This is a genomic window from Rhodococcus sp. W8901 (genome assembly GCF_013348805.1).
GTDB lineage: Bacteria > Actinomycetota > Actinomycetes > Mycobacteriales > Mycobacteriaceae > Prescottella.
On sequence record NZ_CP054690.1, the window covers coordinates 2,909,693 to 3,138,510 of the forward strand.

The 228,818-nt window shown below is 67.6% G+C and carries 214 protein-coding genes, 1 tRNA gene, 3 rRNA genes, 17 pseudogenes and 1 riboswitch (2 of these 236 running past the window's edge); of the genes and pseudogenes, 102 read left to right on the forward strand and 133 right to left on the reverse strand.

The genetic code is table 11. The features are described from left to right. Together pabB and HUN07_RS13655 are read right to left on the reverse strand one after the other, a co-directional pair. A protein-coding gene (gene pabB / locus HUN07_RS13650) for an aminodeoxychorismate synthase component I (protein WP_174910273.1) crosses the window boundary here: on the reverse strand, positions 1 to 427 show its 5' end (the start). It extends 1,715 nt beyond the left edge of the window; the window shows 427 of its 2,142 coding nt (coding positions 1-427); the start codon lies at positions 425 to 427; its stop codon lies beyond the left edge, outside the window. A gap of 7 nt (positions 428 to 434) precedes the next feature. Then, entirely contained in the window at positions 435 to 758 is a 324-nt protein-coding gene (locus HUN07_RS13655) for a chorismate mutase family protein (protein WP_254622496.1), read from the reverse strand. A gap of 474 nt (positions 759 to 1,232) precedes the next feature. Here HUN07_RS13655 and HUN07_RS13660 point away from each other — a divergent pair, with 474 nt between their 5' ends. Continuing rightward, positions 1,233 to 2,504 carry a lipase family protein gene (locus HUN07_RS13660; RefSeq protein WP_254622497.1) on the forward strand — a complete coding sequence of 424 codons (1,272 nt, stop codon included), beginning with the start codon at positions 1,233 to 1,235 and terminating at the stop codon, positions 2,502 to 2,504. Between the two features lie 123 nt (positions 2,505 to 2,627). Here HUN07_RS13660 and HUN07_RS13665 read toward each other — a convergent pair whose 3' ends face one another. Then, on the reverse strand, positions 2,628 to 2,966 hold the full coding sequence (locus HUN07_RS13665; protein WP_114722367.1) for an RNA polymerase-binding protein RbpA: 339 nt from the start codon (positions 2,964 to 2,966) through the stop codon (positions 2,628 to 2,630). A 184-nt stretch (positions 2,967 to 3,150) separates the two neighbouring features. Between HUN07_RS13665 and HUN07_RS13670 the strand changes: the two genes are divergently transcribed. After that, positions 3,151 to 3,483, forward strand: coding sequence for a hypothetical protein (locus HUN07_RS13670; RefSeq protein ID WP_114722368.1), 333 nt, complete (start codon positions 3,151 to 3,153; stop codon positions 3,481 to 3,483). Here HUN07_RS13670 and HUN07_RS13675 read toward each other — a convergent pair. Genes HUN07_RS13675 through HUN07_RS13695 form a run of 6 tightly spaced genes read right to left on the reverse strand, consistent with a single transcriptional unit; the run spans position 3,425 to position 8,413 of the window. Further along, complete coding sequence (locus HUN07_RS13675) at positions 3,425 to 3,916, reverse strand: hydrogenase maturation protease (protein ID WP_174910277.1); 492 nt, start codon at positions 3,914 to 3,916, stop codon at positions 3,425 to 3,427. The genes HUN07_RS13670 and HUN07_RS13675 overlap by 59 nt on opposite strands. After that, the gene (locus HUN07_RS13680; protein ID WP_174910279.1) at positions 3,913 to 5,244 is read right to left on the reverse strand and encodes a Ni/Fe hydrogenase subunit alpha; all 1,332 of its coding nucleotides are present in this window, start codon (positions 5,242 to 5,244) and stop codon (positions 3,913 to 3,915) included. Before HUN07_RS13680 ends, HUN07_RS13675 begins: the two co-directional genes overlap by 4 nt. Beyond that, complete coding sequence (locus HUN07_RS13685; protein WP_174910281.1) at positions 5,234 to 6,019, reverse strand: oxidoreductase; 786 nt, start codon at positions 6,017 to 6,019, stop codon at positions 5,234 to 5,236. The genes HUN07_RS13680 and HUN07_RS13685 overlap by 11 nt, the downstream gene beginning before the upstream one ends. Beyond that, positions 6,019 to 6,843 (reverse strand): FAD/NAD(P)-binding protein, encoded by an 825-nt coding sequence (locus HUN07_RS13690; protein ID WP_441346766.1) that lies wholly within the window; start codon positions 6,841 to 6,843, stop codon positions 6,019 to 6,021. The genes HUN07_RS13685 and HUN07_RS13690 overlap by 1 nt, the downstream gene beginning before the upstream one ends. Next, the gene (locus tag HUN07_RS26625; protein WP_254622498.1) at positions 6,840 to 7,310 is read right to left on the reverse strand and encodes a Crp/Fnr family transcriptional regulator; all 471 of its coding nucleotides are present in this window, start codon (positions 7,308 to 7,310) and stop codon (positions 6,840 to 6,842) included. Before HUN07_RS26625 ends, HUN07_RS13690 begins: the two co-directional genes overlap by 4 nt. Next, the gene (locus tag HUN07_RS13695; RefSeq protein WP_174910284.1) at positions 7,307 to 8,413 is read right to left on the reverse strand and encodes a 4Fe-4S dicluster domain-containing protein; all 1,107 of its coding nucleotides are present in this window, start codon (positions 8,411 to 8,413) and stop codon (positions 7,307 to 7,309) included. Before HUN07_RS13695 ends, HUN07_RS26625 begins: the two co-directional genes overlap by 4 nt. A 144-nt stretch (positions 8,414 to 8,557) precedes the next feature. On the opposite strand from HUN07_RS13695, the gene HUN07_RS13700 reads away from it, so the two are divergent. From HUN07_RS13700 to HUN07_RS13715, 4 genes are all read left to right on the forward strand, one after another. Further along, positions 8,558 to 9,535, forward strand: a complete 978-nt coding sequence (locus HUN07_RS13700; RefSeq protein ID WP_174910286.1) for a 1-phosphofructokinase family hexose kinase — start codon at positions 8,558 to 8,560, stop codon at positions 9,533 to 9,535. Then, positions 9,436 to 9,702: a hypothetical protein gene (locus tag HUN07_RS27590; protein WP_397484721.1), complete on the forward strand. Its 267-nt coding sequence runs from the start codon at positions 9,436 to 9,438 to the stop codon at positions 9,700 to 9,702. Before HUN07_RS13700 ends, HUN07_RS27590 begins: the two co-directional genes overlap by 100 nt. Positions 9,703 to 9,708: 6 nt before the next feature. Then, a complete protein-coding gene (locus HUN07_RS27595) occupies positions 9,709 to 11,217 on the forward strand; it encodes a bifunctional aminoglycoside phosphotransferase/ATP-binding protein (RefSeq protein ID WP_174910288.1) in 1,509 nt (502 codons plus the stop codon). Between the two features lie 77 nt (positions 11,218 to 11,294). After that, a complete protein-coding gene (locus HUN07_RS13715; RefSeq protein WP_174910290.1) occupies positions 11,295 to 13,925 on the forward strand; it encodes a cation-translocating P-type ATPase in 2,631 nt (876 codons plus the stop codon). A 70-nt stretch (positions 13,926 to 13,995) separates the two neighbouring features. Here HUN07_RS13715 and HUN07_RS13720 read toward each other — a convergent pair whose 3' ends face one another. The 3 genes from HUN07_RS13720 to HUN07_RS13730 all read right to left on the reverse strand — a co-directional run bounded on the left by HUN07_RS13720 (position 13,996) and on the right by HUN07_RS13730 (position 16,094). After that, positions 13,996 to 14,319: a hypothetical protein gene (locus HUN07_RS13720; protein ID WP_174910292.1), complete on the reverse strand. Its 324-nt coding sequence runs from the start codon at positions 14,317 to 14,319 to the stop codon at positions 13,996 to 13,998. Positions 14,320 to 14,605: 286 nt separating this feature from the next. Then, positions 14,606 to 15,274 (reverse strand): hypothetical protein, encoded by a 669-nt coding sequence (locus HUN07_RS13725; protein ID WP_174910294.1) that lies wholly within the window; start codon positions 15,272 to 15,274, stop codon positions 14,606 to 14,608. Between the two features lie 187 nt (positions 15,275 to 15,461). After that, positions 15,462 to 16,094 carry a response regulator gene (locus HUN07_RS13730; RefSeq protein WP_174910296.1) on the reverse strand — a complete coding sequence of 211 codons (633 nt, stop codon included), beginning with the start codon at positions 16,092 to 16,094 and terminating at the stop codon, positions 15,462 to 15,464. 169 nt (positions 16,095 to 16,263) lie between these two features. Between HUN07_RS13730 and HUN07_RS13735 the strand changes: the two genes are divergently transcribed. Genes HUN07_RS13735 through HUN07_RS13745 form a run of 3 tightly spaced genes read left to right on the forward strand, consistent with a single transcriptional unit; the run spans position 16,264 to position 17,895 of the window. After that, on the forward strand, positions 16,264 to 17,154 hold the full coding sequence (locus HUN07_RS13735) for a universal stress protein (protein WP_254622499.1): 891 nt from the start codon (positions 16,264 to 16,266) through the stop codon (positions 17,152 to 17,154). 25 nt (positions 17,155 to 17,179) lie between these two features. Next, entirely contained in the window at positions 17,180 to 17,356 is a 177-nt protein-coding gene (locus HUN07_RS13740) for a hypothetical protein (protein WP_174910300.1), read from the forward strand. Further along, positions 17,344 to 17,895, forward strand: a complete 552-nt coding sequence (locus HUN07_RS13745) for a flavodoxin domain-containing protein (RefSeq protein ID WP_174910302.1) — start codon at positions 17,344 to 17,346, stop codon at positions 17,893 to 17,895. Before HUN07_RS13740 ends, HUN07_RS13745 begins: the two co-directional genes overlap by 13 nt. A 22-nt stretch (positions 17,896 to 17,917) precedes the next feature. Here the strand turns inward: HUN07_RS13745 and HUN07_RS13750 are convergent, their stop codons facing one another. Next, positions 17,918 to 18,901, reverse strand: a complete 984-nt coding sequence (locus HUN07_RS13750; RefSeq protein ID WP_254622500.1) for an Acg family FMN-binding oxidoreductase — start codon at positions 18,899 to 18,901, stop codon at positions 17,918 to 17,920. Positions 18,902 to 19,090: 189 nt separating this feature from the next. On the opposite strand from HUN07_RS13750, the gene ppsA reads away from it, so the two are divergent. Genes ppsA through HUN07_RS13765 form a run of 3 tightly spaced genes read left to right on the forward strand, consistent with a single transcriptional unit; the run spans position 19,091 to position 22,764 of the window. After that, positions 19,091 to 21,406 (forward strand): phosphoenolpyruvate synthase, encoded by a 2,316-nt coding sequence (ppsA, locus tag HUN07_RS13755; protein ID WP_174910304.1) that lies wholly within the window; start codon positions 19,091 to 19,093, stop codon positions 21,404 to 21,406. A gap of 3 nt (positions 21,407 to 21,409) precedes the next feature. After that, positions 21,410 to 21,835, forward strand: coding sequence for a CBS domain-containing protein (locus tag HUN07_RS13760; protein WP_174910306.1), 426 nt, complete (start codon positions 21,410 to 21,412; stop codon positions 21,833 to 21,835). Continuing rightward, a complete protein-coding gene (locus tag HUN07_RS13765) occupies positions 21,832 to 22,764 on the forward strand; it encodes a universal stress protein (RefSeq protein ID WP_217487126.1) in 933 nt (310 codons plus the stop codon). Before HUN07_RS13760 ends, HUN07_RS13765 begins: the two co-directional genes overlap by 4 nt. On the opposite strand, the gene HUN07_RS13770 is transcribed toward HUN07_RS13765, so the two are convergent. From HUN07_RS13770 to HUN07_RS13785, 4 genes and pseudogenes are all read right to left on the reverse strand, one after another. Beyond that, a complete protein-coding gene (locus HUN07_RS13770; RefSeq protein ID WP_114722467.1) occupies positions 22,748 to 23,170 on the reverse strand; it encodes an Hsp20/alpha crystallin family protein in 423 nt (140 codons plus the stop codon). The two genes, HUN07_RS13765 and HUN07_RS13770, sit on opposite strands and share 17 nt — an antisense overlap. A gap of 109 nt (positions 23,171 to 23,279) precedes the next feature. Continuing rightward, positions 23,280 to 24,212 carry a universal stress protein gene (locus HUN07_RS13775; RefSeq protein WP_174910308.1) on the reverse strand — a complete coding sequence of 311 codons (933 nt, stop codon included), beginning with the start codon at positions 24,210 to 24,212 and terminating at the stop codon, positions 23,280 to 23,282. Positions 24,213 to 24,291: 79 nt separating this feature from the next. After that, entirely contained in the window at positions 24,292 to 25,926 is a 1,635-nt protein-coding gene (locus HUN07_RS13780; protein ID WP_174910310.1) for a GAF domain-containing sensor histidine kinase, read from the reverse strand. Between the two features lie 375 nt (positions 25,927 to 26,301). Beyond that, positions 26,302 to 26,502, reverse strand: a pseudogene (locus HUN07_RS13785) (SDR family NAD(P)-dependent oxidoreductase); the annotation flags it as partial. Positions 26,503 to 26,961: 459 nt separating this feature from the next. On the opposite strand from HUN07_RS13785, the gene HUN07_RS13790 reads away from it, so the two are divergent. Both HUN07_RS13790 and HUN07_RS13795 read left to right on the forward strand, forming a co-directional pair. Beyond that, a complete protein-coding gene (locus tag HUN07_RS13790) occupies positions 26,962 to 27,813 on the forward strand; it encodes an ABC transporter ATP-binding protein (RefSeq protein WP_174910312.1) in 852 nt (283 codons plus the stop codon). Continuing rightward, positions 27,810 to 30,134, forward strand: a complete 2,325-nt coding sequence (locus HUN07_RS13795; protein WP_174910314.1) for an ABC transporter permease — start codon at positions 27,810 to 27,812, stop codon at positions 30,132 to 30,134. Before HUN07_RS13790 ends, HUN07_RS13795 begins: the two co-directional genes overlap by 4 nt. Before the next feature lie 218 nt (positions 30,135 to 30,352). Here HUN07_RS13795 and aspS read toward each other — a convergent pair. Further along, positions 30,353 to 31,227, reverse strand: a pseudogene (gene aspS, locus HUN07_RS26950) (aspartate--tRNA(Asn) ligase). A gap of 185 nt (positions 31,228 to 31,412) precedes the next feature. Here aspS and HUN07_RS13805 point away from each other — a divergent pair. After that, the gene (locus HUN07_RS13805; protein ID WP_174907154.1) at positions 31,413 to 31,568 is read left to right on the forward strand and encodes a hypothetical protein; all 156 of its coding nucleotides are present in this window, start codon (positions 31,413 to 31,415) and stop codon (positions 31,566 to 31,568) included. Between the two features lie 128 nt (positions 31,569 to 31,696). Here the strand turns inward: HUN07_RS13805 and HUN07_RS13810 are convergent, their stop codons facing one another. Then, positions 31,697 to 32,023 carry a hypothetical protein gene (locus tag HUN07_RS13810; protein WP_174910316.1) on the reverse strand — a complete coding sequence of 109 codons (327 nt, stop codon included), beginning with the start codon at positions 32,021 to 32,023 and terminating at the stop codon, positions 31,697 to 31,699. A gap of 243 nt (positions 32,024 to 32,266) precedes the next feature. On the opposite strand from HUN07_RS13810, the gene HUN07_RS13815 reads away from it, so the two are divergent. After that, positions 32,267 to 33,232 (forward strand): IS481 family transposase, encoded by a 966-nt coding sequence (locus HUN07_RS13815; protein WP_174907568.1) that lies wholly within the window; start codon positions 32,267 to 32,269, stop codon positions 33,230 to 33,232. Between the two features lie 72 nt (positions 33,233 to 33,304). Here the strand turns inward: HUN07_RS13815 and HUN07_RS27600 are convergent. Next, positions 33,305 to 33,460: pseudogene (locus HUN07_RS27600) on the reverse strand (WhiB family transcriptional regulator); the annotation flags it as partial. Positions 33,461 to 33,581: 121 nt separating this feature from the next. Continuing rightward, positions 33,582 to 34,123 (reverse strand): annotated as a pseudogene (locus HUN07_RS13825) (HNH endonuclease). Between the two features lie 347 nt (positions 34,124 to 34,470). Here HUN07_RS13825 and HUN07_RS27455 point away from each other — a divergent pair. The 4 genes and pseudogenes from HUN07_RS27455 to HUN07_RS26640 all read left to right on the forward strand — a co-directional run. Beyond that, positions 34,471 to 34,659 (forward strand): annotated as a pseudogene (locus HUN07_RS27455) (hypothetical protein); the annotation flags it as partial. 72 nt (positions 34,660 to 34,731) lie between these two features. After that, on the forward strand, positions 34,732 to 35,061 hold the full coding sequence (locus HUN07_RS26630) for a helix-turn-helix domain-containing protein (RefSeq protein WP_217487127.1): 330 nt from the start codon (positions 34,732 to 34,734) through the stop codon (positions 35,059 to 35,061). Continuing rightward, positions 35,058 to 35,519: an IS3 family transposase gene (locus HUN07_RS26635; RefSeq protein WP_217487128.1), complete on the forward strand. Its 462-nt coding sequence runs from the start codon at positions 35,058 to 35,060 to the stop codon at positions 35,517 to 35,519. Before HUN07_RS26630 ends, HUN07_RS26635 begins: the two co-directional genes overlap by 4 nt. A gap of 54 nt (positions 35,520 to 35,573) precedes the next feature. Then, positions 35,574 to 35,912, forward strand: coding sequence for a transposase (locus HUN07_RS26640; RefSeq protein WP_368077051.1), 339 nt, complete (start codon positions 35,574 to 35,576; stop codon positions 35,910 to 35,912). A 156-nt stretch (positions 35,913 to 36,068) separates the two neighbouring features. Here the strand turns inward: HUN07_RS26640 and HUN07_RS13835 are convergent, their stop codons facing one another. From HUN07_RS13835 to HUN07_RS27605, 6 genes and pseudogenes are all read right to left on the reverse strand, one after another. Beyond that, positions 36,069 to 36,689, reverse strand: coding sequence for a hypothetical protein (locus HUN07_RS13835; protein WP_254622502.1), 621 nt, complete (start codon positions 36,687 to 36,689; stop codon positions 36,069 to 36,071). A gap of 440 nt (positions 36,690 to 37,129) precedes the next feature. After that, the gene (locus tag HUN07_RS13840) at positions 37,130 to 37,738 is read right to left on the reverse strand and encodes a hypothetical protein (protein ID WP_174910318.1); all 609 of its coding nucleotides are present in this window, start codon (positions 37,736 to 37,738) and stop codon (positions 37,130 to 37,132) included. Positions 37,739 to 37,872: 134 nt separating this feature from the next. Then, positions 37,873 to 38,457 carry a hypothetical protein gene (locus HUN07_RS13845; RefSeq protein ID WP_254622503.1) on the reverse strand — a complete coding sequence of 195 codons (585 nt, stop codon included), beginning with the start codon at positions 38,455 to 38,457 and terminating at the stop codon, positions 37,873 to 37,875. A 685-nt stretch (positions 38,458 to 39,142) separates the two neighbouring features. Beyond that, positions 39,143 to 39,454: an integration host factor, actinobacterial type gene (mihF, locus tag HUN07_RS13850; RefSeq protein ID WP_174910322.1), complete on the reverse strand. Its 312-nt coding sequence runs from the start codon at positions 39,452 to 39,454 to the stop codon at positions 39,143 to 39,145. A gap of 82 nt (positions 39,455 to 39,536) precedes the next feature. Continuing rightward, positions 39,537 to 40,526 carry an alpha/beta hydrolase gene (locus HUN07_RS13855; RefSeq protein ID WP_174910324.1) on the reverse strand — a complete coding sequence of 330 codons (990 nt, stop codon included), beginning with the start codon at positions 40,524 to 40,526 and terminating at the stop codon, positions 39,537 to 39,539. A 20-nt stretch (positions 40,527 to 40,546) separates the two neighbouring features. Further along, positions 40,547 to 41,772: pseudogene (locus tag HUN07_RS27605) on the reverse strand (lipase family protein). A gap of 432 nt (positions 41,773 to 42,204) precedes the next feature. Between HUN07_RS27605 and HUN07_RS13865 the strand changes: the two are divergent. The 5 genes from HUN07_RS13865 (at position 42,205) to HUN07_RS13885 (ending at position 44,639) form a co-directional block, all read left to right on the forward strand. Next, on the forward strand, positions 42,205 to 42,540 hold the full coding sequence (locus HUN07_RS13865) for a hypothetical protein (protein ID WP_174910326.1): 336 nt from the start codon (positions 42,205 to 42,207) through the stop codon (positions 42,538 to 42,540). 300 nt (positions 42,541 to 42,840) lie between these two features. Beyond that, positions 42,841 to 43,227: a hypothetical protein gene (locus tag HUN07_RS13870; RefSeq protein ID WP_174910328.1), complete on the forward strand. Its 387-nt coding sequence runs from the start codon at positions 42,841 to 42,843 to the stop codon at positions 43,225 to 43,227. Then, positions 43,224 to 43,553, forward strand: coding sequence for a hypothetical protein (locus HUN07_RS13875; protein ID WP_174910330.1), 330 nt, complete (start codon positions 43,224 to 43,226; stop codon positions 43,551 to 43,553). Before HUN07_RS13870 ends, HUN07_RS13875 begins: the two co-directional genes overlap by 4 nt. Positions 43,554 to 43,679: 126 nt before the next feature. Further along, a complete protein-coding gene (locus HUN07_RS13880; RefSeq protein ID WP_174910332.1) occupies positions 43,680 to 44,174 on the forward strand; it encodes a hypothetical protein in 495 nt (164 codons plus the stop codon). A gap of 45 nt (positions 44,175 to 44,219) precedes the next feature. Further along, entirely contained in the window at positions 44,220 to 44,639 is a 420-nt protein-coding gene (locus tag HUN07_RS13885) for a DUF2628 domain-containing protein (RefSeq protein ID WP_174910334.1), read from the forward strand. Between the two features lie 212 nt (positions 44,640 to 44,851). Here HUN07_RS13885 and HUN07_RS13890 read toward each other — a convergent pair whose 3' ends face one another. Next, positions 44,852 to 45,064: a hypothetical protein gene (locus HUN07_RS13890; protein WP_174910336.1), complete on the reverse strand. Its 213-nt coding sequence runs from the start codon at positions 45,062 to 45,064 to the stop codon at positions 44,852 to 44,854. A gap of 287 nt (positions 45,065 to 45,351) precedes the next feature. Between HUN07_RS13890 and HUN07_RS13895 the strand changes: the two genes are divergently transcribed. The 5 genes from HUN07_RS13895 (at position 45,352) to HUN07_RS26960 (ending at position 48,352) form a co-directional block, all read left to right on the forward strand. After that, the gene (locus tag HUN07_RS13895) at positions 45,352 to 45,615 is read left to right on the forward strand and encodes a hypothetical protein (RefSeq protein WP_114722414.1); all 264 of its coding nucleotides are present in this window, start codon (positions 45,352 to 45,354) and stop codon (positions 45,613 to 45,615) included. A 118-nt stretch (positions 45,616 to 45,733) separates the two neighbouring features. Continuing rightward, on the forward strand, positions 45,734 to 46,618 hold the full coding sequence (locus tag HUN07_RS13900) for a hypothetical protein (RefSeq protein WP_174910338.1): 885 nt from the start codon (positions 45,734 to 45,736) through the stop codon (positions 46,616 to 46,618). 250 nt (positions 46,619 to 46,868) lie between these two features. Further along, on the forward strand, positions 46,869 to 47,183 hold the full coding sequence (locus HUN07_RS13905; RefSeq protein ID WP_114722416.1) for a hypothetical protein: 315 nt from the start codon (positions 46,869 to 46,871) through the stop codon (positions 47,181 to 47,183). A 141-nt stretch (positions 47,184 to 47,324) separates the two neighbouring features. Continuing rightward, the gene (locus tag HUN07_RS13910) at positions 47,325 to 47,990 is read left to right on the forward strand and encodes a hypothetical protein (RefSeq protein ID WP_174910340.1); all 666 of its coding nucleotides are present in this window, start codon (positions 47,325 to 47,327) and stop codon (positions 47,988 to 47,990) included. 74 nt (positions 47,991 to 48,064) lie between these two features. Continuing rightward, positions 48,065 to 48,352 (forward strand): hypothetical protein, encoded by a 288-nt coding sequence (locus HUN07_RS26960; protein WP_254623061.1) that lies wholly within the window; start codon positions 48,065 to 48,067, stop codon positions 48,350 to 48,352. Positions 48,353 to 48,390: 38 nt separating this feature from the next. Here HUN07_RS26960 and HUN07_RS26965 read toward each other — a convergent pair. From HUN07_RS26965 to HUN07_RS13925, 3 genes and pseudogenes are all read right to left on the reverse strand, one after another. Then, positions 48,391 to 48,846 (reverse strand): annotated as a pseudogene (locus HUN07_RS26965) (metal-dependent hydrolase); the annotation flags it as partial. Then, a complete protein-coding gene (locus tag HUN07_RS13920) occupies positions 48,840 to 49,100 on the reverse strand; it encodes a hypothetical protein (protein WP_114722419.1) in 261 nt (86 codons plus the stop codon). The gene HUN07_RS13920 and the pseudogene HUN07_RS26965, both read right to left, overlap by 7 nt. Then, positions 49,097 to 49,396, reverse strand: a complete 300-nt coding sequence (locus tag HUN07_RS13925) for a hypothetical protein (protein ID WP_174910344.1) — start codon at positions 49,394 to 49,396, stop codon at positions 49,097 to 49,099. Before HUN07_RS13925 ends, HUN07_RS13920 begins: the two co-directional genes overlap by 4 nt. 582 nt (positions 49,397 to 49,978) lie before the next feature. Between HUN07_RS13925 and HUN07_RS13930 the strand changes: the two genes are divergently transcribed. Then, positions 49,979 to 50,356, forward strand: coding sequence for a hypothetical protein (locus HUN07_RS13930; protein WP_254622504.1), 378 nt, complete (start codon positions 49,979 to 49,981; stop codon positions 50,354 to 50,356). A 154-nt stretch (positions 50,357 to 50,510) separates the two neighbouring features. Here HUN07_RS13930 and HUN07_RS13935 read toward each other — a convergent pair. Then, a pseudogene (locus tag HUN07_RS13935) lies at positions 50,511 to 51,236 on the reverse strand (lipase family protein); the annotation flags it as partial. 403 nt (positions 51,237 to 51,639) lie between these two features. Here HUN07_RS13935 and HUN07_RS13940 point away from each other — a divergent pair. Next, positions 51,640 to 52,748, forward strand: a pseudogene (locus HUN07_RS13940) (site-specific integrase). Positions 52,749 to 53,134: 386 nt separating this feature from the next. Here the strand turns inward: HUN07_RS13940 and HUN07_RS13945 are convergent. Further along, a complete protein-coding gene (locus HUN07_RS13945; RefSeq protein WP_174910347.1) occupies positions 53,135 to 54,196 on the reverse strand; it encodes a hypothetical protein in 1,062 nt (353 codons plus the stop codon). Positions 54,197 to 54,298: 102 nt separating this feature from the next. Beyond that, positions 54,299 to 54,661, reverse strand: coding sequence for a Hin recombinase (locus tag HUN07_RS13950; protein ID WP_174910349.1), 363 nt, complete (start codon positions 54,659 to 54,661; stop codon positions 54,299 to 54,301). 567 nt (positions 54,662 to 55,228) lie between these two features. On the opposite strand from HUN07_RS13950, the gene HUN07_RS13955 reads away from it, so the two are divergent. Next, a complete protein-coding gene (locus HUN07_RS13955) occupies positions 55,229 to 55,957 on the forward strand; it encodes a methyltransferase domain-containing protein (RefSeq protein ID WP_441346767.1) in 729 nt (242 codons plus the stop codon). Positions 55,958 to 55,966: 9 nt separating this feature from the next. Further along, entirely contained in the window at positions 55,967 to 56,713 is a 747-nt protein-coding gene (locus HUN07_RS26645; RefSeq protein WP_114722427.1) for a Rid family hydrolase, read from the forward strand. Here the strand turns inward: HUN07_RS26645 and HUN07_RS13965 are convergent. Beyond that, entirely contained in the window at positions 56,710 to 57,528 is an 819-nt protein-coding gene (locus HUN07_RS13965; RefSeq protein WP_174910351.1) for a hypothetical protein, read from the reverse strand. The genes HUN07_RS26645 and HUN07_RS13965 overlap by 4 nt on opposite strands. Before the next feature lie 121 nt (positions 57,529 to 57,649). Between HUN07_RS13965 and HUN07_RS26970 the strand changes: the two are divergent. Continuing rightward, positions 57,650 to 57,877: pseudogene (locus HUN07_RS26970) on the forward strand (recombinase family protein); the annotation flags it as partial. Positions 57,878 to 58,050: 173 nt separating this feature from the next. Here HUN07_RS26970 and metA read toward each other — a convergent pair. Continuing rightward, a complete protein-coding gene (gene metA / locus HUN07_RS13975) occupies positions 58,051 to 58,965 on the reverse strand; it encodes a homoserine O-acetyltransferase MetA (RefSeq protein WP_174910353.1) in 915 nt (304 codons plus the stop codon). Between the two features lie 224 nt (positions 58,966 to 59,189). Between metA and HUN07_RS26975 the strand changes: the two genes are divergently transcribed. Continuing rightward, complete coding sequence (locus HUN07_RS26975) at positions 59,190 to 59,303, forward strand: helix-turn-helix domain-containing protein (protein WP_254622992.1); 114 nt, start codon at positions 59,190 to 59,192, stop codon at positions 59,301 to 59,303. 656 nt (positions 59,304 to 59,959) lie between these two features. After that, positions 59,960 to 60,886: a heme A synthase gene (locus tag HUN07_RS13985; RefSeq protein ID WP_368077052.1), complete on the forward strand. Its 927-nt coding sequence runs from the start codon at positions 59,960 to 59,962 to the stop codon at positions 60,884 to 60,886. Positions 60,887 to 61,965: 1,079 nt separating this feature from the next. Here the strand turns inward: HUN07_RS13985 and HUN07_RS13990 are convergent. Continuing rightward, positions 61,966 to 62,376 carry a hypothetical protein gene (locus tag HUN07_RS13990; RefSeq protein WP_114722438.1) on the reverse strand — a complete coding sequence of 137 codons (411 nt, stop codon included), beginning with the start codon at positions 62,374 to 62,376 and terminating at the stop codon, positions 61,966 to 61,968. 376 nt (positions 62,377 to 62,752) lie between these two features. Beyond that, on the reverse strand, positions 62,753 to 63,298 hold the full coding sequence (locus HUN07_RS13995; protein ID WP_174910359.1) for a hypothetical protein: 546 nt from the start codon (positions 63,296 to 63,298) through the stop codon (positions 62,753 to 62,755). Positions 63,299 to 63,574: 276 nt separating this feature from the next. Between HUN07_RS13995 and HUN07_RS14000 the strand changes: the two genes are divergently transcribed. Next, positions 63,575 to 64,816, forward strand: a complete 1,242-nt coding sequence (locus HUN07_RS14000; protein WP_174910361.1) for an IS256 family transposase — start codon at positions 63,575 to 63,577, stop codon at positions 64,814 to 64,816. 12 nt (positions 64,817 to 64,828) lie between these two features. Here the strand turns inward: HUN07_RS14000 and HUN07_RS14005 are convergent. After that, positions 64,829 to 66,084, reverse strand: a protein-coding gene (locus HUN07_RS14005) for an IS3 family transposase (RefSeq protein WP_254622505.1) whose coding sequence is annotated in 2 segments (ribosomal slippage) — positions 64,829 to 65,802 and positions 65,802 to 66,084 — 1,257 coding nt in all. Because the reading frame shifts where the segments join, the coding sequence is not laid out codon by codon here. A 1,402-nt stretch (positions 66,085 to 67,486) separates the two neighbouring features. Here HUN07_RS14005 and HUN07_RS14010 point away from each other — a divergent pair. The 4 genes from HUN07_RS14010 (at position 67,487) to HUN07_RS14025 (ending at position 69,950) form a co-directional block, all read left to right on the forward strand. After that, entirely contained in the window at positions 67,487 to 67,705 is a 219-nt protein-coding gene (locus tag HUN07_RS14010; protein ID WP_174910363.1) for a helix-turn-helix transcriptional regulator, read from the forward strand. Then, positions 67,702 to 68,184, forward strand: a complete 483-nt coding sequence (locus HUN07_RS14015; RefSeq protein ID WP_174910365.1) for a hypothetical protein — start codon at positions 67,702 to 67,704, stop codon at positions 68,182 to 68,184. Before HUN07_RS14010 ends, HUN07_RS14015 begins: the two co-directional genes overlap by 4 nt. 318 nt (positions 68,185 to 68,502) lie before the next feature. Then, complete coding sequence (locus HUN07_RS14020; RefSeq protein ID WP_368077053.1) at positions 68,503 to 68,913, forward strand: recombinase family protein; 411 nt, start codon at positions 68,503 to 68,505, stop codon at positions 68,911 to 68,913. A gap of 593 nt (positions 68,914 to 69,506) precedes the next feature. Then, positions 69,507 to 69,950, forward strand: coding sequence for a hypothetical protein (locus HUN07_RS14025; RefSeq protein WP_147283568.1), 444 nt, complete (start codon positions 69,507 to 69,509; stop codon positions 69,948 to 69,950). 444 nt (positions 69,951 to 70,394) lie between these two features. On the opposite strand, the gene HUN07_RS14030 is transcribed toward HUN07_RS14025, so the two are convergent. Further along, the gene (locus tag HUN07_RS14030) at positions 70,395 to 70,853 is read right to left on the reverse strand and encodes a GNAT family N-acetyltransferase (protein ID WP_114723581.1); all 459 of its coding nucleotides are present in this window, start codon (positions 70,851 to 70,853) and stop codon (positions 70,395 to 70,397) included. Between HUN07_RS14030 and HUN07_RS14035 the strand changes: the two are divergent. After that, positions 70,776 to 71,222: pseudogene (locus HUN07_RS14035) on the forward strand (AAA family ATPase); the annotation flags it as partial. The gene HUN07_RS14030 and the pseudogene HUN07_RS14035 sit on opposite strands and share 78 nt — an antisense overlap. A gap of 510 nt (positions 71,223 to 71,732) precedes the next feature. Here the strand turns inward: HUN07_RS14035 and HUN07_RS14040 are convergent. Both HUN07_RS14040 and HUN07_RS14045 read right to left on the reverse strand, forming a co-directional pair. Further along, positions 71,733 to 72,446 (reverse strand): hemerythrin domain-containing protein, encoded by a 714-nt coding sequence (locus HUN07_RS14040; RefSeq protein WP_174910369.1) that lies wholly within the window; start codon positions 72,444 to 72,446, stop codon positions 71,733 to 71,735. Between the two features lie 12 nt (positions 72,447 to 72,458). Further along, positions 72,459 to 73,109, reverse strand: coding sequence for a TetR/AcrR family transcriptional regulator (locus HUN07_RS14045; RefSeq protein ID WP_174910371.1), 651 nt, complete (start codon positions 73,107 to 73,109; stop codon positions 72,459 to 72,461). 1,295 nt (positions 73,110 to 74,404) lie between these two features. Here HUN07_RS14045 and HUN07_RS14050 point away from each other — a divergent pair. Beyond that, the gene (locus HUN07_RS14050) at positions 74,405 to 74,614 is read left to right on the forward strand and encodes a hypothetical protein (protein ID WP_174910373.1); all 210 of its coding nucleotides are present in this window, start codon (positions 74,405 to 74,407) and stop codon (positions 74,612 to 74,614) included. Between the two features lie 81 nt (positions 74,615 to 74,695). Then, positions 74,696 to 75,652 carry a ferritin-like domain-containing protein gene (locus tag HUN07_RS14055; RefSeq protein ID WP_174910375.1) on the forward strand — a complete coding sequence of 319 codons (957 nt, stop codon included), beginning with the start codon at positions 74,696 to 74,698 and terminating at the stop codon, positions 75,650 to 75,652. 24 nt (positions 75,653 to 75,676) lie between these two features. Here the strand turns inward: HUN07_RS14055 and HUN07_RS14060 are convergent, their stop codons facing one another. Both HUN07_RS14060 and HUN07_RS26985 read right to left on the reverse strand, forming a co-directional pair. Then, complete coding sequence (locus HUN07_RS14060) at positions 75,677 to 75,916, reverse strand: hypothetical protein (RefSeq protein ID WP_174910377.1); 240 nt, start codon at positions 75,914 to 75,916, stop codon at positions 75,677 to 75,679. 704 nt (positions 75,917 to 76,620) lie between these two features. After that, positions 76,621 to 77,694 carry an FBP domain-containing protein gene (locus HUN07_RS26985; protein ID WP_254622507.1) on the reverse strand — a complete coding sequence of 358 codons (1,074 nt, stop codon included), beginning with the start codon at positions 77,692 to 77,694 and terminating at the stop codon, positions 76,621 to 76,623. A gap of 489 nt (positions 77,695 to 78,183) precedes the next feature. Here HUN07_RS26985 and HUN07_RS14075 point away from each other — a divergent pair, with 489 nt between their 5' ends. From HUN07_RS14075 to HUN07_RS14085, 3 genes are all read left to right on the forward strand, one after another. Then, entirely contained in the window at positions 78,184 to 78,561 is a 378-nt protein-coding gene (locus HUN07_RS14075; protein WP_174910380.1) for a VOC family protein, read from the forward strand. 699 nt (positions 78,562 to 79,260) lie between these two features. Then, the gene (locus HUN07_RS14080) at positions 79,261 to 79,884 is read left to right on the forward strand and encodes an RNA polymerase sigma factor (RefSeq protein WP_174910382.1); all 624 of its coding nucleotides are present in this window, start codon (positions 79,261 to 79,263) and stop codon (positions 79,882 to 79,884) included. Next, entirely contained in the window at positions 79,877 to 80,812 is a 936-nt protein-coding gene (locus HUN07_RS14085; protein WP_147283565.1) for a hypothetical protein, read from the forward strand. The genes HUN07_RS14080 and HUN07_RS14085 overlap by 8 nt, the downstream gene beginning before the upstream one ends. Positions 80,813 to 81,330: 518 nt before the next feature. Here HUN07_RS14085 and HUN07_RS14090 read toward each other — a convergent pair. From HUN07_RS14090 to HUN07_RS26990, 4 genes and pseudogenes are all read right to left on the reverse strand, one after another. Continuing rightward, positions 81,331 to 82,089, reverse strand: coding sequence for a hypothetical protein (locus tag HUN07_RS14090; RefSeq protein WP_147283564.1), 759 nt, complete (start codon positions 82,087 to 82,089; stop codon positions 81,331 to 81,333). A 390-nt stretch (positions 82,090 to 82,479) separates the two neighbouring features. Further along, positions 82,480 to 83,100 (reverse strand): hypothetical protein, encoded by a 621-nt coding sequence (locus tag HUN07_RS14095; protein WP_174910383.1) that lies wholly within the window; start codon positions 83,098 to 83,100, stop codon positions 82,480 to 82,482. Positions 83,101 to 83,439: 339 nt separating this feature from the next. Next, the gene (locus HUN07_RS14100) at positions 83,440 to 84,090 is read right to left on the reverse strand and encodes a hypothetical protein (protein ID WP_254622508.1); all 651 of its coding nucleotides are present in this window, start codon (positions 84,088 to 84,090) and stop codon (positions 83,440 to 83,442) included. 640 nt (positions 84,091 to 84,730) lie between these two features. Then, positions 84,731 to 85,011, reverse strand: a pseudogene (locus HUN07_RS26990) (manganese catalase family protein); the annotation flags it as partial. A gap of 184 nt (positions 85,012 to 85,195) precedes the next feature. Here HUN07_RS26990 and HUN07_RS14110 point away from each other — a divergent pair. Together HUN07_RS14110 and HUN07_RS14115 are read left to right on the forward strand one after the other, a co-directional pair. Continuing rightward, positions 85,196 to 86,145 (forward strand): annotated as a pseudogene (locus HUN07_RS14110) (TIGR03557 family F420-dependent LLM class oxidoreductase). Positions 86,146 to 86,181: 36 nt separating this feature from the next. Then, positions 86,182 to 86,646, forward strand: a complete 465-nt coding sequence (locus tag HUN07_RS14115) for a ChaB family protein (RefSeq protein WP_174910385.1) — start codon at positions 86,182 to 86,184, stop codon at positions 86,644 to 86,646. A 166-nt stretch (positions 86,647 to 86,812) separates the two neighbouring features. Here HUN07_RS14115 and HUN07_RS14120 read toward each other — a convergent pair whose 3' ends face one another. The 4 genes from HUN07_RS14120 to HUN07_RS27615 all read right to left on the reverse strand — a co-directional run bounded on the left by HUN07_RS14120 (position 86,813) and on the right by HUN07_RS27615 (position 88,162). Then, positions 86,813 to 87,544, reverse strand: a complete 732-nt coding sequence (locus tag HUN07_RS14120) for a HemK2/MTQ2 family protein methyltransferase (RefSeq protein WP_174910387.1) — start codon at positions 87,542 to 87,544, stop codon at positions 86,813 to 86,815. A gap of 4 nt (positions 87,545 to 87,548) precedes the next feature. After that, entirely contained in the window at positions 87,549 to 87,776 is a 228-nt protein-coding gene (mbp1, locus tag HUN07_RS14125) for a microaggregate-binding protein 1 (protein WP_174910389.1), read from the reverse strand. A gap of 69 nt (positions 87,777 to 87,845) precedes the next feature. Then, a complete protein-coding gene (locus tag HUN07_RS27610; RefSeq protein ID WP_441346768.1) occupies positions 87,846 to 88,028 on the reverse strand; it encodes a hypothetical protein in 183 nt (60 codons plus the stop codon). Further along, the gene (locus HUN07_RS27615; protein ID WP_441346769.1) at positions 88,025 to 88,162 is read right to left on the reverse strand and encodes an FAD-dependent oxidoreductase; all 138 of its coding nucleotides are present in this window, start codon (positions 88,160 to 88,162) and stop codon (positions 88,025 to 88,027) included. Before HUN07_RS27615 ends, HUN07_RS27610 begins: the two co-directional genes overlap by 4 nt. 691 nt (positions 88,163 to 88,853) lie before the next feature. Between HUN07_RS27615 and HUN07_RS27470 the strand changes: the two genes are divergently transcribed. Both HUN07_RS27470 and HUN07_RS14135 read left to right on the forward strand, forming a co-directional pair. After that, a complete protein-coding gene (locus tag HUN07_RS27470; RefSeq protein ID WP_368077014.1) occupies positions 88,854 to 89,111 on the forward strand; it encodes a DUF6098 family protein in 258 nt (85 codons plus the stop codon). A 320-nt stretch (positions 89,112 to 89,431) separates the two neighbouring features. Next, positions 89,432 to 89,625 (forward strand): annotated as a pseudogene (locus HUN07_RS14135) (transposase); the annotation flags it as partial. Positions 89,626 to 89,762: 137 nt separating this feature from the next. Here the strand turns inward: HUN07_RS14135 and HUN07_RS14140 are convergent. The 3 genes from HUN07_RS14140 to lnt all read right to left on the reverse strand — a co-directional run bounded on the left by HUN07_RS14140 (position 89,763) and on the right by lnt (position 93,959). Next, entirely contained in the window at positions 89,763 to 90,143 is a 381-nt protein-coding gene (locus HUN07_RS14140; RefSeq protein WP_114723562.1) for a nuclear transport factor 2 family protein, read from the reverse strand. A gap of 303 nt (positions 90,144 to 90,446) precedes the next feature. Beyond that, entirely contained in the window at positions 90,447 to 90,602 is a 156-nt protein-coding gene (locus tag HUN07_RS26995; protein ID WP_220181949.1) for a DUF6131 family protein, read from the reverse strand. 1,815 nt (positions 90,603 to 92,417) lie between these two features. Continuing rightward, positions 92,418 to 93,959 carry an apolipoprotein N-acyltransferase gene (gene lnt, locus HUN07_RS14145; RefSeq protein ID WP_174910391.1) on the reverse strand — a complete coding sequence of 514 codons (1,542 nt, stop codon included), beginning with the start codon at positions 93,957 to 93,959 and terminating at the stop codon, positions 92,418 to 92,420. Positions 93,960 to 94,210: 251 nt separating this feature from the next. On the opposite strand from lnt, the gene HUN07_RS14150 reads away from it, so the two are divergent. Further along, a complete protein-coding gene (locus HUN07_RS14150; protein ID WP_302675453.1) occupies positions 94,211 to 94,996 on the forward strand; it encodes a SigB/SigF/SigG family RNA polymerase sigma factor in 786 nt (261 codons plus the stop codon). 9 nt (positions 94,997 to 95,005) lie between these two features. Here the strand turns inward: HUN07_RS14150 and HUN07_RS14155 are convergent, their stop codons facing one another. Then, complete coding sequence (locus HUN07_RS14155; protein WP_114723560.1) at positions 95,006 to 95,239, reverse strand: hypothetical protein; 234 nt, start codon at positions 95,237 to 95,239, stop codon at positions 95,006 to 95,008. Between the two features lie 254 nt (positions 95,240 to 95,493). Here HUN07_RS14155 and HUN07_RS14160 point away from each other — a divergent pair. After that, positions 95,494 to 96,424 (forward strand): annotated as a pseudogene (locus tag HUN07_RS14160) (quinone oxidoreductase family protein); the annotation flags it as partial. 352 nt (positions 96,425 to 96,776) lie between these two features. Here HUN07_RS14160 and HUN07_RS14165 read toward each other — a convergent pair. Both HUN07_RS14165 and HUN07_RS14170 read right to left on the reverse strand, forming a co-directional pair. Beyond that, the gene (locus tag HUN07_RS14165; protein ID WP_174910393.1) at positions 96,777 to 97,091 is read right to left on the reverse strand and encodes a DUF302 domain-containing protein; all 315 of its coding nucleotides are present in this window, start codon (positions 97,089 to 97,091) and stop codon (positions 96,777 to 96,779) included. A gap of 4 nt (positions 97,092 to 97,095) precedes the next feature. Next, complete coding sequence (locus tag HUN07_RS14170) at positions 97,096 to 97,323, reverse strand: hypothetical protein (protein ID WP_174910395.1); 228 nt, start codon at positions 97,321 to 97,323, stop codon at positions 97,096 to 97,098. A gap of 431 nt (positions 97,324 to 97,754) precedes the next feature. On the opposite strand from HUN07_RS14170, the gene HUN07_RS14175 reads away from it, so the two are divergent. The 4 genes from HUN07_RS14175 to HUN07_RS14190 all read left to right on the forward strand — a co-directional run bounded on the left by HUN07_RS14175 (position 97,755) and on the right by HUN07_RS14190 (position 102,724). Continuing rightward, positions 97,755 to 98,780: a tyrosine-type recombinase/integrase gene (locus tag HUN07_RS14175; RefSeq protein WP_254622509.1), complete on the forward strand. Its 1,026-nt coding sequence runs from the start codon at positions 97,755 to 97,757 to the stop codon at positions 98,778 to 98,780. A gap of 136 nt (positions 98,781 to 98,916) precedes the next feature. Then, the gene (locus HUN07_RS14180; protein WP_174910399.1) at positions 98,917 to 99,297 is read left to right on the forward strand and encodes a hypothetical protein; all 381 of its coding nucleotides are present in this window, start codon (positions 98,917 to 98,919) and stop codon (positions 99,295 to 99,297) included. A gap of 520 nt (positions 99,298 to 99,817) precedes the next feature. Further along, positions 99,818 to 101,191, forward strand: coding sequence for an MFS transporter (locus HUN07_RS14185; RefSeq protein ID WP_174910400.1), 1,374 nt, complete (start codon positions 99,818 to 99,820; stop codon positions 101,189 to 101,191). Between the two features lie 159 nt (positions 101,192 to 101,350). Continuing rightward, positions 101,351 to 102,724 carry an NAD(P)/FAD-dependent oxidoreductase gene (locus HUN07_RS14190; RefSeq protein WP_174910402.1) on the forward strand — a complete coding sequence of 458 codons (1,374 nt, stop codon included), beginning with the start codon at positions 101,351 to 101,353 and terminating at the stop codon, positions 102,722 to 102,724. 9 nt (positions 102,725 to 102,733) lie between these two features. Here the strand turns inward: HUN07_RS14190 and HUN07_RS14195 are convergent, their stop codons facing one another. Beyond that, positions 102,734 to 103,195 carry a PaaI family thioesterase gene (locus tag HUN07_RS14195; protein ID WP_114723597.1) on the reverse strand — a complete coding sequence of 154 codons (462 nt, stop codon included), beginning with the start codon at positions 103,193 to 103,195 and terminating at the stop codon, positions 102,734 to 102,736. Positions 103,196 to 103,478: 283 nt separating this feature from the next. Then, positions 103,479 to 104,219, reverse strand: a complete 741-nt coding sequence (locus HUN07_RS14200) for a hypothetical protein (protein ID WP_174910404.1) — start codon at positions 104,217 to 104,219, stop codon at positions 103,479 to 103,481. 184 nt (positions 104,220 to 104,403) lie between these two features. Between HUN07_RS14200 and HUN07_RS14205 the strand changes: the two genes are divergently transcribed. The 6 genes from HUN07_RS14205 (at position 104,404) to HUN07_RS14230 (ending at position 110,434) form a co-directional block, all read left to right on the forward strand. Beyond that, positions 104,404 to 105,885 carry an iron chelate uptake ABC transporter family permease subunit gene (locus tag HUN07_RS14205; protein ID WP_174910405.1) on the forward strand — a complete coding sequence of 494 codons (1,482 nt, stop codon included), beginning with the start codon at positions 104,404 to 104,406 and terminating at the stop codon, positions 105,883 to 105,885. A gap of 104 nt (positions 105,886 to 105,989) precedes the next feature. After that, the gene (locus HUN07_RS14210) at positions 105,990 to 106,988 is read left to right on the forward strand and encodes a FecCD family ABC transporter permease (protein WP_254622996.1); all 999 of its coding nucleotides are present in this window, start codon (positions 105,990 to 105,992) and stop codon (positions 106,986 to 106,988) included. Further along, positions 106,985 to 107,851, forward strand: coding sequence for an ABC transporter ATP-binding protein (locus HUN07_RS14215; protein WP_174910409.1), 867 nt, complete (start codon positions 106,985 to 106,987; stop codon positions 107,849 to 107,851). The genes HUN07_RS14210 and HUN07_RS14215 overlap by 4 nt, the downstream gene beginning before the upstream one ends. A gap of 477 nt (positions 107,852 to 108,328) precedes the next feature. Next, on the forward strand, positions 108,329 to 108,541 hold the full coding sequence (locus tag HUN07_RS14220; RefSeq protein ID WP_174910411.1) for a hypothetical protein: 213 nt from the start codon (positions 108,329 to 108,331) through the stop codon (positions 108,539 to 108,541). Between the two features lie 125 nt (positions 108,542 to 108,666). Next, positions 108,667 to 109,089 carry a hypothetical protein gene (locus HUN07_RS14225; RefSeq protein WP_174910412.1) on the forward strand — a complete coding sequence of 141 codons (423 nt, stop codon included), beginning with the start codon at positions 108,667 to 108,669 and terminating at the stop codon, positions 109,087 to 109,089. Positions 109,090 to 109,645: 556 nt separating this feature from the next. Further along, on the forward strand, positions 109,646 to 110,434 hold the full coding sequence (locus HUN07_RS14230; RefSeq protein ID WP_174910414.1) for an SDR family NAD(P)-dependent oxidoreductase: 789 nt from the start codon (positions 109,646 to 109,648) through the stop codon (positions 110,432 to 110,434). A gap of 64 nt (positions 110,435 to 110,498) precedes the next feature. Here the strand turns inward: HUN07_RS14230 and HUN07_RS14235 are convergent, their stop codons facing one another. Next, positions 110,499 to 111,110, reverse strand: a complete 612-nt coding sequence (locus HUN07_RS14235) for a hypothetical protein (protein WP_114723548.1) — start codon at positions 111,108 to 111,110, stop codon at positions 110,499 to 110,501. A gap of 428 nt (positions 111,111 to 111,538) precedes the next feature. Between HUN07_RS14235 and HUN07_RS14240 the strand changes: the two genes are divergently transcribed. Continuing rightward, complete coding sequence (locus HUN07_RS14240) at positions 111,539 to 111,715, forward strand: hypothetical protein (RefSeq protein ID WP_174910416.1); 177 nt, start codon at positions 111,539 to 111,541, stop codon at positions 111,713 to 111,715. Positions 111,716 to 111,742: 27 nt separating this feature from the next. Here HUN07_RS14240 and HUN07_RS14245 read toward each other — a convergent pair whose 3' ends face one another. The 3 genes from HUN07_RS14245 to HUN07_RS14255 all read right to left on the reverse strand — a co-directional run bounded on the left by HUN07_RS14245 (position 111,743) and on the right by HUN07_RS14255 (position 113,864). After that, positions 111,743 to 112,213, reverse strand: a complete 471-nt coding sequence (locus HUN07_RS14245; RefSeq protein WP_174910418.1) for a DUF3995 domain-containing protein — start codon at positions 112,211 to 112,213, stop codon at positions 111,743 to 111,745. A gap of 531 nt (positions 112,214 to 112,744) precedes the next feature. Further along, the gene (locus HUN07_RS14250) at positions 112,745 to 113,125 is read right to left on the reverse strand and encodes a hypothetical protein (protein ID WP_174910420.1); all 381 of its coding nucleotides are present in this window, start codon (positions 113,123 to 113,125) and stop codon (positions 112,745 to 112,747) included. Positions 113,126 to 113,369: 244 nt separating this feature from the next. Next, complete coding sequence (locus HUN07_RS14255) at positions 113,370 to 113,864, reverse strand: DUF1877 family protein (protein WP_174910422.1); 495 nt, start codon at positions 113,862 to 113,864, stop codon at positions 113,370 to 113,372. 435 nt (positions 113,865 to 114,299) lie between these two features. Here HUN07_RS14255 and HUN07_RS14260 point away from each other — a divergent pair, with 435 nt between their 5' ends. The 3 genes from HUN07_RS14260 to HUN07_RS27625 all read left to right on the forward strand — a co-directional run bounded on the left by HUN07_RS14260 (position 114,300) and on the right by HUN07_RS27625 (position 119,250). Then, the gene (locus tag HUN07_RS14260) at positions 114,300 to 115,871 is read left to right on the forward strand and encodes a class I adenylate-forming enzyme family protein (protein ID WP_174910424.1); all 1,572 of its coding nucleotides are present in this window, start codon (positions 114,300 to 114,302) and stop codon (positions 115,869 to 115,871) included. 164 nt (positions 115,872 to 116,035) lie between these two features. Continuing rightward, the gene (locus HUN07_RS27620; RefSeq protein WP_441346770.1) at positions 116,036 to 118,051 is read left to right on the forward strand and encodes an AMP-binding protein; all 2,016 of its coding nucleotides are present in this window, start codon (positions 116,036 to 116,038) and stop codon (positions 118,049 to 118,051) included. Next, on the forward strand, positions 118,051 to 119,250 hold the full coding sequence (locus tag HUN07_RS27625; protein WP_441346820.1) for a thioester reductase domain-containing protein: 1,200 nt from the start codon (positions 118,051 to 118,053) through the stop codon (positions 119,248 to 119,250). Before HUN07_RS27620 ends, HUN07_RS27625 begins: the two co-directional genes overlap by 1 nt. A gap of 23 nt (positions 119,251 to 119,273) precedes the next feature. On the opposite strand, the gene HUN07_RS14270 is transcribed toward HUN07_RS27625, so the two are convergent. After that, on the reverse strand, positions 119,274 to 119,897 hold the full coding sequence (locus HUN07_RS14270; RefSeq protein ID WP_174910425.1) for an RES family NAD+ phosphorylase: 624 nt from the start codon (positions 119,895 to 119,897) through the stop codon (positions 119,274 to 119,276). After that, positions 119,894 to 120,418 (reverse strand): hypothetical protein, encoded by a 525-nt coding sequence (locus HUN07_RS14275; RefSeq protein WP_174910427.1) that lies wholly within the window; start codon positions 120,416 to 120,418, stop codon positions 119,894 to 119,896. The genes HUN07_RS14270 and HUN07_RS14275 overlap by 4 nt, the downstream gene beginning before the upstream one ends. A gap of 198 nt (positions 120,419 to 120,616) precedes the next feature. Here HUN07_RS14275 and HUN07_RS14280 point away from each other — a divergent pair, with 198 nt between their 5' ends. From HUN07_RS14280 to yidC, 4 genes and pseudogenes are all read left to right on the forward strand, one after another. After that, the gene (locus HUN07_RS14280; RefSeq protein WP_174910429.1) at positions 120,617 to 121,405 is read left to right on the forward strand and encodes an LLM class F420-dependent oxidoreductase; all 789 of its coding nucleotides are present in this window, start codon (positions 120,617 to 120,619) and stop codon (positions 121,403 to 121,405) included. 36 nt (positions 121,406 to 121,441) lie between these two features. Then, positions 121,442 to 122,950 carry an MFS transporter gene (locus HUN07_RS14285; RefSeq protein ID WP_174910431.1) on the forward strand — a complete coding sequence of 503 codons (1,509 nt, stop codon included), beginning with the start codon at positions 121,442 to 121,444 and terminating at the stop codon, positions 122,948 to 122,950. Between the two features lie 64 nt (positions 122,951 to 123,014). Then, positions 123,015 to 123,335 (forward strand): DUF6412 domain-containing protein, encoded by a 321-nt coding sequence (locus HUN07_RS14290; protein WP_174907155.1) that lies wholly within the window; start codon positions 123,015 to 123,017, stop codon positions 123,333 to 123,335. Positions 123,336 to 123,472: 137 nt separating this feature from the next. Next, positions 123,473 to 124,393: pseudogene (gene yidC, locus HUN07_RS14295) on the forward strand (membrane protein insertase YidC); the annotation flags it as partial. A gap of 32 nt (positions 124,394 to 124,425) precedes the next feature. Here the strand turns inward: yidC and HUN07_RS14300 are convergent. Continuing rightward, positions 124,426 to 126,984 (reverse strand): DUF2156 domain-containing protein, encoded by a 2,559-nt coding sequence (locus tag HUN07_RS14300; RefSeq protein ID WP_174910435.1) that lies wholly within the window; start codon positions 126,982 to 126,984, stop codon positions 124,426 to 124,428. After that, entirely contained in the window at positions 126,981 to 128,288 is a 1,308-nt protein-coding gene (locus HUN07_RS14305; protein WP_174910437.1) for an alpha/beta hydrolase, read from the reverse strand. Before HUN07_RS14305 ends, HUN07_RS14300 begins: the two co-directional genes overlap by 4 nt. A gap of 136 nt (positions 128,289 to 128,424) precedes the next feature. Here HUN07_RS14305 and HUN07_RS14310 point away from each other — a divergent pair, with 136 nt between their 5' ends. The 4 genes from HUN07_RS14310 to gndA all read left to right on the forward strand — a co-directional run bounded on the left by HUN07_RS14310 (position 128,425) and on the right by gndA (position 134,104). Next, positions 128,425 to 128,868 carry a BlaI/MecI/CopY family transcriptional regulator gene (locus tag HUN07_RS14310; protein WP_174910439.1) on the forward strand — a complete coding sequence of 148 codons (444 nt, stop codon included), beginning with the start codon at positions 128,425 to 128,427 and terminating at the stop codon, positions 128,866 to 128,868. Between the two features lie 29 nt (positions 128,869 to 128,897). Continuing rightward, positions 128,898 to 129,863 (forward strand): M56 family metallopeptidase, encoded by a 966-nt coding sequence (locus HUN07_RS14315; protein WP_174910441.1) that lies wholly within the window; start codon positions 128,898 to 128,900, stop codon positions 129,861 to 129,863. Positions 129,864 to 130,099: 236 nt separating this feature from the next. Then, the gene (locus tag HUN07_RS14320; protein ID WP_441346771.1) at positions 130,100 to 132,490 is read left to right on the forward strand and encodes a DEAD/DEAH box helicase; all 2,391 of its coding nucleotides are present in this window, start codon (positions 130,100 to 130,102) and stop codon (positions 132,488 to 132,490) included. Between the two features lie 153 nt (positions 132,491 to 132,643). Continuing rightward, complete coding sequence (gene gndA / locus HUN07_RS14325; protein ID WP_114723535.1) at positions 132,644 to 134,104, forward strand: NADP-dependent phosphogluconate dehydrogenase; 1,461 nt, start codon at positions 132,644 to 132,646, stop codon at positions 134,102 to 134,104. A gap of 66 nt (positions 134,105 to 134,170) precedes the next feature. On the opposite strand, the gene HUN07_RS14330 is transcribed toward gndA, so the two are convergent. Then, the gene (locus HUN07_RS14330; RefSeq protein ID WP_254622510.1) at positions 134,171 to 134,674 is read right to left on the reverse strand and encodes a nucleoside deaminase; all 504 of its coding nucleotides are present in this window, start codon (positions 134,672 to 134,674) and stop codon (positions 134,171 to 134,173) included. A gap of 163 nt (positions 134,675 to 134,837) precedes the next feature. On the opposite strand from HUN07_RS14330, the gene HUN07_RS14335 reads away from it, so the two are divergent. From HUN07_RS14335 to HUN07_RS14370, 8 genes are all read left to right on the forward strand, one after another. Continuing rightward, positions 134,838 to 136,217, forward strand: a complete 1,380-nt coding sequence (locus HUN07_RS14335) for a DEAD/DEAH box helicase (RefSeq protein WP_174910445.1) — start codon at positions 134,838 to 134,840, stop codon at positions 136,215 to 136,217. A gap of 5 nt (positions 136,218 to 136,222) precedes the next feature. Next, positions 136,223 to 137,086, forward strand: coding sequence for a DMT family transporter (locus HUN07_RS14340; RefSeq protein ID WP_441346772.1), 864 nt, complete (start codon positions 136,223 to 136,225; stop codon positions 137,084 to 137,086). A 93-nt stretch (positions 137,087 to 137,179) separates the two neighbouring features. Then, positions 137,180 to 138,238 carry a pirin family protein gene (locus HUN07_RS14345; RefSeq protein WP_174910447.1) on the forward strand — a complete coding sequence of 353 codons (1,059 nt, stop codon included), beginning with the start codon at positions 137,180 to 137,182 and terminating at the stop codon, positions 138,236 to 138,238. Between the two features lie 41 nt (positions 138,239 to 138,279). Continuing rightward, on the forward strand, positions 138,280 to 139,716 hold the full coding sequence (locus HUN07_RS14350; RefSeq protein WP_174910449.1) for a GuaB1 family IMP dehydrogenase-related protein: 1,437 nt from the start codon (positions 138,280 to 138,282) through the stop codon (positions 139,714 to 139,716). A gap of 316 nt (positions 139,717 to 140,032) precedes the next feature. Further along, on the forward strand, positions 140,033 to 141,403 hold the full coding sequence (locus tag HUN07_RS14355; RefSeq protein WP_114723529.1) for a hemolysin family protein: 1,371 nt from the start codon (positions 140,033 to 140,035) through the stop codon (positions 141,401 to 141,403). Beyond that, positions 141,396 to 142,484, forward strand: coding sequence for a hemolysin family protein (locus HUN07_RS14360; RefSeq protein ID WP_174910450.1), 1,089 nt, complete (start codon positions 141,396 to 141,398; stop codon positions 142,482 to 142,484). The genes HUN07_RS14355 and HUN07_RS14360 overlap by 8 nt, the downstream gene beginning before the upstream one ends. Before the next feature lie 5 nt (positions 142,485 to 142,489). Next, positions 142,490 to 143,386, forward strand: a complete 897-nt coding sequence (locus HUN07_RS14365) for a 3-methyladenine DNA glycosylase (RefSeq protein ID WP_174910452.1) — start codon at positions 142,490 to 142,492, stop codon at positions 143,384 to 143,386. A 152-nt stretch (positions 143,387 to 143,538) separates the two neighbouring features. Then, positions 143,539 to 144,069 carry a hypothetical protein gene (locus tag HUN07_RS14370; protein WP_174910454.1) on the forward strand — a complete coding sequence of 177 codons (531 nt, stop codon included), beginning with the start codon at positions 143,539 to 143,541 and terminating at the stop codon, positions 144,067 to 144,069. Positions 144,070 to 144,172: 103 nt separating this feature from the next. On the opposite strand, the gene HUN07_RS14375 is transcribed toward HUN07_RS14370, so the two are convergent. Further along, positions 144,173 to 145,222, reverse strand: coding sequence for a lipoate--protein ligase family protein (locus tag HUN07_RS14375; RefSeq protein ID WP_114723525.1), 1,050 nt, complete (start codon positions 145,220 to 145,222; stop codon positions 144,173 to 144,175). Between the two features lie 124 nt (positions 145,223 to 145,346). Here HUN07_RS14375 and HUN07_RS14380 point away from each other — a divergent pair, with 124 nt between their 5' ends. Further along, positions 145,347 to 145,829: a hypothetical protein gene (locus HUN07_RS14380; protein WP_174910455.1), complete on the forward strand. Its 483-nt coding sequence runs from the start codon at positions 145,347 to 145,349 to the stop codon at positions 145,827 to 145,829. 51 nt (positions 145,830 to 145,880) lie between these two features. On the opposite strand, the gene HUN07_RS14385 is transcribed toward HUN07_RS14380, so the two are convergent. Next, positions 145,881 to 146,237, reverse strand: coding sequence for a VOC family protein (locus tag HUN07_RS14385; RefSeq protein WP_114723523.1), 357 nt, complete (start codon positions 146,235 to 146,237; stop codon positions 145,881 to 145,883). Between the two features lie 407 nt (positions 146,238 to 146,644). Here HUN07_RS14385 and HUN07_RS14390 point away from each other — a divergent pair, with 407 nt between their 5' ends. The 3 genes from HUN07_RS14390 (at position 146,645) to HUN07_RS14400 (ending at position 151,881) form a co-directional block, all read left to right on the forward strand. Then, complete coding sequence (locus HUN07_RS14390; protein ID WP_174910457.1) at positions 146,645 to 148,840, forward strand: malate synthase G; 2,196 nt, start codon at positions 146,645 to 146,647, stop codon at positions 148,838 to 148,840. 146 nt (positions 148,841 to 148,986) lie between these two features. After that, a complete protein-coding gene (locus HUN07_RS14395; protein WP_174910459.1) occupies positions 148,987 to 150,735 on the forward strand; it encodes a substrate-binding domain-containing protein in 1,749 nt (582 codons plus the stop codon). A 3-nt stretch (positions 150,736 to 150,738) separates the two neighbouring features. Beyond that, positions 150,739 to 151,881, forward strand: coding sequence for a metallophosphoesterase (locus HUN07_RS14400; RefSeq protein WP_174910461.1), 1,143 nt, complete (start codon positions 150,739 to 150,741; stop codon positions 151,879 to 151,881). A gap of 159 nt (positions 151,882 to 152,040) precedes the next feature. Here HUN07_RS14400 and HUN07_RS14405 read toward each other — a convergent pair whose 3' ends face one another. The 14 genes from HUN07_RS14405 to HUN07_RS14470 all read right to left on the reverse strand — a co-directional run bounded on the left by HUN07_RS14405 (position 152,041) and on the right by HUN07_RS14470 (position 164,598). Then, positions 152,041 to 152,481, reverse strand: a complete 441-nt coding sequence (locus HUN07_RS14405) for a hypothetical protein (protein WP_174910463.1) — start codon at positions 152,479 to 152,481, stop codon at positions 152,041 to 152,043. A gap of 34 nt (positions 152,482 to 152,515) precedes the next feature. Continuing rightward, entirely contained in the window at positions 152,516 to 153,355 is an 840-nt protein-coding gene (locus HUN07_RS14410) for a class I SAM-dependent methyltransferase (RefSeq protein WP_174910465.1), read from the reverse strand. A 291-nt stretch (positions 153,356 to 153,646) separates the two neighbouring features. Then, positions 153,647 to 156,487: an aminomethyl-transferring glycine dehydrogenase gene (gene gcvP / locus HUN07_RS14415; protein ID WP_174914729.1), complete on the reverse strand. Its 2,841-nt coding sequence runs from the start codon at positions 156,485 to 156,487 to the stop codon at positions 153,647 to 153,649. Between the two features lie 180 nt (positions 156,488 to 156,667). Further along, a riboswitch (glycine riboswitch) is annotated at positions 156,668 to 156,774 on the reverse strand. A 54-nt stretch (positions 156,775 to 156,828) separates the two neighbouring features. Continuing rightward, a complete protein-coding gene (locus HUN07_RS14420; protein WP_114723517.1) occupies positions 156,829 to 157,446 on the reverse strand; it encodes a MerR family transcriptional regulator in 618 nt (205 codons plus the stop codon). Positions 157,447 to 157,684: 238 nt separating this feature from the next. Continuing rightward, positions 157,685 to 158,158, reverse strand: coding sequence for a bifunctional nuclease family protein (locus tag HUN07_RS14425; protein WP_114723591.1), 474 nt, complete (start codon positions 158,156 to 158,158; stop codon positions 157,685 to 157,687). 99 nt (positions 158,159 to 158,257) lie between these two features. Then, positions 158,258 to 158,995 carry a transcriptional regulator FtsR gene (gene ftsR, locus HUN07_RS14430; RefSeq protein ID WP_114723516.1) on the reverse strand — a complete coding sequence of 246 codons (738 nt, stop codon included), beginning with the start codon at positions 158,993 to 158,995 and terminating at the stop codon, positions 158,258 to 158,260. Beyond that, the gene (gene odhI / locus HUN07_RS14435; protein ID WP_174910467.1) at positions 158,992 to 159,492 is read right to left on the reverse strand and encodes an oxoglutarate dehydrogenase inhibitor Odhl; all 501 of its coding nucleotides are present in this window, start codon (positions 159,490 to 159,492) and stop codon (positions 158,992 to 158,994) included. The genes ftsR and odhI overlap by 4 nt, the downstream gene beginning before the upstream one ends. 221 nt (positions 159,493 to 159,713) lie before the next feature. Further along, positions 159,714 to 160,118, reverse strand: coding sequence for a glycine cleavage system protein GcvH (gene gcvH / locus HUN07_RS14440; protein WP_174910469.1), 405 nt, complete (start codon positions 160,116 to 160,118; stop codon positions 159,714 to 159,716). 45 nt (positions 160,119 to 160,163) lie between these two features. Next, positions 160,164 to 160,883: a DUF881 domain-containing protein gene (locus tag HUN07_RS14445; RefSeq protein ID WP_174914731.1), complete on the reverse strand. Its 720-nt coding sequence runs from the start codon at positions 160,881 to 160,883 to the stop codon at positions 160,164 to 160,166. Between the two features lie 86 nt (positions 160,884 to 160,969). Then, the gene (locus tag HUN07_RS14450; RefSeq protein ID WP_114723513.1) at positions 160,970 to 161,320 is read right to left on the reverse strand and encodes a small basic family protein; all 351 of its coding nucleotides are present in this window, start codon (positions 161,318 to 161,320) and stop codon (positions 160,970 to 160,972) included. Beyond that, a complete protein-coding gene (locus tag HUN07_RS14455) occupies positions 161,317 to 162,123 on the reverse strand; it encodes a DUF881 domain-containing protein (protein WP_174910471.1) in 807 nt (268 codons plus the stop codon). The genes HUN07_RS14450 and HUN07_RS14455 overlap by 4 nt, the downstream gene beginning before the upstream one ends. Before the next feature lie 56 nt (positions 162,124 to 162,179). Next, a complete protein-coding gene (locus tag HUN07_RS14460) occupies positions 162,180 to 162,803 on the reverse strand; it encodes a CDP-alcohol phosphatidyltransferase family protein (protein WP_114723511.1) in 624 nt (207 codons plus the stop codon). Between the two features lie 92 nt (positions 162,804 to 162,895). Continuing rightward, entirely contained in the window at positions 162,896 to 163,939 is a 1,044-nt protein-coding gene (locus tag HUN07_RS14465; RefSeq protein ID WP_174910472.1) for an SMP-30/gluconolactonase/LRE family protein, read from the reverse strand. Positions 163,940 to 163,980: 41 nt separating this feature from the next. Beyond that, positions 163,981 to 164,598, reverse strand: coding sequence for an NUDIX hydrolase (locus tag HUN07_RS14470; RefSeq protein ID WP_174910474.1), 618 nt, complete (start codon positions 164,596 to 164,598; stop codon positions 163,981 to 163,983). A gap of 99 nt (positions 164,599 to 164,697) precedes the next feature. Here HUN07_RS14470 and HUN07_RS14475 point away from each other — a divergent pair, with 99 nt between their 5' ends. Genes HUN07_RS14475 through HUN07_RS14490 form a run of 4 tightly spaced genes read left to right on the forward strand, consistent with a single transcriptional unit; the run spans position 164,698 to position 167,198 of the window. Beyond that, positions 164,698 to 165,954 carry a hypothetical protein gene (locus tag HUN07_RS14475; protein ID WP_254622511.1) on the forward strand — a complete coding sequence of 419 codons (1,257 nt, stop codon included), beginning with the start codon at positions 164,698 to 164,700 and terminating at the stop codon, positions 165,952 to 165,954. After that, a complete protein-coding gene (locus HUN07_RS14480; protein ID WP_174910476.1) occupies positions 165,951 to 166,421 on the forward strand; it encodes a GyrI-like domain-containing protein in 471 nt (156 codons plus the stop codon). The genes HUN07_RS14475 and HUN07_RS14480 overlap by 4 nt, the downstream gene beginning before the upstream one ends. Before the next feature lie 50 nt (positions 166,422 to 166,471). Further along, positions 166,472 to 166,972 carry a DUF732 domain-containing protein gene (locus tag HUN07_RS14485; RefSeq protein WP_114723506.1) on the forward strand — a complete coding sequence of 167 codons (501 nt, stop codon included), beginning with the start codon at positions 166,472 to 166,474 and terminating at the stop codon, positions 166,970 to 166,972. A gap of 10 nt (positions 166,973 to 166,982) precedes the next feature. Then, a complete protein-coding gene (locus tag HUN07_RS14490) occupies positions 166,983 to 167,198 on the forward strand; it encodes a hypothetical protein (RefSeq protein ID WP_114723505.1) in 216 nt (71 codons plus the stop codon). Between the two features lie 90 nt (positions 167,199 to 167,288). On the opposite strand, the gene HUN07_RS14495 is transcribed toward HUN07_RS14490, so the two are convergent. Then, entirely contained in the window at positions 167,289 to 168,224 is a 936-nt protein-coding gene (locus tag HUN07_RS14495; RefSeq protein ID WP_114723504.1) for an aldo/keto reductase, read from the reverse strand. A 77-nt stretch (positions 168,225 to 168,301) separates the two neighbouring features. Here HUN07_RS14495 and HUN07_RS14500 point away from each other — a divergent pair, with 77 nt between their 5' ends. Continuing rightward, the gene (locus HUN07_RS14500) at positions 168,302 to 168,901 is read left to right on the forward strand and encodes a TetR family transcriptional regulator (protein ID WP_254622512.1); all 600 of its coding nucleotides are present in this window, start codon (positions 168,302 to 168,304) and stop codon (positions 168,899 to 168,901) included. A gap of 68 nt (positions 168,902 to 168,969) precedes the next feature. On the opposite strand, the pseudogene HUN07_RS27280 reads toward HUN07_RS14500, so the two are convergent. From HUN07_RS27280 to HUN07_RS14590, 19 genes and pseudogenes are all read right to left on the reverse strand, one after another. Further along, positions 168,970 to 169,038 (reverse strand): annotated as a pseudogene (locus HUN07_RS27280) (transposase); the annotation flags it as partial. Between the two features lie 723 nt (positions 169,039 to 169,761). Beyond that, a complete protein-coding gene (locus HUN07_RS27285) occupies positions 169,762 to 169,893 on the reverse strand; it encodes a hypothetical protein (RefSeq protein WP_258558097.1) in 132 nt (43 codons plus the stop codon). Positions 169,894 to 170,099: 206 nt separating this feature from the next. Continuing rightward, a complete protein-coding gene (locus HUN07_RS14510) occupies positions 170,100 to 170,312 on the reverse strand; it encodes an enoyl-CoA hydratase (protein WP_254622513.1) in 213 nt (70 codons plus the stop codon). A gap of 131 nt (positions 170,313 to 170,443) precedes the next feature. Then, positions 170,444 to 170,623, reverse strand: coding sequence for an enoyl-CoA hydratase (locus HUN07_RS14515; RefSeq protein WP_114723587.1), 180 nt, complete (start codon positions 170,621 to 170,623; stop codon positions 170,444 to 170,446). A gap of 328 nt (positions 170,624 to 170,951) precedes the next feature. Continuing rightward, a tRNA-Pro gene (locus HUN07_RS14520) sits at positions 170,952 to 171,025 on the reverse strand. Between the two features lie 186 nt (positions 171,026 to 171,211). Beyond that, positions 171,212 to 172,654: a ribosome biogenesis GTPase Der gene (gene der / locus HUN07_RS14525; RefSeq protein WP_174910478.1), complete on the reverse strand. Its 1,443-nt coding sequence runs from the start codon at positions 172,652 to 172,654 to the stop codon at positions 171,212 to 171,214. Beyond that, positions 172,651 to 173,343 (reverse strand): (d)CMP kinase, encoded by a 693-nt coding sequence (cmk, locus tag HUN07_RS14530; protein ID WP_174910480.1) that lies wholly within the window; start codon positions 173,341 to 173,343, stop codon positions 172,651 to 172,653. The genes der and cmk overlap by 4 nt, the downstream gene beginning before the upstream one ends. Continuing rightward, a complete protein-coding gene (locus HUN07_RS14535) occupies positions 173,340 to 174,290 on the reverse strand; it encodes a pseudouridine synthase (protein ID WP_174910482.1) in 951 nt (316 codons plus the stop codon). Before HUN07_RS14535 ends, cmk begins: the two co-directional genes overlap by 4 nt. Before the next feature lie 12 nt (positions 174,291 to 174,302). Continuing rightward, positions 174,303 to 174,998 carry an SMC-Scp complex subunit ScpB gene (scpB, locus tag HUN07_RS14540; RefSeq protein ID WP_114723499.1) on the reverse strand — a complete coding sequence of 232 codons (696 nt, stop codon included), beginning with the start codon at positions 174,996 to 174,998 and terminating at the stop codon, positions 174,303 to 174,305. After that, positions 174,995 to 175,825, reverse strand: a complete 831-nt coding sequence (locus HUN07_RS14545) for a segregation and condensation protein A (protein WP_174910483.1) — start codon at positions 175,823 to 175,825, stop codon at positions 174,995 to 174,997. The genes scpB and HUN07_RS14545 overlap by 4 nt, the downstream gene beginning before the upstream one ends. Before the next feature lie 4 nt (positions 175,826 to 175,829). Continuing rightward, positions 175,830 to 176,720 (reverse strand): ParA family protein, encoded by an 891-nt coding sequence (locus tag HUN07_RS14550; RefSeq protein WP_441346821.1) that lies wholly within the window; start codon positions 176,718 to 176,720, stop codon positions 175,830 to 175,832. A gap of 156 nt (positions 176,721 to 176,876) precedes the next feature. After that, positions 176,877 to 177,806 carry a site-specific tyrosine recombinase XerD gene (gene xerD, locus HUN07_RS14555; RefSeq protein WP_114723496.1) on the reverse strand — a complete coding sequence of 310 codons (930 nt, stop codon included), beginning with the start codon at positions 177,804 to 177,806 and terminating at the stop codon, positions 176,877 to 176,879. After that, on the reverse strand, positions 177,803 to 178,453 hold the full coding sequence (locus HUN07_RS14560) for an NUDIX domain-containing protein (protein WP_174910487.1): 651 nt from the start codon (positions 178,451 to 178,453) through the stop codon (positions 177,803 to 177,805). Before HUN07_RS14560 ends, xerD begins: the two co-directional genes overlap by 4 nt. A 9-nt stretch (positions 178,454 to 178,462) precedes the next feature. Continuing rightward, positions 178,463 to 180,181 carry a CTP synthase gene (locus HUN07_RS14565; protein WP_174910488.1) on the reverse strand — a complete coding sequence of 573 codons (1,719 nt, stop codon included), beginning with the start codon at positions 180,179 to 180,181 and terminating at the stop codon, positions 178,463 to 178,465. A 145-nt stretch (positions 180,182 to 180,326) separates the two neighbouring features. Beyond that, positions 180,327 to 181,271, reverse strand: a complete 945-nt coding sequence (locus HUN07_RS14570; RefSeq protein ID WP_114723493.1) for a copper transporter — start codon at positions 181,269 to 181,271, stop codon at positions 180,327 to 180,329. Then, positions 181,268 to 182,452 (reverse strand): putative cytokinetic ring protein SteA, encoded by a 1,185-nt coding sequence (gene steA / locus HUN07_RS14575; protein WP_114723586.1) that lies wholly within the window; start codon positions 182,450 to 182,452, stop codon positions 181,268 to 181,270. The genes HUN07_RS14570 and steA overlap by 4 nt, the downstream gene beginning before the upstream one ends. A 101-nt stretch (positions 182,453 to 182,553) precedes the next feature. Next, positions 182,554 to 184,332, reverse strand: coding sequence for a DNA repair protein RecN (gene recN / locus HUN07_RS14580; RefSeq protein ID WP_174910490.1), 1,779 nt, complete (start codon positions 184,330 to 184,332; stop codon positions 182,554 to 182,556). Positions 184,333 to 184,334: 2 nt separating this feature from the next. Continuing rightward, on the reverse strand, positions 184,335 to 185,288 hold the full coding sequence (locus HUN07_RS14585; protein WP_114723491.1) for an NAD kinase: 954 nt from the start codon (positions 185,286 to 185,288) through the stop codon (positions 184,335 to 184,337). After that, positions 185,285 to 186,145 carry a TlyA family RNA methyltransferase gene (locus tag HUN07_RS14590; RefSeq protein ID WP_174910492.1) on the reverse strand — a complete coding sequence of 287 codons (861 nt, stop codon included), beginning with the start codon at positions 186,143 to 186,145 and terminating at the stop codon, positions 185,285 to 185,287. Before HUN07_RS14590 ends, HUN07_RS14585 begins: the two co-directional genes overlap by 4 nt. Positions 186,146 to 186,188: 43 nt before the next feature. Between HUN07_RS14590 and HUN07_RS14595 the strand changes: the two genes are divergently transcribed. Beyond that, entirely contained in the window at positions 186,189 to 186,365 is a 177-nt protein-coding gene (locus tag HUN07_RS14595; RefSeq protein WP_174910494.1) for a hypothetical protein, read from the forward strand. Between the two features lie 81 nt (positions 186,366 to 186,446). Here HUN07_RS14595 and HUN07_RS14600 read toward each other — a convergent pair whose 3' ends face one another. From HUN07_RS14600 to HUN07_RS14630, 7 genes are all read right to left on the reverse strand, one after another. After that, complete coding sequence (locus HUN07_RS14600; protein WP_254622514.1) at positions 186,447 to 187,460, reverse strand: HAD-IIA family hydrolase; 1,014 nt, start codon at positions 187,458 to 187,460, stop codon at positions 186,447 to 186,449. Next, the gene (locus tag HUN07_RS14605; protein ID WP_397484742.1) at positions 187,457 to 188,557 is read right to left on the reverse strand and encodes a hypothetical protein; all 1,101 of its coding nucleotides are present in this window, start codon (positions 188,555 to 188,557) and stop codon (positions 187,457 to 187,459) included. The genes HUN07_RS14600 and HUN07_RS14605 overlap by 4 nt, the downstream gene beginning before the upstream one ends. 60 nt (positions 188,558 to 188,617) lie before the next feature. Next, a 5S ribosomal RNA gene (gene rrf / locus HUN07_RS14610) occupies positions 188,618 to 188,734 on the reverse strand. 128 nt (positions 188,735 to 188,862) lie between these two features. Further along, positions 188,863 to 191,995: ribosomal RNA gene (locus HUN07_RS14615) — 23S ribosomal RNA — on the reverse strand. A 333-nt stretch (positions 191,996 to 192,328) separates the two neighbouring features. Beyond that, positions 192,329 to 193,845, reverse strand: a 16S ribosomal RNA gene (locus tag HUN07_RS14620). The 16S, 23S and 5S rRNA genes sit together here, the layout of an rRNA operon. A 592-nt stretch (positions 193,846 to 194,437) precedes the next feature. After that, positions 194,438 to 195,715 (reverse strand): tyrosine--tRNA ligase, encoded by a 1,278-nt coding sequence (gene tyrS / locus HUN07_RS14625; protein WP_254622515.1) that lies wholly within the window; start codon positions 195,713 to 195,715, stop codon positions 194,438 to 194,440. Next, a complete protein-coding gene (locus HUN07_RS14630; protein ID WP_254622516.1) occupies positions 195,708 to 196,352 on the reverse strand; it encodes a DNA-3-methyladenine glycosylase in 645 nt (214 codons plus the stop codon). The genes tyrS and HUN07_RS14630 overlap by 8 nt, the downstream gene beginning before the upstream one ends. 115 nt (positions 196,353 to 196,467) lie before the next feature. On the opposite strand from HUN07_RS14630, the gene HUN07_RS14635 reads away from it, so the two are divergent. From HUN07_RS14635 to HUN07_RS14645, 3 genes are read left to right on the forward strand one after another with little or no spacing between them, the layout of a single operon-like run. Further along, positions 196,468 to 197,214 carry an ABC transporter ATP-binding protein gene (locus HUN07_RS14635; RefSeq protein WP_174910498.1) on the forward strand — a complete coding sequence of 249 codons (747 nt, stop codon included), beginning with the start codon at positions 196,468 to 196,470 and terminating at the stop codon, positions 197,212 to 197,214. Beyond that, positions 197,211 to 197,972, forward strand: coding sequence for an ABC transporter permease (locus HUN07_RS14640; RefSeq protein ID WP_114722872.1), 762 nt, complete (start codon positions 197,211 to 197,213; stop codon positions 197,970 to 197,972). The genes HUN07_RS14635 and HUN07_RS14640 overlap by 4 nt, the downstream gene beginning before the upstream one ends. Further along, positions 197,972 to 198,583, forward strand: coding sequence for a TetR/AcrR family transcriptional regulator (locus HUN07_RS14645; protein WP_174910500.1), 612 nt, complete (start codon positions 197,972 to 197,974; stop codon positions 198,581 to 198,583). Before HUN07_RS14640 ends, HUN07_RS14645 begins: the two co-directional genes overlap by 1 nt. Here the strand turns inward: HUN07_RS14645 and HUN07_RS14650 are convergent. From HUN07_RS14650 to HUN07_RS14700, 11 genes are all read right to left on the reverse strand, one after another. Then, the gene (locus HUN07_RS14650) at positions 198,580 to 198,798 is read right to left on the reverse strand and encodes a Trm112 family protein (protein WP_174910502.1); all 219 of its coding nucleotides are present in this window, start codon (positions 198,796 to 198,798) and stop codon (positions 198,580 to 198,582) included. The two genes, HUN07_RS14645 and HUN07_RS14650, sit on opposite strands and share 4 nt — an antisense overlap. A gap of 63 nt (positions 198,799 to 198,861) precedes the next feature. Then, the gene (locus HUN07_RS14655) at positions 198,862 to 201,849 is read right to left on the reverse strand and encodes an acyl-CoA synthetase (protein ID WP_441346822.1); all 2,988 of its coding nucleotides are present in this window, start codon (positions 201,847 to 201,849) and stop codon (positions 198,862 to 198,864) included. A 107-nt stretch (positions 201,850 to 201,956) separates the two neighbouring features. After that, complete coding sequence (gene argH, locus HUN07_RS14660; RefSeq protein ID WP_174910506.1) at positions 201,957 to 203,378, reverse strand: argininosuccinate lyase; 1,422 nt, start codon at positions 203,376 to 203,378, stop codon at positions 201,957 to 201,959. Between the two features lie 2 nt (positions 203,379 to 203,380). Continuing rightward, on the reverse strand, positions 203,381 to 204,580 hold the full coding sequence (locus tag HUN07_RS14665) for an argininosuccinate synthase (RefSeq protein WP_114722867.1): 1,200 nt from the start codon (positions 204,578 to 204,580) through the stop codon (positions 203,381 to 203,383). A gap of 48 nt (positions 204,581 to 204,628) precedes the next feature. Further along, on the reverse strand, positions 204,629 to 205,147 hold the full coding sequence (locus tag HUN07_RS14670; protein ID WP_174910509.1) for an arginine repressor: 519 nt from the start codon (positions 205,145 to 205,147) through the stop codon (positions 204,629 to 204,631). Further along, on the reverse strand, positions 205,144 to 206,085 hold the full coding sequence (gene argF, locus HUN07_RS14675; protein ID WP_174910511.1) for an ornithine carbamoyltransferase: 942 nt from the start codon (positions 206,083 to 206,085) through the stop codon (positions 205,144 to 205,146). Before argF ends, HUN07_RS14670 begins: the two co-directional genes overlap by 4 nt. Before the next feature lie 3 nt (positions 206,086 to 206,088). Next, complete coding sequence (locus tag HUN07_RS14680; protein ID WP_174910514.1) at positions 206,089 to 207,306, reverse strand: acetylornithine transaminase; 1,218 nt, start codon at positions 207,304 to 207,306, stop codon at positions 206,089 to 206,091. Beyond that, on the reverse strand, positions 207,303 to 208,250 hold the full coding sequence (argB, locus tag HUN07_RS14685) for an acetylglutamate kinase (RefSeq protein WP_114722863.1): 948 nt from the start codon (positions 208,248 to 208,250) through the stop codon (positions 207,303 to 207,305). Before argB ends, HUN07_RS14680 begins: the two co-directional genes overlap by 4 nt. Next, the gene (argJ, locus tag HUN07_RS14690; RefSeq protein ID WP_429519896.1) at positions 208,247 to 209,485 is read right to left on the reverse strand and encodes a bifunctional glutamate N-acetyltransferase/amino-acid acetyltransferase ArgJ; all 1,239 of its coding nucleotides are present in this window, start codon (positions 209,483 to 209,485) and stop codon (positions 208,247 to 208,249) included. Before argJ ends, argB begins: the two co-directional genes overlap by 4 nt. Next, positions 209,482 to 210,564 (reverse strand): N-acetyl-gamma-glutamyl-phosphate reductase, encoded by a 1,083-nt coding sequence (gene argC / locus HUN07_RS14695; protein WP_114722861.1) that lies wholly within the window; start codon positions 210,562 to 210,564, stop codon positions 209,482 to 209,484. The genes argJ and argC overlap by 4 nt, the downstream gene beginning before the upstream one ends. A 57-nt stretch (positions 210,565 to 210,621) precedes the next feature. Further along, a complete protein-coding gene (locus HUN07_RS14700; RefSeq protein WP_114722860.1) occupies positions 210,622 to 212,172 on the reverse strand; it encodes a class I adenylate-forming enzyme family protein in 1,551 nt (516 codons plus the stop codon). A 136-nt stretch (positions 212,173 to 212,308) separates the two neighbouring features. Here HUN07_RS14700 and HUN07_RS14705 point away from each other — a divergent pair, with 136 nt between their 5' ends. After that, the gene (locus tag HUN07_RS14705; protein WP_114722859.1) at positions 212,309 to 213,979 is read left to right on the forward strand and encodes an acyl-CoA dehydrogenase family protein; all 1,671 of its coding nucleotides are present in this window, start codon (positions 212,309 to 212,311) and stop codon (positions 213,977 to 213,979) included. A gap of 303 nt (positions 213,980 to 214,282) precedes the next feature. On the opposite strand, the gene HUN07_RS14710 is transcribed toward HUN07_RS14705, so the two are convergent. The 8 genes from HUN07_RS14710 to infC form a co-directional block, all read right to left on the reverse strand. Beyond that, complete coding sequence (locus tag HUN07_RS14710) at positions 214,283 to 214,948, reverse strand: DUF6891 domain-containing protein (RefSeq protein ID WP_174910517.1); 666 nt, start codon at positions 214,946 to 214,948, stop codon at positions 214,283 to 214,285. 214 nt (positions 214,949 to 215,162) lie between these two features. Continuing rightward, on the reverse strand, positions 215,163 to 215,600 hold the full coding sequence (locus tag HUN07_RS14715) for a PspA/IM30 family protein (protein ID WP_174910520.1): 438 nt from the start codon (positions 215,598 to 215,600) through the stop codon (positions 215,163 to 215,165). A 67-nt stretch (positions 215,601 to 215,667) separates the two neighbouring features. Continuing rightward, a complete protein-coding gene (pheT, locus tag HUN07_RS14720) occupies positions 215,668 to 218,157 on the reverse strand; it encodes a phenylalanine--tRNA ligase subunit beta (RefSeq protein ID WP_174910523.1) in 2,490 nt (829 codons plus the stop codon). A gap of 98 nt (positions 218,158 to 218,255) precedes the next feature. Further along, positions 218,256 to 219,326, reverse strand: coding sequence for a phenylalanine--tRNA ligase subunit alpha (gene pheS / locus HUN07_RS14725; protein WP_114722854.1), 1,071 nt, complete (start codon positions 219,324 to 219,326; stop codon positions 218,256 to 218,258). A gap of 104 nt (positions 219,327 to 219,430) precedes the next feature. Further along, positions 219,431 to 220,231, reverse strand: coding sequence for a TrmH family RNA methyltransferase (locus HUN07_RS14730; RefSeq protein ID WP_174910526.1), 801 nt, complete (start codon positions 220,229 to 220,231; stop codon positions 219,431 to 219,433). 23 nt (positions 220,232 to 220,254) lie between these two features. Then, positions 220,255 to 220,644: a 50S ribosomal protein L20 gene (gene rplT / locus HUN07_RS14735; RefSeq protein WP_174910529.1), complete on the reverse strand. Its 390-nt coding sequence runs from the start codon at positions 220,642 to 220,644 to the stop codon at positions 220,255 to 220,257. 62 nt (positions 220,645 to 220,706) lie between these two features. After that, a complete protein-coding gene (gene rpmI / locus HUN07_RS14740; protein WP_114722851.1) occupies positions 220,707 to 220,901 on the reverse strand; it encodes a 50S ribosomal protein L35 in 195 nt (64 codons plus the stop codon). Positions 220,902 to 220,955: 54 nt separating this feature from the next. Then, on the reverse strand, positions 220,956 to 221,606 hold the full coding sequence (gene infC / locus HUN07_RS14745; RefSeq protein WP_174914743.1) for a translation initiation factor IF-3: 651 nt from the start codon (positions 221,604 to 221,606) through the stop codon (positions 220,956 to 220,958). A 365-nt stretch (positions 221,607 to 221,971) separates the two neighbouring features. On the opposite strand from infC, the gene HUN07_RS14750 reads away from it, so the two are divergent. Further along, positions 221,972 to 222,349 carry a DUF1844 domain-containing protein gene (locus tag HUN07_RS14750; protein WP_114722886.1) on the forward strand — a complete coding sequence of 126 codons (378 nt, stop codon included), beginning with the start codon at positions 221,972 to 221,974 and terminating at the stop codon, positions 222,347 to 222,349. Positions 222,350 to 222,417: 68 nt separating this feature from the next. Next, complete coding sequence (locus tag HUN07_RS14755; protein WP_174910532.1) at positions 222,418 to 222,840, forward strand: DUF1801 domain-containing protein; 423 nt, start codon at positions 222,418 to 222,420, stop codon at positions 222,838 to 222,840. Positions 222,841 to 223,291: 451 nt separating this feature from the next. On the opposite strand, the gene uvrA is transcribed toward HUN07_RS14755, so the two are convergent. Then, a complete protein-coding gene (gene uvrA / locus HUN07_RS14760; RefSeq protein WP_174910534.1) occupies positions 223,292 to 226,249 on the reverse strand; it encodes an excinuclease ABC subunit UvrA in 2,958 nt (985 codons plus the stop codon). A gap of 157 nt (positions 226,250 to 226,406) precedes the next feature. Between uvrA and HUN07_RS14765 the strand changes: the two genes are divergently transcribed. Continuing rightward, positions 226,407 to 227,099 (forward strand): MBL fold metallo-hydrolase, encoded by a 693-nt coding sequence (locus HUN07_RS14765; RefSeq protein WP_174910537.1) that lies wholly within the window; start codon positions 226,407 to 226,409, stop codon positions 227,097 to 227,099. A 44-nt stretch (positions 227,100 to 227,143) separates the two neighbouring features. Here the strand turns inward: HUN07_RS14765 and HUN07_RS14770 are convergent, their stop codons facing one another. Continuing rightward, a complete protein-coding gene (locus HUN07_RS14770) occupies positions 227,144 to 228,016 on the reverse strand; it encodes an alpha/beta fold hydrolase (RefSeq protein ID WP_174910540.1) in 873 nt (290 codons plus the stop codon). 258 nt (positions 228,017 to 228,274) lie between these two features. On the opposite strand from HUN07_RS14770, the gene otsB reads away from it, so the two are divergent. Next, positions 228,275 to 228,818, forward strand: the start of a protein-coding gene (gene otsB / locus HUN07_RS14775) for a trehalose-phosphatase (RefSeq protein WP_174910543.1). The gene runs 3,152 nt beyond the window's last position; only the first 544 of its 3,696 coding nucleotides appear in the window; its start codon is at positions 228,275 to 228,277; its stop codon lies beyond the right edge, outside the window.

Sequence of the window (228,818 nt, forward strand, 5' to 3'; positions counted from 1 at the left end):
GTTCCGGTGGCAGACTCTCCACGATGAGCGAGTGGTAGCGGACGGCCTGGAACGGCGACGGGATGCCGGCGAAGATCCCGGCACCGCTGTGCCGGATCGGCGACAGCCGACCGTGCATCGGGACCGGCGCCAGCCCGACGTTGCTCCCGAACAGGTGGCACAGGCCCTGGTGGCCCAGGCACACCCCGAGCACCGGAATCTCCCGATTCGCGATCGCCCGCGCGCTGACACCGAAGTCCCGCTTGCGGTCCGGGCGTCCCGGACCGGGGGAGATGACGATGTTGTCGAAGGTGCCGATATCCACCGACGCCCAGTCCACATCGTTCTTCACCACACACGGCGGTTCGCCGTTCACCTCCGACAACAGGCTGTAGAGGTTGTAGGTGAACGAGTCGTAGTTGTCGATCAGGAGTGTGCGGGTCGACATGGCGCCATCAGCCCGTAGCACGATTCGTGTCGCCGTTGGACCCGATGACGACGTCCTCGACGCGACACGTCTCGCCGATCATCAATTCGTACAGGCTGCGGAGGAAATCGGGAGACAGCCCGTTCGCGCGAGCGAATTCCTCGGCGCGTGCCTGAACGAGGTTCACGCGACCGGGCTGCATCATCGGGATTCGCTGATGTCGCTTCACCTCCGCTATCCGGACACACACATCGATGCGGGCTCGAATGGCCTCGAGTAGCCGGTCATCGATCGCGTCGAGTTCCGCCCGCAGACGAGCCAACCCCGGCTGCTCGGCCGAGATCGCATCCACGGGGGGTTCTGAGGTGCAGGCCCTCGCGGGGCCGTTGGTGTCGTCCATGCGCCACCTCGCCTTACGTCTGCTGGACCGGCGCGGTAGTTCTGCGAGCCATCGCGTCAGCTGAATCCGCTAGCTGCGTGCGTTCTCTTCATGATGTCACGGGCGACTAGGCGAGGCGAATCCTTGCCGCATTTCGGGTGGAGGTCCCGCGAGCGCCTCGATCGGTTCGGTGACAGTGCGGTCACGACCCGTGTCGATGTGTCCGGATTCGATTGCATCGCACGCGATCGTGCGGTATTCGGCCTCCAATATGTCCGTCGCGCAAAGTCGTTCACCGGATTGGAGGGATTCTCCGAAGGAGTCGCATAAGCTGAGTCGCCGACCGGTCAAAGGTCCACGACTCGCGCGCATTCCGATATTCATCCAAATGCGCAATTCGGTGAAAACACACAATTCCACGGAGAAATCCGAGGACTTCGAGGGGGGATGTCCATGCAGTTCCTGGTGCGAGCGCCGCGACCACGGTGGTCGCGGTTGCTGCCGGACACGAGCCGTGGCGGCGTGGGGGGAGCGCTCGTCACGGCCGCAGTGATCGTGTGCGCGACGGTCCTCGCGCCGTCGGCCGTCTCGGCGTCACCGATCTATCCGGTCGCCGATCCCGATCCGTTCTACAGCCAGCAGGACGCGGCGGCCGGCGCGGCACCCGGAGACGTCCTCGCGACCCGCCGTATGCCGCCGCTGCCGCAGTTCCCGAACACGTCGGTGTGGCAGCTCAAGTTCCGGTCCACGAACTCCGAGAACCACCCGATCGCCGCCGTCACCACGGTTCTCGTGCCCGACAACCGGCAGCAGAACGGCCCGCTGCTGTCGCTCCAGCACATCATCAACGCCCTCGGTGCCACGTGCGCCCCGTCGCGCGCGCTGTACACCAACGACCCGAACCTGATGATTCGCGAGTCCCCGGCCCTGAACGTCGCGCTCGCCCGCGGATGGACCGTGGCCCTGCCCGACCATCTGGGACCCACCAGCGCGTACGGCGCCGCGCGGCTCGGCGGACAGATCACCCTCGACGGCATCCGCGCGGTGCAGCGCGTCCCCGACCTGGGCCTGGCCGCGAGCCCCGTCGCGCTGGCGGGATACTCCGGCGGAGGCATGGCCACCTCGTTCGCGGCGGCCCTCGCCCCGTCCTACGCGCCCGAACTGAACATCGTGGGCGTGGCCTCCGGTGGTGCGCCGATGAACATCGGCAAGATGGCGCAGGCGCTGGGCACCGCGCCCCACCCCGCGTTCGGGCTGGCGCTCGCGGCCGCGATCGGACTCGAACGGGAGTATCCCGACCTGCTGCCCATCAGCGAGCAACTGAACGACAAAGGGATCGCCATGCGCAACGCGCTGGCCAACGCCTGCACCAACGACATCCTCGCCACCGGCGCGGGTCACAGTGCGGCAGAGATTTCCCGCACGACCGACCTGCTCGCCAGTCCGGCCGCGGAGGCGGTGCTCGACGACAACAGCATCGAACGGTATCCGGGCGTGCCGACGGCCCCGCTGTACGAGTGGCACAGCCCCACCGATGCGCTGATCCCCGTGGACTCGATCGTCGCGACCGTGCAGCGCTACTGCCGGGCCGGCGCGACGGTGGAGTCGGAGTTGTTCCCGAGCCCCGACCATCTCACCACCGCGGTTCTCGGGGCGCCGCGCGCCCTGGACTACCTCGACGCCCGGTTCCGCGGGGAGCCTGCGCCCAGCAACTGCTGACCGCCCGTTTCCGTCGGGAAACACGGGGCGCGGTCGTGATCGAGGCCACCCGGCCGGGACAGACAGCGGCGCCGCCACGGAGTTCCGTGGCGGCGCCGAAGCGTTCGTGTGCGAGCGAGCGGGCTATGCGCCGCGCCGCTTCGCCTTGAGCAGGTCCAGACGCTCCTTGAGCAGCTCCTCGAGCTCCTCGACCGAGCGACGCTCCAGCAGCATGTCCCAGTGGGTGCGCGGGGGCTTGACCTTCTTCGCCTCGGGGGCGGTGCCCTCCAGCAGGGTGCCCTCGAGACCGTTCTTGCACAGCCAGGTGCCGGGGATCTCGGCGTCGTCGGCGAACGGGACGTCGAACTCCTCGCCGTTGTCACACCGGTAGCGAGCCATGCGACGGGGCGCCAGGTCGTGGTCGCGGTCGGTCTCGTAGCTCACCGCTCCGAGCCGGCTACCTCGAAGTACGCGATCTGCCATGGGGGTGTCCTCTCCTCGTTCTTCCGCCGCGCCAGTTCGCCGTGGGCGGCGCACCGAGCGTTCACAACCCTCTACAACGTCCCGGAATCCCGGAACGTTCCCGAGACTCACGTGGATGCGGCCGCCCCATGTTACCGGGTACGTCGCCCTGCACGAGGGTCAGCCCGCAGTAAGGTGTGCGTCCATGGCTGCAGCTTCCCGGAGACCCGAATCGTGCGTGTGGTGCGGCCGCGAGGTGGCTCCCGCCGGGATCGGGCGCCGCCGCCGGTACTGCCGTCAGTCGTGCCGCCAGCGCGCCTACGAGCAGCGCATCGCGGTCAAGGGCACATCCATCCCGGTCGACGCCCTGGTGCTGACCGCCGAGGAGTCCTCGGCCCTCTCCGATCGGATGTTCGAGCTGCGGTGCGCGGCGGAGGACGTCGCCACCGCCGTCGCCGAGGACGCCGACCATGCCGAACTCACCGAACTCGCCGACCGGTTGGTCGCGATGGCCCGGGCCGCGGAACGCTTCCGCTGACGAACTCGGCCTCGACCGCGGCGGCCACCCGCGGGACCGCGCGCCGCACCGGTGTCGACAGCCCCACTCCCGACCGGACGTCGGTGCCCTCGACGGTGAACGTCACCAACCGGCGCGGCGCCGTGCCCAATACCCGGGACAGTGCGAGTGCGGCGGCCACGTTCACCCGGTGCCCGCCGACCTCGCCCGCGCCGGCGAAGCCGTCGGTGGCGACTCGCCGCACCCGTCCAGGACGGGGCCGCGCACACTGCAGCAGGTCGACGACGATGGCGATGTCGGTGCCCGACCAGGCGGTGACCAGATCCACGGTATCTGCGGGGATACACACCGGGATCTCCGCAGCCAGGCGACCGCTCAGAGCCCGCACCACCGCCGGACCCACCCCGTCGTCGCGGCGGAACTCGTTGCCGATGCCGATCACCGCGGCCCTCACGACCGGGTCATCCGAAGGTCGAGGAAGTGGGTCGCACACGAGATGCACGGATCGTGATTGCGGATCGTCCGCTCGCACAGACCGGTCAGTGCGTCGTCGTCGAGGTCGAGGTGCTCACCGATCCGCGCGACGAGATCGGCCTCGATCGCATCCTGGTTCTGCGCCGTTGGCGGCACGATGACCGCGTCGTCGATCAGGGCGTCGTCGCCGATGCGGTAACGGTGGTAGAGCAGCCCACGCGGCGCCTCGCTGACGCCGTGGCCCACCCCGGGCCGAGCCTCCATCGCGACCGCGGGCTCGGGCCGCTCGTACTCCTCGATCAGGCGCAGCGCCTCCTCGACGGCGTACAGGACCTCGACCGCGCGAACAACGATGCTGCGGTAGGGGTTTCGACACTCGTCACCGAGCCCGGCCGCGGTCGCCGCCCGCCCGGCCAGGGGAGAGAGGTGGTCGGAGTTGAGGGTGAACCGCGCCAGAGGGCCGGTCAGATACCGCTCGCCGTCGAGCCGCGCGTGCAGGGCCGTCGAAGTCGGCACCTGCCGCTCGACGACGTGCCGATCGAACTCGGCGGCGGGGAACTGTGCCCCACCGCTGGTGCGCACCACACCGTCCTCGATCGCGTACCGGTGTTCGTCGTGGAGTGCCACCAGCACCGGATCCAGTTCGACGTCCGGGAAGTCGAAACCCGCGACCCACTCGACGGTCTCCGCGGCGGCGTCCAGGGCGGCGCGCAGGGTCCCGGTGAGGGTCGCCAGTTCCTCGACGGTCGGTGCGCGATAGAACCCGCCGACGCGCACGTTCACCGGGTGGATGGGTCGCCCGCCGATGGTCTCGAGGATCGCGTTCCCGGCCTTCTTGAGCGCCAGACCGCGCTCGACGGCCGCGCGGTCGATCCGGGCCAGTGCGATCGAATCCGGGACGCCCAGAAAGTCCGGTGCGTGCAGGAAGTAGATGTGCAGCGTGTGGCTGGCGATCCACTCACCGCAGTACAGCAGCCGGCGCAACGCGAGCAGCCGCGGTCCGGGGGTCACCCCGCACGCCTGCTCGAGCGCGTTGCAGGCACTGACTTGGTAGGCGACCGGGCAGATCCCGCAGATGCGGGACGTGATGTCCGGCGGCTCCTGGAAGTCCCGGCCCCGCAGGAACGCCTCGAAGAAGCGCGGCGGCTCGTAGATGTCCAGTCGCGCGTCCTCGACCGTGTCGCCGCGGACCGTCACGTCGAGGCGGCCCTCGCCCTCGACCCGGGCCAGCGCCCGCACCGTCAGCCGGCGCACTGTTGCCGCGTCGCGGCCGGGCGGGTCGGGAGTCCCGGAACCGTCAGTGCCCATACCGGCGGCCCTCGTCGAAGTCGGGGTCCGCGACGTTGAACGTCGAGAACACGCGGCCGATGCCGGCATCGTCCATGCCGCACCGGCGCAGCCAGCCTGCCAGTGACGCGATGTTGGGGTTCGGAGTGGGACCGAAACAGCCGTAGCAGCCCCGGGCGTGCGCGGGACACAGGGCACCGCACCCGGCATGGGTGACCGGCCCCAGGCACGGGGTTCCGTCGGCGACCATGACACACGTCAGGCCGCGACGCTTGCACTCGGTGCACACGCTGGTGTTCGGGACGTTCGGGGTCCGGCCCGCCAGGAACGCGGTGATCACCTCGATCAGTTGTCGCCGGTCGATGGGGCAACCGCGCAGCTCGAAGTCCGCCTGCACATGGGCGGAGATCGGTGTCGACGTCGCGAGCGTTTCGATGTACTCCGGGCTCGCATACACCGCGTCGGCGAACTCGACGACATCCGCGAAGTTGCGCAGCGCCTGCACTCCGCCGGCGGTCGCGCAGGCACCGATCGTGACCAGCCGCTTGGAGTTGTCCCGGATCGCGTGGATGCGGTCCACGTCCGTGGCGGTGGTGACCGAACCCTCCACGAGCGACAGGTCGTACGGACCCTCGATCACCGCGCTGGACATCTCGAGGAAGTGGGCGATCTGCAGTTGCGTGGCGACGCCGAGCAGTTCGTCCTCGCAGTCGAGCAGCGAGAGTTGACAACCGTCGCAGGACGCGAACTTCCACACCGCGAGAGACGGCCGGGTTGCGGGTGTCGGGGCACTCATCACAGCTCCCGGGTATGCATGAGCGGTGCGGCGGATGCGTAGTCGACGACGGGACCGTCGCGGCACAGCAACAGCTCGCCGAGTTGGCAGTGCCCACACACCCCGATGCCGCACTGCATGTTGCGTTCCAGCGAGACCTCGACGGCGTCCGGTGCGACGCCCTTACCCAGGAGGACCCGCACCGAGAACCGCATCATCGCCTCCGGTCCACACAGAATCGCCCGGGTTCGGGCGGGGTCGAGGTCGAGGCGTCCGAGAACTTCGGTGACGAACCCGATCGGCCCCGACCAGCCGGGAGCCGGCCGGTCGACAGTGACGAGGACGTCGATGCCCGCCGCTCGCCAGTCGTCGAGTTCGCCCCGATAGAGGATCTCCTCGGGGCTGCGGGCACCGACGACGACGGTGACCGCGCGGTATGCGGCCCGGTCGGCGCGGACCGCGAGCACGGGCGCCCGGACCGCGGCGAAACCGACCCCGCCGGCGATGATCAGCAGGTCCCGTCCGGTGGCCGCCGCGAGGTTCCAACCGGTGCCGAACGGTCCACGCACCCCGATCATGCGTCCGACGTCCGCGTCGTGCAGAGCCGCGCTGACCGCGCCCACACGCCGGATCGTGTGCACCGAGACCCCGTGTCGTGCGGTCGGATCGCCGCACGACGAGATCGGGATCTCGCCGACTCCCGGCGCACACAGCATCATGAACTGGCCTGGCCGGAAGCCCGGCAGCGGCGCGTGGACCGGGCCCAGTTCCAGTGTCACCGAGTCGTGCGTCTCCACCGTGCGCCGCAGCACCCGGTGCGCGGTCGGCACGACCGTCGCGGTCACGGCCAGCCACCGGGGTTCGCATAGAGATCCAACAGGCGCGCGCGGGTGGCCTGGAGCCGGTCGAGGAGGACGGCGGACAGCGCCTGCGACACCGCATAGCCGAACGCCGGATCGGCCTCGGCCGCGTCGCGCAGGGCCACGGCGTCGACCTCCCACGCCTCGGTGGTGTCGGCCGCGACGGCAGCGAAGTCCCACACCCGCGGGGGCCGCAACCACGACCAGCCCAGCACGTCCCCGGCTGCGAGCGTCTCGATCACGACATCCCCCCGGCCGGGCACCGACGTGCTCAACGACACCCTTCCGCGCCGCAGCAGCCAGCATCGACGGGCCGGCTCGCCTTCCCGGAACACGAACTCGCCGGGCAGCCACAGCGCCGGCGTCGACAGCGCCTCGAGCCGGTCGCGTCCCGCCTCGTCCAGCCCCGGCAACAGCAGTCGCGACGCGGAGGCACCCGCACCGGTCGTCACGGCGACTGCCCGGCTCCGGGCAGCGCACCGGTCAGCCGCGCCGCCTCCTCGGTGATGTCGATGCCGACGGGACACCAGTCGATGCACCGGCCGCAGCCGACGCACCCCGAGCTGCCGAACTGATCGAACCAGGTACCCAGTTTGTGCGTCATCCACTGGCGGTAGCGGCTCTCGCCGCTGGTGCGGACGTTGCCGCCGTGCAGGTGCGAGTAATCGAGTTCGAAGCACGATGACCAGTGCTGCCGGCGCTCGGTGTGGTCGCTGGTGAGTTCGCTGACGTCCTCGGTGGTGGTGCAGAAACACGTCGGGCACACCATGGTGCAGTTCCCGCAGGTCAGGCAGCGGGCCGCGACCTCTTCCCACACCGGTTCGTCGCGCGCGGCGCGCAGCAGCGCGCGCAGATCGACGTCGGGCATCTCCCGGCCCATCGCGCCGGCCGCCGCCGTCACCGCGGCGCGGCAGTCCTCGGTCTCGGCGTCAGCCGCGGCGCGGTGCGGGATCCGGTCGAGCAGGTGCTGCCCGGTCTCGGTGCCGACGTCGACGAGGAACCAGTGCCCGTCGTCGTCCACGTGCTCGGTCAGGGAGAGGTCGTAGTCGGCGGCGACGTCGGGACCGGTGCCCATCGAGGCACAGAAGCACACTCCGCCCGGCTCGGTGCAGTTGACTGCGATCACGATCAGATTCCTCAGCACGCGGGCGGAGTAACTGTCGGATTCCGCTGACAGGACCCGGTGCAGCGTCCGGATCGCGGCGAGGTCGCAGCCGCGGACACCGAGGAACACATATGCCGGCGGCGGGTCCACCGGCGCCGAGAATTCGCCGTCGTCGCACGACCACAGCACCCGGTGCGCGGGATGCAGGTACTGCTTGAACGACATCGGGCCCGACGAGTGCGCAAATACGGCCTGGTCGTCGCGGCGGCGCAACCGATACTCGCCGGGGGCTGTGAACACACCCCACCCGTCGGGCAGTTGTGTGCCCGACTCGAGCTCGGCGAGCACAATCGCGCTGTCGCGGACCGTCGGTCCCACGACTCGGCGACCGTCGCCGCGCAACACTCGGATCAGATCGTCGAGTGCGCGCCGATCGATGACTGCGTTCATGGCACCCCCTCTCGTCCATTGGGACAGCCCACTCGGCCGGAGTAAAGGGCCGTTCGGCCCTGGACCGCATCGGCCGCGCCGATGACGATCGGACTCAGGAGGCGGGGGCGGACCATCGCCCGGGCCAGAGGGAGGCGGCCTGCGATGCCGGCGATCGTCACGCTGACCATGAATCCGGCGCTCGATATCTCGACGAGCGCCGAGGCTGTGGGGCCGACCGACAAGATTCGCTGCGCGGAGCCCCGCTACGACCCCGGTGGTGGAGGGATCAACGTCGCACGGATCGCGCGCGTGTTGGGGGAGTCCGTGGTCGCGGTGTTCCCGGTCGGCTCGGCGACCGGAACGGTCCTGGGCGCGCTGTTGGATCGCGAGGGTGTGTGGAACCGTCGGGTTCCCATCGACGGCGCCACCCGGGAGAGTCTCACTGTCGACGAACTGAGCACCGGGGACCAGTTCCGGTTCGTGCTGCCGGGCCCGCACATGAGCCTGGCCGACCAGGAACGCTGCCTCGCCCTACTCGCGGAGGTGGCCCGGGACGCCCAGCTCGTGGTGGCCAGCGGGAGCCTGCCCCCGGGCGCCCCACCGGACTTCTACGCGCGGGTCGTCGCAATGACACGCAATCTCGGCGCCCGCTGCATCGTGGACACGTCCGGCGAACCGCTCCGCCACATCGACGCCGGCGTGTACCTACTGAAGCCGAGCATCCGCGAGCTCCGGGAGCTGGCCGGTCGCGATCTGGTCGACGAACCCGACCAGGTCCGGGCCGCACGCGAACTCGTGGCAGAGGGTCGATGCGAGGTGGTGGTGGTCTCGCTGGGGGCGCGCGGTGCCATCGCGGTCACCGCCGAATCTGCCGAGCAATTCGCAGCGCTCCCCGTCCGTTTCCGCAGCGGGGTCGGCGCCGGAGACGCGATGGTTGCCGGCATCACCGTCGGCCTCGCCCGGAATTGGTGCCTGCACGACGCCGTCCGCCTCGGCATCGCGGCCGGCGCCGCGATGCTCACCACCGCGGGTACCCGTGTGTGCCGGCGCGAGGAGATCGAGAATCTGTACCGCCGCACCCGAGACGCCACTACCGTGGAAGTCGACAGCGCGGAGACGACCGAAAGGCAGGGGTCATGACCGGTCCCGAACACCATCCGCACGATCCATCCGACCATCCCCACGTCCACGGCGACAATTGCGGTCATGAGAAGGTCCAGCACGGCGACCACGTCGACTACATCCACGACGGGCACCGGCACGCCGAACACGAGGGCCACTACGACGAGCACGGCGAGGTCGGCTGACCGTCGTTGGACACTCGCACCGGAGGTTCCGCGGACGATTCCGCCGAGCAGCCGTTCGCGGCCCTGCACGAGACCCATTCCGGCGTCGTGTTCCTCCTCGGCGATCGCGTCTACAAGGCGAAGAAGCCGATACGCACCGACTTCCTCGACTTCAGCACGCGCGCGGCCCGCGTCGCGGTGTGCGCCCGGGAGGTCGAACTGAACCGTCGTCTCGCGCCCGACGTCTATCTCGGCATGACGGAACTCCGTGACCCGGACGGCCGCGACGGCGAACCCCTCGTCGTGATGACCCGGATGCCCGAGAAGGCGCGGCTGTCGGCCCTGCTGCGTTCGGAGGTGCCGGTCCAGGATCGGGTCGATGAGATCGCCGACCTGATCGCAAGATTCCATCGAAGCGCGCACCGCGGCCCGCACGTCGATCACGAGGGGACCATCGAGGCGGTCCGCCGGCGGTGGCGCAACAACTTTCGCGAGACTCGGACGATGCCGCAGGACGTCGTCTGCGACGACCGCCTGGACGCGCTCGAGCGCACCGTGAACAGGTTCCTCGACGGGCGCGGGCAGTTGTTCGCGGACCGCATCACGCAAGCCCGGATCGTCGACGGCCACGGCGACCTGCTGGCGGACGACATCTTCTGCCTCCGCGACGGTCCACGCGTCCTGGACTGTCTCGAGTTCGACGACCGACTCCGGTACGTCGACGGCCTCGACGACGCCGCCTGCCTCGCGATGGATCTCGAGTTCCAGGGCCGCGCCGACCTGGCGACCCGTTTCCTGGACCGGTACACCGGTCAGGCCGACGACGCTGCGCCCGACGCGCTGCGCCACCACTACATCGCCTACCGCGCCTTCATGCGGGCCAAGGTCGACTGTGTCCGGCACCTGCAGGGCCGGTCCGAGTCCGCGCAGGACGCACTTCGCCACACCGCACTGGCCGCGGAACACCTGCGCCGCGGGGCGGTTCGCCTCGCCCTGGTGGGAGGGCTGCCCGCGTCCGGTAAGTCCACGGTCGCGGCGCGCCTGGCGGAATCGGTGGGCGCGCTGCTGCTGTCGAGCGACGCGATCCGCCGTGACCTGTTCGCCGACGAACGCGGCCGCGACCCGGCCCCCGGATTCCGCGGCGGCCGGTACTCCACCGAATCCACGGACCGGGTATACGCGACGATCCTGGGCCGGGCCCGCGAGGCCCTGGGGCGGGGCATCTCCGTCGTCCTCGACGCGTCGTGGACGGACGCCCGGCTGCGCCGGCGGGCCGAGGCGATGGCGTCGGACGCCGTCGCCGACCTGGTCGCGCTGCGATGCGTCGCCCCGCCGGCGGTCACCGAGTCGCGACTGCGGGCCCGCGCCGCCACCGAACGCGACCACGACTCGGAGGCCACGCCCGACATTGCCCGCGCCATGGCGCAGCGGGCCGACGCCTGGCCCGGGGCGACCGATATCGACACATCCGGGCCGCTGCAGGACTCGCTGCACGCCGCCGTGCGCCACTGGGCCGCGCCGTCCGGCAACCGATGACGAAGGCCCCTAGCTGATCAGACCGGACAGGGGCAGTGTCGAGTCCGGGCGGTCGATCCGGGCGGATGGAGCGGAGTATGGCGCGAGTCTCGACGGACGAGCTGTCCGCCGCCGCAACAATCGGATTGTCCTCCCCGGACGCGGCCGCGTGCCTTCGCGCCGACGGCCCCAACCGTCTGCCGGCCGCCCGTCCCGTGCCGCGGTGGCGGAAACTCGTTGCCGAGCTGACGCACTTCTTCGCGATCATGCTGTGGATCGCCGCCACTCTGGCCGCGATCGCGGGCATGCCACAGTTGGCGATCGCCATCATCGTCGTGATCCTCGTCAACGGGATCTTCGCGTACGTGCAGGAACAGCGGGCGGAGAAGGCCGCCGAACGACTCCGCGACCTCCTTCCGGCCGCGGTCGTCGTGCGACGCGACGGCCAACTGCGCACCATCGACGCGAGCGAGATCGTGGTCGGGGATGCCGTCGCCCTCGCCGGTGGGGACCGGGTTCCCGCCGACGTCCGAGTGCTCGTATCGCACGATCTCGCGGTGGACGAATCCACCCTCACCGGGGAGAGCGAACCCGTCCACAAGTCCGCCGACAGCGAGGCGTGGGCCGGCACCTTCGCTGTCGGCGGCCAGGGTGACGGCGTCGTGACGGCGACCGCGGCCGACACCCGACTCGCCGATATCGCGTCCATGACCGCCGGCGTGCGACGCCCGCCGAGTCCTCTAGCCACTGAGTTGCGACGCGTCGTCCGCACGATCGCGGCGCTGTCGCTCGGGGTCGGCTCCGCATTCTTCGCCCTGTCGCTGACACTCGGCGCGCCCGCGCACAACGGTTTCCTGTTCGCAGTTGGAGTCACCGTCGCTCTGGTCCCCGAGGGCCTGCTACCCACCGTCACGCTCTCGCTCGCGATGGGTGCCCAGCGAATGGTGCACCGGAACGCCCTGGTGCGGCACCTCGAGGCCGTCGAGACCCTCGGCTCCACCACCGTGATCTGCACCGACAAGACCGGCACACTCACCCAGAACCGGATGACGGTCACCGAGGCGTGGACCCCGAACGGATCCCTCACCGTCGCCGGCGTCGGATACGAACCGACCGCCGAGATCACCGGCCCGGCTACGGCACGCGCAGCGGCGGAGCGCCTGGGCCGGACCGCGATCACGGCGTCACAGGGCGGCATCGTCCGCGACACCGACACCCCGACCGGGGATGGCGAATGGGCCGTCGTCGGAGACCCGATGGAGGCGGCTATCGACGCCTTCTCCCGGCGGATCGTCGGCCGTACCGATTCGGTGCGGGCCACGGCCGACCGACGGTACGCGTTCGACCCGGTGCGCCGACGTGAGTCGGTCGTCGTCGGCCGGACCCTGATGCTCAAGGGGGCGCCGGATTCGGTCCTGCCGCGTTGCACCGGACCGGACGACGCAACCGTCGCTGCGGCGCACGAGACCGTCGACGAGATGGCGGCCCGGGGGTTACGGGTCCTGGCCGTCGCGAACCGGGACCTGCCCCCAGGAACGCCCGACGTCGCCGGGGACGCGGTCGACGTCATCGAATGCGACCTGACTCTGCTCGGCCTGTTCGGGATCGAGGATCCGCCCCGGTCGACCGTGCCGAACGCGTTGGCCGACGCCCGTCGCGCGCACATCAAGGTCGTCATGTTGACGGGTGATCACCCCGCGACCGCCGTGGCCGTCGCACGTGAGATCGGACTGGTCGGCGCCGACGCGACGGTGATGGAAGGAGCCGATCTGCCGGCGGACGAGACGACACTCGGTGAAATGCTCGATCACGACGGCGTCGTCGTCAGCCGCGTCTCGCCCGAGCAGAAGCTGCGTGTCGCGAAGGCATTGCAGGCCCGCGGCCAGGTGGTCGCGATGACCGGTGACGGTGTAAACGACGGCCCCGCGCTGCGAGAGGCCGACATCGGGGTGGCGATGGGTGCGGGAGGCACCGACGTCGCACGCGAGGCTGCCGACCTGGTACTTCTCGACGACGACTTCTCCACCATCGTCGCCGCCGTCGAGCAGGGCCGCGCGACGTATGCCAACATTCGCAGGTTCCTCACCTACCACCTGACCGCCAATGTCGCCGAGCTGACGCCGTTCGTGATCTGGGCCCTGTCCGGGGGCCACGTGCCGCTCGCGCTCGGTGTCCTCCAGATCCTGTGCCTGGACATCGGTACCGATCTGCTGCCGGCACTGGCGCTCGGCAGTGAGGCACCCAGCAAGCGGGTGATGACCCAGTCGCCGGAGCGCCGGCACCTGATGGACCGCAAGTTGCTCACTCGCGTGTTCGCGGTGCTCGGACCCGTCGAATCGATCGTGGAGATGCTCGCGTTCATAGTCATGCTGTCGCTGGCGGGCTGGCACCTGGGCGGAGAGCCGCCCGCAGGTACCGTCCTGGTGACCGCGTCCGGCGCGGCGTTCACGGCGGTCGTGTTGGGCCAGATCGCCAATGCGTTTGCCTGCCGCAGCGCGACCCGGCCGGTCTGGCGGCTCGGGTGGACGAGTAATCGGATGCTGTTGTGGGCGGTCGCGGCCGAGTTCGCCATCCTGCTGCTGTTCCTGACGGTCGGGCCGATCGCAAAAGTCCTCGGGCAGTCTCCGCCGTCGATCGCCGGATGGGTCGTGGCGATCGCGGGGATGCCCACGCTGCTCACCGCCGACTACGCCTACAAACGGTTGCGCGGCCGTCACCGACAGGACTAGGGCGTGTCTCCTGGAGTACTGCATCCGGTCGAGTCAGAGGCCCCCGCTGCCGGGGTTGGGCGGCCGCCCCCTACTGGTCGAAGACGAACAGGATGTGGTGGTCATCCAGGTATCGGATGTTGACCTCACATCCCTTCTGCACGTTCGGCGAGTAGAACCCGGGGATGGTCTCCTCACCTTCCAGGTGTTTCGTCTCACCGTTCTCGCGCCAGGAGAGTCGGTATCGGATCGTCACCGCACCACTGTCGTTTGTGCTGATATGGCGGACGTCTTCCACCAGGACCCGGATGTCGCGCCCTTTTGATCGAATTCGGTGGTCACCGATGAAGAGGTACGCGATGTAGCCAATGCTGCCGGCGATGAGGACGACGGAGATGATGATGGCGAACGTCATGGCCACTTCCTCGTGCGGATGTCGTCGTTCTTCTGGTCCCTTACCACGCCCGGAATGTCTCCCGGAAGTCCTGTCCGGCGCGGCTCATGAGCCGGTTGTCGAAGAACGATCCGTCGGTGAACGACACTCGGTCCACAGGCACCCCGCCCTGGCACCCCCGTAATCCGTCGGGGAAGGGAACCGGCGGTTCGATCGACGACCACTGGTCATCGGTAGGGTAGTCGGCGCGCGACACAACGAGCAGTGTCGCCGATCCAGCCGCCGCTATCCACGAGACACGCACTAGCTAGCTGGCGGAGACCAACTGCGGTAGCAACGCGACCCGCCCTGCGATGTCGCGGGGCAGATAGCTCTCCCGGCTGCGGGTCCAGTCTTGTCCGGAAAACGGGTCGTAGGTCGCGGGCATCGCTATACCGGCTGGGCCGTAAGCGTGGAACCCCGCCGCGACAGTCGTGTAGACCGAACGCCACTGGTGGTCGCTGAACGCGATGACGCCGACAACATCATCGCCAGCGCGTGGGCCGCGCAACGAAGCGACCTTCTTCGCGACTCCGTCGGTCGACAGATAGACGAGCGTGCCGTCGGGTGCCTGATCCGGGCCGATTTCAATGACGTCGGTCAATCCATACTTGCCGTGCAGGACCGATGCGATTTCGGTCTGCGCGTAGATCGGTACCGTCCGAGTTCCGCGAGTCGCGACGACGGCGTCCGCCAGCGCCTCGTTGACCGGCCCCGGCTGACCCACCGTCCGCGTCGGATCCACGCCGGCAGGGATCCGGTTGCCGAAACTGTAGGCCACCAGGATTGTGAAGTCGGTAGCTGGCCGGGTCGGCACGGTCCAGAGATCTTGTGGGGATGCTTGCCGCGGTGCCGCGGCCACCGGCTGCGCGATCGCGAATGCCGCGATCACGCACAGCGCGAGTGCGCCTGGATAGGTAAAACGCCTGCGTCGCATAGATTCGCGCATCTCTGTCGCCTTCTCTCGTCCTCGATGGGCAGCCGAACGATGCCATCACTCGGCGACGAATCGGTGAACGCAAGGCATCCGTGTCGCGAGCCGTTGGAGGTGCGAACGGTTATCCTCCGTCAACCCATGGGTTGACCGGGCGCGATCGATCAGAAGACACGCTGTAGGCGGCACGTCAGTCGATACCGTCGGTCACCTGCAACTTCGTCGCCAGGACCGCGGCCTGGGTACGGCGCTCCACCCCGAGCTTCGCCAGCAGCCGCGACACGTAGTTCTTCACCGTTTTCTCCGCAAGGAACATCCGTGCCGCGATCTGCCGGTTGGTCAGTCCTTCACCGAGCAACACCAGCAGTCGCCGCTCCTGCTCGGTCAGATCGCTCGGCAGACCATCCCCGCGCACCTTCGCCGGCGTGGGCCGCCCCACACGGCTGTCGAGGAGGGTGCGACCGGCCCCAACCTCCCGCACGGCCTCCACCAGCTGCATTCCCCGAATATCCTTGACCACATAGCCTTTCGCGCCGGCAGCGGTGGCCTCCCGCATCGCGCGCTCGTCCCGGAACGAGGTGACCACCAAGCAGCGGAGCTCCGGCAGACGCGTGCGGAGTTGGCGACACACATCGATACCGCTCCCGTCGGGCAACCGGACGTCGAGGAGTACGACGTCCGGCCGCAGCGCCGGAATCCGCGCCAGCGCCTGCGAGCGGTTCTCCGCCTGCCCGATCACCTCCATCTCGGAGTCCGCGTCGATGAGTTCGGCCAGGCCACGCCGCACGACCTCGTGGTCGTCCACCAGAAAGACGGTCAACATCCGAGCACCTCCAGGTGCATTCGATCCGATCCTACGACCTGCGGACTCCTACGACCTGCGGACTCGGCCCAGCCAGGACCGGGTCGCGGACACCGGGACTTCCGGCCCTACCCGCGTGCGACTGACACCGAAACGATGGGGGGACGCGAACGTGTTTGGAGGAGCGACCGTGGACGGTGCCCAGTCCGAATCGCCGATCGTCGTGGGAGTCGACGGATCCGCGACGTCGTATGCCGCGGTGAGCTGGGCTGCGCGGGAGGCCCGGTACCACCGTCGCAGATTGCACATCGTGACCGCGCTGGGTGCGCCCACCCCGTACGGCGACGGAATCCGCTTGCCGCCGAGCTACTTCACGGACCGCGACCGCGCCGTGCACGCGCACCTCACGGAGGCCACCGCGATCGCCCGCACCGCACTGACCGACCCGGACGCCACCGAAGTCACGACCGAGGTTCTCGAGGGCTCGGCGCGGCCGGTCCTGATCGAGGTCTCGAAGTCGGCACGGATGATGGTCCTCGGCAGCCGCGGGCTCACCCGACTCACCGCGGTGCTCGCCGGTTCGGTGACCACCGCCCTCGCCACCCACGCGCACTGCCCGGTTGTCGTGATCCGGGGACAGGCAGGTCAGACTTCGGGAACCGGAGCCGTCGTCGTGGGTATCGACGGCTCCGAGAACAGTCGATCGGCCCTGGTCGTGGCGTTCGAGGAGGCGGCGCTGCGCGGCAGCGACATCGTTGCGATCCACACCTGGTCGCCGTTCGCGCTGTCCACAGCATTCGACGACCAACTCGACCTGCCGTGGGACCAGGTGGAGGTCGCCGAGCGGGCGGTCCTGTCCGAGAGCCTCGCCGGCTCGCAGGAGCGCTACCCCGAGACCGCCGTGTCACCGACGGTGGTGCGGGGGCAGGCTGCGGACGAGCTGCGTGAGCAGTCCGCGGACATGGAACTGCTCGTGGTCGGCAGCCACGGGCGCGGCGGCTTCGCGGGCATGCTGCTCGGTTCCACCAGCACGACGCTCCTGCACACGGCGACATGCCCGCTGATGATCGTTCGAACATGACCGGCCACCGACCGGAGGGAACGCTGTGGGCAGGCTCGACGCGCAGATCTACCTGATGGCCGGTTCCGCCGTGGATGTCGGCGATGCGATCGCGCGGGCGTTCGAACGGCGCCGACCGTGCGTCGTCAGCGGGCCGAGCGGCCCGGACCCCCACCCCGACCGCCTTCCGGCAGACGAGGACGGCGAACAATGCCGACCCTGATCGCATACGCGTCGGCTCACGGGTCGACCGCGGGGATCGCCCGCAGCCTCGGCCGGCGGCTGACCCACCGCGGCCTGGACGTAGAGGTCCGCGACTGCGCCGAGATACCTGCCGGCACGCGACCGAGCACCCTGGTCATCGGCAGTGCGGTACACGAGAGCGAATGGCTACCGACGGCGGCGCGGTTCGTGGACCATCTCGCCGAGGGCGCCGAGGAACTCCCCGTCTGGGCGTTCTCGGTCGGGATGGTCGGCGACGAGGGAAGTGCGCTCGCCCGCCCCGTCACGGCGCTGCTCCGACGGATGCTGCGCACCCGCGAGCCGACCGCGGTCCAGCAGCTACGGGCCCGGACCCGCCTCCGCGGGCACCACCGCTTCAGCGGCCGCTTCTGCGCCACGGACGCGGCCGACACCGGTCGGGCCGGGCGAATGGTCTTCCGCGCCATGGGCGGCCACTACGGCGACTACCGGGAATGGAGCGCAGTCGAGGCATGGGCCGACGACATCGCAGTCGAGGTCGATCGACAGGCCCACTCCTGACCGCCGCGTACGCTCTCGATCCTCACGCCCGCCACACCTCGTCGACCGGACGGCGACCCGTCATCGGCGGCGCATCACCACCGGGCCGGGCGCCGATACGGACCACGATCTGAGGGAACGGGAATCGCTCACCCGCGTCGGCACCCGCATCACCGACCAGCGCCCGGCTCGCCGACACCTCGGTGAGATGCGTCAGCGGGCACGTGGCCAGGCCTCGCGACGTGGCCGTGAGCAGGACGTGCGACAGCGCCTCACCGCTGCGCAGCCAGTCCAGTCGGGTGTCGGCCTCGGTGCTGATCACGGCCAGCGCGGCCCGGTCCGGGCCCGATTCCGGGGACGCGAGCGTACCCACCGGGAATTCGCGACCGACCGGGACGGCGCCCTCGGCCGGCAGCGCCGCGCCGGGAATACCCTGGTCGGGCAGCCGATGACCCGCCCACCAATACAGTTCGGCGTGGTAGGCCGGATCGTAGCGGCGGATCGAGGCGCTGTTCCGCGCCGCCTCCGCCATCCGAGACGGGCCGTCCTCGCCGAGCATCGTCAAGGACGCCCCGAACCGGGGGACCAGATCCTCGTCCACGCCGACGAGATCCGCGGGGCGCGGGGCGGCGAACGGACGGCGATCGGTGCGCCGGTGGGCGATCGCGGTGCGCAACGCATCCGACCGGTTCTCGGTGTCCGCGGCCCGCGACCGGGGCAAGGGCTCGAACGCCACCGTCGCCAGGTGCATCGGGTTCCGCGAGTCGGGGAGTCGCTCGACCGCCGCGCCCCACCCGTACCGGGAGATCACGACCGCGAAATGGTGCAGCACGGCACCGCAACTGATCACCATCTGCCGGCCGATCGGATCGGCGACAGGAGCCGAACGGGAGCCGTCGGCGTGCAACTGGAGTCGGCCGCCGGACATGGTCCACCGCCACGGCTGACTGTTGTGCAACGACGGCGCCCGGCAGGCCGTCTCGACTGCCTCTCGAATGGACTGGAGTGCCACACCGGCTGCCATCATCAACCGAGTCTCGTCGCGGCGCCACGGACCGGGGAAGGGCCCAAGGGCCCTTTCCGCACCGACCGCGCACCGACCGCGCGGGGCCAGGCACGTCCGATGACCTTGGGCCCTGTCGAGCACACCCGGCCAGGTGTTTGCTGAAGAGCAGACGGTGACCGACCACCGCGTCCCGACCGAGGAGCTCGGACCATGACCGCTCAGCCTGCCCGGACACAACAGCGCTGGACCGCGTCCATCGACCGACTCGGTCTCGCGGACGCACCGTCGGTCGGCGGCAAGGCCGCCAACCTCGGCGAACTCACCCGCAACCACTTCCCGGTGCCGCCGGGCTTCGCGGTTCCCGAGTACGCGTACCTCGCGGCGATGGACGCGGCCGGTATCCGCGCCGACCTCGCCGCGCGCGGCGTCGCATCCCGCACCGCCGACGACGCCCGGATCACCCGCGCCGCCGAGGAACTGCAGCGCCTCGTCCGGGACGTCGTTCTCCCGGAGAACATGCAGGACCAGATCCAGCGGGCGTACCGGGACCTCGGCGACGACGTGTCGGTCGCGGTGCGCTCCTCCGCGCCCGCCGAGGACGCCGCCGACACCTCGTTCGCCGGAATCCACGAGAGCTACACCGACGTCGTCGGCGTCGACGCCCTGATCGACGCGCTCCGCAAGTGCTGGGCGTCGCTGTGGTCCCCACGGGCACTGACCTATCGGATTCTGCGCAAGTACGACGACGAGCCGTCGATCGCGGTCGTGGTGCAGCGCATGGTCCGCTCCGATCGCTCCGGCGTCGCGTTCACCGCAGACCCCCGCACCGGCGCGCGGGACCGGATCGTCATCGAGTCGGCCCTCGGCCTCGGCGAGGTGATCGTCGGCGGACAGGTCGAACCCGACACCTACGTGGTCGCGAAGGACGGCTTCACCGTCCTCGACCGACACCTCGGCACCCAAGCCTTCGCGATCGAACCCTCCGACACCGGCGACCGCCGCGTCGAACTCTCGACCGATGACGCCACCGGCCAGGTGCTCGCCGACACCCAGGTGGTGCAGGTCGCGAAGCTGGCCGCGTCGGTGGAAGCCCACTACGGCAAACCGCAGGACCTCGAGTTCGCGTTCGAGGGACCACAACTGTGGCTCGTGCAGACCCGCCCGATCACCACCCTCGGCGACAGCGGGCAGTCCGCACCCGCGGCACGAACAGCGGACCGGGCAACCCCACTGGCACACGGACTCGGCGCCGGCCCCGGCACCGCCACGGGAACCGCCCGGGTCCTCACCGAACTCGCCGACGCGGCCCGCCTCGCCGACGGCGACATCCTCGTCGCACCCATGACCCGCCCCGACTGGTTGCCGGTCCTGCGCCGCGCCGCAGCGATCGTCACCGACGGCGGGGGAGTGACCTGTCATGCCGCGATCGTCGGCCGCGAACTCGGCCGTCCCGTCGTCGTCGGAACCCACGACGCGACCACCACGATCGCCGACGGCACCCTCGTCACCGTTGACGGGGATCGCGGCACCGTCCACGCCGGCGCGCGCCCTGCGACCACGGAGCCCGAACCCGGCCGCACAGCCGAACCGGTGCGCGCGGCCCCCGCGGCTACGACGGCCACTGCCGTGTACGTCAACCTCGCCACACCCGACGCCGCCGAGCGCGTCGCCGCGACCGACGTCGACGGGGTGGGGCTGCTGCGCGCCGAGTTCATGATCACCGGAGCGCTCGGCGGCGCCCACCCCGCGGCGATGATCGCCGACGGGCGGCGCCAGGAGTACATCGACGAGATGGCCGCCGGGGTCGAACACATCGCCGCGGCCTTCGCGCCCCGCCCCGTCGTCTACCGGGCGGTGGACCTGCGCTCCAACGAATTCGCCGAACTCGAGGGCGGCGACGTCGAACCCGACGAGGACAACCCGATGATCGGATACCGCGGCTGCTTCCGGTACGTCCGCGAACCGGAACTGTTCGCACTCGACCTCGACGTGCTGCACCGGGTCCGGCGGCACCTACCGAACGTGCACCTGATGATCCCGTTCGTGCGGACCCGTTGGGAACTCGCCCGCTGCCTCGCCCAACTCGACGCCCATCCGCTCGGCACCGACCACGGCATGCTCCGCTGGATCATGGCCGAGGTGCCGTCCGTCGCGTACTGGATTCCCGCGTACGCCCGGCTCGGGATCCACGGCGTCTCCATCGGCAGCAACGACCTGACCCAGCTGATGCTCGGCGTCGACCGGGACTCCGAGATCTGCAAGGACCTGTTCGACACGATGGACCCGGCCGTCCTCGACGCCATCGACCGCATCATCGACACCGCCCGCCGCGCCGGCCTGACCACGTCGCTGTGCGGACAGGCCGTCTCCACCGATCCGCGACTCGCCGAGCATCTCGTGCGGCGCGGCATCACCTCCGTCTCGGTCACCGCCGACTCGGCGGCACACACCCGTCACGTGATCGCGTCCGCCGAACAGCGCGTCCTGCTCGAACACGCCCGCGGGCCCTCCCGCGGGGAGGCCTGACCGATGCGCGCCGGCGACATCATGACCAGCCGGATCGTCGTCGTCGGCGAGCACTCCACGCTCGCGCAGGCGGTGCGACTGCTGGCCGGCACCCCGGACACCTCGCTGCCGGTCGTCGACGCCTCCGGGCACCTCGTCGGCCTCGTCACCGCCACCGATGTGCTCGAACGGATCCGGAACCTTCTCGAATCGTCCGACATCGGGGAGGCCGTCGGAGGTAGCGTCACCGATGCAATGGCCACACCCGTCCTCGCCATGACCGCCGACACCGATATCGAGCACGTCGCAGCCGCCCTCGGCGAACCCGGCACCTGCGCGGTGCCCGTCGTCCGCGGGTTCACGCCGATCGGGATGATCACCCGCCTCGAACTGGTGCGGGCGCTCGCACACCGCGAGACCGGGCCCGCACCACCGAGGAGAACCCCATGACCAACGGCCTGCCGAACGGCCCGATCGTCGTCGGTGTCGACGGCTCGCCCACCTCGCGTGACGCCGTTCGCTGGGCGGCGCACGAGGCCGACGCCCACGGTGCGCCCCTGCTCCTCGTGTCGAGTGTCAGCCCCGGCGGCATCGGTATGTCGTCGCCGTTCACCGACGACCTCCGGATCTCCGGTGAGCGGGCCGTCGAGGACGCGGTGGCGCTCGCGGCCGCCGAGATCCCCGGCGGCACCGTCGACACCCGCACCGAGTTGTCGCAGTCCACCCCCGTCAACGCGCTGCTCGAGCACTCACGGACCGCGCGCACCATCGTCCTCGGGACCCGCGGGTTGGGGGAGTTCACCGGCGGGCTCGTCGGATCCGTCACCTCGGCGCTCGTGCGGCACGCCCACTGCCCGGTCGCGGTGATCCCGGGATGGCCCCACCCCGGTGAGCCCCCGGTGGACGGCCCCGTCCTCGTCGGGGTCGACGGCACTGCCGCCAGTGAACCGGCGGTCGCCGCCGCGTTCGAGGAAGCCTCGCTGCACGGTGCGGAACTGGTGGCGGTACACGCGTGGTCAGACCGCGACCTGTCGATCGGCTCCCCGTTCGATCCGTCCGCCGGCACCAGCCGTCTCCCGTGGCTGACCACCGAGGCCGCCGAGCGGGCCGTGCTCGCGGAAAGCCTGGCCGGGTGGCAGGAAAAGTACCCGGACGTGGCCGTCCGTCCGATCGTCGTGCAGGACCGGCCCGTACGCAATCTCCTGATGCGCGGAAACGGTGCCCGGCTGATCGTCGTCGGAAACCGCGGGCGGGGCGGCTTCGAGAGCATGACACTCGGATCCACCAGCACCGCGCTGCTGCACACCGTGACGTGTCCGCTGTTGGTCGTCCGCTCCGCCCCCGGCGATCGGTCGCCCGGGGTCAGTCGACCGGCTTGACCTGGATCTGCTTGGCACCCGACGTCTTCGCCGTCAGCCCCACCGTCACCTCGAGGATGCCCTTCGAGTAACTCGCGTCCACCTTCTCCTCGTCGGCACCGGCAGGCAACGCCACCGTGCGACTGAAGGATCCGTAGCTGAACTCGGACCGACCGCCCTCGGACTTCTCCTCGGACCGTTCCGCTTCGATCGTCAGTTGACCGTCGGCGACACTGACCTTGATGTCATTCTCCGGATCCAACCCCGGAAGCTCGGCCCGCAGAATGTAGCGGTCGTTCTCGACCCGATCCTCGACACGAATCAGATTGCCGCCGAACGGCGGTCGGAACCCTGTCACCGGGAAGGCGTCGAACAGTTCGGACAGGTCCGGAAACACCGAACGGCGCCGGGCCGGAACACTGGACATGATCACTCCTCGCTGTCGTGGAGACCGCGCAATCGGTCGCCACTCCATTCGACTCCGTTCGGTGCGAGGAAGGCAGGGTCCTATGTCACCGAGGTGGTGCCTCGCAGCGTTACCGAGGTGAGACCCGGCAGATCATGATCGGACAACTCGCGTGATGGAGCAGGTTCTGGCTCGTCGACCCGAGCACGACACCGGTGAGCCGGCTCCGCCCCCGGCTACCGACCACCACCAACTGGGCCTGCTCGGAGTGTTCGAGCAGCAGCTTCCCCGGACTGCGTCGCTCGAGGTGACTGACGACCTCCACCTCGGGATGGTCGGTCGCGAACCCCGCCAGCGACTCGGACAGGACCGCTCGTTCCTCGGCCGCCACCCGCGGCCAGTCCACCAACCGAAACGCGCTGTAGCGATCTATCGGCCGGTCCGGGCCCCACGCGTGCACCGCCACGAGCGGAACCCCGAACAGGGCAGCGAACGCGAACGCGGCGCGGACCGCGCGGGTGCTCGCCTCGCTCCCGTCCACGCCCACCACCACCGGGCGGGCGTCCCCGCGTCCGGTGCGCCCGCCCCGGCACACCACGACGGGGCACCGTGCATGGTTCGCGACACGCTGCCCCGTCGAACCGACGAGCGCCGCACCGATCGTGCCCGCCCCGGTGGCTCCCAGCACGAGAAGCTCGGCCTCGTCCGCGACGTCGAGCAGCGCCGCCGACGGCGGCCCCGGATAGATCCCGGTCGTGAACTCGACGCCGGGATGAACGGCGCCGAGTTCCTGCCGGGCACGCGCCAACACGCGGTGGGCCGCCTCGTCCAACTGCTCGGTGAACTGGGCCTGGATGAGCACCGCGGCCTCACTCAGGTAGACCCCGGGAGTCGGCAGCACGTGTGCGACGTGCAGTGGCATCCGTCGCCGCCGCGCGACGCCCGCCGCCCAGTGCAACGCGTCGAACGCCGCCTCGGATTCGTCGACGCCGACCACGATCGCACCCCGGCCGGCGTCGTCCGTCGTGTCCTCACCCGCGTCGGAATCCGTGCCCGTGTCCATGCCGACCTCCACGTCGCCGAGGAACTGCCCGTGCAGCGGACTCTTCCACTACTGGCCCTCGGCCGCCACGGTCACCCGCTCACCGCGGCAACGGCGCCGACCAGCGGACCCGCGTGCCGACGCCCACAGTCGAATCGAACCGAAACTCCCCGTCCACCTCGTCCGCCCGCGCGGCGAGATTGACCAGGCCGCTCGGATCCGGGGGATCGGCGACACCACGGCCGTCGTCCCCGACCTCCACCGACAGTCGGTCCCCGCCCCGCACGTCGACGGAGATCCGGTCGGCCCCCGAATGCCGGACCGCGTTGCTCACCGCCTCCCGGACCACGGCTTCGGCATGATCGGCCAACACCGGGCCGACCGTGTCGAGGCCTCCGCCGATGTGCACCTCCGTACCGATGCGACTCTCCGTGGTCAGATCGGCCACCGCCCGGCGCAACCGGGCAGGCAACGACTCGGCCGCCGCATCGCCGCCGTGGAGGTCGAAGATAGCGGTCCGGATGTCGCCGACGGTGGCCTGCAGTTCGTCGATGGTCGCGTCGAGACGTGAACGCGCCGCGGGGGAGTCGATCAACCTGAGCGTGCCGTGCAGAGACAGCCCCGCCGCGAAAAGGCGCTGGATCACGTGGTCGTGCAGGTCCCGTGCAATCCGGTCACGATCGGCCAGCAACGACAGCTCCTGCTGTTCACGTTGTGCGGCGGCCAGTCGCATCGCCAGGGCCGCCTGATCCGCGAACGACGTCATCAGCGCCAACTGGTCCGCATCGAACGACGAACGTCCCCGACGCCGCAGCGTCACCAGAACGCCGACGACAAGGTCGGACGCCCGCAACGGCACGATCAACGTGGGACCGAAATCCCTTACCGCGCTGCCGAATGCGTCGTACTCGAGATGGTCGGTACTGTTCGGCGTCCGGGTCCGGAAGGCCGCGCCGGAACTGGACCGGCCCACCGGGATCCGTTGGCCGACGGCCCTCGTCGACTCGGGACCCGACGCCACGGTGATCACGAGGTAGTCCACATCGTCCGCCGGTAGATCCGGATCGGACGGCACCGCCACGAAACTCTGGTCGGCATCGGTCAGTTCACGCGCACGATCGGCCACCACCTGCACCGCATACGCGGGATCGCCGCCGGCGAGCAACTCGGTGCTGACGTCCCGCAGCGCCTCGAGCCGACTGCGTCTCGACTCGGACTGCTCGTAAAGCCTCGCGTTGTCGATCGCGATGCCGGCCGCCGACGCCAATGCCCGCACGGTGTTCTCGTCGTCCTCGGTGAAGCAGGCCCGATCCCGCTTCTCGGTCAGGTACAGATTCCCGAACACAGTTCCGCGCACCCGGATCGGTACACCCAGGTAGGTGCGCATCCGAGGATGACCGGGCGGGAACCCCACCGCGGACGGATGCCGCTCGACGTCGTCGAGGCGCAGTACCGCCTGCTCCTCGAATCCCAGGCCGAGAACGCCGCGGCCCTGGGGGAGTTCACCGATAGCGGTGACGGTCGCCGGGTCGATCCCACGGTGGATGAACTGCGCCAAGCGGGTCTGTCCACATTCTCGGACACCGAGCGCCCCGTATCGAGCACCGGTCAGCCGCATGCCCGACTCGACCACGCGGCCCAAGGTGTCGTCGAGATCCAGTCCGGTCGTGACATCGAGTATCGCGTGCACGAGCTTCTCGAGCTGATCTCGTGTCCGGCATGCATCGAGGCTCAACTCGTGTTGCCCGAGTTGAGTACCAGCGCCCGGGTCTGCACCCGGACTCGCACGGCGAGACACACCGCCATTGTCCCATGAGCGCGCGGTCCGGGCCGTGACCTCGAACGATTCGGACAACCAGCGTCATTCGCGTGGTACGCGGGAACCGATCATTACGCCACTGTGACGAATAGACGGGTGGGAGCCCCGGGGAGGGGGAGAGCGCCCGGGGGGCCGACGCAGCAGGTGTGGTCGTCAGTCCACCGCAGGCTGGCACTGCAGCTGCCTTCCCGGGGAACCGCCACCGGCGACCCAACTCCACACCGACGTTATGGCCTCGTACAGCTCGATCCTGCACACGGAGACCGTCGACGTGGCGGTGTCCTACGACTGGAGAGTGCCGAGCAGCGGAGTTTTGAACAGGCCCGGGGCGATCGTGTTCACCCGGATCTGAAGCGACGCCAGATCTCGCGCGATCGGCAGCGTGGCACCGACTATCCCGCCTTTGGATGCCGAGTATGCGGCCTGCCCGATCTGACCCTCGAACGCCGCGACAGATTCGGTGTTGACGATGACACCGCGCTCGCCGTCGACCCACTGCCAGCTGGATGGAAGGAGAAGGCGCCGAGATCCGAACTCCGCAGGCACCGAACGTTCGAGTCGAGCGGGCACCGGCGCACTCGGCCGGACCGACTGCACCGTCCATTTGCCGAGCGCGGTGACAGCTCTGCCAACTGTGGTGGCGATTTGCCGACCAGCGTGGCGATTCACATCCGGGTGAATCGCCACCGTAGTTGCCATTTCTCGGAGTTCTGACCTGCGGAGTGACAACTGAGATGACGACCGTGCGGCGCCTTTATGGCCAATGTAGTTGGCAATTTGTTCAGGCTGCCCGGACGCGGCAGCGGTTCGCGACGTGCGAGTGATACCAACAGCCCGGCAAGTAAGGTCACCAGACTCGGTCACACGTGCCGGCCGGGTACGCAGGACGCCGACTAGCGCTTGATGGTGATGCCCTGGTCATCGATCTGCGCGGCGCAGTCTTCCTGTCTCATGTTTGCGGTCATTACGCGAGCCCAACGAGCTTCCACAAAAGCCGGACGGCCGGTATGGTCGGTGGTTGCGGTTTACGCCCTCGTGATCCGAACGCATGTTGTTGGGCTAGTGGGTGTCTCGGGCTTCGTTGCCAATAGCGAGCTTGAAATCAATGAAGCGGGGGTGGGGAACATCAAGCGGTTGATGCTCTGCAACGTGTCCAAGCAGTACGATCCGGTGGGCCCGTTGGTCCTCGACGGTGTCAATGCGAATTTCGATGTGTCCCGGCTGTACTGCGTGCTCGGTGCGTCCGGCAGCGGTAAGACCACGTTTCTCGAGTGCGCGTCGGGGTTGGCTCAACCGTCCTCGGGCAGTGTGCGGCTCGCCGGCATCGACCTGACGCTCCTGCCGGACCGGAAGCTCGCCAAGCTCCGCAGATCGGAGGTCGGGTTCGTCTTCCAACAGCACTCGCTGATCGAGTCGCTGCCGGTGATCGAGAACGTCCTTCTGCCGGCTCGACTGTCGGGTGCGCCGATGCGGGAGATTACCGCCAGAGCGCAGGATCTACTGGGGAGCGTCGGCCTCGGAGACCTCTCCTCGCGGCTGCCGGGTGAACTTTCGGGCGGCCAGAAGCAGCGCGTCGGGATCGCGCGGGCGCTGGTGATGCGTCCGTCCGTGGTGTTCGCCGACGAGCCGACCTCGGCGTTGGATGACCACAGTGCGGCCGAGGTGATGGCGCTCCTACGCGACTTGTGCGTCGTTCATCAGGCGACCGTGATCGTGGTGACCCACGATCCACGGGCGGCCCGAGCCGCGGACGATGTGCTGGAACTGGTCGACGGCGAGTTGACTGCCCGAGCGCAGCTATGACCGGCGCGTCGATCATCGGTCAGTCACTGCGGCGCAACGATTCCGCGGCCTGGCGGGCGGTCGCGTTCGTCGTCTTCACGACCGCGTTCGTGTGTTCGGCCCTCGGGGCGTTGCTCGGACTGTTCGCGTCCACGAAGCCGAGCACCGATGGAGCCTTTCGTGCCGACACCGCGGCCTTGGTGTCGACTCCTTCGTCGTCGTGCTCGGCAGCAGAGGTCGAGACTCGGCTGCAGAACGTGGACTCCGCGCTTCGCGCGACACCGATCACGATTCGCCGCGCGACCGTCGATGGGGTTCCCACGTTGCTGGTCGGCCGCTCGCTCACCGAGACGATGACCGTCGAAGCACAGCCACACACGGCGGACGTGCGGCGCGTCGAGGGGTTGGCGTATTCGGCCGACACCGAGGTTGCTCGCAGCGACCTTCTCGCGGCCGTAGTCGTCGACGATGACGTTCTTCAACGAATCGCCGGGAGCGACCGCGCGGCTGCGATCGCGGTGGCAGGGGCAGGCTCGGCGGCTGCGGACACCGCAGGTGTGGCCGCGGGCTGTGGTTGGTTGGCATCGAACATGGACGCGGTGGCGCGCGACCTGGGGATTGTCGAGACACCTGATCTCGCAGGGGCATTGGAGGCAGTTTCGACGATCACGGGGTTCGTCGTACTCCTCGCTGTGGTTGTGTTGTCATCGCTGATGGCGCTCGTGACCGTGCACATGCTGCCGGCGTTGGCGGTGGTGCGCGCCGTCGGCGCCAGCCGGGTGCAGACGGTTCGGCTGCACCTGCAGACGTTTCTGGGTGCCGCCGTGATTCCGACCATCGTTGGTCTCGTGTGCGGCGTCCCGGCGAGTTGGGGCCTGCTCACGTTCTTGCATCGCACCGGAGTCGTCGACCCGCGCGTGACGTGGCGTCTCGGATTCGGGCTGTTGGCCGGGGTGCTGTTGTCGGGACTGGCGGTGCTCGCGGTTGCGGTCCTGTCCGGCAGCGTCTCGATGCGTCGGGTCTGGAAGTGTGCGCCGTCGGATGCGTTGCGGCCTCCTCGCCGGCAACGCTCCTCGCGGACGAAGGGGCGACTCATCGGCGGGCTGCTTCTGATCGCGGCCAGCGCGACGATGATCGTGCCGATGGTTCTGTTGGACCGTGTGTCCGGGGCCATGATCGGGTTCTCGATGGTGATGTTGCTCGCGCCCATCGCAGCGTTGCTCGCGCCGTGGATCGTGGTGCCGCTGGCCAGCCTGATGGGCGCCGGATGGGCGGTTGTCGATCGTCGGCTGGGCAGACTCGTTGCCGCCGACATCAAGTTTTACGACGGGTTCATCGTCTCGGTGGGTACACCGGTCCTGGTTGCCGTAGCCCTTGTCTCGACCTTGTTCGGGTTGCAGCCGACCCTCGGCGCGGCATACGAGTATCAGGCGAGCGAAAGCACCGTGGGCGTGGAGGCGTCGGGAGAGCCCGCCACCGAGTTCGGGGATGCGCTCATTCGTGAGCAGATCCCCGGCGCTGACACCCCAGACGACGCCGATTGGACGGTGGTGGGCGTGCCCTCCGCCATGCTCGCAAGTGGTCTGCTCGATCCCGGCTACACCACCGGGGCCGCGATGGGCCTCGAGGCCGATGAGTTCGCAGCGTCGACGTCTCTGGCAGGCAAACGTGGTTGGAACGTGGGCCAGCGGTACCCCGTCCCGCTACCGGACGGGTCGACACAGACGTTGACGATGCGGTTCACCTACGACCGGGACCTGATCTTCGGCCAGATGCTGATGCCGAACACGACGGTCGCCGCGGCCAGCTATGCGCCGTATTCGGCCGCGCGCCTCGTCACCGGTGCCAACAACGCCGGAAGCACGGCATCGCTTGGCGGCTTGAGCGCTCAGGGGCGGGTCGAGGTTGATCCCAGCTCCGCACTGGTCATTGCGGTCCTCGTGGTCTACTGCGCCGCTGCGCTGTCCGGATCCATCGTCCTTGGTGTCTATGGCCGCAAGAGCGCGCTGCACGCACTGCGTAGGCAGGGCACGACACGTGCGCAGCGGACGACGCGGTTGATCGTCGAAGTTGCTGCGGGGGTCGCCGCAGCTGCCGTGATCGCGATCCTTGCCAGCCTGCTGACGCTCTTCCCCACAGCGGCGCTCGGAGCGGGTGTGGCCACACTGCGGCTCAGTGGCTGGACCTGGGTGGTCAGCGTGGGCGCCGTCGTGGTCGCAGCCGCAGCTGCGGTGATCGGCTATCGCTCCGTCGAACCAGTGAGGTTCCCCCGGACCAGTGGACGCCGAGACAGCAAGATCGCCCACCCAACCGAGGGCATATCACCAACTCGCGCACCGTAGGGTCGTTCACGGGTGGACACGGAGTCGGGGCAGCATCTCGAATGATCGATTGGACTCGCACGAGTTTGCCCGAAAATAGTGGTGCCATCAGGCGTCGTCCGTTCCGTCTTGCGTGGGTATCGCCGGGTATGTCGAAGAATGATGTCTTGCGTCAAGTAGTTGGCACCGTGTCGAGCTTGGGGCGGTGCGGGCAAGTCCCGCCCGCACCGCCGGTGCTGTCAGGGTTGGACGCGGTGGATGTCCCGGGGGAACAGGGTGGCGTAGCGGATGTTGTCGGCTTCGAGTAGTCGTGAGACAAGTCGCTCGAGGCCGATGGCGAAGCCGCCGTGTGGGGGCATTCCGTGTGACATTGCTTCCAGGTAGGAGGAGTAGTTCGCGGGATCCTCGCCCCTGTTTTCGAGTGCTGAGACGTAGTCGGAGTGGTTGTGCAGACGCTGTCCGCCCGTGACGAGTTCGCGTCCGCGGAAGAGCAGATCGAACGAGTTGGTCCAACGGGGGTCGTCGGGTTGCGGGTGGGTGTAGAACGGCCGCTTCGCGGACGGGTAGCCCTCCACTGCAAGGAAATCCGAGTCGAACTCCGCCTTGGCCCACTTCCCCAGGGTGCGCTCATGCTCCGGCGACAGGTCAGGTTCACCCAGGGGGGGGCTCCGACAAGTTCGAGCGCGTCGGTGAAGTGCAGGACCGGCATTTGCTCGGGGACCGCCGGCAAGTCCATGCTCAGAGCATCCACGTCGTCGCCAGCGGTGTCGCCGATGTGGTCGATGACGGCAGCGAGCGTGTCCCGTAGTAACGCGAGGACATCGCGGTGATCGTCGATGAAACCGAATTCGACGTCGAGGGAGATGTACTCCGCCAGGTGCCGGGCTGTGTCGTGTGGCTCCGCCCGAAAGACCGGTCCGATCTCGTAGACGCGTTCGAACACCCCGACGAGCATCTGCTTGTAGAGCTGGGGTCACTGCGCGAGGTAGGCGGGCGAGCCGAAGTAGTCGACCGTGAAGACGTTGGCTCCGGACTCCGAAGACTGGTCGACAATCTTGGGGGTCGTGACTTCGGTGAAGCCTGCCTCGTCGAGGTGCTTGCGGAATCCGGCCATGGCGGCCGCTGCGATCTTCCACACGGCCTGGCGTGTGGGGTGGCGCCAGGTCAGTCCGGCAGGTTCGCGACTTCGTCACGGATCGCAGGGTCGGTCACCACGACCTGCGCGAAACCGGAACAGTCTCGGACGACGACAAAAGTCACGGTCGCGAGCCGATCGCGCGCGGGTTGACCGTGGACGAGATGGTCGAACGCTCGAGCGTGTCCCGAGAGGTGTACACCGCAATCGAGAACCTCGCGCACTCCGTCGACATTCGCGAGTTGAGTGCTCTGGCACCCGTCCTCGGGCTCACCGCCGCGGAGGTGCTCGATTCAGTGCAGGCTGCCGGGCTCGAGTAAGGAGCCACCTGGCGCTGCTTCTGATGCCCGATAGCCGCTGACGCTCGCGGGGATGGCCCGATCCACTGAGACCTCCGAAGCGCGGATACGGAGGGTTAGCTGCGCGGGCGATCGGCCGACACTGACGGCTACAGCCTGCGGGGGTGACCGAATTTGGTTGCCGCGACGGTGAGTGCAATTGCGCTGCCAAGACCGATCCATAGGAGCCCGGCGATCGGGTAGTAGAGCAGCCGCAGCGCGAACCGGAGTTGGATCAGGATGAAGGGCGCCAGCGCGAGCGCGCGCAGCGTCGGGAGTCTGTCTGCGCGGTACAGGACTTCGGCTAGTAGACACACGACTGTGAGGACGGCGAAGAACGGTAGGTTGATCCACTTGAAAGCGTTCTCCCAGTACGTCTCGCCAGATTCCCAGCTCATTCGTTCGGATGCGTAGTAGCCCATGACAACCCCGGCCACCCAGTAGAGGGTGGGCCCTGAGGCGACACGCACAGAAAGGCGCTGTCTGCGTTCGTCGTCGGCAGTGCCGGATGCTCGGTCGGGGCTACCCATGGCTGGACCGTAGTCGACACGCGTACGCAACCAGCACGCGCCTAGCTGTACCCGGTCAGGACGTTGGTAGCGGGCGTGTCGGCTTGATGTGAAGAGAACCTCCGAGTGGGGTGTGGCTTGTCTAAGGCCCACATCCGCTCGGAGGTTCTCGTGTCCCACCGTAATGCCCGAACCACATATCTCGGCAGATTGCTCATCGTCGAGCGCTACCGAGATGGCTGGCCGAAAGCGCATATCGCCAGCGCAATGGGGATATCCCGGAAGTGCGTGTCGACGTGGGTGGCCCGCTACGAGACCGAGGGCGAAGCCGGGTTACACGATCGGTCCTCCCGCCCGCACACCATGCCGACCCGAACCGCAGCCGAAGTCGAGACCCGGATCGTCGAGCTCCGTGTGCGTGAGCGACGCGGGCCGGACTGGCTCGCAGCAGAACTCGGGGTGCCGGCCCGCACAGTCTCCCGAGTCCTACGGCGCCACCAGGTGCCACACCTGGCGGACTTGGACCCGATGACCGGTCAGGTGATCCGCTCGTCGAAAACCACCGCCGTGCGCTACGAACGTGAGCGGCCCGGCGAACTGGTGCACATGGACGTCAAAAAGCTCGGCAGAATCCCCGACGGTGGCGGATGGCGCGCACACGGACGAGCCGCCGGATCGACAGCCCGCGACCGCAGCACCCGGACCGGATTCGACTACGTCCACTCGCTCGTCGATGACCACTCCCGACTCGCCTACTCGGAGATCCTCCCAGACGAAAAGGGCTCCACCTGTTCGGGTTTCCTGACCCGTGCGATCGACTACTTCGCGGACCGCGGCATCACGAGAATCGAGCGGTTGATGACCGACAACGCCTGGGCCTACCGATGGTCCCTACGCGCAGTCTGCGCCGAACACGGGATCAAGCAGAAGTTCATCAGACCGCACTGCCCGTGGCAGAACGGCAAGGTCGAACGCCTCAACCGGACCCTGCAAACCGAGTGGGCCTACCGTCAGGTCTTCACCAGCAACAGCGAACGCGCCCACGCACTTGCACCCTGGCTCGAGTACTACAACACTCGACGACGCCACAGCGCACTCGGAGGACTCCCACCGATCAGCCGACTGCAACCAACCTGATGGCCAGGTACACCTAGCGGGGTGAACCTGGAGCACCTGGTTCACCCCGCGGTTGGCGAGCCGTTGCGTCAGCTACCGCGCGATGCGGCCACGCCGGTACTCGCGCCCGCCCCACACACCGGACTGGCGGGTGGCGGCCGCGTAGGCGCCGCACGCCGCCGCGATGGGGCAGCGGGCGCAGACGCGGGCGGCATAGTCGAAGTCCTCGCTCGGGTCCGGGAACCATCGGTCGGGGTGGCGGTCGCCTCAGCAGGCGGCGACGTCCCAGTCGGTGGTGTCGTCGGTGGCCGGCAGCAGGTGAGCGAGGGTCATCATGGTGGTCATAGGTAGTGCCTCCTTTCAAGGCGATTCACGGGGTGGGGGCCAGGTCGCGCCAGATCGCGCGCTGGCGCTTGAGGTCGGCTCGGGGTGCCCGGGGGATCCACAGCAGCGGCATGCCGGCCTCCTCCGGTGTGCGGTCGGCCTTGACCTGGTTGCAGGGGGCGCAGGCGGCGACGAGATTGCGTACGACTCGTCTCCGCCTCGACTTTTGGGGAACACGTGGTCGACGGTGTCCGCGCCCTTGCGGCCGCAGTACGCGCACCGGTAGTGGTCGCGCGCCAGGATCGCGGGGAACGTGGCCCGGGTGTCGTCGTCGACGATCGGCCGGGGCGGGGTGTGGACGTACTCGAGCAGTTGGATCGTGCGGGGGAGCGGGATCGCGACGTGCTGGGAGCGCACCACGAACCGCGGCGTGTGCTCGACGAGCGTGACAGCGAGTTCTTCGGCGACCAGCACCACCGCGCGTGCGGCGGGTACGACGTCGAACTCTTCGTACGTCGCGTTGAGCACGCGTACGCGGGTGTTCATCCAGGTGATCGCGGTGATCGCGGTGGGGGATGTGCGGGCCATGACAATCGACAACCTGCGTTCTCTCGCAGGGGGAGTGGCGGGTTCTCGAGGTGTGCGTGGCCCGTGCCGACCAGGGTCGGCCAACAGGTCACCGGAAGGTGAGTGTCGTCTCGGGGGCGAACACGCCCCGAGAAGAGGGGCGTCAGAGGACGCGGAATCCAGCTGCAGTGCCGGGGTTTTCGGAAATCCGGACCAGGCGCTGAATCAGCCGGTGCTGCATGCACTGCGAGTACATGTTGGTGTACATCCGACTGCTCCTTCCTGATCGTTGACTGACTTCCGGCTGTCCAGTGTGCCACGACTCGAGGCACATTCCGAGGATTTGTTGCAGATCGCCAGCGCAAGCCATGGCGCGGCAGCGACGAAATGAGAAGGGGCCTGCGAGCATTGAACTGCTCCCCGGAAGTTGGACTGAGAAATTCAGTTCCGACTTCCGGGGAGCAGTTTTGGGGCCGACGAGTTCACTGTCCGAGGACCAGCGGGTCACAGCGGTAGCGTTGTTCGAGTCAGGTTGGGCCGGTCAGGCGGTCGCGAGGATGTTGGGTGCGAGCCACTCGGCGATCGATCGCTTGTATGACCGGTGGCGGGTTCGAGGCAGAGGAGCGCTGGTGGCCAAGCGTCCGGACAGACGGTCGTACTCGTTCGAGTTCAAACTCGAGGTAGTGCGCCGGTTCCTTGCGGGCGAGACGAAAGTCGCCTTGGCGAGGGAGTTCGACCTGTCCTCGCCGAAACTGATCGAGACGTGGGCGCGCACGTACCGCAACGAAGGCGAGGACGGGCTGCGTCCGAGACAGCTGGGTCGTCCTCCGAAGCCGGCGGGTGCCGAGCCGGGTGAGGTCAGCGAGCTCGAACAGCTGCGCCGGGAGAACGAGGTGCTGCGGGCGCAGGTCGCCTACCTGGGAAAATTGCGGGCTTTGAGGGCGCAGCAACGACGGTGAGGGTCGATGCCGTCGTCTCCCTCAAGGCCGAGCACCGTCTCGATGTGTTCCTCGACGTGGCCGGGCTGGCCCGGTCGACGTTCTTCTACCAGCAGGCGCGCCGGCACGCCCCGGACCCGAACGCCGAGCTGAAGGCCGCGATCACCGACGCGTTCGAACACTGCCGCGGCCGCTACGGGCACCGCCGCATCCACCAGGTGCTGGTCGGGGCCGGCTGGCGGGTGGCGAAGAAGACCGTGCTCGCGTTGATGCGCACACTCGGCCTGGTCTGCAGGGTCCGCCGCAAGCGCCGATACACCTCCTACCAGGGTCGGGTCGGGGCGGTCGCGGCGAATCTGCTCGAACGTGATTTCACCGCCGACGCCCCGAACCGCAAGTGGGTCACTGATGTGACCGAGTTCGGGGTCGGTGACCGGAAGCTGTATCTGTCGCCGATTATGGATCTGTTCGACCGCTAGATCATCGCCTACTCGCTCGGGCCGTCACCGAGTCTGGAGCTGACCAACAGCTCCCTGCGATCGGCCCTCGCGACCGTCGACGACGGGAAGAACCTGCTGGTGCACTCCGATCAGGGATTCCAATATCAGCACTCGTCGTGGCGGCAGCTACTCGCCGATGCCGGTGCGACACAATCGATGTCCCGCAAGGCGAACTGTTACGACAACGCGGTGATGGAGAACTTCTTCGGCCACCTCAAAGAAGAACTCTTCCACCACACCCGATACCTCGACATCGACGCCCTGGCCACCGCCCTGGACGACTACATCCACTGGTACAACACCGAACGGATCTCGACAAAGCTCGAGGGCCTGAGCCCGGTGCAATATCGGGCCCAGGCCCTCGCCGCCTAGGCTTTCACTTAGCCAGTCCAACAATCGGGGACCAGTTCAAATTTTTGCTCGCAGGCCCCTTCCTGCTGCGGAGGCTAGCCGAGTCGTTCGGGGGGTCCGGCGCCTTGACGGTTCTCGCGCGGTCCCCTGCAGGATCCCGTCAGGGCAATCGTGCTTCTATTGGCGGGGTGTGACCTCGAATCCAGCTACGTTGTAGACGTCGCTGGTGGTGGCCAGGGAATTGTGTCCGCTCGCCGACGGGGTGCTGGCGCGCAGGTTCACCGCCCAGTTGAGCGATCCCAGGGGGCCGCAGCCGGTCGCTGCGGGCACCGCGAATGTGGTGTCGGTGTGCGGTACCGCCCGGAACACGGCTCCTGGGGTGCCGCCGCCGATCGGTTCGGACGGCGGGTTCCCGGTGGTCTTGAGGTTGAGGGTGATCGGGTTGGATTCCGATCCGAGGTAGCACTTGTTGCCGAGGAGTGGGTTCTCGAGCTTGAGCCGCACCGGCATGGACACGGCGGCGTCCAGTACGTCGACGGACGGCATGCCGACGGCTTCGACTGTCGATTGAATCTGGGTGAGGTTCAGCGGCGTGTCGATGCCGAGTGCACCGCCGGGCACGGTGATGGGGGTTGATGTGACACCGAAGTTGGTGCCGGGCTCCGGGATGAAGACATCCTTCCAGTCGTTTCCGTCCTCGACGTAGGTCACGCCGCCCGCGATCTTGAGGCTGCCGTCGGGGACCGGTACTTTCAGTCCGCCGATCTGCATTTCGCCGCCGCGGACGACGACGGTCACGCAGGTGCCGATGTCGTCACCGGCGACCGGGCATTTTCCCCACCCGTCGAAGGTGAGGGGTTCTGACGCTGGGTTACCGGAGGAGCCGAGTGAGCTGGTGCTGAGGCTGCCCAGTGAGCCGGAGACCGGGGTGCCCGATGACCCCGAACTGCTCGAGTTCCCGGACCCTCCCGACGACTCCGAACCGCTGGAGCTGCCCGAGCTTCCCTCCGATCCCGAACTTGCGGCTGACCCTCCGTCTTGCGCGGAGGCGATTCCACCCCCGAGGACCGCGAGGGTTGCGGCGATTGCCGCGACGGGGAGGGCCTTGGATCTGATCTTGCGAATGGTCATGTCATTCCTGGATTACTTGTAGGGGTGTGCGTCGAATACCTATGGTGGAACCGAGGTTTGGCGGGCCTTCCACGCGACAGGCCCGCCGAACGTTCACGCGTCGATGCCTACATGATGGTGACGCCGGGGAAGAACAGGGCACCGTCCATGGTCGCCGTGCCCGGACCAGCGGCGGGGCAGAATGTCGTACCGCCATTGGACGTGAAGTTGATCGGGCCCGCACCCGTCGCCGTCGCCTTGTAGGCGGGGCCGTTGGAGTACGGGAGCGGCGGCGTGGTCGTCGCGTTGACCGTGATCGAACACGCGCCCGAGGTGACCACGACCCCACCGTTCGGGATCGTGATCGTCCCCTTCGGCGAGCCGGAATCGTTGTTCCCGTTCAGGGTCCATGCGCCGGACGTCGCGACCGTTGCCGGGCGGCCTTGCAGGGAGCAGCCGCTCAACCCGACGGACGCGATGTTCACATTGACGCCGCCGGTGCCCGTGTTCGTGTTTCCGGGCGAGGTGGGGATGGTACCGGTACCCGTGACGCTGGTGCATCGCAGCACGACCCCGCCGGTGGTCGTGAAGACCATGGGAACGTTCACGTTGGGGGTGACGCTGGTGTCGACGTTGGTCGCAGTGACGGTGCCGCCAGCGGGCGTGATGGTGGTGGCCGCGGAAGCGAGCCCGGTGAATGCGAGTGCGAAAGCGGCAGTGGACGCAGCGACTGCCATGGAGCGAGAGACGAAACGGGACGAAGTCATGGTCTTCCCCTTCATGTTTCTGTCAGACAGTTGATGTGTTTCATCCGGCAGCCCACGTGAGTGGAACTGCCTTCAATGGCGTGCCGACCGGGACGGCCGTCCGGCTACGCCACCATCCAGGCCGCGGCCGTGTAGATGTCACTGAGCGTGGTCAGTGAGTTCTTCCCGGCTGCAGAGGGAGTGTCGGCCCGAAGATTGACGACCCAGTTCAAGCTGCCCAGGAAACCGCAGCCGCTGGCCGCCGGAACTGAGAAGCTGTTGTCGGTATGCGCGACGTTCGGGAACACCGCGCCGGGGACGGAGCCGATCGGCTGAGACGGCGGATTTCCCGAGGTCGTGAGATTGAAGGTGATCGGCTTGCTGGCCGAGCCGATGTAGCAGTTGTCGCCGAGGAGCGAGTTGGACAGCTTCATGCGGACAGGCAGGCTGACCTTGGCGTCGAGGACGTCAACGGAGGGCAGCCCGACGGCCTCGACCTGCGCTTTGACCTGTGTCGCGCCGAGCGGAGTGTCGACTCCGAAGACACCACCAGGGATGGTGATGGGTGTCGACAGCACGCCGTAGTTCGTTCCTGCTTGTGGGACGAACACATCCTTGAAGTCGCCGCTGGGCAGCAGCTCGTACTTGACGCCGCCCGCGATCTTGAGGCTGCCGTCAGGGATCGGGACGGATAGGCTGCCGATGTTCATCTCGCCTCCGCGAGTGACGATCGTCGCGCAGGTACCGACGTCGGGATCTGCGGTTGGACAGGACGACCAGCCGTCGAAGGTTAGGGGCGTCAATGACGGCCCAGTACCTCCCGTCCCCGTGGAACCTGTTCCGGCCGACGCTATCCCACCGCTGGCGAATGTCACCGCGGCAGCAAGGGCGACAGCCGCACCTGCCCGCAAAACTGAGCGTGATGACCTGCTTTTCATTGCATTTCCTCCACGAAGTGGGGCGTGTAGCAAGGACTGGTCACATCTGCACGTGCCGTAGATCACATTCTGGTCGACATCGCGTACGCTATCCGATCTCGTAACTCACCGTCACAGGAATCCGCAAAATCGGATACTGGGTATCTTTTTGGCTGGCGCGGGAGGCGAGACCGGCACTCGGTGCGATGAAGTTCTTATCTGACGGGCGGATTGCGATGTCGTGCAACGTTTCCGGATCGGGGCGCGTGGCGTCGAACAGTGCAGCCTTGTCGTCTGCAGAGCTGACGGCCGAACTGGCGGGTGCACGTCAGGGGCACGAGCGAGGAGTTGTAGCTGTTCGGACCGAATCCGGTGCGGTGCAGTACCTTCCGGAGGGCTCGTCTCGTGAGAGGTCCGATCGTGATGCACGAAGGGCCTGCGAGCAATTTTGCTCGCAGGCCCCCTTCAGGCTGTCGGGTCAGCTGAGCCGTTCGAGGAGTCCGGCGCGCTGGTTCGCACCCAGGCCACCCATCCGGCGGGTCTCGGAGATGCCGAGGTCGGTGATGATCTCGAGGGCGGTGGCCTTCCCGATCTTCGGCAGCGATTCGAGGATGTAGAAGACCTTGGCGCGGCTTACGGTCTCGTCGGTGCCAGCGCGGCCGAGGACCTCAGCGAAGGTTGCCTTGCCGGTCTTGAGTTCCTCGCGCAGCGCGGCTCGTGCGCGGCGGGAGGCGACGGCCTTCTCGAGCGCCAGGGCGCGCTGTTCGGGGGTGAGGGTGGGCAGTGCCATGTATCCGTCCTTCGTGGGAATGTCTCGCCTGGTCAGCGTCGTGTGCGACGGTAGTACGCACCTCTGACAGGAACGAGTGCCGTCACCAGGCGCCCAGGGTGTTCAGGATCTGGCCGCGGGCCTGCCACAGTTCGGCCGACCAGTAGGACCACGCGTGGGTGCCGTTGGCGGGGAAGTTGTAGGTGGCCGGGATGCCGAGGGTGTTCAACCGGACCTGGAAGGCGCGGGTGTTGATCAGCGAGATCGCCTCGAGGCCCATCGCGGTCGCGGTATTGAAAGATGAGATCGGTGTATCGGGATGGTCGTACACGCCAGGTAGGCCGCTGGCCGCGGAGATGTACAGCGACAGTCCCCGCAGTTGCTCTGCGGACACGAACGGGTCGTTGCGCATCCACTCCGGGCTCCACGGAGGTCCCCACATCGAGTCGACGTTGTAGCGGCCGGCGTCGAGCATCGCGACGCGGATCGCCGAACGCATGCCAGGCGCGGAGATGTGCAGGTATCCCGAGAGCGATCCGGCGAACTTGAACTGGTCGCGGTGCCATCCGGCCAGTGTGAGCGCGGCCGAGCCGCCCATCGACAGCCCAAGGACGCCGTTGTTGGTCCGCGACACACCTCGGGTCGCGAGATAGTCGGGCAGTTCCCGCGTCAGGAACGTCTCCCACTTGTAGGTGATCTGCTGGCCGTTGAAGTTGCTGGGCGCGTACCAGTCCGAGTAGAAGCTGGACTCGCCGCCGACCGGCATCACCAGGGTGAGGTTGTCGTTGCGGAACTGGTCGAGCGCGTTGGTCTCGAAGGACCAGCCGTTGCGGTCGTTGCGAGCGCGGAGGCCGTCGAGCAGGTACAGGGCTGCGTTGCCGCCGCGTGCGGCCCACTGGATCTGCACCTTGATCGGGCCCATGCTCGAGTTCACGAAGACCTCTTCGTAGCCGCCCGCGGGTGCCCGGTGGGCGACGGGTGCTGCTGTTGCGGCGGGAACGGAGACGCCCAGCAGGGAAGCCATCGCGACGGCTGCTGCGCTGACAGTCAGCGCAGCTCGTCGCCACCTGGTTCGAATGTTCTTCACGCTCATGGTTTCTCCCGAGGATCTGGTCAGCAGGTGGTGGTGGTCGGTGTGCCCGCGAAGCGGTCTTCGAGGAACTGCAGGCGTCGGGGAGACCGAGGACCGCCGCGGACAGGTGGTCTGGGCTCCACACCGTCTTGGATTGGACCGGCACCCCGGCGTCGCAGTAGCGGCGCATGGTGGTGGTGATCGAGTCGACCGGGATCAGTGCGTCCTGTCCGGCGTGCCATTCGAAGACGGGGGCGTTCGGCACCGATGCGGTGTGTTCGACACTGTTGTGGTCGAGGACCGCCTGCACGGGTGCAGATCCGAGCAGTTCCGCGCTGCTGGATAACTCGCGCACGCTCTTGCCAGCGCCGGAGGCGATGATCTCGTTCGTGCAGGCGTTCACGATCCGGTCCCGCAGCTCGAGCCCCGCCTGGTTGAGCTGGCTGGTGACCGGCATCGCGTTGGGGTACTCGCGCTCGAGGCCGAGCGCGGCGGCCATCGCGAGCCCGAACGCCGGATGAGGATTCTCGCCGAGCGCAGTGGCCATCTTGCCGATGTTCAGCGGCGCACCACCGTAGGCGCTGCCCGCGAGCTTCAACTCGGGCGCGTACGCCCCGGCGAGCGCCGCGGCCATCGCAGTCGCCATCCCGCCGCCGGAGTAGCCGGCCATCCCGACCGGGCTTCCCTTCAGCTCGAGCGCGGTGTGGTTCTGGGCGGCGCGGATCCCGTCGAGCGTGATCTGGCCACCGAGGCGGGCGGCGCCGTACGCGCTCGTCGGACCCAGATGGTCGGGGATCGCCACCGACCACCCCTTCTGCAGCGCCACATTCAAGCCCGGTGCTTCCCGGATCATCAGGTTCGGATCCGAGGTGTAGAGCGCCTGCGACGGCGCACACTCGAGCCCGAGCGCATTCACGATGTGCTGGAACGACAACAACGGACGCCCGGGGGCGGCGTCGCGCGGCGACAGCACGGTGGTCACCGCGGTGATGGGGTCGCCCTGCGAGTTCGTCGACCGGAACTTCAGCTGCACCGCGGTGGTGTCGATGAACCCGGCCGGAGCAGGCACCACGCGGGAGTCGAGCACGTCACCCGGATGGCGGGACTCGAGGTCACCGGGGCTGCTGTAGAAGCTGTCAGCGAGGGCGGCAGGGTAGACGACCGGGCTTGCAGCCGCCTGCGGGGTGACCGTCAGGGCGACCGCGGCCGCAGCCGCTGCAGCAACACCGATTCGTCGGGCACGGGAGGGCGTGGATTGGGGGAGCATTCCTCGTCTTTCATCGTTGGCCCAGCACGCGCTGCACCGCGCCCCGACACGGGTGCATCACGAATGGCTGGGAGGGTCCACCTGCACACGCAGCGCGGTGGCAGAGTCAGACCACACGGTCTGCATCAACCTCCGACCGAGGCTATCAACCTCGGAACCGGCTGCGACAGGCCGATATTGGATGCTTGCCTGAGGGCGGGCTGCGCCGCCGCGCCACAGTAACGCCGGGGTTCTCCACGCCGATATGTAGGGGCGGTCTCGCCGACCCAATGCACGTACGGCGCCGCCTATTGCGTTGGCAAGCCGACGAACTCGCCCGACAGTGAGCTCCCACACAGCCGGAGCGATCCAAACTCCCGGCTCCGGAGTGAGACACTCGACGCCTGTATCGGAATCGCCCTGACCGGCGATCGGTAGGGGAGGAGTCCACTGATGTTGGCAGAAGTGTTGGGGGCGCTTCCCCAGTGGCGCAGGACCGGGCACACCTTCTTTCCCTACGCGGCGTTCGTCGACGGGCGGTGGTGGGTTCTCCGGTTCAACTGCTTCCCGGATCATCCGCTTTGGACGCTGTTCATAGCCGATAGGCGCCGATTCGACTTCGATGACGAGCCGACAGGGTGGGGGATCCGCATGGCGGACGAGGCGCCGCTACTCGAGGGCCACGCGGCCGCAGAGGTGCTCGCTCCTGTCCAGGGCCTGGCCCGGTACGGCAGCGAGGTCGGCGACCCGTGTGACGACTTCCTCTGCCCCTGCGCCTGGCGCGAGTGACGTTCCTCGCGAAGTCGGCGCGCCCCTGATACTGGCCGTCGCATGCGGTCAGTTCGCCGAACCCGATCCGAAGCCGCGGCACACGAAACCGCGGAAAGCGGTTCTCATACTGAGCAATTCAGCTCCGCGACGGCCATCAGCGGCAGCAATCGAGCACGGTCGCAGAATCACCACAGGTGTCCGGTCTGCCGGATTCTGGCGGCTACGATTGGTCTCGGGGAGTGCGCTCCGGGGTCGAGGACGTGCCCAGGGGTCAAGAATCTGGAAGTGCAGGTGGGGGAGTTGCCCGAAAGTCACGGCATGTGGAGTGCCGGGGGCTCACGGATCGCGATGATCTGCGCGGCCGCCATGATCGCTGTGCCGGCGCCGCTGTTGATCGCCGGTCTCGTGCTCACCACCGACCGGAGCTCCAGCACCGGGCACGTCGAAGGCTGCGAAGTGCTCTCGATCCGGAAACCCGGTTGGGTCCGCGGTAAGGAATCGGCGAAGATCGGCACGACCTGCGGGACTCTGTCGACCCCGCAGAAGGGCGCGATCATCGGCAGTCTGACCATCGGCGGCGTGTACGACTTCGACCTGCTCATCAACACCGTCAACGGCTCGACCACCCGGATCATCACCCGGTCCACGCCACAGTCGACCCTCGAACACCGGCAACAGCAGTGGCAGGAGGTGCTTCCGAAGTGAGGACCGTGGCGCAGTGGATCGGCCGGCATCAGTTCTTCACCACGATGGTCATCGCCGTGACCGCTCTCGGCGGTGGTGCTGCCCTCAGTACCACCGCGACCGAGGAGCCTGCGACCCGCACCGGGTGCACGATCGACGCCATCAACGAACCCCCAGGGGTGCGACGGGACACGCTGGTCAAAACGTCCTGCGGTGGACTGCGATCACCGAACCGGACCGTCACCGACCGACTGCAGGTCGGCGGAACCTACGACTTCGATGTGACCGAACGCGTCGTGTGGTTCGTTCGAACCACGCTGATCGACGACGCCCGACTGTCGCGGTAGCCCACTGGGTCCCGTCACGACCCCAGGCAGATCTACCGCCGACATGACCTACGTCGTCGTCCACCAGCCGCGACTGCCGGCACCACGAAGTACGGTCGGGTTTCACACATCACGGGAGAGGACACTATGAGGCGCCCGCATGCCGTAGCAGAGGAAAACAACTGGTTAGGTGAGGGAGCGCTGACCGATGCGGAGGTTGCGGAGTTCATCGAGGTGGTCGAGCACTTGCGTGTGGTGTTGCCTGCATTATTGGGGGAACAGTGGACCGATGCTGTGTTCTCCGGTGACGGGTACGTGGTCACCGAATCCCTGAGGAGCGCTGGCGGGTATTTCCGCGGCTATCGGGGTGTTCGCAAGACCGCCCAGGGCTACGCGGTGATGTCCGGCGACGAGCGCGGATCCGAAGGCTTGCTGGTCACGTTCAATCGGTTCGAGGACGCTGTGAAAGGCTATGCCGCGGACGTCATCAGCTCGATTCGGTCGGACCACGGCTCGGCAGTGTTGCGTGGATGTGGAACGGCACAGTTGGCCGCATCGTCGTCGGCTGCGATCGAACTGCGGATCCCAGGGACCCGTGCGTGGTGCTGGATTGGCTATCGGTGGCTGGCTGGGGAACGATGAGCCGGCAGTTGAACGCTGTCGGGGAGAATCAATCAAGGGGTGGGGATGTCGATGTCTGGCGTCAATCCGGAAGTCGTGGAGCTCGGTGATCTGACCGACCTGGACGACAAGTGGCGGCTGCGGTTCCAGTTCTTCCACGAGCACGGGTGGCAGGGGCTGCTCAAGCCGAATCGCGCATATCGAGAGGCGCTCAAGGCGTTGTCGTACCGGCAGCGAAATATCTTGACATTCAATGGGTTCGCGTTCTTCTTCGGCGTGTTCTACATGATGCACCTGGGGATGTGGCGCAAGGCCGTGACCCTGTTCGTCGTGGGAGTCGCCCTCGGCGCAGTGAGCCTGCTGCTCGACCTCCCCAACCCGTTAGACGTGGGGTTGACCTTCGGCCTGTGCGGGTACATCGCCACCCGCGCCAACACCCTCTACTACGAATTCCGAGTTCTCGGTCGACACACCTGGGGGCTGTAGCTCCTGCGCGGTGGGCGGCCCCAATTCCCAGCTGCAGGAAATTGGGGCTGGGGCCACTTCCGTGCTCGCGGCTCGGTTCAGCGGTGCCAGCGATTGCGTTCACGCATCCGCGCCTGGTGCTCCTGGAACCACACCTTCCGTTTCGCCTGCCAGAGGTCTTCCTGCTCTAACCACGGGCCCCGCGCGGTCAGCTCCCGTTCCTCGAGGACCGCCTAATTGATCGAACCCTCCTCGAGCACCGATGCGACGGCCTCCGGGGTGCCATCGGCTGCACGAACCCGCTTGAGGGGCTCCTTCGGGTTCCACGCCGGACAACCATTCGCGCGCAGCAGATTGCTGGCCGCCTGGCTGTCGTCGAACCACGCGACGAGCCGGTGGTCGAGGTCGTAGGTGTCATGCCAACCCCGCCAGTGCCGAACCTTCACCTGATCAGCGGGGCGCGACCCGTCCTTGATGAATTGCCGGAACTGGATCGGCCCTAGAGGACGGTGGTGGCGGTCGAGCCCATTCCACGTGGCGCGGGCGAACTGCTCGGGGCGGGTCGTCGAATACGCGATCTGGACGTCGACCGATCACAGCGACTCGATGAGCCTGCGACCGGACAAGATCGGCGTGGCGAATCCGAACGCGCGATGGAAGGCGTGCCAGTCGCGGTCACGGGACCGGTCCGTGGCCAACAGCGGCTCGAACCCCGCATCGAAGCGATGACCCCGTGTCGAAGACCGAAGCCGAGCAGATCCTCGCCAGCCCCGAAATCGGAGGCGCGATCTCCCGGACCGTCATGCGCCGCGGGCATGGGGAAACGAACGACGAGTACCACTGGGAGAACGATGCTGACGCCTCCGACGCGCAGGTTCAGCAGCAGTGCCCAACCTGCGGCCGCTGGGCGTCGATGACCTCATCGCACAGGTGCCCCGTCCCCGGGTCGGAAGCGGTCGACGAAGGGATGAACGACCTGGCCACGCAGGCGATGTAGCGTGCGGAAGCGCGCGCCGCCCGCGCAGCAGGGCTCGAACCTCCCGGTTCGCGACGGCCCGCTCGAACCTGATGACGCAGCGCGAATACCGACTCGCGGGCACCGGGGAATCGCGAATGTGCCACCCGCTCAGGATGTCCGCGCCGTCATCGAGGGCGGCAAGATCGCGTCCCCGTCGCTGAGCTTCCGCTACCCCGACGCGACGGTGACCGGTCAGGCAACGATCTGGCGCGACGAGTCCGGTATCGACGTCGCGTCGCCGCTCAAGGAAGCGGGCGGCAACGGGATGCGCTGCACCTGCAGCACATACGCACGTACCGGCCGGTGCGATCACATCGCATCGTCGCTCCAGACGATGGCCACCGCGTACGGCGTCACCTACACCGGCGATACCGGGCTCCGGCCGGGTGTCTCGCTGTCCGATCGCCGTCGCGAGCGAACCTCCGACGCGGCGATCGACCTATCGAAGGTGCCGCTCGAGCGGATGAACTACTCGCGGATCCAGAAGCTCCGGAATCAGCGGCAGGGTGACCACGTGCAGGGGCTGTTCGAGAAGGCGCGGAGTGGGGATCCGATCAGCACCCCATCGGTGAAGCCGCCGCGGGATGCTGAGGGCAACTGGGTGGCGTGGCCGACGACGTTCGAGCGGGCGGGGATGGGCGACGCGAACTCTGACCGCACCACGGACCTGAACGACACCGCGGACGTGCAGTACCGGCTCCGAGCGGCGCTGGTCGCTCGGACTCGCAACCACTACTCGGTGCTGCGGGATCGCGACGGCGGCATGCGGATCACCGTGCCGAAGGCGCGGCGAGGCAGGGACGGCACCATTCCGCCCGTCGAGCGGCAGCGGCTCGTCGACAGTCTCGGGATCCCGGCGCACCAGGCCCGCGCTGATGGTGTGTACATCCCGGCGGACACGTCGTGGCGGCACGAGATGCTCTCCCGCGCATACGGGGACAACCCGCAGCCGGTCCGCGCGGCCCACTACACCGTTGCGTAGTACCGCGTAGGTGACGCCATTCGGGAGGTGCTGGCGGCCGCTGCTGGGTGCCCATTCGTCGCCGTCGCTGCTGTCCACAATCCTGCAGGCAGGAAGGGAGCGCACCACGGCGCCGCGAATCAGTCCATCCGCAGCGTCAGGCAAGTTGTAACACGTTCTAGCACTGAAACATTCATGCGATTCGGTCCGTAGTGTTGGATGCATTCACGACGGGGAACTCACCTCATCTGAAACGCCCCAGGAGGCCACCATGGGTATCGCAACGCTGACCTCGACCGCCGTCGTCGTCGATACCGCGTCGGATACGGGGCTGTACCGGCTCGATCCGCCGATCGTCGGGGACGACGGAAAGGCGCACGAGTACGGTGCGGCGATAGTCACGCCCTTCGGGATCCTCGTGGACGTGTGGGCGGCCCACGAGGACGGCAGCCTCGTCCTGGACGATGACGGCGACTGGGTCGCCCTCATCAACTCCACTGCCGCGCCGGGAGCTCGACCCACCGTCGCAGGTGAGTTCGAGTCGGCGGGGTACCGGGTCCACAGCCAGGAACGTGCGGCGTCGTAGCCCGGCCCGGGCGCCAGGGGTAGTCCCAAGCTGCCCACGCCAGCGGCTGGGCGAGCGGAGATGGCGTGTGGGAGACAATTCCCAGGCGGGCCCGTCAGCCCGTGGAGGACGTGGACGGGTCCAGGGGAGGGAGTGGCGCCGATGGCATCGCTGTTGGTCTTGATGGTGATCCTGTGGCTGTGTATTCGGCTGGTAGCAATCGGATTGCGATACTGGCGTCGACGCGCTGCTCAACGCGCGGCAGAACCAGTCGCCGCAGAACCAGTCGCTGTAGTAACCGACGTTGAGTCGCACGCGGCGGTGTACGAGGCTCATCGACGGCACCGCTGGGACGTCACGCGGCGGCAGTACCACTCGCGCCCAACGTGGACGTTCGCGCTGACTGACGGCGTCGAAGACTGGGCGCGAGGCTGGATGACGGGCGACCTGGCGCATGCTCCGTACAGTCGCGACACCGAGTGGTTGTGGGCTGACGAGTTCGGCATCGATCCATGGCGTGAATCCGTCGAGTTTGAGCTCTTCGAGCGAGCGATCGCCGACGGAATCATCCAGGTCCCGACACCCGGTCACCTCATGTACGCCGAAACGTCATACGACCCATTCGGCAGCATCTACGGATTCGTCCCTGACGAGTTCGAGGAAGGGATGGTGTGCAGCTGTGCGGTCGTGACCCCCGAAGACAAGGGTTGGGGAGTCGAGACAGGACCAGACGCTGTGGCCGCCTGGCTGACCGCGGTCATCACCAGCTTCGCTGAAACGAAGCCCTACGTTCCCCGCGGCGCACTCAGGCGGCGGTACACGCACTAAGCACGCGTCGCAGCGTTACCGGAGGACCTCCTGGATACCGTGCGCCCAACCATCGGCCATCCAGGAGGAAACCCGTGACCGCCATCAACACCATCGACGACCACGAGGTCGCCTCCCGGACCGGTGTCGACGCGACCGAGCTCGACGTCGCCGAGAAGGCACTGCGCGCAGCCCGCGAGAACGGCGTCGACGACGTCACGATGCTCACCCAGATCGAAAACCGCGTCATCGAAGCGACCGAGAACGGTGAACGACCCGACGGCGATGCGGTGCAGGAGATCGTCGAATCGGTCATCGCTGAGTCGGCCGGCCGAGCACCAGCCCCGAGCGAGGCTCCCCTTTTCGCTCTGCTGTTGTGTTGAACCAACTTTCGCAACCGTCGGCTGCTGGTACGCCGCCTAGCAAGAAGGGGAGCCTCCATCCGGTGGCTCCCGGCCAACCCGCGGATCGCGAGCCCGAGCGTGAAGAACAGCGTCCCGATGATCGCGGGCCTCCCGAACGCGGCCACCAGCGCGGAGACACCGACGCCGAGAAGGATCGCGAACCCGAGTGTGTGCGTGAGGGTTCGATGGCCGCCGTCGCGCGCACCGTCCTTCACTGTCCTGGTCAACCCGTAGAACGCCGACGAGCCAGCATTGATGCCCTCCGATGCGATCTGGGAGGCCACACCGAATGACCGCGCGACCGTCGACTGTGGATGGTCGAGATCCGGGAGCAGTGCTGCGCCGGCACACACTCCGGCCCATGCGAGTGTCTCCGCGAGCGACGTCGGTCCACCCCAATCGGTTGGCATGATCGCGGCGGCCGCAAACCCGACGGCAGCTCCTGACATCGCGTGCGTTGGCCCCATCACCATGCAGAACCACCTCCGAACAGGGCTGCGGCATCGGCCGCGGGTGTTTGTCCGCCGTCGGTGCTTCCGCCGCCCGTAACCGTGTTGATGACCACGGGGATCCATCGGTAGGTGAGGTCGGCGATGGTGTTGACCGACGTCTCGAACACCCTGATGACATTCGAGGAGTCGACGCCTTCGGTGTCGGCCCAGTTCACGTAGCCGCGGAACACGCCGAGGACGACGATGCCGATGACGGCGTACTTGATGATCTTCACCGTCCACCACCCGTCTCGGGCGTCTCCGTGGGGCGGTACTTGTCGGGGACCTGGTCCCCGATCTGCCCGCCGACCCCGTCGGTTACTGATTCGATCTTGTCGGCGACCTGACCGCTGCCGTCTTCGACGATGCCGCTCACCTTGTCGCGATAGTTGCTGAACCAGCCGTCCTCACCGAACTTGATCCCACCGGTCAGGTACTGGATCACACCGAGGAGGACATCGATCACGACCACGAAGAACACGATCCGGGACACGATCCCGTCTTTCGACTTCTTCTTCACGGGCCCGGCCATCAGAGCACCCCCGCCACGGCGTCAGTTGCCGATCGCGCGGTGGCCGCGTTCCGCACGCGCATCTCGTCGCTGACGATGCGCGCGAGACCTGGACCAGCGACTACTTGGCCGGCATCGGTTGCGTTCCAGCGGAGCCCGGTGAACCGGATTCCGGGCGGGTCAACGTTCCAAACCTCGCTTCGAGGCGAGGGAGCGTGGTCGATCATGGTGAGGTTCTCCTGCTGAGGTGTCGGGCTGTCCCGTCACGCTACGAACCTGGTTCGTCCCGACCAGTGGCGATGAGAATCGTCCAGGTCAACCGCGGAAACCGTATGGGACACCGGGGTGTTCACGACGCCGACTTGCCGTCGATTGGAGGTGCGCCGCTGCATCCACCCTGCGCGCCTCCGCCGTGATGAGTACGGCATATCGTGCGATGCTGCGGCAATGAGAACTTCACATCGAATTGCTTCAGCCGCGGCGGCCGGGCTCATGGGCGCCGCCATGGTAGTTGCGGCGCCAGGCGTGGCCAGCGCCGCCGATCCTTGCCAACTCGGGTGGTCGAACGTAGGACCCCGAACGTGCGCGATGACAGATGTCGGAATGGCGCCGGTGTGGACACTTGGAAACGGCATCTGCGCTGGCATGCTGAGTGCATCCGGCAATGCGTTCGACGGCCCACTGTGGGAGTACTCCTCCGCGCCGGGTGCTGTCCACTCCGTCGAACTGCGTATTTCGCAGGGCTTCTCACCACTGGGCGAATGGGCGTCGACGACCCTGGCTTGCGACGTGACTGCGATCATCGATTGGCAGAACCTCGACACCGGTCAGAGCGGCACAGTCAGTCGCTACGTACCCGCGGCCAACACGAGCACCCACCCGATGTACGTGAATGTCGATACTGGCCCGGGACGAGTTCGGCTCACCATGCGGACCGACCACCCGAGCATCCCGGTCACGACAGACGTGATCGTCCCCTGACCTGACCGTGCACTCGGCGAAGGTCTTCCTGTTCGCCAGCGACGGGGCAGTCCATGCGCACCAGAGTCGTTGGCGATCGGTGAACGTCTCCGACCCTGCCCGTTCGCGGCCCGGCACCGTGCCGGTGCCGGGCCGCGCTGGCCGAAGGGATGGATCAGCAGTTCGACATGGGTTCGGCGCCCGCGAAACGCGCTTCGAGGAAGCCCAGGGCGCCGGGAAGACCGATCACGGCCGCCGAGAGATGGTCAGGGCTCGGGACCAGTTCGGACTGCACTGTCACTCCGGCGGCGCAGTAGCGGCGCATCGTGTTGGTGATCGCATCGACCGGGATTAGTACGTCGGTGGGGGAATGCCATTCGTACACGGGCGCATTCGGCACTGAGGGAACCTTCTCGACGCTGTTGTCGGCGAGGACCGCCTGCACTGTCGGGCTGTCGAGTAGGGCACTACCGATGGCGGGATCGGCGACGTCACCCAGGCTTCGGCCTGCGCCGTACAGCAGGATCTCGTTGGTGCAGGCGTTCGCGATCTGGTCGCGCAGCTGCCACCCGGTCTCGTTGAGCTGGCTCGTGAGCGGCATCCGGTTCGGGTACTCGCGTTCGAGACCGAGCGCGGCGGCCATCGCCAACCCGAATGCCGGATGGGCCGACTCTCCGAGCCCCTTGGCCATATCGCTGATGTTCATCGGGACACCGCCGTAGGCGCTGCCGGTCAGCTCGAGGTCCGGCGCATACGTCGGGGCGATCGCCGCGGCCATCGCTGTGGCCATGCCTCCACCCGAGTAGCCAGCCATGCCAACCGGGCTGTCCGCGAGGCCCAGCGGGGCGTACCACTGCGCTGCGCGGATACCGTCGAGGGTGATCTGGCCCCCGAGCTTCGCCTACTTCGGCCGTCGCGTCGTCGTGATCGGTGGTGCCGGCCCACTGAAAAGCCCCGACGCCGACCAACTCGTCATCGACGACCGCGCGCTTCGTCCCGCGACAGTGGCGAGCCATTGCGCAGGCCAGCGTTGACCAGTTCAGCGCCTGCGCCACCCATCCCGCGGACTGGGCCTACCTGAGCCCGCCTGCGCTCTTCGGGCCCGGCAGACGCACAGGCGCCTACCGCCGAGGAACAAACCGAATCCTCATCGACGTCAACGGAGAATCACGGATATCGGCCGAAGACCTCGCCATTGCCGCCATGGATGAGATCGAGAATCCTGATTCGGGGTTGCGCCACTTCACCGTTGCGTATTAGACGCCCTTCCTGCAAGCCGACGTGGTCGTGACGAGGTACCTGTGATGTTTGTTCAACGGGTGGTCTCCCCGGTCGACGGCGTGGCGTCGTGGACGCTGGGCGATGACGGTGCCTTGGTGGCTCCGATCGAGCGGTATCTGGCGTACTTGACCCAGATCGAGCGGTCTCCGAACACGGTCAAGGCCTATGCCCATGATTTGAAGGACTGGTTCGTGTTCCTCGGTGCCCGCGGCCTGGATTGGCGTGAGGTGCGATTGAGAACGTCGTCGAGTTCGTCGCCTGGCTGCGCCGCCCGCCGCGGCTGCGCGACGGGACAGTCCCGTTCTGCCGTCGGTGGAGCACCACTGCACCGAGGCGACGGTCAGTCGGAAGCTCTCCGCGCTCAGCGCGTTCTACCAGGAGGCCGCGCGCCACGGCATCGATCTCGGGGAGCTGCTGAGGACGTGGCAGCCGGCCGGAGGCCGGGGCTCGGGCTGGAAGCCGTTCTTGCACCACATCAGCAAGGGATATTCGCAGCCGCGGCGGGCCATCGCGTTGAGCACGCAGCGCGCAAGCTCCCTCGCGTGCTCACCGTCGCCGAGGTGCAGACCATCCTCGAAGCCTGTGACCATCTGCGGGACCGGTTCCTTTTCGCCGTGCTGTTCGACACCAGGATGCGGATCGGGGAGGCGCTGGGCCTGCGGCATGAGGACGTCGCCGCACCCGAGTCCCAGATCACGGTCCAGCGCCGGGTCAACGACAACGGTGCCCGCTCCAAGCCACGCAGCCCGCGGACGGTGCCGGTCAGCGCGGAGCTGGTCTGGCTCTGTGCCGACTACCTTCACTCGGAGTACGGCGATCTGGACTCCGACTACGTCTTCGTGAACCTGTGGGCCGACCGCATGGCCACCCGCTGACCTACATGGCCGTCTGCGAACTGGTCAAACGGCTGCGCCGACGTACCGGGATCGACTTCGATCCGCATTGGTGCCGCCACACCGCGGCCACCCGGATGCTGCGTGACGGTGTGCCGATCGAGATGGTCTCCAAGCTGCACGGCCACGCCGACATCACCACCACCACCGGCGCCGTCTACGGGCACCTGAGCGCCGAGGACGCCCGCAAGGCGCTGGAGGAGGCGGGCTGGTTCACCGGCCGAGAGGTACGACTGTGAGCACACAAAGCCCGCTGGTACCCGAACAGCTACCGAGGACGGTGCGCGAGCGACGCCGAACGTCGCGTCAGGCGAGTAGTTGGGACACCGAGTACCGCCGGGATGTTTGGCGGCTGCGTGAGCTCGGCATCAAAGGCGGTTGGCCAAGACCTTGAGTCAGGGTTGCGGTATGTCCTCGAAGGTGTTCCGGGCGAGCCGCCGCCCGGAACTCGACAGCCTGTTCTCGCACTTGCGCGAAAATGGGACAGTCAGGTATTGAAACCCTCCGAACACCGGTATATCTGAGTCTCCGCGAAACGCCACCATCACTGTTGACGGGGCATGAGTGCTCGAGGGCCGTATTGGGTTGGCCGACCACCCCTGCAGCGAATGGCGACAGGATGCTTCTATGGCGTCAAAATCCAAGTGTCGCTGTTGCTGTCGAGGTGCCAATCCTGCCGCGGTCCGTCCCCTTCGCATGCGACAGCGGTTAGCCAGATGGTGCTGCCGGGGTCCCAGCCGGCGATGACCGAGGCAGTCTCGGTATCGACCTGAAGGGCCCGCGTCGCACTGCTGAGATAGCACAAAGGCGTGAGGTGCACGGCGTCCCACTCACTTGCGACACGCTCCCAATCGGGGATAACCCACCGGCCGTCGCGGCCCGTGGCGCGGAACCAGTCATGCCGTCGGGACGCGGTGACCTCGAGTGGAAAGGAACGGCACAGCAGCATCCATTCCTCTTCCGAGCGGACCTCGAAAGTCCGGCCTCTCCCGCGGACCGGTATCGCTGTCGCTTGCTGCCACCCGAACCCGTCTTCCACGAGGCTCAGCTCAGCAGGAAGGCGGCCGACAGTCTTGATGAGTCCGAGCGGGATTGACCACCAGGTTCCGGTCCAATCGGCATGGGGATCGCGCGGGCGTTCACGCGCGGCCTGTTCTTCCTCCGTGCGCACGTCGGCCGCCCACTGCCTGAGGGTTCGTTGCGGATCCTTCGGCAGTGGTGCCCAGGCGTTGGCCGATCGCCAAACGATAGCCCACTGCTCGGTCCGGCGAGGCTCCGCGAACCACGCCATGATCGACGACGACGCGAGGTGTTCCGCGAGGCGTGAGAGGGCAGCCCCGATGATCGGGTGGCCCGCGACCACGTCTGCACCGTCGGGCTCCTGCCAATACCTGGCGGAATCCACCGACCGCTCCAAGGCCGCCTGAATCCGGCCGGTGTCGAGGTCGGCGAGATCGACAGACACAACGGCGGCCGAGAGCTGCTCCAGTGACGAAACAGGGAAGGGATCGGTGCCGCCCTCAGTGGTCGGGATCAACCGGCCCCCGGATGAACCGCTCACTACTTCGACGCCGTGCGAGAGTTGGAAGACGGCGGTTGAAATGTCCGAGTCCAGATCCTTGGCAATTTCAAGGCAAAAACGTCGACCCCGCGGCCCCGCCAGGATCATTTCCGCAACTGGATTCATTTGACTACCTTGCACCTTCCCGTCGTGGCGGAGAGATCCCTAGGTCATCTCGTGAGACTGGGCGCACTGCTCGGACGTTTCCGGCAGCCGGGATGTGCCCGATCAGGCGTGGTCGGGGCACAACAGCGTCGGTTCCATTTGCCACCCCTGTTCGGTCAGCCAACGCTGGACCGGTTCGAGCGGTGCGCTATTGGTAGCGGCACCGATGGCGAGTTCTCCCACGAGGATGGGTCCGTCGCCGCAGACGGTGCAGGCGACGTCGACGGCGGGTTCTTCGGGTTGGCAACTGCGGCAATGATGTCGGGCGATGATCACGCCGGGGACCTCCGAGTCGAGATACAGCCAGGAAACGGCCAGGTCGGCGCGCTGGTGAGCCGCTTCCAATCGGGTAGCGGGCTCGTGCCCGCAGCTCGGGCAGGCGCGCGATGTTTTTCGCGGCGGGGCGGGATGTTCGAGCGTGGCCACTGCCGGATCAGCGGTGGCCGTCTGGTGAGCGTTGACGACGAGGCGCTGGCATCTGCTCGATGTGCTGTCGCATGGCGGAGGTCCATCCAATGTCAAGGCGCCAGCGACCTGGAGCCGCGACGTCACCACACCTCGGTAGTCGGCGTACTCGGCGCCTGATGCGGCCGGTAGCGGGTCTTGGGGTTCCGGACTGGTGAGGTCGAATAGGGGTCGGTACTGGTTCGTCGAGACATCGGGGCAATGATTATCGGCCGATTTTGCCGAAGAACAATCGATCTTCGATGCCCGACTCACATTCGCTCGGGTTAGCAGCTCGCTGCTGCGAACCGTTCGACGTGGCAGTGGGTAATCACGACACGTTGCTGTCCCGACCCATCCCCATGACCGGTGATCAATGTGCTCTAATTGGCCGGTGATGACCTTCGCGCAGCTCTGGTGGCCGCTTTCCCAGCGGCCTTGAACTGTGTTTTCCGGCCGCCTCTCGTGCGGCCGACGATCCTCGCCTGTATGACGGGCATTCATCCCGGTTGATGCGCTGAGGTGGCCTCGTATCGAGAGGACCACCCTGTGACCTTCAACGACGATCCTGTTCGCACCACCGGCATCGGCGAGATGCTGATCAGTTCCCGCTCGTTCGACGAATACCGAGCCATGTTCAACCTCACCGACGGCGACCTTGCGCTGCGGATCCTGGACTGCCCCGGCGGTGCCGCCGGGTTCACCAGCCAGGTGAGCGGTCTCGGCGGCGATGTGACCGCTTGCGACGTGGCCTATTTCGGGCGCGGAGCCGACGACCTCGCCATCATTGCAGCGACCGAGACGGATCGCGGCAACCGATACGTCCGCGCACATCCGGAGCAGTACGAGTGGACGTTCTTCGCTGACCCCGACGAACACCAGCGCGCCCGGCAACAAGCCGCCCAGCAATTCGCTGCCCATATTCGCCAACACCCGCACCACTACGTCGCCGGGCGGCTGCCCTCGTTGCCGTTCGCAGATGCCAGCTTCGATCTGGTGCTCAGCTCCCACCTGCTGTTCAGCTATTCCGACCGACTCGATCACACCTTCCACGTCAACGCGATCACTGAGCTTATGCGAGTCACCCGCGGCGAGCTACGAATCTTCCCGCTGGTGGCCGTGGGATCGTCGACACCCTATCCGCGACTCGCCGATCTGCTCGCCGACCTGAGGGCCCGAAGCATTGCAGGCCGAGTCGTCAAGGTCGACTACGAGTTCCAGAGCGGTGGACACCACATGTTGGTGTGCCGTCGTACCCCATCCGAAGTCCGGCAGTGACTCACCTACATGGCGACCGAAGGACGCTGCATTCACCCCGTCATTATCGAGAGAGTTAGGACCACAGTGTCTTTGGAGGACATCCGTCACGATATCGACGCGCTCGACGACCAGATCGTTGCGCTACTCGCCCAACGTCAACGGCACGTCCGACGTGCTGCTCCCTACAGGATTCGTCCCGGGCAGGCACTGGCAGTCGATTGGCGCGCCGAGATGATGAACCGTCTACACGCCCAAGCAGTCACACAAGGAGCTGCCCCTGAGGTGGTGGCCAGGGTGTATTCCGTGATGATCGACGCGTTCCTCGACCTCGAACACCTCGAACACCTCGAACTCGCCTCGCGGTCGGAAACGTACTCTCAACCTGTGGGTGACCGGCGGACACGGATCAGCTCCGGTTCACCATTCGAGGAGACGATCGGCTTCTCCCGCGCGATCCGCTCTGGGTCGCGCGTTCTGGTGTCCGGCACCGGGCCCGTGTGGCCCGACCGATCGTGCCCGGACGATGCCGGTGCCCAGGCCCGCCGCTGCTTCGAGATCATCGGTCGGGCGCTGAACGAAGCCGGCGTCGGACTGAGCGATGTACTCCGCACTCGCATGTTCGTCACCGACCTCGCCGCCAGCGAGCAGGTCGGTGTCGTGCACGGCGAATTGTTCGGTGCCGTGCGTCCGGCGGCGACAATGGTCGTCGTCGCCGGGCTGCTCGACCCGCGATGGAAAGTGGAAATCGAAGTCGAAGCAGAGGTTCCAGGCTAAGACGTTCCGTCACCGAGTCGGTCGCGGGCGGCGGCCGACCTCGGCGGCGAGGGCGAACAGGGCGGCCGAGCGGGCCGGGGTTGGGTCGGATTCCGAATGAACGTAGCCGTTTGCCCATTTGGGCGGTGCTGATCGGTCCGCCGGTGAACAGCCACGGTGAGTTTCGGCGTTCGCCGATGGCCGCGTGCCCGGATCGGGTGTCGACCAGTGACTTGACGAGGGTGGACAGTGGTTCGGGCAGCTCGACGGGGGCTGGATCCCAGGCGCAGTCGGACCCCGTTCGTTCCGGTGGTGACGTGGTCGGTGGTCAGTCCGGCGATCGTCGAGGCGCGTTGCGCGTAGAGCAGGACCAGCAGTCCGGCCACTCTGCCCTCGGGCTTGAGGGTCTGGTCGTGCAGGAGGCGGCGGGCGGTGGCCCATCGATCCTCGCCGGCGATGAGTTCGGCCGGTCCCTGCCAGCCGCGGCCGACTCCGACGAGCGAGGTGTTCACCAGCTTGTTTGTGGTGGCCCAGCGCAGGAATCCACTGCCATCGGTGCGGTAGCGGGCGTTCGAGTCGGTGAGCCATCGGTCGATGTCGGCTTGGGTGCAGGTGGCCAGGCTCAGCTGTTGGTCGGCGAGCCAGTCGAGAATGGCGATCGCCCCGCGCAAACGTTGCCGAATGCCGGTGAACTGCCCGTAGGTCACCGGGCTGCCGCGGTTTCGTGCGCGTAGTCGCCGCATGAGGTGCCAGGTTGCATAGTGGCGCACCGGCTTCCGGTTTTCCGGATCGGCGACATCGTCGACGGTATCGGTGATCCAGCGTTCGAGGCGCACCAGGTCTTCGTCGCATCCCCACGCAGCGGGCCCAGCGTTGCTGCCATGCCGCGCACCAGGGCTCGCCGGTGAGGCGTGAGATCTCGGCCGGCCCTAGACGGCCGCAGATCGAGCACGTCAGCTGCTGTTTCGGTCGACAGTTCCAGCAGTACGGGCCCTCGGAGGGTTCGGCGACACTCTCGTTGTGTGGCGACTCGACCGACTGGGCCGGAACCTGCCGCACCTGCGGCAGACGATCACCAACCTCGAGGAGAAGGGCGTCGGCTTCTGATCGCTGACCGCAGCGATCGACACCACCACTGCCGGCGGGAAGCTCATCTTCTCCATCTTCGGAGCGCTCGCCAGGTTCGTTGTTATCTGGACACTTCCTCAATCTGCCTCGACTGGAAGCAAGTGGGTTGTTCGCGATCGAGCACCAGCTCATCGCCGACGCCCAAGGGCGAGGCTGGGACCGTGAAGCCGAACGCCACCGGCGGATAGCCACGCGCATATCGGAATTGTTGAGGGAACTGGCTCAGCCGGTCAGACCTCGCCTGGAATGAACGGTGTCTCCTGGTAGACGCAGTAGTTTAGCCAGTTGGAGTACAGCAGGTGCCCGTGGCCGCGCCATCGGTTGAGCGGGATGGCGGTGGGATCGTCGCCGGGGAAGTAGTGCGCCGGAGCTGGGACCGGCAGTCCTTGCTCGCTGTCGCGGCGGTATTCACGTGCCAAGGTGTCCGCATCATATTCCGGGTGACCGGTCACGAAGATCTGGCGGCCGTCCGCGGTGGCTGCCAAGTAGACCCCGGCCTCCTCGCTCACCGCCAACACGTCGACCTCACCGGTGGCCTCGATGTCGGCGGCGTAGACATCGGTGTGCCGTGAGTGCGGCGCTAGGAACTCGTCGTCGAACCCGGTGACGATCGGCGACCGCGCGCCAGTGATCCGATGGGAGAATACACCGGAGATTTTCTGTGGGACTTCGTGTTTGCGGACACCGTAGTGGTGGTAGAGGGCCGCCTGCGCACCCCAGCAGACGTGCAGAGTCGACTGCACGGCGCTGCGGGCCCAGTCAAGGATCTTGGTCATCTCCGGCCAGTAGTCGACGTCCTCGAAGTCGAGTTTCTCGATCGGCGCCCCGGTGATGATGAGGCCGTCGAAGTGCATATGGGCCACGTCATCGAAAGTTGAGTAGAACGATTCGAGATGCTCTGCAGAGGTGGTACGCGAGACATGGCTGGCCATGTGCAGCAGGGTGATCTCGATCTGCAGCGGATTATTGCTGAGCAACCGCAGCAGCTGCGTCTCGGTGCTGACCTTCATCGGCATCAGATTCAAGATGGCGATCCGGATAGGGCGAATATCCTGATGTCCAGCCCGCTCGTCGGACATGACAAAGATTCGCTCCGCCTCCAGGGTGGCCCTGGCGGGAAGATCGCGCGGCACAGTGACAGGCATCGCCCAGCAGCTTAGTCCGCCTCCGGTTGCCGACAGGGACCGGAGCTTCAATAGCTCCAGCGGCGCGTCGCGAGAACAACGTCGCAGGACGATCTGTCCACATAATCGAGCGGGACCTCATTCGTGAACGCGCCTACGCCGGCCTCGCCGCGGCCCGTGCCCGGGGCAAGGTCGGCGGCCGCCCCCGGAAGATGACCGACAGTCGGATCAAGCAGGCCCGCAGGATGTGCGAGAACGGCATGTCCCAGACTGAGGTCGCCGAGATCCTCGGCGTCGGACGCACCACCCTGTATCAGTACCTCGGTCCGCAGAAGAGCCGAAGGAGCACTGATCAGTGAGTGCCGGGACTCAGTAGCTCGCCATGCAGTCGCGGAGCAGGTCAGGCGAGAGTTCGGCGATTGTGCAGGAGATTCTGCGCCAGCCGGGCCACCTCCGAACTGGTCCTGCGACGAGTCGACCAGCACTTCAACGTCATTCGTTCCGGGCACGGTGCGCAGATGGTACACGATGGGGTCGCCCTCTGTCGTATAGAGGGTGAACGCGAACTCGCCGCTGTCGCGTTCTCGACCGTCCGACAGGCAGCCGATCACCGACGGGGTGAGTGGCTCCTGCGGCTCAGCTCTTGGGCGAGGCGCCGCATCACCGCAACTCGGCAGCGGGGAGCGCCAGGTGATTTCGGCCGGCTTCGGAGCGGCCGGAGGCTCCCAGCTGAAGTAGACAAGCGCAGCGATGGTGGCGAGAAGGATCGCGAAAGGGATGCACCGCACCGCTACCCGCATCTTCCCCGACCCCATGAGATCAGGCTAATGCCGACGCATGTCCGCCCGGCGGAGCAGTTCTTGATCGGGCTGATGTACGGCTTGCCCCTAATCCGCGCGATGTCATCGGTGGTGGCGGCCGCGAAGCAGGCTGAGGTCTGCTCGGTACGTTGGTTCGGTATCGCCAGCAATACGAGGGGGTTGTGGTGACGCCGTTGTCGTGGCTTGCACGTCGCGTGTCGTTCGGGTGGGGGAGTCTTCGGGTCGCCGCGACCGCGACGGTTGTGACGAGTGTGTTGATCATCGTCACTGGTGGTGTGGTCCGCGTGACCGGCTCCGGTTTGGGCTGTCCGACATGGCCGTCCTGCACCGGGGAAGGATTGGCGCCCACGCCCGAGATGGGGATCCACGGTGCCATCGAGTTCGGCAACCGGCTGCTGACGGTGGTGCTGTGCGTAGCGGTCGGTGCGTTGATCATCGTTGCGCGCTGTCAGCGAGAGCCTGATCGCGCGGTACTGCGGGCGGCGTGGCTCCAGTTCTGGATCATCGTGCTCAACGCACTCGTCGGCGGCGTGACGGTGCTCGCCCGATTGAGCCCGTATGTTGTTGCGGCGCACCTCATTGCCGCAATGCTCTTGCTGACGGCGGCTGTGTATACGTTCGAGCTGGTCGAGCGGCTGGACAGATCCACCGCTACTGCGACCGCCGATCCGGCGCTGGCAGTGCGGGCACGGTGGTTGGTCGCCGCGACCGCAGTGCTGGTGGTGATCGGTACGGCGGTGACCGGATCGGGCGTCCATGCCGGTGATTCATCGGATGTACATCGGATGCCGTTCGACTGGACGACCATGGTGATCATTCACGCGGTGGCCGCGGTGGTCACGTTTGCTGTCGCGGTCTCATCGCTGCTGATCGCGCGCCGTTCCGGTGCCGACTCGGTCGCCTCCCGCGCCAGCGTGTTCATTGCACTGTTGCTCGCGCAGGGGTTCGTGGGTGTGCTCCAATCCGTCGGTGTTGCTGCCGAGGCCCTCGTGGTCGTGCACATGCTCGGTGCCGCACTGATCTGGGCCGGCGCACTGCGCGTGCTGTTCGCGACCGACCCTGGCCTAGGCGGCAGCCGCGCGGCATTCCATGCGTCCGTCGCGGAGACCAGCCGGATATGAGGCAGACAGACTGATCAGAGAGCTGTCGCAGCGTCGTCACGGCCAACCGAGCGGGCGGAACTGGTCGAAGATGCCACTATCTGCCCAGGATGCCAACTTCGATGACGAAAATGCCAACTCTGTGACGAGTTGCCAACAACGGTGACCATTCACAGCGGTGTGAATCGTCATCGAAGTTGGCATTCCCCGGCGCTCTGACCTGCGGTGTGACAACTAGCGTGACGACGACAGGGCGCGATCGTCGTCATCGAAGTTGGCATTTGTTCGCGGCTGTTTGTTGGCGAACTAGGTTCAGTGTCGGCTGGCATCTCCGCTTCTCGACCTCGACGACGAACCACTGGGGTGATGGTCGCGTCGAGCGCGTGGCTCGCACCTACGTGATCGACCGCGTCGCCGGCTACCGTGACGAGTTTGGGTGATAGCACTGCTGCTACGCCCACGTCGTATCCGGCGCACAGCGCGGGATAACAGTTGGGCAGTCGTGATGACGCGCCTCGTTCGTGCGCGTGATCGAAGACCGCATGCGCAAGCCACCCGCCGGCTGTCAGGCGGGCGGCCCACTGCTTCGGCAGGAGGACCGCAGCGACAAGAACCGCCGTCGTTGCTAACACCGCGGTCCACTCGCGGGTCAGCACGGCCGAATCTGCGGGACGCCCCAGGCGTGCAATTGGGTACACGCCTGCATCGCCTACCAAACCCGCGGCGTAGGCCGTCACTCGGCGAGTTGGACTCTGCCTCGCTAGTGAGCGGTCTGCGGCGATGCTCAGCACGCCACCCGCAGGAACGCAGCGAGACGGACACACGACCCCCGTAATTCGCTCATCGAGGACCACTGAACCAGAGGGCCGTCTTCGGAGGCGCCCTTTTGCTGAACTTCAGCGGCGCCAACCATCGCCAGCTATCGAGGACGGGTTTCCGAAGGTTGTCGTCAATGCCCCTGAAGATCGCCGTTTACGCACGGTGGTGAGTTGCTCCGGAAGCACTCCGATGCCGGTTCGGTTTGCGAGATGGCGCTGCCAACGGCGGTTGCACCGTCTGGCTGAGGTGAACGCGGGTGGGGTTGCAGGTTCGGCGTGCGGCTAAGCCAAGCGAGACCAGTGGACGCGACCGCAATACGCGAGTAGCAGGGCCAGCAGTGCAATGGGCACAGGTGCCACACGACCGATAGTGAGTCCCGAGGCGTTGTCCAGGAAGTAGTTCGCGTAGGCGTTCGCTATCGCGTCGAGACTGAGAACTGCGGCGCCGATGACCACTCCAGCTCGGTGTCGCCACCACAACAAGATTGCGCACATCGGGTCGAGGACCACCAAACTGGTGAAGAACACTGCCAGCCAGGTTGGGACAGTCGGGTAGGGGTCGGCGGGTGCGCTCAAGATCTGCAGAATGTGGACGACGGTTCCGTACGTAAACACTCCGATCGACACTCGCAGCACCAGCAAGGCGCGCCGCTCGTGACGCGACCACCGGTCCTGAGTCCCGTCGATGGTCATGTTGCCGCAGCATACGGAAGCCCGGAAAGGGGTGTGCGGTATGACCGCTCGTTGCAGTCCTGCTGAGCGCGTGAGCGCGACGCGAGCGTGCGCCGGCGCTCTGCCAACTATGTTGTCAGTTTGCCAACTAGGGCGGCGATTCACGCGGAGAGCGAGTAGCAGCTGTGAATCGTCATCGTAGTTGTCAGTTTCTGGTGCCCTGACCTGCGATATGGCAACTAGCGTGACGACGGCGGGGCGCGATCGTCGTCATCGAACTTGGCGATTGTTCGCGGCTGTTCGTTGGCTGAACGGACTGTGTCGAGTTACCGGATGAGCTGGTGGAGGCCGGACCCCGGCGCGTCGTCGGGCCCGCACGGGGCGCTCGGCGGGTCGGTCATGGTCTTGGGTGGCGGGGTGTCGGCGGTGGTGGGCTGTATCGACGTGAGTAGGCGATGTATCCGGCGTATCCGAGCAGCGTCAGTATCGGGAGCACGGTCACGGTCGGCCTGATCCAGAACGGGACGTGTACTCCGGCGGCGGTGATGCCTGATAGGCATGTGACCCCGACGATGATGAGGGTGACAAGGACGCCGATCCACTCGAGGTCAGCGATGAACTTGGTGTTGAACTCGTTCCTGTTCTCGGGCCGTGTCCAGTAGTTCGAGTGCGGTCCGGCCACATTGAAGGCGCGGTCGGGGATCTTGGGGATGTACCACCGAGCGCCACCACAGATCAGTGCTGTGCCGAGGGCGAAGGCGCAGGTGATGGTGACGTACTGGCCGAGGCTCATCCATTCGGTGATCTCTCCGGATCCCTCGAAGTGCGATGGCAGCTGGCCGGGTGCTGTGAGTAGCAGCCAGTTCGTGGCGAGTACGAACGCCACGCCGGATCCGACGAGCGCACACGATGATGGGCGCACGCGTTTCGGTGATTTCCCCATGCGCGGACCATACTCACCGGCAGCTTCCACTGTGACGCACGGTGATTGCCGATCATGCGGGGATGCGGTCGCGACGCCCGCGCCGGGGCTGTGTGCTTGGTGCGTTGCTGGAGGTGAGGCGGAAGGGATGAGCACGTTGCGCTTTGGTTGCGTCCATGAAGATGGTGTACGAACCGGAGCCGATTGAGATGGCCGGCGTGTCGTAGCCGAACGAAAGACGGTCACCGCGTGATTCTTCGAGAGACCTACCAAGTCGACTCGAGACAGGACCACACGATGACCACTGCCCACGATATAGACCTGCGCCAGCTCGTCGAAGACCGACTCACCGGAGCAAGCCCGGACCTGCTGCGCGAGCTGCTCACAATGTTCATCCGCGCGCTGATGGGCGCCGAAGCCGACGTCCTGTGCGGCGCCGGCTACGGGCAACGCTCCGACGAACGTATCAACTCGCGCAACGGATACCGGCACCGAGACTTCGACACCCGCGTCGGGACCCTCGACGTCGCGATCCCGAAACTGCGTTCGGGAAGCTACTTCCCGGATTGGCTGCTCGAGCGCCGCAAGCGCGCGGAGCGGGCCCTGACCACGGTGGTCGCGACCTGCTATCTGCTCGGGGTGTCGACCCGCCGGATGGAGAAGCTGGTCGAGACGTTGGGCATCACCTCGCTCTCGAAGTCCCAGGTCAGCATCATGGCGAAAGAGTTGGACGAGCAGGTCGAGGCGTTCCGCAGCCGCCCCCTCGACGCCGGCCCGTACACGTTCGTCGCCGCCGACGCCCTCGTGCTCAAGGTCCGCGAGAACGGGCGGGTGGTGAACGTCCACGCCCTGGTCGCGGTCGGGGTCAACGCGGACGGCTACCGCGAAATCCTGGGCATCGATGTCACCTCCGCCGAGGACGGTGCCGGCTGGCTCACGTTCTTCCGCGGGATGGTCGCCCGCGGCCTGTCCGGGGTGAAGTTGGTGACCTCCGATGCCCACGCCGGCCTGGTCGCGGCGATCGGCGCCACCCTGCCCGGTGCTTCCTGGCAGCGTTGCCGCACCCACTACGCGACGAATTTGATGTCGGTCACCCCGAAGTCGTCGTGGCCGTGGGTGCGCACGCTGCTGCACTCGGTCTACGACCAACCCGATTCGGAATCCGTTCACGCACAATATGATCGGATCATCGAAGCCCTCACCGAGAAGCTCCCGAAGGTCGCCGACCACCTCGACGGAGCCCGGGTCGATCTACTCGCGTTCACTGCGTTCCCGAAACAGATCTGGCGACAGATCTGGTCCAACAACCCGCAAGAGCGGTTGAACAAGGAGATCCGCCGACGCACCGACGTCGTCGGGATCTTCCCCGACCGCGCCGCCCTGATCCGCCTCGTTGGCGCCGTGCTCGCCGAACAACACGACGAGTGGATCGAGGGACGCCGCTACCTCGGCCTCGACGTCCTCGCCCACGCCCGCGGAGACAAGCCCGCCGACACCACCGAACCCACCGAGGAGGTCACACCCGCCCTGACCGCATAGCCCCGCGAGGAATCACGCGGCGACCTCGTTACACCACGCCTCTGGACTTGACCGATCACGGTAGTAGAGGGCCTCGTACTCCGCGGGCGGCAGGTCGCCGCAGTGCTCGTACAACCTGCGGTGGTTGAACCAGTCGACCCATTCGAGGGTGGCGACTTCGACCTGGTCAACGGTCCGCCACGGGCCCTGAGCCTTGATCAGTTCAGTCTTGTAGAGGCCGTTGATCGATTCGGCGAGGGCGTTGTCGTAGCTGTTGCCGGTGGCGCCGATCGAGGCATCGATACCGGCGTCGACGAGTCGTCCGGTGAAGGCGATGGACGTGTATTGCGACCCCCGATCGTGATGATGAATCAGCCCGGACAGATCGTCGATGCCCTCGCGCTGCCGGGTCCAGATCGCGTGCTCGATTGCGTCGAGGACCAGCTGCGCGGTCATCGTGGTCGCGGTCCGCCAGCCCACGATCCGGCGGGCGTAGGCATCGATCACGAACGCCACATATACCCACCCGGACCACGTCGACACGTACGTGAAGTCCGCTACCCACAACACATTCGGTGCTTCGGGGCAGAACTGACGTTGCACCAGATCGTCGGGACGCCCCGCCTGGGGATCGGCGATGGTGGTGCGTTTGGTCTTGCCGCGGCGGGCTCCCTCGAGTGCGAGGTCGCCCATCAGTCGTTCGACCGTGCAGCGGGCCACTTCGATGCCTTCCCGGTGGCATTGCAGCCACACCTTGCGGGCGCCGTAGACCGAGTAGTTCTCGCGGTGAACTCGCGCGATCTCGGTCTTGAGTTCCTCGTCGCGGATCTGCCGCTTCGAGGGTTGTCGCCGGCGGGCGCAGGCATCGTAGTAGGTGGACGGCGCGATCTTGCAGCCGTGTGCGGTCAGCACGCGGCAGATCGGCGGGGTGCCGTACTCCTGCTTGTGTGTGTCGATGTAGTCGACGATCACCGATTGCGGCGGTCGAGCTCCGCCGCGAAGAAAGTCGATGCAGACTTCAGGATATCGTTGGCGCGCTTGAGTTCTCGATTCTCAGCCCGGAGCTTGCGGAGTTCCTCGGCCATGTCGCTGGTCACTCCGGGACGCTTCCCTGTGTCGACCTGATCGCGACGAACCCAGTTCAGCAAGGTCTGTGCCGACCCGATGCCCAACTTGGAGGCGACCGACTCGATCGCTGCCCACTCCGACGAGTACTCGCCGCGCACCTCGGCGACCATTCGCACCGCCCGCTCACGCAGCTCGGCTGGGTACTTCCTCGAACCTGACATGACTCCATCCTTCACAAGAGATGAAGTCTCCGGACTTACCGGGGCGATTCAACTATTACCGCGTCGCCCAACGCTCATGGCGCGAGTGCCACGGCAGCAATACGCCTGAGAGCGGATCGGCGGGGGCACAGAACACCACCGTTTAGTCGCAAACGAGCGGACCACTGGTGGTTCGTCCCCGCCAGCATTAGCAGCAGCGATCACACTCGGGGCGCGGTTGACTCACAACAACACGAGCCCATCGGGGCCGCCGGTTTCGAGTTGAGCGAGCGGGCGACGCCAGTTGTGCCAACCAGGCTGTCCATGCGCCAATTGACGTCGCCCAGCGCGCCGCGATCGTCCAGCGTCTCCAACGCGCCCAGTACGCCCCCGTTACCTTCTTCGTAGTCCCGCACCGCGGGGCCACGGCCGCCAGGTTCGGTATGACTTATGTCGTCAGGGCGAGTGCTCCAGTGTCGGTCTGGGGGAGCAACTGTGCGGTGGGTGGGGGTGTGAAGACTGGTGGCTCATCACCCAAGACCGCCAACTCTATGGTGGGTCGGTCGGGGTTCGGTGTCGCCGCATGAGGTGAGGACCAGGGGCAGTAGAAGTGCGGCGAGGCAGGTCTGGGGTCGCATCGGGTGTGTCAGGTGCTATCACCCGCGTGGATTACATGTCCCGCTTTGGGGCCAGCGCTGCGGGTGACGATGCCGCCTGCCTCAGCGGCTGTCGCTGTCCGCGGCGCTTGACGACATGGGTTCTGGCTTCCGCGTACCGGACTGAGTCTGCTGCCATTCGGCGCGGTTCACCGATACCGGTGCATTGGCTTCTGTGCGTGCCGGTGATTGGTGATCGGTAGCCAGTCGTGAAGTTCTGCACACATGTTGTCGCAGAAAGGATTTCGGCTCGGTGGTGCGTGCGGCCCGCTGTGAACCGTCATCGTAGTTGTCATTTCCCGGAGCCCCGACCTGCTGTGTGACAACTGGTGCGACGACGGCAGGGCGCTATCGTTGTCATCGAAGTTGGCATTTGTTCGCGGCTGTTTGTTGACTGAACGAAATAGGCGGTTAGTTAGGCCGATCAGCGGGCTGGTGCGTGCCCAGCCCGGCTCGGCTCGACTCTTGCGCGCGCACCGAACCAACTCGAACCGGACCGGCGTCAACGGCCAACCGCGGAAGGGAACGGCGGGCTGGTGCCGGCGAAGTGTCTCACCGTCCGTGTCGCAGAGTCGACCGATTACGCGACGCACGGCTGCGGTCATCCATCCCCGCACCGCGACGATCCGCATCCGTGATGTGCACTCGGGGCGGGTTATCGGGGCGGGTTGTCGGCGAAGCCAGTCCTGGTGGGGATCTTGGTGGCATGGATCCCGAAAAGACAAGTTGACTTGACTAGTTGTGTCAAGGCGGCTTTACTTGCCGTCATGCGTGGACATGCTGGCGCGAACCAGGTACGAGAGCACAGGCGACTTGCCGGTTTCACTCAAGCCCAGGTGGCCGCCCTCGTCGGAGTCAGTCGGCAGAGTGTCGTGTCCATCGAGCGGGGCGATTACGCCCCCAGTGTGTATCTGGCCCTGCGGTTGGCGCGGGCGCTCGACTCGAGTGTCGAGGTGCTGTTTCCCCTAGGCGAGGAGTCGGAATGAGCAGGTTGGTCAAGGTCTTGAGATTCGTCGGTGATCTCGACGACGACTTCTACGCCGACGAGCGGCAACGGGACGTGTGGAACGAGGCGTCCGCGGTCGGGTTCCAGTTCTTTTACTGGGTGGCGCTCCTCGCCGCTGCTGTTCTGCCGTGGGCGGCGGGACGGGCCGGGGCCTGGATTGCGCTCGGCCTGCTGATCACGTGGCTGTTCGGTTCCGCTGTCACGATGACGTATGCCCGGCGGCACTACGTTGACCCTGGATCGACCGAGAACTGGTTGCGTCCAAGGGTTTTCCTCGCTGCTGTCGTGTACCTGATCGGCGCGCTCGGGGTCGTCTCGGAACTGCTGCTCGCCACCGGGATCGGCACCTGGTTCGGTGTCGTGGTCGGCGCCGCCGGCGGTCTGGTCGCGGCTGCCTGGTCGGTGCGGCGCAAGCGCCGGCGCAGAGCGGAACGCGACCTTCTCGACGAGGACTTCTGAAGCCGGACGTCACGCCCGGCCGGGTTGCCATGGGGATGCCGAGCAGGCCGCGGGCTACGCCGGATTCTCCGCGGCCGACGCGCCGCCATATGGGGTGCGGATCTACGGCTGCACACTCGGAGACGAGAGGGTGCGTCGACTCGTGGTCGACTTCTCGACAACGGGCCGGACAGTTACGTCGCAATGCCCGCCGAGTAAGCAGAGTGCGCCAGGTCAGGCGGGGGCGGCGGGGAGCCGCAGGGGCTGCACCTGTGAATCGCCAAACTGGTTGTCATCTCGGAGGCTTCTGACCTGCGCACTGACAACTGCTTTGACGAGCTGGTCATCACCCGGCTCGACCGGCTCGGACGGTCGGCGCGCGATCTGCACGACATCGCCGACGAACTCGTGCGGGCCGAGGTGCGCCTCAATATCAACGGGATGATCTACGACCCGACCGACCCGATGGGCAAGATGTTCTTCGGCATGCTGGTGCTCATGGCCGAGTTCGAGGCCGAGCTCATCCGGGCCCGCACACGGGAGGGGATGGCCGAGGCGAAGAAGGCCGGCAGGTTGAAGGGCAAGCAGCCGAAACTCTCCGTCCTGCGGCGCAAGAAGCTCCTCGAGGACTACGAGTCCGGCGAGTACGACACCAAGCAGCTCTGCGAGATCGCCGGGCTGTCCCGGTCCGCGATGTACGCCACGCTGCAGCGCGCACGAGAAGACCGCGAGCAGGGTCAAGTCGCGTAGCTCGACAGGTTCGGTGGCGACGCTGTAGCTGATTGGTGATTGAAACTGAGCGCTTCATCGAGGGCGGCCGCGCGAGTACCGTCAAGCCCGCGGCCCGGCCACACTGCGCACGCGATACAAGCGCTCTTCGAATCGGGCCGCAGCTGGCGGCACGCATCTTGCTAGAGGGATCACAGCTGTGATCTTCAGCCGTAAGTGGCACGGTTCTGAGGGTTGAACGTGGCATTGGCGATCAGGCTGTAGAACGCCAGGTGGCAGTGCCGGCGGCTTCTGAAACTGATAGACAGGACACCCGCTCGGAATTCTCAAGCAGTAGGGCGCATCAGTAGATCGTTCCCATCTCGGTTCGTACCTCATCGAGTGTCTGTTGGGCGATCTCGTTGGTGCGTACGTTGCCTACCTCAGGACAGCTCGGTCGTGGTGCGATGACGGGGGCCCGGTTTGATGAGTTCTCGCGCGGCCGGCGGTCTATCTGTGCGAGGGGTCGACTATTGCGTGCTTTCGGACGCGGAGCGTACGGCCTGACGAAATGGAACGATCGCGGTGCTGGGAGGTCAGGGGCGCCCGGGCCGCGGACTATGAGAGGACCAACAGTGACAGTTACCGCAGACATCATGCGTCCGCTCGACAGCGTCATCGGACGGTGGAGGACGTCGGGAACGGTGTTCGACGAGTATGGGCAGGAGGTGGTGACAACCATCGCCGGCACCGACGAGTACGAGTGGATGGCCGGCGGTATGTGGGTCATCCATCGTGTCGACGTGATGATGGGCGACGACCATGTACAGGCCCTTGAGCTGATCGGCGACCACGACACCGAGACCGACACGTACACCATGCGGGCATTCGACGGCTCCGGGACGTTCGGGACGATGACCGCACGCCTGAACACGGACGGCACGTGGACGTTCCTGGGCGAAGGGATGCGCAGCACGCTCCGGACGTCCGAGGACAACTCGTCGATGACGGCCTGCTGGGAGCGACAGGACGAGTCCGGCCACTGGATTCACTGGATGGATATGGACTTCGCCGCCTGACAGCGCGCATCAGGCCTCGGCCGCCACGCCACTTCCAACCAACAGAACACCGCATCCACGACACCGACCCCGATTCGCACGGTATCTAGGTTCCCGTGCTGCCCGGGACGGACGGCACGCATCAGCGTATCCAGCGAAGAAGGCCGCGACGCGCGGAGGGGCGCGCGGCGACAGGAGGTGTGAATCGCCACCGTAGTTGTCATTTCCCGAAGCTCTGACCTGCGGTGTGACAACCAATGTGGCGATGGCAGGGTGCGATCATGGTCATAGAAGTTGGCATTTGTTTCGGTCAGGTGGCCAGCTTGCCTGGAATGTACCGATCGCGGACGTCCTTCAGGTCACTTTCTTGTGTAGGAGGGAGTGGGCTCGGGTGAGGAGGCGGTCCGAAGTCTGTGGCGGAGATCGTGCTCGACCTCGACCGCCTTACCGTGTTTCCCCCGGTTGTCAGATGGTTTCGGGGACGATCTGCAGCTGCAGAATCTCTTCCCTGCCGATGGACTGCCCGGTAGGCAAGAATCCGCATGATTCGTAGAGTGACATGGCAGTGGAATTCTCGGGGGCTACCCCCAGGTGTAGTACCTGCGCTCGGAGTTCCTCGTGGACTTGACGGATCACCGCGCGAACCGCCGCACGGCCCAGCCTCCGATGCTGAAAGCGGTGGTCAATCATCAACCGGTAGAGCCAGACGTGACCGTCATCGGGATCCGGACCGTACATGACAAACCCAACGATGTCGCTCTCGAATTCCACTGCCTGGGTCAAGAAGCCGGGCAGGAACCGACTCTCGGCAATCGAGTACAGGTTCGAGGCAATCAACCCGCGCTGATCGTCAGCGACGTCGAGTTCGGACACTTCCTCCCAGTTCTGTCGACCCAGATCTTCAAGTTGCACTGTCGTCCTCACGGCCCGGTTCTACCGAGAACGGCCGTACCAACGCCACCGATTTTCGGCGCTGCCAACTCGCTGCCTGCGTCGCGCGGCGATGAGGTGCTGCGCCTGGTGGGCCTGAGCGAGGTCGCGAACAAGAAGGCCGGCGGATTCTCGCTCGGCATGTCGCAGCGGCTCGGCCTGGCCGGCGCGCTGCTGGGCGACCCGAAGGTGCTGCTGTTCGACGAGCCGGTCAACGGTCTCGACCCCGAGGGCATCGTGTGGATCCGCAAGTTCATGCAGAGCCTCGCGGCGGAGGGGCGCACCGTTCTGGTGTCGAGCCACCTGCTGTCCGAGATGTCGCTCACCGCAGAGCATCTGGTGGCACCGGGCCGCGGACAGATCGGCTACTCGGCCGCGGGGCGCGCACGCCGGCGGCATTGCCGCGAAGACGATCACCGCCAGCCGGGACGCCGCCCTTGCCCGTGCCGAGCAGGTCACGCGCAGTGAGGGCGCGGATGTGGTCGCCGACGCGCTGCACGGGGTCCGGACCACCACCGGTGCGCTCACGCCGGACGACTTGCCGATCGCGGATTATGACGAGTTGAACGTCTCGGCGGCGGTCGCTGAGATGAGGGAGTTGACCGAGGCGGCCGGCTGGGTTCGACGCCGACTCGCAATTTCGGGCACATCGCACCGTATCGCGGTCTTTCGGTAGGCGGAGGACTCCGGGAAGTGCCAACAGCATTGACGGTCCACAAAGCGAGTCCAGTTGGCCACTTCGCCAACCTGGTCGCGCGCCGCGCCGCACTTCGGGATGTCCTCGACGCGGTCGGGGTGCTCGGGCCGAGCATGCAGCGGACTGACGCGCGGGCCGCCACGTCAACGAGCGCCCCCGCGCCCGTGCCAGTGGATTTACCGGGGACGGTCCTCCATCAGTGACAGGTTGAGCGACGGCACCGCAGCCGCTGGTCCGTCACGCCACAGCAGGGCGGCTTTACGCCGGTAGCTCCGGGCAAAGCCGTGGAGGATGACGAAGCGCGGCACGGCCGGGACCAAGCGCAAGATCGCCTCGCGGTCATCCGGTTCGAGCCCGTCGATGACCCAGTGCCCTTCAGCGCCGAGTTCCGTGAAGCTCTTCGGTTTGACGAAGTGCTCGTGCTCGACGGCGAGGTACTCGGCGGTGGTTATGGTGGCGGCGACGACCGGCATCATCTCGAGTTCTTCACGCCGCAGGTGCGGCAGCAGGACGTCGCCCAATCCGGCCAGCGCGACGAGCAACTCTTCGCGTGCGGACCCGTTTTCACGGTAGGCGTGTGCGGCCTCCTCCAGGGCGGCGACCGCCGGGGCAATCCGTTTGTGGTCTGCGTCCATCTGGTCGAGCAGCGCACCCGCCGCCGGATTTCTGGACCGAATCAGCGGCCACAGTCCGACATCCTCGCCAGTGTGGTGAATGTGCAGGAATCGCATCATCCAGAGCACGTGCGCCGCGAGCTTACGGCGACGCCTCCCGTCCGGGTACGGCTGGGTCTCGAGTACCATCCGGGTTCGTTCCAGGTCCCGGCGCAGCGCGCTGTGGACGATCCCCATGCTTCGTATGTCGGCGGGCTCATGCAGGTTGGTCTCCATGGCCCTCTCCTTTCACTCTTCCAGAGCCAGGAGCCTGGTGATGGCTCCGGCAAGCCAATCCTCGTACTGCCCAGGGCTCCAACCGGCGCCGCCGGTCAGGAGCTCGTAGACCTCCACCGTGATCACGGCCCAGAGCCCATCGCTCTCGGTGGAGCTCAAGTCACGGCCCGTCATCAACGCCCCGGCTACCTGCACAGTCATGCGCTGGCGGCGCCGCTCGTCCTCCAGCCTCGACGCGAGTGCCGGCGCCACGGCCGACGCCTCACGCAACGCCCGCATCAGCCCCATGGTGCGTCCATTTATTCCGGTGACCAACGACGCGGCCGCCGCGGCACGTTCCCGGTGTGTCCCATGGGCGAGTGCGGCGAACTCCGGGCGGTCCATCAGGGCCACGGGCTGATCGTCGCCGACCACCGCCACGTCGAGGACCTGGTTCAGCAGTCCCGGCTTGGAACCGAAGTTGGCGTACACCGTCTCGAACGACACACCCGCCGCGCTTCCGATGTCGCGCATCCCGGCGGACCAACCGCGATCACTGAACAGAGCGGTGGCGGCATCGAGAATCCTGCGCCGAGTCTCCTCGGCCTGACGTCGTCGAAGCGTCGAGTCGTACTGTCTAGTCCTCGCGGAGACCGATGCAGCGCGGGGTCCGTCTGCGCTCATGTCCCTATTGTGTAACTCGCTTTCTTTCAATACAAGTGCTATCAAGCCAAATTATCGATCCCCGCCAGTCCACCGCGCCGAGCAGGCCGAGCAGCCGTTCGGATTCCACCGACGTAGTGGTGGGGGACTGGGCATCCGCGGATGCGGCTAGAGCGCCGGCGGTTTGGTTTGTTCTGGGGCTTCATCCCGACCTCGGTGCCCCTGCGACAGAGGTGATTTCGCTTTCATTCGCCGTACATCGGTCCGGGGGCACAGTTGATGACTGCGTTGCATCCGATTGAGGACCACCAGAAGCGCAAGGACGAGGGCATTAGGCGCCGTCCCCTTCTCGATCACCGGACCGTCCGGCAGTGAACCCGCACCGTTTCACCGTCCCGGAGTCGGCGTTAGCGGGAAAACGTCGGGAATCGTGCTCCTCCGGGATGCTCCCGGAACGCGACCCTCAGCCCGGGCACGACGTGGTGCCATCCATGAACCCACGCGAATGACCACTGACCGCTGTCCAACGCAAGGATCGTCATCCTACGAGCTGCCGGGTCCCACGCGCTCGTTGTGTCGAGTAGAGGGCGCAGAGCGACTACGGTGCCTGTTTCTCGACGGGTCACGATGCGTGGCCTGGTGGGCTGAGGGCCGACAATTCTCACCTAGCATCCACTCCATGTGGCGGGCCATTTTCGGTAGGTCGACCCTCACGCTGGCGGCGAGCGAACGCGACGGTAGAAGTACCCGCATAGGTACCTGCATCCGATTCCGCCTCGACGGCTGCTCACGGTCGGCTGTGGCCGTGCCCCGCGACAAGAGCAGGCCGACCGCAGTCGCGCCAGCACACGCCTGGACTCGTACCACGGCAGCGAAGCGCTGCTCACCGAACGCGGTGACAGGTGGTTCGACGCCGGCCGGATACGGCGCGGTTTGGCCATCCCGCACGCCCGTTCGACAGCTCAGTACGGCGCGGACAGGGCGGCTATCGACGCAGGGCCCGCGAACAGGGCATGCGAACAATCAAGCCCTGTCCCGTACTGTCGCTCGGCCCGCCTCTGGTTGAGTGCGATCGGCCCCGTAATCGCCGAGGGCTGTGGGCGATCGCACTCTCGCAGAACCTAGCGGCGGGCATGGGCCAGGGCGACGAGTCGTCGAGGCTGCAGCGCGTCTTGGTTGCTACCAGATTGTTGAAATCCGTTGTGGGAAAACACTTGAATGTCTCTTGACGACTCAACGGCACTGTCCGGTAACGAGCCTGTATGGGTTCGGAGAAAGCCCCGGCGAGCGCGTCGGTGCCGCCTAGGGTGGCGGGCATGGGTGTGAACCAGAAGACGATCGGGTTCGATGTCGTCGAGCGGCGGGAGGTGCCGCAGCCGGAGATCGACCGCCTTGCGCGTAGTACGTGGCGGTCGCTGACAGCCACGCGGAAGTCGTGTGAGCATCCGCGGTGGGTGAACAGCGGGCCTGTCGCTGATGCGGAGGCGTACGTCGTGCACCGGTACGAGGGGACGGTCGCGGGCTGAGCTGACCGTGACGGTTGGTGCGGTCGACCTGTGGGTAAGCGCGGCGGGGAAATGACCATCGACCCTGGAACGGAGCCTGCTATGCCCGACACATCGACCCTGATCACGCAGTTGCGCACGATTCTCGACCTGACGAACACCGAGATACAGGTGGCGGATACCCGCAGGGCGCAGGCCCGCACGGAGGCCGTGGCCACCGAGCTGGCCCGTAACGCCGACAACGCGCGCGACCGGACGGACGCGATCGAGCGGGCCCTGCGTGAGCTGGGCGGTCTCCCGGATCTGGTCGGGCCGCTCCTCGGACGCGCCGCGTCAGCGGTCAAAACGGTCACCGAACAGGCACAGCCGTTCGACGAAGCACTGCTCGGCGACCTCGCACTCGAACATCAGCTCCTCGACCGGGCCCGGTACCTGAAAGCCCTGGCCACCGCCGAACACGATCCGGGCGTCGTGCAGTTGGCGGAGCGGCTGATCATCGCGCATTCGGCGACCGCGGAGTGGTTGACGACGGTCCTCGCGGAGGAAGCACTCGGCGGCCCCGCCGCCCTGCGCAGGACACCGATGCAGGCCGCTACCGGTGCGGCGGTGCGTTTGGTGAATGCCCCGATGTCGTGGTCGGCGAAGGGATTGGACCGGGCGATGGATGCGGCCCGCTCCACCGGGCCGCGGATCGACCGGCTACTCGGCCGCGGGGCGCACGCCGGTGACGTGGCCGCGAAAACGATCACTGCCAGCAGTAACGCCGCCCTCGAACGCGCCGAACACGTCACCCGCAGCGAGGGCGCCGACACGATCGCCGATGCCCTGCACAGCGTCCGCACCACCACCGGTGCACTCACGCCCGATGAGTTGCCGATCGCGGACTACGACGAGTTGAACGTCTCGGAGGTGGTCGCCGAGGTGAAGGAGCTGACCGAGACGGCCGATGTCCGGGCGATCCTCGCGTACGAGGAGGCGCACAAGAACCGCCACGGCGTCGTCTCGGCAGCTCAGACCCGTCTGGCTGATATCGCGCAGGAAGTGACCGGGATACGCTGAACCCCGCCACGTTCCGGCGTCCGCTCAGCTGCCGGAGCGGGAAAGGCATTCGGACAGTAGGGCTTTGCCTTGTTCGCCACCTTTGCGGCTTTCTGCCTGTGCTCTTGTGAAGAAGTCGGCGAGCTCGTTGTCGCCGTTGCGTTCGGCGTCCTGGACGTAGGTCTCCATCCGAAGCGCGTCCCTCAGTGACGCCTCGACGAACCAGATCAGGTTGCAGTCCTTGTCGCGTGTGCCGGTGATCGAGCCGGTGTCCTCGTTCGCCATCAGATAGTCCTCCCTCGTCTCCGGACTGGCGATGGTGCCGGCGGGATACCCAGTAGCGGCGACATCGAACCGACTCGAGGTGTCGCGGACGACGCGGCGTCAGGTGTGCGGTCGCCACAGCCACCGGGTTCCCAGACCGGTAGACGGGCCACGTGGCGGTCGGCTTCGACTACCCGCGATGGTCGACCACGTTTGATCGTGGGCGACCGTCCTGCATCCTCGAGCGTAGGCGCCGATCGCCTTGCGGTGGCCGACTGCACAGAATCCCCCCTCTGTTGCAGTCGGCGTGCACGACGGCGCCATTGTCGCGTCTGCGCGACGGTCGCACCGCCGGAGTGGCCGCGAGACAGGTGGACGATTGCGACGGCCGCGAGGGTCCCGTCGGCGTCAACGAAGGCAGTTCGGTAGGGACCCGTTTGACACGGTCGAGTTCGTTGCGCGAGCTCGCCCTGTAGGTCACCGTCGATCTGTGCACCCTCCGAGGATCGCGGCGAGCACCGCGGCCGCGAGGAGGAAGAACACGACGGGCGAGCTTTACTCGCTGCTGCTCAGGTCTGTCCACGCGAGCGCTTGCGCGATAGTCGCGATCACGTAGAGACCGATCGCCGAGCTCGTGTGGTGGACGACGTTTGGTGCTCCTTGACAGCTGGCCTCGTCGGCGCGCCTGCGCGGCCCCGGTGGATCGAGCGACATAGCCGACAGCGTCAAGCGCACTCCGCGTGGATGGCCGAGAGCATGACGGAGCGCAGGGAGATTGGCGGATCGTCGGTGATGCGGGCGATCCCGGCGAGGCCGACTGCGAGCATGAGCAGTCGGCCCGCGGCTTCCCGGGCCCGAGCCACGTCGAGGTCACGGCGAACGAGGACGGACGCAAGCACGTCCGTCAGTCGGGCGAGCGACTCGACGTAACTGTCCGCGACGGGCTTGCGTAACTGCGCGTGCGCCGCCGCCTCGGCCCATCGGGCCATTGCCTGACCGTCCTTCTCGCCCAGCAGATCTTGAAAGAAGTTCGTCAGCGCCTCGAGCGGTTCGAGACCGCTGACTTCCGCCCCGTAGGCCTCGATCTCCCTCGCGGCATACTGGCGCCACGCCTCGGCGACGAGTTCGTCGGTCGAGGTGAAGTGATGATGAATTTGCCCCGGTGATCCGCCGAGTTCCTCCGCGACCGTGCGCGCTGTCACAGCGCTGAGACCGTCCCTCGCCACGACCGTGGCGGCCGCATCGACGATGGAGCGTCGGCGCTCGGTACGTGCCAGATACGCCATCATTCGCTCCGTCGTGCAGTTCGATCGAGATCCGACACCGACCGTAGGAACGTCACTGTTCGCTCCCGCAGCCCTTGTCGGCGCCGTTCTATGGTCTCCTCGGCCGGGGGGGTCGAGTGGTCCGACGATCGGCTTGCTGTGGACATTCACGCTGCAGTCGAGATCAGTGCAGACGTGGAGCCCCAGCGTACTCAGCCGCTGACGCTTGTCCCTGGACGGGCGTGGCGCGGTGAAGAGTGAAACCTCGTTGAACCGCCGAGCGAACCGGCACAGGTCGCACATCACTGCGCGAGAACCGAGGGCGGTTTGGTTCGGGTTCTGCCGAAGGATGACCCCGAAAGCCTCGTCGTCGACGTCGGCGACCAGGTAGACCCGCATCGCAGCCCGCAGGTCTCGCCAACCGAGGTAGTCGATCCGATGCCAGCGCACCTCGTCGAACCACGTCGGTAGGTGCACCTTCTTCTGCGCCGGATCCAGGTTTACGATCGCGGCACGCACTTCTGCCCGTGTCATGGGCCGCATGACAACTCACCTCGCAAAGTTGTATATCGATACAAGTTGTATCAATGTACAACTTCGCTCTGCGGCGTTCGTTGCGCGGGCGGGGAGGACGCTGGGCGCGCTCGGCCTGGTCACTTCGACGAGCACGCCCCCCCCCGAGGGAAACGTCTGACGCGCGAGAATCCCGTGCGTGTCGAATGTAGGTTTCCCGGTCTTCGAAGCTGATCCTCTTCATGCAGTCGACGTAATCAGTTGTGCTGGTAGCTGCCTGGCTCGGCATCTTTGATTGGGTGCGTTAGGACTGGAAGAGCTACTGATGGCGGGTGGTCAGGCTTCGTCAGATGACACGGGTCGCCGAAAGATCAACAGATGGAACTGGCGATACCAGTGGCCTCGAGCGGTACGACGAATGGCCAGTCACCCACCGCTAGTTCTAGTCGCCGACCGTGACGGCTATCGCGAAGTCCTGCCGGGCCGTCGGGCCCAGGCTAGCCTGAGTGGATGATCACGCATGTCGCTTCGGCGGTTATCTACGTGGCCGACCAAGACGAGGCGCTCGCCTTCTACCGCGACATTCTCGGGTTCGAGGTCGTCTCCGACGCTGACATGGGAAATGGTGCGCGTTGGGTTGAAGTGCGACCTGCAGGAGCGCAAACCACGATCGTCCTTTCGCCCGCGGACATTTTTGGGCGATCGTCTGGTGACGGGGCCTTCCTGACCTTCGCAAGTGACGATGTCGACGAAACTGCACAGCAGCTGCGTGCACGTGGGGCAACAGTGTCAGACGTGGTCAGGGAGCCCTGGGGTATCTACGCGACCGTCGCCGCTCCAGACGGCCACAAGGTCCAGTTCAATCAGCGCGTTGCCGCGAACGAGTAGAGCCTATTCCACGCTCGAGCAAGGCGTCGACATGATCGCTTGCGCATTCGGCGCAGTTGCTATCCGGGATACGCATGGCGGTCCACTATGTCGTGCACTGGCCGCAGCGCGGTATCACGCTGAAGCGAGCCCAAGCCCGAACTGCTCCGAGCGCTGTGATGGATGAGGGGCCGATCCTCACGATGTGGGATCGGTTCTCCGACCTCGGCGAGCTCGATGGCCATGTACTCGACACGTCGGGCGAAGCGGAAGAAGCGCAGTGCCCAGCGGGTGGGAGAGGCCATTCGCGATGGTCGTTTCCCGACGGTTTGCAGCGTAGCGACTGGACCTGCAAAGGAAGGCGGTGTCTCAGGGACTATCTCGCGAGAGTACACGGCCAGCCTTGCGAGAAGCACTCAGCGGTGCATCATCGATGACTGTCTCCAGCCACAACATCACCTTTCGCGTCGATGGTGATGCACCTCATAGGGATTCACCTGACGGGACGCTCACCATTTTCGGCGTGATGGCGAGAAGGAGACCGGATTCTATCCGGGTCGTCGCAAAGCAGTCCGACCGTAGCCCGACCCGGCCTAGGGGACGCTTGCCGTCCTTGTGTGGTCCACGAACCGTCCACAGCAACGGCACGGCCGCTGGGATTTCATCCACGCCGTCTGCCCTGACCGTGAACCGGATCCAGCGCCCGTGACAAATGAGCATGTGGACACTGATGTACTCCGCGAGGTTCCCTGCCCGCGAGACAATGAGCTGATCGCCCGGTCGCTGACGGATCCGGACGCCTTCGCGGGGATCTTCGATCGTCACTTCGGCACGATTCATCGCTATCTCGCTCGTCGGGCGGGCAGCGATGCGGCCGATGATCTCGCCTCGGACGTGTTCGTGGTCGCGTTCGGTCGTCGGGCGGGTTTCGACCTGGCGTACGAACACGCGCTGCCCTGGCTGTACGGAATTGCCGGCAACGTTCTGCACTCGAACCGTCGCCGCCTGGGCCGGGACATCGCCCTGCTCGCCCGCCATCCCAGGCCAGACAGCTCGTTGCCATTCGAGGACCGGGTCGACGCCTCGATAGACGCCCGCCGCGAGGTCCGCGCACTCGAGCGCCGGCTGCGGCGACTCTCGCAGGCAGATCTCGACACGCTGCTGCTCTACGCGTGGGGAGACCTCAGCTATCCCGAGATAGCCGAGGCGCTGCAGATCCCTACCGGAACCGTGCGTTCTCGCTTGAACCGGCTCCGCCGCAAACTGCGTGAACCGGAACCCGATGAACTCACAACAACAGGGCGACAGCAGACCGAACCGGGGCAAGGAGATGGACATGGGTGACTTCACGGAGATCCGCAGTCGGCGACCCGAGCCGCAGCCTCCCCGTGACGAGGTCATCCTCCGAGCGAGACGAAACCTGATGCGCACCGTAGAAATCGAGAAGTCCACGCAGCGATCGGCGTCCGACGCCACCGGGTCATCGACGACGGTCGTCACTCTCGGTAGGTTCCGTCGCCGGCCAGGGCGGGTGACGGCGGTGGTCAGCGCCGCCTGTGTCGCCGTCTCGGTGTTCGTCTTCGCCGCAGGATACGACCACATGGGTGTACCCGAACAGAGCCAGGTCGTCACGGTGGGTGCGGCCCGCACGCTGGAGCAAACCGCGGACTTGGTCGCGGCGATGACCGAGCCGATCGAGACCGGACCGATCCGGCACCTGCAGTTCACCAACCTGACCGATGCGGATCACCCGACGTACGACACCTTCGTGCGCCCGGACGGAACCGCACTCGTCGGCAAGGTCGGCGGGGACCTCCACGAAACTTCCGGATACCTGACGAGCGCGCAGCTGGCCGGACTTCCTGCCGACCCCTACCAGCTGCGGACGCAAATGCTGAGTCTGTCGCAGCAGCTCGGACTCGGGTACGTCGACGAAGCCCCTGACCGGGCACTTTATCGGCTGGCGACCAAGCTGCTTCCGGACCCGGCAGTCACGCCCGAGGTCAAGGCCGGGATCTACCGAGTCCTCGCCGGGCTCGACCTCGAGGCGATCCGGGCACGCGACCTCGGTATCGGTACGGATCGGACCGGGCGGCCCGGCTATGTACTCGAGTTCACCTTCGAGGAGGGCTACGTCGACCGGATGGTGATCGACAGTGGGTCCGGAGCGCTGATCAGTGTCGAGACACTGGACCGCGGCGGAAGGTTCTTCGGCGGTCAGGTCAACGTCTTTGCCGAGATGGTCGACCACATGCCGCCGGCGCACCCCTGAGACGTGAGTGCGGTCGTCGATGACAATGTGCACACGCGTCAGCTGAGCTCTCATCCGGCGCCCATCTCCCAAGCCGTCCGCTTGGTCCCCCGACCCACGTCGTCGGCGAGGCGAATCGTGACGTCCTGAGCGTTGGAGGTATGGAGCGAGATCACGTTTGTTCGGACTTCTTGATCGCGAGGCGGGCGGACATGGGGGGAGTGTGACCGTGTTGAATGGAATTCGGACATCTGCTTTCGCGACGTCCGATGCGGGCAGTGAAGGCGCCGGACGCCGACTGACGCACCGGTTTTCAGGATCTGCTAGGCACCCTGCTGTGGGCTCGGAAGGTGTTCCGATAGGCATGGGGAGACACTCCGATTGCCGCGTGCAGGTGCTGTCGCAACGACGCCCCTGTGGTGAAGCCGACCTCCGCGGCGATCCGGTCGACTGGGAGGTCGCTGATCTCCAGGAGGTTGCGGGTGCGCTGCGGGGTCGACCGCCACGGACCCCGGAGCTGGACCAGACCCACCGCTTTCTCAGTCGGCGAAGTTGTCGGTGTAGCCGAGGAAGAGCGTCCGCCTGCGAGTCAGGGCGTCCTCGAGGCGAGTCCATCCGGGCGCGTCAATACCGCCGTAGATGGGCTTCAGCTCCTCGATGAGTTCATTCGCCTTCAGCAGGGACAACGGCGTATCCCGTTCGAATCCAATCCAGGACGCACCGATACCAAGTGGACGATAGCCGTAGGCGTCGGCGAGATGACGAGTGACGGTGTAGTTCTGGAACGTGTCCCAGTCGACGCTGAAGTACCCATTCGGGAAGCCGGCGATTGCCGCCAGACTGTCGCGGACCGGCACGTGGAGAACGTGGATTTCGTCGTCGAGAATGGTGGTCGGGTCGTCGTTGACGGCGGCCATCCGGTCAATCCAGTCGGGAGGGCATTCTCGAGTGCCGTGCAGTTCGTCCCAGCTCGGTATGAGTTCGCTCCTGCCGAGCTGAGCCGCCGCATGAGCGACCTGCCGGAGCTCGAAGCGCCGTTGAGCGCCTGGGTCGTTCAGAAAGTCGAGATCGTCTGTCGCAACTTCGAGTTCATCAGCCTCGCCGGCGTGCATGCTCGTGTACGAGGCTTGGGCGAGATCGTCGAGCGTGATGAAGATTCGGGAGTCGAGATTTGCGGCTCGTTCTGCAGAAACCAGCGTCAGAATGTCATCGACGTCCTGAATGTCACTTAGTCGTGCGCGCGTCAAGACGCTGGCGCGGGGGTCCTGAGCTCCGTCGGGAATCCGGTCGATCTTCACTGACTCATGCTAGCTCTACGGCCCGTTTGCTACGGCCGCCGCGGCGAGACTGACACAGCCGGGCACTTGGATAGCCCGCAGTGGTTCACGAGGCCTGTCGGAATCAGTACTCTACAAAGCTGTCTGATCTCCTGGCGATGAATGTGACCTCCAATGATACCCACGGGGGTATATATCCGCCAACCGGCAAGGTTGGCAAAGTGGCCAGCTTGGATGACGAATGGCCACCTACGGTTGCCCTTCACAACAGAACAGACGGCGGGCCGGTGTGAATCGTCATCGGAGTTGTCATCCGCAGGTGCGCCGACCTGTGGTGTGACAACTACCGCGACGGCTTTCCCTCGCGATCGTGGTCACGATAGTTGGCAATTGTTCGTGCGAGAGCAACGGCTACACCGCGGTTGGCCAACCGATCTCCGTGATGTCGTCGGTCAGGTCGACGATGCCCGCGGACGGGTTCAGCGCGGCCACAACGTCGCCGGTCAGCGGTTCACCGTCGAAGAGGTGCCGCATCGCCTCAACTTGCTCGGTGCTCGGGGTCAGCTCGTAGTACGTGGCTGCCCAGCTGGCGTGCTCATCTGCGTCGCGGGTCAGCGCTTTTGCCAGGTCAGGAATCCGCAGTTCACCCGCGAGCAACTGCCAGATGCCCGCGTCGCACGTCGCCAACCACGAGATGTGATCCATCGAAAACGCCGGTTCGCCCCAGAAGTCCCCGAGCCCTGTGTTCGCGGGCGTATGGGCGGCCCAGCCGGCGGAAGGCGGCGGCACCGCCGGACTCTGGGGTTCGTAGGACTTGAATCCGATGACATCATCCGAGATCAGGGCAAAATACTCGGCGCCTTGGCCGTCCCGGGCCGAGGCCATCGACTGTCCGGAACCCCATTCCGAGTTGAACGAGTAGTAGCGGTACTCCCACTCCGGGCACAGGATCGCGTCGATGATCGCGAGGGCCTTGGCCCTCTGCGAAAACGCCCGGCCAACCGGAAGAGCTTCGATGGAATTGCGGTCCATGGATCGACTGTAACTGGGGCGACCGAAACCAACCGGAGCCGGCGGGCCCCACAACTCGGGGATCCCTCGGCGTGCTGTCGCGGTGGCAGGCGCCTCGTTGCAGTCGTACCGGACGCGAGACGAGCGTGCGTCGGCGCCGCAAGGAGGGCCGGATATGCAGACCTCTTGCTCCACCCCGTGGAGTGGAAGGTTCTGCAGACTAACGTCCGACAAGTATCGTGCAGGTCTACCGCTGGCTCGTTGGAACCCGTGAAGCAGAGCCACCCGACAGGCCATTGCCTCGGCTGCCCGGGCAATGGCCTGTCGGTGTGCTTCACACTTCACACGATCGTCAGGCACTTACGCCCGGCGACGATGCCTGCCGACGCCAGCTGCTGTCGTACCCGCCGCGGCCGCGACGAGCAGGGCGCTGCCGACAAGCCAACCGGATCCGTGTCCAGCGGTGTCGTTCGAGGGTCCGCCGCCGGCTTCGACGCCGCCCATGGGGGCGACAGCGACCTGCCCTCCGCCTTGCGGGGCGGGTGGCGCTTGCTCGCTGGGGCCGGGTGGGACGCTCGGTCCCGGTGCGCTGGGGCCGGGGACGCTCGGTGCCGGTCCCGGTGCGCCGGGGCCGGGGACGCCTGGGCCGCCCGATCCGCCGGACCCCGCGAAAAGGCTTCCAAGCCCGACACTTCCGAGTACGCCACTGCCGAGTAGGAGGCTGCCGCTGTTGGAACCGGAGCTTCCGAGCAACGGCAGAATCAAGCTGCCCAGATCCGCACTTCCGTGCTCCCCGAGGCTGGCGCTGCCGGCCTCCGCGCTACCGGCACTGCCCAGACTGCCCTCGCCGCTGCCGGAGCTCTCACTACCGTGGCTACCCGAACCGCCCTCACCGTCAGCGTTCGCCAGCGCCGGCGAACCGATCGCAAGCGCGGCAACTGCCGTCGCGGCAACCATGATGCGGGTCTTGATCTTCAGAGTGCGTATGTCTGTAGCTCTGTGCTTTGGCATCGCGATACAACCTCCTCGATTGGCCTGCGCAACAATTCGTAGAGATTCCGCCCAACCGCATGACGACAGAAAGAAGCTGCGGCGCCACCATTTCCTCACCCCAGTCAGAGACCAACTAAACCGGCGGCGCCCCATGCATATAGGCGAAAGCAACGTAACATCTCGATCAGCCGAAGGAAGGTGGAATAGGTTCAGGTGCACAACGCATCCCCGGCTGCGTCTGTACCGGAAGTTCTCATCCTGATAGGTCTTATCTGCACGTCAGCGCGCTATTGATCCCGTTGCGCGATCGGTGATTTCGCGTAGGGTCGATCGTGGTCGCCGGTTCAGATCTACCGTGAAGGTCGGGCGGCAAGTTCGGGGCAACGCCACACTCAATGCGCGGTGGGGTCGTGAGCGGTCCGGGCGGTACTGGAACGGGGATTAGCGGGGGGTGTTCGTCCGGCGCCGCCCCCGCCACGGCAGGTTCTGTCGATGCGTACCCGTCGGCAGGCCCTGCAGCGGCACGGTCCACAAGATCATTTGCCGCCCTCATTCCCGAAAAGCGGCACACGCCGAACAGGAGCAGTTCCTATGGTGAGAGAGCCGCTGGTGGAGCCCTATCGTCGACGGAGGAAGCCACACCGCTTCCGCCAAGCTGTCCGCCGCCGGTGAGACTCAGGTAGATCGGGTTGACGGCACCCTGGTGAATGGCTTGTTCCCGTCCGTCCGCGGTCGCTACGACTGGCATCCAGTCGCAGCGTTCGTTGGCCTGTTTGAGGTCGTCGTTGAGGCCGTCCAGAAGCATCGTGATCATCGAACCCACGATCTCGAGGTGGCTGAACTCCTCGATGGCGAAGTCCATGAACAGGTCGTACATCTGGGGTTCTTGCGCCGCAGGACGAAAGCCTGCGTGAAGTACTGCATCGCAGCCTTGAGTTCGGACGGGGGCGAGGTACCCGCAGAGGCGCCGGGGAATCCTCGGTAGGCACGCACTTCGGTGATCGTGACTCGAACGCAACACGGCATATGAGGTCCGTGACGACCTTCGGTCGGTTTCGGGTGGCAGCCTGCGGGGTATTCGGACAACGCACCGGGTCGCGCGTGCAGGATGGACGGAGGCGTTGTGAGGGTCGGGTTCAAGCTGTTCGCAGAGGCGTACTCACCGATCGAAGTGGTTCGGCAGGCGGTCCGGGCCGAGGAGGCGGGTTTCGACTTCGTCGAGATCAGTGACCACTTCCATCCGTGGCTGCACGATCAGAACCACTCGGGCTTCGCGTGGTCGATTTTGGGATCGATCGCCGCGAAGACGTCGATCCTCGAACTGGCCACCGGTGTGACATGTCCTTTCGTGCGTTACCATCCGGCGATCGTGGCCCAGGCGGCGGCAACGACAGCGTTACTGTCCGACGGCAGGTTCGTGCTGGGTCTGGGAAGCGGGGAACGACTGAACGAACATGTCGTCGCGCGCGGCTGGCCGTCGGCATCGACCCGCTCGGCGATGCTGCGCGAGTCGATCGAGATCATTCGGTTGTTGTGGAGCGGCGGCTACCGCAGCTACCGCGGTCGACATCTCGAGCTCGAGGATGCGCGCGTGTTCGATCTGCCGGAGCGACTTCCACCGATCATCGTGGCGGGTTCCGGCGGACCGGCGGCAAAGATCGCGGCCGAGATGGGCGACGGATTGTTCGCGACGGAGGCCGACCGGGATCTGATCGCCCAATACGAGAAGGCGGGCGGATCAGGCCGAGGTACGCCGAGGTCTCGTTGTCGTGGGCGCCAACGGAGGAAGCCGCCCTGCAGTCCGCTCACAAGCTGTTTCGGTTCTCGGCCGCGGGGTGGAAGGTTCAGGCCGAGCTGCCGAACCCGGTCAATTTCGAGGCTGCCGCGTCCGTCGTCCGCGAATCCGACATAGCCGAGAGCTTCGGCTATGGGCCCGATCCGGAACCGCACTTGGAGAGGATCCGAGCGTACGCCGACGCCGGCTTCGATCATCTTGCCCTCGTCAACGCGGGGCCTGATGTCGACGGATTCTTCGACTTCTACGTTCGAGAGCTTGCATCGGCTCTGAAATAGGTCACTCGGTTCGAAGGAGAAGAGGAGGTGCCGGTGATGCCCAAGACGACCAGATCTGGGCAGCCGAAGAAGCTGGAGTTGCCGGAAACGCTCCGGCGCTCATCGGCTAAGGCGCAACGTACCTTCGCCAAGGCTCACGATGCTGCAGCGGAGGAGTACGGCGAGGGGGAGCGAGCACACAGGGTTGCGTACGCGGCCCTCAAGCACAGCTTCGAAAAAGTCGGCGACCATTGGGAACCCAAGGCCGAGAAGGGGCCGTTGGACGAGCGAGCCCGCAGCGGGGGCCCGCGAGCGACCGGTCGAAAGGCCGAGGGCGTCGACGCCAATGCGAGCAGACGGCACCTCTACGACATTGCCCGGCGTCTAGGCATTCACGGCAGATCGACGATGCGTAAAGAGGAGTTGGTCCACGCGATCGAGAAGGCGAACCGACGACGAACTGCCGCCGGCGGGGCTGAAAGAGGCACTGCGACCTCTCGCTCGATGCGAGTTAGTGAGTAGTCGGGGCCTGACACGGTGGACGTGGGTGCCTCCCGCGTGCCTGGTGGAGAGGGAAGCAACGGGGGCAGTAGGAACGAGGGGCAAGATCAGGTGAACCTACAACGGAAGAAGATCGTATTCAACGTCGTCGAGCGACGAGGGGCAGACCAGTCGGCAGTCGCACGAGTCAGTGTGCGGCCGACCCGCTGTTGACTGCGCGAAAAACGACGAGCTTCTCGAAATCCTCGTCAGGTCGCAGTAGCCCCCGCTGTCGTAGCAGGGATGCCCGCGCGGTGAGTACCGGGCCGAAGGGTATGTGCTCGGTCGATACGACGTCCGTCGAAAGTCCTTGGCGCCGCAGCTCGGTCCATGTGGCGTCGATATCACTCAGGCCTGACTGCAGGAGCAGGAGGACTCCACCAGGAGAGAGGATGCGGGCGGCCTCGCGGCAGATGCGATCCAGATACGCTCGGCCGTCCCGCCCGGCATCCCAGCAACGAGCCAGGCCGCCGACGGGCAGAACGTCGTCGGCCGCAGGAACATAGGGCGGATTGCTGACGACGAGATCGAAATCGTTCGCGCCGAACGGAATCGTAAGATCGCCACGCACCACGCGTACCCGTACGCCGTTCAACCTGGCGTTGAGCCGAATGTTCAGCAAAGCCCGTCTGTCGACGTCCACCGCGGTCACTTTGCGAGATCCGGCCAACGCAGCCGAAACCGAGAGATATCCCGTACCCGCGCCGATGTCGAGAACGCGGGTACCGGGTTCGAGCGATTCCACGAGCAGCGTGCGTGCGAGGAGATGCGTGTCCGACTGCGGCGGATAGACGCCGGGCAGTCGCCAGAACCTGCGGGGAGTCGGCTTTCGCGGACGAATCGGTTCACCCGTTCCACACAGCGTCGTGTCCGACGTCATCGCATTACTTGTCCTGCTCGGTACGCTGGCGTGCCTCGTTCGCGGACGCCTTGCCGCGCGCCTTTTCTGCCGCTTCGCGCTGCGCGGCGGCCTTGTCCTGCTGTGCTTTACCCTCGCGCACGAGATCGTCCTGACCCGTCACGGCGCCCGCCGCTTCCTTGGCCTTTCCCTTCACCCCCTCGACGGTGCCTTTGACTGCCTCTGTAGGCCCAGACTTGTCCTTGTCCGTCATGACATGATCTCCATTCCGTGGATACGGTCTACGCAGCCAATACCCGGTCGCGTCCGCGGGCAAACATTGTCAGTGACCGACGGCGGGAGCGTTCGCGTCCTCGGCATCCAGCGGATGCGTCACCGCGATCGGCGCCCGACTCCAGGACAATCCGTGCTTTTCCAGGTCGAGCGAGGGGAATGCGAGCGACACCGCGGTGAGAGGATAGAAGGCGCTGAACCGGTCGTAGCGGTACTCGGGATGGAGGTTCACCCGACCGAACGGCACCTCCCGGTGTCGGCCCGGTCGAGAACCAGCACGTCCCATCCTCGGTTGGCGAGGGTGATCGCCCCGACCAGTCCGTTGGGCCCCGCACCGATGACGATCGCGTCCGCTCGCTCGCTCATCCGATCACCCGAGTCTCGGCGCGGTCGAGCCGTCGCGCGAATCGGAAGGAGTCTCCGCGAGCAGCGCCAGCCGCCGGATGCACTCCCGATTGCGGGGCACCGCGGCCAGTTCGACGACGCGCTGTGGAAAGCACGACATGGGAGGCGAGGCGAGATGCTCGCCCATCGCGATCACACGGCCGACCCCGTCGGGACGTACCTGAATCTCGACCCGAGCTCGACCGAAGCCCTTCGCGCGGGCGTTGAGCGTGAGTGCTTTCCCTGGATTGCCTCGAATACCTCGGTGTGGTCGATCAGGAACGGCCACAAACCGACCGAATGATGGATCCGTGCGCCGGGTGCGGGCCATTCGGGGTCCACGGCGCGCATTCCGGACGCCCCGACCACCCAGCCCGGATACCGCCATCCGTCGGCAAGCCCCTCCCACACCCTTTGAGGAGAAGCTTTGGTTTCCCAATGGGCCTCGAATCTCATGTCTGTCTCATCGCACCTGCGCCTCCGAAGCGAATGCAACTGACGGTGTATTCCCGAGGCTCCTGGAAGTTAAACGTGGGTCGGCACCGGGGCGCCTTGCGGACTGCCGGGTCTGGGGTTCCAACGGGATGGATGGTTGGGCGCGCCCCGGCCCGGGTCCACGGACTGTGGTCGTCATCGTTGGAAACGCGAGGAATGCTCGAGGGGTTTGTCCGAGATGTGTTCGGAGGGTGGCGTCGTGACCGGCGCGGTTTCGAATCGGGAGCCATCGGGGGCGCCGCTCGTCGCGATTACGACACTGGCCGAACTGGTCGCTCTGACGGCGTCGACCCACGGCATCTTTCTACGCTATTCGAGCGGGCCAGAACGCGATGCTGCCGACTGCCGAAGCCTCGACCTGGAATCGGGGATAGACACGCCGGGCTGGGCTGTGACGCCGCTTTCACCTGAACCGTGGTGGCCCGGGTCCGCCTAGGGATGGATAGCACGTCGCCTCCACCGCTGTTGCGGTCTTAGTAACACACTAACGGCGCGCAGCAGACTCACGATGAAAAGAGCGCAGAATCGGACTGCTTTCCCTGGTTGCTGACCGGCACCGTCATCGGTCACAGCCTGGATTTGGAACCGCTTGTCACGCGTCTCAGCCCCGCTGTTCCGTTCGCGTCGCCAGGTGTGTAATCCGCACAGACGGAATCGGCAGCCGACCCGCGTGGTGTCCAACAGCGGTAGCTGGACAAGCAGTCGAGGGGAGGGTAATTGCCAACTATGGTGACAGCCTGCAAGAGGATGCTCCCCATGCCGAAGCCGTTCCCCGAGGAACTCCGCCGAGACGTCATCGCTGTCGCCGCCCGCAAGCGCTAGGCCCTCTGCGCCAGATCTCCAAGGACTTTGGAATCACCGAAGGATGCCTGCACCGCTGGCTGAAGATCGCCGATCGAGAGGACGCGATCAGCACCGGCGGGAAGTCCACCAACTCAGACGAGTCCGCAGAGCTTCCACCGGCTACGACTCCTCGCTAAATAGGAGACCTACCTTAGTCCGGGGCCTCGTTCGTGGTCACGGCCGGATGGCTGGTGTCCCGGTGACGGAGATGAGATGGGCGACTGCTTCGACCTGCTTGCCCTCCTCACTGGTAGTGGTCGGCGTCCGGAACGGATGTCTGCTGGTAGAGCGTGAGTCGCCACTGGCCGTCGCGACGGGTGTAGACGCTGGACATCAGAGCGTGGAACGCCGGCGCGCCCTCGCCGCGGGAGGCCCGGCCGGTGTAGACCAGGATCGCGGTGTCCTCGCCGACCTCGATGAGGCGGTCCTCGCTGATCTCGTAGTCCCGCCACGGCGGGGCGTCGTCGAGCGAGGCGATCACCGCGTCGCGATCCAGCACGAAGCCGTGCGAGAGAACCATGACCGCATCCGCTGTCATGAGCCGGCCGTAGAAGTCAGCCCCCGTTCCCTGGCACAAAGATGCCCATCCTGCATGCTCCAGCCTCAGAATCTCTGCGCCGTCCATACGTCGACCCTAGCCAGCCCGAACCATGATGTCGTCGGCATTCGCACCGAGTGCCTCCTCACGTGCGGTCGAAGGACGGCTTCCGGCGGACAAGAAACAGTCGGTTCCGCTTGTGCCTCTATGTCATTGCCGTGGGAAGCGACAGTTCTATCAACGACCACTGCTCATCCGTCAAGTATTCGGTGCGCGACACAATGAAGAGTGTCGCCGATCAACCGCCCACATTGGGAGACACTCCCTAGGCCGGCTCTGTCCGTCGGAGGCGGGACCGACCTTTAATCTTCTTGCCGAATCTCGGCAGCGCTAGTACCAGTAGCGGCGGCCTCCGACTGCACGGCCTGTCGCGCCGAGTAGTGCGAGAATTACTCCGATTACCACGACCACGATGCCAATGGTCCAAATAATGGAGATTCCCGTCAGGAATCCGACGAGAAGTAAGATCAGCCCGAGCACAATCACCGCTACGCCTCACCCTCATTCAGATGACCATGGGGCGGCGGACCGTCCCGCGGTCAAACGAGCCCTCTGCTCATCACGGACATTCCCCGTTCGGGTGTTTCCCAAACCTCGCGGCGGCGGGGTTCGGGAGGCCACCGAAGGGGTACTTGCCGAGCGGACGGATGTGCGTCCGCCTGCTCCCAAATCAGATCCTGACGCCCTGGACAACGGGGCAGCCCACCGCCGAATCTAGTGCGAGGAAGCAAGATCGACGGCGATGTCGTCGACGGCGGGCAAGATGGCCGACCAGACAGCCTGCGGTTCGCGGAGATCGCAGCCTCTCAGAGCCCTGCAGTAGACCGTGATTGTTCCGTCGGCGCCAACTTCGCCCACCGGAAATGGCAGTGTCGGCCATGGTCGCGAGAAGGGCCACTCCCATTCCCAACCCATCACCGACTCTACTTGCAACACAGTCGAATACACACCACCTTCCCGACCTGTCGGTCGCGCGGTCACGAGTTTCAATGCTGCACGTGCCTCATCCTCATTGCCGCCGCAGCATCTCAATCGGGGTCGTCCCGACAAAAGATCCCGGTCGATGTGAAGATGCGGGCGGTGTTGTCCGGGGGAGATGCGCGGCGCCGAGGCCTCCCGCCGGCACGGGGTGTCGGATATGTCGGTGTCGAAGCGGAAGCAGCATTTCCTCGACGCCGGTCGGCAGCTTCTCGAGGCCGACGGTGCGGGCGAATCCTGCCTGCACCATCCCGGGCTTCACACCCTGCCACGTACTTGACGTAAGACAACCTCGCGCGTCAGGAGACGCCGGCCACACGGCATCCTTGGCGTGCCGACACTCATGCCGCGACCCGCGGGGAGATCATGATCGGACACACGGACTCCAAAACATATTCGTCACGTGACTAAATGACACCCCGCGACGGCAAGGCGGGAGGAGCAGCCGGGCGAGTGCCACTCGACGCGAGTAGGTGCGAGAACCAGCATCAGCCGATGCGGCAGCGCGCGAAGGGTGAAGCGCGGTAGCAGCGGCGACGGTCGGACGATCCACAGTCCATGAAAGCCCGCAAGCGCTAACCGATCTGAGCATTTGCCAACAGCGGTGACGAAAATGCCAACTAGGCGTTCGTGGACGGCTCTGGCCGATCTGCGCTGGCTGATCCGTGGCATACCGCCCGTCACGTCCAACCGGGACTAGCCGAACTGCGAGAGATGCCAACTATCTGACGATCCGCCAAGTTCGATGACGATTCACAGCCGGGGCGAACATTCGGCGTTATCGCAGGTCGTCGTTTCACCGATAATCCATATTATGTCAAGTAATCGAGATCGGGCGGTTCCCCGAGGAGACAGGACCGAACACTGCGCCACGGAGCCGGCTGCAGGTCCGACACCCCGCTGCGGCCGCGCGACCCGTGACATCGACGACCGACGCACCCGCCGCGGGCCACATCGACTCAGGTGCGATCAGGCTCGATGTCTCCGTTTCTGCCCGCAGCTCGGACCTGCCATCCGGGCCCCGGCGAGTTCACGGAGTCGATCTCATCGACTCGCGCAGCTGAGACGAACTCCGAGTATCAGATGCCGGTCGACACCGCGTCATGTAGCGTGCCGGGTACGCGGCCGGCATCAGACAAAACGCCGTCGCGTACTGCACTCGACGACGGATGCGGCGCAGGATCCCGAACCGGAACATCGATCGGACCCGGGCCTCCCCGCCGGTCACCGCCCCCACCCACACCACTGTCATGGATAATGGCGAATATCCATGCGCGCGTGCGGGTTTCGCTCGCCTCCCCTGCGTTGTCGTGAATCGCCGCGCTAGTTGGCAACTGGACCACCCCGCCGCCGGACGACCGCCGCTGCCACGTAGCCCACCACGACCGCGGTACAGACGCCCGGGACGTAGTTGCCGAGCCGGTCATAGAGCGTGTCCTCTGTCCGAACGGGCACTTCGACGAGCAGAACGCCGTGCTCGTCGGCGGGCATCGACCCGAGCCGGCGTCCTCGCGCGTCGAATGCGGCCGACTCCCCCGTCAATGCGGCCGCCGCGACCGGGCGGCCACTCTCCGCGGCCCGCAGCGCACCGAACGACGCGAGCTGCGCGGGCGCCCAACTGCCCTGAAAGGTGGCCGTGGAGGATTGGTACACCAGCATGTCCGCCCCCGCCCGCGCCTGCGCGCGGGCCATGTCCGGGAAGGTCTCCTCGAAGGAGATCAGCGGCCCGACCCGGAAACCGCCGGCGTTCATCACGACCAACCTGTCACCGGGCTGCCGGTTCTGCCCCGCCGCGGCGGTGATCCGGTTGAGCCAGCCGAGCTGGTCGCGGAACGGGATGTATTCACCGAACGGGACCAGCCGGATCTTCCGATAGGTATCGCGGATTCCGCTGTGGTCGATCAGGACAGACGCCTTCGAGATCGCGCCGGACTCGCCGACCGGCGCGTCGACGTTGACCAGTAGGTCCGCCCCCGCGGCCGCGGACAACGCGCCCAGCCGAACGAGCAGCGCTTGGTCGGCGGCCGGATTGGTATCGACGCTGCTCTCACCCCACACCACGAGGTCGACCGGCGCGCCGATCCCTCGGGTCAGGTCTTCCTCGAAAGAGAGCAGGTCGCCGTGCACGATCCCCGGCTGCACAAGCGCGACGACCGCGACGTCGGCTGGCGGCTCCGCTGGTCGGCACGCGGACCAGAGTGGACCCGAGGCGACCGCCACCGCCACCGCCACCGCTCCGACGGCCCGGGCTGCCACGCCGCCGACCACGCACAGGGCGACCCCAATGTTCGATGCCACGATCGCGAAGCTGACCAGCCACACCCCGCCGAGCGCGGCGAGCCCGAGCACACCTGGGTGCTGCCACTGGGTGGCACCGAGCAACGACCACGGCCCACCGAGCCACTGCCACGACCGGACCACCTCGACCAGCACCCACCCTGCAGGCACGACGACTGCGGCCGCCACCGCCCCGCGGCCGGTGACCGGCTCCCGCAACGCATCCCACACCAGCACGCCCCACCCGGTCCACAGCAGCGCGAGCACACCCACAGCCAGCGGGAAGAACCAGACAAGGTTCGGCGCCACCCAGTACTGCGTACCCGCGAGGAATCCGACGCCGGCCAGCCAGCCGCGCAGTCCGGCCTCGCGCGCGGTCGCCGCGGCGCGCACCAGCAGCACCACCGGCACCAGCGACACCCACGCGAGCACGCCGAGGTTCGGCTCGGGGAACGCCAACAGCGGCAGCGCCCCCGCGGCCGCCACCCCGGCCCGCGGCACCCACCGCGAACGCGTCGCACCGACTGTCCATCCCGGTACGCGGCTCCCGTGACCGGGTGGTTTCCCGGAGGACGCTCCGCTGGACACGTGTCGATTCTAGAGTTCGGGCCTGACCTGAGCGGGTCCTCCGTTCGATCCGGGCAGAGGTAGTCGATCGAGTTGGCGGAGGTCAACGGGCCTCCCGCAGTGACCACGCACCGTCATACGATGGACGCATCCGATGTCCGGCCGAACGGAGGACGCGTGAGGGACGACGACGCACCTCGACACGATGCGCGGCGGACGAACCGTGCGGGACCACCGTTCCACTCCCCCCGACGATCTCCCGGGTCGATTGCGTGAATCCTGCAGTCGAGCGCACCGACGAATACCGTGACGTGGGTCCGGTCTTCGAGTCGATGGCGTCGCTCGACCGCAGGGACCCGCGCTACCGCGTGCTCCGCGACTCCGTGATCACGCGGTGCCTCCCCCTCGCCGATCACATCGCTCGCAGGTTCGACGGCCGTGGGGAGTTCCACGACGACCTCGTTCAGGTGGCGCGTGTCGGGCTCGTCAATGCGGTCAACCGATATGACTCCCGCGTGGGGTCCGACTTCGTCGCGTTCGCGGTCCCGACCATGATGGGCGAGGTGCGGCGACACTTCCGGGACACCGGGTGGGCCGTGCGGGTGCCCCGCCGGGTCAAGGAACTGCATCTCGAGCTCGGTCGCGCGGTGTCGGTCCTGTCGCAGCGTCTCGGTCGGCCGCCGACGCACCACGAGCTCGCGGCGGAGCTGCGGATCGGTGAGGACGCGGTCGCGGACGGACTGCTGGCCGGCAACGCGTACCAGACCGTGTCGGTGGATGCCGGGACCGTGGGGCGCCGCCACGACCATCCGCTGGCCGAGACCCTCGGTGCCGACGATCGGCGTCTCGAGGCGGTCGAGAATCACGAGACGCTCCGGCCGATACTGGCGGCGTTGCCCGATCGCGAGCGCCGGATCCTGTTGTTGCGGTTCTTCGCGAACCTCACCCAGAGCCGGATCGCCGAAGAGATCGGGGTATCCCAGATGCACGTGTCAAGGCTGCTGGCCCGGTCGCTCGCGACGCTCCGCTGCCAACTCGAGGACCAGATCGAAAGCTGACGCTGCAGGTCACACCCGATCGACGAGCCGTTCGTGGCCGGCAAGCCGCGCGCAGTTCGCGCAGCAGAAGATCCGACTCTCGTCCTCGACGCCATGGCCGAGTATCCGGCATCCGCAGTGTCCGCACACCGGCGCCATCGCGTGTGCGGCGCATTCGAAGCTGTCGAACACGCCACGACGGTCCCCCATGATCACGGTGAATGCCTTGTCGTAGTCGTTGCCACACGTTTCGCAGTTAGGCATCGTCGTCCTCCTCCTGATGGCGTCGGTCGTGGTGCCGGCCGACGACGGTCTGATACCCCGTGGGAGACGGCTCTACACCTGACGGCTGTCGACCGATTCGCCGACGGGACCGGGTGCGGGATCGGAGTAACGTGTTCAGCGGTGACACCCTGCTTCTGCTCGGGCAGTGCGTCGTTGACGAGCGAGCCGGCGCCGCAGCCGCCAACTCTCGTGTGGGCCGTCACCGCATCAGACGGCATCATTCTCGATGACGATCCTACGTCGAGAGGCCACAGCCATCACCGGGGCCGGAAGAGGTGTTGATCAAGGCCGAAGCGATCGGCGTCAACTTTTCTCGACACCTACTTCCGCTCCGGCCTGTACCCGCACGAGCTGCCGTTCGCCGTCGGCAGCGAGGTGGGCGGTACCGTCGCCGCGGTCGGCGCCGGCAACTCGGCGTTTCTGGTCGGCGACCGGGTGGTCAGCGCGGACGCAGTGGGCGCGTATGCCGACTACTGCGTGGCACCAGCGGGTCTGTTGGCGCGGGTGCCGGAGGGAGTCGCCCCCGACATCGCCGCATCGGCGCTGCTGAAGGGCTTGACCGCGCATTATCTGGTCAAGTCGGTCTACCCGGTCCGGCGCGGCGACACCGTGCTGGTGCATGCCGGCGCCGGCGGTGTCGGGCTGATTCTGACGCAGTTGGCCACCAGCCTGGGCGCCCGAGTGATCACGACAGTGTCGACGCCGGAGAAGGCCGAGCTGTCCCGCGGTGCCGGTGCGGTGGAGGTACTCGATTACCCCGACGACCCACACGAACTCGCTGCGACCGTCCGTGCACTCACCGAAGGCAACGGCGCCGCCGCAGTGTACGACGGCGTCGGCAAGTCGACCTTCGACGCCAGCCTGGCCAGCCTGGCGGTCCGGGGCACGCTGGCGCTGTTCGGTGCGTCCAGTGGGCCGGTTCCTCCGGTCGATCCCCAACGCCTCAATGCTGCCGGATCGGTGTACCTGACCCGACCCTCGCGAGGGCACTTCAACCGGACACACGACGAGTTCGTCTGGCGAGCCGGTGAGGTTCTCGATGCGATCGCGGCCGGGTCCGTCGTGGTCACTGTCGGCGAACGCTACCGACTGAGGGCCGCCGCTCAGGCCCATCGCGATCTCGAAGGCCGCAGGACCCGGGGTTCGACGGTCTTGACGCCGTAGCGTCACGGATCTGCCTTGAAAGCACGATGTCCCGCTGCGCAGGCGTGCACAGCGGGACATCGTCGAAGTTAGAGGCCAGGCACACGTCGGGGGGTGCGCCTGGCCCTCAATAAAGTATCGAGACAGTTCCGTCAGGGAAAGCTGCATCGGGGTGAAATCGGGGGTGAAGCGGTCGTCACGCGCGCCTCACCCCGAACTTCCGAGCACATCCGCCAGGCGAACGGCGTCGAACTCGCGCGTTCGACGTGCTGCGGAATCCCAGCAGGTCGGGCGCGGACCAGGACATAGTCTGCGTCCGGGGCGTGCCGCGGCGAGGGGACCCGTCCGGGCGGCCGGTGGTGATCCGGGTTCGTTACGGCTGCTTCGGTGGCAGATCAACGGGTTGGAGCGCGGGTGGAACATCGAGCCCGAGATGCGCGAGCAGGACGGCGAGTTCGGCGTCGAGGTCGTGGCCGGTCGCTGTGATGCGGGGGGCACTGAAGCTGCCGAACTGGGTGCTGGGTTGGTCGACCGCAAACCATGCCTGGCTCGAGCTGTCCTGCCAGAGCACAGTGCGCAGCGGGGCGTAGAGCATGGCCGCCGGGTTGTGGCGGAACATCCGTTCGGCGATGGTGTGGTTGCCCATCAGGTAGGCGACGCAGGGTGCGGTGTCCCCGGCGAGCCGCATCACCTCATCGGCCTGGTTCTTCGGTCAGGAACCCGAACGGAGCGGCGGCGCCGATGAAATCGAGCATCTCGGCCCACGGCGCTCTCCGGGCGACGAAGTCGGCGACCTGATCGAAGTCCAAGGCCGGGACCGCCCGTTCATATCGGGCCCGGAAGTCGTCCAACGAGGTCGTGACCGGTAGCTGCAGACGGTTGACAGCGACCGGTGTGACGATCGGGACTCGAACGGCCATGACGTGTCTCCTGGCGAGGTCTTTCCGCAGCGGGTGGTCGACGGACGAGCGCAGTGAGGTGGTGGCAACCATCAGGTGCCAGGATCTGTGCTGTTCCTGACACGAGAACCTCCTCGTCGTCGAGACGTACCGGACTGGTCCGCCGGCGTCCTGGTCGAGCCACAGGCACGTATGAGGTCACGCACCCGACGGTGCCGGCACGGCTTCTGCCTCTCAACGCACGATCACTGGTACTTCACCCTCAGGACGGCAACTGCCGTCCGGGCGGTCGGATCCCTCCACACTAACCGCGGAGGTTGTAGTCGAGCAGCCGCCGAGGACATCGATCGGGTCCGGGCCGGCAGCCGATACACTTGTCGGGCGCGGTTCGAACACACTTTCGCCGCGCGTCCGACAGTCGAAGTCCCGGAAGGACATTGGAGCAGGCCCACGTGAGTGACGATCGACAGCTTCTCGAGTCCTGGTTCGGCGAGTTCCTGTTGCACCGCAGCACCGCGAAGCCGTCACCGCACACGCTCAAGGCGTACCGCCAGGACTTCACGGCCATCGCCGGGCACCTCGCGGAGCAGTCCGGGCTCGCCGCATCGGTGCTTCCGGTGGAGGTGATCACCAAGCAGTCGATGCAGCAGGCGTTCGCGGCGTTCGCGGCATCGCACGAGGTGGCGTCGATCCGTCGGTGCTGGTCCACTTGGAACACGCTGTGCGACTTCCTGTTCTCGATCGACGCGATCGTCGCGAACCCCATGTCGGCGGTGCTGCGCCCCAAGGCGCCGAAGCGGCTGCCCAAGGCGCTTCCTGCTGATGCCGTCACCCGGCTGATCGCGACGTTGCAGGAGGACGACACCGACGGGGTCCGACCGTGGGGTGAGCGCGATTTCGCGATCATCCTGATGGCGCTGCTGACCGGGATGCGGTCGTCGGAGCTGATCGCGGTCGACATCGGCGACGTACGCGGCGCCACCGATCCGTCGAACGGCGGCGCACGGGTGATCCTGGTGCGCGGGAAGGGCAGCAAGGAGCGGGTGGCGACCGCGGAGCCGGCGTTGGTGGCCGCGTTGACCGGCTATCTGGAGTCTCGCATCGAACGATTCCCCGGCACCGCGAAGCAGCGGGTGGCGGCCGACGCCACGCCGTGGCAGCACTTCCGCAGCGCCGATCCACTGTTCGTGGGGGCCGACGGCGCGCGGATCACCCGCGGAACGCTGCAGTACCGGGTGCTCCGGGCGTACCGCCGGGCCGGGATCAACGGCGAGCGCGCCAAGGGAGCGCTGACCCACCAGTTCCGGCACACCTTCGCCACGAACATGGCCGACGAGAACGTCAGCATCTTCACCCTCATGCGGATGCTCGGTCACGAGTCGATGAACACCACGCAGGTGTACACCGAAGGCGCCGGAACGGGCGTGCGTGAGGCCGCTGCCCGCAATCCGCTGTATCGGATGCTCGACGGCGGCTGACGAACCCGCTCGTCGTTTCCGGACATTTCATCCCGGAATACGTATACCGGAACGCCACTCGGGACGTACGGTGGTCGGCGGCGGTCGATGCGCATACCGCTGTCCTGTTCGACCTCTCCGGTGTGCCCTCTCCGGTGTGTCCCCTGAGCAGAAGGTGAATTCGTCGATGTACGCCGACGTCGGCCCGGCCGCCACGCCCCGTCACCTGCGACTCGTGGCGCCGCTGCCCGCGTCGTCCGCCGACTCCCCCGACTTCGCTGCCGACCGTGATCACAATCGGCACGCGTCGATATGGCCGGACTTCGTCAGTGTCCCGATCGTGCCGCCGACGGAGCTCGGTGCGACGTGGTGCGTGGACGACGACACCTACGTCGAGGCGCACGGTCGGCGGATACTGCTCCGCTGTGTCGACGTCGACGGCGTGGAAACCACTGTCCACCTGCAGGACGGCGTGATCGACGAGTTGGTGGCGGCGATCGTGTCGGCTCAGATGCACCGCTGCCCGGCGCACGACTGACCCCGTACTCACACGTACAGCACAGGTTTCCCTGTTCCGCTGCCAAAGCTTTCGGGACCTGCGACACTGGTCAACGGTTTGTTCCGGCGGTTCGACGCACCCGGTTGCGCGTCGCGGAGCACGGACCACATTGCCGATCCCGTCGTGGTCTCATCCAACGGGATGGCTCGGGTAGCGGGGCCCTCGGGTGCCGACGCCCTGATCAGCGGTTTCCCCCGTTCCCCCAGTTCGCCGCTGTAACGGCGGTCACCATCAGGTCCCACTGAGTGCGCAGACCTCCGATGCCGGGAAAGTGAGTTGGCACACTCTGTGACCAACGGAACAGAAGCGACGCTCACCCATAGCGGCTTGCCCGTGGACGCGACGACCTCGCAGTTCTTCGAATTCCCGCAGCACAGCCCGTAATTCGGGCCAGTCAAGAGTCTGGACATCAACTTCAGTGACAGCTACTGCAGACACTCGTGCCACGTCGGCGGCGCCCGCACCGCGCGGACGGTATGCCCGGCAGCGCCCTGCATGGGTGATCATCACCGTTCTCGTTCTGGTCGAGATCATCAGCGCGTTCGAGACGTCAATGGTGTACGCCGCCATCCCCACGTTCATCAAGGAGTTCAACAGCGACGCCGCCACGGTCGGCTGGGCTGTCACGGCGTTCCTGTTGGTGGCAGCCGCATCGGCCGCGGTGTGCGGCCGCCTCGGCGACATGTACGGACGCGAGCGTGTGCTGGTCGTCCTGCTCGGTGCTGCCGCCCTCGGTTCGTTCATCAGTGCGATCGGTGACAGCATCGGCAGCATCATCGTCGGCCGCGCCATCCAGGGTGTCGCCGGCGCGATCCTCCCGCTGTGCATCGGCCTGGCCCGCGAGCACCTCCCGGCCGCGAAGGTCCCCGTCGCCATTGCAGTCATCTCCGGCTCGGCCGTCGCGGCCGGTTCGGCGTCGTTGCTGGTCGCCGGCGTGATGCTCGACCACGCGAGCTGGCACATGATCTTCGTCGTCGCGGCGGTCTATGCGGTGATGGCGCTGCTGCTGGTGCTGTTCGTTCTGCCGTGGCGCCCGCCCACGGGGACCACACAGAAGGTCGACTACCTCGGCACCCTCGCATTCGCCCCGGCGATCGCGGCCGTCCTGCTGGGCATCAACAAGTCGGGAGCGTGGGGCTGGACCGACGCGAAGACACTCGGCCTGGTGGTCGGCGGTCTCGTCGTCCTCGCCCTGTGGGTGCTGTGGGAGCTGCGGGTGAAGGACCCGATCGTGAACGTGCGCCTGTTCACCGACCGCAAGGTGGCGCTGACGATGTGCGCGACCCTGGCGATCGCAGTCGGCCCGATGGGCATCAGCACCATGATCATCCCGATGATCCTGCAGTCCCCGACCACCGCGTCGTTCGGTCTGGGCATCTCCGCCACCAACGCCGGCTGGCTGTCGTTCATCGGTTCGATGTTCGGTTTCGTGTGCACGCCGCTCAGTGGCCGCATCACCCGGACCGTCGGCTCGCGGGTGTCGATGCTGCTCGGTACGACGCTGTTCACGATCAGCAGCGCGATGCTCATCGTCTTCCACGACTCGGTCGCCGGCATGGTCGCGATGATCATCACCGTGTCGATCGGCACCGCCTTCGCGTACACGGCACTGCCGAACCTGATCGTCGAGGCGGTCCCGGAGGGCAACACCAGCGAGGCGACCGGCACGAACTCGGTGCTGCGCACCGGCGGTCAGGGCATCGGCACCTCGATCGCGACGATGCTGCTCGCGTCGTCGGCCGCCGCCGCCGGTGGCGTCGCACCGACCGTCAGCGGCCTCAACACGGTCGCGACGATGATGGTCGGCCTCGGGCTCATCACGATCGGCTTCACGCTGTTGATCCGCCGCGGAAGCGTGTACGACCGCAAGTGACGGTCGCACTGTGACGTCCGACTGTGGGCGGTGGGGTTCATCCCCACCGCCCACCGTCGTCTGCGGGGTGTTCCGACGCCCGAGTTGGCGGGACGGGTGACCACCGGGCGGTTACGGTGACTAGGTCAGCACGTTTCGACGAGCCTCGAGGAGCGCGGAATGAGCATCGCCTCGACACAACCCCGCCGCCATCGCGTCGTGGTCATCGGATCCGGCTTCGGCGGATTGTTCGGCACGCAGGCCCTCAAGCGCGCCGACGTCGACATCACCCTCATCGCGAGGACCACCCATCACCTGTTCCAGCCGCTGCTGTACCAGGTGGCGACCGGCATCCTCTCGGTCGGCGACATCGCACCGGCGACACGGATGGTGCTACGCAAGCAGAAGAACGCCGAGGTCCTGCTCGGCGATGTCGAGACGATCGACCTGAAGGCCGGGACGGTCACCTCGCGGCTGCTGGACCGGACGACGGTCACCGAGTTCGATTCGCTCATCGTGGCCGCGGGTGCCGGGCAGTCGTATTTCGGCAACGATCATTTCGCCGAGTTCGCGCCCGGCATGAAGACGATCGACGACGCGCTCGAGCTGCGGGGCCGCATCCTGGGGGCGTTCGAGCAGGCCGAGTTGTCCGACGATCCCGAGGAACGCGCCCGTCTGCTCACGTTCGTGGTGGTCGGCGCCGGACCGACGGGCGTCGAACTGGCCGGCCAGATCGCCGAACTCGCCCATCGCACGCTGCAGGGCGCATTCCGTCGGATCAACCCGAGCGATTCCCGGGTCATCCTCCTCGACGGCGCCCCCGCCGTGCTGCCGGTGTACGGCGGGAAGCTGAGCCGCAAGGCCGCCGAACGGCTCGAGAAGCTCGGCGTGGAGATCCAGTTGAACGCGATGGTCACCGACGTCGACGTAGACGGGCTGGTCGTGCGGCACAAGGACGGCACCGACACCCGGATCGAGTCGCAGTGCAAGGTGTGGTCCGCCGGCGTGCAGGCCAGTCCGCTGGGCAAGCAGCTCGGTGAGCAGTCCGGAGCGGAGGTGGACCGGGCCGGCCGCGTGCACGTGAATCCGGATCTGACGTTGCCGGGCTATCCGAACGTGTTCGTCATCGGCGACATGATGGCGCTGGACAAGTTGCCCGGGCTGGCGCAGGTCGCGATGCAGGGCGGGAAGTACGCCGCCAAGGAGATTCGGGCGGGACTCGACGACGCCCGGTCCGAGGATCGGCAGCCGTTCAAGTACTTCGACAAGGGCTCGATGGCGACGATCTCCCGGTTCAGCGCGGTCGCGCAGGTCGGCAAGCTCGAGATCAGCGGCTTCATCGGCTGGATCGCCTGGCTGGTGATCCACCTGATGTACCTGATCGGGTTCCGTAGTCGCCTGTCGACGGTGATCTCGTGGACGGTCTCGTTCCTCGGCCGCGGGCGTGCGCAGATGGCGTCCACCGAGCAGCAGGTGTTCGCGCGCAACGCGATCGACCTGCTGCAGGAGCAGAGTCGAGCGCGTCGCGCCGCCGAATCACGTGAGGTCGGTTGACCGACCCCGCTACTTGTTGCCGAGCGCGGACGTCTCGGTGATGTTCTGCAGTCGGACCTGCCCGCGAGCGACGAGGCGCTGCTGCTCGTCCGTCACGGTCACGAGCCACAACTGCTGGGTGCGGCCCCGATGCACCGGGGTGCCCTCCGCGAACAGCACTCCGTCGCGGGCGGCGCGCAGGAAGTCGGTGTTGTTGTTGACGCCGACGACGTGACCGCGGTCGCCGAGCCAGATGCTGGCGGCGATGCTCGCCACCGATTCGATCACCGCGCAGTGCACGCCGCCGTGCATGATGCCCCACGGCTGGTACAGCGCGGGCGTCACCTTCCACTGCGCACGAACGCGGTCCGCGGTCAGTTCGGTGAACTCGAGGCCGAGCGCCTCGCCGAAGCCCTTGTTGAGGAATGCGTTGACCTCGGCGGGATCCGCCCCGTCCCCCAGCACGAATGCGTGCTCTGCCTCGCTCGCCATGATCTGCTCCATCGATTCTGGTAGGGCGACCGAGCCCCGAGGTGCCCGACCGACCCGCCTGCCGAATATGTACCTCGTCATAGTGATCCACCGCCGTCGGCGGCACGCACTCGACCCGCCGGAAAGACGAACCGGCGGGTTCCGCGCCATATGCGCGGAACCCGCCGTGGAGGGGACCGGGAGTCACTGCAGCCCTCAGGACTCCGGCACGGTCCAGCAGTATTGATGAATCGAGAATAGGAAAGGCTGCCCTAATTCGTCAACCCCTTCGTCAACCCCTTCGTCAGCAGGCGTGCGCCAGCATGGCCCGCGTGCGCACCGGAACACCCGCAGCCTCGAACGCGTCCAGCAGGCCCTGACCGCGCCGGGACGCGACAGACTGCGACGAACCCGCCAGGATCGGTACCCGCGTCGTCACGCCCAGGACCGCGTCGGCGACCAGGCTGCCGAGTCGCAGCTGGTCGACGGACGCGAATCCGTCCAGTGCGCACCGAATCGCCGACAGCGACGTGACGCAGCGGTGCGCAGTCCACACCAGTAGGGCTCGCTCACACGGCAGGGTGACGACGTCGCGCGAGCCGGCCAGACCGTCGTCGGGCAACACACGCAGCGTGTCGTCCACGACGCCCGCCCAGTCGATGCCGCTGTCGCTGTCCATGTGGATCCAGAGGTTGTCCACGCCGGGGTCCCACGCTCGCCCCTCCAGCACCACGAGCGCCGCGACCCGGCCGACCACCGCGTGCACGAGCGCCGACGCCACCTGTATCGCGGCCGCGTCCGGGGAGTGCAGATCGTCGAGCATGCGCTCGTACATCTGACCCACTCGATGACCCTGCAGTTCGGCCGGCTCCCCGCCTCCGGCGCACGACGCGATCGGCCACCACCGCCGCTTGCCCTGATGCGCCATCGTCGCGACCGCGTAGACCCGCGGGTAGTCCGGCGAGACGTCGCGCAGTCGCGAACACGAGTCCGCCAGTGCCGTTGCCTCGGACACGGTGAACTGGAATTGCGCGGTCGCGGACATCGAGCCTCCATCAAGCGTTCGGTTAGTTCCGTCGAGTAGTTCTTCGGCAAGCGTAGGCTAGCCTAACCATTGTCGAACCAGGGGGTCTATTCGAGCCGCGGAGCGGATACCTCCCTCGCACGTTCGGTTAGGCTTCCGTAACCTGACGCTCGACAGCGTTACCTCCCCAAGGAGCACCCCAGCCGTGACGACGACCCGCCTCCCGGATACGAACCCGGATGCGTCGAGGCACACCAAACCGCAGTCGGATTTCGGGAAAGAGGTTGTCCCGCAAGGCCCGGCGCCGACAGCCCTGCGCCTGCTGGCGAATCTCGTCGACCTCGGCGTCGTCGCGGCACCCCTCGTCCTCGGGTGGTACCTCGTCGATTCGCTGCGTGACGCCAACGGCGGCGGCGAGGCCGACCGCGTCGTATTCGGCGGAGCCGCGCTGCTGATAGCAATCGGATTGTTCGTCTGGAATCGCGGATTCCGTGAAGGGAACACGGGCACCACCGTCGGCAAGGGCTGGTGCGGGCTGGTGACCCGGGACGCCGAGACCGGTGCGCCCATCGGCGTCCGGCGTGCGGTGCGGCGGGTACCCGGGATCGTCTCCGGTGCCGAGGTGGTCCGCGAGGCCACCGCGCGCGCGGACGGCTTCACCCCGATCACCCCCGACACGTCCCTCGCCGCCGTGCGCCGGCGTCGGATCCTGGGCCTGCTCGCCCTCGCAGTCCTGTTGGCGCTCGTGCTGTTCGCGAGCATCGCCGTCGGCGCCCGTCCGCTGTCGTTCGCCGAGATCTTCCACGCACTGTTCTCCTCGACCGGCGGCGAGACCGACATCATCGTGCGCACCCTCCGGATCCCACGCACCCTCCTCGGTCTGGTCGTCGGCATCGCCCTCGGCGTGGCCGGCGCACTGATCCAGGGACACACCCGAAATCCGCTCGCCGACGCCGGCCTGCTCGGCCTCAACGCCGGCGCCGCGTTCCTCGTGGTGATCGCGATCTACACCCTCGGCCTCACGTCACCGGGCCAGTACCTGTGGTTCGCGTTCGCGGGCTCGGCCCTCGCCAGCGTCGTCGTCTTCGGGCTGTCCTCGATCGGCAACGGGAAGGCGAGCCCGCTGAGCCTGGCGCTCGCGGGCGCGGCCGTCGCCTTCTTCCTCCAGGCCATGACGAACGCGGTCGTGATCCTCGACCAGACCAGCCTCGACGGCTACCGGTTCTGGGTCGTCGGATCGGTCGCCGGCCGCGGCTACGACATCCTGTGGCAGGTGCTGCCGTTCCTGATCCTCGGGCTGGTCATCGCGATCGCCAGTACCCCGAGCCTGAACGTGATCAGCCTCGGTGAGGACGTCGCCCGGTCGCTCGGCACCAACGTCGCGGTCTCGCGCACGATCGGCATCGTCGCGATCACGCTGCTCACCGGCGCCGCGACCGCCGCGTGCGGACCGATCGCGTTCATCGGACTGGTCGTACCGCACGTCGCCCGCGCGATCACCGGCCCCGACTACCGCTGGCTCGTCCCCTACGCCGGACTGCTCGGCGGCCTGATGTTGGTCATGTCCGACGTCATCGGCCGAGTCGTGGTCCGTCCCGGCGAACTGCAGGTCGGCATCGTGCTGGCCGTCGTCGGTGCCCCGTTCTTCATCGCGCTCGTTCGGCGCAGGAAGCTGGCCAGCCTGTGAGCGTCCTGAATACTCTCCCCGACGCCGCCGACGGCACCCCCGCGGCGGTACCGTCCCGGCCGGCGTTCCGGCTCGGCCCGATCTCGCTGGTGCTGCGGCCCTACATGATCGTCGTCAACGTGGTGCTCGCGGTCGCGCTGTTCCTGCTGGTGTGCGTCGGCATCGGCCGCGGCGACTTCCCGCTGTCCGTCCCGGAGGTCACCAACGTCCTGTTCGGCGGCGGCAGCAAGGTGCAGCGGTTCATCGTGATGGACCTGCGTCTGCCCCGCGCGCTGACCGCGGTGCTCATCGGTGTCGCGCTCGGCATCTCCGGTGCGATCACCCAGTCCATCGCGCGCAACTCGCTGGCCAGCCCCGACATCCTCGGCATCACGTCGGGCGCGAGCGCGGCGGCGGTCGCGTTGATCGTCCTCGGCGGCGGCGGCGGCTCCTTCGTCGGCCTGTTCGCCACGCTGGGCATCCCGCTGGCCGCGCTCGTCGGCGGCCTGCTCACCGCCACCGTCATCTACCTCCTGGCCTGGCGGCAGGGTGTCGAGGGCTACCGGCTGATCCTCATCGGCATCGGCATCAACGCGATGCTGATCGCGGTCACCGGGTGGCTGCTGATCTCCGCCGACATCAACGACGTCTCCCGCGCCAAGGTGTGGCTCAACGGGTCGCTGAACGGCGCCGGGTGGGGTCAGGTGTGGCCGGTGGCGATCGCGCTCGCCGTGATCGGCGGCTGGGCGATCATCGCGGCGTTCACCCTCGGCGCGCTGCGCCTGGGCGACGACAACGCCCGGTCCCTCGGCGTCCGGCAGCAGTCCGAGCAGGCGAAGCTGCTGTTCGCGTCGGTGATCCTGGCCGCGATCGCCACCGCCGCGGCCGGTCCCGTCGGATTCGTCGCACTCGCGGCGCCCCAGGTCGCGATGCGCCTGGTCCGCTCCGCCGGGCCGCCGATCCTCGCGTCCGCGCTCACCGGGGCCGTGCTGGTCGTGGGCAGCGACATCATCGCCCGCACCGTCCTCCCCGTGGAACTGCCCGTCGGCATCGTCACCTCGGCGCTCGGCGGCCCGTTCCTCCTGTACCTCCTCGTCCGCAACAACCGGAAGGTCTCGGCATGACCCAGCACTCCCTTGTCACCGAGCCGGCACTGTCCTCCCCCGCGCCGCGACTGGTCGCCGAGAGCCTCACTCTCGGCTACGGCGACCGCATGATCGTCGAGGGCCTCGACGTCGAGATCCCCACCGGCGTGATCACCACCGTGATCGGCCCCAACGGGTGCGGCAAGTCGACGATGCTGCGGGCGCTGGGCCGGCTGCTCAAGCCGCGCGCGGGCACCGTCCTGCTCGACGGCAAGGCCATCACGACGATGCGCACCAAGGATGTCGCCCGAACGCTCGGCATGCTGCCGCAGGCGCCCGTCGCCCCCGAGGGCCTGACGGTGGCCGACCTGGTCGCCCGCGGTCGGCATCCGCACCAGTCGTGGATCCGCCAGTGGTCGTCCGACGACGAGACCGAGGTGGCGCACGCGCTCGCGCTGACCGGGGTCGCCGACCTCGCCGATCGCCCTGTCGACCAACTCTCGGGTGGGCAGCGCCAGCGGGCGTGGATCTCGATGGCGCTCGCGCAGGGCACCGACATCCTGCTGCTCGACGAGCCGACCACCTACCTCGACCTGTCGCACTCGGTGGAGGTCCTCGACCTGGTGGACCGGATGCACGAGGAGCTGGGCCGCACCGTGATCATGGTGCTGCACGACCTCAACCTCGCGGTCCGCTACAGCGACCACCTGATCGTCATGTCGGAGGGCCGGATCGTCGCTTCCGGTGCGCCGCAGGACGTGATCTCGGCGGAGCTGCTCCTGGAGGTGTTCGGGCTCGAGGCGGCGGTCATCGACGATCCCGTCTCCGACCGGCCGCTGATCATCCCCATCGGGACGCGGCACGTCTACGGTGCGGTGGGTGGGCCGACGCAAGACGGGTGATCAGAAGGACAGCACCCGCGAGTGTTCGCCTCGCCGGGTGCCGCCCAGATCGCTCACGACCCCACCGCGCCGCAGCGTTTGGAGTTGCCCCGAGCTTGCCACCCGACCACGATCGGTGGTCCATCCCAACCGGCGGCCACTATCGACGCTACCCACGATCACCGTGCATGCAACCCGGACGAACAGGGCGATGGCCTGCGCGTGTTCCGGTTTCAGGCGCGATCCTGATCGGGCGCATTTCGAAAGAGCAGGGATACGAGGTCATCTCGTCGTCGCGGTGGCCGCGAGTCAGGGGACGTGTCGACGTCGACCACAGATATCGACTTCTCTGATCCCGACGATGTCGATCCAGATTTGAAACCCATTGCGGGAAAACACTTGACGGTGTCCTGGCGATTCAACACCGGACGGTAACAAGCCTGTATGAGTTCGGCGACTGCCCCTGTGAACGCGCCGAACGTACCTAGGGTGGCGGGCATGGGTGTGAACCAGAAGACGATCGCATTCGATGTCATCGAGCGGCGGGAGGTGCCCCAACCCGAGATCGACCGCCTTGCTCGCAGTACCTGGCAGTCGCTGACCGCCGCCACACGGGAATCGTGCGAGCCGCCACGGTGGGTGAACAGCGGCCCTGTTGCTGGTGCGGACGCATACCTCGTGCACCGGTACGAGGGCACCGTCGCGAACTGAAATCTCAGTCGTGAAGGTCGTTCGGGCGACCCGTGGGTAAGCGCGTGCAGGATGATTCTCGCGCCGGCTGGCAACCGACTCCTCAGAACTTCGTTGATATCGAACCGGGATCGCCAAGGGGTGGAATGTCGAAGGTCGTGCAGGTACTCGAGAGCGAGGTCATTCAGCGATGGGCCGCTACCGTCGGCACAGTCCTGTTCCCTCTGATTGTTCTGCCTTCCCGCGTTGGCGAGGCCGTCGAGCACCCGACTGTATGGAACTGGGTTGTCGTCGTGGTCGTCGCAGGAGGCATCGTCGCCTTCGCGACCGAAGCCATCACTTTGTGGCGCAAGCGCTTCGGCTTGACCCGAGGAAGAAAGCCTGAACTCACGTTCGTTGCACCCGAGGATGTTCCGGCCTCGGATGTGGAGTCGGCGATCGCATCGACATCGGACCGCATCTCGGCGATCAAGGCGCTGCGTGAACAACATCGAGGTCTCGGATTGAAGTCTGCTGCGGATCTCGTCGACGCGGCTATCGGACGCCCACCCACCCGAAACCTCGCGTAACCGGTGTATCCCGGACTCGGCGTGAGCGGACCCCGTGTCGTCGGTCCTCGTGGTCCACCAGTGAATATGACGCACCGCCCGATGTCGGGGCCCTGCTGACCGACGACCCCACCATCACTCGACTCAGCGACCTCCCACGCCCTCGTCGCCTTGCGTACCTCGAGAGCATCGACCGCCTGGCCAGCGCGGTGGAGCACGCATGTCAGCGTGCCCACCGATCAAGCACGGTTCGGAATCGATGGCGAATCTTCATCGATTACGTTCGAACCGAGGTCAGTGCACGTGCGATCAGCGAGGCTGAATCCGCCTGGTCGGTCGTCGAAAATAAGGGCAATATGTCTAGTTCGCGCTGTTGTCCCCAGGCGCTCGTCTCAAACTCTCCTGTCAGCGGCACGACCCCTGACCGATCGGGCTCGTGCCGGAATCAGCCACCGGTAGCGGGTCTGTCTAGACAATGCCTGACAGCCGCCAGGGCACCACCGACCCACTCGCCGACACCCCCGGCGCCGACGTTGTCCACGGCCGGCAACTTGAAACGTGTTCTACTCTGTTTGGAATGGACGACACGTACGAGGGGACGCAACGGGAATTCGATACCGGTGCAACCGATGCGGGTGCGGTACTGGTTCTCGGCGGGCGAAGTGAGATCGGGCTCGAGGTGGCTCGGCGACTGGCGCCCGGGCGGGTAGTGATTCTGGCGGCGCGACGCAGTGACGACTTGGCCAACGAGACCGCACTCGTACACACAGCCGGCGCATCTGCAATCCACTGTGTGGAGTTCGACGCCGACGACACTGCGAGCCACCCAGGTCTGCTGGAGACCATCACCGCCGAGCACGGCCCGATTGGTGTCGCGGTGCTCGCATTCGGAGTCCTTGGCAATCAAGCCCTGGCGGAACGGGACCCGGCACACGCACTCGCAGTAGTTCACACCGACTTCGTAGCGCAGGTCAGCGTTCTCACCGTGCTGGCCAATCTGCTGCGTGCTCAAGGTAGCGGCCAGATCGTGGTCTTCTCGTCCGTAGCGGGCATACGGGTACGCAAGGCCAACTATGTCTACGGATCGGCCAAAGCCGGCCTCGACGGATTCGCCAGCGGACTCGGAGACGCCCTGCATGGCAGCGGCGTTCATCTCTTGCTGGTGCGTTCCGGATTCGTCATCGGCCGCATGACCGAAGGCATGAGCCCCGCTCCACTACCCAGCACCCCCGGTCAAATCGCGAACGCGGTCGTGAAAGGCCTGCGCAACAATCGGATCCGAATATGGGTTCCTGCCCTGACCCGCCCAGCCTACTTCGCCGCGCGCATGCTGCCGCAAGCAATCTGGCGCCGGATGCCCAGGTAGGTTGCACCGACGGCGGCGGAGCCGGGCCCGAGCCCCGCACGGCCACCGCGCTCTGGATGAGGGCCTATCGCTGGTGGTGCCGCCGCCGTCGATAAAGCAGGATCGCTGCCAGCGCGGTGGTGATAGCGGTGATGGTGATGGCGGGCCACGGTAGCAGCGGGTTACGTTCGGTCCCGGTACCCTCAATCGTCATAGGTGCTCCGTCTTGCGCGACGGGGGCCTTTCTCAGGGTGGGTGGTCGGGGTTCCCCGTAGACCGTGACCGCAGCTTCACGGGTTCGGTCGTTCGACGATTGTGTTGTGGCTGAGCAGCTGTTGACCGACCATTGGGCGCCGGCGGTCTCGTATGTGGAGGTGAAGACGATGTACTCGGTGCCGACCTCGAAACTACGGCCGCAAGCAGCGCCTTGCACGCTGGACGAAACCGTTGTCGTCGTGCCGATGTCACCTGTGAATACTTCGCGGACTTCGAACTCGTAGAACGCGGTCTGATCTTCGACGTGCTCGGCGGTGACAGCACCCGTGAAGACCGACGCGGCATTCGAGACCAGGTCGATGATCTGGGGTCCGTCAGGGTCGTAGACGCACGAGCACGCGTGCGCCTGCGTCGGTGCGGCCAGCGGAAGTGCACCCGCCAGTCCCATCACGGCGATAATCGAAATCAGCCAGCGCACCATCGCCCCCTGGTTCCGGTCGGCGTCAGTCGCCGACTCGAAACGATGCTAGGCGGCGGGAGCTTGGACCCTCTGTTTCTCCCCTACCGTCTGCCGGTCTACGAACTCGGGAGAAAACAATGCACGAAGACTGGCCAGTCGCAGCGCGTCCGCCAGGCGGGCTTGAAGTCGTCTACAACCACAGGGCTCGTCCCTGTCACGCGGCGGAAGCTGCGGCCGTCGTGCGTCGCTTGGACGATCCTCGCGGCTGGGAGGTGTTCGTGCCCAGGGGCATCCAAGCTGGCGAGATCAGGCAGATCCGTCCGGCGCCGCGTTCGCCGGGGTGGCGGTACTTTCCTGATGCACATGGGACAGCGCCGTGTACGTGTGAAGGATGCGCGCCTTTCGGTAGTTACGGGGCGGCCCGATTGCGTGAGCGTAGGCCGCATGAGATGGATGGCCCGTTCGAACCGCGAAACGTTCTACTGGCTCAGCTTGCCGATGCCGCGTGGCGTGCTCCCGGCGTCGACGATCTCCTCACTCGGCTTGCCGCCGACGTCGACGTCCGTGAGTCGGCGGCATGGGTCCTCTCCGAGCGCCGCCGGACGGGTCGAGCTGAGGCGCAGTAGCCACCTCCAGTCACCATCGAAGAGCGCTCAGTCGATTCCCGGGTACGTGACTGCGGCGGTGAGGATGGCTGCGGCCGTACCGAGGCAGAGCGGCCGGTACACCGCGTTGTCCAACCGGACGAAGCGTGGTGAGGGTTCTTCCAGACCGAGGACCTTGGTGGCTGCCCGTCCGCCTGCAACGCCGCGCGCTGCAACGCCGGCGCCCAAGGCGACCCTCGCCACCGTTGCGGCCCTGCCCATCCTGCCCACTCCCGCCACCAACGCGGCCGCCGCCGCTGCGAGTCCAGCAACAGCGAAGCAGGCCCGAGCATCAGGCATGGCGTCGCTCCCCACCACGGCATCGGCCAAATCGGCGCGGCTGCGCATCGGCCATGCCGAACCGAGGCCCCACGCCGTGTGGACCAATGCCGCCGCTGCGAGCGCCGACGAGCCGGTCAGGCCTGCGATGCGAGCCTTCGTTCCCAGGGCACGATCGGTGAAGACCGGGAGAGTAGCCATACCGCCAACCTATCGCGGGCACCGCAGGACGGACCTGCTGCCCGGTCCCGCGCCTGCCGGAGAGGCAGCTGCTGCGACGGATGTGACAGTCACCTGCTCCCCCTTCGCACGCGAAGGACTTCGCCGACCCTGCCAGATACTTGACGCACGACAGGCGAAGCGGCGGACGATGGATTGTCACGGAGGACTCGAAGTCGGCGGTGATCGAGGCGGGGGCGGGGGCGGGCGAGAAGATCCTGTGAAGGAATGGAGCCGCGGCGAGTAGTACGTGCCTGTCGGTCCCCGGCTCTACTGTCTGGCGAGTGCAGGAGCAATTGACCTCCGTCATGTGGTCAGAGACTGCCGCCGACAGTTGGGACGAGTATTTCCCTCCCACGCCCGAACTCGGCGAGCATCGCCGGTGCGCTCTCCATTGGCAACGAAATCTGGGACCCACGGCCAGGAGAGAGCATCGCCATCGTTGTCGCCATTCTCGTACTGGTCAACGGGCTTCCGAGCCTGATGGCGACCGTGCTGCCGCGCGGACGCGTGTCAGGACGATCCCAGCGCCCCCGGAAGCTGCCCCGGCGGGGTCGGAACCGGATTGACGATGTGCAAGTTCTGCGCGAACGGGATCCGCATCAGCTGATGCGTCTGCCGCCACGGATCGAGTTGAAAGCAGTCGAGCGGAAGCGGGCCGGTCACGGCCCCCGGCCAGGTGTAGCAGTAGATGTCGCTCGTACCGAACGGACTGAGCAGGTTCGAGTTGTTGTCCCACGACCTGCTGGGCTCCCACGGAAGCTTGAAATACCTCGTGTTCAGCTCGTACCCAGGTGGCGGAACGTAGGCCTGATCCGCCGCACTCGCCTGCGGCGCCGCCGCCACGGCGATACCCGTCGCGATCGCCGCACTCACCACCAGTTTCTTCAGCATTCCGATCCTCCCCCACGTCGGACAGTTCCTGCCAAGTCGATCGCGCAGCGGGCGTAGGTGTTACCGACACCGCTGTCGGTACAAGCGGCGAATCCGCACCACCACGGTGCTACGCGACCCATCCGATCGTCTATGGGACACCCTGCCGACTGTCGCCAATTCGACTCCAGTGTGATCTGCCCCCGGTCCGGGCGGGCGGGTGCGGAAGATCGGGACCTGTGCGGCGATGGTGCGCCGCGGGCGGTCAGAACCGCACGGTGAACACCACGTGCCGATCGTCGCGGGTGGCGCGCTGGAAGAAGTCGATCACTTCTTGCAGCCAACCCCAGGCGTATGCGCGCTCGTCGGCGCCGTACTCGGGATTGCGATCGTCGAGCGGCATCGCGTCGTAGCCTGCGGCGAACTCGGATTCGGTGATGCCGGCCAGATATGCGGCGACTTCAGCGACCCGGTCGGGCGTCAGGTAGGTGATCAGTTGGTCGTCGGTGTCCGTGTTGAGGTCCTCGTCCCCCAGGATCACGCCGTATGCCGGCCAGTGCTCGGGCGCGCGCTGGTACCCGGCGCTGGAGAGGGAGCACAGGATCGGGTCCCACGCCTTGTCCGTGTCGCACGAGAACTCGGAGCGCCCAGTCTCCTCGATGTCCTCGACCACCGCGCCGAGCCTGCCGTCGTCGCCACGCGCGCCGAGAAGTTCCGCTGCCACGCGGTCGGAAAGCGCGAAATGCACCCCAAGTTCCATGGTGTCACGCTAACGGCTGTGCCTGCGCATCCGACTGCGCGGCAGGGATTCGACGCGTTCCGATCGTTCCGAACTGCGGTCCTGGCCACGTCGGCACCTCATCAGCGGAGATATCGGTGTCGATGAGCCCCGGTCGGTGTACGGCCACTCGGCCGGGCGTACCTGCACCGTTGCCCCGCTCCGGTCACCTGGCCCCCTGCACGAGTCACCATCGCACGAAAGGGGTTGCCCGCAGCCCCAGTTGACGACTTTTCGAACCTGACTCGCGTTCCCCTCCGACAGCGGCGGATCTGCGGCATTCAGAAAAACAAGCACACATGCTTGCTTAGTTGGGTGGGCCCGCTTACAGTGACGCAATTCGACTGATGTGACTGCCGTCACTGCGCCGGTCTCGGTGGCCTTCCGCGCTCTCACGACGACTGATCGGAATTGTTGATGGACAAAGGAATTGACAACGGGTCGACGATTTCCACGATGCTCGCCGCTCGGGTCGCGACAGCACCCGAGTCGACGTTCGTCCACTTCGGTGGCGAGGCGTTCAGCTACGGTGAGATCGACGAGCAGTCGGACCGCGTCGCCACCGGTTGGTTGCGTCTGGGTCTCGGCCACGGCGACCGCATCGCGATCGCGGCGACGAACTCACCGCACTGGATCGTCGCGCACCTCGCTGCGGCGAAGATCGGGGCGGTGCTGGTCACCCTCAACGTCGTCTACCGCGAGCGCGAGTTCACCCACATGCTCACGCAGTCGGGGGCCCGCGCCCTGATCTGCGACGCGGAGTCGAACGGATTCGAGTTCGGCCCCTTCCTCGACCAGCTGCGACCCGACATCCCGACGGTCGAGCATCTGGTCTTCCTCGGTGGTGGCGAGACCCCGGGCCGACGACGGTGGGCGGACCTCGCAGCCACCGAGCCCGAACCGGCGATGCTCGCCCGCGCCGCCGAGGCCGTCCGGCCCACGGATCCGGCGGTGATCCTCTACACCTCCGGAACGACCGGGACGCCCAAGGGCGCCACCATCACTCACGCCAGCCTGCTCGCCTCGGCCGTCGCACAGGTGGAGCGGTTCGAGCAGTCTGCGGCGGACGTGATCCTCGGTGTCATGCCGTTCAACCACGTCGGGGGTTTGACCTGCACGCTGGGCTCAACCCTTGTCACCGGGGGCGCGATCGCGCTGCTGCCGAGGTTCCATCCGGATCTGGTGGTCGACGTGATGGCGGACACCGGGGTGACGATGTTCGTCGGCGTCCCGACCATGTACAAGATGGTGCTCGGCGCGGACTCCTTTGCGGGCACGGACATGTCGAGCGTGCGCCTGTGTGTCGTCGGCGGGTCCAACCTCGAACCGGCCCTGGCGGAGCAGGTCGCGGCGAGATTCGACGGCGTCCGGATCGCGAACCTCTACGGTATGTCCGAGACCTCCGGCGCCTGTGTCATCTCGCCGCCGGGTGACTCTCTGGAGACGGTCGGCCGCAGCATCGGGATCATGACCGGCGACTTCGAGGGCCGCATCGTCGACGACCGGAACACCCCACTCTCCCCGGGGGAGGTCGGCGAGCTGCAGGTCCGCGGCGGGTGCGTAGCGGCGGGCTACTGGCAGCTGCCCGACGAGTCGGCCGCGACATTCCTCGCCGACGGCTGGCTCGCGACGGGCGACGTCGCATCGATGTCCGAGGACGGGCACGTCAGCCTGCTCGGTCGCCGCAAGGAGATGTACGTGCGCGGCGGATACAACGTCTACCCGGCGGAGATCGAGAACGTGCTGGCCGCGGACCCGACGGTGGCGCTGTGCGCGGTGATCGGGGTGCCGGACGAGACGTTCGGCGAGACCGGGTACGCCTTCGTGGTGCCCGCACCCGGTGCTGCGGTGGACCCCGAGTGGCTGATCGAACGGTGCCGGCGAACTCTGGCCAAGTACAAGGTGCCCGACCGAGTCGAGGTGGTCGACGGCCTGCCGATGACGCCGGCAGGCAAGATCCGGAAGGTCGCGCTGACGCCGCGGACCTGACCGGCCTTGTGGGCCGATCCGGGCGGTGGCAGATCGGTGTCGAACCCTGACCGGTATGCCTGACCCGGTCTGGCGAACCGGCCCCGTCCTGCCCGCAGCTCGGTTGAGAGGACCCGCGACGCGCGGATAATGGCGGCGGGAGGCACTATGACCGCCGAAACCCCGTGGACGAGCGCCTCGTCCACCGTGTCGAGGACCTGTCCACCACCGACCCGCAGTTCCGGGCCGCGGCACCCGACTTGGCCGTGACCGCCGCCGCGCGCCGCGGCGGGCTGAGATTGTCGGAGGTCGTGGCCGCGTATCTGGACGGCTACGCCGATCGTCCCGCGCTCGGCCGCCGGGCCCACACGCTCACCACGGATCCGGACTCGGGCCGCACCACCGTCGCGCTGCTGCCGCGGTTCGAGACGATCACCTACCGTGCGCTGCGAGAGCGGGCTGCCGCCCTGGCCCGTTCGTGGCAGGCGGAGTTGCCGGGCGGTGTCCGCGCGGGTGACTTCGTGGCGGTGCTGGGCTTCACAAGCATCGACTACGCGGTCATCGATCTGACCTGCATCCGGTTGGGGGCCGTGTCGGTTCCCCTGCAGTCCAGCTCGACGGCAAGGCAGCTCGCACCGATCGTCGCCGAGACGGCGCCCCGCGTGCTGGCCGCGGAACTGGACCGGGGCGCCGCGCTGCCGGCGGTTCCGGCGTTCGTCCCCGCGCAGGACGACGATCCGCTCGCGATGCTGATCTACACGTCGGGCAGCACGGGCGCCCCCAAGGGGGCGATGTACACCACCGACATGGTCACCCGCATGTGGCAGCGGTCGCGCGGTCCGGACGCGGACGTCGACGGCCGGGTGCCGGCGATCCACGTGCAGTACATGCCGCTGAGCCACGTGTTCGGGCTGGGATGGCTGGTGACCACCCTCTCGTCGGGCGGCACCGGGTACTTCGCCGCGCGCAACGCGATGTCCTCGCTGTTCGACGACATCGCGTTGGCGCGCCCCACCGCCCTGAATCTGGTTCCGCGCGTGTGCGAGATGATCTTCCAGCGCTACCGGAGAGAGCTGGACCGTCGGCCTCCCGGCGCGAGCCCCGACGCGGTGAAGTCCGACCTGCGCCGGAACGTCCTCGGCGGACGGGTGCTCACGGCCCTCTGCGGCAGCGCGCCCCTGTCGGAGGCGATGCACTCCTTCGTCGAATCGACGCTCGACGTCACGGTGAACGACGGCTATGGCTCCACCGAGACCGGCGGCGGTGTCCTGCGCAACGGCCGGATCCTGCGGCCCCCGGTGACCGACTACAAGCTCGTGGACGTCCCCGGCTACCTGACCGGCGACGAACCGTATCCGCGCGGCGAGCTGTGCGTGAAGTCCACGAACCTGATCCCGGGCTACTACAAGCACCCCGAACTGTCGGCGAGCATCTTCGACCAGGACGGCTTCTACAAGACCGGCGACATCATGGCCGAGACCGCGCCCGACCGTCTCGTCTACCTCGACCGACGCAACAACGTCATCAAGCTCTCGCAGGGCGAGTTCGTGGCGATCTCCAAGCTGGAATCCGTCTACGCCACCAGCCCGTACCTGCGGCAGATCTTCATCTACGGCAGCAGTGAACGGTCGTTCCTGCTCGCGGTGATCGTGTCGAACCCCGACACGGTCGGCGACGGGGACGCGCACACCCTGATCGCGGCCTCGCTCCAGCAGATCGCCGACGACGCCGACCTCGAGTCCTACAAGATCCCCCGCGACTTCCTGCTCGAATCCGAGCCGTTCACTCGGGACAACGGGCTGCTGTCCGGGATCGGCAAGCTGCTGCGCCCCGCCCTCGCGGACCTGTACGGGCCGCGGCTCGAAGCGATGTACGACGAGATCGCCGCAGGACAGGAAACCCGGCTCGCGGAACTGCGCGCCGCCGCCGCCGACCTGCCCACGCTCGAGGCGGTGCGCCGCGCCGCCGCCGTCACACTGGGGGTGCTGGACGCGGACATTCCCGACGGTGACGACGCCGGCTTCGCTGACCTCGGCGGAGATTCGCTGGCCGCGTTCACGTTCGCGACGACACAGTGCACGGCCGCGGCGCCACCATCGCCCGCGCGGAGGGCCTGCGCCTGGACGCGTTCATCGACGCCGCCACGTTGGCCGCCGCGCCGTCGCTGCCCGCGCCGACCGGGACGGTGGACACCGTCCTGATGACCGGGGCCAACGGGTTTCTCGGCCGCTTCCTGTGCCTCGCGTGGCTCGAGCGGCTGGCCCGCACCGGCGGGACGCTGATCTGCATCACCCGCGGCGCCGATCCGGCCGAGGCCCGGCAGCGGATCGTCGCCGCGATCGACAGCGGCGACGAGAACCTGTCCGTGCGGTTCCGCGCCCTGGCCGACGATCATCGCGAGGTGCTCGCCGGGGACGTCGGCGATCCGTACCTGGGGCTCGACCGGCCGACGTGGAGCCGACTCGCGGACTCGGTGGATCTGATCGTGCACTCCGCGGCCCTCGTCAATCACATGCTGCCCTACAGCCAACTGTTCGGCCCCAACGTGGTGGGCACCGCCGAGATCGTCAGGCTGGCGATCACTGCACGGCTCAAGCCCGTCGACTACATCTCGACGGTCGCGGTCACCGCCCTGCCCGGCGGCGGGTTCATCGGCGAGGACGTCGACGTCCGCGCCGCGAGCCCGTCCCGCGCACTCGACGCGTCGTACGCCAACGGTTACGCCACCAGCAAGTGGGCGGGCGAGGTTCTCCTGCGCGAGGCCCACGACCTGTGCGGGCTCCCGGTCACGGTGTTCCGGTCGGACATGATCCTCGCGCACAGCCGGTACGCCGGGCAGCTCAACGTGCCCGACATGTTCACCCGCCTGATGCTGAGCCTGGTGGCCACCGGGATCGCGCCGCGCTCCTTCTACCGACTGGACGCGGCGGGCCACCGGCAACGGGCCCACTACGACGGGCTGCCCGCCGATTTCACGGCCGAGGCGATCACGACCCTCGGCGCGCAGGTCACCGGCGGCTTCCGCACCTTCAACGTGCTCAACACGCACGACGACGACATCTCCCTGGACCGGTTCGTCGACTGGCTCGTCGCGTCGGGTCACCCGATCGAGCGGATCGACGACTACGACGACTGGCTCGCCCGCTTCGAGGCTGCGATCGAGTCGCTGCCCGACAACCAGCGACAGCACTCCGTACGGCCCCTGCTGAGCGCCTACGCCCACCCGGCGCCCGCGAGGCCCGAGGCGCAGCCGCCGTCCGAACAGTTCCGCGCCGCAGTGCAATCGGCGGGAATCGACGGGTTCGCGGACGTGCCGCATCTGACCGAGTCGTTGATCGACAAGTACATCGCCGATCTGCGGCGTCTCGGCCTACTCGCGGCGTCCCCGAGCCACGGGTAGCCGCCCCGACGCGCGCTCGGCCGTCACGGTCCGGGTGGCTGCACGATCCGCACGGACCGGGGCATCGCCCCGACGGTGAACCCGCATCGGCGCGCGGCGGCGGCGAACGGCTCCGGGGCGTCGTCGGCGGGCCAGTCGTCGCGCGCACCCGCCGGGCCGAACAGCGCGGCGGCGTTCGCGGACGATCCGGTGGTGAAGCGGCTCTGGTAGCGGACGCCGTCGAACTGCGCCGCGAGCGCGGTCGCCCACTGCCGGGGCACGTCGTAGGGCGTGACGGTGCACAGCTCCCGGGTGACGCCGAAATCCGCGGCGGTCTCCGCGCATGTGTCGGCCAACTGCCGCCGGGTGGGGATCCGCAGCTCCGACAGCGAACGCTCCGTTGCGAACTCGTCGGTGATCACGCCGAGCGACGCCAGCACCTCCCCCGCCGTCTCGCGGATCGCGGTGCGCTCGTCGAAGGCGACGTAGCAGGTGCCGTTCGGGTCGTCGAGGTCGAATCGGCCGCGGCCGGAGGACGCGAACCACCACGCGCCGTTGGCCGTGCGATGCCCGCGCAGCAGCCGTCGGCGGGTGGTCAGCGACCACCCGGGAAATCCGTCGAGCGACCTCGCGCCGGGCGGACCGAGCGCGACGACCTCACGGGTCATGCAGCCCACCGTTGGGCGTCGGCGCGCGCGGCGACGCGGACGGGTTCGACGGGGCCGTCGGAGACGAGCCAGTCCGCGGCGGAGCGGCCGTCCAGCGCGTCCTGCGGCGTGCACAGCCACAACGCGCATGTCCACGAGTCCGCCGCCCCGCGCAGGATCCGCCACACCTCGACGACCGCCGGATGCACGGCGCCGCCGGCGGTGAACTGCCACACCGGGTACACCCACTGGCCGTCGTCGAGCCGACAGGCGATCAGCGCGTTGGTGGCGACCTTCTTGCTCACGGCCTGACGGCTCACCCGCCACCAGCGGGTGAGACCCGAGGTGTCGTAGAACGGCCCGATGATCTGGTCGTACACGTGGCTGGTGGGCAGGGCCGCCGACATTGCGTCGGCGATCGCCTCGACGTCGGCGAACGTCTCGGCCGGGACCCCCGCCTCGGCCGCGGCCGCGAAGGTGCTGTGCACCCGCCGGGTGAGCAACTCGATCAGTTCGCGTTCCTGCTCGACCAACGACGTCACTGCCCAGTCCTCTCGCCCGTCAACCTTGTCAACCACACCCTGCCACCCGACCGTCAACCACGTCAACCAATCGGCGCGGCCGCGACGAGGCCCCTGCCACCTTCCACGTGCGTCGATTCGGTGTCGTTTCGTTGCGGTTCCCGGTTCCCCGGTCCGCAATGATTGGGAGGAGCTGACCCCACATCAGGAGGCGCTCGCGTGGCTACCGCGACACATCCGGTTCGCATCGGACTGCACATCCAGCTCCAGCACGCCGACTACGACGCCATCCGCCGAACCGTGCGTGAGGCCGAAGACCTCGGCGTCGACATCGTGTTCGACTACGACCACTTCTACCCCCCGTCCGGCGACCTGACCGGAAAGACGTTCGAATGCTGGACGACCCTCGCCGGGTGGGCCGAGACCACCGACCGGATCGAGATCGGCCCGCTCGTCACGTGCAACGCCTACCGCAATCCCGACCTCCTCGCCGACATGGCCCGCACGGTCGACCACATCAGCGACGGACGGCTCATCCTCGGCATCGGATCCGGATGGGCGCAGAAGGATTTCGACGAGTACGGCTACGCATTCGGCACGGCCGGCAGCCGCCTCGACGATCTGGCCGCCGCGCTGCTACGCATCGAACACCGCCTCGCGGTGCTCAACCCGCCCCCGGTTCGGAAGATCCCTCTGCTCATCGGCGGCGGCGGCGAGAAGAAGACGCTCCCGATGGTGGCCCGCCACGCCGACATCTGGCACGGGATCGGCGATCTGGACACCCTCGGCCGCAAGAACACCCTGCTCGACGAGTACTGCGCGGCCGCCGGCCTCGATCCTCACGAGATCGAACGCAGCGCACCCGTGTCACCACAGCTCGGTACCACACCACCACAGCTGCTCGCCCTGGGTTTCACCCTCTTCACGTGGACGATCGGCGGCCCGCACTACGACCTGAGCCCACTGCGACCGTGGCTCGACTGGCGCGACCGGCACAACCGCGCGTGATCACGCCCGACTGTCGGGCTCCGTAATCTACGGCGCATGGAGCAGCGCCAGGAGACAGGTGGACCCGACGGCAGGCAGCGGGTTTCGAGAACCGCCGCGGAGCGGCCCGAGAACAGTTCCGTCCTGTTGGTTCCCTCGCTGGTGTTCATCGCCCTGGTCGTCGCCGCGGTCGGCAGCCTCGGGGCACCGCTGATCACCAGCGTCGCCACCACGTTGCATGTCTCGCTCGCCAGCGCTCAGTGGACGCTGACCATCACCTTGTTGACGGGCGCCATCGCCACGCCCGTCCTGGGCCGCTTGGGGGCCGGCCCGCATCGCAGGGGCACCATCCTCGTCACGCTGGGGGTGGTGGTGGCGGGAAGCGTGCTCACCGCCCTTCCCCTGCCGTTCGCCTGGCTGCTCGTCGGCCGGGCCGCACAAGGTGTCGGGTTGGGGCTGACCGCGCTGATGATGGGTGTGGCCCGCGACCATCTTCCCGAAGATCGCGCGGTCTCGACGATCGCGCTGGTGTCGGTGGCGTCCACCATCGGAATCGGCGTCGGCTACCCCCTGGCCGGACTGCTCACCGAGCTCGGCGGCCTGCGCGCCGCCTACGGGCTCGGCGTGGTCGTCACCGCAGTTGCGTTCGTCGCGGCCCTGCGCAGCATGCCCGTGCCGCCCGAAGGGCGCTCGGCCCGGGTGGACGTACCCGGCGCGCTGCTCCTGGCCGCCGGACTGCTCCTCGTTCTTCTCCTCGCCAGCGAGACGAGCCTGTGGAACCGGCATCTCGGCCTGGCCGTGGCCCTGGCGGTCGTCGCGGTGCTCCTGCTCGGCGTCTGGACGGCCTACGAACGCCACGCGAAGGCACCCCTTGTCGATGTCCGGCTGATACGACACCCGGCCGTGGCCGGAGCCAATGCCGCCATGTTCGTCGGCGGCATCGGCATGTACCTGCTGGTGTCCCTCATCACGCGCTACGCCCAGACGCCGCACGGCGCCGGCTACGGGTTCGGGCTCTCCACCTTCGTCGCCGGTCTCGTCCTCGTTCCGTTCTCCCTGATGGGCTTCGTCGCCGGCAAACTCACTCCTCACCTGCGGGACCGAATCGGCGGACCCGCACTCCTGGCTGCTACCGCCATCGTCGTGCTCGGCGCCTTCGCCCTGTTTGCCGGCGCCCGCTCGAATCTCACCGAAGTGTTGGTGTCGATGGCGATCCTGGGCTTCGGTGTCGGGAGCTTCTCCGCCGCGATGCCCGCAGTCATTCTGGCCGTCACCCCGAACAGTGAGACGTCGAGCGCGATGAGCTTCAACCAGGTCGTGCGCAGTGTCGGGTTCTCCATCGGAAGCGCTGTCGGCGGCCTGATGCTCGCCACCGGCACCCCTGCCGGGGAACTCTTCCCGACCGACGACGCCTACACGAGCGCAGCGTGCATCGGCATGGCGGCAATGGCAGTCACCGCGATCACGTGCATCACCCTCGCCCGCCGGCCCGGGCCCCGAGACGACACCGGCACGACCCCGGGAGCGAGGCGTCCGGAGGACCATGCCGGATCCGATCATCGCTGAGCGAACTCCTCGACGTAACGCCGCATCCTGCGAACGTGGGAGATCGCTCGCTAAGCTTTGTCGCATGGCACGGATCCGGTCTGTATTCACGCGCCGGCTGAACCTTGTTCAGCTCACGTGGATGGCCGTGCTGGCGTTGGTGGTTGCCGCAACGGCGATCGACGGGCCGGCTGCGGTCGTCGGCGCCACGGTTGCGGTCCTTCTTCTGCTCGCCGTGGCCGGGCAGAGTGTGCTGCCCCGACTGCACTCGCTGACCGAATCGGCCTCCGGCCCACCCAGGGAAGAGCAGCGGCTGCGTGGCGCGTTCCGCAGGCAGAGCGCCCCCGACACCCCCGGCCGCCCCTGTCGGCCTCGAGCACCCGGACAGGTCCTCGCCGCCGCATAGCACCGCTGATGCTGTGCGGCCGCCTCGGTCGACCGTCCCTTTTCCACGCCGTCACGAGTCCGCACAGGACACCGGCGTGAACTCCCACCCGCACGATGCCGTGTAACGCCGCGTCGTGCAGCAAAGAGGTGCTCACCATGCTCGACTTCATCTACTACCCCGTGTCCGCGATCCTGTGGTTCTGGCACAAGGCGTTCGGCTCGATCCTGGGCCCGGACAACGGATTCGCCTGGGCGCTGGCGGTGGTGTTCCTGGTCTTCACCCTGCGCGTTCTGCTGCTCAAACCCGCGATCAACCAGATCCGCACGACCCGCCAGATGCAGGAACTGCAACCGCAGATCAAGGCCCTGCAGCAGAAGTACGCCGGCGACCGGCAACGCCAGGCGACCGAGATGCAGAAACTGCAGAAGGAGCACGGGTTCAACCCGCTGATGGGGTGCCTGCCGGTGTTGGTGCAGGCACCGGTGTTCCTCGGTCTGTACCACGTGCTGCGCTCGTTCAACCGCACCGGAACCGGGCTGGGCCAACTCGGAATGACTCCCGAGGCCAACGCCAGTACCCCGAACTACATCTTCAGCGCCACCGATGTCCAGTCGTTCCTGAGCGCCCGTCTGTTCGGTGCACCGATCTCCGCGGCGATCGCCAGTCCGCAGAGCACCCTGGCGTCATTCGCTCCGTACGGCGGAGTCCCCACCGTGGCCACGATCGCCGCCGTGGCCGTCCCGCTGATGGTGCTCGCCGGCCTTGCCACCCACTTCAACGCCCGGGCATCGGTGCGGAGGCAGCGTCCGGACACGGCGGCCAACCCGCAGTCGGCGATCATGAACAAGCTGATGCTGTGGGGCTTCCCACTCGGCGTCCTCGTCGGCGGACCGTTCCTGATGATCGCGATCCTGCTGTACTGGGTGAGCAACAACGTCTGGACCTACGGCCAGCAGCACCTCGTCTTCGCCCGTATCGACCGGGAGGAATCGGCGAAACAGTTGGAGACTGCCGAACGACGGCCGGCCGCCGGGCCCCGACCAGGCGCCCGACCGAATCCTGCCCGGCAGAAGCGGGGTCGGCGAAAGTAACAGCCGAAGCACCGGGTTCACCGCCGGATCAGGGTCCGGACCAGGCGCACCCCCTGCCCGAACGACACCTCGGGCAGGTAGGCGCGGCCTACCGCGTTGCCGATGCTCGGCAACGCGACGGGGTCCGGGAAACACATGTGCATCGGGTCGTACCGCGGCTGGAACTTCGACTTGAAGGCAAGCAACGACCGGAACCCGTACACCGGCTCGAGGGTCTGGCCCAGCACCTCGAGCACCGAGTCCAGTGCCTCGGACAGGCCCGGCCGGACGTCGTCCGCGGGCGCGGCCGTGACGGTGTCGTCGCCCTGCTGCACCGTGGCCAGCGGCGCCCCGGACAGGCTGACGAACTCCGCGCCCTCCTGTTCGAGCGTGATCGCGGCCGACGCGATGAGGAACTCCATCGCCGGCCGGAAGCCCTGGTGCAGACCGTCGGCGCGCCGGCGCATGAAGTCCAGCGTCCAGCCCACCACCACGCCGTCGCGGTACACCGGCAGCCACGACGTCACCCCGTGCACGGTGCGCTGCTCGTCGACGGCGATCAGGCAACGCACCTCGGGGTCGTCCATCTCCTGCAGCCCGCCGAGCGTGAACCCCATCTCGGGCATCCCCTTGTCGGCCACCCACTCCTCGGAGATGGCCGTGATCTGGTCGGTGATCGACAGCGGTGCGGTCGAGAAGCTGATCCACTCGGCGGTGATCCCCGACTTCGCGGCGCGGTTGAGCGCGGTGCGCACGTCCTGGAACTTCTTGCCGGTGAACGCGATCGAGCCCAGATCCAGCACCGTCTCCTCGGCGACCTGCACACCCACCCAGCCCAGGTCCTCGGCCGCGGCCCGGACGTCCCCGGTCACCGAATAGAAGCACGGTGTCCAGCCGTTGGACGCGGCGAACTCGGCGAACCCGACCACGTCGTCCCGCACCCGGTCGCGCCGGCCGACCGGCCCTCCGGTGGTGAGCGCGACACCGCCGATGACGCGGTACGCCACGTAGCTGTCGCCGGCGGCGCCGAACCAGTACGAGTTGCCGTGCCAGGTCGTCATCCACGACAGCGCGCTGCCCGACCCGGAGGTGAGGATCGCCCGGGCCCGCTCCGCCGCGCCGCTTTCGGCCCCGTACGCGGGTCGCAGGAATGTGCCCGCCACCAGGAGGCAGGCCACCACCCAGAACACGACGCCGGTCCACTCGTAGAGCAAGGTCGACGCCCAGTCGACCGGCAGCAGCCGCGGATCGAGCATCTGCAGGTACACCGGCGGGACCAGACGTTCGGGGAAGTCGGCGATCAGTGTCGTCATGGTCGGCCGGCGGTCGAAGCCGCCCCGCGCCCACATCCCGCCCAGGACATAGAGGACACCGAGCCCGACCACCAGCGCCCCCAGCTCGGCGGACATCCGGAGATACGTCTTCGGGGGCGCCTTGACATCGAACAGTTTCCGCGTCGCGAGCAGCAGGATCACCAGCGCCAGCGGGGTCAGGAACGGGATGAGTGTGCGGTAGACATTGGGCGATTCCAGGCCGTAGAAGAGCGTCTCCTCGTCGGCCACGTCGATGTAGCGGACGACGAAGTTCAACAGCGACAGCGCCAACAGCACCACCTGCGCGACGGTGGCCGCGATCCACGCGAACCGCCGGCCGCGCCGCAGCCCGTCGCACAGCACCAGCAGGAACACCGACGGCATCAGGCTGAGCAGCGTCGGGCCGATGCCGGACAGCCGCAGGTCCAGCTCGCCGCGCCGACAGTCGGGATCGGTCTGTGACGCCTCGCAGATCTCGCGCACCTCGGCAGCCGTCCAGGGCACGCCCCGGAACAGGTCGCGCAGCACCGCGAGCGGCCCGACGGCGTGCGGCGACAGCGCCGCGAGCATGGTGCCGATGGAGGTGGCCGCGACCACGATCGCGACCAGCACCCGCCCCTCGCGCCGGGTCCCCGAGATCCGGGGCCCGCGCGCGGACCGGCCCACGATCCACGGCCCAAGACACAGGCCCACCACGACGGCACCCAACCGGATCACGTCCTGCAACTGTCCGGCGAACAGCACCAGCGTGATCGTCAGCGCCAACAGTCCGACGCGGATGCGTCGGCGCCACAGCGTGTCCATCGACGCGCTGGCGACCATCACGACGCCGACGATCCAGGTGGTGGGGCCGACCGCGGTCCCGATGTGCAGACGGAAACCCCAGTCGGAGTCGAGCATCTTGACGACAGTCGCCACGGCCAGGCCGAGGACCGCCCCCGCCACCTGGGTGACCGCGGCCGACACCGCGAACCGTCCCGACCCCATCCGTCGTTCGATCGGGGCCGCGACAAGGAACACGAGAACGGTCGCACCGAGATAGCCGGCAAGTCCGGACGCCCACAGACCGGCGGTCAACGGAGTCCACAGCCGCCAGTGCTCGATCGGCCCGATCCCGACCGCCAGGTGCCGATCGACGAGCTGGGTGGGGCCGTGCACGAGCGAAGCGGTCGCGAAGCCCAGCACCCAGATCACCGCGAGCAGCGTGACGCTGACCGGGGCGCCGGTGACACCGTGCCGGAGCAGGTCTACGACCCGCCGCCCGTACCGCCGCAGCGTGTTCACGAGATCAGCCCCATCCTCTTCGCCAGCCAGTCGAGTTCCTCCCGTAGACCCGTGGACCAGACCGAGAAGCTGTGGGCGCCCGGTACTTCCACGTACTGCACGTCCATGCCCGCGTTCTTCGCCGCCTCGAACACCTTCTTCGCGCCGCCGCGGTACGCGTCGTCGCGGTCGCCCATGACGATGATCCCCGCCGTGTCCGGGTAGCGACGCGTCTTCATCAGATCCATCGGATTGGCCGCCACGAAGGCGGCCTCGTCGCCGCCGAACGCCTCGTCGACGGTGCGCTGCCGGTCCCCGAGCGTCGGTTCCTCCTGCCCCGACAAGTCGAGGAACGTGGGATACACCTGTGGGTAGTTCGTCGCCAACTGCAGCGCGCACGTCCCGCCGTAGGACAGACCGGCCACCGCCCAGGAGCGGGGATCCGGGTCGACCTGTAGATGCGACTTCGTCCACGCGGGCACGTCGACCGCCAGATAGGTGGCGACGTTCCCGAGCTTGGAATTCATGCACAACGGGTTGGCGAGCTGCGACCCGGTGCCGTCCGGCACGACCACGACCGGCGCGAGCCCGTGATGGGCGCGCGCGAACGCGTCCATCGTGGCGGCCAGCTTGCCGCCGTTCAGCCAGTCCTCGGGCGATCCCGGCTGCCCGGCGAGCAGGACCAGCACCGGCAGCAGCGGCCGAGGACTGACGAAATACGACGGCGGGAGATAGACCACCGCGTCGCGCGCCGCGAATCCCGACGTCTCCCCCGGGATCGGCGCCGACGCGTACCGTCCGCTGTCGGGCATGCCGCCGGGGACCTGCGGCGCCCACGCATCCTCGAGTGGGCGACCGGTGACGACCGGTCCCGTCGGCGGGGGCACCTCGGCGAAGTCGATCCGGTCGGGGTCGGGCAGACCGAGCGCCGTACCCACCGTCGGATAGGCGTAGAACACCTGATTGATCTGCACCGCCGCGACTAGCACCACCGTAGCGGCCGCCAGGACCGAGACGGGGATCATCCACCGGCGCCCGGCCACGATCCGCGGGACCAGCAGCAGCACCGCCCACAACCCGACCCCGATCCACAGATAGACCGGCTTCTCGACCGGATCGGGGAACGGCCGCCAGACGTGCTCGACGATCACGTACAGGGCCGCGGTCATCGCGGCCGCCCCGACGATCGACAGCGGCAGCGCCCACCGCAGGAACCACCGGCGGCGATCGGCGCACAGCCAGCCCGCCCCGAGGATGCCGAGCACCACGACGATCACCGGGAGCGGCCCGGACACCAGGGACACACGATCGAGCCAGCCGAACATCGGACCTCCGCCCCTGACGTTTCCCCCACCGGTATACCGCGCCGCGGGGGCGGTGCGACCCATACCACACCGACGCGCCGAAACTTACTACTGGCAGTAGTAAGCATTCGGAGCGGGCGGTCCGTAGAATCGCAGCATGGCTGGACTCGGCGAGCTCGAACGCGCGGTGATGGACCACCTGTGGTCCATGTCGGAACCTCAGACGGTGCGGCAGGTGCACGAGGCACTCGCCGCACGACGAGAGCTGGCGTACACCACGGTGATGACCGTGCTGCAGCGTCTGGCGAAGAAGCACCTCGTCATCCAGCAGCGCGACGACCGCGCCCACCGGTACCTGCCGGTGCACGGACGCGACGAGTTGGTCGCCAGCCTCATGGTCGATGCCCTGCAGCAGGCCGACGCGTCCGGTGAGCGCGCCGCCGCACTGGTGCATTTCGTGGGACAGGTGGGCGCCGACGAGGCCGCCGCGCTGCGTGAGGCTCTCGCCGCGCTCGAGGCGTCGGAGTCGGACAAGGCCGTGCAGACCGGCGATCCGGTCCACCCGACCGGTCTCCGCCCGGGCACCGGCCGCGCGAGTTGAGACCCCTCACCTGCCATGACATGTAAACGATGAACGCCCCCACGGCGTTGGCATTCGGGGTGCTCGCGCTCGCTCTCACGGGACCCGTGCCGGCCCTGCTCAGCCGCGCACGGTGGACGTTCCGTTCCCCGCGGGCGGCCCTGGTGCTGTGGCAGGCCGTCGCGCTGGCCGCCGTGCTGTCGGCATTCAGTTCCGGGCTCGCCATCGCGAGCCGGCTGCTCGTACCGGGCCCGGACGGCCGACCCACCACGGAACCGACCGCCGAGATCGACGCGCTGGGGCTTCCGCTGTGGATCCTCTACGTGGTCGTGTTCGGACTGACTCTGTTGATCGGTGCACGGCTGATCTTCTCGATCGTGCGGGTGGCGATCCACACCCGGCGACGCCGCGCCCGCCACCGGATGCTCGTCGATCTCCTCGATCGCGGCGACGTCGACATATCGTCCGCGTTGGGCCGCATCTCGGACGTTCGCGTGCTCGACGCCGCGGAACCGATCGCGTACTGCCTGCCCGGGCTCCGGCAGCGGGTGGTCCTCAGCGAGGGCACGCTGAACTCGTTGAACGAGGCCGAGATCACCGCGATCCTCACCCATGAGCGTTCGCATCTGCGGGCCCGGCACGACCTCGTGCTCGAGGCCTTCACCGCTGTGCACCAAGCTTTCCCGCGGGTCGCGCGCTCCAAGTCGGCACTCGGATCGGTGCAGCTGCTCGTCGAGTTGCTCGCCGACGATTCCGCGGTGAAGGTGACCGGCCCGGCACCACTGGCCCGCGCGCTCGTCACCTGCGCGGGCTCCACGGCACCGCGCGGGGCGATGGCCGTCGGCGGTCCGAGCACGCTGGTGCGTGTGCAGCGCCTCACCGACCCGACCGGAGACGTCCGCATCGCCGTCGCCGCATACATCGGTGCGGCCGCGATCCTGGTGATCCCCACGATCGCCGTGGCCGTGCCGTGGCTGGTCGAGTTGAGCCGCCTGTTCTCGGTGTCCCATCACTGATTGCGCGCAGTAACGCTGGTCACAGCGCCGTGCCGGATCCTCGACACCGATCGAGATCGCGTACACTCGTTTGCGACCGCCATCGCGGTCCGATCAATCAATGTAGGCACACAGCCCCATCTCACCCGCGCAAGGCGCTCGGATGGCCAGGTGAATTGTGCCCTGGCTCGTCTCTTCGTGCGGCTGCGTGACAGCCCGCTCCGCGACGTGCCCGACGTCCGGAGAGGTAATTCCGCGTGACTAATGCTGCCCAAGATTCCGCTGCTCGAAACGAGAACGAGCCAGCAGTCGAGATTCCCGAGACCACGGTCGACACCGTGACCACCGAGGTGACGGCCGACGCCGTCGAGACCACCGAAGCTCCTGAGGTTTCCGAGACCGAGTCCGCCGAGGCCGACGGCACCGCCGAGGCCGACGGCACCGTCGAAACCGACGAGGCGACCGGCCTGACGTTCGCCGAGATCGGGCTCCCCGAGCCCGTGGTCGCCGCGCTGGCCCGGAACTCGATCACCAGCCCGTCCCCGATCCAGGCCATGGCGATCCCGGATGCCATCGCCGGCAAGAACATCCTCGGCCGCGCCCAGACCGGTTCGGGCAAGACCCTCGCTTTCGGCCTCCCGATGCTCGCCCGCCTCGCCCGCCACGACGAGCGCCCGGCCCCCAAGCGTCCGCGCGCCCTCGTCCTGGTGCCCACCCGCGAACTGGCCTTCCAGGTCGTCGAATCGCTGACCCCGTACGCGGGCTCGATCGGCCTGAACGTCAAGGCCGCTGTCGGTGGCACGCCGTTCACCAAGCAGGTCGATCAGCTGCGCCGCGGTGTCGACATCCTGGTCGCCACCCCCGGTCGTCTCGGCGATCACCTGCGGCAGAACACCTGCATCCTCGACTCCGTCGAGATGACCGCGCTCGACGAGGCGGATCAGATGGCGGACATGGGCTTCCTGCCCGAGGTCCGCACGCTGCTCGGCGACACCCCCGACGAGAGCCAGCGGCTGCTGTTCTCGGCGACGCTCGACAACGACGTCAAGACCCTCGTCCGCGAGTTCCTGCCCGAGCACGAGCTGCACTCCACGCAGGACGGCCGCGCCTCGGTCACCACGATGGACCACTACGTGCTGCTGGTCGATCGTGGCCAGAAGGACGCTGTCCTCGCGGAGATCGCGTCGCGTGAGGGCGGCCGCACGATCATGTTCGCGCGCACCAAGCTCGGCGCCGAGGGCATCACCGAACGTCTGCGTGAGCAGGGTGTGGCGGCGGAGTCCCTGCACGGCGGCAAGGCGCAGAACCAGCGCACCCGCGTGCTCGAGCGCTTCAAGAACGGCCGCACCCCGGTGCTCGTCGCGACCGACGTCGCGGCCCGCGGCATCCACGTCGACGGCATCGACCTCGTCGTGCACGTCGATCCCCCGGCCGATCACAAGGACTACCTGCACCGCGCGGGTCGCACCGCGCGCGCCGGCGAGGCCGGTGTGGTCGCCGCGATCGTGCTGCCGAACCAACGTCGCCAGTTCCGTCGTCTGACGGGCATGGCCGGCGTCAACGCCACCGCGGTGCCCGTGGCACCGGGCTCTGAGGAGCTCGCGACCATCACCGGCGCCCGCACTCCCAGTGGAGAACCGGTGCGCGAGAGCCACTTCCGCAGCGAGCGTGACGGCCGCGGCGATCGCCGTGAGCGGTCGTTCGGCGACCGTGGTCCGCGCCGCGAGGGCGGCTTCCGCGGCGGCAACCGTGACGATCGTGGCCCGCGCCGCGACTTCGGGGACCGTGGCCCGCGCCGGGACTTCGGTTCGCGTGACGATCGTCCGAGCGGCCAGCGCAGCTACGGCGATCGCCCGCAGGGTGACCGCAGCTTCGGTGACCGCGACAACCGCTCCTTCGGTAACCGTGACGATCGTGGCCCGCGCCGGGACTTCGGCGATCGGGACAACCGTGGCCCGCGCCGCGACGGCGAGGGTGGCGGCTTCCGCGGCAACTCGAGCAACCGTGACGGCGGCTTCCGGGGCAACCGGGACGATCGCCCCCAGGGTGACCGTCCGCGCCGCGACTTCGGTAACCGCGACAACCGCTCCTTCGGCAACCGCGACGACCGCGGCCCGCGCCGCGACTTCGGTAACCGCGACAACCGCTCCTTCGGCAACCGCGACGACCGCGGCCCGCGCCGCGACTTCGGTGACCGCGACAACCGTGCACCGCGCCGCGACGGCGACGGTGGCGGTGGCGGCTTCCGGGGCAACCGGGACGGTGGCGGCTTCCGCGGCAACGACTCGCGGGGCGGCGGCTTCCGCAACGACCGCAACGACCGGAACGAGCGCAGCTTCGGCGATCGCGGTCCCCGTCGGGACGGCGACAACCGCTCCTTCGGTAACCGCGACGATCGTGGCCCGCGCCGGGACTTCGGCGATCGGGACAACCGTGGCCCGCGCCGCGACGGCGACGGTGGCGGCTTCCGGGGTAACCGGGACGATCGCGGCCCGCGCCGGGACTTCGGCGACCGCGACAACCGGTCGTTCGGAGACCGCCGCAGCAGCGGTGCGCCGTCCGAGCAGCGTTCGAGCGGCTTCCGTAGCCGCACCGACCGCCGCAGCTACGACGGTTTCGACGGCCCGAGCCGCGGCCGCAACCAGTAACACGCGGACCGGTCGGTGATCGATCGGTAGACCTGAGCATCGGCCCCGGCCGCCCGTTGACGGGCAGCCGGGGCCGATGTGCGTGACGGGTGCCATATCTCGAACAGCGGGGCCGGTTCGCGTTTCGCGGGGGTGACGAGGGAAGCTGTAACCATGACCACCGAGACCTCTGCCAGCACCGAGGCTGCCCGCGCCCAGATCGGCGTTACCGGGCTCGCCGTTATGGGATCCAACATCGCCCGCAACTTTGCCCGCCACGGCCACACCGTGGCGCTGCACAACCGCAGTGTCGCCAAGACCGATGCGCTGATCGCCGAGCACGGTAGCGACGGTGATTTCGTCCGCACCGAGACCATCGAGGAGTTCGTCGGCGCGCTGCAGAAGCCGCGACGCGTGCTGATCATGGTCAAGGCCGGCGACGCGACCGATGCGGTCATCGAGGAACTCGCGAACGCGATGGAGCCCGGTGACATCATCATCGACGGCGGCAACGCGCTGTACACCGACACGATCCGTCGTGAGGCGGCGCTGCGCGAGCGCGGTCTGCACTTCGTCGGCGCGGGCATCTCCGGCGGCGAGGAGGGTGCCCTCAACGGCCCGTCGATCATGCCCGGCGGTCCCAAGGAGTCGTACGCGGCGCTCGGCCCGCTGCTCGAGTCGATCTCGGCGCACGTCGACGGCACCCCGTGCTGCACGCACATCGGCCCCGACGGCTCGGGTCACTTCGTGAAGATGGTGCACAACGGTATCGAGTACGCCGACATGCAGCTGATCGGCGAGGCCTACAACCTGTTCCGTGACGCCCTCGGCTTCGACGCCGACAAGATCGCCGACGTGTTCACCGAGTGGAACGCGGGCGAGCTCGAGAGCTACCTCGTGGAGATCACCGCGGAGGTGCTCAGGCAGAAGGACGCCGAGACCGGCAGGGCACTGGTCGACGTCATCGTCGACGCCGCCGAGCAGAAGGGCACCGGCCGCTGGACGGTCAAGTCCGCGCTCGATCTCGGTGTGCCGGTCACCGGCATCGCCGAGGCCGTGTTCGCCCGCGCGCTGTCCGGTTCGCGTGACCAGCGCAAGGCAGCGCAGGGGCTGGCGTCGGGCGACCTGGGTGCCAAGCCGACCGATGTCGAACAGTTCACCGAGGATATCCGCCGCGCGCTGTACGCATCGAAGATCGTCGCGTACGCGCAGGGCTTCGATCAGATCCGCGCGGGCAGCGAGGAGTACGACTGGAACCTCACCCCGGGTGACCTGGCGACCATCTGGCGCGGCGGCTGCATCATCCGGGCCCGCTTCCTGAACCGCATCAAGGATGCATACGACAGCAACCCGAACCTCACGTCGCTGATTGTCGAGCCGTACTTCCGCGAGGCGATCGAGAACGCGATCGACAGCTGGCGTCGCGTGGTCGTCACCGCGACCACCCTCGGCATCCCGGTGCCGGCGTTCGCGTCGTCGCTGTCGTACTACGACGGCCTGCGCGCCGAGCGCCTGCCGGCGGCCCTGACGCAGGGCCAGCGCGACTTCTTCGGTGCGCACACCTACGAGCGCATCGACAAGCCGGGCAAGTTCCACACCCTCTGGAGCGGTGACCGCTCCGAGATCGAGGCCTGAACCTCGTCGGCGGACAGATGACGGGGGCGGACGCGACCAGCGTCCGCCCCCGTCGCACGTCCGCGGTCAGGCGCCGTGGATTTGCCGGTGCAGCACGTGCACGTCCTCGACGAGTTCCGGGATCGGTCCGACCACGGTGACACCGGGGGCGACGGCCTGGATCGGCAGCGGGCTCACCGGGGCCGGCGCCACCCCCATCTCGGTCAACCAGCCCACCAACTGTTCGGTGGAGGCGACGTAGACGATCCGGCCCAGACCCACCCAGGCGTGCGCGGCCGCGCACATCGGGCAGTGTTCGCCCGAGGTGTAGACCGTCGCGCCGGCGCGCTCGTCGATGGTCAGGTTCTCGGCGGCCCAGCGGGCGAGTTCGAACTCCGGATGCCGTGTCCGGTCGCCGCCGGCGATCCGATTGCGGTCCTCGGCCACCGCGGTGCCGTCGGCGGTGGCGAGCACCGATCCGAACGGCTCGTCGCCGGCCAGCAGGGCCTCGGCGGCGAGATCGACGCACCGCTGCAGGTGCCGGAACTCGGCGTCGGACACCGACGGCCTGGAACTGCGGGATTCGGACACGTCTACCTCCTCGTGGACCGTGGCGCGAGAGGATCGTCCACGGGAAAAGCTGAATTCTGTCATCCGCCGTACGCGGTAACCTGTGACTTCACACGCGAGCTGCGTCTGTGCCCGGGTCTGCGGCCCGGTTTCTCACCGGCCCTTACGGAGGCACCCCATCCCGATGTCCGACCGCTCCGACGTCACCTTCGCACAGTTGGGGCTTCCGCCCACGCTCGTGCACGCATTGGGCCGGGACGGGGTGAAGACCCCGTTCCCCATCCAGGCGGCGACGATCCCGGACATCCTCGCCGGACGGGACGTGCTCGGCCGGGCGCCGACCGGGTCCGGGAAGACGCTCGCGTTCGGGTTGCCGATGCTGGTGCGGCTGATCGGAAAGGCGAGCCGACCGGGTCGCCCGCGCGCCATCGTGTTGGTCCCCACCCGTGAGCTGGCCGCCCAGATCGACAAGGCGCTCGACGAGTCGGCGCTCGCGCTGGGCCTACGGATCGCGCTGCTCGTCGGCGGGGTGCCGTTCAAGGGGCAGGCGGTGCGGCTCTCGCGCGTCGCGGACGTCGTCGTCGGCACGCCCGGCCGGATCGCCGATCACCTCGCGTCGGGGACGATCACGCTCGACGACGTCGTGGTCACCGCCGTCGACGAGGCCGATCACATGGCCGAACTCGGGTTCCTCCCCCAGGTGACGGAGGTGCTCGACCGGACGCCCACGCAGGCGCAGCGGCTGCTGTTCTCCGCGACGCTGGACGGCGAGGTCGACGCCCTGGTCCGGCGGTATCTCACCGATCCGGTGCTGCACGCGACCGCGCCGCCGGAGGCGTCCGTCGAGACGATGACGCACCACGTGCTGTACGTCGAGCGGTCGGACAAGGCGGAGGTCGTCGCGCGGATCGCTTCCCGGGCGGGACGCACGCTGCTGTTCGTGCGGACCAAGCACGGGGTGGACCGGTTGCACGAGCAGCTGCGAGCCGTCGGCATCGACGCGGGCGCGCTGCACGGCGACAAGCCCCAGGGCTACCGGACGCGGACGCTGGCGGAATTCGCCGACGGCACCCGACCGGTGCTGGTCGCCACCGACGTCGCCGCGCGCGGCATCCACGTCGACGACGTCTCCCTCGTCGTGCACGTCGATCCGCCGACCGAATCCAAGGCCTACCTGCACCGCGCGGGCCGCACGGCGCGGGCCGGCGAGGCCGGCGCGGTGGTCACGCTGGTGACCGAGGACGAGCGTGCCCCGGCGGCGAAGGTTATGCGTGCGGCCGGCGTCGAGGCGGAACCGATCGCGGTCGGACCGAACGACCCGCGGCTGGCCGCGATCACCGGTGCACGCCGTCCCAGCGGCGTGCCCATCCCGGATCCGGTGGCGCCCCAGCGGACGGCCGACGAGCGGCCGACCCGGGTGTCGCTGCGCGGCACCGCGCTACCGCCCCGCGGCGCCGCCGGGCAGAAGGACCGCGACGGGGCGCAGAAGCCCGGCCGCGGCGACCAGCGTCGGGCCCGGCCCGGTGCGGCGCCGCGCAGCCGTCGACGCCGCGGGGGTGCCTGAGCGCCATGCTCGCCTCCGTCCTGTGCGCACTGGTCGCCGCGTTCCTGTTCGCGTGCGCGTCGGTGGCGCAGCAGAGCGCGGCATCGCAGGTGCCGGAGGAGCAGTCCCTCATCGCGTCGCTGATGCGCAGTCCCCGCTGGTGGGCGGGCCTGCTCGGCGACGGCGGCGGCTACCTGATGCAGGTGGTGGCGTTGGCGCTGGGTTCGGTGCTGGTGGTGCAGCCACTACTGGTGACGGCATTGCTGTTCGCGTTGCCGCTGTCGGCGCGGTTCTCGGGGACCCGGTTCCCGCGCAGTTCGTGGGGGCTGGCGGTCGCGCTCAGCGCCGCGCTGGCGGTGTTCCTCGTCGTCGGCAATCCCACCGCGGGCGGCGTCGACGCCCCGTGGGCGCAGTGGGCCGTCCCGCTCACCGCGGTGGTGGCCGCCATCGCGGTCGCGACGCTGGTCGGCCTGTCCCCGCGGGTCGCCCCGGGTCGGCGGGCGCTGCTGCTCGGCGCCGCGAGCGGCGCGCTGTACGGGGTGGCGGTGGCGTTCACCAAGTATGTGACCGATCTGTTCGAGCGCGGGTTCGTCGAGGTGATCGGCGCGTGGCAGACGTACGCGCTGCTCGCGGCCGGGATCGTCGGCGTGTATCTGCAGCAGCGCGCCTTCCAGGTGGGCCCGCTGTCGGCGTCGCTGCCGGCGATGACGATCGGCGAGCCGGTGATCGCGGTGTTCCTCGGGATGACGGTGCTCGACGAGCGCCTGCGCGTCTCCGGCGTCGGGATCGCGGTCATCGTGGTCGCCGCCGCCGTCATGGTGGGGACGACGATCGCGCTCTCCCGCGATCAGGCCGCACTGCAGCGGGCGCCCGAGCCGGTCGCGGACTGACGGGAATGCCCGGCGGCCGGTCCGCGTTGCACCCCCGAGAATGAAATCCAATCTTCAACTATCGGGTTCGCCCGATCCACATCAGGAGGAAGCATGGGTTCGACCACCCGCTCGGGACAGATCTTCCGCCTCGGCGGCCCGTGGCAGGCACTCGATCCGTTCCTGTTCGCGGTCCACCACGTCGACCACTATCCGGAGGGCACCGCGGACATGACGCCCGCCGTCGACGTCTCCGACCGCCCGCTCGGCCAGGACTTCGGCAATCCGTCCGGCTGGAACATGTACCACGGCACGACGGTGCCCGGTTTCCCCGCACACCCGCACCGCGGGTTCGAGACCATCACGATCGTCCGGCGCGGCTTCGTCGATCACGCCGACTCCACCGGCGCCGGCGCCCGCTACGGCGGCGGCGACGTGCAGTGGGTCACCGCGGGAGGCGGGGTCAGCCACTCGGAGATGTTCCCCCTCCTGAACACCGACCGCGACAACGACTTCGAGCTGTACCAGATCTGGCTGAACCTGCCGGCCCGCAACAAGTCCGCGCCGCCGGAGTTCAAGATGCTCTGGAACGAGGACATCCCCGCCGTCGAGGTCGTGGGCGAGACCGGCACCGCGCACGTGCGGGTGATCGCCGGCCGCTTCGGGGACCGGGACGCGCTGGCACCGCCCGCCCACTCCTGGGCGGCCGAGGACAGCGCCGACGTGGCCATCTGGCTGGTGGACCTCGAACCGGGCGCGGCGATCGAACTCCCCTCCGCGGCCTCCGCCGACGCCCGGCGGGTCCTCTACGTCCACGGCGACGGGGCCCGCGTCGACATCGACGGCACCGCCGTCGAATCCGGGTGGGGCTACGCGCCCGACGACGGCGACAGCCTGTCCGTGCGCGCGGACACCCGGTCGACGGTGTTGATGCTGCAGGGCGTGCCGATCGGCGAGCCGGTCGCCGCGCAGGGCCCGTTCGTCATGAACTCCGAGCGCGAGATCATGCAGGCGTACAACGACTACCGGACCACCAGGTTCGGCGGCTGGCCGTGGCCGTCGGAGGCCCCCGTCTACAGCCGCGAGACGGGCCGCTTCGCCCGCTACGGCGACGGACGACTCGAACGCCCCGAGTCGGCACCGGCAGACGACACGGACCCGACGCTCGCCTGATACCGGGCACGGCGCCGGTGCGGGCAGTACGCTCGGCCACTGTGGAGTTCCTCGAAGGGCACCGCCCGCCGTACGACCTCACCTACGACGACGTGTTCCTCGTCCCGAACCGGACCGACGTCGCGTCGCGCTTCGACGTGAGCCTCGCGACGTCGGACGGGTCCGGGACCACGATCCCGATCGTCGTCGCCAACATGACCGCGGTCGCGGGACGGCGGATGGCCGAGACCGTCGCCCGGCGCGGTGGGCTCGTGGTCATCCCGCAGGACGTGCCGTCGTCCGCGGTCGCCGAGACCGTCGATTTCGTCAAGAACCGGCATCTGGTGGCGGACACGCCGATCACCCTCGATCCCGAGGACGCCGTCTCGGATGCGCTGACGCTGCTGCACAAGCGCGCGCACCGGGCCGCCGTCGTCGTCGACGGCGGCAAGCCGGTCGGGGTGCTCACCGAATCGTCCTGCGCGGACGTGGACCGCTTCACACGTGTCGGCGCCGTCGCGGTGCGCGACTTCGCGACCGCGCCGGTGACGGCGACACCCCGCGAGGTGTTCGCCCTGCTGGAGTCGCGGCACGATCCGCTCGCGGTGATCGTCGACGCCGACGGCATGCTCGCCGGCGTCCTCACCCGCACCGGCGCCATCCGGGCCGGGATCTACACACCCGCGATCGACCAGCACGGCCGACTTCGCGTCGCCGCCGCGGTCGGCGTCAACGGAGACGTCGCGGCCAAGGCGAAGGCGCTCGCCGATGCGGGCGCCGACCTGCTGGTGCTCGACACCGCGCACGGACACCAGCAGCGGATGCTCGACGCGCTGCGTTCGGTCGCCGCGCTCGGCCTGGGGGTCCCGCTCGTCGCCGGCAACGTGGTGTCCGCCCGAGGCACCCGGGACCTCATCGAGGCCGGCGCGAACATCGTCAAGGTCGGCGTCGGCCCCGGCGCGATGTGCACCACCCGGATGATGACCGGTGTCGGCCGCCCCCAGTTCTCCGCGGTGGCCGAGTGCGCGGCCGCCGCGCGCGAACTGGGTGCGCACGTGTGGGCGGACGGGGGCGTGCGGCATCCGCGCGACGTCGCGCTCGCGCTGGCGGCGGGCGCGGCGAACGTCATGGTCGGGTCGTGGTTCGCGGGAACGTACGAATCGCCCGGCGAGCTGCGGATCGACCGGGACGGCAACCGGTACAAGGAGAGCTTCGGGATGGCGTCCAAGCGGGCCGTCGCGGCCCGCACCGTCGACGACACCGCGTTCGACCGTGCCCGCAAGGGTCTGTTCGAGGAGGGCATCTCCACCTCCCGGATGCTCCTCGATCCGGCGCGACCGGGCGTCGAGGACCTGCTGGACCACATCTGCGCCGGGGTCCGCAGCACCTGCACGTACGCCGGTGCCCGGACCCTCGACGAACTGCACGACAAGGCCGTCATCGGCGTCCAGTCGGCGGCCGGGTTCGCGGAGGGGCGTCCGCTCCCGTCCGGCTGGTGACTCCCCCACCCACAGCGCGAACGCATGTCCGTTTCATCCCATTCATGCCTCGACCGGTACAGTGGAAGCTCTATTTCCGGAAATATGATCGGCGCAGCATCCGTTGTTCGTGACGTAATGCGCCGCCCGACAGAGAGGACTCCGGTGCCCGAGGCACCCATACACACACCCCCCGACGCACCCCCCGTGGCAACCTCCCCGGGCTCGAATGCCGAGTCCGCCGGTGTCGAAGGTTCCTCCGAAACCTCGGAGGGGTCCTCTACCGAGCCGGGAGACAAACCCGGCGGCCCCGAACTACTCGGCGGGCGGTGCTGACGTGAACATCGCACTGACTGCCCTCAGCCTGGTCGGCTTCGTAGCCTTGACCGCAGGCACCGCCATCTTCGTGGCGGCGGAATTCTCCCTCACCGCGCTCGAGCGCAGCACCGTCGACGCCCACGCACGCGACGGTGACCGACGCGCCCGACAGGTCCAGCACGCGCACCGCACGCTGTCGTTCCAGCTGTCCGGCGCCCAGCTCGGCATCACGATCACGACACTGATCACCGGTTACCTCGCCGAACCGGTGCTGGCCCGGTTCATCACCCCGATCCTCGATGCGATCGGGCTGTCCGCGTCGACGGCGAGCGGAATCTCGCTGGCGCTGGCCCTGATCATCGCGACGTCGTTCTCGATGATCTTCGGTGAGCTGGTCCCGAAGAACCTGGCCATCTCCAGGCCGCTGCCCACCGCCCGCGCCACCGCCGGCCTGCAGGCCGGCTTCTCGCTGATCTTCAAGTGGGCGATCAACGGCCTCAACGGCACCGCCAACTGGGTGGTCCGACGCCTCGGCATCGAACCCGCCGAGGAACTGCGCTCGGCACGGTCCCCGCAGGAACTCGGATCTCTCGTCCGCACATCCGCCGAACGCGGATCGCTGGACGCCGGCACCGCGCTGCTGGTGAACCGCTCGCTGCGGTTCGGCGAGCTCAGCGCCGAGGAGCTGATGACACCGCGTGTGAAGATCGAGTCCCTCGACACCGACGCCACCGTCGTCGACCTCATCGACGCCGCCTCGCGCACCGGGTTCTCCCGGTTCCCGATCGTGGACGGCGATCTCGACAACACCATGGGCGTCGTGCACATCAAGCACGCGTTCACCGTCCCGGCGGCGCGCCGCGGCATGACACGACTCGACAGCCTCGCGCAGGCCGTGCCCGTCGTCCCGTCCTCGCTCGACGGCGACTCGGTGATGGAACAGATCCGGGCCGACGGCATGCAGGTCGCACTCGTCGTCGACGAGTACGGCGGCACCGCCGGCATCGTGACCATGGAGGACCTCATCGAGGAGATCCTCGGCGACGTCCGCGACGAGCACGACGAGCCCGAGATCGACGTCCAGCGCGTGGGTCACAGCTGGTCCTGCTCGGGACTGCTGCGCACCGACGAGATCACCCGGGCCACCGGGTACACCGCCCCCGAGGGCGAGTACGACACCCTCGGCGGCCTGGTGCTGACCTGTCTGGGCCGGATCCCGGTCGAGGGCGACGAGGTACCGCTGCCCGATTCGCACGGCAATCCGATCGGCCCCGACGGCCGCGGCTGGATCGCCCGGGTACTGACGATGGACGGCCGACGGATCGACCGGGTGCTCCTCACGCCGGTCCCCGCCATCGGCGCGACGCGAGAGGAGAACGACCGTGGGTGACCTGTTCGGTGTTCTGCTCACCGTCGTCCTGCTCGCCGGCAACGCGTTCTTCGTCGGTGCCGAGTTCGCACTCATCACCGCCCGCCGCGACCGCCTCGAGGCCCTGCACGCGCAGGGCAAGAAGCGGGCCCGCACGGTCATCTCGGCGGGCGAGAACCTGTCGCTGATGCTCGCGGGCGCGCAGCTGGGCATCACGATCTGCTCGATCCTGCTCGGTAAGGTCGGCGAGCCGGCCATCGCGCACCTGATCGAGGCCCCGATGGACGCCCTCGGTGTCCCGGACGGACTGCTGCACCCGATCGCGTTCACGATCGCGTTGGCGCTGGTCGTGGTCCTGCACATCCTGCTCGGCGAGATGGTCCCGAAGAACATCGCGATCGCCGGACCGGAGAAGACAGCGATGCTGCTGGTGCCGATCCACCTCGGGTTCATCAAACTGGTGCGCCCGCTGATCGGCTTTTACAACATCAGCGCCAACGGCATCCTCAGGATGCTGCGCGTCGAGCCCAAGGACGAGCTCGACGCCACCGTCTCCGCGATCGAACTGTCGGAGATGATCGGCGAATCCCACACGGAGGGCCTGATCGACGAGGAGGAGCACAGGCGTCTGACGCAGGCGCTCGAGACGGAGGGCCGCACGGTCGCCGACGTCATGATCCCGTCCGACAAGGTCCGCACGGTGCCGCTGTCCAGCGACGGCACCACCCTCGGTTCCGTCGAGGAGGCGGTCATCGAGACCGGTTACTCGCGGTACCCGGTGCGGGACGCCGACGGCTCACTGGTCGGCTACCTGCACCTCAAGGACGTGCTCGACCGGGTCGCCGACGAATCGGTCGGACCGGAGACGGTGATCCCGCGCTCCGACATCCGACGCCTGCCCCGCATCTCGGTGACCCTGCCGCTCGACGACGCTCTTGCCGGGCTGCGCCGCGCCAGCTCACACCTCGGGGCCGTGGTCGACGCGTCCGGCAGCGTGATCGGTATCGTCGCGCTCGAGGATCTGGTCGAGGAGTTCGTCGGCACCGTGCGCGACGGCACGCACCGGATCGACGACGTGATTCCCGGTCAGAAGGCGGTCTGAGAGTTGTGAGTTCGGCAGTTCTGCCGGAAGAGGTGTGGACTGCCCGACGAGACCGCCACCGCGAGACGGTGGCGGATCTCGTCGGGCCGCACCTGCAACGTCGTGCGGCCGGCGTGAGTCACCCGGTGCACGATTTTCTGTTCACGTACTACAGCGTGCGCCCGAATCAGCTGCGCCGCTGGCATCCCGGTTTCGGTGCCGCCCTCGCCGGTGACGCCGCGGCGGACTACCTGGAGTACGCCGGGTACACGGCCACCGAGCGGGGCGTGACCGTCTCCCCCGACGTCCTCGAACACCGACGCGCGACCGTCGAGTACGTCGCCGCGCTGCTGTCCGCGACCGCGCAGCGACGCCCGCACCTGAGCTGCTTCGGCCTGCACGAGTGGGCGATGGTCTACCACGGCGGCGACGAGGCGGTACGCCACTCGCAGGTCCCGCTGCGGCTCGGGCACGCCGGCACCGACGAGGTGGTCGAGTCGATGAGTCTGCGCTGCACCCACTTCGACGCGTTCCGCTTCTTCACCGCCGACGCCGCACCCCGCAACGAGGTGCCGCTGAGCCGGGACGAGCAGGTCGCGCGCGAGCAGCCGGGCTGCCTGCACGCCGGGATGGACCTGTACAAGTGGGCGACCAAGCTCGGATCGCTCGTCGAATCCGAGTTGGTCATCGACTGTTTCCGTCTGGCAACGGACGCGCGGGAACTCGACATGAAGGCCAGCCCCTACGACCTCGCCGACTACGGCTACGAGCCCGTCCGCATCGAGACCCCGCAGGGCCGCGCCGACTACGTCCGCGAGCAGGTGGCGCTCTCGGAGCGTGCGGCGCAGTTGCGCGGGCGACTGCTCGGGCGATGCCGGACGCTGCTGACCGACCACGCGGCCGAGACGATCCTCGCCGATTAGCTATCCGCCCGTAACCACTAAATTGTTCGACGGTCTGGGGGGACATTTCGAGCACATCTCGCGCGTCTACCGCAGCCTTGCGGCGCCCGCCCGGGACGCCGATGCACACCATCGCCGCGTCCCACGCGGCACCGAATTCAGGGGGAATTCTCATGGCTCGCCATGCTGCGAAGCAAAACCGTTGGGCGCGACGCGCCGTCGTCGCCGGCGCGCTGCCGGTCGCGATCGTCGCCGCCTCGGCCGGCACCGCGCACGCACAGGACACCGGATCCGCGAACATCCCGGCCCTGCCCGAGATGCCGCAGATCGAGGTTCCGCCGCTGTACAACCCATACGACCTGAACGCGCGACCGTTCAATGTTCTGCAGCTCGGGTACGCACCCACGCCCCAGCAGCGCGTCGCGGACTACACCGACACCGGCCAGTTCCTGGGAGCTACCGCCGGCCACGTGATGGGGGGTTCGTTGATCGGCGTGCCCGTCGGGGCCATCGCCGCCGCCGTTGTCGCAGCGGGTGGTCCCGCGTCCTGGCCGGTAACGCTGGGGCCCGCTGTCGCCGCGACAGCTGCAGCAACGCTGATCGGAGGGTTCGCCGGCGGTTCCGTGGGGGCCGACCTCGGCGCCAACGCCGCTACGGATCTTGCCAACCAGCACAACGCCGAAGGCCGCACCGGATCGCTGTAGCAGTCGAGCCGTCGCGCCCCGCGCGCGAATCGGCGTCCCGCGCGCACCGTTGCGCGCGCACCGTTGCGCGCGCACGGCGCCGATTCGCGCGCGGCGCCGGCGGTCAGGGCACGCGGTAGGTCCACTCCGGGTTCGCGAACTTGTTCTCGACCAGTTCCCTCGCGGCGGCCAGTTCGGCGTCGGTGTACGAACTGGTGTGGGTGTCGTAACGGGCGCGGAAGTGCGTGAGGAACGCGGCGATGATGTCGTCGCGATCCATGCCGGTCTGTGAGCGCATCGGGTCGACCCGCTTGCCGGAGCTGGTGATGCCCTTGTCGGAGATCTTCTCGCGGCCGATGCGCAGCACCTCGGTCATCTTGTCGGCGTCGATGTCGTAGGCCATCGTCACGTGGTGCAGCACCGCACCGGCGGCGAAGCGTTTCTGCGCGGCCCCGGCGATCTTGCCCTTGTCGGAGGCGATGTCGTTGAGCGGCACGTAGCGGGCGTTGATACCGACGTCGGCGAGCGCACCCATCACCCACTGGTCGAGGAACTCGTACGAACGCTCGAAGCTCAGCCCGTCGACCAGCGAGGTCGGCACCGCCAGCGAGTAGGTGATGCAGTTGCCGGGCTCCATGAACATCGCGCCGCCGCCGGAGATTCGCCGGACCACGCCGATGCCGTGCCGGGCAGCGGCCTCCTCGTCGACCTCGTTGCGCACCGACTGGAACGACCCCAGCACCACCAGCGGCGAGTCCCAGTCCCAGAACCGCAGCGTCGGGCGGCGCTCCCCGGCCGCCACCTCGCGGGTGATCACCTCGTCGAGGGCGACGTGCATCGCCGGATCCAGCACGACGGGTTCGATGACGTCGAAGGTGTGGTCGTGCCAGCTGGTCGCGTGGCCGAGAGCGCGTCGGATCGCGATGCCCACCGACTCCGGAGTGAAGCCGATCATCGCGACGTCGTCACCCAGCGCCCCTGAGATCGCCTGACCCAACTGCGCGGAATCGGCAGCGACGGGCATGCCGGTGACCGCGGCGGTGATGTCGTCGAGCGCCTCGTCCGGTTCGAGAAAGAAGTCGCCGGACAACGACACCCGCGACAGGCGCCCGTCCTCCACCTCGACGTCGACCACCACGAGCTTGCCACCGGGAACCTTGTATTCACCACGCACGCCGGAAAGCGTATCGGTGAGTGCGACAGCGCAGTGGCGCGGAGGCCGGACACCCCTACTGTGTGATCGACGGGCTGTGTGATCGACGGGCGGGGCGCCGAGCCCACGGGACGAGAGGATTTCGATGACCGACGCGACGAATCAGGAGGCGGCCGTCGAGCTGCAGGCGACGATGTTCGACCTGCTCGGTCGCATCGCGGTGCTCGAGCGCGACGTGTTCCGCACCGTCGGCCAGGGTGGCCCCGAGTTCGAGGCCACGCACCGGGCCGTCGTCGACTTCGCCGAGTTCACGCTGCGCCCCTGGCATCGGGCCGCCGAGGAGGCGCTGTACCCTGCGGCCGCGCCGGTCGTCCGGGCGCAACTGCTGGTCGAGGGTCTGCTCGGCGAGTGGCAGACGGTCGAGCAGGCGTACTCGCGGCTGTCGTGTGTGAGCACCGACCAGGTCCGCGTCGCCGCCGACATCAGCGCTCTGCGGGTGTTGCTGGTGGTGATGCTGGGCAAGTGCATGGATCTGCTGGTGCCGGCGCTCGCCGAGGACGGTATTCCGCTCACAGACGCGGCGGAGCGGCTCGCCGCGGCAGCGGCCGCGACCGCCAAGCAGGGATAGAACGACGAAGGCCCGCAGCGTCACACGCTGCGGGCCTTCACCTTGGGGCATCTACTTCCGGGCGAGCGGGCTGTAGAACACCAGGCCGTTGCCGTTGTTGTCGTAGACCACCGCGCGCCGCTCGTGGGCGTCGTCGTACGGGCCCTTCACGATGGCCCCGCCGCCTTCCTCGATCGCCTTCGCCGCGGCGTCGACGTCGGCGGTCTTGATGCCGACGACGACCTTCCCGGGGATCGGGTGGTCGACGGCGGTCGCGAGCGCGATCGTCACCGATCCGCCGTCGAGGGCCGCGAAGTGCGCGCCGTCCCGGAACTTCAGCGTCATCCCGAGGGTCTCGGTGTAGAACTTGACGGCCTCGTCCAGGTTCTCGGTCGAGAGCATGATCATCTTGGCGTCGTAGTCGCTCACTTGTACCTCCTGTACTTGATCAACTTCGCTCCACACGAAACGGCAGGAACGCCGCCGCGTCAACAGCAGCGCCGCTCATCGCATGTGCCGGACCGCTCGTCGAGGCGTCACCCGGCAACGCCCCGGGCCACCGCGCGATGATCGTGACCGGCCAGTATCATCTGTGCACGATCGGCCAACTCGCCTTTCATGATCGAGTCTGCATCCGGACGCGCACCGTTCGTCCCACCGCAGTCGGCGCCCACCTCACGCGCCTCAGCTCTCCAGCTGTATTCGTCGATGCCGTCCCGGCAGCCGCACCGGACTGATCTCCTCCGGAAGCTACCGCCGGGTAACATTGTTGTCGTCCCGTTCGGCGTCCCTGCTGTGGATGCTGCTGGTGGTACCGGAAAAAGTGAGGCAGTTCAATGACTGAACGCGTGCAGGTCGGTGGTCTTCAGGTCGCCAAGGTTCTCTACGACTTCGTGAATGATGAGGCTCTTCCCGGCACCGGCGTGTCCGCCGAGACGTTCTGGGAGGGCGCGGGCAAGGTCTTCGCCGACCTGGCGCCGAAGAACAAGGCACTGCTCGCCAAGCGTGACGATCTGCAGGCACAGATCGACGCGTGGCACCGCGAGCGCGCCGGCAAGCCGCAGAGCGCCGCCGAGTACAAGGCGTTCCTCCAGGAGATCGGCTACCTGCTGCCCGAGCCTGCGCCGTTCCAGGTCGCGACCGAGAACGTCGATGCGGAGATCGCCACCACCGCCGGCCCGCAGCTGGTGGTTCCCGTGCTCAACGCCCGCTTCGCGCTCAATGCGTCCAACGCCCGCTGGGGCTCGCTGTACGACGCGCTGTACGGCACCGACGCGATCTCCGAAGAGGGCGGTGCCGAGAAGGCGCCCGGAGGAAAGCCCGGCTACAACAAGGTTCGCGGCGACAAGGTCATCGCGTGGGCCCGCAACTTCCTCGACACCGCCGCGCCGCTGGCCAAGGGTTCGCACGCCGAGGCCACCCGCTACTTCGTGGTCGACGACAAGCTGGCGGTCGAGCTGGGCGGTGAGGTCATCACCGGGCTCGCGCAGCCCGAGAAGTTCGTCGGATTGCTCGGCGACAAGGACTCCCCGACGTCGGTGCTGCTGCGCAACAACGGCCTGCACGTCGAGATCGAGATCGACCCGACCTCCCCGATCGGCCAGACCGACGGCGCCGGCGTCAAGGATGTCGTGCTCGAGTCCGCGATCACCACGATCATGGACTTCGAGGACTCCGTCGCGGCCGTCGACGCCGACGACAAGGTGGTCGGCTACCGGAACTGGCTGGGACTCAACCGCGGCGACCTGTCCGAGTCGTTCGACAAGGGCGGCAAGACCGTCACCCGCACGCTCAACGGTGACCGCACCTACACCACCCCGGACGGCGGCGAGCTCGCGCTACACGGCCGCTCGCTGCTGTTCGTGCGCAACGTCGGTCACCTGATGACCAACCCGGCGATCCTCGACGCCGACGGCAACGAGCTGCCCGAGGGCATCCTCGACGCGCTGATCACCGGCGCGTGCGCGGTCCACGGCCTGAGCATCGACGAGGACCACGGTCCGCTGAACAACTCCCGCACCGGCTCGATCTACATCGTCAAGCCCAAGCAGCACGGCCCCGAAGAGGTCGCGTTCACCACCGAGCTGTTCGGCCGCGTCGAAGAGGTTCTGGGCCTGCCCACCAACACGCTCAAGGTCGGCATCATGGACGAGGAGCGGCGCACCACCGTCAACCTCGCGGCCTGCATCAAGGAAGCGGACCAGCGGGTGGTGTTCATCAACACCGGCTTCCTCGACCGCACCGGCGACGAGATCCACACCTCGATGGAGGCCGGTGCCATGGTGCGCAAGGCCGACATGAAGAAGCAGACGTGGATCACCGCGTACGAGGACTGGAACGTCGACACCGGACTGGCCACGGGTCTGCAGGGCAAGGCGCAGATCGGTAAGGGCATGTGGGCCATGACCGACCTGATGGCCGACATGCTCGAGCAGAAGATCGGCCACCCGAAGGCCGGCGCCAACACCGCATGGGTGCCCTCGCCTACCGGCGCGACCCTCCACGCGACGCACTACCACCAGGTGGACGTGTTCGCGGTCCAGGATCAGCTCAAGGGCAAGCCCCGCGCGACCGTCGACGAGATCCTCACCATCCCGCTCGCGCCCAGCACTGACTGGTCCGAGGCCGAGAAGCAGCAGGAACTCGACAACAACTGCCAGTCGATCCTCGGCTACGTGGTGCGCTGGATCGACGCGGGCGTCGGCTGCTCCAAGGTGCCGGACATCCACGACGTCGCACTCATGGAGGACCGCGCGACGCTGCGTATCTCGAGTCAGCTGCTCGCCAACTGGCTCCGCCACGGCATCGTCACCGAGGCCGACATCGTCGCGAGCCTCGAGCGGATGGCGCCGGTCGTCGACCGGCAGAACGAGGGCGACGCGTCGTACCGTCCGATGGCCCCGAACTTCGATTCCTGCATCGCCTTCCAGGCGGCGAAGGAACTGATCCTCGAGGGTGGCAAGCAGCCCAGTGGCTACACCGAGCCGATCCTGCATCGCCGTCGCCGCGAGTACAAGGCCGCCAACGCCTGATCGCGACCTGAGTCCGCATGCGGCCCCGGCACCGTCACAGGTGTCGGGGCCGCGTGCGTCAGGATGTCCGTATTCGCAACTAGACTGCGTTCGTCAGGGCCGGTCAGGAGCCGGTCCTTCGGTTGTGAAGCGAGGCGGTTGAACACGTGGGGCAACATCGCAGTGACCGACGCGCACGCGGCGTCAGCAAGGGCCCGGTCATCGCAGTGGTGTCGGTGATCCTCCTGGTTCTCGCCGTCGTCGGCTGGTTCCAACTGCGGGACCGCACCAGCAATGAGGGAACGACGGCGGCGGGTGCGTGTGTCGAGGGCGACGCCACCCTGGAGGTGGCCTCATCGCCGGACATCGCCGACCAGATCCGCGAACTCGCGGCCCGCTACACCGCCACCGATCCGGTGGTCCGGGACCACTGCGTGTCGGTGTCGGTGACCGCACACGACTCCGCCGCCGTCGCCGACGCCCTCGGCGGCGCCCCCAGGGGGCCGTGGAACGGCGATCTCGGGCCGGCGCCGGCGCTGTGGATCCCGTCGAGCAGCCAGTCGGTCAACCGCGTGGCAGCCACCGGCGGTGTGGTCGACGGACAGCCCAAGTCGCTCGCCACCAGCCCGGTGGTGCTCGCCGCCTCGAGGGAACTGGCTCTGGCGTTCACCGCGGCGGGCACCGGGTGGCAGAACCTGCCCGCACTGCAGTCCGGCAAGGACACGCTGGACGGGCTCGGGCTACCCGGTTGGGGCTCACTGAAACTCACGCTGCCCGCGGGCTCCCCCACCGATCAGGCGCTCGACGCCGTCGCCGCGTCCACCGCCGATGTCGGCGCGGGTCCGCTCGACGAGACGCAGGCCGCCTCGCCGCAGGTGACCGCCGCGATCGCGGCCCTCGCGAACGGCAGCAAGGCCATCGACGGGGCGCCGACATCGACCGCGGACGCGACCTCGGCGCTGGCAGCCCAGCCGGAACCGGCGAAGGGCACCTTCCACGCAGTGCCCTCGACCGAGCAGCAGATCCGCGCCCTCGGTAAGAAGGCGTCCGGGCTGGTCGCCTTCGCGCCCGCCGGTGCGACGCCGGTCGCCGATCATCCCGCCGCGATCCTGGCGACGCCGTGGGTCGACGAGACCCTCGGCCGCGCCGCCGCCCAGTTCGTGGACTTCCTCCGTCAGCCCGAGCAGGTCCGGACTCTCGTCGATGCCGGATTCCGGGTCGGCGACGACATCCCGGCCGCAACGGATCAGGCGCCGATGCCCCCGATCGGACAGGTGCTCGCACCGGCCACCGGCCCCGCCCAGCAACACCTGCTGCAGACGTTCGCGAATCCCGCCGTCCCGCAGGCCACCACGATCCTGCTCGACGTCTCCGGCTCGATGGGCTACGACGACGGCACCGGCACCCGCCTGAGCAACACCGTCGACGCAGTGTCCCGACAGATCGCGAGCCTGCCCGACTCGTCCGACATCGGCCTGTGGGTGTACAGCCGCGGGCTCGACGGCAACAAGCCGTACCTGGTGAAGGTGTCCACCGGGCCGCTGTCCGAGGGCACGCGACGGCAACAGCTGGACAGTGCGCTGCAGTCGCTGCGCCCCGCGACCGCGACGTCGACGTACGCGTCGGTGATCGCCGCCCACAAGAGCGCCGTCTCCGGGTTCGTCGCCGACCGCCCCAACTCGGTCCTGCTGATCACTGACGGACCCAACGACGACACGTCCACCACCAAGCAGCAACTCACCCGCGAGCTCACCGGTTCCGCACAACCGGTCCGGGTCGACGTCATCTCGATCGCCGAGAACAGCGACCAGGCGACCCTGCAGGCGATGGCCGAACAGACCGGTGGAACCTTCACCGCGGTGCCGTCGACACAGGGTCCCGAACTCGGTGCCGCGCTCGGACAGATGCTGTCGTAGACCATGGTCCGCATCGCCGTATTCGGCGTCTTCCTGGCGCTGGTGAGCTGGTGGGTGCACCGACGTCTCGTCCGCGCGACCGGGCTGACCGGTCGCGCGGCACGCGCCGTCGACATCGCCCTGATCACCCTGTGGGTGCTGGCGCTGATCGGTCTCGGCAGCGGCGAGGTCTTCGACCCGACGTGGGCCCGGATCCCCGGCTTCGTCGGCTGGGTGTGGCTCGCGGCGCTGCTGTACCTGGTGCTCGGGTTGGTCCTGGTCGCCGCCGGATCGGGCATTGCCCGCCTGGCGGGTCGACCGCAACCCACCGACCCATCGAGGCGCCGCGTGTTGCGCGGTGCGACGGCCGCGGTTGCGGTGGCCGCCGTCGGGGCCGCCGGCTACGGCGTCGCCGAGGCCCGCACACCGGGCATCGAGCGCGTGCGGGTGCCGCTGCGGCGCCTGCCGAGCCAGTTCGCCGGCATGCGGATCGCGCTCGTGACGGACCTGCATGTCGGCCCGGCTCGCGGCGTCGGGTTCACCCGCAAGGTCGTCGAACTGGTCAACGCGCAGAAACCCGAGCTGATCCTGCTCGGCGGCGACCTGGTCGACGGCACGGTCGCGAAGGTGGGACCGGACCTCGAGCCGTTGCGCGACCTGCGCGCGCCGCTCGGCGTGTACGGCGTCAGCGGCAACCACGAGTTCTACGCCGGCGACGGTGGCCGATGGCTGGACCTGTGGGACCGGCTCGGCATCCGCACGCTCCGCAACGAGCGCGTCGAGATCGCGCGCGGCGGCGCGGTGATCGACCTCGCAGGCATCCACGACCGCACCTCCCCCACCCCGTACGAACCGGACCTGCCCGCGGCACTGGCCGGCCGGGATCCGGAACGCTTCGTGATGCTGCTGGCGCACCAGCCGAAGCAGGCGATCGAGGCGTCGGAACTGGGCGTGAACCTGCAGTTGTCGGGCCACACGCACGGCGGACAGATGTGGCCGCTCGGCTACCTCGTCCCCCTGCAGCAGCCGTCGGTGACCGGACTCGATCGGATCGGCGACACCGTCCTCTACACGTCCCGCGGGGCGGGTGCGTGGGGGCCGCCCGTTCGGGTCGGCGCCCCGCCGGAGATCACGATCCTCGAGTTGGCCAGCCGCCCGGCAGGGTGAGTGTGGGGTGTGCCCCCGTCGTCTCGGCTGCTCGAAACCGAGGTGTCGGTGGGGTGAGATTGTTGCATGGCAGGCCCTGGAATTCTGGATTTCTCAGGGGTTCCGTCGCATACCGATTTCCGTACGCCGACACCGGTCCGGATTCCGGCGATTGCCGGACTACAGCGACGGGCAGAGAATCCGACGCGCCTGATCCCAGAACGGGAACAGCTCCGGACTGGTCGCCTCCGGGCGGTCGACCCGCACCCGGTCGAGGTATTCCAGGAACGTCCGCCCCGGAACGCCGGCGGTAATGCATGCTTCGAGGCCGCGTTGTGCCGCCTCCTGGGCGCCCAACCCCCTACCCCACGGGCCGAGGTCGCTCGTCACGTAGGCACCGAGGCCTTCTCCCCACCGGTCGTAGGCATGCTGAAGCTCGAAGTCGCACCCATCGGGAAGCAACTCGGCGCAGGTCACGGTACGCCCGCGGACCGTGAACGCGCTGTTCTCCACCGGTCGCGCACCGTCCTCCCCTGCGACATCGGACAGCGCCCGGAACGACGCGACTCCTACCCCGAACAGTGCCGCGACGACGAGTACCGCCACCAGAATCCGCGACATGCCGCCCCTCCCGTTGCTGCGCATCCCGGCCGGACTACGGCCGCTGGGCGAGCGTCAGCCTGATCCGATGCCGTGACGTGATCCGTCCCTGCTCGTCGCGCCAGCCGTCGACCCGCGCGAGCGCGGCGTCACGAACCCGATCGAGGTCATCGGCCGGAATCGAGTCCCACAGTTGTCGCTGCCCGTGCGAGCGAGTCCACGCGTACCACTGCTCCGTGTCGTCGAAGAACAGATCGAGATCGAAAGCGACGGTGCGCGGATGGACCAGGCCGGCGGTTCGCATCAATCCCTCGACGGCGCCGTCGCTGCCGAAGGGCCCGTTCGGATCCCGCGGATCGAGACGGAAGAAGGCGCGATCCCGGTAGGGCCCGAACAGATCCTCCATCTGCTCCCAGCGCCGATCCCACGCCCCGAACGTCGATACGCCCACGGTTCCGTGCGGCACCAGGAGCGATCGCCACGCGGTCAGGGCCGCCGCGGGGTCCGGCAGGAAGAAGATCATGAACGACGCCGTGATCGCGTCGAACGCGCCCCGCGGAAGCGTCGGCGCCGTCGCATCCATCACCTGGACACTCACGTTCGTCAGCCCCCGGGCACGCGCCTCGTGAGCGGTGGCCGCGATCATCTTGGGCGACACGTCGATGCCGACCACTTCCCCACCGGGGCCCACAGCCTCCGCGAGTCGGAACAGGACGGCGCCGCGTCCGCATCCGATGTCCAGCACGCGCGCACCCGCGCGTGGGTCGACCTCCGCTATCAGTCGTTCCGCGATCGGCCCGAAGAAAGGCACCCCCACGTTGTCGTAGCTGTCGACTACGAGGTCGAACAACTCCGCTAGTCGCGCAGCCCGTATCTCGTCCGGCACTTCGACCATCCATCGATCATCTGCCCGCCCACTCGGGCCGGTCAACGACGTTTCGGTATCGGAACGCCCCGTCGGGCTCTGCGAGTGCGCGACGGGACCGAATTGTCAGGTGCGACGAGGGCCCGTCCGCTCCCCCTCCTCCCGCCGATGTAGACGAACCCGCGAATTCGGGATTCTCCATAGTTCCGTTCTGCACGGACATCCGCCCGGGTCGATCCGGCCCGAGCGCCGAATCGGCGAGGCCCCCCGGTCGTTCCAGGGAACGACCGGGGGCCTCGCCCGGTGTCGGATTCAGTCAGCTCAGCTGCTGTACGCCTCGATCGGCGGGCACGAGCATACGAGGTTCCGGTCCCCGTGCGCGCCGTCGATTCGACGCACGGACGGCCACACCTTGGGCCGGCCCGTGCCGAGCGGGTAGACGGCGATCTCCCGCGAGTACGGGTGATTCCACTCGGAAACGAGGCATTCGGCGGTGTGCGGGGCGCCGCGCAGCGGGTTGTCCTCGACGGGCCACTCCCCTGCCCCGACCCGGTCGATCTCGCGCCGGATCGCGATCATCGCCTCACAGAACTGGTCGATTTCGTCGAGGTTCTCGCTCTCGGTGGGCTCCACCATCAGCGTCCCCGCCACCGGGAAGCTCATGGTCGGCGCGTGGAAGCCGTAGTCGGCCAGACGCTTCGCCACATCGTCGACCGTCACGCCGGTCTCCTTGGTGAGCGGACGCAGGTCGAGGATGCACTCGTGCGCGACCATCCCGTTCTCACCGGTGTAGAGGACCGGGAAGTACTCGTCGAGACGACGGGCGATGTAGTTGGCCGAGGCGATCGCGGTGAGCGACGCACGGCGCAGGCCCTGGGCACCCATCATCTTGATGTAGGTCCAGGTGATCGGCAGGATCGACGCGCTACCGTAGGGCGCCGCCGAAACCGGCCCCGAGCCACCCAGTTCGGGGGCCATCGGATGCCCGGGCAGGAACGGCGCGAGGTGCGAGCGGACACCGATCGGGCCGACGCCCGGGCCACCGCCGCCGTGCGGGATGCAGAACGTCTTGTGCAGGTTCAGGTGGCTGACATCGCCGCCGAAGCGTCCCGGCCGCGCGAGCCCGACGAGCGCGTTCAGGTTCGCACCGTCGACGTACACCTGGCCGCCGGCGTCGTGGACGGCCGCGCAGATCTCACCGATCTCGTGCTCGTACACGCCGTGCGTCGACGGGTAGGTGATCATGATCGCGGCGAGACGCTCGGCATGATCGGCGATCTTGGCCCGCAGGTCGTCCAGATCGACGTCACCGTTCTCGCGGCACGCGACGACCTCGACGCGCATCCCGACCATCACCGCGGACGCCGCGTTGGTGCCGTGGGCACTGGACGGGATCAGGCAGGTGTCGCGGTGATCGTCGCCGCGGCTGAGGTGGTAGTTGCGGATGGCCAGCAGGCCCGCGTACTCGCCCTGGCTGCCGGCGTTGGGCTGCAGGCTCACCGCGTCGTAGCCGGTGATGGCGACCAGCCAGTTCTGCAGGTCCTCGATGACCTTCATCATCCCGGGCGCGTCCTCGGCCGCGAACGGATGCAGCTTCGAGAAGCCGGGCCACGTGATGGGTTCCATCTCGGCGGTCGCGTTGAGCTTCATGGTGCACGAACCCAGCGGGATCATGCTGCGGTCGAGCGCGATGTCCTTGTCCGACAGCGCCCGCAGGTAACGCAGCATGGCGGTCTCGGTGCGGTACTTGGTGAACGACTCGTGCTGCAGGTACGGGGTGGTCCGGTCACCGAACGGCACGGGGACGTTGTCGATGTCGGTGCCCGCCGGCAGGCCGAACGCTGCCAGCACGGACTGAACGTGGGCCTCCGTGGTCGCCTCGTCGCACGCAACGCCGACGTGGTCTCCGTCGACGAGACGCAGGTTCACGCCCCACGCCTTGGCGTTCGCGACCACTTCCTCGGCGCGACCGGGCACTCGGGCCAGGACGGTGTCGAAGAACTGCTCGTGGACCACCTCGACGCCGGCAGCGCGCAGGCCCGCGGCGAGGAACTCGGCACGCTGATGGACGCGCTGCGCGATAGCCTTCAGGCCCTCGGCCCCGTGGTAGCTGGCGTACATTGCCGCGACGATCGCGAGCAGCACCTGCGCGGTGCAGATGTTGCTCGTAGCCTTCTCGCGACGGATGTGCTGTTCGCGTGTCTGCAGCGCCAGGCGGTACGCCTTGTTGTCGTCGGCGTCGACCGAGATGCCGACCAGGCGGCCCGGGAGCTGACGGGCGTGCTTGGTGTGCACGGCGAGGTACCCGGCATGCGGGCCACCGAAGCCCATCGGGACACCGAACCGCTGCGTGGTGCCGAAACAGGCGTCGGCCCCCTGCTCACCCGGCGGGGTCAGCAGCGTCATCGCCAGCAGATCAGCGCCGACCGCGACCAGCGCACCGCGCTCGTGGGCCTCCGCGATCATCGCGGCGTGGTCGACGACCCGGCCCGACGCGCCCGGAAGCTGCGCGAGGACGCCGAAGAACTCACCGTCCGGCAGCCCCTGCGTCAGGTCCGCCTCGACGATCTCGATGCCGAGCGGCTCGGCGCGGGTGATCACCACGGCACGCGTCTGCGGGAACAGGTCGGTGTCGAGGACGAAGCGCGGCGACTTGCTCCGCGACGCACGACGCAGCAGCGTCATCGCCTCGGCCGCGGCGGTGCCCTCGTCGAGCATCGACGAGTTGGCGATTTGCATGCCGGTCAGATCGCCGACCATGGTCTGGAAGTTGAGCAGCGCCTCGAGTCGGCCCTGGCTGATCTCGGGCTGATACGGCGTGTACGCCGTGTACCAGGCGGGGTTCTCGAGGATGTTGCGCACCAGCACCGGCGGGGTGAGCGTGTCGTAGTAGCCGAGCCCGATCATGGACACGGCCGTCGTGTTCTTCGCCGCCAGTGCGGACAGTGCGGCGAGCGCGTCGTGCTCCGTCAGCGGGGCGTCGAGCGCCTCGAGACCCGCAGCGACACCGCCGGAGGTCGGGTCGAGGATGCTGGCCGGCACCGCGCGAGTGGCGAGTTCGTCGAGCGAACCCACACCGACTACCTCGAGAATGCGGCCCAATTCGGCCGAATCCGGGCCGACGTGGCGGTCGGCGAACGAATGGCTACGAGCGTCGATCAAGTGAACTCCCAGGCGGTTCGACAGGTGCAGGATGCGCTCCACGAATGGAACGGTCCTCCCCCTCTGTCGCCTGCTCGGGAGACCCGAGCGCCTGAGAGATTCAGCTGCCGCCGCATCCACCGGATGTGCGCGCCTTTCCCCGTGGGCGGGTGGGTACTCCCACCGCTTTCCAGAGGCGTCGGAGCCCGCACGGTCCTGGGTGCCTGAGAGATTGACGGGGAGGTATTGCTCCTTCGGCGTCCGAGCAGCAGCTACAGCTGCGCCCGGAACTCTCCCGCACGACGGCGACGCACCGTCAGTCTATGCCACGACCTGGCACCTGGACGAAAGCCCAGAACAGGCTAGCCGGTCTTGCGGTCGCCGCGACTCTTGCGCCGCGAGGCGAGCTCGTCCTCGGGGGCCTGGGCGGCCTCGCCGCCGTCGGCGCGTTCGGCCGGGAAATCGGCGATCGTTCCGGTGAGCTCGCGCATTGCGCCGCTCACCGCGATGCCGAAGACGCCCTGACCGCCCTGCAGGAGATCGACGACCTCCTCGGCGGACGTGCACTCGTACACGGTGGTGCCGTCGGAGAACAGGGTGATGCGGGCGAGGTCCCGCACACCCCGCCGACGTAAGTGGTCGACCGCCACGCGGATGTTCTGCAGCGAGATCCCGGTGTCCAGGAGACGCTTGACGATCTTCAGGACGAGGATGTCCTTGAACGAGTACAGGCGCTGGCTGCCGGATCCCGCGGCGCCGCGGATCGACGGGACAACCAGGTTGGTGCGTGCCCAGTAGTCGAGCTGGCGGTAGGTGATGCCGGCGATCTGGCACGCGATCGGCACGCGGTATCCGACGAGGTCGTCGGGGACGGAATCGTCGGGGAACAACCCGGGCTGCACGTCCTCGTCGACGTTCAACGCACCGATGGTCGCCTCGTCGGTGAGGTTCAACTGGTGCTCCTGCGGCCGATCTCCCACGGACTACTCCCTCTCGCGTGTTCAGCAGCGGCTGACAGGCGCGGAGCCTCGACGATTCCCCGCTACCTGCACATCGCTCACTCGTGACATCGAGTAAACCCGAACGGTGGATCCACTCAGGGTACGCCCCGCGCATACCGCGCGGCGGTCGTTCACAGCACGTGACGGTATGGCCTCGACGAACGGAGGTCAATGCAACACGCCCAAAACCCTCAACCTAAAGTTGAGGCTTAGATCGTCAGCCGTCGGTCGCCTTGAAATCGTCCGGCGACACGGACTCGAGGAATTCCTTGAACTTCTCCACCTCGTCCTCGCGCTCGTCGGGCATCACCAGACCCGCCTCCGCGAGAACCGCCTCGTCCACATAGATCGGAACACCGATCCGCAGCGCGATCGCCACCGAGTCCGACGGACGGGCCGATACCCGGACGTCGCCCTCGAACACGAGGTCGGCGTAGAACGTCCCGGCCTGCAGGTCGACGATCCGCACTTCACGCAGGGTGTGACCGAAGGCCTCGAGAAGATCCTTGATGAGGTCGTGCGTGAGCGGGCGTGCGGGTTCTACCCCCTGCTGCTCCAACGCAATCGCTGTGGCCTCGGTCTGCCCGATCCAGATCGGCAGGTACCTGTCGCCGTTGCTTTCACGCAGAAGCAACACCGGCTGGTTCTGCGGCTGTTCGACACGGATTCCGATCACACGCATCTCACTCATCGCGTCCTCCACCTCGTACCGGTGACCGGGTCCACCTCGAACGGCGAACAAGCCCCGTTTGACGTACTGCCCCGATTCTATTCGAACCCGCTGCGGCCGTCAGCGATCGAGAGCCCCGCGCACCGCCGCCTTCACCAGGCAGGTGTGCAGCGTCAGGGACAGCGCCGCGAGTTCACGCACCATCTCCTCGGCTCGGTCGCGCGCACCCGCATCGCGACCCTTCGCCACCGGCCCGGCGATCTGCGCGACCAGGCCTGCCTCGCGGTCGGCGGCCAGTTTGAACGCCCGCAGGTGCCGGACCTCGAGACCGAACTCCGACATCGCCTTCGCGGTCCGTGACAGCGTCACGGCGTCCTCGTCGAAGAATCCGGCGGCGCCGGGCACGACGAGGCCGCTACGAAGCAGGTCACCCAGGAATCGTTCGTCGATACCCGACCGTGCGATCAGGTCGTCCCGGCTGATCCGCACCTCACGATCGGCACGGAACTCCTCGGGCGACACCTCACCGGGTGCCACCGCGAGGGTGCGCGGCCGCCGAGGCAGCGAATCCACCGCGCCGACGGTCGCGACACCGCTGTCGATCGCCTCCAGCTGTTCCTTGATCACCTTGAGCGGCAGGTACTGATCCCGCTGCGCGGTGAGCACGAACCTCAGTCGCTCACAATCGGCGATCGAGAATCGCCGATACCCGGACGGCGTCCGCTCCGGACTGATCAGCCCCTCTGCCTCGAGGAATCGGATCTTGGAGATCGTCACGTCCGGAAAATCCGGGCGCAGTCGATCGAGCACCGTGCCGATCGACATGCCAGTGGCGGCCTCCTGCCGGACGGCTGTCATTGGTTGCCCGCACCAGCCGCGGATTCGCCGATCTGCGGGCCGCCGGCGTTGCCGCCGCGCGGGCCGGTCAGGAACACGAGGCGGAACTTGCCGATCTGCACCTCGTCGCCGTTCGCCAGGACAGCGGAGTCCACCGGCTCACGGTTCACGTACGTACCGTTCAGGCTGCCCACGTCGACCACCTGGAACTCGTCGTCGTCCTGACGGAACTCCGCGTGCCGGCGGCTCACCGTGACATCGTCGAGGAAGATGTCACTGTCAGGGTGGCGCCCCGCGGACGTCGTCGGCTGGTCGAGCAGGAAGCGCGAGCCCGCGTTCGGGCCCCTCTTGACGACGAGCAGCGCGGAACCGGCGGGCAGCCCCTCGACTCCGGAGACCGGAGCCTCAGCCGTCTGCGAGGACGAGCTGTCCATCTCGTTGAGAAAATCCGCACGGAAAACCGATGTGGTCTCGGCCGGCGTCTCTCCGTAAACCGCATCGTTGCCGTTCTCGCTCACCGTTTCTCCTCCTCAATCCGTTTACCCGGGAACGTTTTCTGTGTCCCCGGGGTCACGCGGTACCACTCGGCCTCGACGAATCTCGGCCACCATCACATTCCGATGCGAATCTGCGCACCGACAGGCATCTCGCTCACCTCGACCGTACCCTGACAGTGGCGGTGCGTGTAGGTGGACAGGCCGGGCGAAGACCCGCGAAATCCGGCGAAATCCTCCGGGAATCAGCTGCCGGAAACCGCGAGGTACGCCTCGGCGTCCAACGTCGCGGCGAGTACCTCGTCCAATCCGGCCTCGTCCTGGACCTCGAGGTCCACCAGCCAGCCGTTTCCGTACGGGTCGGAGTTGACCAGCTCGGGGCTGCCGTCCAGATCGGCATTGACTGCAACAACTTTCGCCGTCAACGGCGCAAAGATGTCCGAAACGCTCTTCGTCGACTCGACCTCGCCGAAGGAATCACCCACGGTCACGTCCTCGCCCTCCGCCGGCAACTGCACGAACACGACATCGCCGAGCTGCGACTGTGCGAAGTCGGTGATACCCACACGCACCGTCGTCGGACCCGTGCGCCGCACCCATTCGTGCTCTGCTGTGTAGCGCAGATCGGCGGGGGTAGCGAGCTCACTCACGGTGGCTTCCTTTCGGGGGCGGCCCCACGAGCGGGCCGGAGAAGATCAGTTTCCGGGTTGAGCGTATTGGCGCGGTTTGATCTCCCGCAAGGCGGAGACGGTGACCTGCGGCGATTGCACGATCCGCAGTTGTCCGCCGCTGCGCGCGACGGTGTCGACCACACCGCCGGGGATGTTCAGGGCCGCCGCGAGCGTCGGTGGATCACCGATCGCGACGATCCGGAACGGGGCCGAGATCCGCCGACCGTCGACGGTGACGTTCCCGCCCCCGCCGCTGACCCACGAGTCGACGCCGATGCGGATCGGTTCGGAACCGGAGCCGCTAATCTCGATCGCCTCGGCGCCGGCGGCGCGCAACTCCTGGATGAGATCGAGTAGCACCTCCGAGCCCACCGACGAGCCGGGGTCCTCGACCGTGAGGGTGACGCCCGGACCGGTCGCGGCCACGGTGCCCACCTGGATCGACAGCGCGAACAACCGGGCTTTCGCCTCCTCCAGGGCCGCGCCTGAACTACCCCCGCCGGCCTCGAGCTTCGACAGCGTCTGCTCGAGCCCGGCAATCTCCTGCCGGAGCGCGGCCTCGCGCTGGTTGAGATTGCCCAGGACCGCGAGCAGGTCGGCAGGTCGGGCCGAATCCAGGTTGTCACCCGAGCCGGTGCTGCTGACCTGTGTCACGATCGCGACGCCGAGCGCTGCCATCAGCAGCACCGCGAGCAGCCCGAACGCGAATCGGGATCGCGTCCGTGTCCGCGTCGACGAGGGCATCTCGTGGCGGCCCTCGCTGCGGGGTCCGGTGGTCTGGGTGGTCTCGGCGGTGTCGGTGGGGCCGTCGTCGTCAGGTTCCACGCCGATCACGCCCCGAACAGTCGACGCCGCAGCGCCGCAGCGTTGCCGAAGATCCGGATACCGAGGACGACGATGATCGCCGTCGACAGCTGTGTCCCGACCCCGAGCTGGTCGCCGAGCCACACGATCAGCGCCGCGACCAGGACGTTGAACACGAAGGAGACGACGAAGACCTTGGAGTCGAAGATCCCGTCGAGGTAGGCGCGCAGCCCGCCGAAGACGGCGTCGAGCGCGGCGACCACTGCGATCGGCAGATAGGGCTGGACGGCGTCGGGCACCTGCGGGCTGAACACGATCCCGAGCGCGATGCCGGCGACGAGCGCGAGCACTCCGTAGAGCGCGTATCCACCTTTCACGGTGCCCCCGTTTCCTGTGCGAATCTCACTTCACGACCGGCCGCTGCCGGGAGCTGCAGGTCGTCGGACTCGGCGATGGAGAATCCCACGCCGTACAACTGCTGAACCGTCGACATCCGCAGATAGGCGTCACTCACCACGAACCCGGTCTGCAGCTTGCGCGGCGGACCGATGGCCGACACCCGGTAGGGCGACGGCACCGGCTGGTTGTCGACGAGCATCGCCCCGCCCGCCTGCCGGATGGTGACGGCCGGACCGACCCGCACGTCGCCGACGGCGACGGCCTCGGCGCCGCTCGCCCACAACGCGTTGACGACGGCCTGCAAGTCCCGGTCGAGCACGCCGGCCTGTGGGGAGCCGGGGACGCGCTGCGACGAGTCGGACAGGTCGGGCCTCGCCGCCGGATCGGTGAGGGTGACAACCAGCCCGGGTCCGTGCACCGGTTCGGCTGCGGCGGCGGACTCGAGCGTGCGCAACTGGTCGAGGACCTGCGCGCCCTCGGCGTCGCCGGCGAGGACGGAGGCCCGGAGGTCGTCGACGCGGACGGTCAGCTCGTCCCGACCGGTGGCCAGGCCGCGGCCCCGATCCTCGGCGTCGCGCACCTTGGTCAGCATCTCGGTACGCGTCTGGTCCACATCGGAGGCGGACGAGGTCGCCTGCGCGTACGAGATCCCGAACACGAGTCCGACCAGGACTGCGCCGAGCGAGATCCATGCTCCCGCCGCGATCTGGGTCGGTCTGGAGTGCCCCTGTTCCCGGTCCTCGGCTGCTCCGGCGTACCCGGGGTCGAGGTGGTCGTTCATTAGCGACTTCAGCAGCGACGGGACCGGATTCCGTCGGACCGGCCTGGGTGTACCTGTCACGGGCCGCTCCGGGTGACGGCGCGCGGCACCGTGCGAGCCACCTCGGCCGCCTTCGCGATGTACAGGCCCGCCGTCCAGACGTAGAGGACGGTGCCCCAGATCAGCAGCGCGTATCCCCACGGGTCGGCGATCGTGGCGAAGCCCCAGTCGAGTTGCGCCGCCAACAGGAGCGGGAGCGCGAACATCAATGCGAACGTCGCCGCCTTGCCGAGGTAGATGACCTCCGGCGGCGGAAGCCCGCGGCGACGGTAGACCGGCAGAGTGAACGCCAGGATCAGGTCCCGGCCGATGAGAATGGCCGCGACCCACCACGGGATGATGTCGCGTGCGACGAACGCGATCAGCGTCGTGATCACGTACAGCCGGTCCACCAGCGGATCGAGCAGGGCGCCCAGACGCGACATCTGGTTCAGCAGGCGGGCGAGCTTGCCGTCCGCCCAGTCGGTGAAGCCGCTGAGCATCAGGACCGCCAACGCCCACCCGTCGGCCTGGGGACCGAGCATCAGGTACAGGAACAGCGGCACACCGGCGAGCCTGATCGCGCTGAGAAGATTCGGGATGGTGAGGATGCGATCGGCGTCCGGCTCCGAGCCCACGTTCTGCTGTCCTACCGCGTCCACCGACAATCCTCTCGGGTTCCCGTCCCTGTCGCAGGCCAGCTTTCCACACCCGGTGTCCCATTTCAGGGACCGACCGTTCGGAGGCGGACCGGTCAGAGCCCCAGCTCGCAGCGCGGGACCCGCGCGAGTGCGCCCGCAGAGAGGCTGCCGAGGTAGAGCCAGTCCGGCGTCTCGCGGACGCCGGTCACGGGCGAGTAGCTCCCCTTCCCGCCCCGCAGGCTGTGCACCACGCGGCCGGCGCCGTCCAGCGCGAGCACCCAGGCCCGGTGTTCGGGATCGGGTTGCACGCGGCTCGGCAGATTAGCGGTGAGGATTCGCAGACTCGGGTACGGCGCCACCCGGTCCAGCAGCGCCATCCGGGGGCTGTACAGCGCCACCCAGAAGATGCCCTCGGCGGTCTGCGACGTGACATTGTCGGGGATTCCGGGCAGGTTGTCCGCCCATACGGAGACGGCGCCGGCCCGCGGCCCCGTCAGCTCCACCCGCTGGATCCGGTACGAGCCCGTCTCGGCGACGATCACGTAGGACTCGTCGGTCGCGAGGCCGACACCGTTCGCGAACTGCAGACCGTCGGCGAGCAGGTCGATGTCACCGGTGCGTGGATCGAACCGCAGCAGACGTCCGGTACCGCTGTGCTCGAGTAGGTCGAGGCGGTGTTCCGGGACGGTGAACCGGGCCGACGAGTCGGTGAAGTAGACGATGCCGTCCCGGCCGACGGCGGAGTTGTTGCACGCCAACAGTGGCCGGCCCAGCGCCGAGTCGGCGAGCAGTTCGACGCGTCCGGTCTCGTCCACCCGCAGCAGCCCGCGTTCGCAGTCGCACACCAGGTAGCGGCCGTCGTCGAGGACCTCGACCCCGAGCGGACGGCCACCGGTGTGCGCGAGTTCGGTGGCGCGTCCGGCAGCGTCGAACCGCCACAGCCGGCCGTCGTCGCCGCCCGTGATCACCCGGCCGTCGCCGTCGACGGCGACGTCCTCGGGTCCGCGGCCGGTGGGCAGCCGCCACTGCTCGGAGCCGTCGAGCTCGTGTCCGGGAGCGAACGGTCCCGTCTCGGCGGGCGCGGGCAGCGGTTGCCACGCGACCGGTTCGATGCCGGTGCGGTCGAGGGCGCGTAGAACCGTCCGCAGGATGCTCACGAGCCCGACGCTAGTCCGGCGCGCGAGCACTCACGCGGGTTTCAGCGCCACGCGAAGGCGGGCTGCGCGAACGACGCGACCCGGGTGTGCCGCCCGTGCAGGACCACCTCGCAGAACTGATGGATCACCGCACCGGTGGGGGCGTGGATGTGCTCACCGCGGAAGGGCCAGCACGCGACGCGCTCGGTGGATCCGGGGATCGTCGTGTACTGCGTCGGGACGTCGAGTTCGTCCAGCGCGATCGCGAACACGTGGGCCACCTCGTCCGGGCTGGGCACCACGGACGCGATCGGCTGCTCCGACCACACCACGTACGGGGTCATGATGTAGCCGGAGTGGGTGACGAAGTCGTCGAGCCTCCCGAGTACGTCCTCGGGGCCGACGTGCACCCCGAGTTCCTCACCGAGCTCGCGCAGGGCCGCGTCCTGCGCCGTTTCCCCCGGGTCGAGCCGTCCGCCGGGCAGCGCGAACTGGCCCGCATGGGCGCGCATCTTCGAGGGCCGCAGCGTCAAGGGGAACACCGGAGCACCGTCCTCGCCGCGCATGACCGCGATCGCGACGGCCGCCTCACGACGGCCGGCGCGGGCCGCCGATTCGGGCTCGAAGGCCCTCAACGCAAGTTCGATCCGTTCCCGGGTGCCGCTCGTCGAATCCGCCATGACCGCCTCCTGCGTGCCGAACCGCTGTTCGCCCGATCATGCCCCATCCGTCCGGGGGCCTCGATATCGTGAAGGCCTGCGATGGGGGTTGCAATGCGCATGTCGCCGCGATCGATCGTCCGCCGCGTCCTGGGCGGCTCGGCCGCCCTGTGTGCCGCGGCCGCGCTCGTCGCAGCGCCCACTCCGGCAATTGCCGCGCCCGTCGATCCGCCGCCCTGTGCGTGGCGATTCATGTCCGACGGTCAGTCGCTCGATGTCGCTTTCCCGGATACCAACGCCACCTACTGGGTCCTCCCTTACGCCCTCGGTCCGCGGGATTCCATCGAGCTGTCCGGCGCCTTCCCGTCCGCACGCTACTTCTCGCTCAACACCTACGGCACGGACCTCGACACGATCGACACGTTGCGGGACGACCAGATTCTCCCCGACCCCGGGAGCGGGAATCCCTTCACCGACGCCGACAACCGTTCGCTGCCACCCGATCAGCGGCGGTGGCACGCGACGCTGGTGTCCGGACCGGCCGACCGTACGCGCAACGAGATTCGGGCCCTGCGGGACGACGCCGCGCCGGTCGGCTTCCTGATCGTCCGGGTCTACGTTCCCGACGATCCAGGCTCGCTCAGCGGCGGCGTGCCGCTACCCGATGTCACCTACAGGCTCGGTGGAGCGACCGTCCTGGTGCAGCCGTGCTCGCAGCCGTTCGACCCGAAATCGTCCTCGGGCCCGGTCGCCGATGTGGCTCGGCGCGGTATCGACCGGGCGATCGAAACCGCCGCGTCGGGCACCTTCCGCAGCGACACACCCGAGGCGGTGTTCGTGAACCCGGCCAGCACGTCGGGCCTGTTTCCGAACGGCGACAACAAGTACATCGCCGCCCAGTTGACTCATCGGCTCGGACGGGTCGCCGTGGTGCGCGGCAAGGCGCCGTCGTTCCCCGACACCCGCGCGGGCGTGTCCGCGATCGAGCCGGATCGTCAGGTGCGTTACTGGTCGATGTGCCAGAACGACCTGGTCTCGCCGTACCCGGTGGTGGCGTGCGCCGCGGACTTCCAGACCCGGGTCGACGACGACGGCTGGTACACGTTCGTCGTTGGCGCCCCCGAGGACCTGCCGGCCTCGGATTCGACGGTCACGGTGCTGCCGTGGGGGTCGACCGACGTCCCGAAGAAGGTCCTGATCCTGCGGAACATGCTGCCGTCACCGGACTTCTACCCGATGTCGGTCCAGGCGTCCCAGTCCGGCGACATCGATCCCGCCGTCTCGATGGGGCCGTACTACCCCACGGTCGCCTACTGTTCCGCCTCCACGTTCGCCGCGCGGGGTTACCACGGCTGTTTCGAGGGCCCGCAATCATGAGCTACGACATCCGGATTCGCGACATCGACGAACAACCGACCGGCGTCGTCGACGGCAACGTCGACGTCGACTCCATCGCCGCGTTCCTGGGCCCGGCGTTCGCTGAGGTGGCCCGCGCCGCTGCAGCCCAGGACATCGTGATCGTCGGCCCACCGTTCGGACGGTTCCGGCCGCGCTCCGACGGCATCTGGAACGTCGAGGCGGGCTTCCCGCTGGCGCGCACGATCGAGCCCACCGGCCGGGTCGAGTCGGCGGCGCTGCCGGCAGGTCGGTGCGCGAGCACAGTGCACGTCGGCAGCTACGACACGGTCGAGTCGGCCTACATCGCGCTGACCCAGTGGATCGCCGAACACGGTTACGCCACAACCGGCGAGCCGTGGGAATGCTATCTCGACGACCCCGACGTCCCCCTGCCCCGCACCGAGATCATCATGCCGATCGTGTGGCCCGTCGCGAGCGGGAACTGAGCACGCCCCGGAAGAGATCTTGTCGCCCTGGTAGGGCAAGATTCCGCATCGTGATCCGCTCGGCCCGCTTCGGCTTCTTCTCCGCTCTCTCCGCCACTGCTCTGATCCTCACGGGCTGCAGCGGCACTCCCACCGACGGGGAGCCCGTCGTCATTGCCCACCCGACCCCCGACGCGACCACCTCGGCCGCTCCGACGGAAGCCGTCCCGGCAACCCATGCGACACCGCGCACTTCCGTCGCAGGACCATCGTCGCTCCCCGTCGGCGACTCCCCCGCCGTCGTCGCACCGCCCGAGCGCGAGACCGAACCGAACAGCACCCTCACCAGCGAGGACATCCTGTTCCTGTCGTACATCACCGAATTCACGCTGATGGAGAAGTCGGAGAGCGATCAGATCCGGATGGGTCTGTCGATGTGCAATTCGCTGTACCGCGGGCAGAGTAAGCCCGATCTGACCACCGAGTACCTCGGTGACGGCCGCTACACCACCGCCGAGGTCACCAACGTCCTCGGCGCCGCGACGGTCGCGTACTGCCCCGACTTCGTCTGAGCACGTTCCGATGAGCGAACAGATCTCGTACGACGCGATGCGCCGCCTCCTCGGGCTGCCCGAGGCGCCCGCTCGAACACCCGCTCCGTGGGCGGTCCGCAAGATCCGCGTCGGTGACGACTGTGGGCGGTGGGGCGTCTGGAGGTACACCGGCTGTGCCGCCCCGATGCACGTCCTCGTCGCGACGTACGACAACTGGCCGGACGCGATCACCCGCATCCGCTGAGGGTTTCCGCGTGTGCCGTCGAGCAGATGCGCATTCGAACATCGTTCGCATCCTCTACCGGAGGGCCGTTCGATCGAGGGGTGCGGCTTCCTACATCCGGCCGCCGACGCCGCCTGTGGGGGCGATCTGCTCGATGATGGCGAGATCGTCGGGAGTCAGGTCCAGTTCGGCCGCGGTGACGTTCTGGTCGACGCGCTGCGGGTTGCGCGATCCCGGGATCGGGACGATGTAGTCCTCGCGGGTCAGCAGCCACGCCAGTGACAGCTGCGCGAGCGTGGCGCCCTTGCTTCCGGCGAGTGCGGTCAACTCGTCGACGACGGCGATGTTGGCGTGAAAGTTCTCCGGCGCCCACCAGGGGATGTGCTGGCGGAAGTCGTCGGCGTCATAGCTCTCACGGGAGGCTACCGCGCCGCTGAGGAAGCCCCGGGCCAGCGGTGAATAGGCGACGAATCCGATACCGAGCTCCTGGAGGACGGGGAACAGGGATTCGACGTCGCGCGCGAAGATCGAGTACTCGGTCTGCAGCACCGAGATCGGGTGTACCGCGTGCGCGGCGCGGATGGTGGACTCGTCCGCCTCGGACAGCCCCAGATACTTGACCTTGCCTGCCTCGACGAACTCCTTCATCGTGCCGACCACGTCTTCGATCGGAATGTTCGGGTCGGGGCGATGCTGGTAGAGCACGTCGATCGTGTCGACGCGGAGGTTGCGCAGACTGGACTCGACCACCTCGCGGATGTGAGTCGGGCGCGAGTCGAGGCCGAAAGAGCGGGTGAAGCCGAACTTCGTCGCAATGACCACGTCGTCGCGAATGGGTGCCAGCGCCCGTCCGAGCAGTTTCTCGCCTTCGCCCCAGCCGTACATCTCGGCGGTGTCGAACATCGTCACGCCCAGCTCATGGGCCTTTCGGATCGCGGCGATCGACTCGGTGTCGTCGGTGGGGCCATAACCCGTGGCGGTGCCCATCGCCCCGTAGCCGAGAGCGGCAGCGGTCAGGCCCTGCCGGCCGAGAGTGCGAGTGTCCATGATGAAGCCTTTCGTCGATTGTCATGATGCGTCATACGTGGCAGTCTCTGACACTTTCGACACTGTACGCTTCCATCGTGGAAAGCTCATCGAATCCGGGCCTGCGCGACATCACGCGCGAGGCCGTGCGTGCACGGATCGCCAAGGTCGCGATCGACCTGTTCGCCCAGCAGGGTTTCGATGCGGTCACCGTCGAGCAGATCGCCGCCGAGGTGGGCATTTCGGCCCGCAGCTTCCACCGCTACTTCCCGGCCAAGGAAGACGCCGTCATCGGCGACCTCGTTCCCTGGGGTGAGTTCGTCCGCGACGCCTTCGCCGCGCGGCCGGCCGATGAACCGGTCTGGGATTCTCTGCGCGTGTCCTTCGAAGCCCTGCTGGCTCAACCGAACAGGGACGAACAAGGAAGCAAGAGGACCATGCGCGTTCTGACGAGCGCAGCGTCCCTACGCGCTCGCAACCTGGAGAAGCATCTACTGTGGGCGAGTCTGCTCACCCCGCTCGTGCAGGAGCGACTCGCCGGCGATCTCGCGGTACTGCGAGCACAGACACTGGTGCAGGCGTCGCTGGCCTGCTTCGACGTTGCGATGACCACCTGGGCGGAGCCTGACGAGACCATGGACGCGGTGGAACTCCTGCGTCGATCCTTCGCCACGCTCGCCCCCAAGTATCCGACATAGGGCCGACTACAGCGCTCCACGTCCCGTGAAGCCGGCCCGCCGAGGGGATTGTCCACCTCGTTCACGAACCGGGTGGGATCGCCGGTGCGCGCCAGCATGCGAGCCGCAGTCACGACACCGACACCGGGGATCTTCAGGAGCTTGGCGCCACCGGCGGCGAGCTGCGGTCACCGCGCACCAATTCGAAGTGCAGCGCCAGTTCGGTTGCGGCAGGGCGGATCACGGAGGCGCGATCGGCACGACGTCGTGCGGGCCGCGCTCTGAGCGAACACGCTTGTTGTTGAACCATGCTTTCGATGGCTCGCTCAAACGGATAGACGAAGCCGAAGAGTAGAGAAGTTGCTCCCGCATCGCGAGAGTCCGCCGCGGCACCAGAGATCCCACCCGCCCGCAAGGGGCTCGGGGCCGGATCACCGGCCGTAACGCCGATCTCGTCACACCGACCGGGTGGGCGGTGGCTCCCTTTCGAAATGTGCGTTCGAAATGCGTGCGGAAGCCACCGCCTGCAACTTCCCGGGATCCGTCAAGAACGGGACGTCACCACCACTCGAGTCAGGAGGCGAGCAGTGAGTTGGACGTTAGTCCAACTATCCTCCCCGCGCACCTCGACAGAGCGTTTTCACCCTCGAAGTCATCCTTTCGGGGCATCCGCCCAGCCCAGCGGCCAGCTGTCGCCGCGGGCCCGCACGACGTGGCACCCAGATCAAGGACCGGTGAGCGCACAGCTGGAATCCCCAGGGACGTGATGAGCTCGAGTAGCTGCTCGGCGAACGGCCCCGCCAGATTCTCTCCGGGGCGCGTGCAGTCCTCGACGATCGCCTGCCGATCGACATCGGCGAGCATCAGCTGCATCGCCGACATCAACCCGGTGCAGTTGTCACGTACAGATCGCTCGAGGTCGGGATCTGGTCGACAATGCCCTGGATCTGATCCGGCGTCAGCGGTCCGGTACGACCGTCGGACGGCAGGAGTTGCTCCACAAGCTCGTCCATGGCCCCACCCTGAACCGGCAAAACGATGAAAGCGACGTGCACCGTGAGGATCCAGGGTGCATCGAGGCTTCGCCCAGTGAGGACGTGGAGCCGGAAGCATCAGCGAGTGTGCGGACGGGACATCCGAGGGGGCGTTGGCGTTGGCCCTCGATGCACGAAGCCCGACTCGAATAGTCTTCGCGCCGGGGCTTCTCGCCGTTCTCAGTTCATGACGTCGAAGAGCTGGGGCCCTCGTCGTCCGGGGCGGCGAGCGTGAAGGTGGGGTACTTCTCGCCGGGCATGCGAGCGAGGGATCGAACTCGGGCACCCTTCGAGCTGAGTCCGCCGATGATCCAGCCGAAACACCAGGCGCCACTGTCCAGCGCAACGATCGCCATCCTGCGCGGGCGATCGTCCCCGGCCTGAAGTCCGCGGAGCACGGGACGGAGAGCAATGATCGATCCCGCCAACGCTGGGCGAGCGATCTCTATGGCGGATCGGACCAGCCGACTATCCGCGCTGACGCATCGGAGACCGAAGCACAACATCGTCCACGCTCCTCCGGCGCTCGCTACAGAGCGAAGCCGATCCCGCAGTTCGGGGCGGCGACGGTGAAGGTCGGCAGCTTGCTCGCGGCGGGACGGACAAGTTCGACGCGCAGACCGGACTCACGACGCTGACGCCCGACGAGCCTGGCGAAGCACCAACCGCCGTCGTCCAGTGTGATGAGCGTCTTGCGTCCGCGGAACATCGTGGTCACTCTCCCTGCGTTCTTGTTGAACAGGACGCATCGAGCGTGCCCTAGCGGACGTGGTGGGAGCGACGGTACTTCTACCTGTTCGAGTACCTGTCTTGTTCGCCCCGAGGCAATGGGCTCGGAGTGCCGGTGGTCGCCGACAACGCCCGTACAGGAGCGGCACCGCGCAAGCACGCCCCGATCGCGGTGCCATTCCGACCCACAACCAGTGGAGCCGCGGCCACGCCGATCCCGAGGGCCTGCCTTATGCCAGAGCGTCTCAGGATGTCCCCAGATACAAGAAAACTCAGGTGAGATGGACTCTCACCTGAGTTTTCCTCGGTCGGGCTGACAGGATTTGAACCTGCGACCACTTGACCCCCAGTCAAGTGCGCTACCAAGCTGCGCCACAGCCCGTCCACGCCCTCGTTCGGGCGCCTCAGAAGATTACAACAGTGACGCTTGCGAAAGCTAATCGCCTGGTCAGAGGCAATGTTCGGCAATCGCGGACCCGATCTCGCACGGGTTTTGTCGTCGTCACACACCTGTTCGGTGAAGAACTCCGGTGTGATTCCTGCAAAACCCGTGCGAGCCGGGAACCCGTCAACGCTTGTTGCGGTCCCGCTTCTCCCGCACGCGCACCGAGATACGGACGGGGCTGCCGTCGAAGCCGAACTCTTCACGCAGGCGACGCTCCAGGAACCGGCGGTAGCCGGCCTCGAGGAAGCCCGTGGTGAAGAGCACGAAGGTCGGCGGGCGGGTGCCGGCCTGGGTCGCGAACATGATGCGGGGCAGGCGGCCGCCACGCATCGGCGGCGGCGTGGCCGCCACGACCTCCTTGAGCCAGTTGTTGAGGCGTCCGGTGGGGATGCGCTTGTCCCACGACTCCAGCGCCGTGTCGAGCGCGGGAACGAGCTTCTGGACGGCGCGACCGGTGTGCGCGGAGATGTTGACCCGCTGCGCCCACGGCACGCGGACCAGTTCGCGGTCGATCTCCTTCTCGAGCATCAGCCGCCGGTCCTCGTCGACCAGGTCCCACTTGTTGAAGGCGAGCACCAGCGCACGACCCGTCTCGGCGACCATGCTCAGGACGCGCAGGTCCTGCTCGGTGATCGGCTTCGACGCGTCGATCAGCAGGATCGCGACCTCGGCGGCCTCGATCGCGCCCTTGGTCCGCAGCGAGGCGTAGAACTCGTGCCCGCTGGCGTGGTTGACCTTCTTGCGCAGGCCCGCGGTGTCGATGAACTTCCACACCTTGCCGCCGAGCTCGACCAGCGAGTCGACGGGGTCGACGGTGGTACCGGCGACATCGTGGACCACCGAGCGCTCGTCGCCCGACAGCTTGTTGATCAGGCTGGACTTGCCGACGTTCGGCTTGCCGACCAGCGCCACCCGTCGCGGGCCCTGACCGCCGGTGCCCTCACGCGGGGTCTCCGGCAGGACGGCGAGGACGTCGTCGAGCAGGTCGCCGGTGCCGCGGCCGTGAATGGAGCTGACGGGGCGCGGTTCGCCGAGCCCGAGCGACCACAGCGACGCCACCTCTGACTCGGTGCGGCTGTCGTCGACCTTGTTGGCGACCAGGATCACCGGCGTCTTCGAGCGACGCAGCACCCGTGCCACCGCCTCGTCTGTCGCGGTGGCACCTACGACGGCGTCGACGACGAGCAGGATCGCGTCCGCGGTCTGCATCGCCAGCTCGGCCTGCCGGGCCACCGACTGCTGCAGCCCCTTGGCGTCGGGCTCCCAGCCGCCGGTGTCCTGCACCATGAACCGGCGTCCGGCCCAGTTGGCGTCGTACGAGACACGGTCGCGGGTCACGCCCGGGATGTCCTCGACTACGGCCTCACGGCGGCCGATGATGCGGTTGACGAGCGTCGACTTTCCGACGTTCGGTCGCCCGACCACCGCGAGGGTCGGTACGGCGATGTGGTCTTCGCCGTCCTCACCGTCGATGTAGTCCGCGAGGTCCCAGTCGGACTCCTCGCTCCAGATTCCGTCGCCGGCGTACTCGATCGCCGTCGAATCTCCAGAAAAACCGTCGGTCACTGCACTGCTCCAGTTCTGTCGCCTACCACCAGCAGCAACCTGCCGATCACGTCTTCGATACCCAGTTCGCTCGTGTCCACCGTCACCGAATCCGCCGCGGGACGCAACGGAGATACCGCGCGCGTGGAATCGAGGTGGTCGCGACGCTGCACATCGGCCAGGACGGCGGCGAAGTCGTCACCACGCCCCTCGGCGATGTTCTGGGCGTTGCGTCGCGTCGCCCGCGCCGCCGCGGAGGCGGTCAGGAAGATCTTCACGTCCGCGTCCGGGAGCACGACGGTACCGATGTCACGCCCCTCGACGACGATCCGTCCGGCCTGCTCCGCGATGCGGCGCTGCAGATCCACCAGGAACGTCCGCACCTCGGGCACCGCGGACACTGCGGACACCGCCTGCGTGACGGCCGCACCGCGGATCTCGTCGGTGACGTCCTCACCGTCGAGCTGCACGCCGTCGGTCTGCGGATCGGTCCCGATCGTCAGCGGCAGCGACGCCGTCGCCGCCGCGATCGCCGCGGGATCCGTCACGTCGACACCGCGGCGCAGCACGTGCAGCGTCGCGATCCGGTACATCGCACCGGTGTCGAGGTAGCGGGCGCCGAGGCTCGTCGCGACACGACGCGACACGCTCGACTTACCGGTGCCCGACGGGCCGTCGATCGCGACGACCAGTGGGGTCGGTGCGGTCACAGACCCACCGCCCCGTAGAGGCCGCCGACCTCGCCGCGGCCGAGGACCCGCAGGGTGCCGGGACGCCCGTCGCCGAGCGCGACGGCACCGATGTCGGTGCGGACCAGACGCACCACCGGGTGCCCGACGGCATCGAGCAGACGGCGCACGATGTGCTTGCGGCCCTCGTGCAGGACGATCTTCACCAGCGACTTGCCGCCGTTGATGTCCATCACGGCGAACGAGTCGACCGTGGCGGGGCCGTCGTCGAGCACGACACCGGCCTTGAGCTGCTTGCCGACGTTGCGGTCGACGACACCCTGCACGGTGGCGAGGTACGTCTTGGGCACCTCGTATGACGGGTGCATCAGCCGGTGCGCGAGGTCGCCGTCGTTGGTCAGCAGGATCAGGCCTTCGGTGTCGGCGTCGAGCCGGCCGACGTGGAAGAGGCGCTGACCGGCGGAGACGCGTTCGGACACGATGTCACCGATGCACGGGCGTCCCAGGTCGTCGGACATCGTGGACTGCCAGCCACGCGGCTTGTTCAGGGCGATGTGGACGAGGTCCTTCTTGACGACCACGCGGATACCGTCGACGCGGACGATCGCGTTCTCGGGATCGACCCGCAGGCCCTGTTCGACGACGATGCGGCCGTCGACCTCGACTCGGCCCTGGTCGATGAGTTCTTCGGCTGCGCGGCGGGAGGCGACACCGGCCTGCGCGAGTACCTTCTGCAGCCGCACCCCGTCACCCTTCAAGGGCGCGAGATCACGATCGACCTCCGCGTACTGGTTGCGGGCGGGCTTGGCGTTGCTGATCTTGGGCGCGGGCGCCTGGGCGCGCTGCGGCTTTGTCGACTTCGGCTTCCCACGCTTGTTCAGCGGCTTCTTTGCCGAAGCGTCGGGCCGGCCTGTCGTCGGCTTCTTCTTGCGGTCCGGTGTGCCATCTCGGCGAGCGGGCTTGTTCACTTTTGATCCCTGTCAGTTATCTGGGTCGATCTCGGGGTGCGGCGCGTTTGCCGACCCCGTCGAAGGTGTTGCGTTGTCCATTCTCGCAAATCGCGGGTCGGCTTCGAGGCTCTCAGCGATGTCATCGATCACATCGACGTCGGGAATAAGGGGCGCGATGGGCGGCAGATCGGTCAGAGACGCCAAGCCGAGACGTTCGAGGAACAGTTCGGTGGTCGCGTACGTGGTGGCATTGGTGTCCGGATCAGGGCCCGCTTCGGTGATCAGACCGCGCGCCAGCAGGGTGCGGATCACGCCGTCGACGTTGACGCCGCGGACGGCACTGATCCGGGCCCGGGTCAGCGGCTGCCGGTAGGCGATCACGGCGAGCGTCTCGAGCGCGGCACGGGTCAGCTTGGAGCGGGCACCGTCGAGGAGCAGGCGTTCGACGTAGGGAGCGAACTCGTTGCGGGTGTAGAACCGCCAGCCGTCACCGGCGTAGCGCAGGTCGATGCCGCTGCCGCGGGCGGTGAAGTCGGCGGACATGGTCCGCAGCATCGTCTCGATCCGGGCCTCGGGCAGCCCGAGCGCCGACGCGAGGGTCGCGGGGGCGGCAGGAGTATCGAGGACCAGCAGCATCGACTCGAGCGCGGCAGCGAGTCGGTCGTCGGGCAGTTCGACGAACTCGTCCTCGAACGGGCTCATGTCGTCCGCATCGATCGACGTCATTCGTAGTCCTCCTCACTCGCGGGTGCCGACACTTCCTCGCCGGTCCAGCTCACCAGCAGATCCCCCAACGGCTCGGGCTGCTCGAACAGCACCGATCGCTCCCGGTAGAGCTCGAGCAGCGCCAGGAACCGCGCGACGATCTGCACCTGGCTCTCACACTCGACGATCAGATCCCCGAACGGGGCCCAGACGCCGGCGCCGCGCGCACGGAGCAACTCGAGGATCCGTACCGCCTGTTCGGGCACCGACACCGTCGGGACGTGCAGGTGATCCAGTCCGACGGTCGGAACCGGGCGCGGTCGGAACGCGGTCGCGGCGATCTCCGCGAACTGCCGGGGATCGACACCCAGCAGCACCTCCGGCAGCAGCCCGACGAATCGGTCCTCGACCGACACCGACCGCGGATAGCGGCGCAGGGCGGCGGTCTCGAGCTCTCCGAACAGCTGCGCCACCTGCTTGTAGGCGCGGTACTGCAGCAGCCGCGCGAACAGCAGGTCGCGGGCCTCGAGCAGAGCCAGGTCCTCGTCGTCGTCCACCTCGCCGGCGGGCAGCAGTCGTGCCGCCTTCAGATCCAGCAGGGTCGCCGCCACCACCAGGAACTCGGTGGTCTGATCCAGACCCATCTCACTGCCGAGGCCGCGGGTGTACGAGATGAACTCGTCGGTCACCTCCGCCAGCGCCACCTCGGTGACATCCAACTGGTGCTGGCTGATGAGCGTCAGCAGCAGATCGAACGGTCCCTCGAAATTGCGCAGGCGCAGCCGGAAACCCGACTGCTCTCCGGCCGACCGCTCGGCCGGCGCCGCCGCTGCGACATCGGTACTCACATCGCTACCGGCCGGAACGGTGGATCACCTCGCGGGCAAGCGCCCGGTAGGCCTCGGCGCCGCCCGACTTGGGGGCCCACGTGATGATCGGCTCCCCCGCCACGCTGGTCTCGGGGAACCGCACAGTCCGGTTGATGACCGTGTCGTACACCAGGTCACCGAACACCTCCACGACCCGCGACATCACCTCGCGAGCGTGCAGCGTCCGGCTGTCGAACATCGTCACGACGATGCCCTCGAGCGTGAGCCGGGGATTGAGTCGGTCCCGGACCTTGTCGACGGTGTCGTTGAGCAGCGCGAGACCGCGCAGCGAGAAGTACTCGCACTCCATCGGGATGATCACGCTGTCGGCGCACGCCAGCGCGTTGACGGTGAGCAGCCCCAACGACGGCTGGCAGTCGATCAGCACGTAGTCGTAGCGGTCGAGCACCGGGTGCAGCACGCGTCCGAGCGTCTGTTCACGACCCACCTCGGTGACCAGCTGGATCTCGGCGGCCGAGAGGTCGATATTGCTGGGCAGCAGATCCAGTCCGTCGATCCGGGTGCGCATCAGGACGTCGTCGATCGACGTGCGCTCCACCAGCAGGTTGTGGACCGTCAGATCCAGATCATGGTGTGCCACACCGAGACCCGCGGACAAGGCGCCTTGCGGGTCGAGATCCACCAGCAGCACGCGGCGTCCGTACTGGGCCAGCGAGGCGCCCAGATTGATCGTCGACGTCGTCTTGCCGACGCCACCCTTCTGGTTGCACATCGCGATGATCCGGGCGGGCCCGTGACCGCTGACCGGCGCCGGTTCGGGAACCTCGCGCAGCGGGCGTCCGGTGGGCCCCAACGGTGCCTCCGATTCGGTCTCGATGCCCTGCCCGATCTCGACCTTCTCTGCATATGACAGCGCGCCCCTGGAATACGGGTGCGCTGGCTCCGCCTCAGGCGGCTGCGGTGTCACCACGGTCCGATGCTCCCCGTCCTGTTGATCCCGTCCTGTCGATAGCTGATGCCGTAACGCTACCGCTTCGTGATCTCAAACGACTGCCAACACGCAACCGCGTCAACGTGCGCGGGGGTGGGCCTGCGCCCACACTTCACGGAGGGCACCCACCGTGACCATGGTGTATATCTGCGTCGTGGTGACCGAGGCGTGGCCCAGGAGTTCCTGGACGACGCGCACGTCCGCGCCGCCGTCGAGCAGGTGGGTGGCGAACGAGTGCCGCAGCGTGTGCGGCGACACCGCGACCGTGATGCCGGCCTTCTCGGCTGCGGTGTGCAGGACCTGCCACGCGCTCTGCCGGGACAACCGGCCGCCGCGGATGTTGAGGAACAGCGCCGGCGTGCCCCGCACCGACAGCGCGGGGCGCCCCCGCACCAGATAGGCGTCGATCGCGGCGATCGCGGGCCGGCCGACGGGGACGACGCGTTCCTTGCCGCCCTTGCCCCGCAGCAGCACCGCGCGCGACTCGGTGTCGAGGTCGTCGACATCCAGTCCCACCGCCTCAGAGATCCGCGCACCGGTCGAGTACAGCAACTCGAGCAGCGCCCTGTCGCGGAGGGTGCGCGGGTTGTCGGAGGCGCCGTCGCCACCGGCCGCGTCCAGGACCGCGAGCACGTCGTCGAGGGACAACGATTTGGGCAGACGACGGCCGGGGGTGGGCGGCTTCACGGCCCGGGCGACGTCCACCGACGTCACCCCCTCGGCGGCCGCGAACCGGTGCAGACCGCGGACCGCGATCAACGCCCGCGCCGCCGAACTCGCGGCGAGCGGGACGGTTCCGCTCTCGGGGTCACCCTTGCGCAGGGACACCACGAACTCACTGACATCGGCCTCACCGACCGATCGCAGATCCTCGATGCCGCGGTCCGCGAGGAACCGCGCATACCGGTCCAGGTCGCGCCGGTATGAACTGAGGGTGTTGCGCGCGGCACCGCGCTCGACGGCCAGGTGGTCCAGGTACGTGTCGATCTGTCCGCCGAGCGCCGTCATGCCGGTCCGCGGTCCGCCCCGGCGTGTTTGCGTCGCGCGAACGTCTCGGGCCGGTCGACCCAGTCCGCGTCGGCCGGGCGCAGGACCGCACCGCGTGCGCGGGCCGCCGCCAGCGCGAGGATCCCCGACACCGCGGTCGCGTTGACGATCTCGCCGCGCAGTGCCATCGCCACCGCGTCGTCGAGCGGCACGCGGGCGATCTCGAGGTCGGCCTCCTCGTCGTGCGCGTCCGGACGTCCGACGTCGTGCAGACCCTGAGCCAGGAACACCCGCACCGATTCGTCGGTGAACCCCGGCGACAACGCGACATCGACCAGCACCGACCACCGGTCGGCGGCCAGCCCGGTCTCCTCGACGAGTTCGCGGCGCGCCGCATCCAACGGCACCTCACCGGGCTCGTCGAGCAGACCGGCCGGTAGCTCCCACAGTCGGCGGCCCAGCGGGTGCCGATACTGCTTGATCAGAACCAGCCGGTCGGTGTCGTCGAGCACCGCGACGGCTACTGCCCCGTGATGCTCGACGACCTCCCGATCAGCTTCTCGCCCGCCGGGCATCGCGACCCGGTCCACGCGCAGGGCCACGATCGCCCCGCTGTACACGTCGCGTGAGTCGACCGTGTCGAACTCGTGCTCCCCCGGCAGGCTCATAAGGGTGCGCTATCCGACGCTGTCCGCGGTGGCCGGATCGGCCGGTGCGTCGACCGGCGCCTGCATACCTGCCTTGCGGGCGAGGGCAGCGGCGACGAACGCCGAGAACAGCGGGTGCGGACGGGTCGGACGGCTCTTGAGCTCCGGATGCGCCTGCGTCGCAACGAAGAACGGGTGCTTGTCCGCGGGCAGCTCGACGAACTCGACGAGATGGCCGTCCGGCGACGTGCCGGAGAACTGCAGACCGCTCTTGGCGATGCGATCGCGGTACGCGTTGTTGACCTCGTAGCGGTGACGGTGGCGCTCGGAGACGTTCTCGCTGTCGTACGCCTTCGCGACGACCGATCCCTTGGCCAGCACCGCCGGGTAGGCGCCCAGGCGCATCGTGCCGCCGAGGTCGGCTTCGCCGGCGACGATGTGCTCCTGGTCGGCCATCGTCGAGATGACCGGGTGCTTGGTGTCCGGATCGAACTCTTCGGAGTTCGCGTCCTTCAGGCCCACCGAGCGCGCCGCCTCGATGACGACGGCTTGCAGGCCCAGGCACAGGCCCAGCAGCGGGATCTGGCGGGTGCGGGCGAAGTGGATCGCGCCGAGCTTGCCCTCGATGCCGCGGATACCGAAACCGCCGGGGATCAGGACGGCGTCGGCCTCGCCGAGCGCGGCCTGGGCACCTTCCTCGGTCTCGCACTCGTCGGACGGAACCCACGAAATCTCGACCTTGGAGCGGTGCGCGAAACCACCGGCGCGCAGTGCCTCGGTGACGGACAAGTAGGCGTCCGGCAGGTCGACGTACTTGCCGACCAGCGCGACGCGGACCGTCTCGCGCGGGTTGTGCACGCGGTCGAGCAGGTCGCCCCACACCGTCCAGTCCACGTCACGGAAGGGCAGGCCGAGCTGACGGACGACGTAGGCGTCGAGTCCCTCGCTGTGCAGCACCTTCGGGATGTCGTAGATCGACGGCGCGTCGGGCGTGGAGATGCAGGCGTCGACGTCGACGTCGCACATCAGCGCGATCTTCGCCTTGAGCGCCTGCGGGACGTCACGATCGCAGCGCAGGATCAGCGCGTCCGGCTGGATACCGATGTTGCGCAGCGCGGCCACCGAGTGCTGCGTCGGCTTGGTCTTGAGCTCACCGGAGGGGCCGAGGTACGGCACCAGCGACACGTGCAGGAAGAAGACGTTCTCCCGGCCGACGTCGTGGCGCACCTGGCGGGCCGCCTCGAGGAACGGCTGGGACTCGATGTCGCCGACGGTGCCACCGATCTCGGTGATCACGACGTCGGGCACCTGGCCCTGGGCGTCGGGGCCGGCCATCGCGAGGACGCGGCTCTTGATCTCGTCGGTGATGTGCGGGATGACCTGGACAGTGTCGCCCAGGTACTCGCCGCGGCGCTCCTTGGCGATGACCGCGGAGTAGACCTGACCGGTCGTCACGTTCGCGAACGCGTTGAGGTCGCGGTCGAGGAACCGCTCGTAGTGTCCGACGTCGAGGTCGGTCTCGGCGCCGTCCTCGGTGACGAAGACCTCGCCGTGCTGGAACGGGTTCATCGTTCCGGGATCGACGTTGAGGTAGGGATCGAGCTTCTGCATGGTCACGCGCAGTCCGCGCGCGGTGAGCAGCTCACCGAGGCTGGAAGCGGTCAATCCCTTACCGAGAGAGGAGGCGACACCCCCGCTCACGAAGATGTGCTTGGTGGCGCTACGCGACTGGATGCGTGACTGTGGCAAAGGGGCTCCCGTGACGACTGTGCAGGACTTGGTCTGAGTTGAGCGTTCTGGGGCCTGCCGACCCACGGGACTTCACGGTAACACCTTCTCGCCCGGCCGCCTCGCACGACGCTCCGGTTCGGGAGCGACAGGCGTCACACCTGTCCTACGGCGTCGGCGCGCCGACGGTCACCGCGGTGGCGCCGGGACCCGTCCCGTACCGTCCGGAACCGCCTCCGAGCTGCTCCTGGAGCGCCAGCACCGTCGTGATTCGACCCGACTCCCGATCGACGTTGTCGACCGTGGTGAGCACCGCCGAGACGGCCGCGTCCGCACGGGCCACCGCGATCGGCCCACTGCCCTCCGCGGCGGCCGGTGGGCCCGCCAGCACGGTGCCGGCGCCACGCCCGTCGAGCGCTCCCGCGAACCGTGCGATCACCGCGCCCCGGTTACCGCCGGTGTTCTCGGGATCCCCCTCACCGGTCAGCACAACCGCCAACTGTGCAGGTTGAACGTTTCCGTCGTAGTCGATGAAGCCGCCGCCACGCAGCGTCTCGAGCGCCAGACCGCGCTCCTCGGGAGTGGTCTGCGGCTGCGCCGTCTGCGGGTTCAGGAGCAGCACCGAGCCCAGCAGGTCTCCCGCCAGACTGCCCTGGTCCACCGCGCCGGTCCGCAACTGGATGCCCGCTGGAATGATGTTCGTCACCGTCGTGCGCAACTGATCGCCGTTGACGGAGTCGACGAACGACTTGGTCAGCGACACGCGACCGGTGATCGCGCCACCGGCCTGGGCCACGACACGGTTGATCCCGTCGATGTCGGCAGGATCGGCATCCGGCGTCGTGACGAGGATCACCGAACGCTGCGCGAGGGTGTCGCGGACGATTCGGTCCGCGACGGCGGAGTCGAAACCGTCCGCCGACATGAGCTGTTCGCCGAGCTGGTTGTTCTCCTGGTTCAGATCCTCGATCTCGTTCTGCAGCTCGGCCTTGTCGTCCCGCAGCCCGGAGAGCATCCCGTTCGACAGCAGCCCGGAACCCAGCACGACGCCGATCGCGAGTGCCAGGAAGATCGCCGCTATGGAGATGGCATGTTGACGCATCGAAATCACTTGAACAGCCCCTGAACCCACAGCGCGAAGCTGTTCCACGTGTCGATTGCCCAGTCCATTGCGTCACCGCCGATGTTCGAGACGACGAGCGCCACGATCACCGCGGTCAGCGCCGCCAGCACCAGCAGCGCGATCGCCGCGCCGGACACCCGGCTGCGGTACAACGTCGCCACGGCCTTGGCGTCCACCAGTTTGGGCCCGACCTTGAGCCTCGTCATGAAGGCCGCCGGGTTGGTATCGCGGCGGCCGCGGTCGAAGAACTCGTCGAGCGAGACGGTGCTGCCGACCGTGACGATGAGCGACGCGCCGTGATGGTCGGCCAGCAGCAGCGCCAGATCCGACGGCGACGCCGACGCCGGGAACGTCATCGCGCCGATGCCGAGGTCCTGGATCCGGGACAGTCCCTGCGCGTGACCGTCCGGGTCGGCCGGCAGCACAACCTCGGCACCGCACTTGAGGGTCTCGGCGGTGATGTCCTCGGGATCGCCGACGATCAGGTCGGGGCGGTATCCCGCCTTCGTCAGGGTGTCGGCGCCGGCGCCGACACCGATGAGGATCGGTGAGTACTCCTTGATGAACGGCTTGAGAGCCTTCAGATCGGCTTGGTGGTCCGGTCCGTCGGCCACGACCACGACATGGCGATCCTCGAGGTCGACGTCGATGTCCGGCACGCCGACGCCGTCGATCAGCAGCGGACTCTCGGAACGGATGAACTCGATCGTGTTGCCCGAGAAGGCCTCGAGATGGTCGACCAGCCCGGTCCTGGCCTCGATCATGCGATCGGAGATCTCGGCCTCGGTCTGCTCCTCACCCTTCGCCAGGGCACGGTCACCGGCGAAGACACTGCCCTCGTGCAGGCGGATCTTCGACCCGTCCTTGATCGCCTTGAAGATCTCCGTCCCGGCCGAGTCGACCAGCACGATGCCGTTGGCGAGCAGCACCTCGGGACCGAGGTTCGGGTAGCGACCCGAGATGGACGGGGACGCGTTGACGACCGCCAGCACGCCGGCGGCCACCAGGGCGTCCGCCGTGACGCGGTCCAGATCGATCTCGTCGAGGACGACGATGTCGCCGTGTCCGACGCGACGCAGCAACTTGGTGGTGTCGCGGTCGACTCGAGCGATGCCACTGATTCCGGGTAGGGATTCGGTCTTTCGGGAGAGCAGCGCCGGCATCTTCATGACCTCGATGATCGCCCGTCGCACGCGGATGATCGTGGAGGCGCGCCGTATCAACTACCACACCCGTCACAGCTATACCAACAGAAAAGTCGGTTTTCGTGCTATGCGTGGGCGGTACTGCGCTCCTGCCCCGCGATCGACAACAACTCCTCGGCGTGCGCGCGGCCGGTCTCCGTGTCGTCCAGGCCGGCGAGCATGCGAGCGAGTTCGACCACCCGATCGTCCTCGGTCAGGGTGCGCACACCACTGTCGACGCCGCGGCGCACGTCGTCGGTCTTGTCCACCACGAGGTGTGTGTCGGCGAAGGCCGCCACCTGCGGCAGATGAGTGACGACAATGACCTGATGGGTCCGCGCGAGACGAGCGAGGCGACGTCCGATCTCCACCGCCGCGCGGCCGCCCACACCGGCGTCCACCTCGTCGAAGACCATGGTCGCGCCCCGATCCGAGCCCGCGAGCACCACCTCGAGCGCGAGCATCACGCGGGACAACTCACCGCCCGACGCGCTCTTGCTGATCGGCAGTGCCTGGGCTCCGCTGTGCGCGGCCAGCCGAAACTCCACCTCGTCGACCCCGGACGCTCCGGCATGCAGTTCCCGGCCGTCGACCGCCAGCGGCGCCGAGTCGTTGGGTCCGGCCTCGCGGGCCCGCACCGACACGTCGAGCGCGGCCCGTCCCATCGCGAGACCGGCCAACTCATCGCTGACCGCCTTCGCGAGCTTCGTCGCCGCCTTCGTGCGGGCGGCCGTCAGCTTCACCGCGGCCTCCGCGGTGAGCTTCGCGGTCTCGTCGACGCGAGCAGACAGGTCCGCGAGCGCGTCCGCAGAGACATCGATCTTCGCGAGCCGCTCACGGGCCGTGTCGGCCCACGCCAGCACACCGTCGATGTCTGCCGCGTACTTACGCGTCAGTGCCTTCAGTTCGGCTTGACGGGTCAGCAGAGTGTCCAGCGCACCGGGATCGCTCGGTAGCCCGGACAGGTACCCGGACAGCTCGCCCGAAACGTCCGCGACGACAGCGATCGCCTCGCCCAGCCGCGGCCCCAGTCCCGCCAGGGCCGGATCGTCCGACGACTCGATCCGCGAGCGGGCCTCACCCAACAGGTCGAGGGCCGCCGACGCTCCGCCCAGCGCGTCGTCGTCGACGCCGGCGAGCGCGGCCTGCGCGCCCTCGGCGGCCGAACGCAACGAATCGAGATCACCGAGCCTGCGCACCTCGGTGACAATGTCGGTGTCCTCGCCCGGTGTCGGCGCGGCACGGTCGATCTCCTCGAGCGCGAACGTCAGCTGATCGGCCTCCTGCGCGAGTTCCCGCGTCCGGCTGGTCCGTTCGATCAGCTCCGTCCGCGCCTCGACCCACTCGGCTCGATGCTTGCGGTAGCGCGTGAGCAGCGGGCCGATCGTCTTGTCCGCGAACCGATCGAGCGCGGCACGCTGCTGATCCGGCCGCAGGAGGCGCAGCTGGTCGTTCTGCCCGTGCACGGTGAGCAGCGGGTCGGTGAACTCGGAGAGCACGCCGGCCGGGACACTGCGCCCGCCCAGGTGAGCTCGGGACCGTCCGTCGCCGCCCACGGTGCGCACCGCGATGATGCTGCCGTCCTCGTCCCGCTCCGCACCGCACGACTCGAGCAGTCGCGCAACCTCGCGGTCGACCTGTGGGGCGGAGTCGTCGACGGTGAACCGGCCCTCGACGACCGCACGCGCCGCGCCCACGCGCACGCGTCCGGCGTCGGCGCGCGCACCGCTGAGCAGATGCAGGCTGGTGACGACCATGGTCTTGCCGGCGCCGGTCTCACCCGTGAGTACCGTCAGGCCTGCGTGGAACTGAGCGGAGGCCGACGAGATGGCTCCGAGGTTGTCGATCCGAATCTCCGCCAGCACAGTTACCGCTTCCTCCCTCGCCACCCCGTCACCGGAAGATCGAACTTGCGCACCATCCGGTCCGCGAACGGCGCGGAATCCAGACGGACCCAGCGGATCGGATCCTTGCCGCGTATCACCTCGACGCGGGCACCCGCCGGCAGTTCCAGCGTGCGCCGTCCGTCGCAGAACACGAGGCCGTCGTGGCTGTCCGCCACCGTCTCGACGGCGACGATCGACTCGGGACTGGTGACCAGTGGACGCGCGAACAACGCATGCGCGTTGCTCGGAATGACCAGCAGCGCTTCAAGTTCCGGCCACACGACCGGTCCGCCGGCAGAGAAAGCGTACGCCGTCGATCCGGTCGGTGTCGCGACGAGCACTCCGTCACAGCCGAACGAAGAGACCGGACGGCCGTCGACCTCGAGGACCACTTCCAGCACGCCGAGCCGGGACCGGTTCTCGATACTCGCCTCGTTGAGCGCCCATCCGCGCTGGACGATCCGGTCCTCGATCCGGACCATCACGTCCAGTGTCATCCGGTGCTCGATGCGGTACTCGCGCCGCACCACCTGCTCCATCGCCGCCTCGAGGTGCTCGGCCTCCGCCTCGGCGAGGAACCCGATCCGCCCGAGATTGATCCCCAGGACGGGGACATCCGCGGATTGCGCCAGCTCGGCCGCACGCAGGAAGCTGCCGTCGCCGCCGAGCACGATCACCATCTCGCAATCCGAGGCAGCACCCGGCCCTTCCGGTACCACGGAGACGTCAGGCCGGTCCGACCCCGTCCCGAGTGATTCGACCCGCTCCAGATCGACCTCGTTCTCGAGAAGTCGCAACGCGATGCCCGCGCGGGCACAGATGGCCGCGACACGACGGGCCGTTTCGGTGATCTCGGCACGGCCCGAATGGGCGACCAGCAGAATCTGGCGCGGCGCGGCGACCTCCTGGCCGGCGGTCGCGGGGGTATCGGTCACTGTGGACCTTCCTGAACGGCACGACGAATGAGGTCCTCCACCGACGGCTCGGGACCGCCGGCTCCCCCGATCTCGGCCGGTGCGGTGCCGGTGGCGACGGCGGTGACGTCTTTGCGCAGCCAGAGGAAGTACTCGACGTTGCCGGACGGCCCCGGCAGAGGGCTCGCCACTGCCCCGACCGTCCGCAACCCGAGTTCGGCCGCGGCCTGCGCAACCTCGAGCACCGCGCTCGCACGCAGCTCGGGGTCGCGGACCACGCCACCGGTGCCGACACGTTCCTTGCCGACCTCGAACTGAGGCTTGACCATCGGCACCAGATCGGCGCCCTCGGCGGCGCAGGCGACCAGTGCCGGCAGAACCAGTTTGAGTGAGATGAACGACAGGTCGGTCACCACAAGGTCGGCCGGACCTCCGATGGTCTCCGCATCGATGGATCGGACGTTGGTCCGGTCGATCACGTGGACACGATCATCGGACTGGAGCCGCCACACGAGCTGGCCGTAGCCGACATCGACGGCGACAACTTCACGTGCACCGTTGTGCAGGAGAACGTCGGTGAAACCGCCGGTCGAGGCGCCCGCATCCAGGCACCGCCGACCCTCGACCGTGAGTCCCTCGGGCATGAACGCGTCGAGCGCACCGATCAGCTTGTGTGCACCGCGCGACGCCCACGAGATCTCTTCGTCGACGTCGGTCACGAGCAGCGGCGTGCCGGCCTCGATCGCGGTCGCCGGCTTGGTTGCCACGTTCCCCGAGATGAGGACGCGTCCGGCCGAGATCAATTCGACCGCATGCTCACGTGAGCGAGCGAGCCCCCGCCGCACGAGTTCCGCATCGACTCTTGCTCGACGTGCCACCTCAGACCTTGTCCACTGCTGCCAGGGACTCGACGAGAACATCGTGAGCCCGTTCGAGAATCTGTGCCTGACGTGCGAGTTCCTCGGCATCACCAGACTGGGGCGAGCTACCGGACGCGTCCCCGAGCTGCAACAGCAGCTCGTCGACACGGCGGTGGACGCCCGCCGGATCGGCTCCGCCGCCGGCGTCCGGGAGGTGTTGGCCTGGAAGTGGTACTGACGTGCTCATCGCTGCAAACCTAGCCCATTCGCCCGACAACAGACCACCTGCGACCGGCCGGTGACCCGACCGGTCGCGGCGTCACATCTCGCCCAGAAGGTACGACACGGCGGCGCGCGCCGTGTCGTCACCGGCGCGAACACGGACGAACTCGGGATGCCGCCACGCGGCAGCGAGAACCGACAGGAACGCGCCCGTGCGAGTCCCGTCCGGGACACCGGGAGCAGCGTGGATCACGAGGTCTCCCCCGACGAACTCCACCCGCCACCCCGGCCGAGTGCCGACCGCAGATGCCGAAGCCGGACGGTTGAGAGCGTCCAGCGATTCGGCGACGTAGGTCGGACGGTGCGTCTCGTCGGCGCGCAGCAGATCGGCTGTCGTGCTCACCCCGGTCAGGACCAGCAACGATTCGGCACCCACCGCGTTCGCGCCGGCGATATCGGTGTCGAGGCGATCGCCCACGACGAGCGGCCGTCCGGTGCCCGCACGATTCAGCGCATCCTCCATCAACGGAGAAGCGGGCTTGCCCGCGACGATCGGCTCCCGCCCGGTGGCGGTCCGCACCGCGGCAACCATCGATCCGTTGCCCAGCACCAACCCGCGCTCGGTCGGGAGCGTCGTGTCGACGTTCGCGGCGATCCACAACGCACCCGCCCGGATTGCCAACGTGGCCTCGGCGAGAATCACCCAGTCGGTGGCAGGCGAGTGCCCCTGCACGACGGCGACCGGCTCGTCCTGGAACCGCCGGACGGCACGGAGACCGACGTTCTCGACCTCGGCCGCGAGTGCGTCCGTCCCAACGATGAGGACGGCTGCACCGGGAGCGAGACGCTCCGACAGCAAGCGCGCCGCCGACTGCGAGCTCGTCACGACGTCCGAGTCCGCAGCATGGAAGCCGAGGTCACGCAGATGAGCGGCGACTTCTGCAGGACTCCGGCTGGCGTTGTTCGTCACATACAGCTGACGCTCGTCGCCCGCGTCGAGGGCTTCCCGCGCACCCGGAATGACCTCCGGCCCCTGGTAGACGGTGCCGTCGAGGTCGAGCAGCAACACGTCGTACCCCGCGCGGAGTGGGACACCCACTGCCTCCGTCACTGACCGTCTCCGGTCAGCTCGGCCACACGCTCCTCCGCATCGGTGTCACCGTCGAGATCGGCGGCCGCCGAGTTGAGGAACCACTTGAGTCCGTCTTCGATCCGGCCGGCCGCGACGAGCGCGTCGGCGTACGCGTAGAACAGACGGGCCGCAGCCGCACCCGAGCGCGACGCGTCGAGATCCGGAGTCTGCAGCGTCACCACGGCCTGGTCGAACTGCCCCAGATCCATGCGTGCACCCGCGACGACCATCCGCAGTTCGCTGGCGTCCTCACCGGTGAGCGCCCGAGCCTCGTCGCTGCGACCCAGCTCGATGGCACGCTCGGGACGACCCAGACCCCGCTCGCAGTCGGCCATGACCGCGAGGAATCCCGGCCCACCCGACATCCGGCGGGCTGCACGCAACTCGGACAGTGCCTCGGCCCACTCACCAGCGTGGTAGGCCGTGATTCCTGCGGTCTCACGAACCACCGCGATACGTCCGGCGCGCTGGCGTGCGGCACGGGCATGCGCGAGTGCCAGACGCGGGTCGTCCTCGATCAGCCGACCGGCCATCACCAGGTGCCGGGCAACCGCATTCGCATTGTTCTTGTCCAGGCTCAGCAGATCCCGGCGTACTGCGGGATCGAGCTCGCCGGCCTCGACCTCGTCAGGCAGATCCGGCTCGTCGGGGCGAGCGTCACGACGGTTCGGGCCCATGGACTCGCGGCCACGTGCCGGACCGAAGCCGCCCTCGCCGCCACGACGGCGCGGGGCGCCGCCGGTCCCGCGACGGTCGTCACCACGACTGTCGAACTGCCGACGGTCGTCACCGCGACGCTCACCGCGGGCATCGCCCGTGCGACTGTCGCCACCGCGGTACTCGCCGCGATTCTCGGTGCGCCGATCGTCGCGATCGCGCCACTGGCCTCCGCCACCGTTGGGGCGGCCGGCACGGTCCTGCCCACCGCTCGGCGCCTGACGCCGGTCGTCACGTGAACCCTGACGATCCGACGGGCGGCCACCGCGGTTTCCCTGCTGTCCTTGGTGTCCTTCGGAACGGTGAGTGCCGTCTCCGCGGAAGTTCCGACGATCACCACTGCTTTCCGACACAGCCATTCCTTTCATACAAAACACGAAAGGGGACCCAGTGTGTTGGGTCCCCTTTCGGTAACGGATGTTCGGCGGTGTCCTACTCTCCCACACCCTGTCGGGTGCAGTACCATCGGCGCTGGAGGGCTTAGCTTCCGGGTTCGGAATGGGACCGGGCGTTTCCCCTCCGCTATGGCCGCCGTAACTCTATGAAACTGTCACACATTCAATTCCCCCGCCCGAACCACCCGCCGGCACAAGACCTGGGGTGTTGGGGGTGAATGGTATCTGTGTGTTGTTTCAGATACCGCACAGTGGACGCGTAGCTTCTTTGTGGTAAGTCCTCGGCCTATTAGTACCAGTCACCTCCACACGTTACCGTGCTTCCAGTTCTGGCCTATCAACCCGGTGGTCTGCCGGGGGCCTTACCCCCTCGAGGGGGTGAGAAACCTCATCTTGGAACAGGCTTCCCGCTTAGATGCTTTCAGCGGTTATCCCTTCCGAACGTAGCTAACCAGCAGTGCTCCTGGCGGAACAACTGGCACACCAGAGGTTCGTCCGTCCCGGTCCTCTCGTACTAGGGACAGCCTTCCTCAAGTTTCTAACGCGCGCGGCGGATAGAGACCGAACTGTCTCACGACGTTCTAAACCCAGCTCGCGTGCCGCTTTAATGGGCGAACAGCCCAACCCTTGGGACCTACTCCAGCCCCAGGATGCGACGAGCCGACATCGAGGTGCCAAACCATCCCGTCGATATGGACTCTTGGGGAAGATCAGCCTGTTATCCCCGGGGTACCTTTTATCCGTTGAGCGACACCGCTTCCACTTGCCGGTGCCGGATCACTAGTCCCGACTTTCGTCCCTGCTCGACCTGTCAGTCTCACAGTCAAGCTCCCTTGTGCACTTGCACTCAACACCTGATTGCCAACCAGGCTGAGGGAACCTTTGGGCGCCTCCGTTACATTTTGGGAGGCAACCGCCCCAGTTAAACTACCCACCAGGCACTGTCCCTGAACCAGATCATGGTCCGAGGTTAGATGTCCAATACGATCAGAGTGGTATTTCAACAACGACTCCACGAACACTGGCGTGCCCGCTTCACAGTCTCCCACCTATCCTACACAAACCGAACCGAACACCAATACCAAGCTATAGTGAAGGTCCCGGGGTCTTTTCGTCCTGCCGCGCGTAACGAGCATCTTTACTCGTAATGCAATTTCGCCGAGTCTGTGGTTGAGACAGCAGAGAAGTCGTTACGCCATTCGTGCAGGTCGGAACTTACCCGACAAGGAATTTCGCTACCTTAGGATGGTTATAGTTACCACCGCCGTTTACTGGGGCTTAAATTCTCAGCTTCGCCATTGCTGGCTAACCGGTCCTCTTAACCTTCCAGCACCGGGCAGGCGTCAGTCCGTATACATCGTCTTACGACTTCGCACGGACCTGTGTTTTTAGTAAACAGTCGCTTCTCTCTGGTCTCTGCGGCCCCACCCAGCTCACCAAGCAAGTTGGATCACCAGACGAGGCCCCCCTTCTCCCGAAGTTACGGGGGCATTTTGCCGAGTTCCTTAACCACAGTTATCTCGATCGCCTTAGTATTCTCTACCTGACCACCTGTGTCGGTTTGGGGTACGGGCCGTGTGAAAGCTCGCTAGAGGCTTTTCTCGGCAGCATAGGATCACTGAATTCGCCTCAATCGGCTACGCATCACGTCTCAGGCTGTATGTGACCCGGATTTGCCTAGGCCACGCCCTACACGCTTACACCAGTATTACCACTGACTGGCTCAGCTACCTTCCTGCGTCACCCCATCGCTTGGCTACTACCAGATCAGGTCCCGTGCATCCACATCCAGGTTCCCCGAAGGGAAGTAAGGACGCTTCAGGACGGTTAGTATCACTGATTCACCAGGGGCGCGTTCACACGGGTACGGGAATATCAACCCGTTGTCCATCGACTACGCCTGTCGGCCTCGCCTTAGGTCCCGACTCACCCTGGGCGGATTAACCTGGCCCAGGAACCCTTGGTCATTCGGCGGACGAGTTTCTCACTCGTCTTTCGCTACTCATGCCTGCATTCTCACTCGTGCAGCCTCCACAACTAGGTCACCCCGCTGCTTCCATGGCTGCACGACGCTCCCCTACCCATCCACACCACTGCACAACCCCCCGCAGGAGGAAATGGGTGTTATGTGAATGCCGCGGCTTCGGCGGTGTACTTGAGCCCCGCTACATTGTCGGCGCAGGATCACTTGACCAGTGAGCTATTACGCACTCTTTCAAGGGTGGCTGCTTCTAAGCCAACCTCCTGGTTGTCTTCGCGACCCCACATCCTTTTCCACTTAGTACACGCTTAGGGGCCTTAGCCGGCGATCTGGGCTGTTTCCCTCTCGACTACGAAGCTTATCCCCCGCAGTCTCACTGCCGCGCTCTCACACTCTGGCATTCGGAGTTTGGCTGACGTCAGTAACCTTGTGGGGCCCATCGGCCATCCAGTAGCTCTACCTCCAGAGTGAAACACGCGACGCTGCACCTAAATGCATTTCGGGGAGAACCAGCTATCACGGAGTTTGATTGGCCTTTCACCCCTACCCACAGCTCATCCCCTCAGTTTTCAACCTAAGTGGGTTCGGGCCTCCACGACGTCTTACCGTCGCTTCACCCTGGCCATGGGTAGATCACTCCGCTTCGGGTCTAGAACATGCCACTACGGACGCCCTATTCGGACTCGCTTTCGCTACGGCTACCCCACACGGGTTAACCTCGCGACATGCCGCTAACTCGCAGGCTCATTCTTCAAAAGGCACGCCATCACCCCCCAACACCGAAGTGTTCGAAGGCTCTGACGGATTGTAAGCGCACGGTTTCAGGTACTATTTCACTCCCCTCCCGGGGTACTTTTCACCTTTCCCTCACGGTACTAGTCCGCTATCGGTCACCAGGGAGTATTCAGGCTTATCGGGTGGTCCCGACAGATTCACAGCAGATTTCACGGGCCCGCTGCTACTTGGGTGTCCACTACAACAGTCACCATGTTTTCGTCTACGGGATTCTCACCCTCTACGACAGGCCGTTCCAGACCACTTCGACTAACACGATGATTTCTTACTGTTGGCCAACCCGGCAGAATTGACAAAATGGATCCCACAACCCCACGAATGCAACGCCCGCCGGCTATCACACATCCATGGTTTAGCCTCTTCCGCTTTCGCTCGCCACTACTCACGGAATCACTATTGTTTTCTCTTCCTGTGGGTACTGAGATGTTTCACTTCCCCACGTTCCCTCCACACGCCCTATATATTCAGGCGCGGGTAACCACACATCACTGTGGCTGGGTTTCCCCATTCGGAAATCCTCGGATCTCAGCTCGGTTGACAGCTCCCCGAGGCTTATCGCAGCCTCCTACGTCCTTCATCGGCTCCTGGTGCCAAGGCATCCACCGTACGCTCTTCATTACTTACAACAAAGATGCTCGCGTCCACTGTGCAGTTCTCAAACAACACACCCCGCTCGAACTCGCGTCAACACCATGCCCACCACCGAAGTAGCGCGGTCTGCCTGACATCCGAACAGGATCGTTTCTTCCTGGAGAAAAACACTCGCGTGTTCTCTCAGGACCCAACAGTATGCCGATATAACTCTCTTCCCGCCGGCACAGTGGCCGGCGGTAGCGAAGAAGAATGCTTGTCAGTGTTCCACCCATGAGCAACCGCAGTGAAACATGTGTTCACTAAACGGCCTCTGCCTTACTCCCCTCACACCAGTGTGTGAGTCCGAGAAGGAGAATGCTCCTTAGAAAGGAGGTGATCCAGCCGCACCTTCCGGTACGGCTACCTTGTTACGACTTCGTCCCAATCGCCGATCCCACCTTCGACGGCTCCCTCCACAAGGGTTAGGCCACCGGCTTCGGGTGTTACCGACTTTCATGACGTGACGGGCGGTGTGTACAAGGCCCGGGAACGTATTCACCGCAGCGTTGCTGATCTGCGATTACTAGCGACTCCGACTTCACGGGGTCGAGTTGCAGACCCCGATCCGAACTGAGACCGGCTTTAAGGGATTCGCTCCACCTCACGGTATCGCAGCCCTCTGTACCGGCCATTGTAGCATGTGTGAAGCCCTGGACATAAGGGGCATGATGACTTGACGTCGTCCCCACCTTCCTCCGAGTTGACCCCGGCAGTCTCCTGCGAGTCCCCGCCATTACGCGCTGGCAACACAGGACAAGGGTTGCGCTCGTTGCGGGACTTAACCCAACATCTCACGACACGAGCTGACGACAGCCATGCACCACCTGTATACCGACCACAAGGGGGGCCGTATCTCTACGGCTTTCCGGTATATGTCAAACCCAGGTAAGGTTCTTCGCGTTGCATCGAATTAATCCACATGCTCCGCCGCTTGTGCGGGCCCCCGTCAATTCCTTTGAGTTTTAGCCTTGCGGCCGTACTCCCCAGGCGGGGCGCTTAATGCGTTAGCTACGGCACGGATCCCGTGGAAGGAAACCCACACCTAGCGCCCACCGTTTACGGCGTGGACTACCAGGGTATCTAATCCTGTTCGCTACCCACGCTTTCGCTCCTCAGCGTCAGTTACTGCCCAGAGACCCGCCTTCGCCACCGGTGTTCCTCCTGATATCTGCGCATTTCACCGCTACACCAGGAATTCCAGTCTCCCCTGCAGTACTCAAGTCTGCCCGTATCGCCTGCAAGCCAGCAGTTGAGCTGCTGGTTTTCACAGACGACGCGACAAACCGCCTACGAGCTCTTTACGCCCAGTAATTCCGGACAACGCTCGCACCCTACGTATTACCGCGGCTGCTGGCACGTAGTTGGCCGGTGCTTCTTCTGCAGGTACCGTCACTCTCGCTTCGTCCCTGCTGAAAGAGGTTTACAACCCGAAGGCCGTCATCCCTCACGCGGCGTCGCTGCATCAGGCTTTCGCCCATTGTGCAATATTCCCCACTGCTGCCTCCCGTAGGAGTCTGGGCCGTGTCTCAGTCCCAGTGTGGCCGGTCGCCCTCTCAGGCCGGCTACCCGTCGTCGCCTTGGTAGGCCATTACCCCACCAACAAGCTGATAGGCCGCGGGCCCATCCTGCACCAGTAAACCTTTCCAACCCCCACCATGCAGTGGAGGCTCATATCCGGTATTAGACCCAGTTTCCCAGGCTTATCCCGAAGTGCAGGGCAGATCACCCACGTGTTACTCACCCGTTCGCCGCTCGTGTACCCCGAAGGGCCTTACCGCTCGACTTGCATGTGTTAAGCACGCCGCCAGCGTTCGTCCTGAGCCAGGATCAAACTCTCCGTTGAAGACTCTAGATTGGCCAGCCAAAGCCGGCAATCAGTCATAGACATCGAGTCAAATCACTAGCAAAATAAACTCAAACTAGCTGTTGCGCTGACCATCCCAGACGGAAGAATGGAACGATCAGCAAACCCGCACCCAAAAAGGATGCGAGGTACCAAAAAATTGGCACTGACATTCATCGACACACTGTTGAGTTCTCAAAGAACACACGCACACCACCACTCGAAACCCTCAGGCTCCTCGTTTCGGGGCAACTGTTCCAGCCTAACCGAACCAAGTCTCGGACGCAAATCCGCTACTTTGTCGGCCACCCGAACGCGCTCCACCATCCTACAGGATGTTTCACACTCGGATTTTCAGGCGCTCTCCGTACAACCTCGTTTTCCCTCGCCGAGCTGCGAAGCTCGGCGGCGGGTCGGTGTCCGTGTCGCTCTGACCTGGAATAAGTTACGGGGCTTTGCACCGGAACGCCAAATTGCCTGGTCACAGGGCTTGCCCGGCCACTCTGGATCGAAAAGCCGCAGGTAGACCGAACGGGGCGGGGCGAACCCCGCCCCGTTCGGGCACAACTTGATCTTCGTGACGCCGGACACGTCAGCCGGCGAGCACCTTGATGCCACCGAAGTTCTTCCGTCCCCGTCGGATCACGAGCCACTTTCCGTGCAGCAGATCCGTCGCGCTCGGCGCCCAGTCGTCGGCCTCGACTCGCTGGTTGTTCACGTAGGCGCCGCCTTCCTTGACAGCTCGGCGCGCAGCGCCCTTGCTCTCGCACAGCCCGCTCGCTACCAGGAGATCGATGATCGTGTCCGGCTCACCTGCTCGAACCTCTGCGATCGACGCCTCCTTCAGCGCAGCCGCGAGCGTCGACTCGTCGAGGTCCGTCAGCTCGGCGCGGCCGAACAACGCCTTGCTCGCGAGCTCAACCGCGTCCGTATTTGCCTGTCCGTGGACGAGCGTCGTCATCTCGGCAGCGAGCCGGCGCTGCGCCTCACGAGCCTGCGGGCGCTCCGCCGTCGCGGTCTCGAGCTCCGCGAACTCCTCCTGCGTCAGGAACGTAAACCAGCGCAGGTAACGCATGACATCCGCGTCACCGGTGTTCACGAAGTACTGGTACCAGGCGTACGGGCTGGTCATCTCGGGATCGAGCCACAGGCTGCCGCCACCGGTCGACTTGCCGAACTTCTTGCCGTCCGCAGACGTCACGAGCGGGACCGTCATCGCGTGGACCGAGGCACCGTCGAGCTTCCGGTTGAGGTCGACCCCGGCGATGATGTTGCCCCACTGGTCGGAGCCGCCGACCTGCAACGCGCAACCGTAGTTGCGGCGCAGGTGCACGAAGTCGTTCGCCTGCAGCAACATGTAGCTGAACTCGGTGTAGGACATGCCGTCGGACTCGAGACGCCGCTTGACGGTGTCCCGCGCAAGCATGACGTTCACGGAGAAGTGCTTACCGATGTCGCGCAGGAAATCGATTGCCGTCAGCTTGGACGTCCAGTTGGCGTTGTTCTCGATGACCGCGCCGGTCGGTGAATCGTCGAAGTCGACGAAGCGCTCGAGCTGCGAGCGGATGCGATCGGCCCATTCGGCGACCGTGTCGGCCGAGTTCATAGTGCGCTCGCCGACATCGCGGGGGTCACCGATCATGCCGGTGGCGCCGCCGGCCAGGACGATCGGCCGGTGACCTGCGCGCTGGAAGCGCTTGAGGGCGAGCAGCGGGACCAGGTGGCCTGCGTGCAAGCTCGGCCCGGTCGGATCGAAACCGGCATACAACGTGACTGGACCGGCCTCGGTCTCACGACGCAGCGCGTCCAGATCGGTCGACTGGGCGATGAGGCCCCGCCAGGTCAGTTCGTCAAGGATGTTCTCAGTCACGCACCCGATCATCCCATCGCTCGGTGACCGCAGGTGCGCGCGGGCTGCGGCGGTACGCGGAAACGGCGGCCGAGCCCGGGATCCACAGCCGCCACGGCCGGTCTGCGGCAACGGCGATCCCGACCCGTGGGCCGCTCCGGTAGGGCGTCGGCTCCCCCAGTCCCAGGCGCGTGTCCGGGTGGGTCCCGAACAGGTCGACCCCGTTGTCGTCGAGGGTCAGGCCGAGTGCCGAACCGAGGTTGCCCGGTCCGCGGGCGGCGTCGGGGTGACGACTGATCCCCGGACGGCGTGAGGCGACCAGCTCGTGGCCGTCGATGATCTCGGCAGCGCGCAACAGCACGCCACCGGCGACGCCGTCCGGTCCGTACGAGACGTTCGCGCAGTAGTGCATTCCGTAGCTGCGGTAGACGTACAGATGGCCCGCCTCACCGAACATCACCGCGTTCCGCGGTGTCCGTCCCCGGAAGGAGTGCGACGCCGGATCCGGCCATGGGCCCTGTAAGTCGCCTCCATACGCCTCCACCTCGACTATCCGCGCCCGCACCGCGCCCACGGTCAGCGTCGCGCCGAGAAGGGCCCGGGCCGCCTCGATCGGGTGGTCGGCGTCGCGGAGGACGTCACGTCCAGGAGTGGTCACGGTGACGATTGTGCACCGACGTCGCGCGGTGGCGTCCGGAGCGTTGACGGGCGTCCCCGCGCGGGCAAATAATTCACCGAATGGTGAGTTCATCGCTCGATGAATCGAGGTCGACATGACCGGAACCTCCGCTTCGTCCTCCGCGGCGATAGAGATCCACGAGCTCAATGTCCGACGCGGTGGCGCCCCCGCACTGAGGGACGTGACCCTGGCGATTCCCCGCGGAACGGTCACGGGGCTGCTCGGTCCGTCGGGGTGCGGCAAGACCACTCTGATGCGGTGCATCGTCGGCACCCAGATCGTGGAGTCCGGCACGGTCACCGTGCTGGGCCGCCCGGCGGGCGCGGCGGCTCTGCGGCGTCGGATCGGCTACGTGACCCAGGCGCCGAGCGTCTACCTGGATCTGACGATCAGGGACAACGTGCGGTACTTCGCCTCGTTGTACGGCCGCGGCAACGACGCGGTCGCCGACACCATCGAGGCCGTCGGCCTCACGACCCACACCCACCACCAAGCGGGCGACCTGTCGGGCGGGCAGCTCGGCCGAGTGTCACTGGCGTGCGCACTGGTCGCCCAGCCGGAGCTGCTGGTGCTGGACGAGCCCACCGTCGGGCTCGACCCCGTCCTGCGCGCCGAGCTGTGGGAACACTTCGCCTCGCTTGCCGCTGCGGGCACGACACTGCTCGTGTCGAGCCACGTCATGGACGAGGCCGACCACTGCGAGAACCTCCTGCTGCTGCGGGACGGCCGGCTGCTCGCGCACGTGCCACCCGACGAACTCCGGCGCCGTACCGGCAAGGCAAACCTCGAGGAGGCGTTCCTCTCGCTAATCCGGGAACACCAGGTCGGAGTCCAGCCATGATCATCACGCCCCGTATCTACACCGCGAGTACGACGCGCATCCTGCGTCAGCTCCGCGTGGACCACCGGACCGTCGCGATGATCCTGGTGGTGCCGTCGTTGCTGATGGTGCTCCTGTACTTCCTCTATCAGAACGTCCCGACCCCGCCCGGCCAGACTCCGCTGTTCGACCGGATCGCGATCACGATGCTCGGCATCATCCCGTTCATCGTGATGTTCCTGGTGACGTCGATCGCGATGCAGCGCGAACGCAGTTCCGGCACCCTCGAACGCCTGCTGACCACGCCCCTGTCGAAGCTCGACCTGCTCGCCGGCTACGGCACCGCCTTCTCGATCGCCGCGGCGGCGCAGGCCGGCCTCGCCTGTGCGGTCGCCTTCGGATTTCTGAACCTGACCACCGAAGGCAGCGTGATCTGGGTCCTGCTCATCGCGGTGGTCAACGCCGTACTCGGGGTCGCGCTGGGCCTGCTGTGCAGCGCGTTCGCCCGCACCGAGTTCCAGGCCGTGCAGTTCATGCCGGTCATCGTGATCCCGCAACTCCTGCTGTGCGGGCTGCTGGTTCCGCGGGGTCAGCTGCCGCAGTGGCTGGAGTGGATCAGCAACGTGCTGCCGCTGAGCTACGCGGTGGAGGCCCTGCAGCAGGTGGCCACCAATCCCGGCACGACCACGTTGATGTGGCGTGACCTCGGGATCGTCGTGGCGTTCGTGGTGGTCGCGCTGAGTCTCGGGGCCGCGACACTGCGTCGGCGGACACCGTGATGGCGGAGCCGTCCTCGCCGACCCGTTCCGGGAGGCGTCCCGGGCGCTCGGGGACCCGCGACCGGATCCTGCAGGTCGCTCGAAACCAGTTCGCGAGCAAAGGGTTCGACCACACGACCATTCGCTCGATCGCGTCGGAGTCCGGCGTCGACTCGGCACTCGTCCACCACTACTTCGGCACAAAGCAGCGCCTGCTGGTCGACGCGATCGAGCTACCCATCGACCCCGCGACGATCCTCGGCGCGCTCGAGGCGGCCCCGGTGGACGCACTTGGCGAGACGCTCGCGCGGACAGTGATCGGAGTCTGGGACTCCACGCACCAGCCCGCGGTGGTCGCCGCGGTGCGGTCCGCGCTGACGGGCGGCGACGAGAACCTCGTCCGCAGCTTCCTCCTCGAGGTCGCGCTGAAGGGCATCGCCGCGAGAGTGGACTCCCCGACCGGAACCGGGGACCTGCGCGTCGCACTCGTCGCCTCGCAGATGACGGGCCTGTTCGTCACCCGCCACCTGTTGAGGATCGAAGCCCTGCGGACCTTGTCCACGGAGCAGACCGTCCAGCTGATCGCGCCCACACTGCAGCGCTATTTCACCGGACTGCTGGAACCGGTCTAGTCGGTGTCGGAGGCGACGCCGCGGGCGACGAAATCGTCGTGCTCGGCGTCGGTGACATCACGTGCCTCGTCGACCAGCAGCACGGGGATACCGTTCTCGATCGGGTAGGCCCGGTGCAGGCGCGGGTTGTAGAGCAACTCGTCACCGACCAACAGCAACGGCCCCTTGTCCTGCGGGCACGCCAGAATGCTGAGCAGGGTGGGATCAATAACCACTTCAGTCCTCTCGGGCCGTCCGGGATCTCGGCCGGTCCAGGCTACAAGTCTCCGCGGGAGTGCTCACGCGGGCACCCCACCCGGCTTCGCCGACGGGTCCCCGAACCTCGCCGCCGTCGCCTTGGTGAGGCGCTTGTACCGGCCGGTGTCCACGTCGAGGTACCACGCGCGCACGCTCGGCTTCGGGAGGCCCGCTGCCTGCAACTCGGACGCCCGAGGGCGGTACGAGGCGCCGAGCGGGATGCGGTCGACGACGTGCACGATGTCGGGGCACTGCTCGATCGGCAACTGCCCGAGTGCGGCACCGATCTCCGCCGCGCTGGGGACGCGTCCCTCGTGGACGGTGATCGCCGCGACCGCCACGTGGGACTCCCCCGCGGGCACCGGATACGCGACCGCCAACTCGACCTGCGGCATCTCCCCGAGGGCATCGACGATCGGCTGCGTGAAGACCGGTCCGCGCGCGGCGGCGACCACGGTGCGCTTGTGGTCGACCAGCCAGTAGTCTCCGTCCGCGTCCCGCCGGAAGAGGTTCTCGGTGGGCACCCAGGCGTCGCCGGCAGCGAAGACGCCCCGCATCACGCCGGGAACCGCCTCCGCGCGTGCGCCCGGCCGACCGAGAAGCAGGCCTACTTCGTCGTCCTCGCACTCACGGACGAATCCCTGCGCGTCCTCGAGCAGACGCCCCTCGATCGGGTCGTACGCGCCCAGTCGAACCTCGGCGCTGCCGGGGAGCGGGCGCCCCTTGGAACCGACCTTCGCGCCGGAGACATTGACCAGCACCACGTCACCCTCGGTGGACGCATAGAACTCGAGCACCTGCGCCGGGGCGAACCGCTCGGTGGTTCGGCGCCACAACCCGGGCGGCATGCCCGAGCCGATGAACAGGCGCACGGGATGCCCGTGCTCGAGCGGCAGCAGCTTGGCATCGAGAATCTCACGCAGCATCGTCCACGTGTAGCTGACGACCGTGACCCCGTACCGGTGGATCTCCTCCGCGAAGCGCTCCGGATCCAGCCCGCGCGACAGCGCGATCCGCGAACCGCCCGCGACCGCGCCGCCGAGGGTGGCCATCAGCCCCGACGAATGATGCAGCGGCGCAAGGCAGTACACCGTGTCGCCGCGACTGAGCGAGGCCGCGGACGCCGTACCGAACGCCGAGAGCGCCCAGCGGTAGTTCGTGATGAACTTGGCCTCGAGGCTGCCGCGCGACCCACTGAAGATCACGAACGCCAGTTCCCGTGCAAGCCCGGGATCCGGGCGATACCAGCCGGGCAGTGTCACCGCATCCGGGTCGACCTGCTCCAGGTCCACCACGTCCGGCCCCAGCTCGACGTCGAGCCCGCGGAATTCGCCGCCGCCGAGCACGAGGACCTTCTTGCCGGTCGCCACCGCGTCTTCGAGGTGGTCCGGGTCGACGAGGATGCGATCGACCCCACCCAGTCGCACCGCTTCGTCGAGATCCCCGCCCGGCGGCAACAGCGCTGCGACGGCACCGAGCCGCGACAGCGCCGCGATCGCGACCAGCGCGCTGGGGCGGGTCTCCATCAGGACACCGACATGGTTGGCCGGCCGGATACCGGCATGGATGAGACCACGGACCACGTTGTCGATGCGCGTGTTGACGGCGGCGTTGGTGTGCACTCGATCGTCGAACAGGAAGAACTCCCCGTTCGCCGCCTTGCGTCCCTGCTCGGCGAGCAACAGCCCCAGTGAGATCCGCGAGTGCGGCTGCAGCTGACCGAGCCGAGCAAGTCTCGGCAACGCACGAGCAGCCTCGACGGAGAGCTCGCGAGTACCACGCACGGTGTCGGTGGCGAGATCCGCGATTCCCTTGCCGACGCCCACACCGACCTCGGCGATCGACGCGACGGTATGGGCCAGCCGGTTGGCGATGCTCACACCGCTGTCGGTGCCGGACGGCTCGTCGTGGATCATCGCGTCGACGGTGTCCGGGCGCGGCCCGGTGCCCTCACGCCATCGAACCCACTGTCCGGTGGTCGGCCACGTCCGGGCTGCCGCGGCGGAGCCGACGACGAGGCCGAAGTGCCCTGCGCGCAACGTCGATTCGAACGCCTCGGCCCGGGGCGCTGCCCGCTTGATCCCGCGCACGGCGAGCGGTTGGCCGATGTCGTCGACCTCACCGACGAACGCAAGAACCGGACACGTGATCTCGGCGAGGCTCACCGGGGTGTCCTTGATGACGAACCCACCGGTCATCATCCGGTTGTGGACGATGAACTGCTTGAGCAGTTCGGCGACCGCGGGGCCGGACCACGCCACCCAGCCGTCCTGCGCCAGGAAGCGGCGCTGCTGCTCGCGCGGCAGCAGCGCTTCGCGGTCGTGCAACTGCCGCAGGAAGTCGAGTCGGGATTTCGCGGTCTTCACCGGATCGAGCAACTGGAAGCCGGTGCGCGCCATCCACCCGGCGATCGACAAACGATTGAACACGTGGTCGGCGAGCACGTCGGCGGCCTTGGTCGCGATGCCCTCGGGGATGTTGAACGGCAGCGCGGCCAGCGTGTCGACGGGCGCACCGAAAGTGATCAGGCTGGCGATGTTCCGGCACCGCCGGAAGGCCGCGGCCTGGTAGCAGAACATGCCACCCTGCGAATAGCCCGACAGGTGGACGTCACGACCGGTGTGCTCGTGGACCAGGTCGATGATCTCGCTGATCGCGACAATGTGATCCGCCAGTGTGCGGTCCCAGCCGCCCTCCTCGGTGTCCGGGGAGCCGAAGTCGACGACCCACGGATCGATGCCCATCTCGTGCAGGATCCCGACGGCGCCCTGGTCGCGGGTGACGTCGTACACGTCCGCCGACATCATCATCGGCGGCACGAGCACGATCGGCGGCCCGGCCTGATCCGGAGCGGTGTCCGGGAAGTATCGGCGCAGTCGATACATCGGGGCGCGCTCGACGATCTGGAACGGCGACGGTGTGGCACCGGTTTCCAGACCGCCGAGGCGAACCACCTCGAGGCCGTTCTGTGCCGTGGCGACGGCTCGCCGAAGCGAACCCACCACGTAGTCGGAGCTCAGACTCACCAGCACTCCCCCAGCAACCCATCGTGACTTGCATCACATCATGTTCGATGAGCTTCCACATTACTGCGTATGTGGGACTGGGGTTACACCGAGTCGATCTCTCATCTCGACTAGGCGCGCGTCCACTCCCGCAACGCGTCCGCCGAACGACGCACGCCGCCCAGTTGTTCGGCAACCCGCACCCCCGCGGTCCCGCCGCGCGCGCTACGCGACGCGATGGATCCGTGGACCGTGAGCACCTCACGCACCGCGGGAGTCAGCGCCGGATCGACCCCGGCGAGTTCCTCGTCGGTGAGCTCGTCGAGACCCACCCCGCGCGCCTCCGCGACACGGACGCACGCGCCCGCCGCCTCGTGCGCAACCCGGAACGGAACGCCCTGGCGGACCATCCATTCCGCGATGTCGGTGGCGAGCGTGAACCCTGCGGGAGCCAGCTCCGCCATCCGATCGGTGTGGAACTCGAGGGTGGAGACCAGACCGGTGATCGCGGGCAGCAGCAGCTCGAGCTGTGCGACCGAGTCGAAGACCGGCTCCTTGTCTTCCTGCAGATCGCGGTTGTACGCGAGCGGCTGTGCCTTGAGCGTGGCCAGCAGACCGGTCACGTTGCCGATCAGGCGTCCTGCCTTGCCACGCGTGAGCTCGGAGACGTCCGGGTTCTTCTTCTGCGGCATGATCGACGATCCCGTCGACCACGCGTCCGCGAGCGTGATGTAGCCGAATTCCGGCGTGCTCCAGATGATGACCTCTTCGGCCATCCGAGACAGGTCCACCGCGATCATCGCGAAGACGAACGCCGCCTCGGCCGCGAAGTCACGCGACGACGTCGCGTCGATCGAGTTCTCGGCGGCCGAGTCGAACTTCAGCTCGGCGGCGATCGCGTCGGGGTCGAGCCCCAGCGACGAGCCCGCCAGGGCGCCGGAACCGTACGGCGACACCGCGGCCCGCTTGTCGAAGTCCCGCAGACGCGCGACGTCGCGCAGCAGCGGATGCGTGTGCGCGAGCAGATGATGCGCCAGCAGCACGGGCTGCGCCGCCTGCAGGTGCGTCTTGCCCGGCATCACGGCATCGGGGTGCGCCGCGGCCTGGGTGGCGAGCGCGTCGACGACGTCGAGGACGCCGTCGGCGACCCGCCGGGCCGCGTCCCGCAACCACATCCGGAACAGCGTGGCCACCTGGTCGTTACGGGAACGGCCGGCCCGCAGCCGGCCACCGACCTCGGGCCCGACCCGCTCGATCAGGCCCCGCTCGAGTGCGCCGTGCACGTCCTCGTCGGACTCGGCCGGCCCGAACGCACCGGAGGCGACGTCGTCGCCGAGTCGGGTGAGGCCGTCGAGCATGGTCGCCAGGTCGGCCTCAGTCAGGAGACCGGCCTTGTGCAGCACCTTCGCGTGCGCCTGGGACGCCCGCACGTCGTACGGGGCCAGGACCCAGTCGAAGTGTGTCGACTTGCTCAGGGCCGCCATGGCGGCGGCCGGTCCCGACTGGAACCGGCCGCCCCAGAGGGCACCTTCGTTGGTGCCGTGCTCGGCCATCGTTACAGGCCCAGATCGCGCTTCGCGGCGACCTTGGAGGACAGGCCGTGGATGTTGACGAAGCCCTTCGCGTACGACTGGTCGAACGAGTCGCCCTCGTCGTAGGTGGCCAGGTTGAAGTCGTACAGCGACTCCGGGCTGCGGCGGCCGTTGACGGTGATCGCGCCACCGTGCAGGAACAGGCGGATGTCGCCGGTGACCCGCTCCTGGGTCTTCGCGACGAAGGAATCCAGCGCGTCCTTGAGCGGCGAGAACCACAGGCCGTCGTAGACCAGCTCGCTCCAGCGCTGCTCCATCTGACGCTTGTAGCGGCCCAGCTCACGCTCGAGGGTGAGGTGCTCGAGCTCCTGGTGCGCGGTGATGAGCACCATCGCGCCCGGGGCCTCGTAGATCTCGCGGCTCTTGATGCCGACGAGACGGTCCTCGACGACGTCGAGGCGGCCGACGCCCTGCGCACCCGCGCGCTTGTTGAGCTCCTGGATGGCCTCGAGCACCGTGACCGGCTTGCCGTCGATCGCGACCGGCTTACCCGCCTCGAAGCTGATGATCAGCTCGTCGGGGCTGTTCCAGTTGAGCGTGGGGTCCTGCGTGTAGTCGTAGACGTCCTTGGTCGGCGCGTTCCATAGATCCTCGAGGAAGCCCGTCTCCACCGCGCGGCCCCACACGTTCTGGTCGATCGAGAACGGCGAACGCTTGGTGACGTTGATCGGGATGTTGTTCTCCTCGGCGAAGGCGATCGCCTTCTCGCGGGTCCACGCGTAGTCGCGGACCGGCGCGATGACCTCGAGGTCGGGCGCGAGGGCGCCGAAGCCGACCTCGAAGCGGACCTGGTCGTTGCCCTTGCCGGTGCACCCGTGCGACACGACGGTGCCGCCGTGCGCGCGAGCAGCCTCGACGATGTGCTTGACGATCAGCGGACGGCTGATGGCCGAGACCAGCGGGTAGCGGTCCATGTAGAGAGCGTTGGCCTGGATGGTCGGCAGGCAGTACTCGTCCGCGAACTCGTCGCGCGCATCCACCACGACCGACTCGACGGCGCCGCAGTCGAGGGCACGCTGACGCACGACCTCCATGTCCTCGCCGCCCTGGCCGAGATCGATGGCGACGGCAACGACCTCCTTGCCGGTCTCCTTGCCGATCCAGCTGATGGCCACGGAGGTGTCCAGCCCGCCCGAGTAGGCGAGTACGACGCGATCAGCCATGGTGTGTGTGCTCCTTAGAAATCGAATTGTTCATGCAGAGTCTAGTGGTCAGGCCAGGCGCTCGATCGCCGCGGCAAGCTCCGCCCCGGTGAGCGGTTCGCGGGCCACGACGAGGATCGTGTCGTCGCCCGCGATGGTGCCGACGACGTCGGGCAGCGAGGCCCGGTCGAGCGCGCTGGCCAGGTAGTGCGCGGCCCCCGGCGGGGTCCGCAGGACGGCGAGGTTTCCGCTGGCATCGGTCGAGACCAGCAGTTCCCCCAGCAGTCGGGACAACCGGTCGGTACCCCCGGAGACACCCCGCACGGGCGAGCCGTCCTCCGGCACGACGTACACCCCGGCGCCACCGTCGGCGGCCCGCAGCTTCACCGCGCCGAGTTCCTCGAGATCGCGCGACAGGGTCGCGTTGGAGACCTCGATCCCCTCCGCGCCGAGCAGCGCCGCGAGTTCGGCCTGGCTGCGGATGTGCCGCTCTGCGACCAGCGCGGTGATCCGCGCCTGCCGGCCGGCGCGCGTGTGCGCGACGGCGGCGGCAGGCTGCGCCGGACGGGGCCCCGGGGCGGTGGTCACGGCCGGGCCCCGGACCGGTGTTCGAGCAGCCAGACGAGCAGTGCCTTCTGCGCATGCAGCCGGTTCTCGGCCTCGTCCCACGCAGCCGACTGCGGCCCGTCGAGGACCTCGTCGGTGATCTCCTCGCCGCGGTGTGCGGGCAGGCAGTGCAGCACGACGGCGTCCGGTGCCGCCTTCGCGAGCAGGTCGGCGTTGATCTGGAACGGCCGGAACGGTCCGACGCGGTCGAGACCGTCCTCCTCCTGACCCATCGACGTCCAGGTGTCCGTCACCAGCACGTCGGCGCCGGCCACCGCGGCCTGCGGATCGTCGGTGAGCGTGACCATTGCGCCGGTCTGCTCGGCCCGCACGCGGGCGGCGTCGACGACCGCCGGGTCGGGTGCGAACCCGAGCGGCGCGGCGATCGTCACGTGCACGCCTGCGGTGACGCCACCGAGCAGCAGCGAGTGCGCCATGTTGTTGGCGCCGTCGCCGAGGTACGTGAGCCGCAGACCCGCCAGTTCACCCTTGCGTTCGGCGATGGTCTGCAGGTCCGCGAGTACCTGGCACGGATGGAACTGATCCGACAGCGCGTTGACGATCGGAACCGTCGCACCCTCGGCCATCTGCTCGAGCCGCTCCTGGCCGAACGTGCGCCACACGACGGCGTCGACGAACCGAGACAGCACGCGTCCGGTGTCCTGCAGCGTCTCGTCGCGGCCGAGCTGGGTCTTGCTGCCGTCGACGACGACCGCGTGCCCGCCGAGCTGCGCGATGCCCATCTCGAACGAGAAACGGGTGCGGGTCGAGTTCTTGTCGAAGATGACACCGACGCCGCGCGGGCCCTCGAGCGGCCGTCGCGAGAACGGATTCGCCTTGAGCTCACGGGCGAGCGACAGCACCTCGGCCTGCTCGGCCGGGGTCAGGTCGTCGTCCCTCAAGAAGTGTCGAATCGTCATGTACTACTTGCCTCCTGCCGGTTCCGCCGCAGCCGCATCGAGAATTCCCGGCAGCGCCGCGACGAATCCTTCCGCTTGCTCCTCGGTGAGGATCAACGGGGGTGCCAACCGGAGCACGCCCGGCTGCGCCGCGTTCACGAGGTACCCGGCGTCGCGGGCCGCGGTCTCGACCGCGGGGGCCACGTCGTCGGTGAGAACGACGCCCAGCAGCAGCCCGGATCCGCGCACGTGATCGACGAGCGGGTGCCCGAGTCCCTCGATGCCGGTGGAGAGCACCTTGCCGATGTTGTCGGCATGCGACAGCAGGTCTTCGGACGCGATCGTCCGCAACACGGCGAGCGCGGCCGACGCGCACACCGGGTTGCCGCCGAACGTGGTGCCGTGCTTGCCCGGACCGAAGAGCTCGGCCGCCGCGCCGGTCGCGATGCACGCACCGATCGGCATGCCACCGCCGAGACCCTTGGCGAGCGTCATGACATCGGGCACGATGCCCGCGGCCTGGTGCGCGTAGAACCAGCCGGTCCGGCCGATGCCGGTCTGCACCTCGTCGAGGATCAGCAGTGCGCCGCGCTCGGCGGTGATCTTCCGGGCACCCGCGAGGTAGCCCTCCGGCGGGACCACGACGCCGCCCTCACCCATGATCGGCTCGAGGAACACCGCCGCGGTGTCCTCGTCGACCGCCCGGTCGAGCGCCTCGAGGTCGCCGTAGGGCACGTGCTCGACGCCGGGGGGCATCGGCTCGAACGGCGCCCGCTTGTCGGGCTGGCCGGTGAGCGCGAGGGCACCCATCGTCCGGCCGTGGAACGCCTTCTCGGCGGCGATGATCTTGCGACGTCCGGTCGCCCGGGCCAGCTTGAAGGCGGCCTCGTTGGCCTCGGTTCCCGAGTTGCACAGGAACACCCGCCCAGTCACGGTGCCGGCGGTATCGCCCGCACCCAGGTGCTCGAGCAGGTGCTCGGCCAGCGCGACGGCCGGCTCGGTGGCGTACAGGTTCGACACGTGTCCGAGCGTGGACAGCTGGGTCGTGACGGCCTCGACGATCGCCGGATGCGCGTGGCCGAGGATGTTGACGGCGATGCCGGCGAGCAGATCCAGGTACTGCTTCCCGTCGGCGTCGGTCACGACCGCGCCCTCACCGCGGACCAGCGCCACCCGCGGCACGCCGTAGGTGTTCATCAGCGCGCCGGACCAGCGCTGCTGCAGATCCGTTGTGGCAGTCATTTCCGTCCTTCCGGGGTAACAGAGTTGGGTGCGGGAGCGGGGGTCACCATGGTGCCGATGCCCTCGCCGGTGAAGAGTTCGAGCAGAACCGAGTGCGCGACGCGGCCGTCGATGACGTGCGCGGTGGGCACGCCACCCTCGACGGCGCGCAGGCAGGCCTCCATCTTGGGGACCATGCCGGAGTCGAGGCTCGGCAGCAGCTGACGCAGTGCGGCCGTGTCGATCTCGGAGGCGAGCGAGCTGCGGTCGGGCCAATCGGTGTAGAGCCCCTCGACGTCGGTGAGGACGACCAGCTTCTCGGCGCCGATCGCCTCGGCGATTGCCGCGGCCGCGGTGTCGGCGTTGATGTTGTGCACCACGCCGTCCTCGTCGGGCGCGATCGTGGAGACCACGGGGATGCGCCCGGCGGCGATGAGGTCGAGCACCGCGTCGGGGTTGACCGTGGTGACGTCGCCGACGAGGCCGATGTCGGTGGCCTCGCCGTCGACCTGCACGGTGCGCCGGGTCGCGGTCAGCAGCCGCGCGTCCTCACCGGAGATGCCGACGGCGAATGGGCCGTGCGCGTTGATCAGGCCGACCAACTCGCGGCCGACCTGACCGAACAGCACCATCCGCACGACGTCCATGACCTCGGGGGTGGTGACCCGGAAACCGCCCCGGAACTCACCCTCCATGCCGAGCCGCTTGAGCATCGCGTTGATCTGAGGGCCGCCGCCGTGCACCACGACCGGGTGGATCCCGATGGTCCGCAGGAACGCCATGTCCGCGGCGAATGCGCTCTTGAGCTCGTCGTCGATCATGGCGTTGCCGCCGTACTTGATCACGACGATCTTGTCGTGGAAGCGCTGCAGCCACGGCAGCGCCTCGGCCAGGACGAACGCCTTCTGGCTCGACGTGAGGTTCTCGATGCTGGCGGCGGTGCCACTGTCGGTGTCGGTACTCATGACGAGTACGCCGAATTCTCTTCGACGTACGCGTGCGACAGGTCGGTGGTGCGGATGGTGACGCTGTGCTCGCCGACGCCCAGTTCGATGTTCAGGTCGATGTCCATGCCGGACAGGTCCACCTCGCGGGCGCCGGGGGCGCCGACACCGTCGATGCACACGGGATTGCCGTTGAACGACACCGAGATCCGGTCCGGGTCGAGCGTGATCGGCGCGATGCCGACCGCGGCCAGGACACGACCCCAGTTGGGGTCGGAGCCGAACAGTGCGGTCTTGACGAGGCTGTCGCGGGCCACGGTGCGCGCAGCGACGAGGGCCTCCTGCTCGGAGGCGGCGCCGCTGACGGTGACCCGCACCCGCTTGGTGACGCCCTCTGCGTCGGCCATCATCTGGTCGGCGAGGCTGTCGCACACCGCGAGCACGGCGGCGTTGAGCTCGTCCTGCGACGGGGCGACTGAGCTGGCGCCCGACGAGAGCAGCAGCACGGTGTCGTTGGTGGAGGTCGCGCCGTCGACGTCGAGTCGGTCGAACGACATCCGCGTCGCGAACCGCAGCGCCTCGTCGAGCTGCTCGGCGGTCGCGACGGCGTCGGTGGTGATGACCGACAGCATCGTCGCGAGCGACGGCGCGAGCATGCCGGCCCCCTTGGCCATGCCGCCGACGTTCCACTTGTCGGCGTGGTGCAGTGCCGCCTGCTTGGGGACGGTGTCGGTGGTCATGATGGCGTGCGCGGCGTCGGTGCCGCCGGAGATACCGCCGGCCAGTTCGTGCACGATCTCGGTGACGCCCGAGAGGATCTTGTCCATCGGCAGCCGGTCACCGATCAGACCGGTGGAGCACACTGCGACCTCGATCGCGCCGGTCTCGGTGCCCCAGTCGCTGAGCGATGCGGCCACGTGCTCGGCGGTCTTGTGGGCGTCCTGGAACCCGGGGGCTCCGGTGCACGCGTTGGCGCCGCCGGAGTTGAGGACCACGGCCCGCAGCCGGCCGGTGGTGAGGACCTGCTGCGACCACAGCACGGGCGCGGCCTTGACCTTGTTGGCGGTGAATACGCCCGCGGCAGCCAGCTCGGGTCCCTCGTTGAAGACCAGTGCGAGGTCGGAGCGACCGCTGACCTTGATCCCGGCCTTGATGCCGGCTGCGCGGAAGCCCGCCGGCGCGGTGACGCCCTGCGTGCGGATCAGCCGGCCCCCGGCGATCTCGATGGCGTCGGCGAAGTCGGATTCGGTTGTCACGGAGCAACTCCCACGGTCGAGAGACCATCGGTCTCGGGCAGGCCCAGGGCCAGGTTCATGGATTGGACGGCACCGCCGGCGGTGCCCTTGGTGAGGTTGTCGATCGCCGCGATGACGACGAGGACTCCGGCGTCCGCGTCTACGGTGACCGCGATCTGCACGGCGTTGGAGCCGACGACGGCCCCGGTCTGCGGCAGCTGCCCCTCGGGGAGCACGTGGACGAACGGCTCGTCCCGGTACGCCTTCTCGTAGACGGCACGGATCTCGTCGACGGAGGACGTGGTGGGCGCGGTGCAGGTAGCGAGGATGCCACGCGGCATCGGCGCGAGGACCGGCGTGAAGGAGACGGTGACGTCCGCGCCGGCGGCCGCCGACAGGTTCTGCTTGATCTCCGGGGTGTGCCGGTGCGCGCCGCCGACGCCGTACGCCCGGACCGAGCCCATGACCTCGGAGCCGAGGAGGTCGGCCTTGGGCGCCTTGCCCGCGCCGGAGGTTCCGCTGACCGCGACGATGTTGACCCGCGGCTCGACGACACCGGCTGCGACGGCCGGGGCGAGCGCGAGCGACGACGCGGTCGGGTAGCAGCCGGGCACCGCGATGCGGGTGGCACCGACGAGCTTGTCCCGGCCGCCCGGCAGCTCGGGCAGCCCGTACGGCCAAGTGCCGGCATGCGGGCTGCCGTAGTACTTCTCCCACGCCTCGGCGTCGGTGAGCCGGAAGTCGGCACCGCAGTCGATGATCACGGTCGACTCGGGGAGCTGCCGCGCGATCTCGGCCGAGTTGCCGTGCGGCAAGCCGAGGAAGACGACATCGTGACCGGACAGGGTCTCGATGTCGGTCGGCCCCAGGACGCGATCCGCGAGCGGCAGCAGGTGCGGGTGGTGCGACCCGAGGGTCGTGCCCGCGTTGCTGCCCGCGGTCAGCGCACCGATCACGAGCGAACCGTCGCGATAGGCAGGATGACCGAGCAGCAGGCGCAGGATCTCGCCACCCGCGTACCCGCTCGCGCCCGCAATCGCGACCTTGATCGGAGACCGGTTACCGGTCTCCGAAGCTCCAGCGTCTCCAGATGTACCCATACGGATGATTATGCACCATCATGCAAACTCATTCATAGTGGGTTTTCGACACACGAATCACTGGGGAAACACGGCGTCGCGCAGCACGTGCTTGGTCAGCTTGCCCGACGGGTTCCGCGGCAACGTATCGACGAGCACCAGCTCCCGCGGCATCTTGTAGCGGGCGAGCTTGTCCGACAGGTACGCGCGCAGATCCTCGAGTTCCAGTGTCCTCCCCTCGACCGGCACGACGACGGCGACCACCGTCTCGCCCCACTCCGGGTGCGGCCGGCCGATCACCGCGACGTCGAGGATGTCGTCGTGCGGCCGGATCGCCTCCTCCACCTCCTGCGAGTAGACGTTCTCACCGCCGGTGATGACGACGTCCTTGAGTCGGTCGACGATGAACAGGTACCCGTCGGCGTCGATCCGCGCGACGTCGCCGCTGCGGTACCAGCGCCCGTCGAACACGTCCTCGGTCGCGGCGTCGTTGTCGAGGTAGCCGCGCATCCGGGTGTCGGCGCTGAGCCAGATCTCACCGGTCTCCCCCGGCCCGGCGTCCGTGCCGTCGGCGCGGACCACCCGCAGGTCCACGCCGGGCATCCCGCCACGGCCGATCGACCCCGCCTTCTCGATCTGCTCGTGCGGGTAGAGCGCGGTGCCGACCGGCCCCATCTCGCTCATCCCGTACACCTGATAGAAGTCCTCCGAGCCGTAGACGCGGGCGAGGAGCTGCGCGGTCTCGGCACCGATCGGCGCGCCGCCGTAGAGCCAGCGCCGGACCGAACTCAGGTCGTACGACGAAAGATCGAGACCCTGAGCCTTCGCGATCTGCACCGGGGCGAGGTAGGCGATGGGCGCGCCGAAGAACGCGGTGATCCGCTCGCGTTGCACGGTCTCGAGGAACTGGATCGGGTGGTATTCGCGCAGCAGCACCACGGTTCCGCCGAGGAACAGCGTCGTCAGCATCCAGTTGTTCAGCGGCGATGCGTGCCAGATCGGCATGGCGAGCAGGAAGCGGTCGTCGCGCTCGAGGCCGACAGTCGCGACGATCAGCGGCGGCACCGAGGCAATCGACCGGTGGGTGTGGACGCACCCCTTGGGCGCGCTGGTTGTACCGGAGGTGTACAGGATCTGCGCGACGGCGTCCTCACTACCCTCGCCCCCATCGACACCCTCCCATTCAGGTGCCGCATCGACAGCGGCATCGAAGTCGTCCGCCGCATCCCCGCCGGCACCACCGTGCGTTGCCATCTCCGTCAGCAACCACCGGGTCTGCGGCGCTCCACCGCGGGCCGCGTCGACGAGGTCCGCCGAGACGACGCCGACGCGCGCACCGCTGTGGCCGATCGTGTACTCGACCTCGGGTGCGGTGAGCTTGTGGTTGACGGGGACCAACACACCACCGGCGCGCCAGACACCGAATGCGGCAATCACGAAGCCCGGCGAGTTGTACGTCATGACCGCGACCCGATCGCCGGGCCGGACGCCCTCGCGGCGGAACACCTCGGCCGCCCGCCGGGACGCGGATTCGAGTTCCCGGTAGGTGATGCGGCGCGATCCGTAAACGAGCGCTTCCTTCTCGGGGAACTTTCTGCGGACACTCTCGAGCAGCACGTTCAGATGCACCGGGTTCTCCTCAACTCTTCGACGGGTAGCGACCGGACGTGCGTCCGGCGCGACCGTTGCCCGTCACGCAAATCCGTTCTACAGTCACCAGAAAGAATTGAATCACGATTCATAGCTTGGCGGAAGGGTCTAGGAAATGACGACAACACAGGACTCCACGAACACTGCGCCCGGTGGACATCGCACGCACGAGGTGTTCAACCAGGCACCACCGCGGATCGACGTCAACGAGTTCACCGCCAACAAGGCACTCGTCGAGGGCATCGCACGCTACGACGCCGGCTGGTCCGCGGAGCACCTGTCGGAGGTGGGCGCACTCGTCGGCACCGCCGAGTTCCAGCACGCCGCCGAGCTCGCCAACACCGAGATTCCGCGTCTGCACTCGCACGACCGCTGGGGCCACCGCATCGACGAGGTCGAGTACCACCCCGCGTACCACCGGGTGATCTCGGCGGCCGTCGAGCACGGTGCGCACACCGCCGCATGGGCGGAGCCGCGCGCCGGGGCGAACGTCGCCCGCGCCGCCACGTTCATGCTCTTCGCGCAGGTCGAGCCCGGACACGCGTGCCCGATCTCGATGACGCACTCGGCGGTGCCGTCGCTGATGCTCGAACCGGAACTCGCCCAGCGCTGGCTGCCCCGCCTGTACTCGCGCGGCTACGACGGCGCCCTCGCGGCGCCCGGCGACAAGCCCGGCGTGCTGTTCGGCATGGCGATGACCGAGAAGCAGGGCGGCTCCGATGTCCGCGCCAACACGACGACCGCACAGCCCCTCGCCGATCGCACCTACCTGCTCACCGGACACAAGTGGTTCTGTTCCGCACCGATGTCCGACGCGTTCCTCGTCCTCGCCAACGCACCCGAGGGGCTGTCGTGCTTCCTGGTGCCGCGAGTCCTCGAGGACGGCACCCGCAACGTGTTCCGCATCCAACGGCTCAAGGACAAGCTCGGCAACAAGTCGAACGCATCGTCGGAGATCGAACTCGACAACACGATCGGTCACCTCGTCGGCGAACCCGGCCGCGGCGTGCGCACGATCATCGAGATGGTCTCCCGCACCCGGCTCGACTGCGTCTACGGGTCGACCGCGGGCATGCGGCAATCGGTGGCCGAGGCGCTGTGGCACGTCCGGCACCGGTCCGCGTTCGGTGCGACGCTCGTCGATCAGCCGGCGATGACGGCGGTGGCCGCCGATCTGGCACTCGAGTCCGAGGCCGCGACGGCGACCGCGCTGCGCCTGGCCCGCGCCCACGACGACGATGCATCCGAGTCGGAGAAGGCATTCCGCCGGCTAGCGACCGCGGTCAGCAAGTACTGGATCTGCAAGCGGGGACCGCACCACGCGTACGAGTCCCTCGAGTGCCTGGGCGGTAACGGTTACACCGAGGCGTTCCCCCTGGCGCGCCGGTTCCGGGAGCAGCCGGTGATGGCGGTGTGGGAGGGATCGGGCAACGTCATCGCGCTCGACGTGCTGCGCGCGATGACCCGCGAACCGGAGTCGGTGCAGGCCTTCGACGCCGAACTGAACCTCGCACGCGGCGCCTCGTCGGTGTTCGATGCGCACCTCGATCGAGTCCGCGCGATGCTCGCCGAACTCGCGACCCTCGACCCCGCCACCGCCCAGTTCCGGGCACGCCCGGTCGCGGCGGCCATGGCTCTCGGTCTCCAGGGTTCGCTGCTGCTGCGCGAGGCCCCCACCGCCGTCGCGGAGGCCTTCATCACCGCCCGCCTAGGCGCCGATCGCGATCTCGAGTACGGAACTCTCCCCGCGGGAACCGATTTCGCGGCGATCCTCGAGCGCCACTGACCCCGCCCACCCCAGTCACGCCCCGCAGCCCCAGCCCGGAATCACCGCGGCTGGGGCGGCGGCACCGGTGAGCCAGACGTCGAACGCACTCGAGAGCCACCGGTCGAGTCGTGAAGCGCCTGGTTCGACGAGGTTTCCCGCCGCTCAACGGCCCCGGCGCACCCAACGACGAGCAACTCGGCGCAGACACGAGCCTCGAGGGACGTCTCACCGACTACAGCATCGGAAGGGCAATCATCTACGCCTGCTTCGGCTGGTCACAGTCCGAGCGCGCCACGCAGATGTTCCGCGACCTCGCCGCCGCTATGCCTCGATCGGGGCGTACCAGTCGGCATTCGTGAGCAGCACCCGCGTGCCCAGGTCCCGATTCCATTCCGGCTCGATACCGTGCCGCCGCAGGACGGGGAACACCACGTCGCCGAGCAGGCGCGTCACCTCGGCCGCGTAGAGGTCTTCCTTCGCGTCTTCGCTGAGCGCGTCGTAGGCGGCCTCATCGAAGTTCTCCGGCGGAAACGCGCCGTAACCGATGTAGGTCTCCCCGGCCTCGACGAGACGGTCGGTGTCCTGCTGGTGGAAGTACACGTAACCCGTCCAGTGGCGGCTGTCGTCGCGCTCGCCCCAGATCTCGCCGGACGCACAGCTGCCGCAGCAGGAGAAGTCCGCGCGGGCGACCACACCGTTGGCATTGAGCTCCTCGAACGCGGCGATCGTGCGGGAGGTGTACGCGCCGATCTCCGTCTGCTGGCGCAGCCGGGCGGTGCGGAGCGCGGCGAACGCCGCCCCGAGCTGCTCCTCGGTGAGGTCGTAGTCGTCGCCGTAGAAGTCGATGAAATCGTCGGCGTCACCTCGGCCGGAGATCAGCTGATCCCAGATCTGCCGGGTCACCTCGGCACGGCCGTCCTCGTCGAGGGGCAGGTCGGGAAGGACGGCGTAGGGCGGGATCGCGTTCGGATTCGACAACGCGCTCACAGCGCCACCTCCATACAACGAGCGGAACCGGGCGAATCACCAGGCAGCGACGATGGTAGCTCCGTCGACCGACAGATCGGTACGCAGGCCGCGACACGCGCCGACTGAGCTGACCGCCACCGACGCGATCCAGTTGACGCCAGGCGCAACGACATCGAGGTCGACGATCGGCTTCGCGGCGTCGGCCGCCCGTCGACCACGACCCGGCCTTCGGCTACTCGTTCTTCATGGACCGGCGGATCTCGTCGAGCCGGTCGTGGGCGGCCTTCTCCCGCGCCTGCCACTGCTCGTCGAGGTCGCGGCCGACCTGGCTGTCCCGCTCGAGCTCCTCCGAGCCCAGCGCGGTCCCGAAGCGGTCCTCGATCCTGTCGCGGACACGATCGAACGTCGGGACGCCGCCGTCGGTGTAATCGGGCGACGGAGTCGCGGCGGTGCCCATCGTCATCGGGGGCGGAACCTCCGGTGGAGCGGTGGGCCGGGACGGGTCCGGCGGGATGTCGGGCGTGTAGCCGCCGCCCGCGGAGAGCGCGGCGGCGGCCGCGTGCACCGGTGCCAGTCCGGGGCGAGCCGTCGTCGCCGCGAGCACGACGGCCAGCAACTGGACGTCGTCGAGGCCACGCAGGTGCGCGAGTGTCTCGTCCATATCGACCATGAGGGACTCCTCCCGATAGCACCTTCCAGGCTACCGAGAGGAGCCCCTCGTCGGTCGATCTCCGATATCAGCCGCGGAGCACGGCTCCCACCGAATCCGCAGCGGCAGCGACGGCTGCGTCACGTGCCGCGCTGGCCTCGTCCTCGGTCAGCGTGCGATCGGCGCCACGGAAGCGCAGCGCGAACGCCAGCGACTTGCGGCCCTCGCCCACCTGCTCGCCCTCGAACACGTCGAACAGGCGAATGTCCTCGAGCAGCTCGCCGCCACCCGAGCGGAGCGCGGCCTCGACGTCCGCGGCCGGCACCGACTTGTCGACGACCACCGCGACGTCCTGCAGGACGGCCGGGAACGGCGACACCCGCGGCGACGGCAGCACCTCGGCGATCGGCAGGGCGTCGAGATCGACCTCCACCGCGCACGTCCGCGCCGGGAGACCTGCACGCTCGAGCACCGCCGGATGCAGCTCACCGGCATGGCCGACGACGGCGCCGTCGAACAGCACCTCGGCGCAGCGACCCGGATGCCACGGCAGGTACTGCGCGGCACGCAGTTCCACCGTGACGCCGGCGGCGTCGGCGATCGTGCGGACCGCGGCGAACGCGTCCGACGCGTCGGCGGCGCGACCTGTGCCCCAGGGACCGGACGGCTCCCGCTGACCCGCCAGGACGACGGCCACATGCAGCGGCTGCGCCGGCAGCGACTTCAGCAGTTCGGCGATCTGCTCGTCGGTGGGACGACGGTCCACCGGGAGCGCCTCGACCGGCTTGGTGTCCGGACCCGGCTCGACGACCTGCGCGATGCCGTACAGCGCCAGGTCGCGCTGGCCGCGAGAGGTGTTGCGCGCCAAGACCTCCAGCATGCCGGGCAGCAGCGTGGTGGCCAGTTCGGGGCGATCCGACTCGAGCGGGTTGAGCACCTTGGAGGTGTTGCGACGCGGGTCGTCGGCGTCGAGTCCCCATGTGTCGAACACCGCGTGCGGCAGGAACACCGGCGGCAGGATCTCCACGTACCCGGACGCCGCCAGGGTGCGTCCGACGGCGCGGCGACGACGCTGCTGCGGGGTCAGTCCCCGGCCCGCGGGTGCCTGCGGCAGCACCGACGGAATCTGCTCGAGACCCTCGAGGCGCAGCACCTCCTCCACCAGGTCGGCGGGCTGTGCCACGTCGGGACGCCACGACGGCGGGGTCACGACCAACTGGCCGTGTCCGGTCTCGCTGACGCCGACCTCGACGGTGCAGCCGATCTGCGTCAGACGACGTGCGGCGGTGCCGTTCGGGTAGGTCACGCCCGCGACGCGGTCCGGCAGATCGATGTCCATGCGGATCCGACCCGCCGGGGTCACGCCGCCGACATCGCTGAGGACGGGCTCGATGGTGCCGCCCGCGATCTCCACGAGGAGCGCGGCCGCGCGATCGAGTGCCGGCAGTGCCACCGCTGGGTCGACGATCCGCTCGTAGCGCTTGCTGGCCTCGCTCGTCAGCTTGTGACGGCGCGCGGTCTTGAACACCGCCAGCGGATCCCACGTCGCCGACTCCAGCAGGATGTCGGTAGTGCCGTCGTGGACCTCGGCGCTCGCACCACCCATGACACCGGCGAGCGAGATCGCGCCGGAGTTGTCGGCGATGACGACGTCCTCGGCGTCGAGGGCGCGCTCCACACCGTCGAGGGTGGTCAGCTTCTCCCCCGCTTCGGCACGGCGGACGACGAGACCGCCGTCGACCTTCGCGGCGTCGAACGCGTGCAGCGGCTGGCCGAGCTCGAGCAGGACGTAGTTGGTGACGTCGACGGCCGGGGAGATCGGACGCACGCCCGACAGCAGCAGTCGCCGTTGCAGCCACCACGGGCTGACGGCCTTGGGGTCGATGCCGGTGATCCGGCGCGCCGTGAACCGGGTGGCCTTCGACTCGGGCTGCAGCTCGATCGGCCACGCCTCGCCGCCCTCGGCGGGCAGCGCAGGGACGACGGCCGGGTCGGCGAACTCGAGGTCGAACCCACACGCGAGCTCACGGGTCAGACCGCGGACCGAGAAGCAGTAGCCGCGGTCCGGGGTGATGTTGAGCTCGATGATCGTGTCGTCGAGACCGAGCAGCTCGTTGGCGTCGGTACCCGGCTCGGCGGTGCCCGGCTCGAGGACCAGGATCCCCGAGTGGTCCTTACCGATGCCCAGCTCGGACGCCGAGCACATCATGCCGTTGGACACCTGGCCGTACGTCTTACGAGACGCGATCGCGAAGCCACCGGGCAGCACGGCGCCGGGCAGGGCCGCGACGACCAGGTCGCCCTCGGCGAAGTTGCGTGCACCGCAGACGATCTCCTGCGGCGCGTCGGCACCGACGTCGACCTTGCAGAAGCGGATCGGCTTCTTGAACTCGGTGAGTTCGGTGATCTCCAGGACACGACCCACCACCAGCGGACCGGATACCGGCTCGAGGGTGTCGACCTCCTCGACTTCGAGACCGACGCGGACGAACCCGGCGTCCAGTTCCTCGGCGCTCACCTGCCACTCGGGGGTCGCCCGCTGCAGGATCTCGGTCAGCCACGATTGCGCTACTCGCACGTCTTCTCAGCTCTCTCGCTCGTGAAGTCTGTGTTCTCTGGGCGTTCCGCATGCTCCACGCCGCTCATGTCCTCTGGGCATTCCGCAGGCCCCACGCCTCATGCCTGCACACCGAAGGGCAGCGTGAATCGCACGTCGCCCTCGACGATGTCCCGCATGTCCGGGATGCCGTTGCGGAACTGCAGGGTCCGCTCGAGACCCATACCGAACGCGAAACCGGAGTACTCGTCAGGGTCGATCCCGCACGCGCGCAGCACGTTCGGGTTCACCATGCCGCAGCCGCCCCACTCGACCCAGCCGGCGCCGCCCTTCTTGTTCGGGAACCACACGTCGACCTCCGCGGAGGGCTCGGTGAACGGGAAGTAGTTGGGGCGCATACGCGTCCGAGTCTCCGGGCCGAACAGCGCGCGGGCGAACGCATCCAGCGTGCCGCGCAGGTTCGCCATCGTCAGGCCCTTGTCCACGGCGAGACCCTCGACCTGCGAGAACACCGGGGTGTGGGTGGCGTCGAGTTCGTCGGTGCGGAACGTGCGGCCCGGACAGACGACGTAGATCGGCACGTCGCGCTGGAGCATCGTGCGCACCTGCACCGGCGAGGTGTGCGTACGGAGCACCTGGCGCGAGTTCGGCGGAGCGATGTGGAAAGTGTCCTGCATCGTGCGCGCCGGATGATCGGGCAGGAAGTTCAGCGCGTCGAAGTTGAAGTGCTCGGTCTCGACCTCGGGACCCTCGGCGACCTCCCAGCCCATCGCGACGAACACGTCGGCGATCTGGTCCGAGATGATGGTGATCGGGTGCCGCGCACCCGCCGGACGACGATCCGACGGCAGGGTGACGTCGATGGCCTCCGCGACCAGCACGGCGGCGTCGCGCTCGGCGAGCAACACCTCACGGCGCGCATCGAAGGCGGTCGTGACCCGGGTACGCGCGACGTTGACGCGCTTGCCGGCGTCCGCCCGCTCGTTGCCGGGCAGCGCGCCCAGACCACGCTTCGCGAGCGCGATCGGCGCCTTGTCACCGAGGTGTTCGATCTTCGCCTTGGCGAGCGCATCGAGGTCCGCGGCGGCCGCGAAGGCCTCCTCTGCCGCGAGCGCCGCGGCGGCGAGCGCCTCCTCGGTGAGCGCGTTCGCATCGACAGTCGGCGGGGCTACGCCCTCATTCTTGGCCACGACCGGTGCAACTCCTTGTCTATCGATGGATATAGCGCGCGCGAGCACAACACTCGAATCCTAGGCGATTGCCCCAGGACGATTCGAACGAGTTCGAAGACCGGTCACGAGTCCCGATGCTGGACGCGCGCGCTGGCGTACAGGCAGATGGAGGCGGCCGTCGCGAGGTTGAGGCTCTCGGCGCGCCCGCGAATGGGGATCCGCACACGGTGATCGGCCCGCGCCGCGACCGCGGGATCGAGTCCGTGCGCCTCGTTGCCGAACAACCAGGCCGTGGGACGGGCCAGCAGGTCGTCGGCCTCGTCGAGGTCGACCTCACCGTCGGCGGCGGTCGCGAGGATCTGGATGCCGGCGCCCGACAGCGTGTCCAGCACCACGTCGGTGTTCCGCTCGCGCACGATCGGCAGGTGGAACAGACTCCCGGCGGAGGAGCGCACACACTTGCCGTTGTGCGGGTCGACGCTGTCGCCGGCGAGGATCGCCGCGTCGGCGCCCACCGCGTCGGCCACCCGGATGACGGTGCCCGCGTTGCCGGGTTCACCGATCGCCACCGGCACCGCCAGCAGGCGTGTCGTGGAGGACAGCGCGGCGTCCAGCGGCATGTCCAGCAGATCGCAGACCGCGACGACACCCGGCGGGGTGACGGTGTCGCTCAGGGCACGGATCGCACGATCGGTGACGAGCGAGCTGCGGACGCCCGCGACGCGCGCCTTCTCGATCAGATCGGGGTATCGCGCGGCCGCGTTCGCGGTGAAGAAGAGCTCGTGCACCGGCACGGACGCGAGCGCCTCGGTGACCGCGTTCTCACCCTCGGCGAGGAACCGGCCCGCCTTCCTGCGCTCTGCGCCGCGCAGGAGCTTGACAGCAGAAACGACCCGTGGAGTCCGTTCGGTGAACGGATCCACGGGTCGATCCCGGAACTGCTGACTCAGGCCGCTTCTCCGGCCGGAGCGTTGACGTCTGCCGGCAGAGCAGCCTTCGCGACCGCGACCAGGCCGGCGAACGCCTCGGCGTCGGAGACGGCGAGCTCGGCGAGGATCTTGCGGTCGACCTCGACACCCGCAGCCTTGAGGCCCTGGATGAAGCGGTTGTAGGTGATGTCGTTGGCGCGAGCCGCAGCGTTGATACGCGCGATCCACAGCTTCCGGAAGTCGCCCTTGCGCGCGCGACGGTCACGGTAGGCGTAGGTCATCGAGTGGAGCTGCTGCTCCTTGGCCTTGCGGTACAGGCGCGAACGCTGTCCGCGGTAGCCGCTCGAGGCCTCGAGAATCGAACGACGCTTCTTCTGGGCGTTGACTGCCCTCTTTACGCGTGCCACTGCAAAATCCTGTCAATCTTCGGGGCGCTGGTGCTGCCCCGTGTGGTCAGTAGGGGAAGAGCTCAGATGCCGAGCAGGCGCTTGATGCGAGGAGCATCGCTGTCGGCGACGACGGCCTTGCCATCGAGGCGACGGGTCACGCGGGAGCTCTTGTGCTCGAGCAGGTGGCGACGTCCGGCCTTCTGGCGCAGGATCTTTCCGCTACCGGACACCTTGAATCGCTTCGCGGTGCCGCTATGGGTCTTCGACTTGGGCATGGAGTCCTCAGTTCTTGTGTTCTCTGTACTTCGGTCTTGCGTGAAGTGGTCTGGCTAGCTGCTCGGCGCGGGAGCAGCGCCACCGTCACCGGTCGCCGGCTTCGGCGGAACGGCCTGGGCGCCTTCCTGTGCCTTCGCGCGCGTCTTCGCACCCTTGTGCGGGGCCAGCACCATCGTCATGTTTCGACCGTCCTGCTTCGCGGAGGTCTCCACGAAACCGAGGTCGGCGACGTCGGCGCCGAGACGCTGCAGCAGACGGAACCCGAGCTCGGGTCGAGACTGCTCGCGACCACGGAACATGATCGTGACCTTGACCTTGGATCCGGCCTCGAGGAAGCGAATGACGTTCCGCTTCTTGGTCTCGTAATCGTGATCGTCGATCTTCGGGCGGAGCTTCTGCTCCTTGATGACGGTCTGCTGCTGGTTCTTGCGCGATTCGCGCGCCTTCTGCGCCGTCTCGTACTTGAACTTGCCGTAGTCCATGATCTTGCAGACCGGCGGACGGGCATCGGGAGCCACCTCGACGAGGTCGAGGTCTGCCTCGAGGGCGACGCGGAGCGCATCTTCAACACGCACGATCCCAACCTGTTCACCGCCGGGTCCGATGAGGCGAACCTCGGGAACGCGGATGCGATCGTTGATGCGGGTCTCAGTGCTGATGGGGCCTCCTAGGTTGAGCGGTGCAGTCCGGTGACCGCGCCGCAGCCCGTGCGCCCTCTACCCCAACAAGAAAGCCCCGCGTCAGCGACAGAGTCGCCGTGCGGGGCCCGATGTCGACCGGTCACACACCAGCCCCGAGATTTCGGGCCTGCCGTCCCTTCGTGAGATCGAAGGAGCCGCTCGGGAACCGATCTGAACGATCAGCACTGATCCGTGCGGCGACCGGACCACTGAACTGCACCTGACGGCGCCGCGCAGAGGTGGGAGTCGGACTCCACTTTGCTGCCCTGGCCGAGGCCGAGGGCGGTCGTGACGAACAGCGTAGCACCCATCGAGACGCCGATCGAATCGCGCCCGCCCGCGTCACCCTGTCGCGGCGGCCCCCGCACGCGGATGGAATCCTCTTCACCATGACGCAGAACCCCGATCCGGCCGATTCCGTCCAGCACGCCGAGGACGATCTCGACGACGTTCGCGAACTCGCCGAGGTTCCCGCGATCGAGGTGATCAGCCGCGCCGCCGTGATGCTGATGAGCTCGGCCGCCGAGAAGCTCGGCCTGTCGGACGCGGACCCGGACAACAGCCCCCACCTCGACCTCGACGAAGCACGCCGCGTGATCACCGCACTCGCCGGACTGGTCACCGCCTCGGTCGAGTACCTCGGCCCGCACGCCGGCCCGATCCGCGAGGGCCTGCAGGCCCTCCAGCGCGCCTTCCGCGAGGCGTCGGCGCACCCCGACGAGCCCGGCAAGGGCCCGGGCGAGAAGTACACCGGACCGGTCTACTGAGCACCCGCCGGCCCCCGGCCGGCACCGACACCCGGTCGCCGACACGGCACGCGCCCTAACCTGCACACATGGCCGCAACGAACAAGACCCAGGCAACCGACGCGAGCGTCGCAGAGTTCCTCGACAAGGTCGCGGATCCGACCCGGCGGGCCGACGCACTCGAGCTGCGGTCTCTGATGGAGTCGGCGACCGGGGCGCCGGCGACGATGTGGGGCACGAGCATCGTGGGCTTCGGCACGCGGTCCTACCGGTATGCGAGCGGCCGATCGGGCCGGACGCCCCTGATCGGCTTCTCCCCCCGCGCCTCTGCGCTGACTCTGTACCTGACCCTCGACTTCGACGCCGAGGCCGCCGCTCTGGCAGGCCTGGGTCCTCACAAGCTGGGCAAGGGCTGCCTGTACGTGACCCGCCTCGATCGAGTCGACACAGCGACCCTGGTCGACCTGATCGCACGTTCGGTGACTGCAGGTCGCGAACTCGACGAGAACTGAAAGCCCGTCGCCGGGCGGCGCTTTCATACATGCGGCCCGCGCGAACTGGTCAAACGCTCAATTCCAGCGGGCCGCCGAACCGATTCGGCGCAACACGAAGAATCGGTCAGCGGACGTCACACCCGTAACGCCCGTCACATTGGTAGCGTCCACCTCGTGTGATCGAGATCATATACCCTCCCCCACTGGGCCCTCGAGCCTCGAGGGCAGAACCGAAGGAGCTACCCATGGGATCCATCTCCACCATCCTCGGCGGCCTGCTCGGTGCGCTCAGCGGCGGGCACTTCGACATCACGACACTGCGGGGCTCCCTGGCCGGCGGATCGGGCCAGCAGCAGCCCGCTTGATCGAGCGTCGGCTGACAGCTTGACGGCGGTGGGGACCTCGGTCCCCACCGCCGTTCGTGTCTCGAGACCGCGCCACGGTTCCTCGGCGACGGAGTCGCGCCGTTCTATCCGACGGCGGCGGCCTTCTTCACCCGCTTGCGGGGCGCCGCTCCAGCCTTGCAGGCGGCCGCCTTGGGCGCCGCCGCCCCGTTGCCGGCCGCGGATGGCGTTTCCAGAACTTCCTTCAGGAACCGACCGGTGTAACTCTCCGACACTGCCGCAACAGCTTCCGGAGTTCCCTCCGCGACCACCGTCCCGCCACCGGAACCACCTTCGGGTCCCATGTCGACGATCCAGTCGGAGGTCTTGATCACGTCGAGGTTGTGCTCGATCACGATCACCGTGTTGCCCTTGTCCACGAGCCCACCCACGACCTTGAGCAGCTTTCGAATGTCCTCGAAGTGCAGGCCGGTGGTCGGTTCGTCCAGCACGTACACGGTGCGGCCCGTCGACCGCTTCTGCAGTTCGGCGGCGAGCTTGACCCGCTGCGCCTCGCCACCGGAGAGGGTGGGCGCGGGCTGCCCCAGCCGGACATAGCCGAGGCCGACCTCGACGAGCGTCTTCAGGTACCGGTGGATGGACGTCACCGGTTCGAAGAATTCGGCGGCCTCCTCGATCGGCATGTCGAGGACCTCGGCGATTGTCTTGCCCTTGTAGTGCACCTCGAGCGTCTCGCGGTTGTACCGAGCGCCGTGACACACCTCGCACGGAACGTAGACGTCGGGCAGGAAGTTCATTTCGATCTTCAGGGTGCCGTCGCCCGAGCACGCCTCGCAGCGACCGCCCTTGACGTTGAACGAGAACCGGCCCGGCTGGTAGCCACGCACCTTCGCCTCGGTGGTGGCGGCGAACAGGGTCCGGATCTTGTCGAACACGCCGGTGTACGTGGCTGCGTTGGACCGCGGCGTGCGACCGATCGGCGACTGGTCGACCTGCACCAGCTTGTCGAGCTGGTCGAGCCCGTTGATCCGGGTGTGCCGGCCGGGCACCTGACGGGCACCGTTGAGCTTGTTGGCCATCACAGTCGCGAGAATGTCGTTGACCAGTGTCGACTTCCCCGAACCAGAGACGCCGGTGACCGAGGTGAGCACGCCCAGCGGGAAGCTCACATCGATGCCCTTGAGATTGTTCTCGCGAGCGCCGACCACGGTGACCTGACGCTTACGGTCGACGACCCGACGCACGGCCGGCACGTCGATGGTGCTGCGACCGGAGAGGTACGCACCGGTGAGCGATTCCTGGTTGGTCAGTAGTTCCTTGTAGGTACCGCTGTGCACCACCCGGCCGCCGTGCTCACCCGCGAGCGGTCCGATGTCGACGACCCAGTCGGACGTGCGGATGGTGTCCTCGTCGTGCTCGACGACGATGAGCGTGTTTCCGAGGTCGCGGAGACGCGTCAGGGTTTCGATGAGTCGCCGGTTGTCGCGCTGGTGCAGACCGATGGACGGCTCGTCGAGCACGTACAGGACACCGACGAGGCCGGAACCGATCTGCGTCGCCAACCGGATGCGCTGGGCCTCGCCGCCCGACAACGTCCCGGCCGCGCGGGCCAGCGACAAGTACTCGAGTCCGACGTCGAGCAGGAATCCGAGCCGCGCCTGGACCTCCTTGAGGACCTGACCGGCGATGGCCTCCTCGCGGGAACCGAGGGTGAGGCTGTTCAGGAAGGCGGCGCAGTCCGCGATCGACAGCTCGCAGACCTGCGCGATCGACTTCTTGCCGTACGTCGCTGACGCGATCGTGACGGAGAGGATCTCCGGCCGCAGGCGGGCGCCGTTGCACGCGGGACACGGGATGTCGCGCATGTAGCCGTCGTAGCGCTCCTTCATCTGCTCCGACTCGGTCTGTTCGAGCCGACGGTGCAGGAACGGCATGACGCCCTCGAACTCGGCGTAGTACGAGCGGGTGCGGCCGTAGCGGTTCTTGTACTTGACGTGGACCTGCTCGGTGCTCCCCTCGAGGATCGCCTTGCGCGCCTTGGCCGGGAGTTTGTTCCACGGCGTGGTCATGTCGAAGCCCATGATGTCGCCGAGCCCGGACAGCAGGCGCCCGAAGTACTCGGCACTCTGCCCCATCGACCACGGCGCGATGGCGCCGTCCTCGAGCGAGAGCTCGGGATCCGGGACCACCAGGTCGGGGTCGACCTCCTTCCGGATCCCGAGCCCCGTGCACTCCGGGCAAGCGCCGTACGGCGAGTTGAAGGAGAACGAGCGCGGCTCGAGGTCGTCGATCGCCAGCGGGTGGCCGTTGGGGCACGCGAGCTTCTCCGAGAACCGGCGTTCGCGATCGGACGCATTCTCGTCGCGATCGACGAAGTCGAGCACGACGATGCCCTCGGCCAGGCGCAGCGCCGTCTCGACCGAGTCGGTGAGCCGCTGCTTGGAGCTCGCCTTGACGGTCAGGCGGTCGACGACCACCTCGATGTCGTGCTTCTCCTGCTTCTTCAGCTTCGGAGGATCGGTGAGGGGATGAACCACACCATCGACCCGCACCCGCGAGTAGCCCTGCGAGTTGAGCTGCTCGAACAGGTCGACGAACTCGCCCTTACGGGTACGGACCACCGGTGCGAGCACCTGGAAGCGGGTACCCTCCTCCATCTCGAGGACTTGGTCGACGATCTGCTGCGGCGTCTGCCGCGCAATCTGCTCGCCACAGACCGGGCAGTGCGCGGAACCCGCGCGCGCATACAGCAGGCGCAGGTAGTCGTACACCTCCGTGATGGTGCCGACGGTCGACCGCGGGTTGCGGTTGGTCGACTTCTGATCGATCGACACCGCGGGCGACAGGCCCTCGATGAAGTCGACGTCGGGCTTGTCCATCTGGCCGAGGAACTGACGCGCGTACGCGGACAGCGATTCGACGTATCGTCGCTGCCCCTCGGCGAAGATCGTGTCGAACGCGAGGCTGGACTTGCCGGAGCCCGACAGACCCGTGAAGACGATGAGGCTGTCCCGGGGCAGATCGAGATTGATCCCTCGCAGATTGTGCTCACGCGCACCTTGCACGATCAGGCGATCCGCCACACGTAGTCCCTTCTCGGTTTCGACCTTGGCGCGGACACACTCGTCCGGGCGCAGCCCATGGTAGGCGTGGGCACCGACAAACTCCCCGACCAGCAGATTTCCCGGTGATCGGCGGCGGCGATCCGCAACGCCCCGATTCGACGGTAGCCTCCCGATCATGGAGCAGCAGCGCATCATCATCGACGACGACTACACCGGCGACCTGTCCGAGGCCTCGGGCGCCCAGCGTCGTACCGTGCCCGGCGCGACGATCGTCAAGATGTCGGTGGGCCCGATGGACAACAACACGTACCTCGTCACGTGTTCCGAGACCGGAAAGTCGCTGCTCATCGACGCGGCGAACGACGCCGAGCGGATCGCGGCGCTCATCGCGCAGCAGGCGCCCCAGCTCGAGCTGATCGTCACGACCCACCAGCACCACGACCACTGGTTCGCGCTCGCCGAGGTCGCCGGCGGCACTGGTGTTCCCACCGCGGCGCACCCGCTGGACTCGGAGATCCTCTCCGTCACCCCCTCGCGTGCGCTGAACGACGGCGACCTCGTGACGGTGGGCGATCTCACGCTCGAGGTGATCCATCTGGCCGGGCACACGCCAGGTGGGATCACGCTCGCCCTGACCGAGAAGAACGACGGCGGCCGCGTCCACCTGTTCACCGGAGACTCGCTGTTCCCGGGCGGCGTCGGCAAGACCCCGGACGCCGAGCGGTTCACGTCGCTGATGGACGATGTCGAGACCAAGCTGTTCGCCCGTTTCCCCGACGACACCGTCTTCTACCCCGGCCACGGCAAGGACTCCACCCTCGGCGCCGAGCGTCCGCATCTCCAGGAATGGCGCGAACGGGGCTGGTGACCGCCCCCGGTTCCGCGCCGGGTGGGTAGTCGGGCGTACGCCGATCAGCCCTTCGATGCGTCTTCGGTACCGGCTCGCAGGAACTGCTCCAGGACCCGGCAGAAGCGGTAGGGCTCGTCCAGATGCGGGAAGTGACCGGCGTCGGGGAAGATCTCGATCCGGCTGTTCGGCACTTCCTGTCGAACATTCTCCGTGTGGTGCGCTGGAATCATCGTGTCCTTGCCGCCCCAGACGAGCATGGCAGGCAGAGTTTCGAACCGCGGAAAGTGCTGCTTCGCGCTGACGGTTTGGCCGCGCGGACCCACGACCGCACGGACGGACGCCAGAAACGCTTCCCGGGTGGCCTTGTCGGCAACGGTGCCCAGCGAGCGCCATGTCTCGACGGCACTGGGGCTCGGCTGCACGGGCAGACCCAGGCGACCCAAGTGCCGGAGCGCGGACTCGGTGTTTCGGCGCACCCAGCCGGACGCGAGAATCGGCAGTACCAACTCACTGCCCGGCAATGTCGCCGCCTTGAGATACGTGCTCACCTCGGGGCCGAGTCCACCGCTGCTCACCAGGCACAATCGCTCTACCCGCTCGGGAAAGAGGTACGCCATCTGCATGACGATTCCACCGCCGAGCGAGTGGCCCACCAGTGGCGCCGATGCGATCTTCAGGCATTCCATGAGATCACGCACTGTCGCGGCGTGAGAGCTGAGCGAGTAGTCACCGCGCGGCTTGTCCGAGTCGCCATGCCCGAACAGGTCAGGCGCAACGACACGGTACTTCTCGGCGAGCATGTCGATCTGCGGACCCCACGACTTGTGCGAGCCGAGCAGTCCGTGCACGAGGATCACAGGCGGGCCCTCGCCGAGGTCGACGTATGCGAGAACGTCCTTGTGGAAAACTACGGACTCGAGCTCGTATTGCGGCATTGTCGCCCTTCCGTAGCTGGGTCAGCCGACGCATCCCAACCTACAAGCGGATCGGACGCGACGACCAGGGCCGCCACGAAACCGGTCGGGCCCCGGGTGCTCGGGGACCGGCTGCCGGTCGATCCGAAGTTCGGCAAGAACACCATCGGGCGGATGCGAACGGCGTAGGTTTGGTTCATCGACGAGACGCCCTCGACAGTGGGCGCCGGCGATCGGGGAGCAGACGGCCATGGACACGTCACGAGAGCCCAGTCGGCGATGACGCGCTTCGAGATCGACCCGCGTCGTATCGACGCGGTGATCGTCGATTTCGACGGCGTCACACCGCCACGGCGTGAGTCCGCTGTCGGCACGGACCAGACCACAGCGCTCGAATCCACCGTCGCCCTTGTCCGAGGGCTACAAGCCATCGGAGTCGGCACTGCGGTGGTTTCGTCCGGGCCCCGCTGGGCGCAGGTCCTGGATTCCGGCGGGCTCGGCGACCTGGTCTCGGTCGGGACCGACACCGCGACCACCGGCGGGGCCACGCCGCCCGCGCCGGCCGCGGCAGCCCGCCGACTCGGCAGCCCTCCCGCCCGCGCCGCGGTGATCGTCGGCTCCGCGGCGAGTGCCAGCGCGGCACGCAGCGCTGGATTCGCACTGGTGATTGGAGTGGCTCCCGACAGCCGCTCTGCAGAGTTGCACCGTGCCGGCGCGAATGTGGTGGTGGCAGAGACGGACCAGATCGGCATCCGCACCCACGACCGCCGTATGTCGGAGATCCCCAATGCTCTGACCTCACGGCACCAGGCGTCCGCCATCC

What these genes read in the sequence shown, in the direction of transcription:
- HUN07_RS13660 (WP_254622497.1), top strand. Translation starts at nt 1,233, where the DNA reads ATGTCCATGCAGTTCCTGGTGCGAGCGCCGCGACCACGGTGGTCGCGG.
- HUN07_RS13665 (WP_114722367.1), bottom strand. Translation starts at nt 2,966, where the DNA reads ATGGCAGATCGCGTACTTCGAGGTAGCCGGCTCGGAGCGGTGAGCTAC.
- HUN07_RS13670 (WP_114722368.1), top strand. Translation starts at nt 3,151, where the DNA reads ATGGCTGCAGCTTCCCGGAGACCCGAATCGTGCGTGTGGTGCGGCCGC.
- HUN07_RS13680 (WP_174910279.1), bottom strand. Translation starts at nt 5,244, where the DNA reads ATGGGCACTGACGGTTCCGGGACTCCCGACCCGCCCGGCCGCGACGCG.
- HUN07_RS13685 (WP_174910281.1), bottom strand. Translation starts at nt 6,019, where the DNA reads ATGAGTGCCCCGACACCCGCAACCCGGCCGTCTCTCGCGGTGTGGAAG.
- HUN07_RS13695 (WP_174910284.1), bottom strand. Translation starts at nt 8,413, where the DNA reads ATGAACGCAGTCATCGATCGGCGCGCACTCGACGATCTGATCCGAGTG.
- HUN07_RS13700 (WP_174910286.1), top strand. Translation starts at nt 8,558, where the DNA reads ATGCCGGCGATCGTCACGCTGACCATGAATCCGGCGCTCGATATCTCG.
- HUN07_RS13715 (WP_174910290.1), top strand. Translation starts at nt 11,295, where the DNA reads ATGGCGCGAGTCTCGACGGACGAGCTGTCCGCCGCCGCAACAATCGGA.
- HUN07_RS13720 (WP_174910292.1), bottom strand. Translation starts at nt 14,319, where the DNA reads ATGACGTTCGCCATCATCATCTCCGTCGTCCTCATCGCCGGCAGCATT.
- HUN07_RS13725 (WP_174910294.1), bottom strand. Translation starts at nt 15,274, where the DNA reads ATGCGACGCAGGCGTTTTACCTATCCAGGCGCACTCGCGCTGTGCGTG.
- HUN07_RS13730 (WP_174910296.1), bottom strand. Translation starts at nt 16,094, where the DNA reads ATGTTGACCGTCTTTCTGGTGGACGACCACGAGGTCGTGCGGCGTGGC.
- HUN07_RS13745 (WP_174910302.1), top strand. Translation starts at nt 17,344, where the DNA reads ATGCCGACCCTGATCGCATACGCGTCGGCTCACGGGTCGACCGCGGGG.
- HUN07_RS13750 (WP_254622500.1), bottom strand. Translation starts at nt 18,901, where the DNA reads ATGATGGCAGCCGGTGTGGCACTCCAGTCCATTCGAGAGGCAGTCGAG.
- ppsA (WP_174910304.1), top strand. Translation starts at nt 19,091, where the DNA reads ATGACCGCTCAGCCTGCCCGGACACAACAGCGCTGGACCGCGTCCATC.
- HUN07_RS13760 (WP_174910306.1), top strand. Translation starts at nt 21,410, where the DNA reads ATGCGCGCCGGCGACATCATGACCAGCCGGATCGTCGTCGTCGGCGAG.
- HUN07_RS13765 (WP_217487126.1), top strand. Translation starts at nt 21,832, where the DNA reads ATGACCAACGGCCTGCCGAACGGCCCGATCGTCGTCGGTGTCGACGGC.
- HUN07_RS13770 (WP_114722467.1), bottom strand. Translation starts at nt 23,170, where the DNA reads ATGTCCAGTGTTCCGGCCCGGCGCCGTTCGGTGTTTCCGGACCTGTCC.
- HUN07_RS13775 (WP_174910308.1), bottom strand. Translation starts at nt 24,212, where the DNA reads ATGGACACGGGCACGGATTCCGACGCGGGTGAGGACACGACGGACGAC.
- HUN07_RS13790 (WP_174910312.1), top strand. Translation starts at nt 26,962, where the DNA reads ATGTTTGCGGTCATTACGCGAGCCCAACGAGCTTCCACAAAAGCCGGA.
- HUN07_RS13795 (WP_174910314.1), top strand. Translation starts at nt 27,810, where the DNA reads ATGACCGGCGCGTCGATCATCGGTCAGTCACTGCGGCGCAACGATTCC.
- HUN07_RS13805 (WP_174907154.1), top strand. Translation starts at nt 31,413, where the DNA reads ATGGTCGAACGCTCGAGCGTGTCCCGAGAGGTGTACACCGCAATCGAG.
- HUN07_RS13840 (WP_174910318.1), bottom strand. Translation starts at nt 37,738, where the DNA reads ATGGCAGTCGCTGCGTCCACTGCCGCTTTCGCACTCGCATTCACCGGG.
- HUN07_RS13845 (WP_254622503.1), bottom strand. Translation starts at nt 38,457, where the DNA reads ATGAACATCGGCAGCCTATCCGTCCCGATCCCTGACGGCAGCCTCAAG.
- mihF (WP_174910322.1), bottom strand. Translation starts at nt 39,454, where the DNA reads ATGGCACTGCCCACCCTCACCCCCGAACAGCGCGCCCTGGCGCTCGAG.
- HUN07_RS13855 (WP_174910324.1), bottom strand. Translation starts at nt 40,526, where the DNA reads ATGAGCGTGAAGAACATTCGAACCAGGTGGCGACGAGCTGCGCTGACT.
- HUN07_RS13865 (WP_174910326.1), top strand. Translation starts at nt 42,205, where the DNA reads ATGTTGGCAGAAGTGTTGGGGGCGCTTCCCCAGTGGCGCAGGACCGGG.
- HUN07_RS13870 (WP_174910328.1), top strand. Translation starts at nt 42,841, where the DNA reads ATGTGGAGTGCCGGGGGCTCACGGATCGCGATGATCTGCGCGGCCGCC.
- HUN07_RS13880 (WP_174910332.1), top strand. Translation starts at nt 43,680, where the DNA reads ATGAGGCGCCCGCATGCCGTAGCAGAGGAAAACAACTGGTTAGGTGAG.
- HUN07_RS13885 (WP_174910334.1), top strand. Translation starts at nt 44,220, where the DNA reads ATGTCGATGTCTGGCGTCAATCCGGAAGTCGTGGAGCTCGGTGATCTG.
- HUN07_RS13905 (WP_114722416.1), top strand. Translation starts at nt 46,869, where the DNA reads ATGGGTATCGCAACGCTGACCTCGACCGCCGTCGTCGTCGATACCGCG.
- HUN07_RS13910 (WP_174910340.1), top strand. Translation starts at nt 47,325, where the DNA reads ATGGCATCGCTGTTGGTCTTGATGGTGATCCTGTGGCTGTGTATTCGG.
- HUN07_RS13925 (WP_174910344.1), bottom strand. Translation starts at nt 49,396, where the DNA reads ATGGCCGGGCCCGTGAAGAAGAAGTCGAAAGACGGGATCGTGTCCCGG.
- HUN07_RS13930 (WP_254622504.1), top strand. Translation starts at nt 49,979, where the DNA reads ATGGCGCCGGTGTGGACACTTGGAAACGGCATCTGCGCTGGCATGCTG.
- HUN07_RS13945 (WP_174910347.1), bottom strand. Translation starts at nt 54,196, where the DNA reads ATGAATCCAGTTGCGGAAATGATCCTGGCGGGGCCGCGGGGTCGACGT.
- HUN07_RS26645 (WP_114722427.1), top strand. Translation starts at nt 55,967, where the DNA reads ATGGCGACCGAAGGACGCTGCATTCACCCCGTCATTATCGAGAGAGTT.
- metA (WP_174910353.1), bottom strand. Translation starts at nt 58,965, where the DNA reads ATGCCTGTCACTGTGCCGCGCGATCTTCCCGCCAGGGCCACCCTGGAG.
- HUN07_RS26975 (WP_254622992.1), top strand. Translation starts at nt 59,190, where the DNA reads ATGTGCGAGAACGGCATGTCCCAGACTGAGGTCGCCGAGATCCTCGGC.
- HUN07_RS13990 (WP_114722438.1), bottom strand. Translation starts at nt 62,376, where the DNA reads ATGACCATCGACGGGACTCAGGACCGGTGGTCGCGTCACGAGCGGCGC.
- HUN07_RS13995 (WP_174910359.1), bottom strand. Translation starts at nt 63,298, where the DNA reads ATGGGGAAATCACCGAAACGCGTGCGCCCATCATCGTGTGCGCTCGTC.
- HUN07_RS14000 (WP_174910361.1), top strand. Translation starts at nt 63,575, where the DNA reads ATGACCACTGCCCACGATATAGACCTGCGCCAGCTCGTCGAAGACCGA.
- HUN07_RS14010 (WP_174910363.1), top strand. Translation starts at nt 67,487, where the DNA reads ATGCGTGGACATGCTGGCGCGAACCAGGTACGAGAGCACAGGCGACTT.
- HUN07_RS14015 (WP_174910365.1), top strand. Translation starts at nt 67,702, where the DNA reads ATGAGCAGGTTGGTCAAGGTCTTGAGATTCGTCGGTGATCTCGACGAC.
- HUN07_RS14040 (WP_174910369.1), bottom strand. Translation starts at nt 72,446, where the DNA reads ATGGAGACCAACCTGCATGAGCCCGCCGACATACGAAGCATGGGGATC.
- HUN07_RS14045 (WP_174910371.1), bottom strand. Translation starts at nt 73,109, where the DNA reads ATGAGCGCAGACGGACCCCGCGCTGCATCGGTCTCCGCGAGGACTAGA.
- HUN07_RS14050 (WP_174910373.1), top strand. Translation starts at nt 74,405, where the DNA reads ATGGGTGTGAACCAGAAGACGATCGGGTTCGATGTCGTCGAGCGGCGG.
- HUN07_RS14055 (WP_174910375.1), top strand. Translation starts at nt 74,696, where the DNA reads ATGCCCGACACATCGACCCTGATCACGCAGTTGCGCACGATTCTCGAC.
- HUN07_RS14060 (WP_174910377.1), bottom strand. Translation starts at nt 75,916, where the DNA reads ATGGCGAACGAGGACACCGGCTCGATCACCGGCACACGCGACAAGGAC.
- HUN07_RS26985 (WP_254622507.1), bottom strand. Translation starts at nt 77,694, where the DNA reads ATGACACGGGCAGAAGTGCGTGCCGCGATCGTAAACCTGGATCCGGCG.
- HUN07_RS14075 (WP_174910380.1), top strand. Translation starts at nt 78,184, where the DNA reads ATGATCACGCATGTCGCTTCGGCGGTTATCTACGTGGCCGACCAAGAC.
- HUN07_RS14085 (WP_147283565.1), top strand. Translation starts at nt 79,877, where the DNA reads ATGGGTGACTTCACGGAGATCCGCAGTCGGCGACCCGAGCCGCAGCCT.
- HUN07_RS14095 (WP_174910383.1), bottom strand. Translation starts at nt 83,100, where the DNA reads ATGGACCGCAATTCCATCGAAGCTCTTCCGGTTGGCCGGGCGTTTTCG.
- HUN07_RS14100 (WP_254622508.1), bottom strand. Translation starts at nt 84,090, where the DNA reads ATGCCAAAGCACAGAGCTACAGACATACGCACTCTGAAGATCAAGACC.
- HUN07_RS14115 (WP_174910385.1), top strand. Translation starts at nt 86,182, where the DNA reads ATGCCCAAGACGACCAGATCTGGGCAGCCGAAGAAGCTGGAGTTGCCG.
- HUN07_RS14120 (WP_174910387.1), bottom strand. Translation starts at nt 87,544, where the DNA reads ATGACGTCGGACACGACGCTGTGTGGAACGGGTGAACCGATTCGTCCG.
- mbp1 (WP_174910389.1), bottom strand. Translation starts at nt 87,776, where the DNA reads ATGACGGACAAGGACAAGTCTGGGCCTACAGAGGCAGTCAAAGGCACC.
- HUN07_RS27615 (WP_441346769.1), bottom strand. Translation starts at nt 88,162, where the DNA reads ATGAGCGAGCGAGCGGACGCGATCGTCATCGGTGCGGGGCCCAACGGA.
- HUN07_RS27470 (WP_368077014.1), top strand. Translation starts at nt 88,854, where the DNA reads ATGTGTTCGGAGGGTGGCGTCGTGACCGGCGCGGTTTCGAATCGGGAG.
- HUN07_RS14140 (WP_114723562.1), bottom strand. Translation starts at nt 90,143, where the DNA reads ATGGACGGCGCAGAGATTCTGAGGCTGGAGCATGCAGGATGGGCATCT.
- HUN07_RS14155 (WP_114723560.1), bottom strand. Translation starts at nt 95,239, where the DNA reads ATGCCTAACTGCGAAACGTGTGGCAACGACTACGACAAGGCATTCACC.
- HUN07_RS14165 (WP_174910393.1), bottom strand. Translation starts at nt 97,091, where the DNA reads ATGCGGCTCGCCGGGGACACCGCACCCTGCGTCGCCTACCTGATGGGC.
- HUN07_RS14170 (WP_174910395.1), bottom strand. Translation starts at nt 97,323, where the DNA reads ATGGCCGTTCGAGTCCCGATCGTCACACCGGTCGCTGTCAACCGTCTG.
- HUN07_RS14190 (WP_174910402.1), top strand. Translation starts at nt 101,351, where the DNA reads ATGAGCATCGCCTCGACACAACCCCGCCGCCATCGCGTCGTGGTCATC.
- HUN07_RS14195 (WP_114723597.1), bottom strand. Translation starts at nt 103,195, where the DNA reads ATGGCGAGCGAGGCAGAGCACGCATTCGTGCTGGGGGACGGGGCGGAT.
- HUN07_RS14200 (WP_174910404.1), bottom strand. Translation starts at nt 104,219, where the DNA reads ATGTCCGCGACCGCGCAATTCCAGTTCACCGTGTCCGAGGCAACGGCA.
- HUN07_RS14210 (WP_254622996.1), top strand. Translation starts at nt 105,990, where the DNA reads ATGATCGTCGTCAACGTGGTGCTCGCGGTCGCGCTGTTCCTGCTGGTG.
- HUN07_RS14215 (WP_174910409.1), top strand. Translation starts at nt 106,985, where the DNA reads ATGACCCAGCACTCCCTTGTCACCGAGCCGGCACTGTCCTCCCCCGCG.
- HUN07_RS14220 (WP_174910411.1), top strand. Translation starts at nt 108,329, where the DNA reads ATGGGTGTGAACCAGAAGACGATCGCATTCGATGTCATCGAGCGGCGG.
- HUN07_RS14225 (WP_174910412.1), top strand. Translation starts at nt 108,667, where the DNA reads ATGTCGAAGGTCGTGCAGGTACTCGAGAGCGAGGTCATTCAGCGATGG.
- HUN07_RS14230 (WP_174910414.1), top strand. Translation starts at nt 109,646, where the DNA reads ATGGACGACACGTACGAGGGGACGCAACGGGAATTCGATACCGGTGCA.
- HUN07_RS14235 (WP_114723548.1), bottom strand. Translation starts at nt 111,110, where the DNA reads ATGGTGCGCTGGCTGATTTCGATTATCGCCGTGATGGGACTGGCGGGT.
- HUN07_RS14240 (WP_174910416.1), top strand. Translation starts at nt 111,539, where the DNA reads ATGGATGGCCCGTTCGAACCGCGAAACGTTCTACTGGCTCAGCTTGCC.
- HUN07_RS14245 (WP_174910418.1), bottom strand. Translation starts at nt 112,213, where the DNA reads ATGGCTACTCTCCCGGTCTTCACCGATCGTGCCCTGGGAACGAAGGCT.
- HUN07_RS14250 (WP_174910420.1), bottom strand. Translation starts at nt 113,125, where the DNA reads ATGCTGAAGAAACTGGTGGTGAGTGCGGCGATCGCGACGGGTATCGCC.
- HUN07_RS14255 (WP_174910422.1), bottom strand. Translation starts at nt 113,864, where the DNA reads ATGGAACTTGGGGTGCATTTCGCGCTTTCCGACCGCGTGGCAGCGGAA.
- HUN07_RS14260 (WP_174910424.1), top strand. Translation starts at nt 114,300, where the DNA reads ATGGACAAAGGAATTGACAACGGGTCGACGATTTCCACGATGCTCGCC.
- HUN07_RS27625 (WP_441346820.1), top strand. Translation starts at nt 118,051, where the DNA reads ATGACCGGGGCCAACGGGTTTCTCGGCCGCTTCCTGTGCCTCGCGTGG.
- HUN07_RS14270 (WP_174910425.1), bottom strand. Translation starts at nt 119,897, where the DNA reads ATGACCCGTGAGGTCGTCGCGCTCGGTCCGCCCGGCGCGAGGTCGCTC.
- HUN07_RS14285 (WP_174910431.1), top strand. Translation starts at nt 121,442, where the DNA reads ATGGAGCAGCGCCAGGAGACAGGTGGACCCGACGGCAGGCAGCGGGTT.
- HUN07_RS14290 (WP_174907155.1), top strand. Translation starts at nt 123,015, where the DNA reads ATGGCACGGATCCGGTCTGTATTCACGCGCCGGCTGAACCTTGTTCAG.
- HUN07_RS14305 (WP_174910437.1), bottom strand. Translation starts at nt 128,288, where the DNA reads ATGTTCGGCTGGCTCGATCGTGTGTCCCTGGTGTCCGGGCCGCTCCCG.
- HUN07_RS14310 (WP_174910439.1), top strand. Translation starts at nt 128,425, where the DNA reads ATGGCTGGACTCGGCGAGCTCGAACGCGCGGTGATGGACCACCTGTGG.
- HUN07_RS14315 (WP_174910441.1), top strand. Translation starts at nt 128,898, where the DNA reads ATGAACGCCCCCACGGCGTTGGCATTCGGGGTGCTCGCGCTCGCTCTC.
- gndA (WP_114723535.1), top strand. Translation starts at nt 132,644, where the DNA reads ATGACCACCGAGACCTCTGCCAGCACCGAGGCTGCCCGCGCCCAGATC.
- HUN07_RS14335 (WP_174910445.1), top strand. Translation starts at nt 134,838, where the DNA reads ATGTCCGACCGCTCCGACGTCACCTTCGCACAGTTGGGGCTTCCGCCC.
- HUN07_RS14340 (WP_441346772.1), top strand. Translation starts at nt 136,223, where the DNA reads ATGCTCGCCTCCGTCCTGTGCGCACTGGTCGCCGCGTTCCTGTTCGCG.
- HUN07_RS14345 (WP_174910447.1), top strand. Translation starts at nt 137,180, where the DNA reads ATGGGTTCGACCACCCGCTCGGGACAGATCTTCCGCCTCGGCGGCCCG.
- HUN07_RS14370 (WP_174910454.1), top strand. Translation starts at nt 143,539, where the DNA reads ATGGCTCGCCATGCTGCGAAGCAAAACCGTTGGGCGCGACGCGCCGTC.
- HUN07_RS14380 (WP_174910455.1), top strand. Translation starts at nt 145,347, where the DNA reads ATGACCGACGCGACGAATCAGGAGGCGGCCGTCGAGCTGCAGGCGACG.
- HUN07_RS14390 (WP_174910457.1), top strand. Translation starts at nt 146,645, where the DNA reads ATGACTGAACGCGTGCAGGTCGGTGGTCTTCAGGTCGCCAAGGTTCTC.
- HUN07_RS14400 (WP_174910461.1), top strand. Translation starts at nt 150,739, where the DNA reads ATGGTCCGCATCGCCGTATTCGGCGTCTTCCTGGCGCTGGTGAGCTGG.
- HUN07_RS14405 (WP_174910463.1), bottom strand. Translation starts at nt 152,481, where the DNA reads ATGTCGCGGATTCTGGTGGCGGTACTCGTCGTCGCGGCACTGTTCGGG.
- HUN07_RS14410 (WP_174910465.1), bottom strand. Translation starts at nt 153,355, where the DNA reads ATGGTCGAAGTGCCGGACGAGATACGGGCTGCGCGACTAGCGGAGTTG.
- HUN07_RS14425 (WP_114723591.1), bottom strand. Translation starts at nt 158,158, where the DNA reads ATGAGTGAGATGCGTGTGATCGGAATCCGTGTCGAACAGCCGCAGAAC.
- ftsR (WP_114723516.1), bottom strand. Translation starts at nt 158,995, where the DNA reads ATGACAGCCGTCCGGCAGGAGGCCGCCACTGGCATGTCGATCGGCACG.
- HUN07_RS14445 (WP_174914731.1), bottom strand. Translation starts at nt 160,883, where the DNA reads ATGCCCTCGTCGACGCGGACACGGACGCGATCCCGATTCGCGTTCGGG.
- HUN07_RS14455 (WP_174910471.1), bottom strand. Translation starts at nt 162,123, where the DNA reads ATGAACGACCACCTCGACCCCGGGTACGCCGGAGCAGCCGAGGACCGG.
- HUN07_RS14470 (WP_174910474.1), bottom strand. Translation starts at nt 164,598, where the DNA reads ATGGCGGATTCGACGAGCGGCACCCGGGAACGGATCGAACTTGCGTTG.
- HUN07_RS14475 (WP_254622511.1), top strand. Translation starts at nt 164,698, where the DNA reads ATGTCGCCGCGATCGATCGTCCGCCGCGTCCTGGGCGGCTCGGCCGCC.
- HUN07_RS14480 (WP_174910476.1), top strand. Translation starts at nt 165,951, where the DNA reads ATGAGCTACGACATCCGGATTCGCGACATCGACGAACAACCGACCGGC.
- HUN07_RS14490 (WP_114723505.1), top strand. Translation starts at nt 166,983, where the DNA reads ATGAGCGAACAGATCTCGTACGACGCGATGCGCCGCCTCCTCGGGCTG.
- HUN07_RS14495 (WP_114723504.1), bottom strand. Translation starts at nt 168,224, where the DNA reads ATGGACACTCGCACTCTCGGCCGGCAGGGCCTGACCGCTGCCGCTCTC.
- HUN07_RS27285 (WP_258558097.1), bottom strand. Translation starts at nt 169,893, where the DNA reads ATGGACGAGCTTGTGGAGCAACTCCTGCCGTCCGACGGTCGTACCGGA.
- HUN07_RS14515 (WP_114723587.1), bottom strand. Translation starts at nt 170,623, where the DNA reads ATGTTCCGCGGACGCAAGACGCTCATCACACTGGACGACGGCGGTTGG.
- scpB (WP_114723499.1), bottom strand. Translation starts at nt 174,998, where the DNA reads ATGACGTCGATCGATGCGGACGACATGAGCCCGTTCGAGGACGAGTTC.
- xerD (WP_114723496.1), bottom strand. Translation starts at nt 177,806, where the DNA reads ATGACGGCGCTCGGCGGACAGATCGACACGTACCTGGACCACCTGGCC.
- HUN07_RS14560 (WP_174910487.1), bottom strand. Translation starts at nt 178,453, where the DNA reads ATGAGCCTGCCGGGGGAGCACGAGTTCGACACGGTCGACTCACGCGAC.
- steA (WP_114723586.1), bottom strand. Translation starts at nt 182,452, where the DNA reads ATGAAGATGCCGGCGCTGCTCTCCCGAAAGACCGAATCCCTACCCGGA.
- HUN07_RS14605 (WP_397484742.1), bottom strand. Translation starts at nt 188,557, where the DNA reads ATGGCTGTGTCGGAAAGCAGTGGTGATCGTCGGAACTTCCGCGGAGAC.
- HUN07_RS14635 (WP_174910498.1), top strand. Translation starts at nt 196,468, where the DNA reads ATGACCGGAACCTCCGCTTCGTCCTCCGCGGCGATAGAGATCCACGAG.
- HUN07_RS14640 (WP_114722872.1), top strand. Translation starts at nt 197,211, where the DNA reads ATGATCATCACGCCCCGTATCTACACCGCGAGTACGACGCGCATCCTG.
- HUN07_RS14645 (WP_174910500.1), top strand. Translation starts at nt 197,972, where the DNA reads ATGGCGGAGCCGTCCTCGCCGACCCGTTCCGGGAGGCGTCCCGGGCGC.
- argH (WP_174910506.1), bottom strand. Translation starts at nt 203,378, where the DNA reads ATGGCCGAGCACGGCACCAACGAAGGTGCCCTCTGGGGCGGCCGGTTC.
- HUN07_RS14665 (WP_114722867.1), bottom strand. Translation starts at nt 204,580, where the DNA reads ATGGCTGATCGCGTCGTACTCGCCTACTCGGGCGGGCTGGACACCTCC.
- argF (WP_174910511.1), bottom strand. Translation starts at nt 206,085, where the DNA reads ATGACGATTCGACACTTCTTGAGGGACGACGACCTGACCCCGGCCGAG.
- HUN07_RS14680 (WP_174910514.1), bottom strand. Translation starts at nt 207,306, where the DNA reads ATGACTGCCACAACGGATCTGCAGCAGCGCTGGTCCGGCGCGCTGATG.
- argB (WP_114722863.1), bottom strand. Translation starts at nt 208,250, where the DNA reads ATGAGTACCGACACCGACAGTGGCACCGCCGCCAGCATCGAGAACCTC.
- argC (WP_114722861.1), bottom strand. Translation starts at nt 210,564, where the DNA reads ATGGGTACATCTGGAGACGCTGGAGCTTCGGAGACCGGTAACCGGTCT.
- HUN07_RS14705 (WP_114722859.1), top strand. Translation starts at nt 212,309, where the DNA reads ATGACGACAACACAGGACTCCACGAACACTGCGCCCGGTGGACATCGC.
- HUN07_RS14715 (WP_174910520.1), bottom strand. Translation starts at nt 215,600, where the DNA reads ATGGTCGATATGGACGAGACACTCGCGCACCTGCGTGGCCTCGACGAC.
- rpmI (WP_114722851.1), bottom strand. Translation starts at nt 220,901, where the DNA reads ATGCCCAAGTCGAAGACCCATAGCGGCACCGCGAAGCGATTCAAGGTG.
- HUN07_RS14750 (WP_114722886.1), top strand. Translation starts at nt 221,972, where the DNA reads ATGACGCAGAACCCCGATCCGGCCGATTCCGTCCAGCACGCCGAGGAC.
- HUN07_RS14755 (WP_174910532.1), top strand. Translation starts at nt 222,418, where the DNA reads ATGGCCGCAACGAACAAGACCCAGGCAACCGACGCGAGCGTCGCAGAG.
- HUN07_RS14765 (WP_174910537.1), top strand. Translation starts at nt 226,407, where the DNA reads ATGGAGCAGCAGCGCATCATCATCGACGACGACTACACCGGCGACCTG.
- HUN07_RS14770 (WP_174910540.1), bottom strand. Translation starts at nt 228,016, where the DNA reads ATGCCGCAATACGAGCTCGAGTCCGTAGTTTTCCACAAGGACGTTCTC.